This window comes from Bifidobacterium sp. UMB1197, assembly GCF_030217745.1.
GTDB classification, from domain to species: domain Bacteria; phylum Actinomycetota; class Actinomycetes; order Actinomycetales; family Bifidobacteriaceae; genus Bifidobacterium; species Bifidobacterium vaginale_B.
Map to the genome: position 1 here is coordinate 1 of NZ_JASOOL010000002.1, position 230,686 is coordinate 230,686.

The 230,686-nt window shown below is 40.6% G+C and carries 183 protein-coding genes, 3 tRNA genes, 3 pseudogenes and 1 riboswitch (1 of these 190 cut by a window edge); of the genes and pseudogenes, 101 read left to right on the top strand and 88 right to left on the bottom strand.

What is annotated here, in order from left to right; genetic code table 11:
* From QP420_RS01295 to QP420_RS01305, 3 genes and pseudogenes are all read left to right on the top strand, one after another.
* Positions 1 to 103, top strand: a pseudogene (locus QP420_RS01295) (amino acid ABC transporter permease); the annotation flags it as partial.
* Between the two features lie 89 nt (positions 104 to 192).
* Entirely contained in the window at positions 193 to 2,100 is a 1,908-nt protein-coding gene (gene glmS / locus QP420_RS01300) for a glutamine--fructose-6-phosphate transaminase (isomerizing) (RefSeq protein ID WP_415689630.1), read from the top strand.
* Between the two features lie 11 nt (positions 2,101 to 2,111).
* Positions 2,112 to 3,554: an ABC transporter substrate-binding protein gene (locus tag QP420_RS01305; protein ID WP_481616454.1), complete on the top strand. Its 1,443-nt coding sequence runs from the start codon at positions 2,112 to 2,114 to the stop codon at positions 3,552 to 3,554.
* A 41-nt stretch (positions 3,555 to 3,595) separates the two neighbouring features.
* On the opposite strand, the gene QP420_RS01310 is transcribed toward QP420_RS01305, so the two are convergent.
* Positions 3,596 to 4,366 carry a type III pantothenate kinase gene (locus QP420_RS01310; protein WP_060786791.1) on the bottom strand — a complete coding sequence of 257 codons (771 nt, stop codon included), beginning with the start codon at positions 4,364 to 4,366 and terminating at the stop codon, positions 3,596 to 3,598.
* 208 nt (positions 4,367 to 4,574) lie between these two features.
* Here QP420_RS01310 and QP420_RS01315 point away from each other — a divergent pair, with 208 nt between their 5' ends.
* Positions 4,575 to 6,338, top strand: coding sequence for a glycoside hydrolase family 13 protein (locus QP420_RS01315; protein ID WP_481616349.1), 1,764 nt, complete (start codon positions 4,575 to 4,577; stop codon positions 6,336 to 6,338).
* Positions 6,339 to 6,462: 124 nt separating this feature from the next.
* On the opposite strand, the gene pdxT is transcribed toward QP420_RS01315, so the two are convergent.
* Both pdxT and pdxS read right to left on the bottom strand, forming a co-directional pair.
* The gene (pdxT, locus tag QP420_RS01320; RefSeq protein ID WP_481616350.1) at positions 6,463 to 7,056 is read right to left on the bottom strand and encodes a pyridoxal 5'-phosphate synthase glutaminase subunit PdxT; all 594 of its coding nucleotides are present in this window, start codon (positions 7,054 to 7,056) and stop codon (positions 6,463 to 6,465) included.
* Between the two features lie 15 nt (positions 7,057 to 7,071).
* Entirely contained in the window at positions 7,072 to 8,007 is a 936-nt protein-coding gene (gene pdxS, locus QP420_RS01325; RefSeq protein WP_481616351.1) for a pyridoxal 5'-phosphate synthase lyase subunit PdxS, read from the bottom strand.
* A gap of 354 nt (positions 8,008 to 8,361) precedes the next feature.
* Between pdxS and QP420_RS01330 the strand changes: the two genes are divergently transcribed.
* The 11 genes from QP420_RS01330 (at position 8,362) to QP420_RS01380 (ending at position 24,288) form a co-directional block, all read left to right on the top strand.
* A complete protein-coding gene (locus tag QP420_RS01330) occupies positions 8,362 to 10,044 on the top strand; it encodes an ABC transporter substrate-binding protein (protein WP_481616352.1) in 1,683 nt (560 codons plus the stop codon).
* Between the two features lie 300 nt (positions 10,045 to 10,344).
* Complete coding sequence (locus QP420_RS01335) at positions 10,345 to 11,313, top strand: ABC transporter permease (RefSeq protein WP_464405111.1); 969 nt, start codon at positions 10,345 to 10,347, stop codon at positions 11,311 to 11,313.
* 23 nt (positions 11,314 to 11,336) lie between these two features.
* Positions 11,337 to 12,182 carry an ABC transporter permease gene (locus QP420_RS01340; protein WP_481616455.1) on the top strand — a complete coding sequence of 282 codons (846 nt, stop codon included), beginning with the start codon at positions 11,337 to 11,339 and terminating at the stop codon, positions 12,180 to 12,182.
* Positions 12,172 to 13,809, top strand: coding sequence for an ABC transporter ATP-binding protein (locus tag QP420_RS01345; protein WP_481616353.1), 1,638 nt, complete (start codon positions 12,172 to 12,174; stop codon positions 13,807 to 13,809). The genes QP420_RS01340 and QP420_RS01345 overlap by 11 nt, the downstream gene beginning before the upstream one ends.
* Before the next feature lie 200 nt (positions 13,810 to 14,009).
* Positions 14,010 to 14,510: an S-ribosylhomocysteine lyase gene (locus QP420_RS01350; protein ID WP_060786810.1), complete on the top strand. Its 501-nt coding sequence runs from the start codon at positions 14,010 to 14,012 to the stop codon at positions 14,508 to 14,510.
* 59 nt (positions 14,511 to 14,569) lie between these two features.
* A complete protein-coding gene (locus tag QP420_RS01355) occupies positions 14,570 to 15,115 on the top strand; it encodes an N-acetyltransferase (protein WP_415689644.1) in 546 nt (181 codons plus the stop codon).
* Between the two features lie 98 nt (positions 15,116 to 15,213).
* Positions 15,214 to 16,569 (top strand): alanine racemase, encoded by a 1,356-nt coding sequence (gene alr, locus QP420_RS01360; protein ID WP_481616354.1) that lies wholly within the window; start codon positions 15,214 to 15,216, stop codon positions 16,567 to 16,569.
* A gap of 30 nt (positions 16,570 to 16,599) precedes the next feature.
* Positions 16,600 to 17,883 (top strand): deoxyguanosinetriphosphate triphosphohydrolase, encoded by a 1,284-nt coding sequence (locus QP420_RS01365; protein ID WP_060786784.1) that lies wholly within the window; start codon positions 16,600 to 16,602, stop codon positions 17,881 to 17,883.
* Between the two features lie 58 nt (positions 17,884 to 17,941).
* Complete coding sequence (gene dnaG, locus QP420_RS01370; RefSeq protein WP_481616355.1) at positions 17,942 to 20,059, top strand: DNA primase; 2,118 nt, start codon at positions 17,942 to 17,944, stop codon at positions 20,057 to 20,059.
* Between the two features lie 90 nt (positions 20,060 to 20,149).
* Positions 20,150 to 23,305, top strand: coding sequence for an alpha-mannosidase (locus QP420_RS01375; RefSeq protein WP_481616356.1), 3,156 nt, complete (start codon positions 20,150 to 20,152; stop codon positions 23,303 to 23,305).
* A gap of 17 nt (positions 23,306 to 23,322) precedes the next feature.
* On the top strand, positions 23,323 to 24,288 hold the full coding sequence (locus tag QP420_RS01380) for a nucleoside hydrolase (protein WP_481616357.1): 966 nt from the start codon (positions 23,323 to 23,325) through the stop codon (positions 24,286 to 24,288).
* 32 nt (positions 24,289 to 24,320) lie between these two features.
* Here QP420_RS01380 and QP420_RS01385 read toward each other — a convergent pair whose 3' ends face one another.
* Positions 24,321 to 26,036 (bottom strand): acetolactate synthase large subunit, encoded by a 1,716-nt coding sequence (locus QP420_RS01385; RefSeq protein ID WP_481616358.1) that lies wholly within the window; start codon positions 26,034 to 26,036, stop codon positions 24,321 to 24,323.
* Positions 26,037 to 26,299: 263 nt separating this feature from the next.
* Here QP420_RS01385 and QP420_RS01390 point away from each other — a divergent pair, with 263 nt between their 5' ends.
* The 3 genes from QP420_RS01390 to QP420_RS01400 all read left to right on the top strand — a co-directional run bounded on the left by QP420_RS01390 (position 26,300) and on the right by QP420_RS01400 (position 30,187).
* Positions 26,300 to 27,493 (top strand): SLC13 family permease, encoded by a 1,194-nt coding sequence (locus tag QP420_RS01390; protein ID WP_481616359.1) that lies wholly within the window; start codon positions 26,300 to 26,302, stop codon positions 27,491 to 27,493.
* A 368-nt stretch (positions 27,494 to 27,861) separates the two neighbouring features.
* A complete protein-coding gene (locus QP420_RS01395) occupies positions 27,862 to 29,238 on the top strand; it encodes a PTS ascorbate transporter subunit IIC (protein ID WP_060786778.1) in 1,377 nt (458 codons plus the stop codon).
* 220 nt (positions 29,239 to 29,458) lie between these two features.
* A complete protein-coding gene (locus QP420_RS01400; RefSeq protein ID WP_481616360.1) occupies positions 29,459 to 30,187 on the top strand; it encodes a GntR family transcriptional regulator in 729 nt (242 codons plus the stop codon).
* A 128-nt stretch (positions 30,188 to 30,315) separates the two neighbouring features.
* Here the strand turns inward: QP420_RS01400 and rpsT are convergent, their stop codons facing one another.
* Positions 30,316 to 30,576: a 30S ribosomal protein S20 gene (rpsT, locus tag QP420_RS01405; RefSeq protein ID WP_004130697.1), complete on the bottom strand. Its 261-nt coding sequence runs from the start codon at positions 30,574 to 30,576 to the stop codon at positions 30,316 to 30,318.
* A gap of 151 nt (positions 30,577 to 30,727) precedes the next feature.
* Between rpsT and lepA the strand changes: the two genes are divergently transcribed.
* The 3 genes from lepA to QP420_RS01420 are packed head-to-tail and all read left to right on the top strand — an operon-like array spanning position 30,728 to position 34,443.
* Positions 30,728 to 32,608: a translation elongation factor 4 gene (lepA, locus tag QP420_RS01410; RefSeq protein ID WP_060786808.1), complete on the top strand. Its 1,881-nt coding sequence runs from the start codon at positions 30,728 to 30,730 to the stop codon at positions 32,606 to 32,608.
* The gene (hemW, locus tag QP420_RS01415) at positions 32,605 to 33,927 is read left to right on the top strand and encodes a radical SAM family heme chaperone HemW (protein ID WP_481616361.1); all 1,323 of its coding nucleotides are present in this window, start codon (positions 32,605 to 32,607) and stop codon (positions 33,925 to 33,927) included. Before lepA ends, hemW begins: the two co-directional genes overlap by 4 nt.
* A gap of 60 nt (positions 33,928 to 33,987) precedes the next feature.
* Positions 33,988 to 34,443 carry a tripartite tricarboxylate transporter TctB family protein gene (locus QP420_RS01420; protein ID WP_481616362.1) on the top strand — a complete coding sequence of 152 codons (456 nt, stop codon included), beginning with the start codon at positions 33,988 to 33,990 and terminating at the stop codon, positions 34,441 to 34,443.
* Between the two features lie 123 nt (positions 34,444 to 34,566).
* On the opposite strand, the gene QP420_RS01425 is transcribed toward QP420_RS01420, so the two are convergent.
* Both QP420_RS01425 and QP420_RS01430 read right to left on the bottom strand, forming a co-directional pair.
* Positions 34,567 to 34,848, bottom strand: coding sequence for a type II toxin-antitoxin system mRNA interferase toxin, RelE/StbE family (locus tag QP420_RS01425; protein WP_473412883.1), 282 nt, complete (start codon positions 34,846 to 34,848; stop codon positions 34,567 to 34,569).
* Entirely contained in the window at positions 34,845 to 35,159 is a 315-nt protein-coding gene (locus QP420_RS01430; protein ID WP_464405085.1) for a type II toxin-antitoxin system RelB/DinJ family antitoxin, read from the bottom strand. Before QP420_RS01430 ends, QP420_RS01425 begins: the two co-directional genes overlap by 4 nt.
* A 607-nt stretch (positions 35,160 to 35,766) precedes the next feature.
* Here QP420_RS01430 and QP420_RS01435 point away from each other — a divergent pair.
* Positions 35,767 to 39,168, top strand: a complete 3,402-nt coding sequence (locus QP420_RS01435) for an InlB B-repeat-containing protein (protein ID WP_481616363.1) — start codon at positions 35,767 to 35,769, stop codon at positions 39,166 to 39,168.
* Positions 39,169 to 39,267: 99 nt separating this feature from the next.
* Here QP420_RS01435 and QP420_RS01440 read toward each other — a convergent pair whose 3' ends face one another.
* Entirely contained in the window at positions 39,268 to 41,841 is a 2,574-nt protein-coding gene (locus QP420_RS01440) for an InlB B-repeat-containing protein (protein WP_481616364.1), read from the bottom strand.
* Between the two features lie 501 nt (positions 41,842 to 42,342).
* On the opposite strand from QP420_RS01440, the gene QP420_RS01445 reads away from it, so the two are divergent.
* From QP420_RS01445 to QP420_RS01490, 10 genes are all read left to right on the top strand, one after another.
* Positions 42,343 to 42,921: a hypothetical protein gene (locus tag QP420_RS01445; protein ID WP_481616365.1), complete on the top strand. Its 579-nt coding sequence runs from the start codon at positions 42,343 to 42,345 to the stop codon at positions 42,919 to 42,921.
* Positions 42,922 to 43,316: 395 nt separating this feature from the next.
* Positions 43,317 to 43,658 (top strand): helix-turn-helix domain-containing protein, encoded by a 342-nt coding sequence (locus tag QP420_RS01450; protein WP_481616456.1) that lies wholly within the window; start codon positions 43,317 to 43,319, stop codon positions 43,656 to 43,658.
* Between the two features lie 275 nt (positions 43,659 to 43,933).
* Positions 43,934 to 44,206 carry a type II toxin-antitoxin system RelB/DinJ family antitoxin gene (locus tag QP420_RS01455; RefSeq protein WP_060786771.1) on the top strand — a complete coding sequence of 91 codons (273 nt, stop codon included), beginning with the start codon at positions 43,934 to 43,936 and terminating at the stop codon, positions 44,204 to 44,206.
* Positions 44,207 to 44,508: 302 nt separating this feature from the next.
* A complete protein-coding gene (locus QP420_RS01460; RefSeq protein WP_481616366.1) occupies positions 44,509 to 46,938 on the top strand; it encodes a BspA family leucine-rich repeat surface protein in 2,430 nt (809 codons plus the stop codon).
* 569 nt (positions 46,939 to 47,507) lie between these two features.
* Positions 47,508 to 48,878: an ABC transporter permease gene (locus tag QP420_RS01465; protein WP_415688614.1), complete on the top strand. Its 1,371-nt coding sequence runs from the start codon at positions 47,508 to 47,510 to the stop codon at positions 48,876 to 48,878.
* 41 nt (positions 48,879 to 48,919) lie between these two features.
* Positions 48,920 to 50,281, top strand: a complete 1,362-nt coding sequence (locus tag QP420_RS01470) for an ABC transporter permease (protein ID WP_481616367.1) — start codon at positions 48,920 to 48,922, stop codon at positions 50,279 to 50,281.
* 70 nt (positions 50,282 to 50,351) lie between these two features.
* Positions 50,352 to 50,993 (top strand): ABC transporter ATP-binding protein, encoded by a 642-nt coding sequence (locus tag QP420_RS01475; RefSeq protein ID WP_060786768.1) that lies wholly within the window; start codon positions 50,352 to 50,354, stop codon positions 50,991 to 50,993.
* 155 nt (positions 50,994 to 51,148) lie between these two features.
* Positions 51,149 to 51,613: a 5-(carboxyamino)imidazole ribonucleotide mutase gene (gene purE / locus QP420_RS01480; RefSeq protein ID WP_415688625.1), complete on the top strand. Its 465-nt coding sequence runs from the start codon at positions 51,149 to 51,151 to the stop codon at positions 51,611 to 51,613.
* Positions 51,597 to 52,769 (top strand): 5-(carboxyamino)imidazole ribonucleotide synthase, encoded by a 1,173-nt coding sequence (purK, locus tag QP420_RS01485; protein WP_481616368.1) that lies wholly within the window; start codon positions 51,597 to 51,599, stop codon positions 52,767 to 52,769. The genes purE and purK overlap by 17 nt, the downstream gene beginning before the upstream one ends.
* A 27-nt stretch (positions 52,770 to 52,796) precedes the next feature.
* Positions 52,797 to 53,213, top strand: a complete 417-nt coding sequence (locus QP420_RS01490) for a Fur family transcriptional regulator (RefSeq protein ID WP_415688607.1) — start codon at positions 52,797 to 52,799, stop codon at positions 53,211 to 53,213.
* A gap of 111 nt (positions 53,214 to 53,324) precedes the next feature.
* Here the strand turns inward: QP420_RS01490 and QP420_RS01495 are convergent, their stop codons facing one another.
* The 12 genes from QP420_RS01495 to QP420_RS01550 all read right to left on the bottom strand — a co-directional run bounded on the left by QP420_RS01495 (position 53,325) and on the right by QP420_RS01550 (position 66,146).
* The gene (locus tag QP420_RS01495) at positions 53,325 to 53,606 is read right to left on the bottom strand and encodes an HU family DNA-binding protein (RefSeq protein WP_060786765.1); all 282 of its coding nucleotides are present in this window, start codon (positions 53,604 to 53,606) and stop codon (positions 53,325 to 53,327) included.
* 245 nt (positions 53,607 to 53,851) lie between these two features.
* Positions 53,852 to 56,293: a lysylphosphatidylglycerol synthase transmembrane domain-containing protein gene (locus tag QP420_RS01500; protein ID WP_481616369.1), complete on the bottom strand. Its 2,442-nt coding sequence runs from the start codon at positions 56,291 to 56,293 to the stop codon at positions 53,852 to 53,854.
* A 44-nt stretch (positions 56,294 to 56,337) separates the two neighbouring features.
* Positions 56,338 to 57,780 (bottom strand): adenylosuccinate lyase, encoded by a 1,443-nt coding sequence (purB, locus tag QP420_RS01505; RefSeq protein ID WP_481616370.1) that lies wholly within the window; start codon positions 57,778 to 57,780, stop codon positions 56,338 to 56,340.
* 79 nt (positions 57,781 to 57,859) lie between these two features.
* Entirely contained in the window at positions 57,860 to 59,467 is a 1,608-nt protein-coding gene (locus QP420_RS01510; RefSeq protein WP_481616371.1) for a PGAP1-like alpha/beta domain-containing protein, read from the bottom strand.
* On the bottom strand, positions 59,467 to 59,718 hold the full coding sequence (locus QP420_RS01515; protein ID WP_415695887.1) for a hypothetical protein: 252 nt from the start codon (positions 59,716 to 59,718) through the stop codon (positions 59,467 to 59,469). Before QP420_RS01515 ends, QP420_RS01510 begins: the two co-directional genes overlap by 1 nt.
* 129 nt (positions 59,719 to 59,847) lie before the next feature.
* Positions 59,848 to 60,471, bottom strand: a complete 624-nt coding sequence (locus QP420_RS01520) for a DUF6466 family protein (protein ID WP_060786760.1) — start codon at positions 60,469 to 60,471, stop codon at positions 59,848 to 59,850.
* Positions 60,468 to 61,505: a vWA domain-containing protein gene (locus QP420_RS01525; protein ID WP_464405055.1), complete on the bottom strand. Its 1,038-nt coding sequence runs from the start codon at positions 61,503 to 61,505 to the stop codon at positions 60,468 to 60,470. Before QP420_RS01525 ends, QP420_RS01520 begins: the two co-directional genes overlap by 4 nt.
* The gene (locus QP420_RS01530) at positions 61,502 to 62,692 is read right to left on the bottom strand and encodes a vWA domain-containing protein (RefSeq protein WP_060786758.1); all 1,191 of its coding nucleotides are present in this window, start codon (positions 62,690 to 62,692) and stop codon (positions 61,502 to 61,504) included. Before QP420_RS01530 ends, QP420_RS01525 begins: the two co-directional genes overlap by 4 nt.
* Positions 62,689 to 63,237 (bottom strand): hypothetical protein, encoded by a 549-nt coding sequence (locus QP420_RS01535; RefSeq protein WP_415688595.1) that lies wholly within the window; start codon positions 63,235 to 63,237, stop codon positions 62,689 to 62,691. Before QP420_RS01535 ends, QP420_RS01530 begins: the two co-directional genes overlap by 4 nt.
* A gap of 17 nt (positions 63,238 to 63,254) precedes the next feature.
* The gene (locus QP420_RS01540) at positions 63,255 to 64,268 is read right to left on the bottom strand and encodes a DUF58 domain-containing protein (RefSeq protein ID WP_481616372.1); all 1,014 of its coding nucleotides are present in this window, start codon (positions 64,266 to 64,268) and stop codon (positions 63,255 to 63,257) included.
* Positions 64,265 to 65,401 carry an AAA family ATPase gene (locus QP420_RS01545; protein ID WP_060786755.1) on the bottom strand — a complete coding sequence of 379 codons (1,137 nt, stop codon included), beginning with the start codon at positions 65,399 to 65,401 and terminating at the stop codon, positions 64,265 to 64,267. The genes QP420_RS01540 and QP420_RS01545 overlap by 4 nt, the downstream gene beginning before the upstream one ends.
* A 43-nt stretch (positions 65,402 to 65,444) precedes the next feature.
* On the bottom strand, positions 65,445 to 66,146 hold the full coding sequence (locus QP420_RS01550; RefSeq protein ID WP_060786754.1) for a uracil-DNA glycosylase: 702 nt from the start codon (positions 66,144 to 66,146) through the stop codon (positions 65,445 to 65,447).
* 157 nt (positions 66,147 to 66,303) lie between these two features.
* Here QP420_RS01550 and QP420_RS01555 point away from each other — a divergent pair, with 157 nt between their 5' ends.
* A complete protein-coding gene (locus QP420_RS01555; RefSeq protein WP_415688592.1) occupies positions 66,304 to 66,987 on the top strand; it encodes a LytR C-terminal domain-containing protein in 684 nt (227 codons plus the stop codon).
* A gap of 277 nt (positions 66,988 to 67,264) precedes the next feature.
* Entirely contained in the window at positions 67,265 to 68,890 is a 1,626-nt protein-coding gene (gene groL, locus QP420_RS01560) for a chaperonin GroEL (RefSeq protein ID WP_415688591.1), read from the top strand.
* Positions 68,891 to 68,997: 107 nt separating this feature from the next.
* Here the strand turns inward: groL and QP420_RS01565 are convergent, their stop codons facing one another.
* Entirely contained in the window at positions 68,998 to 69,291 is a 294-nt protein-coding gene (locus QP420_RS01565; protein WP_415688590.1) for a WXG100 family type VII secretion target, read from the bottom strand.
* A gap of 137 nt (positions 69,292 to 69,428) precedes the next feature.
* Here QP420_RS01565 and QP420_RS01570 point away from each other — a divergent pair, with 137 nt between their 5' ends.
* The 6 genes and pseudogenes from QP420_RS01570 (at position 69,429) to QP420_RS01595 (ending at position 77,183) form a co-directional block, all read left to right on the top strand.
* Positions 69,429 to 70,163, top strand: a complete 735-nt coding sequence (locus QP420_RS01570) for a TPM domain-containing protein (RefSeq protein ID WP_415688589.1) — start codon at positions 69,429 to 69,431, stop codon at positions 70,161 to 70,163.
* Between the two features lie 60 nt (positions 70,164 to 70,223).
* Complete coding sequence (locus QP420_RS01575) at positions 70,224 to 70,964, top strand: response regulator transcription factor (protein ID WP_060786749.1); 741 nt, start codon at positions 70,224 to 70,226, stop codon at positions 70,962 to 70,964.
* 2 nt (positions 70,965 to 70,966) lie between these two features.
* On the top strand, positions 70,967 to 72,937 hold the full coding sequence (locus QP420_RS01580; RefSeq protein WP_415688588.1) for a sensor histidine kinase: 1,971 nt from the start codon (positions 70,967 to 70,969) through the stop codon (positions 72,935 to 72,937).
* A gap of 171 nt (positions 72,938 to 73,108) precedes the next feature.
* Complete coding sequence (locus QP420_RS01585) at positions 73,109 to 73,498, top strand: cold-shock protein (protein WP_060786747.1); 390 nt, start codon at positions 73,109 to 73,111, stop codon at positions 73,496 to 73,498.
* A gap of 18 nt (positions 73,499 to 73,516) precedes the next feature.
* A pseudogene (locus tag QP420_RS01590) lies at positions 73,517 to 74,417 on the top strand (DUF3027 domain-containing protein); the annotation flags it as partial.
* Positions 74,418 to 74,591: 174 nt separating this feature from the next.
* Positions 74,592 to 77,183, top strand: coding sequence for an ATP-dependent Clp protease ATP-binding subunit (locus QP420_RS01595; RefSeq protein WP_060786746.1), 2,592 nt, complete (start codon positions 74,592 to 74,594; stop codon positions 77,181 to 77,183).
* A 77-nt stretch (positions 77,184 to 77,260) separates the two neighbouring features.
* Here the strand turns inward: QP420_RS01595 and QP420_RS01600 are convergent, their stop codons facing one another.
* Together QP420_RS01600 and QP420_RS01605 are read right to left on the bottom strand one after the other, a co-directional pair.
* Positions 77,261 to 79,948 carry a bifunctional lysylphosphatidylglycerol flippase/synthetase MprF gene (locus QP420_RS01600; protein ID WP_481616373.1) on the bottom strand — a complete coding sequence of 896 codons (2,688 nt, stop codon included), beginning with the start codon at positions 79,946 to 79,948 and terminating at the stop codon, positions 77,261 to 77,263.
* Between the two features lie 2 nt (positions 79,949 to 79,950).
* Positions 79,951 to 81,330: an alpha/beta hydrolase gene (locus QP420_RS01605; protein WP_481616374.1), complete on the bottom strand. Its 1,380-nt coding sequence runs from the start codon at positions 81,328 to 81,330 to the stop codon at positions 79,951 to 79,953.
* A 287-nt stretch (positions 81,331 to 81,617) separates the two neighbouring features.
* Here QP420_RS01605 and QP420_RS01610 point away from each other — a divergent pair, with 287 nt between their 5' ends.
* The gene (locus QP420_RS01610) at positions 81,618 to 83,705 is read left to right on the top strand and encodes an LTA synthase family protein (RefSeq protein WP_481616457.1); all 2,088 of its coding nucleotides are present in this window, start codon (positions 81,618 to 81,620) and stop codon (positions 83,703 to 83,705) included.
* Here QP420_RS01610 and purD read toward each other — a convergent pair.
* The 6 genes from purD to purT all read right to left on the bottom strand — a co-directional run bounded on the left by purD (position 83,702) and on the right by purT (position 93,904).
* Positions 83,702 to 84,979: a phosphoribosylamine--glycine ligase gene (gene purD / locus QP420_RS01615; protein WP_481616375.1), complete on the bottom strand. Its 1,278-nt coding sequence runs from the start codon at positions 84,977 to 84,979 to the stop codon at positions 83,702 to 83,704. The two genes, QP420_RS01610 and purD, sit on opposite strands and share 4 nt — an antisense overlap.
* Positions 84,980 to 85,011: 32 nt before the next feature.
* Positions 85,012 to 86,046, bottom strand: a complete 1,035-nt coding sequence (gene purM, locus QP420_RS01620; RefSeq protein WP_115757488.1) for a phosphoribosylformylglycinamidine cyclo-ligase — start codon at positions 86,044 to 86,046, stop codon at positions 85,012 to 85,014.
* Positions 86,047 to 86,119: 73 nt separating this feature from the next.
* Positions 86,120 to 87,613 carry an amidophosphoribosyltransferase gene (gene purF, locus QP420_RS01625; RefSeq protein WP_481616376.1) on the bottom strand — a complete coding sequence of 498 codons (1,494 nt, stop codon included), beginning with the start codon at positions 87,611 to 87,613 and terminating at the stop codon, positions 86,120 to 86,122.
* Positions 87,614 to 87,682: 69 nt separating this feature from the next.
* Entirely contained in the window at positions 87,683 to 91,456 is a 3,774-nt protein-coding gene (locus tag QP420_RS01630) for a phosphoribosylformylglycinamidine synthase (protein ID WP_481616377.1), read from the bottom strand.
* A gap of 120 nt (positions 91,457 to 91,576) precedes the next feature.
* Complete coding sequence (purC, locus tag QP420_RS01635; RefSeq protein ID WP_481616378.1) at positions 91,577 to 92,359, bottom strand: phosphoribosylaminoimidazolesuccinocarboxamide synthase; 783 nt, start codon at positions 92,357 to 92,359, stop codon at positions 91,577 to 91,579.
* Positions 92,360 to 92,527: 168 nt separating this feature from the next.
* Complete coding sequence (purT, locus tag QP420_RS01640) at positions 92,528 to 93,904, bottom strand: formate-dependent phosphoribosylglycinamide formyltransferase (RefSeq protein WP_481616379.1); 1,377 nt, start codon at positions 93,902 to 93,904, stop codon at positions 92,528 to 92,530.
* A gap of 133 nt (positions 93,905 to 94,037) precedes the next feature.
* Between purT and QP420_RS01645 the strand changes: the two genes are divergently transcribed.
* The 7 genes from QP420_RS01645 (at position 94,038) to QP420_RS01675 (ending at position 100,903) form a co-directional block, all read left to right on the top strand.
* Positions 94,038 to 94,113: transfer RNA gene (locus tag QP420_RS01645), tRNA-His, on the top strand.
* A 267-nt stretch (positions 94,114 to 94,380) separates the two neighbouring features.
* Complete coding sequence (locus QP420_RS01650) at positions 94,381 to 97,104, top strand: FtsK/SpoIIIE family DNA translocase (protein ID WP_481616380.1); 2,724 nt, start codon at positions 94,381 to 94,383, stop codon at positions 97,102 to 97,104.
* Positions 97,105 to 97,200: 96 nt separating this feature from the next.
* Positions 97,201 to 97,815 carry a CDP-diacylglycerol--glycerol-3-phosphate 3-phosphatidyltransferase gene (pgsA, locus tag QP420_RS01655; protein WP_415688623.1) on the top strand — a complete coding sequence of 205 codons (615 nt, stop codon included), beginning with the start codon at positions 97,201 to 97,203 and terminating at the stop codon, positions 97,813 to 97,815.
* Between the two features lie 5 nt (positions 97,816 to 97,820).
* Positions 97,821 to 98,573, top strand: coding sequence for a CinA family protein (locus QP420_RS01660; RefSeq protein ID WP_481616381.1), 753 nt, complete (start codon positions 97,821 to 97,823; stop codon positions 98,571 to 98,573).
* A complete protein-coding gene (locus QP420_RS01665; protein ID WP_020973608.1) occupies positions 98,560 to 98,793 on the top strand; it encodes a DUF3046 domain-containing protein in 234 nt (77 codons plus the stop codon). Before QP420_RS01660 ends, QP420_RS01665 begins: the two co-directional genes overlap by 14 nt.
* A 217-nt stretch (positions 98,794 to 99,010) precedes the next feature.
* Positions 99,011 to 100,171 carry a recombinase RecA gene (recA, locus tag QP420_RS01670; RefSeq protein WP_060786735.1) on the top strand — a complete coding sequence of 387 codons (1,161 nt, stop codon included), beginning with the start codon at positions 99,011 to 99,013 and terminating at the stop codon, positions 100,169 to 100,171.
* Between the two features lie 18 nt (positions 100,172 to 100,189).
* The gene (locus QP420_RS01675) at positions 100,190 to 100,903 is read left to right on the top strand and encodes a regulatory protein RecX (protein WP_060786734.1); all 714 of its coding nucleotides are present in this window, start codon (positions 100,190 to 100,192) and stop codon (positions 100,901 to 100,903) included.
* Between the two features lie 11 nt (positions 100,904 to 100,914).
* Here the strand turns inward: QP420_RS01675 and thrC are convergent, their stop codons facing one another.
* Positions 100,915 to 102,432 (bottom strand): threonine synthase, encoded by a 1,518-nt coding sequence (gene thrC, locus QP420_RS01680; protein ID WP_481616382.1) that lies wholly within the window; start codon positions 102,430 to 102,432, stop codon positions 100,915 to 100,917.
* Positions 102,433 to 102,504: 72 nt separating this feature from the next.
* Between thrC and QP420_RS01685 the strand changes: the two genes are divergently transcribed.
* From QP420_RS01685 to QP420_RS01755, 15 genes are all read left to right on the top strand, one after another.
* A complete protein-coding gene (locus tag QP420_RS01685) occupies positions 102,505 to 103,887 on the top strand; it encodes a glutamate-5-semialdehyde dehydrogenase (protein WP_060786732.1) in 1,383 nt (460 codons plus the stop codon).
* A gap of 16 nt (positions 103,888 to 103,903) precedes the next feature.
* Positions 103,904 to 104,479, top strand: coding sequence for a phosphoribosylglycinamide synthetase (locus tag QP420_RS01690; RefSeq protein ID WP_481616383.1), 576 nt, complete (start codon positions 103,904 to 103,906; stop codon positions 104,477 to 104,479).
* Entirely contained in the window at positions 104,472 to 105,254 is a 783-nt protein-coding gene (gene nadD / locus QP420_RS01695; protein WP_060786730.1) for a nicotinate-nucleotide adenylyltransferase, read from the top strand. The genes QP420_RS01690 and nadD overlap by 8 nt, the downstream gene beginning before the upstream one ends.
* Before the next feature lie 147 nt (positions 105,255 to 105,401).
* Positions 105,402 to 106,424 (top strand): ribose-phosphate diphosphokinase, encoded by a 1,023-nt coding sequence (locus QP420_RS01700; RefSeq protein ID WP_060786729.1) that lies wholly within the window; start codon positions 105,402 to 105,404, stop codon positions 106,422 to 106,424.
* A gap of 75 nt (positions 106,425 to 106,499) precedes the next feature.
* Positions 106,500 to 106,570, top strand: a tRNA-Gln gene (locus tag QP420_RS01705).
* Positions 106,571 to 106,704: 134 nt separating this feature from the next.
* Positions 106,705 to 107,355, top strand: coding sequence for a CDP-alcohol phosphatidyltransferase family protein (locus QP420_RS01710; protein ID WP_060786728.1), 651 nt, complete (start codon positions 106,705 to 106,707; stop codon positions 107,353 to 107,355).
* 76 nt (positions 107,356 to 107,431) lie between these two features.
* Positions 107,432 to 108,190, top strand: a complete 759-nt coding sequence (locus QP420_RS01715) for a YebC/PmpR family DNA-binding transcriptional regulator (RefSeq protein ID WP_060786727.1) — start codon at positions 107,432 to 107,434, stop codon at positions 108,188 to 108,190.
* A gap of 6 nt (positions 108,191 to 108,196) precedes the next feature.
* Positions 108,197 to 108,778, top strand: a complete 582-nt coding sequence (gene ruvC, locus QP420_RS01720) for a crossover junction endodeoxyribonuclease RuvC (protein WP_481616384.1) — start codon at positions 108,197 to 108,199, stop codon at positions 108,776 to 108,778.
* Between the two features lie 56 nt (positions 108,779 to 108,834).
* The gene (gene ruvA, locus QP420_RS01725; protein ID WP_481616385.1) at positions 108,835 to 109,473 is read left to right on the top strand and encodes a Holliday junction branch migration protein RuvA; all 639 of its coding nucleotides are present in this window, start codon (positions 108,835 to 108,837) and stop codon (positions 109,471 to 109,473) included.
* Positions 109,474 to 109,538: 65 nt separating this feature from the next.
* Positions 109,539 to 110,588: a Holliday junction branch migration DNA helicase RuvB gene (gene ruvB, locus QP420_RS01730; RefSeq protein WP_481616458.1), complete on the top strand. Its 1,050-nt coding sequence runs from the start codon at positions 109,539 to 109,541 to the stop codon at positions 110,586 to 110,588.
* Between the two features lie 64 nt (positions 110,589 to 110,652).
* Positions 110,653 to 111,078, top strand: a complete 426-nt coding sequence (yajC, locus tag QP420_RS01735) for a preprotein translocase subunit YajC (protein ID WP_060786724.1) — start codon at positions 110,653 to 110,655, stop codon at positions 111,076 to 111,078.
* 18 nt (positions 111,079 to 111,096) lie between these two features.
* Positions 111,097 to 111,678 carry an adenine phosphoribosyltransferase gene (locus QP420_RS01740; RefSeq protein WP_060786723.1) on the top strand — a complete coding sequence of 194 codons (582 nt, stop codon included), beginning with the start codon at positions 111,097 to 111,099 and terminating at the stop codon, positions 111,676 to 111,678.
* An 87-nt stretch (positions 111,679 to 111,765) separates the two neighbouring features.
* Positions 111,766 to 113,085, top strand: a complete 1,320-nt coding sequence (locus tag QP420_RS01745) for a cell division protein PerM (RefSeq protein WP_060786722.1) — start codon at positions 111,766 to 111,768, stop codon at positions 113,083 to 113,085.
* A gap of 71 nt (positions 113,086 to 113,156) precedes the next feature.
* Positions 113,157 to 114,794 (top strand): bifunctional phosphoribosylaminoimidazolecarboxamide formyltransferase/IMP cyclohydrolase, encoded by a 1,638-nt coding sequence (gene purH, locus QP420_RS01750; protein ID WP_481616459.1) that lies wholly within the window; start codon positions 113,157 to 113,159, stop codon positions 114,792 to 114,794.
* A gap of 136 nt (positions 114,795 to 114,930) precedes the next feature.
* The gene (locus QP420_RS01755; protein WP_481616460.1) at positions 114,931 to 115,308 is read left to right on the top strand and encodes a DUF3017 domain-containing protein; all 378 of its coding nucleotides are present in this window, start codon (positions 114,931 to 114,933) and stop codon (positions 115,306 to 115,308) included.
* Between the two features lie 31 nt (positions 115,309 to 115,339).
* Here the strand turns inward: QP420_RS01755 and QP420_RS01760 are convergent, their stop codons facing one another.
* Complete coding sequence (locus QP420_RS01760; RefSeq protein WP_060786720.1) at positions 115,340 to 116,299, bottom strand: MIP/aquaporin family protein; 960 nt, start codon at positions 116,297 to 116,299, stop codon at positions 115,340 to 115,342.
* 208 nt (positions 116,300 to 116,507) lie between these two features.
* Here QP420_RS01760 and QP420_RS01765 point away from each other — a divergent pair, with 208 nt between their 5' ends.
* The 4 genes from QP420_RS01765 (at position 116,508) to QP420_RS01780 (ending at position 123,488) form a co-directional block, all read left to right on the top strand.
* Complete coding sequence (locus tag QP420_RS01765) at positions 116,508 to 117,281, top strand: pseudouridine synthase (protein ID WP_060786719.1); 774 nt, start codon at positions 116,508 to 116,510, stop codon at positions 117,279 to 117,281.
* Entirely contained in the window at positions 117,278 to 119,470 is a 2,193-nt protein-coding gene (gene der / locus QP420_RS01770; protein ID WP_481616386.1) for a bifunctional cytidylate kinase/GTPase Der, read from the top strand. Before QP420_RS01765 ends, der begins: the two co-directional genes overlap by 4 nt.
* Positions 119,471 to 119,501: 31 nt before the next feature.
* Complete coding sequence (locus QP420_RS01775; protein ID WP_481616387.1) at positions 119,502 to 122,030, top strand: DEAD/DEAH box helicase; 2,529 nt, start codon at positions 119,502 to 119,504, stop codon at positions 122,028 to 122,030.
* 78 nt (positions 122,031 to 122,108) lie between these two features.
* Positions 122,109 to 123,488 carry a replication-associated recombination protein A gene (locus QP420_RS01780; RefSeq protein ID WP_481616388.1) on the top strand — a complete coding sequence of 460 codons (1,380 nt, stop codon included), beginning with the start codon at positions 122,109 to 122,111 and terminating at the stop codon, positions 123,486 to 123,488.
* 49 nt (positions 123,489 to 123,537) lie between these two features.
* Here QP420_RS01780 and QP420_RS01785 read toward each other — a convergent pair whose 3' ends face one another.
* The 3 genes from QP420_RS01785 to QP420_RS01795 all read right to left on the bottom strand — a co-directional run bounded on the left by QP420_RS01785 (position 123,538) and on the right by QP420_RS01795 (position 127,039).
* Entirely contained in the window at positions 123,538 to 123,843 is a 306-nt protein-coding gene (locus QP420_RS01785) for a YhbY family RNA-binding protein (RefSeq protein ID WP_060786713.1), read from the bottom strand.
* Between the two features lie 191 nt (positions 123,844 to 124,034).
* Positions 124,035 to 126,395 carry an energy-coupling factor transporter ATPase gene (locus QP420_RS01790; protein WP_481616389.1) on the bottom strand — a complete coding sequence of 787 codons (2,361 nt, stop codon included), beginning with the start codon at positions 126,393 to 126,395 and terminating at the stop codon, positions 124,035 to 124,037.
* Positions 126,396 to 126,430: 35 nt separating this feature from the next.
* Positions 126,431 to 127,039 carry an ECF transporter S component gene (locus QP420_RS01795; protein ID WP_481616390.1) on the bottom strand — a complete coding sequence of 203 codons (609 nt, stop codon included), beginning with the start codon at positions 127,037 to 127,039 and terminating at the stop codon, positions 126,431 to 126,433.
* Between the two features lie 5 nt (positions 127,040 to 127,044).
* Positions 127,045 to 127,196, bottom strand: a riboswitch (FMN riboswitch).
* Positions 127,197 to 127,294: 98 nt separating this feature from the next.
* Between QP420_RS01795 and QP420_RS01800 the strand changes: the two genes are divergently transcribed.
* Positions 127,295 to 128,308, top strand: a complete 1,014-nt coding sequence (locus QP420_RS01800) for a glycosyltransferase (RefSeq protein ID WP_481616391.1) — start codon at positions 127,295 to 127,297, stop codon at positions 128,306 to 128,308.
* A 125-nt stretch (positions 128,309 to 128,433) separates the two neighbouring features.
* Here the strand turns inward: QP420_RS01800 and adhP are convergent, their stop codons facing one another.
* Positions 128,434 to 129,444 carry an alcohol dehydrogenase AdhP gene (gene adhP / locus QP420_RS01805; protein WP_481616392.1) on the bottom strand — a complete coding sequence of 337 codons (1,011 nt, stop codon included), beginning with the start codon at positions 129,442 to 129,444 and terminating at the stop codon, positions 128,434 to 128,436.
* 160 nt (positions 129,445 to 129,604) lie between these two features.
* On the opposite strand from adhP, the gene QP420_RS01810 reads away from it, so the two are divergent.
* The 7 genes and pseudogenes from QP420_RS01810 to QP420_RS01840 all read left to right on the top strand — a co-directional run bounded on the left by QP420_RS01810 (position 129,605) and on the right by QP420_RS01840 (position 140,695).
* Positions 129,605 to 129,680: transfer RNA gene (locus tag QP420_RS01810), tRNA-Gly, on the top strand.
* A gap of 268 nt (positions 129,681 to 129,948) precedes the next feature.
* Positions 129,949 to 130,512 carry an alkyl hydroperoxide reductase subunit C gene (gene ahpC / locus QP420_RS01815; protein ID WP_481616393.1) on the top strand — a complete coding sequence of 188 codons (564 nt, stop codon included), beginning with the start codon at positions 129,949 to 129,951 and terminating at the stop codon, positions 130,510 to 130,512.
* Between the two features lie 92 nt (positions 130,513 to 130,604).
* Entirely contained in the window at positions 130,605 to 132,224 is a 1,620-nt protein-coding gene (ahpF, locus tag QP420_RS01820) for an alkyl hydroperoxide reductase subunit F (RefSeq protein ID WP_481616394.1), read from the top strand.
* Positions 132,225 to 132,273: 49 nt separating this feature from the next.
* Positions 132,274 to 133,177 (top strand): annotated as a pseudogene (locus QP420_RS01825) (LysR substrate-binding domain-containing protein).
* 235 nt (positions 133,178 to 133,412) lie between these two features.
* Positions 133,413 to 136,664: a tetratricopeptide repeat protein gene (locus QP420_RS01830; protein WP_481616461.1), complete on the top strand. Its 3,252-nt coding sequence runs from the start codon at positions 133,413 to 133,415 to the stop codon at positions 136,662 to 136,664.
* Positions 136,665 to 136,721: 57 nt separating this feature from the next.
* Positions 136,722 to 139,565 carry an NAD-dependent DNA ligase LigA gene (gene ligA / locus QP420_RS01835; RefSeq protein WP_481616395.1) on the top strand — a complete coding sequence of 948 codons (2,844 nt, stop codon included), beginning with the start codon at positions 136,722 to 136,724 and terminating at the stop codon, positions 139,563 to 139,565.
* A gap of 8 nt (positions 139,566 to 139,573) precedes the next feature.
* Positions 139,574 to 140,695 carry an Mrp/NBP35 family ATP-binding protein gene (locus QP420_RS01840; protein ID WP_481616396.1) on the top strand — a complete coding sequence of 374 codons (1,122 nt, stop codon included), beginning with the start codon at positions 139,574 to 139,576 and terminating at the stop codon, positions 140,693 to 140,695.
* Positions 140,696 to 140,781: 86 nt separating this feature from the next.
* On the opposite strand, the gene QP420_RS01845 is transcribed toward QP420_RS01840, so the two are convergent.
* Positions 140,782 to 142,149, bottom strand: coding sequence for a DUF349 domain-containing protein (locus QP420_RS01845; RefSeq protein WP_481616397.1), 1,368 nt, complete (start codon positions 142,147 to 142,149; stop codon positions 140,782 to 140,784).
* 96 nt (positions 142,150 to 142,245) lie between these two features.
* Between QP420_RS01845 and hisS the strand changes: the two genes are divergently transcribed.
* The 17 genes from hisS (at position 142,246) to QP420_RS01930 (ending at position 157,659) form a co-directional block, all read left to right on the top strand.
* Positions 142,246 to 143,646 carry a histidine--tRNA ligase gene (gene hisS, locus QP420_RS01850; RefSeq protein ID WP_481616462.1) on the top strand — a complete coding sequence of 467 codons (1,401 nt, stop codon included), beginning with the start codon at positions 142,246 to 142,248 and terminating at the stop codon, positions 143,644 to 143,646.
* Between the two features lie 124 nt (positions 143,647 to 143,770).
* Positions 143,771 to 145,567, top strand: a complete 1,797-nt coding sequence (aspS, locus tag QP420_RS01855; RefSeq protein ID WP_481616398.1) for an aspartate--tRNA ligase — start codon at positions 143,771 to 143,773, stop codon at positions 145,565 to 145,567.
* 202 nt (positions 145,568 to 145,769) lie between these two features.
* A complete protein-coding gene (locus QP420_RS01860; protein ID WP_060786702.1) occupies positions 145,770 to 146,540 on the top strand; it encodes an amino acid ABC transporter ATP-binding protein in 771 nt (256 codons plus the stop codon).
* Between the two features lie 55 nt (positions 146,541 to 146,595).
* On the top strand, positions 146,596 to 147,468 hold the full coding sequence (locus tag QP420_RS01865) for a glutamate ABC transporter substrate-binding protein (RefSeq protein ID WP_481616399.1): 873 nt from the start codon (positions 146,596 to 146,598) through the stop codon (positions 147,466 to 147,468).
* A 1-nt stretch (position 147,469) separates the two neighbouring features.
* Positions 147,470 to 148,147, top strand: coding sequence for an amino acid ABC transporter permease (locus QP420_RS01870; protein ID WP_060786700.1), 678 nt, complete (start codon positions 147,470 to 147,472; stop codon positions 148,145 to 148,147).
* A 5-nt stretch (positions 148,148 to 148,152) separates the two neighbouring features.
* Entirely contained in the window at positions 148,153 to 149,256 is a 1,104-nt protein-coding gene (locus tag QP420_RS01875) for an amino acid ABC transporter permease (protein WP_481616400.1), read from the top strand.
* A gap of 255 nt (positions 149,257 to 149,511) precedes the next feature.
* Positions 149,512 to 150,261: a UMP kinase gene (pyrH, locus tag QP420_RS01880; RefSeq protein ID WP_060786698.1), complete on the top strand. Its 750-nt coding sequence runs from the start codon at positions 149,512 to 149,514 to the stop codon at positions 150,259 to 150,261.
* A gap of 109 nt (positions 150,262 to 150,370) precedes the next feature.
* A complete protein-coding gene (gene frr, locus QP420_RS01885; protein ID WP_060786697.1) occupies positions 150,371 to 150,925 on the top strand; it encodes a ribosome recycling factor in 555 nt (184 codons plus the stop codon).
* Between the two features lie 4 nt (positions 150,926 to 150,929).
* The gene (locus tag QP420_RS01890; protein WP_415688541.1) at positions 150,930 to 151,871 is read left to right on the top strand and encodes a phosphatidate cytidylyltransferase; all 942 of its coding nucleotides are present in this window, start codon (positions 150,930 to 150,932) and stop codon (positions 151,869 to 151,871) included.
* Between the two features lie 93 nt (positions 151,872 to 151,964).
* Positions 151,965 to 152,924 (top strand): prolipoprotein diacylglyceryl transferase, encoded by a 960-nt coding sequence (lgt, locus tag QP420_RS01895; protein ID WP_060786695.1) that lies wholly within the window; start codon positions 151,965 to 151,967, stop codon positions 152,922 to 152,924.
* Positions 152,925 to 152,966: 42 nt separating this feature from the next.
* Positions 152,967 to 153,632, top strand: a complete 666-nt coding sequence (gene rpe / locus QP420_RS01900; protein ID WP_415688540.1) for a ribulose-phosphate 3-epimerase — start codon at positions 152,967 to 152,969, stop codon at positions 153,630 to 153,632.
* A gap of 106 nt (positions 153,633 to 153,738) precedes the next feature.
* Positions 153,739 to 154,341 (top strand): CDP-alcohol phosphatidyltransferase family protein, encoded by a 603-nt coding sequence (locus tag QP420_RS01905; protein ID WP_060786693.1) that lies wholly within the window; start codon positions 153,739 to 153,741, stop codon positions 154,339 to 154,341.
* Between the two features lie 42 nt (positions 154,342 to 154,383).
* Positions 154,384 to 155,415, top strand: a complete 1,032-nt coding sequence (locus QP420_RS01910; RefSeq protein ID WP_060786692.1) for a DUF881 domain-containing protein — start codon at positions 154,384 to 154,386, stop codon at positions 155,413 to 155,415.
* 19 nt (positions 155,416 to 155,434) lie between these two features.
* Positions 155,435 to 155,767, top strand: a complete 333-nt coding sequence (locus tag QP420_RS01915) for a small basic family protein (RefSeq protein ID WP_060786691.1) — start codon at positions 155,435 to 155,437, stop codon at positions 155,765 to 155,767.
* Position 155,768: 1 nt separating this feature from the next.
* On the top strand, positions 155,769 to 156,650 hold the full coding sequence (locus QP420_RS01920) for a DUF881 domain-containing protein (RefSeq protein ID WP_081090908.1): 882 nt from the start codon (positions 155,769 to 155,771) through the stop codon (positions 156,648 to 156,650).
* Positions 156,651 to 156,668: 18 nt separating this feature from the next.
* Positions 156,669 to 157,109 carry an FHA domain-containing protein gene (locus tag QP420_RS01925; protein ID WP_060786690.1) on the top strand — a complete coding sequence of 147 codons (441 nt, stop codon included), beginning with the start codon at positions 156,669 to 156,671 and terminating at the stop codon, positions 157,107 to 157,109.
* 28 nt (positions 157,110 to 157,137) lie between these two features.
* On the top strand, positions 157,138 to 157,659 hold the full coding sequence (locus QP420_RS01930) for a MerR family transcriptional regulator (RefSeq protein ID WP_415688536.1): 522 nt from the start codon (positions 157,138 to 157,140) through the stop codon (positions 157,657 to 157,659).
* Positions 157,660 to 157,813: 154 nt separating this feature from the next.
* Here QP420_RS01930 and QP420_RS01935 read toward each other — a convergent pair whose 3' ends face one another.
* From QP420_RS01935 to uvrA, 14 genes are all read right to left on the bottom strand, one after another.
* Positions 157,814 to 158,527 carry an HAD hydrolase-like protein gene (locus QP420_RS01935; RefSeq protein WP_481616401.1) on the bottom strand — a complete coding sequence of 238 codons (714 nt, stop codon included), beginning with the start codon at positions 158,525 to 158,527 and terminating at the stop codon, positions 157,814 to 157,816.
* A 63-nt stretch (positions 158,528 to 158,590) separates the two neighbouring features.
* Positions 158,591 to 158,938 (bottom strand): RNA polymerase-binding protein RbpA, encoded by a 348-nt coding sequence (locus tag QP420_RS01940; protein ID WP_060786687.1) that lies wholly within the window; start codon positions 158,936 to 158,938, stop codon positions 158,591 to 158,593.
* Positions 158,939 to 159,012: 74 nt separating this feature from the next.
* Positions 159,013 to 161,595 (bottom strand): DEAD/DEAH box helicase, encoded by a 2,583-nt coding sequence (locus QP420_RS01945; RefSeq protein WP_481616402.1) that lies wholly within the window; start codon positions 161,593 to 161,595, stop codon positions 159,013 to 159,015.
* A 3-nt stretch (positions 161,596 to 161,598) separates the two neighbouring features.
* Entirely contained in the window at positions 161,599 to 161,961 is a 363-nt protein-coding gene (locus QP420_RS01950) for a hypothetical protein (RefSeq protein ID WP_060786685.1), read from the bottom strand.
* Between the two features lies 1 nt (position 161,962).
* Entirely contained in the window at positions 161,963 to 163,891 is a 1,929-nt protein-coding gene (locus QP420_RS01955; protein ID WP_060786684.1) for a helix-turn-helix transcriptional regulator, read from the bottom strand.
* Between the two features lie 286 nt (positions 163,892 to 164,177).
* Complete coding sequence (locus tag QP420_RS01960) at positions 164,178 to 165,605, bottom strand: UTP--glucose-1-phosphate uridylyltransferase (protein ID WP_060786683.1); 1,428 nt, start codon at positions 165,603 to 165,605, stop codon at positions 164,178 to 164,180.
* 154 nt (positions 165,606 to 165,759) lie between these two features.
* Complete coding sequence (gene tsf / locus QP420_RS01965; RefSeq protein WP_060786682.1) at positions 165,760 to 166,611, bottom strand: translation elongation factor Ts; 852 nt, start codon at positions 166,609 to 166,611, stop codon at positions 165,760 to 165,762.
* Between the two features lie 30 nt (positions 166,612 to 166,641).
* Positions 166,642 to 167,442, bottom strand: coding sequence for a 30S ribosomal protein S2 (rpsB, locus tag QP420_RS01970; RefSeq protein ID WP_060786681.1), 801 nt, complete (start codon positions 167,440 to 167,442; stop codon positions 166,642 to 166,644).
* A 295-nt stretch (positions 167,443 to 167,737) separates the two neighbouring features.
* Positions 167,738 to 168,226, bottom strand: a complete 489-nt coding sequence (locus tag QP420_RS01975; protein WP_060786680.1) for a peptide deformylase — start codon at positions 168,224 to 168,226, stop codon at positions 167,738 to 167,740.
* Between the two features lie 124 nt (positions 168,227 to 168,350).
* The gene (locus tag QP420_RS01980) at positions 168,351 to 170,405 is read right to left on the bottom strand and encodes an AMP-dependent synthetase/ligase (protein ID WP_481616403.1); all 2,055 of its coding nucleotides are present in this window, start codon (positions 170,403 to 170,405) and stop codon (positions 168,351 to 168,353) included.
* Positions 170,406 to 170,623: 218 nt separating this feature from the next.
* On the bottom strand, positions 170,624 to 171,205 hold the full coding sequence (locus QP420_RS01985; RefSeq protein WP_060786678.1) for a hypothetical protein: 582 nt from the start codon (positions 171,203 to 171,205) through the stop codon (positions 170,624 to 170,626).
* Positions 171,206 to 171,504: 299 nt separating this feature from the next.
* Positions 171,505 to 172,635 (bottom strand): GuaB3 family IMP dehydrogenase-related protein, encoded by a 1,131-nt coding sequence (locus QP420_RS01990; RefSeq protein ID WP_415688529.1) that lies wholly within the window; start codon positions 172,633 to 172,635, stop codon positions 171,505 to 171,507.
* 51 nt (positions 172,636 to 172,686) lie between these two features.
* The gene (gene uvrC / locus QP420_RS01995) at positions 172,687 to 174,969 is read right to left on the bottom strand and encodes an excinuclease ABC subunit UvrC (protein ID WP_481616404.1); all 2,283 of its coding nucleotides are present in this window, start codon (positions 174,967 to 174,969) and stop codon (positions 172,687 to 172,689) included.
* An 84-nt stretch (positions 174,970 to 175,053) separates the two neighbouring features.
* Positions 175,054 to 177,972 (bottom strand): excinuclease ABC subunit UvrA, encoded by a 2,919-nt coding sequence (gene uvrA, locus QP420_RS02000; RefSeq protein ID WP_464404970.1) that lies wholly within the window; start codon positions 177,970 to 177,972, stop codon positions 175,054 to 175,056.
* 258 nt (positions 177,973 to 178,230) lie between these two features.
* Here uvrA and QP420_RS02005 point away from each other — a divergent pair, with 258 nt between their 5' ends.
* Entirely contained in the window at positions 178,231 to 179,832 is a 1,602-nt protein-coding gene (locus QP420_RS02005) for an ABC-F family ATP-binding cassette domain-containing protein (RefSeq protein WP_481616405.1), read from the top strand.
* A gap of 14 nt (positions 179,833 to 179,846) precedes the next feature.
* Positions 179,847 to 182,075: a beta-carotene 15,15'-monooxygenase gene (locus QP420_RS02010; RefSeq protein WP_481616406.1), complete on the top strand. Its 2,229-nt coding sequence runs from the start codon at positions 179,847 to 179,849 to the stop codon at positions 182,073 to 182,075.
* A gap of 55 nt (positions 182,076 to 182,130) precedes the next feature.
* Here QP420_RS02010 and QP420_RS02015 read toward each other — a convergent pair whose 3' ends face one another.
* From QP420_RS02015 to QP420_RS02025, 3 genes are all read right to left on the bottom strand, one after another.
* Positions 182,131 to 183,357, bottom strand: coding sequence for a pyridoxal phosphate-dependent aminotransferase (locus QP420_RS02015; RefSeq protein ID WP_481616407.1), 1,227 nt, complete (start codon positions 183,355 to 183,357; stop codon positions 182,131 to 182,133).
* Positions 183,358 to 183,492: 135 nt separating this feature from the next.
* Entirely contained in the window at positions 183,493 to 184,263 is a 771-nt protein-coding gene (gene ppgK / locus QP420_RS02020; RefSeq protein ID WP_415695929.1) for a polyphosphate--glucose phosphotransferase, read from the bottom strand.
* Positions 184,264 to 184,443: 180 nt separating this feature from the next.
* Positions 184,444 to 185,286, bottom strand: a complete 843-nt coding sequence (locus QP420_RS02025; RefSeq protein WP_481616408.1) for an inositol monophosphatase family protein — start codon at positions 185,284 to 185,286, stop codon at positions 184,444 to 184,446.
* 270 nt (positions 185,287 to 185,556) lie between these two features.
* Here QP420_RS02025 and serB point away from each other — a divergent pair, with 270 nt between their 5' ends.
* A complete protein-coding gene (gene serB, locus QP420_RS02030; protein ID WP_481616409.1) occupies positions 185,557 to 186,240 on the top strand; it encodes a phosphoserine phosphatase SerB in 684 nt (227 codons plus the stop codon).
* Between the two features lie 17 nt (positions 186,241 to 186,257).
* On the opposite strand, the gene fmt is transcribed toward serB, so the two are convergent.
* The 3 genes from fmt to hrcA form a co-directional block, all read right to left on the bottom strand.
* Complete coding sequence (gene fmt, locus QP420_RS02035; RefSeq protein ID WP_481616410.1) at positions 186,258 to 187,238, bottom strand: methionyl-tRNA formyltransferase; 981 nt, start codon at positions 187,236 to 187,238, stop codon at positions 186,258 to 186,260.
* A 60-nt stretch (positions 187,239 to 187,298) separates the two neighbouring features.
* Positions 187,299 to 188,456 carry a DnaJ C-terminal domain-containing protein gene (locus QP420_RS02040; protein ID WP_481616411.1) on the bottom strand — a complete coding sequence of 386 codons (1,158 nt, stop codon included), beginning with the start codon at positions 188,454 to 188,456 and terminating at the stop codon, positions 187,299 to 187,301.
* Between the two features lie 71 nt (positions 188,457 to 188,527).
* Complete coding sequence (gene hrcA / locus QP420_RS02045) at positions 188,528 to 189,544, bottom strand: heat-inducible transcriptional repressor HrcA (protein ID WP_481616463.1); 1,017 nt, start codon at positions 189,542 to 189,544, stop codon at positions 188,528 to 188,530.
* 324 nt (positions 189,545 to 189,868) lie between these two features.
* Here hrcA and tkt point away from each other — a divergent pair, with 324 nt between their 5' ends.
* From tkt to QP420_RS02060, 3 genes are all read left to right on the top strand, one after another.
* Positions 189,869 to 191,968: a transketolase gene (gene tkt / locus QP420_RS02050; protein WP_481616412.1), complete on the top strand. Its 2,100-nt coding sequence runs from the start codon at positions 189,869 to 189,871 to the stop codon at positions 191,966 to 191,968.
* A gap of 211 nt (positions 191,969 to 192,179) precedes the next feature.
* The gene (gene tal / locus QP420_RS02055; protein ID WP_481616413.1) at positions 192,180 to 193,283 is read left to right on the top strand and encodes a transaldolase; all 1,104 of its coding nucleotides are present in this window, start codon (positions 192,180 to 192,182) and stop codon (positions 193,281 to 193,283) included.
* Positions 193,284 to 193,574: 291 nt separating this feature from the next.
* Positions 193,575 to 193,796 carry a hypothetical protein gene (locus tag QP420_RS02060; protein ID WP_481616414.1) on the top strand — a complete coding sequence of 74 codons (222 nt, stop codon included), beginning with the start codon at positions 193,575 to 193,577 and terminating at the stop codon, positions 193,794 to 193,796.
* Between the two features lie 362 nt (positions 193,797 to 194,158).
* On the opposite strand, the gene QP420_RS02065 is transcribed toward QP420_RS02060, so the two are convergent.
* From QP420_RS02065 to QP420_RS02105, 9 genes are all read right to left on the bottom strand, one after another.
* Positions 194,159 to 194,809: a hypothetical protein gene (locus QP420_RS02065; RefSeq protein ID WP_481616464.1), complete on the bottom strand. Its 651-nt coding sequence runs from the start codon at positions 194,807 to 194,809 to the stop codon at positions 194,159 to 194,161.
* The gene (locus QP420_RS02070) at positions 194,778 to 195,650 is read right to left on the bottom strand and encodes an ABC transporter ATP-binding protein (protein WP_481616415.1); all 873 of its coding nucleotides are present in this window, start codon (positions 195,648 to 195,650) and stop codon (positions 194,778 to 194,780) included. The genes QP420_RS02065 and QP420_RS02070 overlap by 32 nt, the downstream gene beginning before the upstream one ends.
* 4 nt (positions 195,651 to 195,654) lie before the next feature.
* Positions 195,655 to 196,047 (bottom strand): hypothetical protein, encoded by a 393-nt coding sequence (locus QP420_RS02075; protein WP_481616416.1) that lies wholly within the window; start codon positions 196,045 to 196,047, stop codon positions 195,655 to 195,657.
* Between the two features lie 118 nt (positions 196,048 to 196,165).
* The gene (locus QP420_RS02080) at positions 196,166 to 196,345 is read right to left on the bottom strand and encodes a hypothetical protein (RefSeq protein WP_205411975.1); all 180 of its coding nucleotides are present in this window, start codon (positions 196,343 to 196,345) and stop codon (positions 196,166 to 196,168) included.
* Positions 196,346 to 197,057: 712 nt separating this feature from the next.
* The gene (locus QP420_RS02085; protein ID WP_415695936.1) at positions 197,058 to 197,912 is read right to left on the bottom strand and encodes an Abi family protein; all 855 of its coding nucleotides are present in this window, start codon (positions 197,910 to 197,912) and stop codon (positions 197,058 to 197,060) included.
* 215 nt (positions 197,913 to 198,127) lie between these two features.
* Positions 198,128 to 198,475 carry a hypothetical protein gene (locus QP420_RS02090; protein WP_415695937.1) on the bottom strand — a complete coding sequence of 116 codons (348 nt, stop codon included), beginning with the start codon at positions 198,473 to 198,475 and terminating at the stop codon, positions 198,128 to 198,130.
* Positions 198,463 to 198,834 (bottom strand): hypothetical protein, encoded by a 372-nt coding sequence (locus QP420_RS02095; protein ID WP_004130966.1) that lies wholly within the window; start codon positions 198,832 to 198,834, stop codon positions 198,463 to 198,465. Before QP420_RS02095 ends, QP420_RS02090 begins: the two co-directional genes overlap by 13 nt.
* Positions 198,834 to 199,559: a DUF4417 domain-containing protein gene (locus QP420_RS02100; protein ID WP_415688513.1), complete on the bottom strand. Its 726-nt coding sequence runs from the start codon at positions 199,557 to 199,559 to the stop codon at positions 198,834 to 198,836. Before QP420_RS02100 ends, QP420_RS02095 begins: the two co-directional genes overlap by 1 nt.
* Positions 199,560 to 200,199: 640 nt before the next feature.
* Complete coding sequence (locus tag QP420_RS02105) at positions 200,200 to 200,745, bottom strand: recombinase zinc ribbon domain-containing protein (protein ID WP_481616465.1); 546 nt, start codon at positions 200,743 to 200,745, stop codon at positions 200,200 to 200,202.
* Between the two features lie 342 nt (positions 200,746 to 201,087).
* On the opposite strand from QP420_RS02105, the gene QP420_RS02110 reads away from it, so the two are divergent.
* Positions 201,088 to 201,288 carry a helix-turn-helix transcriptional regulator gene (locus QP420_RS02110; protein WP_415688510.1) on the top strand — a complete coding sequence of 67 codons (201 nt, stop codon included), beginning with the start codon at positions 201,088 to 201,090 and terminating at the stop codon, positions 201,286 to 201,288.
* Between the two features lies 1 nt (position 201,289).
* Entirely contained in the window at positions 201,290 to 201,739 is a 450-nt protein-coding gene (locus QP420_RS02115; RefSeq protein WP_481616417.1) for a hypothetical protein, read from the top strand.
* Positions 201,740 to 202,331: 592 nt separating this feature from the next.
* Here QP420_RS02115 and QP420_RS02120 read toward each other — a convergent pair.
* The 17 genes from QP420_RS02120 to QP420_RS02200 form a co-directional block, all read right to left on the bottom strand.
* Entirely contained in the window at positions 202,332 to 203,168 is an 837-nt protein-coding gene (locus QP420_RS02120) for an HAD hydrolase family protein (protein WP_481616418.1), read from the bottom strand.
* 94 nt (positions 203,169 to 203,262) lie between these two features.
* On the bottom strand, positions 203,263 to 203,511 hold the full coding sequence (secG, locus tag QP420_RS02125) for a preprotein translocase subunit SecG (RefSeq protein WP_004115170.1): 249 nt from the start codon (positions 203,509 to 203,511) through the stop codon (positions 203,263 to 203,265).
* A gap of 73 nt (positions 203,512 to 203,584) precedes the next feature.
* Entirely contained in the window at positions 203,585 to 204,382 is a 798-nt protein-coding gene (gene tpiA / locus QP420_RS02130; protein ID WP_060786664.1) for a triose-phosphate isomerase, read from the bottom strand.
* Between the two features lie 117 nt (positions 204,383 to 204,499).
* The gene (locus QP420_RS02135) at positions 204,500 to 205,705 is read right to left on the bottom strand and encodes a phosphoglycerate kinase (RefSeq protein ID WP_481616419.1); all 1,206 of its coding nucleotides are present in this window, start codon (positions 205,703 to 205,705) and stop codon (positions 204,500 to 204,502) included.
* Positions 205,706 to 205,985: 280 nt separating this feature from the next.
* Positions 205,986 to 206,924, bottom strand: a complete 939-nt coding sequence (gene whiA / locus QP420_RS02140; protein ID WP_060786662.1) for a DNA-binding protein WhiA — start codon at positions 206,922 to 206,924, stop codon at positions 205,986 to 205,988.
* Between the two features lie 185 nt (positions 206,925 to 207,109).
* Complete coding sequence (gene rapZ / locus QP420_RS02145) at positions 207,110 to 207,958, bottom strand: RNase adapter RapZ (protein WP_464405146.1); 849 nt, start codon at positions 207,956 to 207,958, stop codon at positions 207,110 to 207,112.
* A gap of 113 nt (positions 207,959 to 208,071) precedes the next feature.
* Positions 208,072 to 209,244, bottom strand: coding sequence for a shikimate dehydrogenase (locus QP420_RS02150; protein WP_481616420.1), 1,173 nt, complete (start codon positions 209,242 to 209,244; stop codon positions 208,072 to 208,074).
* A gap of 43 nt (positions 209,245 to 209,287) precedes the next feature.
* Positions 209,288 to 211,744 carry a primosomal protein N' family DNA-binding protein gene (locus QP420_RS02155; RefSeq protein WP_481616421.1) on the bottom strand — a complete coding sequence of 819 codons (2,457 nt, stop codon included), beginning with the start codon at positions 211,742 to 211,744 and terminating at the stop codon, positions 209,288 to 209,290.
* A gap of 16 nt (positions 211,745 to 211,760) precedes the next feature.
* Positions 211,761 to 212,987, bottom strand: a complete 1,227-nt coding sequence (gene metK / locus QP420_RS02160; protein WP_060786659.1) for a methionine adenosyltransferase — start codon at positions 212,985 to 212,987, stop codon at positions 211,761 to 211,763.
* A gap of 106 nt (positions 212,988 to 213,093) precedes the next feature.
* Positions 213,094 to 213,378 carry a DNA-directed RNA polymerase subunit omega gene (gene rpoZ, locus QP420_RS02165; RefSeq protein WP_060786658.1) on the bottom strand — a complete coding sequence of 95 codons (285 nt, stop codon included), beginning with the start codon at positions 213,376 to 213,378 and terminating at the stop codon, positions 213,094 to 213,096.
* 107 nt (positions 213,379 to 213,485) lie between these two features.
* A complete protein-coding gene (gene gmk, locus QP420_RS02170) occupies positions 213,486 to 214,100 on the bottom strand; it encodes a guanylate kinase (protein WP_060786657.1) in 615 nt (204 codons plus the stop codon).
* Positions 214,101 to 214,212: 112 nt separating this feature from the next.
* Complete coding sequence (gene pyrF, locus QP420_RS02175) at positions 214,213 to 215,112, bottom strand: orotidine-5'-phosphate decarboxylase (RefSeq protein ID WP_060786656.1); 900 nt, start codon at positions 215,110 to 215,112, stop codon at positions 214,213 to 214,215.
* 3 nt (positions 215,113 to 215,115) lie between these two features.
* Positions 215,116 to 218,511, bottom strand: a complete 3,396-nt coding sequence (gene carB / locus QP420_RS02180; protein WP_481616422.1) for a carbamoyl-phosphate synthase large subunit — start codon at positions 218,509 to 218,511, stop codon at positions 215,116 to 215,118.
* A 29-nt stretch (positions 218,512 to 218,540) separates the two neighbouring features.
* Positions 218,541 to 219,755, bottom strand: coding sequence for a glutamine-hydrolyzing carbamoyl-phosphate synthase small subunit (gene carA, locus QP420_RS02185; protein WP_060786654.1), 1,215 nt, complete (start codon positions 219,753 to 219,755; stop codon positions 218,541 to 218,543).
* A gap of 161 nt (positions 219,756 to 219,916) precedes the next feature.
* Positions 219,917 to 220,411 (bottom strand): transcription antitermination factor NusB, encoded by a 495-nt coding sequence (gene nusB / locus QP420_RS02190; RefSeq protein WP_481616423.1) that lies wholly within the window; start codon positions 220,409 to 220,411, stop codon positions 219,917 to 219,919.
* A gap of 29 nt (positions 220,412 to 220,440) precedes the next feature.
* Entirely contained in the window at positions 220,441 to 221,004 is a 564-nt protein-coding gene (gene efp / locus QP420_RS02195) for an elongation factor P (RefSeq protein ID WP_481267223.1), read from the bottom strand.
* A gap of 120 nt (positions 221,005 to 221,124) precedes the next feature.
* A complete protein-coding gene (locus QP420_RS02200) occupies positions 221,125 to 222,105 on the bottom strand; it encodes a hypothetical protein (protein WP_481616424.1) in 981 nt (326 codons plus the stop codon).
* A gap of 196 nt (positions 222,106 to 222,301) precedes the next feature.
* Here QP420_RS02200 and QP420_RS02205 point away from each other — a divergent pair, with 196 nt between their 5' ends.
* Positions 222,302 to 224,872 (top strand): BspA family leucine-rich repeat surface protein, encoded by a 2,571-nt coding sequence (locus QP420_RS02205; RefSeq protein WP_481616425.1) that lies wholly within the window; start codon positions 222,302 to 222,304, stop codon positions 224,870 to 224,872.
* A gap of 82 nt (positions 224,873 to 224,954) precedes the next feature.
* On the opposite strand, the gene pyrE is transcribed toward QP420_RS02205, so the two are convergent.
* The 6 genes from pyrE to pyrB all read right to left on the bottom strand — a co-directional run.
* Positions 224,955 to 225,647 carry an orotate phosphoribosyltransferase gene (pyrE, locus tag QP420_RS02210; protein WP_415688788.1) on the bottom strand — a complete coding sequence of 231 codons (693 nt, stop codon included), beginning with the start codon at positions 225,645 to 225,647 and terminating at the stop codon, positions 224,955 to 224,957.
* A 78-nt stretch (positions 225,648 to 225,725) separates the two neighbouring features.
* Positions 225,726 to 226,709, bottom strand: a complete 984-nt coding sequence (locus QP420_RS02215) for a dihydroorotate dehydrogenase (RefSeq protein WP_060786649.1) — start codon at positions 226,707 to 226,709, stop codon at positions 225,726 to 225,728.
* 10 nt (positions 226,710 to 226,719) lie between these two features.
* The gene (locus QP420_RS02220) at positions 226,720 to 227,604 is read right to left on the bottom strand and encodes a dihydroorotate dehydrogenase electron transfer subunit (protein WP_415688786.1); all 885 of its coding nucleotides are present in this window, start codon (positions 227,602 to 227,604) and stop codon (positions 226,720 to 226,722) included.
* 120 nt (positions 227,605 to 227,724) lie between these two features.
* Complete coding sequence (pyrF, locus tag QP420_RS02225; protein WP_415695696.1) at positions 227,725 to 228,759, bottom strand: orotidine-5'-phosphate decarboxylase; 1,035 nt, start codon at positions 228,757 to 228,759, stop codon at positions 227,725 to 227,727.
* A 63-nt stretch (positions 228,760 to 228,822) separates the two neighbouring features.
* Positions 228,823 to 230,235 (bottom strand): dihydroorotase, encoded by a 1,413-nt coding sequence (locus QP420_RS02230; RefSeq protein WP_481616426.1) that lies wholly within the window; start codon positions 230,233 to 230,235, stop codon positions 228,823 to 228,825.
* Between the two features lie 75 nt (positions 230,236 to 230,310).
* Positions 230,311 to 230,686: the 3' end of an aspartate carbamoyltransferase gene (gene pyrB / locus QP420_RS02235; RefSeq protein ID WP_060786645.1), read on the bottom strand. The gene runs 851 nt beyond the window's last position; 376 of the gene's 1,227 nt are visible here — the last part of the coding sequence; its start codon lies beyond the right edge, outside the window; it ends in the stop codon at positions 230,311 to 230,313.

The window sequence follows — 230,686 nt, forward strand, 5'->3', positions numbered from 1 at the left end:
TTTGGTGATTACGTCTGTTTTGATGGTTTTGCAGGTTATGTTGGAAAAGCATTTTGGCAAAGGATTCGAAGCAAAAGCAGATAGCATTCATAGCAACAGATAGCATTAATTGCAAAACATGTAGATTAATTACAAAACATAATTGCAAAACGAGTAGAAACACACACGTTTTATAACGTAGAATAGAAAATTATGTGTGGAATTGTTGGATACGCAGGTTTTGGCACAGTTTGCTCAAAGCCTTTAGAAGTTTGCTTAAACGGATTAGAACGCTTAGAGTACAGAGGCTATGATTCTTCTGGTGTAGCTCTTGCTGCTCCAGGAATGGATTCTATATGCGTGCGCAAAAAAGCTGGTCGCTTAGCTGTTTTAAGAAAAGATATAGCCGAAAATCCAATGCCAGAGGCGAGCGTTGCAATAGGCCACACACGTTGGGCTACAAATGGTGCTCCATGCGATTTAAATGCGCATCCACACATTAGTGCAGACGGAAAAATCGCCCTTATTCACAACGGTATTATTGAAAACGCTATTAGTCTTAAAGAACAAATGCAAAAAGAAGGCATAGAGTTTTCATCTCAAACAGATACAGAAGTGGCAGCCAAAGCGCTTGGAAAAATCGCAAACCAAATAATTGAAGAAACTGGTAAACCAGATCTTTTTAAAGCAATAAGACAAGTTGCAAAAATTCTTAAAGGAGCTTTTACTCTACTTGCGGTTGACGTTAGACAGCCTAATATTGTTGCTGCCGTTCGCCACGATTCGCCACTTGTAGTAGGTGTTTCAAATAACGAGTATTTTCTAGGTTCCGATGTTGCGGCTTTTGTAGAATACACAGATAAGGTTCTTGAAGTTGGTCAAGATCAGGCCGTTTTAATCGGAGATATAGAGGGGAACGGAAAAGCACAGCTTCGTCTTACAGATTTTGACGGCAATGAGATTGAAAACCCTAGTTACTTTACTGTAGACTGGGATGCTTCGGCTGTAGAAAAAGGCGGATGGGATTCCTTTATGGATAAAGAAATCCACGAAGATCCGCATGCTGTAGCTGATACTTTGCGCGGGCGATTTGACGCAAAAGGGAACATTATTCTAGACGAAGTTAGGATTAGTCAAGATATTTTGCGTTCAATCGATAAGATAATAGTGGTGGCTTGTGGAACAGCAAGCTACGCTGGATTAGTTGCAAAATATGCGATTGAACATTGGGTGCGCGTGCCAGTGGAGGTGGAGCTGGCTCACGAGTTTAGGTACAGAGATCCAATTTTAACGCATAGAACGCTTGTTGTTGCAATCTCGCAGTCTGGCGAAACAATGGACACGCTAATGGCATTAAGGCATGCGCGAGAGCAGGGTAGCCGCGTGCTTGCTATTTGCAACACTCAAGGCTCTAGTATTCCGCGAGAATCGGATGCTGTACTTTACACGCATGCGGGACCGGAAATCGCAGTGGCTTCCACAAAAGCCTTTGTTGCGCAAATCGTAGCTGCATACATGCTTGGGCTTTATTTGGCTCAAGTCAAAGGAACAATGTACAGAGATGAGATTCAGCAAATTGTGTCTCAGCTTAAAGAAATGCCAGATAAAATCCAAAACGTTTTAGATACGCAAGCTGATTCGATTATGCAGGCTGCAAAGCAAACAATCGACGCAAAATCGTTCTTGTTCCTTGGAAGGCATGTTGGATACCCAGTGGCGCTAGAAGGTGCGTTAAAGCTAAAAGAGATTGCGTACACGTTTACAGAAGGCTTTGCTGCTGGAGAGTTAAAGCACGGGCCAATAGCCCTTGTAGACAAAGGCGAGCCTGTTGTTGTGATTGTGCCATCTTCTAGAGGAAGAGACGTTTTGCACGCTAAGGTAATCTCTGGAATCGAAGAAGTTAAGGCGCGTGGAGCGTTTACGATTGCTGTTGCAGAAGATGGAGATCCAGATGCAGAACGCTACGCGGATATTGTATTTTGGCGTCCTAAATGCCCAACTTTGCTAAGCCCGCTTGTAGATGTTGTAGCTTTGCAGATTTTTGCAATGAACATGGCAAAGCTTAAAGGCTACGACGTTGATAAGCCTAGAAATCTAGCAAAATCCGTAACTGTGGAATAGCAGTGAGAGTTATGTATAAAAGAAGCCCGCGCAAAAATCGCAAGCAGATTGTTGACTGTTTTGTTAGGCGCATAATAACTGCTGTTTTATGCGTTTTTGCTGTTGTTTTTTGTGCATCATGCGGATCTGTTGATTCTAGAACAAAAATCACAGTGTGGTCTTGGGAGCCAAGCATGAAGCGGATTGCAGCGGATTTTGAGAAGCAAAATCCCGATATTAAAGTTGCAATCAAAGACACAAGCGGGTATGGCAATCTTAACAGTGCTATTCAAGATGGCTATGGCATGCCAGATGTTGCGCAATTGGAGTACTATGCTTTGCCACAATACGCAGTTAGCGGGCAGCTTTTAGACATTACAGATAGGGTGCAGGGAACTCAAACTTTTTATACTCCAGGATCTTGGTCTTCTGTGCAATTAGGTGGGCGTATATACGGTTTGCCAATGGATTCGGGGTCTTTGGCGTGGTTTTATAATCAAGACGTGTTTAACCAGGCAGGCGTGGACGCTACGCAAATTCACACTTGGAAAGACTATATTCACGCTGCAAGAAAGCTAAAAAGCATAGGCGTTTACATTGCTGCCGATTCTGGTGATGCAAGCTTTTACAACGCTATGATTTGGCTTTCGGGCGGCCACCCGTTTATTACTTCGCACGACGGAAAAACCGTTACAGTTCGCTTAAGTAAAGACAAGGGAACAAAGGATTTTACTAAATTCTGGCAGTCTATGATTGACGAAGACTTAGTTGATACAAGACTTACAACCTGGACTCCAGCTTGGAAGAACGCTGTTGGGTCTGGCAATGTTGCTTCCGTTTTTGCTGGAGCTTGGATGACATCGCTTTTAATGCGCGATATTCCGGGGGGAGCAGGGTTGTGGCGTGTTGCAAGAGTTCCAACAATGGATGGCAAAAATCATAATGCGCAAATGGGTGGGTCTGCGCTAAGCGTTTTGCAGTCTAGTAGAAAGCCAGAAGCTGCAATGCGTTTTGTTGATTTTGTTTGCCACACTCAAGAAGGCATTAAAGAACGCGTTAGTGCGGGAGCGTTTCCAGCAGACGTTGTAACTCTTAGAGATAGCGCATTTTTAAATAAGACTACTGTTTTGGATTCTCGGGGGATTAAAGTGCCGTATTTTGGCGGTCAACGCTTTAATCGAGTCTTTGCTGATGCAGCGCAACATGTGTATACGGGGTACAAGTATTTGCCATTTGAAGTTTATTCGCGTAGCGATTTTCGTTCCACAGTTGGATTGGCTTACGATTGGAATCGAAAGTCAAAAGCGCGTTTAAACATTAAAGCCATGATTGACGCTGGAATTAAGCAAGATGATGGCAAGGATTTTGTTCTTCCAGACGATCCTGGTCCTAAGATTCGGCTTAAAGATGGAATTGCGCTTTGGAAAAAAGACTTAAAAGAATACGGGTATAATCAGGGCTTTGTTGTGCGCTAGTGTGTTAGTGTGCTTGTGCGCTAGCGCACTAGAAAAGTCGTCTAGCAGCCCGTTGTTCTTCTATAAATCTCGTACATTCCTTTAAAAATCAAGTTTGGATCGTAGTAATCGATTGCTTTAACATCTTTTTCAAAAAGACGACCCAATCCGCCTGTTGCAACAACCTTAAAAGGCTCGTCTATCTCTATTTTAAATTGCTCAATCGTGCGCTCAATGCCACCTAAGAAGCTGTAGTAGAGTCCAGCCTGCATAGCGGGACGAGTGGATTTTGCCAAAACGGATTTAGGGCGCGAAATCTCAACTTCTGGAAGCTGAGCCGCATTATCCCATAGTGCTGCCGCAGCCGAACTAATTCCCGTGCAAATAAGTCCGCATGTAATGGCTGCGTTTTCATCAACGTAGTTATAGGTTGTAGCAGTGCCAAAGTCAATTACCAATACCGGGCCGCCGTATTCTTTAAACGCTCCAACACAATCCGCTAAGCAGTCTGCGCCTAAGGATCGTGGCTCGTCAATCCTAATATTTACGCCAGTTTTTACGCCAGGGCCTACAATCATAGGGTCGATTTGCAAAAACTTAACAATGCTTGCGCGGAAGGAGTGCATAACTTTTGGAACAACCGAAGCAACAATAACATCTTCAACATCGTTTACGCTAAAACCGCTTAAATTAAGGAATTGCGTAATCATAATGCCGTATTCGTCGGAAGTGTGATTTGCTTTTGTAGTCATTCTATAAGTGCCCACAATCTTGCCGTTATCTAAGAATCCAAGCACAATATTCGTGTTGCCAATATCGACTGCTAAAAGCATAACCGCCTCCAGTGTGTTTGTGTGTTGCCAAACTTAAGTATGCGTATCTTTAGAGCAATACTACATTAATGCTAAGTCTGTTGCGGGCAATTACAAGCTTTCCTTGTTTGGAGTTGCGTTTTAGGAAATCACCATCAAAGTGTGTCGGTGTAGAAGAGTAGGTGATAAAGTCGAAAACAATGGCAGCGAGGCTAGAAAGGAAATGTAAATGATAAATCGTCAAGCAATATTGCATAGGCCACTTTCCCAGTATGCGTATTCTACGGCAGAATATTGCTTAACAATTCGCTTGCGTGCGGCAAAGAATAATCTTAGCTCATGCGTTTTGCATTACGGAAATCGCGTTGATTTAACTCCGTTAGACAAGTTCTGCACGCTTAAAATGGAAAAGATTGCAAGTGACGATTACTTTGACTACTATGAAGCGAATATAAGCGGCGATTTAGATAGAGTTTGTTATTACTTTGAGATGCAAGATGCGGATGAGCACTTGTATTTGTACGCCGATACTATTGCGACTGATTTTCCAGAAGATCGTACAGAAGTCTACCAGTTCCCATTTATTCGCCGCGAGGAGATTAGCGACGTTCCACATTGGCTTAAAGAGGCTGTTGTTTACAACATTTTCCCAGATAGTTTTGCAGATTCTAAGCGTGGAATAAGTTGCGCGGCAAAAGATTATTTTGATGAGAAAACTGGCCAAACTTTGCACACTCGTTTGGGTGGAACAATTAGAGGCATAATCGACAATCTTGATTATATTGAGGATTTGGGCTTTAATTGCCTGTATTTAAATCCTATTTTTACAGCTGCAGAATACCATCGTTACGATCTTCTTGATTACTACCATGTTTGCCCTAATTTAGGAACGGACGACGATTTTAGGGAGCTTGTTAGCGAGGTTCATAATCGCGGCATGCACATAATTATTGACGGCGTTTTTAATCATTCTAGTTGGTACTTCTTTGCTTTCGACGATGTTGTTAAAAATGGCGAAAATTCGCAATACAAGGACTGGTTCTACGGGCTAAAGTTCCCTGTTAAGCGCCCCGAAGATGGCGAGCGCCCAAGCTACACGTGTTTTGCGTATGAGCGTAAAATGCCAAAGCTCAATACTTCTAATCCAAAAGTTCGAAACTATTTTATGGACGTTTGCCGCTATTGGCTTGAAGATTTTGATGTTGACGGTTGGCGTTTGGATGTTGCGAATGAGGTTGATAAAGACTTTTGGCGCGCTTTCCGCACTGTTGCTAAAAAGACCAAAAAAGATAGCGTTTTGATTGCGGAGATTTGGGAGAATTCTGAGCGCTGGCTGCAGGGAGACATGTTTGACTCCACTATGAACTACGAGTTCCGCAAAGTTTGCCGCGATTTCTTTGCTTTTGGCAAGATTAACGCGCGCGAGTTTAATAGTCGATTTGTGGATATGCTTTTAAGGTACCCATTCCCGATTGTTCAGGGTCAGTTGAATTTGCTTGATAGCCACGACGTTAGTCGCTTTAGGAGCTTGTGCGCGCAAAATTCCGCGGATTCTGGCGATTCTTGCGAGCAAGATAAGCGATTCCGCTTGGCTGAACTTTGCCTTCTTACATCTGTTGGAACTCCAAGCGTGTTCTACGGTGATGAGCTTGGGGTAGTTGGTTTTGAAGAGTGTGATTATCGCGCGCCTATGCCTTGGGCAAATCCTGTAAAGGATAATCGTGACTTGTTCCGCGAACTTATAAAATTGCGTAGAAGCAACGATTGCTTTGTTCATGGCAATTTTAGGGTTCTTGACTATGACGAGCGCGGAAAGTTTGTGTTTGCGCGTACAACTGATTCTAAGCGTGTTGTAGTGGCTTTAAATGCGTTCAATGAGTCTAATGATTCGTTTAGTGCTTTGCCAGATTGTGAGCCGATTATTAGTTACAATTATGATGCTCAAAATCACTCTATTGGAGCCTTTGGATACGCGATTTTTGAAGTAAAATAGCGATTTGCTGGCGATTTAATAGTGTTTAATGGCGTTTTAATAATAAAAGTGGCACTTAATCAAGTGATTTAAGTGCCACTTTAATTTACAAGAATTTACAATCTTAAGATATCTACAAATCCAACTACAAATCCAAGAAAAGTTGGTGGATTCTTGTGTCTTCGTCAAGCTCTGGGTGGAAAGCTGTGCCAATCTGGTTTCCTTGGCGAGCAGCCACCACGTTGCCGTCTACAGTTGCAAGAGCCTCGGCATTTGGTCCAACTTGCGCAATATAAGGCGCGCGAATAAATGTCATTGGAACTTTGCTAAGACTGCCAAAATTAGATTCGTAGTGGAAGCTTCCAAGCTGGCGTCCGTAAGCGTTTCGCTTAACAGTAACGTCTAGAGTGCCAAATCCGCTAACTTCGTTTCCTTCCACGTTCTTTGCAAGCAAAATCAGCCCTGCGCAAGTGCCAAGAACAGGCATTCCGCTTGCAATTTTCTCGCGCAAAGGCTCAAGCATGTTTTGCTCTTTAAGAAGCTTTGATTGCACAGTGCTTTCGCCGCCAGGCAAAACAAGGCGGTCAAAAGATTGCTCCAAATCTCGCGCTTGACGAAGCTCAATAACGTGCGCGCCCAGCTTTTCCAGCATTAAGCGATGCTCAAGAAAAGCTCCTTGAACAGCTAGAACGGCTACAGTATGCGCGCAATTATTTGTATTGATAGGTGAGTTTGTCAAAATAATTCGCCTCAATCACTCACCGCGATTGGCCATTAAGAGCTTGATTTCTTGCTCGTTAATTCCAACCATTGCCTCGCCCAAATTCTCGGAAAGCTTAGCAATCATCTTAGCGTCTTTGTAATTAGTAACAGCCTTAACGATTGCAGCAGCACGCTTTGCTGGGTCGCCAGACTTAAAGATGCCAGAGCCAACAAAAACGCCTTCAGCGCCAAGCTGCATCATCAAAGCAGCGTCTGCAGGGGTAGCAACGCCGCCAGCGGCAAAGTTTACAACAGGAAGCTTGCCGTTCTGTGCAACGTACTTTACAAGATCAAAAGGCACGCGCAAGGTCTTAGCTTCTTCAAAAAGCTCATCTTCGCGCATGCTTGTAAGCCTGCGGATTGCGGAATTCATCATGCGCATGTGGCGCACTGCCTGAATTACGTCTCCAGTTCCTGGCTCGCCCTTTGTGCGAATCATGGAAGCGCCTTCGTTAATTCGGCGTAAAGCCTCGCCCAAATCCTTGGCGCCGCAAACAAATGGAACTGCAAAATCGCGCTTGTTAATGTGGTACACGTCGTCGGCTGGGCTAAGCACTTCGCTTTCGTCAATGTAATCAATCTCAATGGCTTCAAGCACTTGCGCTTCTACAAAATGACCAATGCGGCATTTTGCCATAACAGGAATAGACACAGCCTCTTGGATTCCGTGAATCATAGCTGGGTCGCTCATTCTAGAAACGCCGCCCGCTGCACGAATATCGGCAGGAATACGCTCCAACGCCATAACGGCGCAAGCTCCAGAATCTTCAGCAATTTTTGCTTGCTCTGGAGTAGTAACATCCATAATTACGCCACCTTTAAGCATTTGTGCAAGCTGGCGATTTAGAGCAGTGCGGTCTTGGCCGCCGTTATTTTGCGGATCCGAAGATTCGTTTACTGTTACTGTAGTGTTCAAGTTCTCTGCCATTATTCCTCGCTTTTTATTGGCGTTTGATTGGCGCATTTTGCGTGCATGTTGTGTAACACGTGTATGTTGTGCGTAACATTTTTATGCGCACGTTTGCAAGTTTACGTCTGATGGAATTTAACCACATTCATAGGATATGTTGATTAAAATGACGATAAATTTTTTGCAAAAACGCATAAATGTCAATCACTTATAAATAAGTTTTTTTTAGACTCGCCCTAGCTTTAATTGACTTGTGAGCAAGCTACGATTGTATACGCCGTTGACTTGTGCTGCAAAAGTGCAGCTTTTCTAAGCAACGAGCTTAAAAATTGAACAGGTATGTATCTAATTCAATCCAGAAAGGTTTGATGAATGGATAACAAAGAACCCAAGAATGGCGCATACTCTAAAGATGTGACCAAAGAATTCTCTGGGCAAGAAAATGCAGAAGAATTGCAGTTTGGCTCTAGCACAGATGCTTCTCTTAACGCTGCGTCTAAAAGTGTGCACAACACTAATAAGCGCGGTTTAGGAAAATTCTGGCTTGTTTCTGTAGCAGTCGTAGTAATCGCAGTAGTTAGCGCGATTATTGCAACGTTTACAGGTCCGCAAAAAAATTCTGCAAGTCAAACATCTTCTGCGCAAGTGTCAAATAAAACCGTGTCAATCGGCTTAAAGCTTGCTCCTACAAATCTTGATATTCGTAACCAGTCTGGCTCTGCTTTAGAGCAGCTGCTGATTGGAAACGTGTACGAAGGCCTTGTAGCTAGAAACGCTAAGAATCAGGTTGTTCCTTCCCTTGCAAAGAGTTGGGAAATAAGCAAAGACGGATTAAAGTACACTTTTAACATGCATAAAGGCCTTGTGTTCTCTAATGGCCACAAGCTTACCGCTAAAGATGCTGAGTGGTCTTTTAATGAGCTTATTGCAAAGAAGTATCGCGGTTCAAACATGGTTGGAAATGTTGAATCTGCTAAGGCAAAGGGCGATTATACGTTTGAAATCAAACTTAAAGAAGCAAATGCAAAGCTCTTGTGGGCGTTGAGCTCTAGGGCTGGCTTAGTCTTCGATAAGCTTGCAGATTATAATGCTAAAACTCAGGCCGTCGGCTCTGGCCCATATCTGGTAGAGAAGTTCGTGCCAAATGACCGCGTTGTGTTAAAGTCAAATCCCCGCTATAAGGGCGCTAATAAGGCAAAAACGTCAAAAGTTGTTGTTCGCTATTTTGTAGACGATGTTGCGGCTGTGGACGCGCTTTCTTCGGGCGCAGTTCAGGCTTTGGCACCTATTAGTGGTCAGCTTGCTAAGCCTTTTAAGGCGAATTCAAAGAAATATGTTGTTAAAGCGGGGAACACCACAGATAAGTTTGTGCTTGCTATGAACATGAATGGGGAGCGCACTAAAGATAAGCGTGTTCGCCAAGCGATTAGGTATGCCATTGATCATAAGCAAATCATTGCTTCGCGAGGAGGCACAGATGCTTTGCTTGGCGGCCCTATTCCTTCTTTGGACCCAGGCTATGAAGATTTAACTAATCTTTACCCGCATAACGTTAAGCGCGCTAAGTCGTTAATGAAGGAAGCTGGTTTTAGTGAGGAAAATCCTTTGCATCTTTCGCTTACTTATCCAAATATCTATGGAACACAACTTGGCGAACAGCTTAGGTCTCAGCTAAAGCAGATTGGCATTGATTTAAAGGTTAATGTTGTTGAGTTTACAACTTGGCTGCACGATGTTTATACCAATAAAAACTACGATTTGTCTATGGTAGATCACAATGAAAGTCACGATTTTGGCCAGTGGGCAGATTCTAAGTATTACTACGGTTACAACAATAAGCAGGTTCAAGATTTGTATGCTAAGGCTATGCTTTGTGCAAATCCTAAGGAGTCTAACAAACTTCTTGCTAAAGCTGCGCGAATAATTAGCCAGGATGCTCCAGCCGATTGGTTGCTTAACTACAAAGTTGTGACGGCGAAGGTAAAGAATCTTGATGGAATGCCTTTTGACATTAATCAGGTTCTTTTGCCGCTATACGACTTGCGACTTAAGTGATTTGGTCTAAATTTCCCGAGTTTGTTTCTTTTTCCCCACGTTTGTTTACGTATTTGGCGATTTTGGGAACAAAAGCAGGCGCGACGACCTGCCTTCGCGCTTAAAGCGTAGCGCGCGAAGGTAATTCGGAGCGCTGAGCCGCTCGAGGCAGAAGCACTGCTTCTGCGCGGCGAAGACGTGAGCGCGCTGTAACGCGCGAACGATTTGACGCTTTTTGTAGCTCAAAATGGTGTGTAGAGCTACAAAAAGCGGAGTTAGTGCGGAAATTCTCGGGAATATTAAATTAAGTAAGGGGTTTGTATGAAGCGCATGATTCTTAGACGCATTGCGCTGTTTTTTGCTGCTTTGTTGTTTATTTCTGCAATCGTATTTCTTGCTCTTAGGGTTTTACCTGGAGACGTTGCTCAAGTTATGGCAGGCTTAAATGCGCCAGCTGGAAAAGTTGAGCAGTTAAGGCACGATTTAGGCTTAAACAAGCCCCTTTTAATGCAATATTTAGAGTGGATTTTTGGCGTTTTTAAAGGCGACTTTGGTGTTTCAATGCTTACGGGTCGTTCTGTTGCGTCTACGATTGCTATGCGCGCTAGCATAACATTCCCTCTTATTTTTCTTGGACTTTTGATTGCGCTCGCAATAGGCATTCCGCTGGGATGTTTGCAAGTTTTGTATTCTGGCAAGTCTTTGCAAGGATTTTTGCGCTTTTGCGCAATTGCAGGCGGATCCATTCCTGCTCTTTGGGGCGGAATGCTTTTAATCATGATTTTTGGCAAAGGCATTGGATTGGTTGGCATTTTCCCTACTCAAGGTTTTCCAACAGATGGCTGGTGTGATTTTGCTAGCGCATTTTCGTCTTTGATTCTTCCAGCATTAACAGTGGGAATTATTGTTGGATCTGGTTTTATGCGATACACGGCGGCCTCGTTAGAGCAGATTTCTAATAGTGATATTGCTTTGCAATCTTTGGCTTGCGGAATGACTAAAAAGCAGATGATTTGGCGCGTTGGCTTGCGATTAGCCTTGCCGCAGCTTGTGTCTGTAATCGGCTTGACTTTTGCGCACATGATTATGGGCGTAATGGTTATTGAAAATCTGTTTTCTCTTCCTGGAATGGGCATGGGTCTTGTGCGCGATGTTGGTTTGCGTGATCTTATATCTGTTCAGGGCAATCTTTTTATGCTTTCTGCATTGTTCTTGCTTGTTGGTTTTGCGATTGACGTTTTGCATCGTTTGCTAGATTCAAGGCTTAGCCAAGATTCAAGTGGGGAGTGATTTAAGTGGGGGCAATTCAAGCAATGATTAAGTTTTTAAGCCGCATTTGGAGCGGAGTTATTGGAAAATTCGTGTGCATTGTTTTGGGCTTGTGGATTTTTGTAGCCGCACTTTCTTTTGTGTGGACGCCCTACTCTCTTCTAGAAACAAACGGCTACCAGGTATGGCAAAAGCCTTCTCTAAAGCATTGGCTTGGCACAGACGGCACTGGTGCCGATATGCTTAGTTGGCTTATGGCTGGTTCTAGAGTAGAGATTTTGCTTGTTATTTCAACGGTTGCGCTTGCTTGCGTTGTTGGGTTTGTGATTTTAAGCTTTACGATTTGCCGCGTTCAAAAAATTCGTTCCGTAAGCATTATGGCTGTGGATGCCTTAATCTCCATTCCAACGGTTTTGATTGCTCTTATGCTTGCTGTGCCTCTTGGGGCATCCGTTCTTGTAATCATGCTTGCATGTGGATTTGGCTACGGCTTAAATCTTGCGCGTATTTTGCATCCAAGTGCTGTTCTTGTTCTTAAATCCAACTACGTTGATTGTGCTGTTTCTAATGGCGCTAGCAGAAGCTACGTTCTTTTAAAGCATGTTTTTCCTAATATTTTGCCAATCGCTTCCGTTCAGCTTTCGCTTTCTGCAGGAACTGTTATTTTGGCGGAAAGCGGATTGACTTATCTTGGTGTTGGCGTTCCTTCGGGAGTGCCGAGCTGGGGTCGTGTGCTTTCTACTTCGGTTACTTTGATTCACGTTTATCCTCTTGCAGCTCTCTGGCCTGGTCTTATTGTTACATTAACAGTTTTGTCTCTTAATCTTTTTGGCGACGTTTTAAGAAGTGCTATGAACCCAGCAAATAGGGAGTCTAAGAATGAGTCTTGATATAAAAGGATTATCACTTAGCATTGGATCTTCGCGCATTTTAAGTAATGTTTCGCTTAACGTTAAAGATGGCGAGCGCGTTGGATTAGTTGGATCTTCTGGCTCTGGTAAATCAATGCTTTTAAGAGCTGCGATTGGCCTAGTGCCGTCTAATTGCAAGATTACTGGCTCTTGCCATGTTGGCAATGCTCAAACTGTTGGCGCTAACGATTCTGCGCTTGCGCGTATTCGCGGCAAGTATGTTGGCGTTGTTTTTCAGCAAGCGGATCGCGCTCTTAACCCCGTTATGAGTGTTAGCGAGCAAATCGCGTTACCTCTTAGGCTTCATTACAATTTAGACGAAGACGATATTCAAAATCGCGTTAAAGTCATGCTTGAAAAAGTTGGTTTAGGTGCCAATGTTTTAAATAAGCGTACTTTTGAGCTTTCGGGCGGGCAAATGCAGCGAGTTGGCATTGCTACAGCTCTTATAACATGCCCTAAGTTGATTCTTGCAGACGAGCCAACCACTGCTCTTGATTCTGTTACGCAAAAAGATGTTGTAAAAATGCTCACATCTTTAGTTGACAATATGGGCGCTTCAATGCTTTTTGTTACTCACGATTTTTCTGTGCTTTCTAGCGCTGCTACGCGTTGTTACGTTTTGGATTCTGGGCGATTAGTTGATAGTGCGCGTGTTGGCGATTTGCTAGAGAATCCTAAGATTGATTCAACTCGAAAGCTTGTTTTTGCAGCTCGCGCCTTAAGTCTTAGTAAAAACGATTTAAGCCTTGATAGTAAAAGCGATTTAAATAAGAATGATTTAAATAAGAATGATTCTTCTAAAGATGATTGCATTTTTAAAGCTAAAAACGTTCATGTTGTTTTAGGAAGCGCAAAGACTCGCGTCGAAGCATTAAAAGGCGTTGACTTTAATCTTAGAGTTGGCGAGTCTTTAGCATTAATTGGCGGATCTGGAAGTGGTAAAACAACTTTGATTAGGTCTTTGCTTGGATTGCAAGAAATACGCCAGGGGAGTATAGAATACTGCGGAAAATCGGTTGAAACCGTTGAAAATGCTAGAAAATCAAGCTTAAAAGACTCTGCTTATGTAAATATGCGAAAACAATGTTCGCTTGTGTTTCAGCATCCTTTTGCCGCTTTAGACCCTCGTTGGCAAGTTAAAAAAAGCGTTGCTGAGCCGCTTGAAATATGGCGTAAAAGCGAGCACATTAGCGAAGAAGCCGTTAATTCCAGGGTTTTTGATGCTTTGAATCTGGTTGGATTAGACCCTAGCATTTTTGCTTTAAGGTACCCTTGCCAGCTTTCTGGTGGTCAAGCTCAATGCGTTGCAATTGCGCGTGCGTTAATCAATAATCCTAGAGTTTTAATTGCAGACGAGCCAATGAGTGCAATCGATGTTGCAGAGCGCACTAGAATCCTAGATGCTTTTGCTAAGATTCGCGTAGAACGCCCTAGTATGGCTTGCATTTTTGTTAGCCACGATCTTGGTATGATTCAGCACTTAGCGTCTAGCGTTGTTGTTCTAAAAGATGGCGCTGTTGTTGAGTCGGGTCCTGTAAGCCAAATCTTGACTAATCCAAAACACAGTTACACTCGCGAGCTTATTGATGCTGCTACTTTGTAATCATTTGTGGCAAATAAAAAAACATTTTAAATTCGCTTTTATGTATTTTACGTATTTTATGTATTTTACGTATTTTGCGTATTTTATGTATTTTATGTGTGTTTGGTAACAATAGCGTTTAATATTATTTAGTAATCGTTATTTACGCATGGATTTTGCGCATATATTTTGCGCATGGAATACAAGTTAGGATGGATAAAATGAGCGAAAATCAAAACAACCAGCCAACACCTCGCCCAGAAAGCTTTGAGCTTGATCACACTAAGGTTAAGGCTCCTTATGTTCGCTATATTGATACGCAAAAAGGCCCTAATGGAGATGTTATTTCCAACTACGATATTCGCCTAACTCAGCCTAACCAAGAGGCTATTCCTACGGGAGCTTTGCATACGATTGAGCACACGATTGCTGTTCTTTTGCGCCAGCGCATTGAAGGCTACATTGATTGCTCTCCGTTTGGCTGCCGTACAGGATTCCACCTTTTAACTTGGGGTACGCATAGCACGGAAGATGTTGCGCGCGCACTAAAGGAATCGCTTGAGTTTATTGCGTTTAAGGCAACATGGGAAGATGTTCCAGCTACAACAATTGAGTCTTGCGGAAACTACCGCGACCACAGCTTGTTTGGAGCGCGTCAATGGTGCAAAGATATTTTAGATAAGGGCATTAGCTCCGATCCTTTTGAGCGCAAGATTGTGTGATTTGCTGCGTTGCTTGTGTAATACTGTAAAATCGCCATATTCTAAGCATAGGGGGGTGTATGTCTGAAATAAGATTGAGGAAAGCAACTCTTAGCGATCTAAAAGATATTGAAAATATTTATAAGAGAGCAAGAGTGTTTATGGCAAATAATGGCAATCCTCATCAATGGGGAGATCGTTTTCCTCTAACATCTAGTGTTATAGAAGATATTCGTTTGAACCGTTTTAATCTTCTTGTAGACACGGACCCAGACTTTGGAGAAGAGCGCATTTTGGCACAATTTGCACTGTGCGAAGGGACTGATGAAGTCTACGCAAAGATTGACGGAGCGTGGCTAGATGACGTTTTGCCATACGTTACAATCCATAGACTTGCATCTTCGGGAGTCAAGCCAAAAATGGCAAGAGAGTGTTTAAAATGGGCCAAGAGCAACTACTCTAATGTTAGAATCGACACTCATCCCGACAACTTGATTATGCAAAAAGTTATTTTGCGAGAAGGCTTTAGCAAGTGTGGTCTTGTTGTAATTCCAAATCGCGCGCATAGTGCAACTAGAATCGCGTATCAATGGTTGCGCTCGCATAATCATGTAATACGGTATTAGAAGTATTAGCAGTATTGAAATGTAAGTCAAAAATACTTGCATATATAGTAGATATAAAAGTAAACGTAAAACTAAAACTAAAAGTAAAGGCGCAAGATATGTGTAAAAATTCGAGTATACAAGCGATTTTGCAAGAAAACTATGCTCGCGCCTTAAGCACATACCCGGGGCAGGTAATCGTAGATTTAAAAGCGCTAAGAGATAATATGCGAACTCTTGTTGAGCGTGTTTCTAAAGATTTGAAGCCTGGGCAAAAATCGCCAGCAGTTATGGGAGTTGTTAAAGCAGACGCTTATGGTCACGGGCTTATTCCTAGCGCCCTTGCAGCTCTTGCAGGGGGAGCGACTTGGCTTGGTACAGCTCAGCCTTACGAGGCTTTGCGTCTTCGTAAATGTGGAATTGACTCAAGCAGATGCCGTATTCTTACGTGGCTTACCAGTGCTCCAACGTCTCTTTTTGCAGATTTAATAAACGCAGATATTGATATTTCTGTTGGCTCGCTGGATTCAATTGACGCTGTTGCGCTCGCCGCTAAATCGCTTGGCGCTACCGCTCGCGTGCACGTTAAGGTAGATACAGGATTTGGCAGAAACGGTTTTACGCCTGCTGGCTTTAGTGATGCTTTAAAAAAACTTAGTGAATATTCTAGTCAAGGATTAATTGAGGTTATTGGCCAGTGGAGTCATTTGGCTGTTGCTGATTGCCCAGATGTTCCAGAGTTTGTGGCGTCTACAGATAGGCAAATTGAGCAATTCCACGATTTTACTCAAAGAATGCGCGAGGCTGGTTTGGAGCCTAAAATCCGCCATTTAGCTAATACGGCTGCAACCCTTAACAGGCCAGAAATACGATTTGAGCTTGTTCGCCCAGGAATTGGATTGTACGGATATGAGCCAGACCCCGTTATGGGAGTGCCTCAAACTTACGATTTGCGTCCAGCTATGACTTTGCAAGCGCAGCTAGGAACAGTTAAATCTGTAGAAGCGGGGCATGGAATTTCGTACGGCCGCACATATTTAACGCCAGACAATACAAGCACAGCAATAGTTCCACTCGGGTATGCGGATGGCATTTTGCGCGCTTCTAGCGGATTCGATATGCAAGGATCAAGGCATGTTAATAAGCCTGGAGGTCCAGTTCGATTTGAAACTAAAAATGGCCCTTTGCTTTTGCATGTTTCGGGGCGCGTTTGCATGGATCAGTTTATTGTTGACTTAAATGGCAGTGCTAAAGATCTTGGAGTTAAAGAAGGAGACACAGTCAGGCTTTTTGGCCCAGGAAGAGGCTTAGAATATGCGGAGCCAACGGCAGACGATTGGGCAGCAGCCGCAGGAACAATAAGCTACGAGATTATGACGGGGATTGGCCCTAGAGTTCCTCGATTGTATAAAAATGCTTACGAAGTTCTGCCTAAAGAAGACATAAAAATGTTAGACCAAAAGAGCTTGATTTAGCGATTTAGCGATTAGTGGAGGAGGTTTTTAATGTGCGATGATGTTATTGATTCCGATAACGAAGTTGTTGGAGAATACGATTTGCACGATACAGAGCGTTGGGCAAGTGAGCCTCATCACACTCGCGCTCGCACGCCATTTGAGCGAGATAGAGCCAGAATAATCCACTCTTCGGCGCTTAGAAGACTTGGCGCAAAAAGTCAGGTACTTGTAGCAGGCTCCGACGATTTTGCTCGCACGCGATTAACGCACACATTAGAAGTTGCGCAAATTGGTAGACAAATCGCTTCAATGCTTGGAGCAGACCCAGACGTTGTAGATTGTGCATGTTTGTCTCACGACTTGGGTCACCCGCCTTTTGGGCATAATGGCGAGCGCGCGCTTGCAAAAATCGCCAGCAACATTGGCGGATTCGAAGGAAACGCACAAACTCTTAGGCTTTTAACACGTTTAGAGCCTAAAGTTTTTAGGGAAAATGGCGCTAGTGCAGGCGTGAATCTTACGCGTGCGGCATTAGACGCAGCCGTTAAATACCCTTGGGGTCTTGATGAAGCAAAAGCGCACGATAAAGGCGAGCGCGATTTAAAATTCTGCGTTTACCCAGACGACAGGGAAGTTTTTAATTGGCTAAAAACTGGCTCTCCGCGTGAATCGAAGCCTATTGAGTGCCAGATTATGGATCTTTCTGACGACATTGCATACAGTGTTCACGATATTGAAGATGCAATTGTTACGGGAGCTTTTAATCCAGAGCTTGTTTCGGATTCAAATGTTGCAGATCAGGTTATTCAAGAAGCTCATAATTGGTACGGAACTCAGTGGGATGCGGATAATCTTTTAGCTGCTTTTAAGCGTTTACGCGCTCGCAATATGTTCCCAGATTCGTTTGATGGTTCTAGAAGATCGCTTGCACACTTAAAGAACATTACTAGCGCTTTAATCGGCAGGTTTGCAAGCTCTGTTGAGCGCGCAACTCGAGAAAAATACGGCAACGGCGCCTTAATACGCTATCGTGCAAACATTGTTATTCCGCCAGAAACATCTTACGAGATAATCGTTCTAAAAAGTTTGGCTGTGCATTTTATAATCCAGCCTAGGGAGCGCGAGTTTTATAGGCGTGAGCAAAAAATCCTAACGGATTTGGTGGAGGTTTTTATGAGCAAATCTCCACGAGCGCACGATGCTATGGAATCTGTGTTTATAAGCGATTGGAATGCTTGCTCTAGCGAAGATGAGCGTTTAAGGGTTGCTATTGATCAGGTGGCAAGTCTTACAGATGGATCGGCTACAGCTCTTCATGCCGCTTTGTGCTAAATCTGCGTCTATTTGCGCGAGTGTTTTATAGCCGCTGGTTTGCGATAAGCTAGAGATTATGGCTGGAATGATTGTAAAGGAAGACGTTGAACGCGTACGCGCGGCTGCAGACTTGTACGATATTGTATCTGCAACTGTTACGCTTAAGCCTTCTGGAACGGGTACTTTTGTGGGGCTTTGCCCGTTTCACGATGAAAAAACGCCTAGCTTTAGCGTTCGTCCAGGTTTAGGTGTTTGGCATTGCTTTGGCTGCGGTGCTGGCGGAGACGTTTTTAAATATGTTGAGCAAAAAGAAAACATTGATTTTCGCGAGGCAGTAGAGCTGCTGGCAGACCGATACCACATTGAAGTTCATTATGACCAATCGCAAGAAGGCAAAGATAATTCTCACAAAGGTTCCAAGCGTGCTCGTCTTATAGAAGCAAACGAAGAAGCTCAGCTTTTCTTTGCGTCTCAAATCAACTCTAAAGAAGCAGCTCCAGCGCGTAGTTTGCTTGCAGGACGCAATTTTACTCAAGCTCAGTGTGAGCGTTTTGGTTGCGGATACGCGCCTAACGGCTGGGATAATCTTGTTCGCTACTTGTCTAATAAGGGTTTTACTCGTCAAGAATTGTTGGATGCTGGCCTAGCTCGCCAAGGTCAGCGCGGGATTTACGATTACTTCCGCGGCCGATTAACGTGGCCTATTCGAGATTCTACAGGCCGTACTTTGGGCTTTGGCGCTAGAAAGCTTTACGACGACGATTCCATTAGCGCAAAGTACATTAACACTCCAGATACCGTGTTGTACCGAAAAACGCAGGTTCTTTACGGAATTGACATTGCTAAATCGAATATTGTTAAAAAGCGTCAAGTTGTGATTGTGGAAGGCTACACAGACGTTATGGCTTGCCATTTAGCTGGTGTAGATACAGCTGTTGCAACTTGCGGAACTGCTTTTGGTGCGGAGCACGCAAAGATTATTCGTCGTCTTATTGCAGACGATTCTTTGGGAGCGATTCAGCTTGTGGGGCCTGTAAAAGTAGAAGGTCAGCAAGTTAGTTCGCGTATTGTTTTTACTTTTGATGGAGATGCTGCTGGTCAAAAAGCTGCTCTGCACGCTTTTGGCTTAGATTCAGCGTTTTTAACACAGACTTTTGTTGCTGTTGCAGATAACAACTTAGACCCTTGCGACTTGCGTATTCAGCGCGGCGACGAGGCTGTTCGCTCTTTAATTGCACGCGCCAACCCGCTTTACGATTTTGTAATCGACACTGTTATTCGTCGTTTTGACACGTCGTTTATAGCTGGAAAGATGGGCGCTGTTAAGGCTGTTGCTCCTCTTGTTGCACAAATTCGAGATAGGTCTTTACTTGATTTGTACACTAGAAAAGCCGTTAGAAATATTGGTGTTGATTTAGACGTTATGCGTAAGGAGGTGGAGTCTGCTAGAAGACGATTGCACGTTGTAGACGAAGACGCTTATTCCAGGTCTTACTCAAGCGACTTTGCGCAATCAGCAATGCTTAGAAATTCCATCGCTAGCGCCAACGCAAACACCAATATGAACGCTGCTGCAAACAGAAATGCCATGCTTAGAAGCGCGTACAAGAATCAAAGCTATTACAAGGTTGATGATTCTGTGTTTATGTGCGAGCAGCAGTTTATGGCTGTTCTTATGCAGTCGCCTCTAGCGTTTAGCGGCCAGCTTTTTGCTCAACTTACTTTGAATAATTTTATTACGCCAGTTTTTAGAACGCTTTTCCAAGCATTTGTTGCAGCTGGAGGCTTGCCTAGCACAAATATTAGCCAAGGTCTTTGGCTGCACACTATTACTAAGGCTGCAGGCCCATTGTTAGAAGGAGTTATTAACCAGCTTTCGGTAATGCCTCTTCCATTGTCTTCTAATAAAGGCTTGAGTGCGTCTTCTGCAGTTGGCTCTTCGACTGCTTACGATTCGAGTGGTGTTTCTACAAGCGAATCTCCATCCGACCTTTTGCGAGTTCCTAGTGAAGAGGAGCAAAAGTATGCAAACGAGTTGCTTATTAAGCTTTTAGATGTTGGTTTTATGCGTAAAATTGGCGCTCTTAAGCTTAAAATGAGCAAACTAGAAAATGGAAGTGAAAAGCTCAATCTTTTAGGGCAGATTACTAGATTAGAATCTGCACGCAAAAATCTTCAGTCGCAAATTCTATAAGATGTATCAATTACTTGTTTTGTCTTTATATACCGAGATACGCGATTTATATATAAATGTGTAGCTATGTAAGAAAGAAGTGTAGAAACAATGTTTTTATTACCTGATCAGCAGTTGAATCGCTGTACAAGAGTTATGCAACAACGCCTATATCCGTATATAAATACTGTTTTATCGCACTGTAAAATTCGAGCATATGAGATTTCTGGAGAACCTATTTCTTCTGGCGAATTCTTCTCTAAGCTAAAAAGAAACGATATTGTGTTTCGCTCATTTAATGTTCCAGGTGTTTGGGGAACAACTTGGGGCACAACGTGGTTTGAAGTTACAGGGTCGATTGATTTTTCAAAGGTAAAAGGGCGCAAAGTTGAGCTAAATGTTGATTTAGGTTGGATTAGCAATCTTTTTCCTGGTTTTCAGGCAGAAGGATTAGTGTATAACATTGATGGAAGAGTTGTAAAAGCTGTAAACCCTTGTAATCATTGGGTTCCGTTGGTTGATGAGCATAATAATCGTTCGATTAGTATTGATGAAAATGGTAATTTTACTTTATATTTAGAAGCTGCAGACAATCCATTTGTTGAAGGATCTACTCCATTTTCTCCTACTGATTTAGGAGAGCGTGCTACTGGAAAAACCGAATGTCAATATATGTTGAAGTATGTTGACGTTACTGTTTTTAATCGTAATATTTTTGATTATTACATGGATCTTGAGACTGTAAGTTCTTTGATGCGCGAATTAAGCGATGATAATCCGCGTTATTGGAAACTGGCTAAAGCTTTACAGCGCTCCTTAAATGCATATGATGAGCATGATTTTTCTACCGTTCAAAATGCTCGTAAAGAGTTGCATGATGTATTAAGCTGCCCTGCTGCAGCAAGCTCTATAAAGCATACGGCTGTTGGGCATGCTCATATTGATTCTGCTTGGCAATGGCCTGTGCGAGAGACTCATAGAAAGGTTGCGCGCACAATATCTAACGTTTTAGCTCTTATGGATGAGGACCCTGATTTTACTTATGCTATGAGTTCTGCTCAACAATACGAGTGGCTAGAAAACGAGCATCCCGATTTGTTTGAGCGTATGAAAAAGAGGATTAAGGAAGGACGTTTTATACCCGTTGGAGGTATGTGGGTTGAGTCTGATGTAATGATGCCATGCGGTGAATCTTTAATTCGCCAAATGACTTTTGGTAAGCGCTATTTTAAGGAGCATCTTGGCGCCGATCCGCATGGCATTTGGCTTCCAGACAGTTTTGGTTACACTGGCGCATTGCCTCAACTCGCTCGCCGCGCTGGTTTTGATTGGTTCTTAACTCAAAAGATTTCTTGGAACGATACCACTAAATTCCCACATCATTCCTTCCTTTGGGAAGGAATAGATGGTTCTAGGATTTTGGCTCATTTTCCTCCATCTAATACTTATGCTTCATCTGTGAGCATGCATGAGTTAGTTTATTCTCAACGCAACTTTTTGGATAAAGATTTATCTGATCACGCAATATTGCTATACGGTTTTGGCGATGGCGGTGGCGGGCCTACTCGCGAGATGACTGCTCGTATTAGGCGTGATTGCAATTTAGAGGGGGCTCCTAGAGTTGATTTTGGCACTCCTGATGAGTTGTTTGAAAAAATACGAAAAGATATTGTTGACGATTCAAATGGTGATACACCAGTGTTTAAGGGTGAGCTTTATCTAGAGTTGCACAGGAAAACTCTTACTACTCAGCAAGATATGAAGCGCTATTGCCGCATGGAGGAATCATTGTTGCGTGTGGCTGAATATCTTGCTGTTTTAGCCCGAGTTTATGCGCCAGAATACCGTTTTAATAGCAATGAGCTTACTAAAATTTGGAAGACTTTATTGTTGAACCAGTTCCACGATATTCTTCCAGGCTCTGCTATTGCATGGGTTCATAGGCAAGCTAGAGAAGAATATGTTAGAGATATTTCTTGTTTACGTAAAATTATTTCAGATCTTGCTAATGCGATTGTAAAAGCTAACAGCGCGACTGGCACCATTAGCGCGATTAATATGCGTGAAAATGTAAAGTTATTGACTTATACGGGTAAAAATGAGGTTGCTTGGAATTTATATCAATGCAATGAAAGCAGTAAAAATAGTAAAACAACTGTAAAACACAAAAATGATGGTGGAATAATTCTTAATAATAGTGTTTTAAGTGTGACTATTGAACGCGATGGCACAGTATCTTCTGTTAAAGATATTAAATTTAATCGCGAGCTAATTCCATCTGGTTATCGCATGGCTCAATACGAGATACTAAAAGATGAGCCGTATCAGTGGGATGCGTGGGATATTGAGCGAGATGCATTTATGAGGAATCGTAAGATTGATGATTCTTCAATTGTTTGTGTTAAAGAACTTTTATCGGGCGGTGTGTCTGTTGAAATCTTGGCATGTAAAAAAGATATAAAGATTAAAACAAATATAGTTTTAGAGCCGTGTGTTAAACGACTTGATTTTCATGCGCAAGTTGATTGGAAAGCTAAAGAGCAATTTTTGAAAGTAGATATGCCAACATCTATATGTTCAAATAATGCGCAATATGAGTGTCAATATGGTTTAGTTGAAAGGCCAATAGTAAAAAATACTCGTAGTGATGATGCAAAGTTTGAATCATGCACGCATAGGTTTGTTCGCATAGAAGATTCCTCGTATGCTGTAGCTGTTGTAAATTCGTCTACTTATGGCGCTGATGCTGAGCTGATTGGCGATTATTCTTCATCTTGTGGAACTATGCTTAGATTATCTTTGCTTTCTGCACCTCTTTACCCAGATCCAAATACGGATCAAGGTAAGCACGAATTTACTTGGTCATTTATTGCTGATGCAAATATGGATTCAGTTTTAAGTACAGCTGATCTTTTGAATTCGCCAATTATTGATAAGCTTCCAGATGTAGATCCGCTGTTTACGATTCATAGAAACTCAGGTTTAATTGCATTAGATTGGGTTAAGCTAGCTGACGATTGTTCTGGAGATATAATCTTGCGTATTTACGAGCCAGCTGGTGGCTGCGCAAGTGGGCAAATAAAACTCAATAAAATCTTGCGTGCGGCTTCGATTGAAGAGGTGGATCTTATGGAAATGCCCGTGTTGCACGGTATGCCTGCAGCTTTGCGCAAGAATAATGACGCGTTAAATATAGAATTACGTCCTTTTCAGCTATGCTCATTGCGTATTCACGTTGCATCTGAAACTACAGTTTCTATTAATTGATAGGATGTTGAGAGTTTATGGAAAATAAAGAAATTGATTCTAAAAAGAAAATAATAATAGATACAGATTGTGGTTCGGATGATGCTATGGCAATTGCCATGGCTTTGAATGATCCTAGATATGAGATATTAATGTTTTGCACTGTATCAGGAAACGTGTGCATGGAACAAGCGACTATTAATACGCTTACTACTATCGAGCATGCTGGTTCATATGAGCCACCTGTATATAAAGGAAGTAGAAGCATGCTGTTACGCGATTTGGCTTATGCTCATGAAACTCATGGTAGAGATGGAATGGGTGATATTGGTCTAGTGCCTCATCGCTTGAAAGAAAGTAATGGTAATGCTGTTTTGAAAATGATTGAAACTTTAAGAAACAGTGAAGATGGTGAAATAGACATTATTGCATTAGGGCCATTAACTAACATTGCTCTAGCTATTAAGGTTGATTATGAAGCGATGAAAAAAGTTGGTCGCATAGTCGTTATGGGATCTGCTGGTTTAGGCCGTGGAAATGTTTCTCCTGTAGCAGAATTCAATATTTGGCAAGATGCAGAAGCTGCAAAGATATTAGTTGATTCTGGTCTTAAAAATATTATGTTTGTTGGATGGGACGCATGCTTGGGAGAATGTATGCTGAATCCACAAGAAATTGCTAATATTCGCAAAAGTGGAGAACTCGGTAAGTTTGTTATTGATTGTAATAGGGAATTAATGGAAATGAATGTTAGCCGTTTTGGTGATGCTTATCTAGATATGGCTGATCCATCTGCCGTTGCCGCTGCGTTATATCCTGAATGTATAAGCGAGTGCACAAAATATTATTGCCAAGTTGATGCAACTCCTGGACCAAGTTATGGCTCAGTTCTTGTTGATGCTAATTTCTTCTCTGGTAAAACTCCGAATGTTGAAATATGTAGTAGGCTTAATCCCGAAAAATATAAAAATTACATTTATCGTACTTTGCATGTTGTAGATTAGCAAAAATTGTTTTTACCAATCTACAACATGCTTTAGTTGCCAAAGTCAATGTCTCCAAGCTTTTCAATAAGCTTCATGTTTTCGCTATAATCCACTGGGCAAGATATAACGTCAACACCGCTTTCTTGAGCCAAAGCCTCTTTAAGCATGTTGTATAAGTCTTCTGGCTTTTGTACAACGTGGCCTCTTGCGCCAAAGCTTTCCGCCAACTTTGGAACATCTGGATTAGTAAAATCAACGTATTCGTGTTCTCCAGCGTGCAAGTCCATCTTCCACTTAATCAAACCGTACGCGTTGTCTTCCCAAACCAAAACCACCATTCTAGAACCAACGCGAACAGCGGTTTCAATCTCTTGAACGTTCATCATAAAGCTGCCGTCGCCCATAACAGCAAGAACAGGCTTTGTGTTGATTTTTCCACTATTATCTTTAATAAACGATGCTCCAACAGCTCCAGGCAAAGTCCAAGCCATTGTAGAAAGACTGTTGTCTATAATGCACGTATTTGGATGCATTGTTGGGTAAAGCCTTGCCATCCACATTTTTAGTGCGCCAGTATCTACAAGAACCTTAGTTCCTTCTGCAACAGCACGACGAGTATCGTAAACAACGCGCTGAGGCTTCATAGGAATGCTATTATCGTTTTCAAACGAACGCAACTCGTCTGTAATCATTTGACGAATCTTTGGGTGAGTTACGTCAAAAGTAACGTTTCTATCTTTAAGCACGCTCGTAAGCGCTTTAAGCGTTTGGCCAATATCTGCCATAATGTTTAGCGCAGTAGGGTAGTGAGCGTCTGTGTCTTCAACAAATGTGTTTATGTGAATAATCGTCTTGTCAATATTTGGATTAATCTTCTTAGGGTCAAATTGCTGAATTGAGAATCCTACAGCAATAATCAAATCTGCTGTATCGAAAGCAAAGTTCTCATAATCTCTATGCATAAACCCAACTACGCCAAGAGCATTCGGGTGATTATCTGGGAACACACCTTTGCCTTCAAACGTTGTTGCAACTGGAACATTAAGCTGTTCTGCAAAATCTAGAAGCTGTTCTTGAGCGTGGCTTCTTGCAACGCCGTTTCCTGCAAGAATAATCGGCCTTTTTGCTTGGCTAATTATTTTAGCAGCTTCGTAAATTGTGTCTGGAGCTGGAAGAATGTGTAACGGCTTTGGAAGTGGAAGTGGCTTTGCGTCTTCTGGCACACTCATTTCGCTAATATCTTCTGGAATAACAAGGCAGGTTGCTCCTGGGCGCTTTCTTTGAGCGATTGAGAAAGCTTTGCGAACCATTTCTGGAGCTGTGCTTGGAGCAAGCATCATAGAAGACCATTGAGTAATTGGCTGGAATAATGCTACTAAATCAATGATTTGGTGAGATTCCTTGTAAAGTCTAGAAACGTTTCCTTGAGCGCATATTGCAACAAGCGGAGTTGTGCTTGCATTGGCTTGAGCTACAGGAAGCGTAAGATTTAGCGCTCCAGGCCCCAGTGTTGCCAAGCATACGCCTGGCTTTCCAGTAATATGCGCATAAGTTGCGGCCATAAAACCAGCGCCTTGCTCGTGGCGAGTGAGCACAAAGCGTATGTTTCCATTTCGCTCAATTGCCTCTAAAAGCGGAATGTTTTCTTCGCCTGGAATTCCAAAAACAACCTCAACACCTTCGTTTACAAGGCATTCTACGATTAAGTCTGCTGTGTTTCTTTTATGGCTTGCTGTTTTTTGAGCTTGCGATTCTTGATTTGTCATAATTGCGTTTCTCGCTTCGTGCTTAATATGATTGTTAGCCTTGCGACTTCTTTTCCATTTATAATATAGACATGCAAGACATGTGCATTTTGCGCGTGTCACAAAAATGGGCGGATTTTTACCTATTCGCTTTATGGCAAAACTAAAGCACTTTTGAGCTTATATGCCTTGTTATTTCAACGATTTTGTCGGAAATTTTTGCCCCTTTGGATTGGGTCTCTTATACAATTTTATAAGTTGTGTATTTTTGTTACGGAGGAACGATGAGGCGTTGGCTTCTGAATCTGGTCAAATGTGAGACCATCCTTATTGTGGCCGCCGTTTTAGCTGTTGTTTCTTGCTTTTTTGTTCCGCCCGATGCACAATATTTTAGCTACATTCACGTAAACACTATTTCTCAGCTTGTTTGCTTAATGATGGTTGTTTGCGGATTCCAGCGAATAGGCGTTTTTAGAAGTATTGGCGCAAATCTTCTTAGAAGAGTTAGAACTGAGCGCGGATTAGTTCTGGTTCTTATGTCTCTAACGTTTTTCTCGGCAATGCTTATTACTAACGATGTTGCACTTGTAACCTTTGTTCCTTTTGCGCTTTCTGTTTTAATGATGGCAAATGCCGAAAAGCATGCGATTCTTGTTGTTACCTTAATGACTATTGGTGCAAACGTAGGCAGTATGCTAACTCCTATTGGCAATGCGCACAATTTGTATCTTAAAGCGCTTACTGGAATGTCTACGTACGATTTTCTTTCTATTATGGCTCCGTACACGCTTACTGCTGCGATTCTTATGGTTGCGTTTGCGTTTGTGTTCTTTAGTTCTAGAAAAGTCGATCAGTTTGAAGGATTGCATGGAGACGACATTGAGCAGGGCGTTTTGGCTCCGCACGCTCAATCGCCTAAGCCAGACGAGATTCGCGTTATGGGCTATGGTGTTGGCTTTACTCAATGGCGAGTTGTTGTTTACAGTCTTTTGTTTATTTTGTGCTTGTGTGGAGTAGCTGGCTGGATTCCAGACTGGATTATGGTTTTGGCAGTTGTTATTGCCTTTATTGTTTGCGATTCGCATGTGTTCCGTGCTTTGGATTGGGCTTTGCCTCTTACGTTTATAATGTTCTTCATTTTTATTGGAAACATGCGCAGGGTTCCTGGATTTACCGAGATTGCGCAAATGTGGGTTGGTTCTCACCCTATGGAAGTTTCGGTTGTTTCTAGTCAAATGATTAGTAACGTTCCAACAACTATTTTGCTTTCTGGATTCTGCGACCAATGGAAGATGCTTATTATTGGCACTAATCTTGGCGGCATGGGAACGCTTATTGCGTCTATGGCGTCTTTGATTTCGTACAAGAGCATTACGCATAAGTATCCTAATAATAAGGGTCGCTACTTGCTTATGTACACAATTGTGAATCTTCTTTTCTTAGCTGTTTTGATTGGTTTGGCCTGGATTATTGAGTAGTTTCTGGCGTGTGTTCTGGCGTGTCTTTTAGCACAATTATTGTGATTATTTTCACATATTTTTATGTTATTGCTCAATGAAAAACCAGAAATTTTCACTTTATATGCGATTTTGTTATATTATTTTCTGTTAAATCGCGATTATACGTAATAATTTTCATTTTATTTGTGATTGGCCTGAAAATCAGCAAAAATTCAATATAACATTATAACAAATTTATGTCTTGGCTTATCTATTATTATGACTTTTGAATCAAATAAATTCGGGCATTCTGGTTTGACTTAGTTAATTACACTATCTCTCTTGTAATTTTCGTTTCATGCCAAAATGCGTCTAAAAATATTAACATACAAAATAAGGAGAGAACTGTGAACGGTATTTTGTCTATACTGCTCGATGTTTTCCGTCAACCAGCTGTAATAGTTGCAATGATTTCTTTGATTGGACTTGCAGTTCAAGGCAAAAGTTTTTCTAACATTGTGCAAGGTTCTATTCGTACAATGGTTGGATTTTTGGTTTTGGCTGCAGGCTCTGGCGTTGTAACTCAAGCGCTTGATCCGTTTGGAAGCATGTTCCAATATGCTTTCCACGTTCAAGGTGTAGTTCCAAATAATGAGGCGATTATTGGAACCGTTCTTTTAAAGTACGGCTCGGAATCTGCTCTCATCTTCTTCTTTGGAATGATTGTAAACATTATACTTTCCCTAACATCTCGTTTTAAATTCATTTATCTAACTGGTCATGTTGCTTTCTACATGGCTAGCATGATTGCAGTAATCTTCAATGTTGCAGGTTTTAACACTTTAGCCGTTATTATTTTCGGCTCTCTTGCACAGGGCTTATTTATTACGATTTCTCCAGCGTTGGTGCAGTCGTTTATGCGTAAAGCTTCTGGCGAAGATGACGTAGCACTTGGTCACCCAGCTAGCAGTGGTGTTCTTATTGGAACTTTAGTTGCAAAGCTTACTCGTTCTAAAAAGCATCCGTCTAAGTCTACCGAAGATATTAAGTTCCCGTCTGCCTTTGGATTCTTAAAAGACACTACGGTTTTGATTGCGCTTTCAATGGCCATTATTTACGTTGTGGTTGCTCTTTTTGCAGGCCCTGAGTTTATTGAGTCAAAGCTTTCTGGCGGCCAGAACTTTATTGTGTTCGTTATTCTTAAAGCAGCAATGTTCTCTGCAGGTGTTTTTGTTATCCTTGCAGGCGTTCAGGTTGTTTTAGATGAGATTGTTCCAGCATTTAAGGGAATATCTGAAAAATTGGTTAAAAATGCTAAACCAGCACTGGATGCTCCTATGACCTTTGGTTTTGCTCCAAACGCCGTTCTTATTGGATTCTTAGCAAGCTTTGCTGGCGGAATCGTTGGAATGGTTATTATGGCTTTAGCTGGCACAACGGTTGTTATTCCTGGAATTGTTGCGCACTTTATGGCTGGTGGTGTTACTGGCGTATTTAGCAATGGTCAGGCAGGTAGAAGAGGATGCATTATAGGCGGTTTTGTTAATGGCCTTGTTATTACATTCTTGCCTTTGCTTCTTTTGCCTGTTTTGGGGCATATTGGCTCTGCAAATTCAACCTATTCCGACGCCGACTTCGGTGCGGCAGGCGTAATACTTGGCTATTCAAACGTTGCGGGCGGAAGAATTTTGATTATTGTTGCAATTGCCATTTTCTACGTTCTTTTCTATGCGTCGTCAATAATGTTGACTCGTTTAGAAAACAAAAAGTTGAATCGCCAGTAGTAATCAATTTGCTTCTGGCGCGTCGAATTTATATTGACCTAATAGGCTGATAATATAGATTTGATATATAGTCAAAAAGCAGTTTTGTAAGAATTGTCTTAGAGTCATTGTCTTATAGTCATTGTCTTGGGATTATTGTTTTGGGGTTATTGTCTTTAAATCATGATTTTTAGGCAATTCTTACAACGCTTTTTTAATCATTCTGTTTGGAGAGTGAATTTTGACCGAAGGTGTACCTAAATATATAGCAGTGCGCGATAACCTTAGAAAGCGCATTGACTTAATGCAGCCGCAGGAGCAGCTCCCTACAGAATTGGAATTGTGCAAGCAATACAATGTTAGTCGAATAACGCTTAGGCATGCAGTAGATAGTTTGATTCTAGAAGGCTTGCTCGTTAGAATCCAAGGAAAAGGAACTTTTAGAGCAAAGAATATTGTTCATAGTGCTAATCGCGAAGTTATATCGGATCAGATTCAAGGGTTCTATCAAAATTATTCCGAAAACAATGCAAACGTGCGAATCAAGGTTATTCAAAACAGCATTGTTAAAGACGAGTCGGCTGCGCAAAAACTTGGACTAGACGAATCAGAAGATTTGATTTGCATAAAAAAATTAAAATACGTTGATAACGTTTTATCAAGTTATATTGTTGTTTATCTTTCGGCATCTAGGTTCCCTAAGGTTTTGGATATCGATTTTTCTAAGCAATCAATAGTGAATTTCTTGGAAAGCGATTATGCTGTAAAGCTTTACGAAAATGATTTATTAATTCGTGTTGAACAGTTATGCGACGATATGTCTGAATTTTTGCATGTCAAGCCAAGTACGCCAGCGCTTACTGTTGAGTCGATTGTTAAAGATTCTTTTGGCTCTATAATCGCCTTTGGCGTTGGCATATATACGCCTAATTATGGAGATATTCAGTTTAAGATGCACGTTAGCGAGTAAGGTGTTGTAAGACTTTGTGCTGTTTTGTGTGTGCTGTTTAATTGAGGATACAAAAATCCCCGTTGCCAAATGAAATCAAATGGTAGCGGGGATTTTTTAAACTCTAATCAATTCGCAATTATGCGATATTAAAGAGCGTTGATTGCTACAGCAAGACCAGACTTGCGGTTTGCAGCCTGATTCTTGTGAATCACGCCACGGCCTGCAGCCTTATCGAGCTTCTGAGAGGCCACTGCAAAAGCAGCCTGTGCAGCAGCCTTGTCACCAGCGGAAATGGCTTCGCGAGTAGCGCGGATAGCAGTCTTCAAAGCAGACTTTACTGCCACGTTACGCTTGTGTGCCTTTTCATTGGTGAGCACGCGCTTTTTCTGCGACTTAATGTTTGCCACTATTACTCCAAACGACGTTTGCTATACTAAGGACATACAGTGAGCAAGCATAGCATGGTTTATGGATAAGTCCTCTGGGTAGTCGAGTTGCTACCATTGATTAATTGCAGGTTTAATGCCTAGTCGATTTTATTTAAAGGAGATATTTGCTTTGATTACACCGCATAACCAGCCAGGATTTACGGATCAATCGCTGATACGCAACTTCTGCATTATTGCGCATATAGATCACGGCAAGTCTACTGTAGCGGATCGCATTTTGCAGCTTTCGGGAATTGTGCCAGAGCGCGAGATGCGAGACCGATTTTTGGACCGCATGGATATTGAGCAAGAGCGCGGAATTACTATTAAATCGCAGGCTGTTCGAGTTCCTTGGGTTTTTGACGGCAAAGAGTACTCGCTTGGAATGATTGATACTCCAGGTCACGTTGATTTTACTTACGAAGTTTCGCGCGCGCTGGCAGCTTGCGAGGGTGCGGTTTTGCTTGTGGATGCAACGCAGGGAATTGAAGCGCAGACGCTTTCCAACCTTTATATGGCAATCGAACACGATTTAACGATTATTCCTGTGTTAAACAAAATAGATTTGCCTAGTGCGGAGCCAGACAAGCATGCAGAAGAGATTGCTGGCTTAATTGGATGCAAGCCTAGCGATGTTTTGCGCGTTTCTGGCAAAACTGGCGAAGGTGTAAAAGATCTTCTCGACCAAATCGTGCTGGAAGTGCCAGCTCCTAGTGGAAATCCTAATGCCGCTGCTCGTGCGCTTATTTTTGACTCCGTCTACGACTCTTATCGCGGAATCGTCACCTATATTCGTATGGTTGATGGCGAGCTTAAATCGCGTGAAAAGCTTCACATGATGGGCATTGGCATGACGCATGATCCTATTGAAATCGGCGTTATTAGCCCAGATATGACTCCAACAAAGGCGCTTGGAGCTGGGGAAGTTGGCTACGTAATTACAGGCGCAAAAGACGTTAGCCAGTCTAAAGTTGGCGACACAATTACTAGTGCTGCGCATCCTGCATCTGAGCCGTTGGAGGGGTATAGAGACCCTAAGCCTATGGTTTATGCGGGCTTATTCCCAATCGATAACGCGCAATTCCCAGAGCTTCGAGATGCGCTGGATAAGCTAAAACTTAACGATGCTGCTCTTATTTACGAGCCAGAAACGTCCGTGGCGTTGGGCTTTGGCTTCCGCTGCGGATTCTTAGGTTTGTTGCACATGGAGATTGTTTCTGAGCGTTTAAGTCGCGAGTTTGGCTTGGATCTTATATCAACTGCTCCAAACGTAACTTATGATGTTACAAGCGAAGACGGCAGTGAGCATCATGTGACTAATCCTAGCGAGTTCCCAGAAGGCAAAATCAAGCGCATTATTGAGCCAATGGTTGCTGCCGACATTATTGCTCCAAAAGATTTTATTGGCGCGATTATGGATTTGTGCCAAGATCATCGCGGAGAAATGGGCACAATGGAATACATTAGTGCCGACCGCGTGGAAATGCACTACAGAATTCCTCTTGCGGAAATTGTTTTTGACTTCTTCGATCAGCTTAAAAGCCGCACAAAAGGCTACGCTTCGCTGGATTACCACGAAGATGGCGAGCAAGCTGCAGATCTTGTTAAGGTAGATATTCTTATTCAGGGAGATAAGGTCGACGCTTTTAGCGCGATTGTTCACCGAGATAAGGCATATTCTTACGGCGTTATGATGACAAAGAAGCTTCGCGGGCTTATTCCTCGCCAGCAGTTTGAGATTCCAATTCAGGCTGCGATTGGCTCGCGTATTATTGCGCGCGAAACGATTAGCGCCCTTAGAAAAGACGTACTCGCTAAGTGCTACGGCGGCGATATTACGCGTAAGCGCAAGCTTTTGGAAAAGCAGAAGGCTGGTAAGAAGCGCATGAAGATGCTTGGGCACGTTGAGGTTCCGCAAGAAGCGTTTGTTGCGGCTTTGGCTACAGACGATAGCGCAAACGACAGAGACACTAAAGATAAAATTCGCGCAGCTCAAAAATCCGAAGGATGAGTTTAGAGTTGGATGCTGAATTAAATAAATCAGCTATGCAAACTAAAAGTATGCCTTTTGAAGTGTACGTGCATGTGCCATTTTGCTTGCGACGCTGCGGTTACTGCGATTTTAACACCTATACAGCTAGAGATTTAGGCGAAGGCGCAAGTCGAAGTGGGTATGCAGATGTTGCGATTCTAGAGATGCGTCTTGTAAAAAAATGGCAGGAATTTCACGGGATTTTTGAGCCTAAAGCGCAATCTGTTTTCTTTGGTGGCGGCACTCCAACCGTTCTTAAAGCGCACGACTTAGTGCGAATTTTGCGTGAAATCAGCGAATTATGGGGCATTGTGCCTGGTGCGGAAGTCACTACGGAAGCAAACCCAGATACTGCAGACGAGTCTTATATTCAGGAGCTTGCAGAAGGCGGATTTACGCGAATATCTTTTGGAATGCAATCGGCTGTGCCGCATGTGCTAAAAACGCTTGACCGCACGCATACGCCAGAAAATGTAGAGCGCGGAGTTAAAGCGGCGAACGCTTGTGACTTGCGCTCGAGTGTTGATTTAATCTATGGCGCGCCAGGGGAGAGCTTGGATGATTGGCGAAAGTCGGTAGAAATGGCTTTGAGCCTGGGCGTTAACCACGTTTCTGCGTATGCGCTAACAGTAGAGCCGCGCACAAAAATGGGTCGCCAAATTGCTGCTGGCACAATTCAAGCGCCAGATGACGATGATGAAGCCGCAAAATACGAGTTGGCAGATAGTCTTTTTAGTTCTGCTGGCCTAGAGTGGTATGAGATTTCTAATTGGGCGCGCCCTGGTTTTGAGTCTCGTCACAATCTTGGATATTGGAAGAACATTGATTGGGCAGGAATTGGCCCTGGAGCGCACTCGCACTACAATGCGGCGAGCGGCATTAGCAAGCAAAGTATGGATGATTGTGCTGTTTTGGCGGATTCAAGCAAGTTTTACAATCTTAGATCTTGGGATATTTTGCATCCAAAACGCTGGGCGCATGCGATTAATGCAGGAAACGTGCCTTGGCAAAATTACGAGTGCATAAATAGCGAGGATGCGTTAATAGAAGAGGTAATGCTTGGGTTGCGCATTAGGGAAGGGCTTAGTGTTGATGAGTTGTGCGCAAAGATGCGCAAAAATAGCTGCGGATTTGACGATTCTTATTTGCAAAAAGTGCTAATCGAAGTGTGTAAAGAAGATTTGGCAGTGTTGCGCGAGAATCGTATTATTGCAACGCGCAAAGGTAGGCTGCTCAACGATTTATTAATCGAAAGAATTGTTGATGCGTGTCAAAATGGTCTGGATGCGCTAAAATGATGCGTATTGTGTGAAAATGATTCATATTGTGTGAAAATTCAATGCAGAAAGGAATCAATCATGGCAAACCGCAAGGAGCGTAGAGCAAAAGCCAGGCAGAATCGTAGGGGAATCCCGTCTCAATACGATCAAACGAACGGGCGCGGCCGTGGCGGAATGATTGATGAATATAATCTGCAAGAACATTCCAGAAGACTCCAAGAAAACGGTGTTGACGGATGGAAGCCATCTTCTAGCGTTACGCAAAGCCAAAACAAGATGGAGCGCAATATTAAGCGCGCGCAGGCTGGAGATGATACGTGGAATACTGTTCGTAAGGTTATTGGTGTGTGCTCTTGGGCTGTGCTTTTGCTTTCTGCATTCGCGTTCTTGGTTGTTATGTGGTTGCCAAGTCAGCCGTTGGTGCTTGTTGTAACGATTGCTGTGTTGTTTGCTTTGGGTGTGTTCGGTCTGTTCTTTAGCTTTAGTAACTCTAAGCAGAATCCGCGCCTAGACGAGCACGGCACAGCGCTTTAATTGGATTTTGGCCGATTTAGGTGTGTCTATAAATAAATAAAACTGTTTTTAATAATTAAGGCGAGTACTCGTAACAATCACGTGCTCGCCTTGTTTGTATTTCGCTTTGTTGCTTCTTAAAATTTACTCGTTGAATACGTCGGAGTGTGTTCCCGTGCGAGAAAGTACAAGCACTACGTCATCGTTATCTATGCGATATATAAGCAGCCAGTCGGGTTTTACATGACATTCGCGGAATCCTAAATAGTTGCCCGTGAGTGCGTGGTCGCAGTATCTTTCAGCAAGCTTTTCTTGTTGTGCAATCATTCGCACTACACTATCTAAGAGTCTTATATCGTATCCTCGTTTTTTGATTCTTTTAAGATCTCTTTTGAATGAATTTAATAATACAACTTTTAGGCTCATTTTAGTGCGTCCTCCAATGCTTCGGTAACATTGTCGTAGCGCTTGTACTCTTCTGGATGCGCTTTCATGTAGTCATATTCCTTAAACGCAGCGATTGTTTCTTTATTGTATTTTGGCTGCTTTAAGTCGAATGGGAGTCCTTCTACCATAAGCGATTTGTGTAAGAACATGTTGATTGCATCGCTAAGAGTTATGCCGAAGCTGGCGAATAGTTCTTCTGCTTGCGCTTTAACATCTTTTGTGACGCGCACGTTGATGCTTGCGGTTTTCGCTGTATTGTTTGATTTCGTTGCTGTTGCGCTGATTGCCATAATATTCTCCTTGATTTTATACTTATAATTTTTGCTTCTATAAGTCGTTAGTTTTTTGACTTGTTAATTTTGTTTATTTTTCTAGTTTTTCTAGTTTTTGATATTCAGCTATCAACTTTTATTACATTCTACAATGTATTACTTTGTTTTACAATATGCTATAAACGTTTTACATTGTGTTACTATTGCATTATGTTTACTGCTTGCTGCTCTTGTTACAAGATACGCTTTCTTGCAATGTGTGCGCTTATTTAAGCAGCCAGTCCGTAAGATTAATCGCCTTAATCCCGTCGTAAGATTTATAGTGTCAAAATTTGCAAAAATTCAAAGTTTTTGAATTCTACGTTAAAAACTTTTGTATTTTTATAAGTTTTTGAATTCTGCGTCAAAAACTTTTGTATTTTGGCAACTTTTTGAATTCCACGTCAAAAACTTTTCTTAAGTCTACTCTAAAAATGTTCTTAATGAGTGCATTTGCAATGTGTTTGTAACTATATAAATGTATTGGGGGGGGGGTATGGTATATAGCGTTTTGTGCAATGAATTGCAGAGGAATTGGGATTTTTAATTTGTTCTCATTTGCATCTTTGTATTGGGAGAAATTGTTATGAAAAACGCTGGAAAACTTAGTATTCTTTTACCTTTAAGTATTGGTTTTTGTGCAACAGTGTTGGCTGTAGCAGGCGGACTTTCAGCAAATGTTGCGTACGCTAATGAAGCTAATGAAGCGAGTGCAGCGAGTGCGGCGAATCTTAATGAAGTGCATGGGAATAAGAAAGAATCAAACAGCTCTCAAGAAGAAGCAGATAAATATCCTACTGTTACATTTATGAATGGCGATTCCACTATTGCCACTGTTCAAGTTAAAAAGGGTAAAACCACTGGTGAAGATACACCTTCAGATTTAAAGGATACTGGCTATACTTTCATTGGGTGGAGTACAACTAAAGGCGCGACTTCTCTGACCCAGGTAGATTTTAAGTCTGATACAGCTGTAAATGCGAATACAACTGTTTACGCAGTATTTGCAAAAGATGATAATGAGCCTGCAAAAAAGCATACTGTAACTTTCAAAATTGACGATGCATGCTTTGATACTGCAAGTGTTGAAAATGGTAAAACAATCGGCAATAGCATGCCATCTGCGCCTTCTAAAACTGGCTATACTTTCCTTGGGTGGAGTACAACTAAAGGCGCAACTGAGCAGTCTAAGGTAGATTTTACGGATACCACAGCTGTTTCTTCTGATACAAATGTTTATGCTGTATTCAAGCGCGATGTTGTTATGCTAACGGTTACTTTTAAGAGTGGTAGGGATAACAGTGTTATCCAAGTTGAAAGAGGGCAAAAAGTAACTTCAACTCCAAGCGTGGCTGCTCCAGTTGGCTATAATTTTGTTCGATGGAGTACAAGCCCAAATGGTACAGGTTCTGCATTTGATTCAAATAAGAGAATTACAGAAGACATAATAGTTTATGCTATTTTCAAGAAAAAGCCTGGTATTCCAGAACCAACTCCAACTCCAATTCCAGATAATCCTCCTATTTTGCCACCTAATCCTAATGATCCAGATCCAGATCTAGATCCAGATATAAATCCTGGTGGTGATTCAACGCAAAAATATTCTGTTACATTTAAGAATGGAGATACTGTAATATCTACTGTCAATGTAGAACGTGGTAAAACAGTAGAAATCACAGATATGCCAAAAAATCCTCAGCAAGATGGGTATACATTCTTAGGGTGGAGCACTAAGAATAACACGTCTGATAAAGATGACGTTGATTTTAAATCGAGTACACCAGTTTATGAGGATAAGACGGTGTATGCCGTATTTGAGAAAATTCCAGTTGTAATGTATGACGTTACCTTTAAGAATGATGATGCATGGCTGAGCACTCATTATGTTGAAAAGGGTAAAAAGTTAGACAGTAACAGATTCCCAGCTAACCCTACTAAAACTGGCTATGATTTTGTAGGCTGGAGTACCGACAAAAACGCTACTACCGCGAATTTTTCGGCTGATGCGAATGTTACCGCAGACAAAACCCTGTATGCCGTGTTTAAGGCCAAGTCATACGAATCAGGCCATGATGTTGTGTTTGAAAACGATGGTGCCTTGATTAAAACTGTTCAAGTGGCAAATAATGGCACGGTTACTGATGCTAACATGCCAGCACATCCCACTAAAAGTGGATATAAATTTGTAGGATGGGGTACCGAGCCAAACGCTGCTGACGCAAATTTTTCGGCCACCACAGCTATTACTGCAGACAAAACTGTTTATGCAGTATTTTCTAAAGATGAACATCATGTAAAAGTGGAAGTTCTTGTTGCAAAGATGACGTATACGTCAAGTTCAGATCTTGACTTTAGAAGTACTACGGTAAAGAAAGCACCTGTAGATGGGAAGAGGATAACCGATGTTAATGGGAAAGTGACTCTAGACACTCCAGCCCAAGATGGCGTCACAGAAGTTGGCAATAAAGAGATAACATACGAAGACATTACGCCTGGTATAACCTATGAAGCTGATAGTTCGCTTGCGTATAACACCACAAAAGAGACCGAGGGTACCAGGGGAACGCGTAAAATAGAAAAATTCTATGGCGTAGATAGTACTACTGGTGCTATTGGATCCTTAGGCGGTTCAAACAGTGAAATAACTATAAATGCTATTAATAAGGTTGTGAAGGTTGGTAATGTTGAGAAAATAACTACGCCTATTAAGTTTAAGACTGAATATAAGGCGGATGCGAATACTACTTACAATACTCAGGTGACTGAGACTGAGGGTAGGGATGGTGAGTCAACCACTACTAAGACTTATGTGGTTGATGCTTCTACTGGTGTGTTGAGTAATCCTACTTCTACAACTAAGGAAACAAAGGCAACCAATAAGGTTGTTAAGGTTGGTAATGTTAAGAAGACGATAAGCGATATTCCTTTTAAGACTACATATGTTGCAGACGATACGCTTGCATATCAAGAGAAGAAGGAGACTGCTGGTAAGAAGGGTTCTAAGACGGTTACAACCACGTATAAGGTGGATAAAGATAAGGGTCTTACAACAGATGCCGAAAGCACTAAGGAAGAAAAGGTTGATCCAACAGATCATGTAATACGTGTTGGCAATAAGGAAGTAAAGACCGAGGATATTGCTCCTGGTACGACTTATGAGGCCGATAGCAATCTTGATTACAAAAAGGAACAGACGACAGAAGGCACCAAAGGTACGAAAACCACGACTACTATTTATAAAGTTGATGCTGATAAAGGATTGACAGATACTGTTCAGTCAAGCGAAAGTAAAACAACAACAGCTGTTCAGAACAAAGTCATCAAAGTCGGCAACGTTGATACTAAAACAACTGAGATTAAGTGTAAAACGATTGAAAAAAATGATTCTTCCTTAAATAAGGGCGAGAGAAGAGTTCAAACACGAGGTAAGAATGGTAGTGATGTTGTTATTACAACGTATGTTGTTAATTCTGCAACTGGTTTAACTGGTACTGTCGAATCGGTACGAGGTAAACATATTGATGCTGTTGATGAGGTGGTTTTAGTAGGGACAAAGGAAGAGCTTCCAACACCGCCAGATCCAAATCCAGATCCAAATCCAGATCCAAATCCTGATCCAAATCCTGATCCAAATCCTGATCCAAATCCGAATCCAAGTCCAGATCCGACTGATCCAGATGACAACAATGGCGGCGGAAGTATTGATCCTGATTGGACTTATAATCCTGAATTGAATATTGGCAGCGGCAATGATGATAATAGTTCCACAAATAGCAATGGTTCTATGAACGCTTCTGCCAACGGTAGTGATTCCACAAGCAGCTTCGATGCATTGCAAGCTGAGGGCACGCGCTCTGCCGACGCACTGCCAAACACGGGTTCAAACGCGTCTGGCACAACATTTGCATCCTTCGGCGCTATGGTGCTTGGCTTGTTTGTGGCTTCGGGCGCTGCGGTAAATCGCAAGCGTGCTAAGCATTTGCGCTAGAACAGCGTTATTCTCTAAGTTATAAATAAATTAAGGCGGGCACTCGTAACAATTACGTGCTCGCCTCAATTTTTATGTGTTGTATTTTGCGCGCTATGCTTATAGACTATTTTTTGCTTTTTGTAATAAAGACAACAATAGGATTGTTAGCGCTGCTATTGCAATTGCAATCGTTATTGTAATAGCCAGTGAATTATCTGCACCCGTTCTTGGTAGCGTATTTTTTCTAGCAGATTTCAGTTTTTCAGTGCCACTTTGATCTGAATTCGATGATTCCAGCGATTTTGATTTATTGTTACGCCCATTTTGAGCATTAGCATTGTTCAATTGATTGCCAGTGCTTTTATGATTACTTCCATTTTCTGAGCCATTATCTAATTCGAGAATTGAACCGCTTTCAGAGTTGTTATCTGGATCCTGCGGATTTTCTGAATCCTCTGGATTTTTGGGATTATCTGGATCATGTGGATCTTGCGGATCCTGCGGATCCTGCGGATTGTAATCCTTAGTGTAAACTGCATGCACTGTAATATCGTATATCACATTTGTTGTGCCTAAGAATTTAGTGCCTGTTCCGTCTGCTTTTGTATTCCACTCCTTAAACGTGTAACCCGCTTTAGTAGGATTTGCTGGCATAGACTGACTCTCTAAAGAATCGCCTTCAATAGTCTTTCCAGCTTCTACTTCAACAGTCGCAATAATTTTTTCTCCGTCTTTGAATGTTACTTTTCTATGCGCAGAATCTCCTACAGGAATAAACTTCCACGTTCCAACTAAAGTAATGTTTTTATTTACATTTTTAATAGTCGTAACAGGCTCGCCTTTTCCATCAATCTTCCAACCAGCCATCTCGTCAAAAACCCACGTGCCAGTCTTCTTATTGCCATCGCCAACTACTTCTGGCTCAGGTTCAAACATCTCATCAGTTGTTTTGTGCAACGTAGAGGTATCGATAGTAATTGACTTTCCTTTATAAACATTAATCGGCTTTAACGCATAATCCTTACCAATATACTCAGGAAGCGTTTGGCCAGGGGTTCCACTTTCAAACTTAAAATCAATCTTGTACGGAACTTCTACAGGAAGTTCTACGGGTTCTTCGTTAAATTTAACATTAAAAGGCATAAGCTTGTCCGAGTCGTATGCTCCAAGTTTTCTATATACGTAATTGATTTTTCCGGATAGCTCACCCTGCGCTGATCCTTCGATTTGGTAGGTTTTTCCAGCTTGCGCATCGGTATTAAACCATACTGGAATAAACCTAATATTTATCTCATCAACTAAATTGTTAATCCTATGTTTAATCTCATCATACGAGTAGGCGTAGGGCCTCATCAGCTGATTGCCTTTGTACCAGTCTTTTAGGCACGCGGTTGCTGTAATAGTATTAGTATTACCATCTTCTTTTACATCTTTGAGCGCAAAATCGCCAAAATCACCTAAAAGCGATGTTGGGTCGGTTCTCACTCCACCATATTTCTTTGGGTAGTGTTCTGATGGGATATCAGGAAGTTTTCTACTAGGCGATAGCGATATTTCTTTAGGCAACTTAAACGTGAGTTTGATTGATACGTTTAAGTTCGATACGTACACTCTTGAAACGTCATTAATCTTTGTTTTTAGCCATTTTTCAACATTTTCTAAAGAGGATTTGAATGGTTTGCTGCTAATTTTAGAGTTTATTTCAAGACCATCTCTAGTTATAAGAGGAGAGCTGTAATCTTCGTACGTAACTTTTTGAGCAGTTCCCAATAAAACGAATTTGCCAGTCGATGTAATTTCTATGTTTTTATTGCCGTTTGTTAAATCATTGCTGTAAATAAGCTGATTATAATCTTGCTCATTCATATCAAGAGGATTGCTTATTGTAGATTTACCGTCAAGAAGTGAAATGTTCAGCTCGTGAGTAATATAAGTGAACCCGAATCCAGGCACCCAGCTTCCGCTGTCTTTATCTTTTTCGTACAAATCTAAAATACCTGTACCAGTAATGTTTCTATTTTGAACTTGTTTAAGTGAGCTTTTTGTAAACGAAAAATGAGCAGTTAGCTTTAAGGTTCCGGAATCACTAGAATTATATAAATTTTCCCACGTGTTTTCCGCTAAATTAGCAATAAGCTTGATTGTATTTTTATGACGAGTAGAAATTTTTGCGCTCGCTGATGCAACTAGTGAAGATTGATTTTCAATGTTGAAGTTTTCTTTCCATTCAATAGGTTCAGGCAAAGATAGCGAGTAGCTAAAATCAAGCTTAGCTTTTTTGTCTTTACAAGATTCCATTTGTTGCTTAGTTGCTTTAAGAACCTCATTGAATGGAATATTTAGCGTAAGAGTGCCTGAATAATTAGTAGCATCGTTGCTATTTGCGTTTACAGCTTTTCCCGACGCATTGGTTGCGCTGATTTGCAGCGATGCATATTTTCCAACTTCTAACAGTGGGCTATTTACGTTTAATCCACCGTAGAATGGCCCAGGAATGTCTTGAGTGTCTTGAGCGTTTTGAATATTGCTATTGGTGTTTGCAAGCGATACTTTGGAAAATGCAGTTAATGACGAGACGAACGACCCCCCCCCAAGGCAAAAATTAGGAAAGAGGTTAGAAATTTTCGTTTCAAAAAGAAAATAGTATGCCCGTGTTTCATTAACTGATTTCTCTCCATACAGATGACCCAACTTGTAATACGAATGAATAGTTTATCACCTCAGCGTTTATTTATGCAATAGTTTATAAGTTGTTTATTGTTGTATGCCTTGTGTTGATGCCTTGTGTTGTATGCCTTGCAGTGATTTATATTCTATTCAAATGTATTGGGGGGCAAAATGGATGAAACAATAGCTTGGGGAGATGAAAGTACAAAGTCTAGCAAAGGCTGATTACACGGATAAACTTATAGAACTTGTGCTGAAAGAGAATGATTGAGAAGTTTGTTGTGATTAATCGTAAGTTAATCGCAGCACATAAATCCCATAAATAAATTAAGGCGAGTACTTTGATAATGAAACGTGCTCGCCTTAGTTGTTTACTTTTGCAGCTTACCACCAGATTGCCTCCGCTCGAAATCTTCTATAGCATTATTGCTAGTTTTGGGATAATTATGTGAAAATTGAATATTTATAATAAAATACTTCATTAAGAGTAAGAAGACTGTTGATACATTTTTTGGCGGTGGCAAAATGGGTGAAACAATAGCTTGGGGAGATGAAAGTACAAAATCTAGCAAATCTGGGATACAGGCATACCACATATGCGCATGCATTTGCAATTTACCAGAGCTTGTTGTGCGGAATAAGCTGTTAAATGCAACAAAGAAACATGTTAATAAATTGCATTGGCGCGATATGACAATGCGTGAAAAAGAAAAATCTATACGAATTATAGAAGATCTAGATTTACAATATATTATCGTTTCTATGCCACGAAATTACCTAAATTTGAAACCTGAAAGAGCAAGAAGAAAATGCATGGAAACTTTACTGCAAACATTGGAATCTCAGTATAAAGTAAATTTACTAATTCTTGAGTCAAGAGAAAAACACCAAAATGCGAAAGATCTTGTATTGCAAAAATATTTGATAAAAAATAAAACAATACAGAAATTACAAATTGAATTTAAGAACGGAAAAGATGACGCAAGATTATGGATACCAGATCAAATTCTTGGATTTTATGGTGAACAATTAAATAAATGTGAAGATCCTATATCGGTAAATCTCATCCAAAAATTCAAAAATGTTCACGTAAAAAATATCTAGCATACTTAACAAAGCATGTGACAATATTGTCGCATACTGATACAATGAATTTATTGCCTATCTCTTCGGAGGATATGGAAGTTGGAGCCGGAATTGCCTGAGTATCTTGGGCGCCGGCTCCTGCGATATCTAGAGTCATGTGCCAAATTCGAAATACCGTTACTGACTCAGCTAATGAACTGAGCTGGTAACGCTGATTGGACTATAATCTGGCACTTGGGTAATGCAACGTGCTCGCCTTAATTGTTATTGGTTGCATTTTAGCCATATTCATACTGTTTTCAAGGCAAATGTCTTATGCGATTTTTATATGATTTGCAAGACATATACAAGTTTTTATGGTATATATAGCATAAAAGTCATTCTGAATATTTTAATCGAAAGATGGGTTTGTGATGGAAAAGCAAGAGTTGCAGGGAAATCAAGTAGGGCAAGGAAGACGAATGAATGATTTACATGAACTTACAAACGAGCTTATTAAAGATCCTGAATTCAAGAAAGAGTATGATGCTCTTCAGTTTGAAAGGGATTTAACTATGTCTCTTGTTATGGCTAGGAAAAAGGCTGGTTTGACTCAGGCGGAGCTTTCGGCGAAAACAGGAATTAGTCAGTCTGATATTAGCAGGTTGGAAAATGGTTCAAGAAATCCGACTATTGCTCTTTTGAACCGTATTGCAAATGCTTTGAATGCGACTTGTAGGATTGAGTTTGTGCAAAATAAGCAGGTTGCGAAGTAGTTGGTCTACCGCTGCCGCTAGTTGTTTGACTAAGCGTTTGTGCTAATCGCAACGCATAAATCTCATAAATAAATTAAGGCTGGTACTTTGGTAATACAATGTGCTCGCCTTATTGTTTTAGATTGCCTTATTGTTTCTTGCGCTTTGTTGTTTGCGTTTGCAATTCCTATTCAGTTGTATTACTTTAGTTGGTCTGAATTATATACATTGTAATGACAATATGTTGAACATAAACGAATATTTGCGTATAGTAAAAGAAGATGGAGGTATTGTATATGACTACTACGAATTTAAATATCAGAACAGATAAGGTAATTAAAGAACAAGCTGATAGGATTTTTTCAGAACTCGGATTCAATATGACGACAGCGATTAACATGTTTTTGCGAACAACTATTCGTGAGAACGGAATTCCTTTTTCTCTTAAATTAGAGGTTCCAAATGATACAACGATTGCTGCTATTGAAGAGGGTAGACGAATTGCGTCTGATCCTAGTGTAAAGGGTTATCGAAATATGGAAGATCTTAAGGCGGCTCTTGATTTATGAAATTAAGAATGAAGTTCTTGTTTTGATGTTATATAGGCTTGGCACGCATTCAGAATTGTTTAAGAAATAAAATATCGCATTGTTAAATTAACATTTTTAAATCTGCAGCTTTTTATTGATAAAAGGTTAGCTTGTGGCGGTTTTTGTTATATTTCATTGCTTTTTGCGCGGATAGTATGTTGTGTTTATGTGTTTGGGTGTAGAATACTAGTGTTTTATGCATAGAGTCTTGTGTTTGCATTTGCTTGTATGCATTTTTGTGTACTCATTTGTGAGCGTTTGATGCGTTGAGAAGGTTTATTATGAAGAAGAGTAATAAGCATATCCGTAGTGCTAGTAATCATAGTGTTCGCAATCGTAGTGTTTTTGTGCCGCTTAGTGCTGGTTTTTGCGCAACTGCGTTGGCTATAACTGGGGGAGTTGTGGCCAATGCTTCTGCTGTTTCTAGTGTTGCTGGCGATTCTTCTAGTGTTGCTTCTTCTTCTAGTGTTGCTTCTTCTTCTAGCATTGTTAAATCGTCTGCTGCTAACGTCGCTAAAGCTGCTAATTCTGTTACGGGGGGGGGTGTACAGAGTTCTGAGGCTGGTGCTGTTCCGACTGTTCCAGCTCATATTATTGATAAAAATGAAGCCAACAGCATGCATGGCTGTGAGGCTGTAATTGAAAATGTTGGTGACGCTACTTACCTTGTAATTAAGCCAAAAGATGGTGCTGAAGAGGGCATTATTAGCGCCGACCTTAAGCCAGAAGAATTTGAAGCTATTCGCGATAAGCTTAAAAGTAATAATATGTATGGTGCCACTTTAAAATTTGAGAGCAGAGTATATGGCTACGGCAGTATTGCTGGTTTGTTTAGTGAAATTAGAATTGACTCTCTTGGTAATATTGGCAGCTTTGATGTAAGTAATGTTACAGATATGTCTTACGTATTTGGCAGGTACCGTGATCTTAAGAGTTTAGATGGCTTAGGCAGATGGAACACAAGTAACGTTACTAATATGAATTCAATGTTTTATAAGAGTTTTTCTGATGACTTTATTAGCGAACAAAGCAGTTCATCTTTTTTAGACCCTATTGCTAATTGGGATGTAAGTAAAGTTACTAATATGGATTCAATGTTTTATTGGGGAACTAATTTAAAAAATATTGATGCTTTGAAAAATTGGAATACGTCAAACGTAAAAAATATGCGTTATATGTTTTCTAATTGCACAAATATCAAGAATTTGGATGGATTAAAGAACTGGAAAACTGGTAATGTGACTGACATGTCTTACATGTTTGAGGATTGCAAGCGTTTACTAAATATTAATGGTGTAGCAAGCTGGAACACAGGCAACGTTACTAACATGGAACGAATGTTTGCTAACTGTTTGCAAAGTGTAAATGTTTGCGATAATTCGAAAGGTAACTGCCTTCTTAATCATTCATTCGTAAGCAGTGTGTCAAATCTTGTTGCTGTTAAAAACTGGAATGTTAGCAATGTATCGAAAATGGGCGGAATGTTTGCAGGAAGTGCAACATTAACCGACATTAGTGCTCTTAAGAGTTGGAAATTTAATAAAGATTTACCTTATATTGATTTAGGGTATTTAGTTACAGGAAATCGTATTAGTGATGAGAATTACGTAGACTTTTTAAAAAGTCTTATAGGAGAAAAGTTAAAAGGTTTTCGGGGAGAGCTTGAATTAGACGGTTTTGGATTAGATAAATTAAACGAAAATCAAATTAATGAAATATTTGGAAATCCGTATGATTCAATAATTATTATCCATAAAAACTATGATGTAAAAATAGATGCTAGTTCTGCTCTTCTTAAATTGAAGACCAAGAAGAAAGTGACTTTGACTTTTAATGGTTCTACGAATCAAAGTATTGAGATTAATGATTTTCCTGCAGTTTATATTAGCTCCGCAGCTTGGTATGATGATGATCAACAAAGTAAGAATGATATCGAAGCTGTGAGCTCTGTTGTTAATAAGACTATTGAAAGTAAGATAAAGGAGTTGCAGGAAACTTATCCAGAGCTTACTGGAAAGTATTCTGCTTCGAGGGCAATATCGAATGCAAATGATGTTTTTCAGACTTATAAGCTTGACGTAGATAAGACGAAAATTAAGAATCCAGATCCAGATCCAACTCCAGATCCAAATCCGTCGCCGCTGCCAGAACCATCTCCAACGCCAGATCCGACACCAAATCCAACTCCGCAGCCTGGCGGCGATACTCCAGGTGGTGGATTGAATCCTGACGGAGGCGGTTCGGGTGATAAGCCTGGAAATAATCCAGACAATAACACGGATAATAATCCAAACAATAATCCAAACAACGGTTCTGGAAATACGCCAGGTGATAATCCGAATAATACGCCAGGTAATGGTTCGAACACTAATCGCAATGGTGGCTCTGCGGGTGGAAGTGGCTCTAATTCAAGCAATTCCGCTAAGTCGAATTCCTCTGATTCTGCTAAGGATTCCTCAAAGAATCATTCTGATTCCTCTGATTCTGCTAAAGATTATAAAGACTCCATTAAGGATTCAAAGGATTCTAAGGATTCTGCAAAGTCTTCTGCTAGTAATTCAGCAAAGCATGCATCAAGCTCTTCCAATGTTGGTTTGATTGCGTCTATTGTTGGCGCTCTTGCCGCTATTGCTGCGATTGTTGGTGGATTCTTCTTCTTTGTTCTGTTTGGTAAGAAGAGGAAGAAGCGCAAAGACGAGGATGAAAACTAAGGCGTAAACTAAGGCGAAATCAGCCTCGGCTAATCGCAGCGCATATAAATTAAGGCGGGCACTCGTAACAATCACGTGCTCGCCTTAGTTGTTTTCTGTGTCTTGTTGTTTTACACGCCTTTATCCACGCAAATCCTACAAAATAATCACGCAAATCCTCGTCAAATCATGCAAAATAAATTTTTTTGACTGTAAGGTCTCAAGTTGTAAAACTTACTAATAATCTAAAAAATTTTGTTTTATAATCACTGTGTAACATAAATTATTTAAATTGATTATGACAATTTAACATATATTTTTTATTGAAAATCAGTAATTTTCATAAAATTTTCTAAGATATTTAAAGAGAATAAACAGTTTTTTCACAGTATTTTATAAGGGTAAATAATATAGGCTACGTGATTGTACTTGCTGTTCGGCTTATACAATTTTGTTCGGCTTATACGATTTTGTATTATTCGCGTGGCTTATACGATTTTGTATTATTCGTGCGGCTTGTACTTAGTACTGATATTAATGATTGAATAACATACGATTTAACTACAAGTGTTCGATGAGGATGGTAGTCAATGACATTTATTTCTCGCGCAATACGCTACGTTTTGAGAAAAAGAGTAAAAACAGCAATCGTGTTTGTAATACTGGCATTGATTTCAACGCTTTTGCTGGCATCTTCTGCAGTTGCGATTGCTGCAGAAAAAGAGGGCAAAAAGGTAGAAGAACAAGCAGAATCTAGTTTTGTTTTAGCAAATAATCCGCAAGTAAATCCTGGAACTCCTAGGGGAGCGGGAACTGTTAAGCCAAGTGATGTTAAAAAAATCGCGTCGCTAAAAAACGTTGATTCGTATGTTTTGCGTCAAAATGTTACAGCCGATTTAGTTGACGCAAAAGCAGCTAGAATCAAAGGTGTTCAAGACTACGATGCTCGCAGAGAAAAGCAATTCGGCAACGCTGTAAACCTAGAGGGAACAAACTCTTCTAAAGGATTAAATGCGTTTAAAACAAAGTCAATTCACATGGTTAAAGGAAGGGCTTTGCGCGAATCAGATGAGCATGCATCCTTAATCCACGAAGACTTAGCAAAACTCAACGGCCTAAAATTAGGCGATTCGTTAACGCTTAAAGCCAATCCTTTCGATGCCGATAACCTTAACCATTCCACGGAGCAAGTAAAAACGCGCATAGTTGGAATTTACGGCGGAGCTAATAATCGCCCAGTTGCAACGCGTGCAGAATTAACTGCAAACACTGTGTATACAGATTTAAAAACAACCAGAGAGCTTTACAAATATAAGCCTGGAAAAGAGATATACCAGGACGCAAGTTTTAAGGTTAAAAAAGGAGCGGACGCAGATTCTGTGATTGAAGAAGCGTCTAAGCTGCCAATTGATTTGCAAAACTATCAGATTACTCGAGATGACCAGTTTGTACAGGGAATGATTGGCGCGGCAAAAGGCGTAAAATCCATGATGAACATAACGGTTATTGCAGTAAGCGCGTTTGCTGTGGTGGCTCTTGGATTGGTTCTTATTCTTTGGATTAATGAGCGTAGAAAAGAAATTGGAGTTTTAACTTCCATTGGCGTTGGAAAAGCTTCCCTTGTGTTGCAGCAGCTTTTTGAGCTTGTGCTACTTGCGATTCCAGCCATTGCAATAGGCTATGGTTTTGCCAGCGCAATATCTCCATGGTTTAGCGACTGCGCATTAGGCTCAGTAAAAAATTCCGCCGCGCAGCAGCTTAGCTCAATGGGTCAAGCTGGAGGAAACTTGGAATCAAGCATGGCTACTAGAACTTTAGATAAGATTGCTGTTCAAGTTAGCTCCGATTGCTTAATTCAATCTTCATTAATGGTTCTAATGATTATTATTGTTGCGGTTGCGTTGTCTTATCTTCCTATTTTGCGAAAGTCTCCTAGAGATTTGCTTGGCATGCAAAAGTAGTTGGCTGCAAAAGTAGTTGACGTGCAAAAGTAGGTGGTAAAATGACTCAAATTATAAAAAGATCTTGGCTCGCTATAGTTAGAAAACCAAGACGCAGTGCTATTTTAGCCTTGATTATTACGGTTGTTCTTAGCGCGCTTATTTGCCAAGCGAGTGTTATTGCTTGCGTAAAAAATCTAGAGAATCAAATAACTTCCAGTATTGGTTTAGGCTTTAGCGTTTACGCAAAAACGCAAGGGCAGACTTTGCCAGAGTCCGATTCTGCTGGCGATTCTGCTGATTCTACTGGTGACTCCGCTAAACAATCGCAGCAAGACATTCCTCAAGATTTGCAAAAAAACGAAGGAATTCCCGAAAATCTTATTGCAAAATTCAAAAAGATTAGTGGAATAAAAACCATTGCAGAAGAAAAGGATGTTTTAGCAAATCCTGTTAACGCTAAAATTGTAGCGCCAATAAATGGTCCGCGTTTAGACAATGATGAAATGTTTTCGCTTGTTTCCATAACGGGAACAACTAAATCACAGTTAGCGCAGGGATTCCAAGAAGGATTATATAAGCTGGATGAAGGCAGTCATATTGATTCTTCGGCAGCTGGTAGCTTTAAGCTCGCAAAATCTGCAATAATTCACAAGAGTTTTGCTAAACAAAATAATCTTAAACTCGGGTCTGTTTTAACCTTAAAACAAGGCAGCAAAAGCATTGATCTTAAGGTTGTTGGCATTTTTTCTGGCAAGATGCAAACAAAGGGTGCGCTTCCTTCCGACTCTTCCGAAAATCGCGTAATAACTGATTTAGAATCCGCTTTTTACTTGTTTGGAAGTAAAAATCGCAGTTCTATAAAGTGCGTTATGCAAAATCCAAATAGTCTAACTAAAGCTTTAGAAGAAGCCAATAAAATCGCTAAAAACTATGGCAATGGCATGCTTTCTGTAGAAAATAATGCGCAAAGATTTGCCTCTGTTCTTCAATCTGTAAAAACAGTTAAGCAATTAGTGTTTATGATTCTATTTTGCCTTGCGATTGTTGCAGTAATAATTCTTGGCTTAGTTCTTGTTTTTTGGGTTCGAGGAAGGATCCACGAAGTTGGCGTTCTTATGGCGTTAGGCGTTAGTAAGTGTGCAATAGCTTTACAGATGATTGTGGAAGTTTTTATAATATCTGCATTTTGCTCAGTGCTGTCTACTGCGATTAGTGCTGCAATATCGTCTAGTGTTGGATCAATGCTATTAGCAAATGTTGCAAATGGTGCAATTACGTACTCATCAAATCAGCCTTTGCTAACTGGCCAAACAGCGTTTGCTATTCTTATAGGATTTGCTATAGCGTTTGTATCTCTATGCATTGCTCTTGCGCCAATAATGTTTAAAAAGCCGCGTTCTGTATTGAATTCAATGAGCTAAAGTGATTTTCTTAGAAAATTAAAAATTTACAAGTATCAAATATTAAATTTAGAAAATATTGGAGTTTATTATGACAACTTTATTAAAACTAGACAACGTTGATTACTCTTATGGAGTAACTAATATTACGGTTCTTAAAAATGTTAATGCAGATTTTGAAGCTGGGAAAATCTACAGCATAACGGGGCCATCGGGTGCTGGAAAATCCACCATGTTATCTCTTCTAGCTGGTTTAGACTCTCCAACGAGTGGAACAGTATTGTTTAACGGTCAAGATATTTCTAAGAATGGCGGTTATGCTAATCATCGCAAGAACAATGTTTCTTTAGTTTTCCAGAGTTTTAATCTAATTGACTATTTGAATCCTGTAGAAAATTTGCAGCTTGTTAGCCCAAAGGCGGATTCTACGATTCTTAAAGAGCTGGGGCTTAGCGAAGACGAGTCCACTAGAAATATAACAAAGCTTTCGGGAGGCCAGCAGCAGCGAGTGGCTATTGCACGAGCGCTTGTATCTTCTGCTCCAGTTATTCTTGCCGACGAGCCAACGGGTAGCTTGGATCCAAACACTACCAAAGAAGTTATAGCAATCTTAAAAGATGCCGCTCATAAGCGCGGAAAATGCGTGATTGTTGTAACACATTCGAGTGATGTGGCGGCTAGCGCAGACGTAAAATATGTTCTTAAAAATAAGCAGCTAATAAAAAAGCAGTAAAACACTAATAAAACACTAATTATTAGCCATTTTTCCGTGCTTCTGCGTAAAGTAAAAGTTGCGTATAAACTTTGCGCAGAAGTTGCGTATTTGCGCATATACGGGAGGTTGTTGTGGCAGATATTTTAGATTCAAAACCTGTTGTGGCAGTTGTTATGGGCTCTTCTAGCGATTGGGAAACAATGCGCCACGCATGCGAAATCTTAGAAAGATTTAGAGTGCCGTATATAAAGCAAGTTATTTCTGCACATCGCACTCCAGAACTTATGGCAGATTTTGCGCATGGCGCTAGAAAAAACGGTTTTCGCGTGATTATTGCTGGCGCTGGTGGAGCTGCACACTTGCCAGGTATGATTGCTGCTCAAACAACGCTTCCAGTTGTTGGTGTTCCTGTAAAATCCCATGCTCTTTCGGGCTGGGATTCTTTGCTTTCTATAGTGCAGATGCCTGGCGGAATTCCAGTTGCAACAACCGCTGTTGGCAATTCTGGCGCTACTAATGCGGGCTTGCTTGCAGTAAGCATGCTTAGCACAACAGATAGTCGCCTAGAAGAAGAACTTGAAGAATACCGCAAAGAATTAAAAAAGAAGGTTGAGGAATCTAATGCCGAGCTTATGTGAAGCAACTAATGGCGCTGCAAAGTGCTTAATGCCAGGGGCCACTATTGGAATTATAGGTGGCGGTCAGCTTGGTCGCATGATGGCGATTGCCGCTAGAAGAATGGGCTTTAAAATCGGCGTTTTAGACCCAGCGCATAATTGCCCGGTGTTTCAGGTTGCGGATTTTCAAGTTGAAGCAGAATATGACGATTTAGAAGCCTTACAAAAGCTTGCTAAAAGTTGCGATGTGCTTACGTACGAATTTGAAAACGTAAACGCAGATGCTTTAGATAGTGTGCGCGATTTGGTTGCAGTTCCTCAAGGAACCGACTTATTGCGAGTTACTCAAGATCGTGTTTTTGAAAAGAGTTTTATTAACAATCACGGTATTGAAACTGCTAAATGGCGTGAAGTCAATAATCTAGACGATTTAGATAAAGCAATCGAAGAAATCGGGCTGCCTGCAATTCTTAAAACACGCAGAGGTGGTTACGACGGCCACGGTCAAGACGTTTTGCGCACTCAAGAAGACGTTGATAATATTCGTAAGCGCGTAGAAAATGGCCAAGAGATGCTGCCTTCTATTCTCGAAGGTTTTGTTGACTTTGCTTTTGAAGCATCAATCCTTGTTTCGGGAAATGGCAACGAATTTGTGACTTATCCTCTTGTAAAAAATGTGCATCACAACAGCATTTTGCACATGACTTTGGCTCCAGCAAATGTTGATACTAAGATTCAAGAAGCTGCGCATAGCTTAGCGCTTAAATTGGCTCAAGGCTTTAAACTTGCTGGAACGCTTGGAATAGAACTGTTTATTACTAAAGACAATCGCGTAGTGGTAAATGAGCTCGCGCCGCGCCCGCATAATTCGGGACACTATACGATTGAAGCTTGCGATATGGATCAATTTGAGGCGCATGTTCGCGGTATTGTTGGATGGCCTCTAAAAGAGCCTACGCTTCTTTCTGCTGCCGTAATGGTTAATGTTTTAGGCCAACATGTTGTGCCTACTCGTGCGCTTATTGCGGAGCATCCAGAATGGCATGTTCACGATTACGGCAAGGCGGAGATTCGTAAGAATCGCAAAATGGGTCATATTACTGTTCTTTGCAATAATCCTGTTGAGGAAGCCAATGTGTTAGACTCTACAGGTTGTTGGGATGACGAGCTTGATTAAAAGTTTTTTGCGGCGAAAGGTTGAATAATGGTTGGTGAGCCAATACGCAGGAACACTAAGCAAAAAGAAACAGTTCTTGAGCATTTAAGAGCTTCGCGTAATTTTGTTTCTGCACAAAATTTGCATCGCGCGCTTGTAGAAGATGGTGAAATCATTGGTTTGGCCACTGTTTATCGCCAGCTTAATATGCTTTCGCAAAGTGGAGATGTTGATACCGTGCGCTTTAACGGTCAGCAGCTTTTTAGGATTTGCGACGAGAATACGCATCATCATCATTTGGTGTGCGAAAAATGCGGAAAGACTGTAGATATAGAGCCGCCAGACGACGAAGGTTGGATTCATAAGATTGCTGAATCTCATGGATACACGGTTATAGACCACACTTTGGAAGTGTTTGGATTGTGCGAAGAGTGCAATAAAGAGAGCAATAAAGAGTTGCAATAGAGGCAAAAATTAAAGCACATAAATTCATAAATTAAAGACATAAAAAACGAGGAACAAATCCAACTTTGGGAGTGTTCCTCGTTTCTGTAAGTCTACGCTTAGCGGTTCAACCTACTCGGCAACAGCCTTCTTAAGCAAAGAACCAGCAGAGATTCTAACACCGTAAGATGCAGGAATCTTAATGGTTTCGCCAGTGCGTGGGTTGCGGCCAGTGCGCTCAGCGCGCTTTACGCGCTCAGCGGAGAACAGACCAGTGAGCTTCAAGCCTTCGCCAGACTGCAAAGCCTCAACGAACACATCCTGGAATGCGTTGACAGCGGCCTCGGCCTGTGCCTTGGTAAGGTTGGACTTCTGAGCGATCTTCGAAACGAGATCAGACTTGTTGTATGCCATACAAGCATCCTTTGTGTTAGGGGCCTTCTCTTCCAAAGACCACTTTCACTCATAGATATTAATACATTTTCCCTACAAATGCGCGGTTTTTCAGCGTTTTATTAAGATTTTTTTACGATTTTTTAGTTTTTTTGGTTAATAAAGTGCATAAAAATCGCAAAAATTCCGTATATAGGCTTATTTATGCGGTTTTTAACTAAATATATTCTTTTTTTGACTTATAAAATTTTAAAGAAATTTTTCTATTAAATTAATCCCTTATTACTAAGACTCTTCATTGCAAAAGCGCCAATCGGTATTCTTAGCCAATAGAACATAAGACGGTAAAGAAGAGTGGCAGACAACGCAATTGTTGGAGGAACGCCAACCGAAGTGAACGCAAAAGTGAGGGATGCTTCAACAGCACCTAATCCACCAGGAGTTGGAACAGCTGATCCAGCAGTGTTTGCCACTAAGAACAGCAGAACTGTTTCCCAAGGATTTGCGTAGTATCCAAAAGCTAGAAGAGCAACCCAATAGCCTAATCCTGTAGCAAAAACAAGAATTAAGCCGCCTAATGTGCCATTAAAAAGCTGTTTTGGCTTAGTTACAAGCTCTTTTATCTGCTTTCCGTAGTCAGAAAGAATAGGCAGATATCTTTTTTGTATAAATTTGCGTATTGGAGTAATGGCCATAAACGCACAGAGGATTATAGTAACAATTCCTATTACTGTGATTAGCATGTGTGTAGGAATCATTCCAGAAAGCAGGTTTTTACCAGTAAAAATTCCAACGCTAAATATTACAAGAGCGGTTACTAGCGATTGCAAAAGCCAGACTGCGCTTGTAATAGCTGTTGCTTGAGATGTTGAATTTCCGCTTTTCTTTATAAGCTGCATGTTTACAAACGCAGGGCCAACTCCAGCTGGCATAGACACGGCGGTAAATCCAGAAGCCGCTTGTGATGTAAACAAAACGCCAGCATTTGGCTTTGAATCATCCATAAAAGCGCCAAGCGTAATAGAAGATCCAACCCACGCTAGCATGCTACAAGCAAAGCATGCCATAACCATTATGCTATCTGCTCTTTTAAGCGCCGAGATAAATTCTTGCGGATGCCATTGCGTAACAATAGCCGAAATCGCAGCAACAATAAGGATTAAGCTAACAAAGAATCGAATATTAAAGCGTGCTAATCTAACGGTGTCGTAGTCGTAGTCATCTTCGCTGTTATTCATGCACACTGTTTTGCTCAACTCATTTTTAAGATCTTCAAAAAGCTTTTTATTGCACGAAGGAAGTGACTTTGTAGACGCTGGAATTGCGGCTTTTTGAATAAATGGCAAAATTTGCGCAACCTTATCTGCACCCCAAACGCTCATTGCTGATTGAACAGCAGTTTTTGCATCGATGCAAGCTGCAATAAGCGTTAAAAGCTGAACTTTATCTAAAGCAATATTTGTTGAATCGCTAGCAACATCGCCATTTTGCCAACCCGCAATTAGGGGAGTGCCGTCTTCTAAGCGTGCAAGAGATTCGGGGCTTATTCTTCTGTGCGTAATTCCTCTAGAGTTTGCAATGTCAAGATATTGCATAAGCCTTTGAGCGTCGGAAGCATTAAGCGTGTTTAGATTGCATGGCACAAGAACATTGCTAGTGTGAAACACCATTATTGATGATTTTTCTAGGTCTGTAACCCCGTACACGTTTGCCGTAGCAAGATGCAAATTCCTAAGCGCAAGCAGCATGGAAAGATGGTGGTGTATGGAGTGCCTTGCGGAACGGTCTCGTCTAACTGGAATATCAATCAGCTTAACCCACTGCCATAGCTGATTTAAATATCCAGGCAAATGCACTTGATTGTCTAATACCGATATAACGTATCTTGTTGCGTGAATATCAATTGCATCGTATAGCCTTGAATTTGCAATCAAATCGTCGTCTAGACTAGATTTTAAAACGCCTCTATGGTCGGTTGTTAGCGTTCGGCGATTAAGCTGAACAAGATGCGTAATGCCAATGTTTTCTAAGGCTTCAACAATGTCTTTGCCCCAGGCTCCCTTGCTTTGCGTTCCCTTAATAAACCTGATTAGCGTTCCAATAGAGCGCCCAATGCACCAAGATGTTAATGCGCCCGTTAGGGAATGCCAAGAAGTTACGATTAAGATTGGAGAGGCAATTAGCAGCGCTTGCCAAGATAACTTTACTATTTTGTTATCTCTTCTAGGGCCACTAACGGTTAGAAAAGCAACTAAAACCGCGTACATATCTGGCAATAATTCTGTGCCGTGACTATTAGAGATGGAATTAAACGATGCAAATATCGAAGGATTATCTAGCGTTGTAAGAATGTAGGAAATATACCATACAAGCGGATACGTTAAAAGCAGTGTTAGCGTTGATAATGTTGTATCAATCCATCGCCTGGCGTCAATCATAGATATTATTACGCCAGCAACAATCGCAATTGTAAGCGCTTGCTGAAAAAGAGAAGATGGTAGGCCTGTTACAATCCACTGAATAATCTTTCCAGCATTTTTTGCGTCGTGTTCTACTCCTGCTGTTGTTCCAGAAAAACACGTTGCAAATAACACCACAGCTGTAGCCACACCAGCAGATACGATTGAGTAAATCAAGTCTGCCCAATTACGAACTAGCTTAGGCTCAGTGTCGTTAATAACTAAATCGTCTTTTACTTGCGATTGCATAGTACACCGTTTATTTATTAATAAAATTATTAATTTCTAATAAGTTATTGAATAAAATCTACCAAACGTGATGCAATTCCAGTATAAGATTCTGGAGTAAGGTTTTTTAGCCTACTTGCGGTTTGTGCATCGAAGTTTCTAGAAGATATAAAATCTTCAACATCTTTTTTAGATATGCTGTGACCACGCATAAGCTCTTTAACCTGCTCGTATGGCCTTTCCATTCCTTCTACGCCAGCAATTTCTTGTGCGCGCATAGCAGTTTGGATTGGCTCGCCAAGAACCTCCCAATTGCTGTTAAGCTCTTCGCTCATCATTTGCGTGTTTGGATGAATCGACTTTAAGCCGCCAAGAAGATTATTTAGTGCAAGAAGTGCATAGCCGAATGCGGATCCAACGTTTCGCTGAGTAGTGGAATCGGTTAAATCGCGCTGCCAGCGGCTTTCGGTAAGCGTTGCGCAAAGGGTATCGAAAAGTGCGCAAGAAATCTCAAGATTTGCTTCCGCGTTTTCAAATCGAATAGGGTTCACCTTGTGTGGCATTGTGGAAGATCCAGTAGCACCTTTAACTGGAACTTGCACAAAAACGCCGCGAGAAATATACATCCACACATCTACTGCAAGATTGTGAAGAATGTGGTTAATGTGGCTTACAGTGCTGTAAAGTTCCGCCTGCCAATCGTGGCTTTCGATTTGCGTTGTAAGAGGATTGAAGCAAAGACCCATTCTGTTTTCTACAAACTCTTTAGAAACGCTAAGCCAATCAACATTAGGGAAAGCGGCGAGATGAGCGCCAAAAGTTCCAGTAGCACCATTTATTTTTCCAAGATATTCTTGGGCATCAAGGTGTTTTTGCTGGCGATTTAGCCTATAGGCAAACACAGCAAGCTCTTTACCTAAAGTTGTAGGAGTTGCAGGCTGACCGTGAGTTAGCGATAGCATTGGAGTATCTCTATACTCTTGCGCTTTTTGAGTTAAGTAATCAACAATTGCTTGCAAATTTGGCCTATACACGTTTTCAACAGCGTTTTTTACGCAACGAGCTATAGAAAGATTGTTTATATCTTCGCTTGTGCAAGCAAAATGAACCAATGTTTTAAGATTGCTAAGCTGGGTTTTATGCCCTAATACTTGCTCTGCTTTGTCTAACTCGTCGTCAATGTAATATTCAACAGCCTTAACGTCGTGATGCGTAACAGCTTCGTGAGCAGCATGGCGTTTTATACCTTCGGCTCCAAAGTTTTCTGGGATTGCGCGCAAATAATCGCATTCCTCATCTGTTAAAGGCTTTACGCCATCTACAATCGTTTTAAAACTGTTTCCCTTATAACCGTTTGCTAGAAGAATCATCCATTCAACTTCAACACGCATGCGCTCGCGGTTTAATGCTGGTTCGCTTAAATATTCTACGAGGCTAGCAGTTTGGTTGTGGTATCTTCCGTCTAGTGGAGTTAAAGCAATAGCAGGGCAAATATCAGTAAGCTTCATACTCTAAAGGTTACAGCATGGCATGAAACTACTAAGTTTTGAGCGTTGCTATTTTGAGTCTTGCCGTTTTAGCGTTGTACTAGTGTTGCATAACTCCTTGCCACAATGTTGTTTCTTCTAAAGTCCCTTTTAACACATTGCTAAAATGCGATTCTTGAGATCTTATTTGTTTAGAAGATAGCTGACTGGCGTCTTGGTAAGCTGCTTGATGATAATTTAAATCATGCGTGAGCGTTCCTTCTTCTGGCACATTTTTTACTAGTATTCCGTCTTTTTCAAAAAGATTTTTTGGCCTGCGATTCTCTCTGCGATTTGACTTGCGATTTTGCTTAGAATCATTTTGCTTGTTGTCTTCTTTTCTGTTGCTTCTATTATCACTTTTACTAGCCACTGCGTGAATCGTAACCCAATTGTTTCTGCTTGGATTACTCGCTCCGTCTAATGTTGGAACAAGTTCGTCTTCCATTTCTATGCTTGTTACCCAAGTTTTTTCTGGAATTGCATGGTTTGCTATAGGCGACCCTGCTGTTACAACGTGTTTTATGTTGTATTGTTTTGAATAGTCGCTTGCAATTTCTGCAGCAACTATTCCGCCTTGTGAATGCCCAACAAGTACAACATTATCGTTTGGTTTAATGCCGCTTTTCTTCATTGCTTCCACAACCATTCTTGTGCTGTCTGCGTTCATTCTTACGCTTTTAGAGCTGCTCATAACCTCCGCATTTTGAGGCCATCCAAACGGCGATTTAGGCTTTCCGTCTGTTCCGGGTATTGTAACAAGCCAAGATGTTCTGCCGTTCTTTTGCTTAAAACGTTGAATTGCGATTGTTGCAGCATCTGGATTTGTTTTTGGCGGATGCACAGAAAGATTTCCGTTTGCAAGATTATTAAGATTTGCAAGAGCTTGACCAATATTATTTCCCTTATATTGCAGTATTTTAGATTGTGCATTTTTAGGTAAAACTAGTTTTGTTACTTTAAGATTGTTTCCTTGTTTTGCATCATTGATTTTTGCACTAAACAAGCTTAATGCGCTTGCAAATGTGGCAACTGGAGCTTTTGAATGTTTTACATCGTCCCTTTCTTGAATGCTGGAAAAAAGACGAATAGGGATTCCTGTTACTGGATTTATTAGAAAATGTTTAGAAAAGCCTCGTATAAATCCCTGTTGTATTGGTGCTGTTGCATGGCTCCACTTAGAAAAATTCTTCATGCCACTTTTTTGAGTCATGTCTAAAATCGCACTAAATCCTGCGCTTGCAAAGAATGGTACTGCAGTAATAGGGAAGATTGTGGTTCCAATAGCCACAAGGTTATCGAAGGCTTCTCTATTTTTGTATTCCGCTGCAGAATATAGGTTATTTGCCCTGATTATTAAAGTAGACAATTCGCTAAGATTATTGGACATTGATTCGCATTGGCTTGACTTTATTCTGCATTCGCTAGAATCTGGCAAGTTTTGTAAAGCAGGTTGGCAAAAATCTTTGTTAAAACAGTTGTTTTGACTTTGTACAAGAGCGGCTTTTTGGCTTTCGATTTGCAATGCGGTTTGCATCCAACATGCGCTTAGTGAATGGAAATCGTTTGATAGTTCGCTAAGTATTGCAGCTTTTGCTTTATACGAGTTGGAATCAGCAACGCTAAGAGGTTCTCCGCCAGTTATAGTTGATTTTACTCTCCAAGGCATTATTTACCTCCGTAATTTAGCATTTCGTTAAAAGTGGGATTAGCGTTAATAAAATCAGCATCAGTAAAGCCAGCATTAACAGAGCTGATTTGGCATGCTTTTCTAGCGGTTTTAGCCATCTGTTCGTTAAACGCGTTTGCGGCTTTGCCATGCCAGTCTTTAAGAGTGTTGGAGTGTGCTTCGCTAAGCACGCTGTTAGAGCATTGTTCTGTTCTTTCTAACAGCCATTGGTAATCGTTAAATATGTGCATACAAATATTACACACAACGTTTTTTAAATAGTCACGAAAATTCTTGCAATGTGGTTAAAGGCTATAATCCTTGAAGTATAAGGGTTTTTGTGCTTGAGGCGGTTTTTTTAAAAAAGCACTTTAGCATATTTACCAAGGTTTATTGCTTGAGTCTTCTTTTTTAGAAGACTTAGTTTTTCCATTCTTGTTTGAATCTTTAGATGTAGAATCATCTTCGGTTTGCGACGATTGATTCTGCGAATTTTGGCTAGAATCGCTTTGATTATTCTGCCTTAGTAAATCTTGAACTTTGCTTTTTTGCGAATTACTTAAGCTGGATTTATTGGATTTTTCTTGCGATTTATTAATCCTATTTTCGCTATTATTCTGGTTTGTTTTTGCGTTTGCGTCCGTATCTTTTTTATCTTGGTCAAGTTGCTTTTGCAAACTATTTGTAAGTTTTTTAGATATTAATGCGTTATGATTAATGCTCTTTTTTAAGTGCGGCATTAAAATTGTATAAGGTGATTTTGCTTCGTTAAACTGGTCGTCAACCTGTTTTTGAGATACAGCCAACATTTCTTTATCTGCATCAACTTTTTTCGATGCTTTTATGTTGTTTATAAGACTTTTTGTAGCAGCATTATATGTTGATTCTGCTTTAAGATTAGTGGCAATAAAATAAATTGACGCCATGCATAAAGCTATAACAATAGTAGATATTGCAATAATAGAAAATCTTAGGAACGACTTAGGTGTGATTTTACTAATCATATAAGCTTCCTCGATTTTGTAATCCAGCACGCCAATTCCCAAAGAATTAATATACTTGCAAGAATAGCAAACGGCCAAACGATTGGATAAGGCCTAAGTCTTGGTTTAACAGTGTTGTTTTGCCGCCATTGTTTAGAAAGAATCTGTTTTGCTTCTACGCCAATGGAATGATCTTTACTGGAATCAACATATTTTCCGCTAAGCTCGTCTGCAATATTCTTAAGATTCTTTGAATCCATTTTAGATATTCCAGGTTTTTTTGTAGAAGGGTCAATAATCCATTTTCCAGACTGTTTTATAGAAGAATCAGTTGAATTAATATCGTCTAAATCGTCCAACTTAGTGCTTTCGTTTGGGATTTTTCCGCCATTTTTAGACCCAACACCAATAACATAAGCATGATTTACGTAGCCGCGTAAAGAGGAGAATGTTCTGCGCTTTCTGCTGGTTGTTTCTTCGCCATCGCTAATTAAATACAAAACAGTAACATCTTGTGGATGAGCGTCGTGAATTGCTTTAGTGGCAAGAAGAGTTTTATCTAGCGGCGCGTCTAAGCTCGTTCCGTTTGAAACTCCAACAGGCTCTGTGTTAATAGTATTAACCCAATTTTCAATGGCATTTACGTCTGGAGTTAAAGGAACGTCAACGCTAGAAGACGCTCCAAATCTTATAGCGCTAAAGCTTGCGTTTGTGTAATTGCTTGCAACTTGTTTTATTATTTGCTTTGCGCTGTTAAATCTTGTGTTCTTGTGATTAGATAAATCCGTAGAATCGTTTACGTTCATAGATCCAGTAACGTCTAAAACAAAAACAACGTTAGTGGCATTAAGGGATCGTTGAAAAGTGTTTTTCATAACGCATGGGCATAATGCGCAAATCGCAAGCAAAACGCAGATTAATACTCTGCGAACTCGCATATAAACAGTTTCATCCGTATTGGAATTATTGCGTTTTAGTGGAAAAATCTCAAACAAAGCTAAAACGGTAAGAATTGCAATTAAAACTAACGAAATCCAACTAAAATATACTCTCATCGCTTTATCCTTCTTGCAAAAATAAGCCAAAGAGATGCAAAAATAACCGCCAATATTGTTGGAATACTAGGGTCATCACTTAAAGCTGACTGCGTTGATTTTTTAGGAATACTCGTATGCTGTTGCTCAATTTTACGCACCAAAGTCATTACGGAATCAGCATTATGCTGCGTTAAGAAAATACCACCATTTTGCTCTATAAGATTTCGCATTTGCACAGTAGTTGATTCGTTTTCGCTTTGAGCAGACCCAGAGTATAAGCCGTCAACTTGAATATTGGCCTGGCTGGTTAAATTCAATGCTTGTTTAAGTGAATAGGCTGGTTTTCCAGAAACAACGTTATCGGTTGCTAAAACAATAGAAGCACTACGATTAAGGCGATTGTGAGGCTTTTTAGAATTGTTGGAAGACCCGTATACAACGCCAGGAATCATTGCGGCACAGCTAACAAGACCATCTCCAATTAAAGACGTTGCCTCTTTTCTGTTTTGAGTGCCATCAAGCCATGCAGAAATTTGCTGATATTGCTTTTGCTGCATGTTGTCGATTTTATCTTGCGATTGAACTCCGTCTAAGAGTTTAGAAGCGTATTGCAATTGTTTTTTAACAAGAGAATAGTCGTCGGTTAGCGGAAAAACAGTTCTGGATGTTGAGTTAAAAATGCTCAAGCCTATGCGCTCGCCTTGAAAATGTTCAACAAATTTTAAGTAAGCGTTAATAACTTCTAAATCGTAGGGAAGAGTGGAGCCAGAAACATCTAAGCAAAGTACAATGTCTCTAGAACTTGATTGCTCGTCTGCGTCTAAAACTCTAGAAGGCCTTGCGCTAAGAGTTAGTGTGCATAAAAGCGCAAGGGAAAGCATTAACGCGCATATTCTTCGCAAAATAATCCATAATCGCCATTTTCTTGCGCATATACTTCCTTGCAAATCTTCATCTAAAGTAAAAGACGTTAAAAAGCTTGTTTTTAAAGCTTTTAAAGATTCGAGTTTGTGAGTTTTGTAATTGTATTTTTTAATCTCACTTATTACAAAGACTAGTATTGAAACAACTAATGCTATTAAAACGCCAAAAACAAGGACTAATGGCCATTTTAAGCGCATAGAGAAAAGCGTTGAAGCAAATATTTTGCACATTGCTAAATTAGGTATTGCCAAAGTGCATGTGCTTAAAGTGGAGAATGTCATCTTTTATTCTCCTTTGGCTTATTTTCCTTTGTTTTCCAGCTTTCAAGAAGAGCAAGAACCCATCTTGCGCCTTGATCAACATCTGCATCTTTTGCCTGATTATTATACTTTGCGTCCGCAAATTCAGGAGGGTATAAAGCTGCAATAGTTTGACGCAATAAGTCTGCTCCCTGCGTGTTTTTCCAAGTGTTTCTAAGCGAACTAATGTCTCCAAGAGTGTGTGATTTAATGTTGTCTCCGCTAATTATAGAAACGTATTGTCGAGCAATTTTAGCTAATTTAGCAAAAGCTTGATCTTTTTTAATCTTGTTTTGATTATATTCGCTAACAACCTGCTCAATTTTTTTACGCCATTCTTGCCTATTTGCGTTTAAAGTATGAGCGGCATTTTTTACATCTTCTTTAGTGTTTGCTTTAGTGTTGATTTTGTAGATAGCAATGTAGAGCATTATGATTGCCAAAAACGCAACTATTATGCTTAAGCCAATAAGGGCAAGTAGCATTGTTTCGTCGTTTAAAACTTTTTGAACATTATTAATACTCACTGCAAACCAACCTAAGCCTATTTTAAGAGTAAATCTTGATTCTTCTTAACACTAAAAACGCTGTTTTGCAAAGTTGCGTTACAAATAAATTTAGCCAAAGAATGGAATATTTGCTTGCTGGAAGACCCACGTATAAGGCAAGCTTTAGTAGAGTTTAAGCATTCGTGTAGCGAGTTGTTTATAAATGCCCTATGTGTCTTTACTTCTTTACAGCAGGAATCGTCTACTAAAAACGCTGGTATTTTGCGCATTGTTGTTCCATCAAGTATTGGAATATCTTTAGACTTGCTAAATGGGTTTACTGGGCTTAGGGTTACAACGATTAAAGAATGTAATCTAGCGATTTTTTGCAAATCATTAAAATGTTTTTGCAAAATAGCGTATTCGTCTGTAATTATTACAATCAAGCCGTGTTTTTGGGTAATTGAATTAGCGAAGTCAATAATGGCATCTGTGTTTCTAGTGTTTTTGCGTGCATTGCACAATGAAATATCTAAGCTACGCTCAAAATCAGGCAGATTCCTACAAGATGGAATCCGTAAAACATTATCTCCATCAAATAAAGCGCAATTGAGTGAATCGTTGCGTTTTATGCTTAAAGACGCAAAAAAACATGCTGCGTTAGAAGCAATCTCATATAAATATTCATTACTTTTAGACGCGCAAGAAGCATTCATATTTACACTAGAATCCACAAGAATCCAAGTTTTAGAAGAAGATTCGCGCTGCCTGGAAGAAACCATTGGTTCGCCAATTCTTGCGCTGGCTTTCCAGTTGATCATTCTGGCTTCGTCTCCAGGCTGCCAAGCATGAACGTCTACTAAGTCGCCATTACCAAATTTTTGGTTAGAAGGGTGTTCTCCTTCAAAAATGCTTAAAGATTTTTTTGCAAGTGGAAGATTTAGACGATTGTCTAATGCTTCGATTTTTCGCCTAACTTTTTTAGACGAATCGGAGCATAGCAAATTCCTTTTAGCATTAACTGTAAAAGTTGGTTGTGAATAGGTTTTAAACAGTTTTGCAAAAATCATGGTGCAGGAACCGTCTTCACTATTGCATCAATAACTTGGTCGCTAGTAATGGAATCTGCTAAAGCTTCAAAAGTCAAAAGAATCCTGTGTCTAAGAACTTCGTGAGCAAATTTTTTAACATCTTCTGGAATAACGTAATCCCTTCCAGAAAGAAGAGCTTGAGCCTGACCAATGCGTATTAAAGCAATAGAAGCTCTAGGGCTTGCACCCATTCGTACAAGTGAAGAAATAGTTTTAAGAGGGTGACTTCCTTGGCCTCTAGAGGTTGCAACAATATCTACTGCATACTTCATAACAGCTTCCGAAACATGCACTCGTTTAGCGGCTGCGCGCAAAAAAGTAACGTCTTGCAAACTTATTTTTTGGCTATTAAGTGTTTGCGGATTAAAAACGTCGCTTCCTCTGTTTGTTAAAAGCTCCAACATGCTCACCTCTTCGCTAAACGAAGGGTAAGTCATAACAGCTTTAAGCATAAAACGATCCATTTGAGCTTCTGGAAGATTAAAAGTTCCTTCTTCTTCAATTGGATTTTGCGTAGCAATAACCATAAAAGGCTGAGGAAGATTAATGCGTTCTCCGCCAATTGTTGTAGCGCCTTCCGCCATTGCCTCCAGCATTGCTGACTGAGTTTTTGCATTTGATCGATTAATCTCGTCTAGCAGAATCACGTTTGCGTGAATAGGACCAATCTGTGTTGTAAATCTTTGAGAAGAAAAGTCAAAAACTTGAGTTCCAACTAAGTCTGCTGGCATTAAATCTGGCGTACACTGAATTCGTTTAAAGCTTCCAGACATTGCCGTTGCAAGAGTCTGTGCAGCAGTTGTTTTAGCAAGACCTGGAACGGATTCAATAAGAATGTGGCCTCCAGCAATAAGCGTTAAAATAAGCGATTCTTTAAGTGAATCTTGGCCTACAAGTGTTTGAGCAAATCTTGAGCGAAGAACCGCTGCAATCTGCTGCGCCTTTTTAATGCTCTCGTTAGAAACGCCTGCAGATATTGGCTGATTTGTTTCGTCTACTGTATTAGAAATAGAGCTATTAGAAACAGGTACGCGAGGCTGGGGTGGAAGAGAGAAAACACCAGTATTTGCGCTATTGTTTTGACTATTTGGTTGCGGAGGGAATAATGCCATGCGTTTTATTTTAACCGATATACGCTACCTTAGTTTCTTTTTGCTATAAGCTCCAGTCAATTGCAGATGCTCCCATTGATATTAATGCTTGATTTGTTCTAGAAAATGGCCTGGATCCAAAGAATCCTCTAGATGCAGAAAGCGGACTTGGGTGTGGGGATTGAATAATCACTGCGTTTGTAAGAAGAGGAGCTAGGCTTTGAGCGTTTCTGCCCCAAAGAATTGCCACTAATGGAAGCGGTTTGCCGTTATTATCTGTGCGATTATTTAGCGCTGTTATTGCAGCATCTGTTATTTGTTCCCAACCTTTTCCTTGATGGCTATTCGCTTTGCCTGCTTCTACGCTAAGGCATCTGTTTAACAGCATTACGCCTTGCTTAGTCCAAGGTGTTAAATCTCCATTTTTAGGCATTGGAACGTTTAAATCATTAACTAATTCTTTATAGATGTTGGTTAGACTTTTAGGCAACGGTTTAACGCTAGGGTCTACGCAAAAACTAAGACCAACTGGGTGCCCTGGTGTTGGGTATGGGTCTTGACCAACAATAAGAACCTTTATTTGATTAAAAGGGATTGTAAAAGCTCTAAGAATATTATGACTTTCTGGCAAAAATCGTCTTCCGCATGCTAATTCTTGCCGTAAAAAATCTCCCATTTTGTGAATTTGTGGTTCAACTGGTTCAAGGGCATTTGCCCAATCTGGGTCTATGAGTTCGTGCAAAGATTTTCGCTGCTTAATATCCATATTTATCAACTCTAAAACAAGGGTGATAAATACAAAATCAAATATAAGATAAATACAAAATCAAATGTAAAAATAAATAAAATTCTTTATGCTTTGTGCGCGGTATTCGCTAATATGGACTCATACTGTTAGCTGATTTTTTAGAAGGGATACAATTATGGCGCATAAAAGCCAGAACGTGTCGTTTACGCCAGATGCTTTTGATAATCCACCAGAAGGCCCTGTTGGAGTACATCGCGGAAATCGCGCTTGGTATGCCGTATTGTTCCCGTATGTAGTAGTCGTAACTATTGCTGTTGTTTTAGGCATTTTTGCATGGGCTATTATGTCTGGAGAAATCAACAATATTCGTTTGCCATGGAGCACAAATCAGTCAACAACTGCTAAGTCTTCTAAACTTAAGAGCGGCAAAATTGACGAGCGCAAGAGCAAGTCGGATGATGCTGACGACGATTCAGACGAAGATAGGGATCCAGTAAAAACCGATAAGTCTAATAAAGAAGATAAAAATGCTAATAGCTCTAAGGATTCTAAAGACAATAATGCAAGCAACTCAAACGCTTCTGGGCAATCTGTTAACAAGACTGTTCCAGTAAGAGTTATTAATGCAACAAAGATTCAGGGTCATGCTGCTCAAGAAGCTGCAAAGCTTAAGCAAGCGGGCTACGAAAATGTACAGGCTGCAAATCCTGCTGGAACTGTTCCTGCTGATTCTGTTGTTTGGTATAAGGGGAGCGAGAATCGAGCTGCTGCTGAAGATATTGCTAAAACACTCGGAATCAGCAATGTTGAATCTGCGGATCAAATAGCAACCACTATTGTTGTGGTTTTGTGCAAGTAGATTTGCTGTACAAAATAAATAAACGTAATAGATTTGACTAATAAATAAACGCTTAAATAGCCAATTGGAAAGTCTTAATAAGTGGCTTTTTGATTGGCTATTTTTGATTTTTGACTATAGATTTTTTCTATAGATTTTTGAATACAGTTGGCACTCGGGTACTTAGAGTGCTAATCTTCATTTAGCACTCAGTTTAAACGGTTTAGTCAACAGCTGACGGTTGATTAGCTTTAAAAGATTTGAGTGGGTGTCCATAGTTAAGTTATGTGGAGGAATAATGGCAAAGATTATTGCCTATGAAGAGGATGCCCGTCAGGGTATGCTTGCTGGTCTTGATAAGCTTGCAAATACAGTAAAGGTCACACTTGGACCAAAAGGTCGTAATGTAGTTTTAGATAAGTCTTACGGTGCTCCAACAATCACCAACGATGGCGTTTCAATCGCTAAGGAGATTGATCTCGAAGATCCATACGAGCGCATTGGTGCAGAGTTGGTAAAGGAAGTTGCTAAGAAGACCGACGACGTTGCTGGTGACGGTACTACAACTGCTACCGTTTTGGCTCAGTCTTTGGTTCACGAAGGCTTAAAGAACGTTGTTGCTGGAAGCAATCCAATTGCTCTTCGCAGGGGCATTGAAAAGGCTTCCGAGGCAATTGTTAAGGAATTGCTTGCATCTGCTAAAGATGTTGAAACCAAGGATCAAATTGCTGCTACTGCTACTATTTCTGCAGCCGATCCAGAAGTTGGCGAAAAGATTGCAGAAGCTCTAGATAAGGTTGGCCAAGACGGTGTTGTTACTGTTGAAGACAACAACAAGTTTGGTCTTGATTTGGACTTTACCGAAGGTATGCGTTTTGATAAGGGCTATATTTCCCCTTACTTTGTAACCAATGCAGAAGATCAGACTGCTGTTTTGGAAGACCCATACATTTTGCTCACTTCTGGTAAGGTTTCTAGCCAGCAAGACATTGTTCATGTTGCTGAACTTGTTATGAAGTCTGGAAAGCCATTGCTTATTATTGCAGAAGATGTTGATGGCGAAGCTTTGCCAACGCTTGTTCTTAACAAGATTCGTGGCACTTTCAACACTGTAGCTGTTAAAGCTCCAGGCTTTGGCGATCGCCGTAAGGCAATGTTGCAAGATATGGCAATTTTGACTGGTGCTCAGGTTGTTTCCGATGATCTTGGCTTAAAGCTCGATTCTATCGATGCTTCTGTGTTTGGTCATGCAGCAAAGGTAATCGTTTCTAAGGATGAAACAACTATTGTTTCTGGCGCTGGCTCTAAGGAAGATGTTGAGGCTCGTGTTGCTCAGATTCGTGCAGAAATTGAAAACACCGATTCTGATTACGATCGCGAAAAGCTTCAGGAGCGTCTTGCTAAGCTCGCTGGTGGCGTAGCTGTTATTAAGGTTGGCGCTGCTACCGAGGTAGAAGCCAAGGAACGCAAGCATCGCATTGAAGATGCAGTGCGTAACGCTAAGGCTGCAATCGAAGAGGGCTTGCTTCCAGGCGGCGGCGTTGCTCTTGTTCAGGCTGCTGCAAAGGTAGAAAAGTCTGCCGCAATTGCCGATCTTAAGGGCGAAGAAGCAACAGGCGCTGCAATCGTGTTCCGCGCTGTAGAAGCTCCAATCAAGCAGATTGCTCAAAACAGCGGTGTTTCTGGAGACGTTGTTCTTAACAAGGTTCGCGAGCTTCCAGAAGGCCAGGGCTTTAACGCTGCAACCAACGCTTACGAAGATTTGATGGCTGCTGGCGTTACTGATCCAGTTAAGGTAACTCGTTCTGCTCTACAGAATGCTGCTTCTATTGCTGGTTTGTTCTTAACAACCGAAGCTGTTGTTGCCAACAAGCCAGAAAAGCCAGCTGCAGCTCCAGCTGGCGGCGCAGAGATGGGCTACTAAATTAAATTAACTCTTTGATTGAGTCTGTTTAGTTATCAGGCATGAGCGGTAAAGTTTTGGCTTTGCCGCTCATGTTTTTGTTTTTGTAACTTGTTTTTGTAACTTGTTTAGTTCATTGCAAATAGCGATGTTGCTTGCGCTTCTGTATCCATGTAGATGTTAGAAGCATTTTGCATTGCAAGCTGAATTGCCTCTAGTGATTGTTCCATTTGCTGGTGCGCTGCTCGCCATTGTGTGGCGGTTGTTGCAAACTGAGTGGCAGCAGGACCAGTCCACACGCTTTGCAGCTGCTGAAGATTTGCGTACATTCCGTTAGTTGCATCTCGAATTGCATTAATCGAAGATCCAACTGCTGCAGCAGATTGCTGAATCTGTTCTGAATCAACTCTAAATTGTGCCATTTTTACTCCTTAATGCTTGTAAATTGTGTTTTGTTATGCTTTATCTCCGTGTTATTTAATGCTTGTGTAGAAATGACGTATTAAACCCAATTTTTGCTATTGTTTCTTGTAATCTAAAAACACGGTATTATGAATATATGCCGTCAAGCGATTTTGTCAAAGATTTTTTTACTAATGTGGTTAAAGGCTTATGCGCCTTTATAATACTTGTGTTTTTGGGTCAAATTGCTTTATTTGCCAGCCCTGTTTTTGCTCAAGAAAAGTCAAAAAATAGCGATTCGGCAAATAAAAATCCTAATAATTATGGCATTGTTACTACGGATTCAATCACAGATACAGAAAATCTTCTAGGGGACTCTGTTGCAAAAGTTTCCGACATGATTGCTAGCACAAAAAAGCAAACAGGTGTTTCTGTGCGACTTCTTTATTTAGCTAATTTTAGTGGCAGCAAAGATCCATCAAAGTGGGCTAGCGATTTATTAACAAGCACAAATCCTGCTGCAAATACTGTTCTTTTAGCAGTTGCCACTCACGATGGAAGACTTGTTGTGGCAGTTTCGCCTAATTCCGATGAATGGCTTAAAAGAAAAACAACCGTCGACTTGTTGTCGGATGCAGCCTATAGGCCATTAGTTAGTGCGCAAGGAGCCGACTGGTCTAAATCTGCGATTTCGCTTATGAAGCAGATTATTCGCGCAAAAAGAACGTCGATTACACCTTCAACAAGCATTATTGCAACTGTTGTGATGATTGTTGTAATTCTTGCATTATTTGCCATTGTTGCGCTTATTTTGTATAGAAGAAATTACGTGTTAAAGCAAGTTGCACTAGGATTTAGAAAAGCCAAGAGAAGGCATGCTGCGCACAAATAAATCTATTTTTTTCAGGAAACACTCAGGAAACATTCAGCTTTATAAGTGATGCTAAACAGTATGGGTAAGAATGTAGAAGCATCAATTGTTGTGGTCGACGACGAACCTTCAATTCGCGAACTTTTAGTTGCATCGTTGCATTTTGCAGGATTTGACGTAGAAACCGCTGCTTCTGGGTCGGAAGCAATTGAAGTTATAGAACGTGTTCATCCAGATCTTATTGTTATGGACGTTATGCTGCCAGATATAGACGGTTTTACCGTTACAAGGCGAATTCGTCAAAACGGTGTAGCTGTTCCGGTGTTGTTCCTTACTGCAAGAGACGATACGCAAGATAAGATTATGGGCTTAACGGTTGGCGGAGACGACTACGTTACTAAGCCATTTAGCCTAGAAGAAGTAGTTGCTAGAATTCGAGCAATTCTACGCAGAACCCAGGAGGCAGAAGAAGACACTCCTGTTGTTAAAGTTGCAGATTTAGAGATTAATGAGGATTCTCACGATGTTTCTAGAGCTGGAGTTCCAATCGAACTAAGCCCTACAGAATACAAGCTTTTGCATTATTTAATGGATAACGAAGGCAGAGTTTTGTCTAAAAGCCAGATTCTTAATCACGTTTGGCAGTACGATTGGGGTGGAGACGCTGCAATTGTTGAATCCTACATTTCTTATCTTAGAAAGAAAATCGACGGCATTGAGATTAAGAACGACGATGGTTCGTTAAAGAAAGTTGTTCCGCTTATTGAGACCAAGCGTGGAATCGGTTACATGATTCGTGTTCCAAAGGCAGGGCAAGCCTGATTATGAATAGTGGCAAATCTACGGAAGTCGCTATTTATAATCCTGCTGTTGCTAGCGAGAACTCGGATTATGACGGCAAAGAAGCGAATTCTAATAAAGATCATAAAGCAAGAAAATGGATGCGCAAACATCTTGATGCAATACCGCTAAGCACTCGATTACTGGCATGTACTCTTGTTGTTTTAACTATTGCTGCATTTTGCATATCTTTATCGATTAGGCAGTTAGTTGGAAGCTACTTGCTGGATAAAACTGATGCTCAGTTGGCAGACCAGGCTCAGCTTATTTACGACAATATAGATTTGCTTAGAAGCAAAGATTCAAAAGAGCCTACGGTTGGCCCTAACGATTATTTTTTGCAAATTCGAGACACTAACAACAAGATTATTACAACTCCGTTAGTTCCACCTCTTAAGGGGAATGTTGTTTCTATGCCAACGCTTCCAGAAGATGGTGAAATTAACAACGTTGTTGTAAAAAGAAAGCCTTTTACATCTCCTGCAGTAGTTAAGGGTGATCTTAAAAGCATTGATGAGGCAACTGCAAAGGTTGCTCAGTCGCCGTGGCGTGTGCTGGTTCTTACATGGGGTCAGCGAAGCGGTTACAACTCAGAAATGCGTGTTAGGGGTTACGTTTATATAGCGCTTTCGTTAAGCGACCAAATGGACACTTTGGATACGCTTACGCGATACTGCTTAATGGTTAGTATAACTGTGATTCTCCTTGGAGCGGTTTTGGCTGCTTTGATTATTCAGTCAACGCTTGTTCCACTAAAACGAATAGAAAAAACTGCGTCTAAAATTGCTTCTGGAGATTTAAGCAGGCGAGTTCCTTCGGCTCCAGAAAATACGGAAGTTGGTTCTTTGGCAGCTTCGCTAAACTCAATGCTTTCTAGGATTGAGCAAGGCTTTAATGATCAAGAAGCAATGACAGAAAAAATGAAGCGTTTTGTTTCGGACGCTAGCCATGAGCTTAGAACGCCTTTGGCAGCAATCCACGGTTATGCCGAGTTGTATTACATGTGGAGAGGTGTTCCAGGGCAGCAAGAGAAGGCGGATGATTCTATTGCTCACATTAAAGCTTCCAGCGAAAGAATGACGGAGCTTGTTGAAGATTTGCTTTCGCTAGCGCGATTTGACGAGGGGCGAGGAATCAATGTTTCTCAAACTGTTAATGTAACGCCAATTCTTAAAGATGCTGCAAATGATTTGCGAGCGCTTGATCAAGTTAGAGTTGTTCAACAAGGAACTTTGCATTTAGCAGACGACTTAAAGCTAATGGATTGTTCTAAGCCTACAAATTGTAGTCTTGATCGAAAATTTATTTTTACTCCAGGGCAGCTGCCTAATGTTATGTTAAAGGGCGATGGGGCAAGATTACGCCAAGTTCTTACTAATATTGTTGGAAACATTCATCGTTATACTCCAACTGATTCTCCAGTAGAAATAGGAATGGGGATTTTTAAAGCTTCGATTAGTCCCGAAGCTTTGCAAAAAATGAGCTCTGTTTCTAAGTCTCTTAAGGATTTTTTGGAAGCTGCAGAAGTTAGCCAATCAACGGGCGCTGGCAATTCGTATGTTGTTATTAGAGTTGTTGACCACGGTCCTGGTGTTCCAGAAGAATCCTTGCCTCATATTTTCGAGCGTTTCTATATTGCTGATCCTTCTAGAGCCAGAGAAAAAGGCGGTACGGGTCTGGGTATGTCTATTGCGCAATCTGTTGTTAAGGCACATCATGGTTTTATTTGTGCAACAACGTCTTGTGCATATAGAACTAGTTCTAATCAAGATAATGAAGATGATTCTATTGATAACACAATGAGTGGCGTTGAATTGAAAAATGATGGCTCGGAGGATTCTAAGCCTCATGGCTTAACGCTTACGGTTGTGCTTCCAAACGTTATTCTTGATGAGGATACAAGCAATACTAATAATGCTAGCAATGCAATCGATGTAGAGAAAACAGAAAAATAGACTAATCTATTCTAGATGTTCTGCATATTGTTTTTAAGATTGTTCTGGATTATTTAGATTGTTCTAGATTCATGCGCTACAATGGAAGCAGTGTGAATCTTTAGAGATTATGTGGATTGTAGTAAAATAGATAGTTCGCATAAAGTTTAGTGAATTTGAGTGAGGTGTGTTATGCCCAACGGGCGCGTTCGTTGGTATGATTCCAAAAAGGGATATGGCTTTATAGTAGATGAAGACGGCAAAGATGTGTTTTTGCCTTCTTCTGCATTGCCAGAATCAGTAAAAGAATTGCGTAAAGGTGCACGCGTTGAATTTTCTGTTGTAGAAGGTCGTAAAGGCCCGCAGGCAATGGGACTTACCCTTGTGGCTTCTGCTCCTTCTTTGGTAAAAGCTACAAGGCCAAAGGCAGAAGACATGGCTGCAATTGTAGAAGATCTTATTAAGCTTTTGGATTCTGCTGGCAACGGCTTGCGCAGACGCCATTATCCGTCTAGTGCAGAAAGTAAGAAGCTTGCTCATTTGCTGCGTGCTGTGGCAGATAATTTTGACGTACAAGATTAACAGTTAACAGGATTTTTTATGGAAGATGAAGTAATAAATCCACAGGATCTTGCTTATAAAGTTGCTGTGGAAACTTCTGAGCGCGAAAACGCTGTAGGCGATTTTGTAGGGAAAGTGGATATTGGTAGCAATGTTACCGATTTTCGTTTTGCCTGCACTATGCTTGGGTATGAAGGCTGGCAATGGTCGGTAACGCTGTATCACGACGAAGATGCTGGGCGTTGGACGGTTAACGAATCCAGTCTTGCTCCAACAGAAGATTCGTTACTTCCTCCTCCTTGGATTCCTTGGAAAGACAGGCTTAAGCCTACAGATCTTTCGGTTATGGATTCCATTGGAACTGCCGAAGATGACTCCAGGCTAGAAGAAGGCGTTAATGAGCAAAATAATGAAGACGCTCAAGAATCGCCAGCAGACACAGAGCAAAAAGATGTAGAGCATACAGACGCAGAGCATACAGAGAATACGGAAAATGGCGAATCAACAGAAGATTTTGAAGAGGCTGTTGAAACTTTCCGATTAACCAGAAAAAGGGTTATGACCGCTCAGGCTATAGCTCAAACTGCAAAAAGATGGTATGCAGGCCAGCATGGACCAAAGTCGCTTTCTACTAAGATTGCAGACGGAAAAGCATGTTCATCTTGTGGTTTTATGATTCCACTTGCAGGAAGCTTGGGAAACATGTTTGGCGTTTGCGCAAATATGTGGAGTCCAGATGATGGGCGAGTGGTGGCGCTTGATCACGGATGTGGAGAACATTCCGAAATAGAGCCCCCAGAGCCTTCTCAGCTTTGGATTCAATCGGAGCCAGCTTACGACGATTATCACATTGAAGTTGTGCCTCAATCACCTAGAGAAGAGCGTGCAGACGTTGAGCTTATAGAAGAGGCAATCGAAGATAGTAAAGAAAATCGCCAGGAGCGACTTAAGCATACACACGTTGAAAACGAGTTGGATAGCGAAAAAAGTAACGACGATGATTCGCAATCCAATGAATCAAATGATTAGTGCTGGAAGATTCTAGACTGTGGCATTGTGCTAGAGTCATGGCAACTCGTTACCATGGAACGAAGGATAAAAACGGAAGGCAATTATGTTTGAACGGTTCACTGACCGCGCTCGGCGTGTTATTGTGTTAGCTCAAGAAGAAGCGCGCGCTCTTCAGCATAACTACATTGGCACGGAGCATATTCTTTTAGGCCTTATTAGAGAAGGCGAAGGAATAGCCGCAAAAGCCTTGAGTGCAAAAGGTGTAGATTTAGACGGTACGCGCAAACAAGTAAAAGAGATGATTGGCATTGGAACGGTTTCTCCTAGCGGCCACATACCTTTTACTCCGCATGCTAAGCAAGTGCTTGAGCTTAGTTTGCGTGAAGCTTTACAGCTTGGCCATAGTTATATTGGCACGGAGCATATTCTTCTAGGCCTTATTAGAGAAGGCGAAGGCGTTGGAACGCAAGTGCTTATTAAAATGGAGGTTGATTTAGGCGACCTTCGTAGCACAGCAATGGATTTGATTCGTGGCAATTCTGGCATACCTGCAGATGGTCAAGGTGCCGATCTTGCCAACGCTGGAGGAGTACAAGATAAGCGCAATCAGTCTGGTTCTGCTTTGCTAGACCAGTTTGGAAGAAATCTTACAACCGAAGCGCAGCAGGGCAAGCTTGATCCTGTTATTGGGCGTTCTAAAGAGATTGAACGCGTTATGGTTGTTCTTTCTAGAAGAACAAAGAATAATCCTGTTCTTATTGGCGAGCCAGGTGTTGGAAAAACAGCTGTTGTAGAAGGTCTTTCGCAAAAGATTGTTGCTGGGGATGTGCCAGAAACACTAAAAGGCAAGCAAGTTTATTCTCTTGACCTTGGCTCAATGATTGCTGGGTCTCGTTACCGCGGTGATTTTGAAGAGCGCTTAAAGAAGGTGCTTAAAGAGATTAAGACTCGCGGAGATATTGTTCTATTTATTGACGAGATTCACACTATTGTTGGAGCAGGCTCTGCAGATGGTGCCTTAGGTGCTTCCGATATGCTTAAGCCTATGCTTGCGCGTGGTGAGCTACAAACAATTGGTGCTACAACTACAGACGAATATAGAAAGTATATTGAAAAGGATGCGGCTTTGGAACGCAGATTCCAGCCTATTCAGGTTCAAGAACCTTCTATTGCAGAAACAATTGAGATTCTAAAGGGCTTGCGTGCGCGTTACGAGAATCATCATCATGTGACTATTACAGATGGTGCTTTACAAGCTGCAGCCGAAATGTCTGCTCGATATATTCAAGATAGAAATTTGCCAGATAAGGCAATTGACTTGATTGACGAAGCTGGCGCTCGCTTGCGTATTAAGCGCTTAACAGAGCCTCCTGAGCTTAAAGAACTTGATTCTAAGATTTCTAAGCTTTCCGATAAAAAAGACGAAGCTATTAAGAATCAAGACTTTGAAAAAGCAGCTGATTTGCGCGATGAGCAAGAAAAGCTAGAGGAAGATCGCAAGACTAAAGAGCAAGCTTGGCGAGAAGGCGAATCCAATGTGAATATGGTTGTAGACGAAGATGTTATTGCATCTGTTGTTTCGAATACAACTGGTATTCCTGTTGTTAAGCTAACTCAGGCAGAATCTAAAAAGCTGCTTGGTATGGAAGCAGAGCTGCATAAGCGCATTATTGGCCAAGATGAGGCTGTTTGTGCGCTTTCTCGCTCTATTCGTCGTGCGCGAGTTGGCTTAAAAGATCCAAAGCGTCCTTCTGGATCGTTTATTTTTGCTGGACCTACTGGCGTTGGTAAAACGGAACTTGCTAAGACTTTGGCTCAGTTCTTGTTTGATGACGACGATGCTCTTATTCGTGTAGATATGTCGGAGTTTGCAGAAAAGTATGCAGCTTCCCGTCTTTTTGGTGCGCCTCCAGGCTATGTTGGCTATGAGGAAGGTGGCGAGCTTACAGAGAAGGTTCGTAGAAAGCCATTCTCTGTGGTCTTGTTTGACGAGATTGAAAAAGCTCATCCAGATATTTTCAACACATTGTTGCAAGTTTTGGACGATGGCCACTTAACAGATGGTCAGGGGCGAAAAGTTGATTTTAAGAACACGATTATTATCTTGACTACAAATCTTGGTACTCGAGATATTGCTAAGGCGGCAAATACTGGCTTTAGTCTTGGAAACAATGCGGATGCGTCTTATCAGCGCATGAAGGATCAGGTTAATTCCGAGCTTAAGCGTCAATTCCGCCCAGAGTTCTTAAATCGCTTAGACGATACTATTGTGTTCCGTCAGCTTACGGAGCCAGAAGTTCGCCAGATTGTTGACTTAGACGTTAAGCGTTTAAATGATCGACTCTTTGAGCGCCATATGGCTTTGGAACTTACAGACAAGGCTAAGAATCTTCTTGCGCAGAAGGGCTTTGATCCACTTCTTGGAGCAAGGCCGCTACGCAGAGTTATTCAGCGAGACATTGAAGATGCAATTAGCGAGAAGATTTTGCTTGGCGATTTAACAGACGGCGAATGCGTTGAGGTTGATGCTGAAGGCGAAGGATTGCTTGGAGAATTTATTTTCCGTGGCAGAAAGTTTGATTCAGCAGATAGCAGCTCTAAGCCAGTTGAATCTTTGGATGCAACTGATTCTTTAGATTCAACTGAATCGCAAGAATCCGCAGAATCGCAAGAATCCGCTGAATCTGAATCTTAGTTGTACGATTTAAAATCTTAATTAAGATTTCTTAATAAATTTAGTCTCCGTTAACATGCAAGCTATAATGCCGCAAGTTAACGGAGATTTTTTTGATTCGTGTCTTTTTTAAGCGTTTTTATCATTTCTAGAATTTGCTTTGGATTTGTTTCTGGCAAATAAGAGCTTGTAACAGCTAGAGATATTTGCGCAAGCTTTGCAGAATCACAATAGCATATATACACAGGCCTATTAGTTGGTTGGAATTTTTTCTTAAAGAAGTACAACGATTTAAAACCGTACGCTGGCTCCAAAATATCCGACATCATCTCTAGAGTATGAACAATTATTTCGTTTTGGTTATTAATAACGCTATCTTTATTTTGCAAAGAGGCCGAATTACTAGAATCTTCCGAATCGCAAATATCGGTTATTCCTGCAAGAGGAGCTGCAGAAAGGCTCATAAACTCTACAGCAGATTCTGGATTCTCAAGGCCTTCGTCTCTTAAGCGTTCTGCCATTCGCGCAATAAGAAGTTCCATAATTCCATTAGGACTATCTGTTCTATGACGCATAAAATCAAGAGTCCAGCCGATTACGCGATTGTTGCTATAAGTAGGCATCCAGCTGGTTACGCCAAGAACTTTGCCATTATCGTCAATCGCGTACAAAATCTTTACTCTAGAATCGTGCAATTCTTCTAATCCGCCAAGAGTAAATTTCATCTCGGGAAGAGATTTAAGTTCTGCCCACTCTTCCGAAATCTCAATAATCTGTTGCTTAACATTCCACGGAGCTTCGTTGTAGGTGCTAAGAACATCTGTTATGCCATCGCGCTTAGCTTTATTTATAGCAGTACGAATATCCTGCCATTTTTTACCTCTAGTTTGCCATTCTTTAGGGTAAACTAGCATATCGCTTCCAACTTTAATAGACATAAAACCAAGAGATTCTAGGTTTTTTCTATCTTCATCGTGCACAGCGTAGAATGCTGGAGACCAAGAATTTTGCTCACAAAGCTTAATAAATGATTTTAAATCTTGATTATATTCAGATTTGTCTCCAAAAGGACCAGTCAAAGTTAAAGCAATTCCGTACTTAAGCCTGTATGCTATTGCCGAGCGTTCTGTGTTGGAGAACCAATAGTGATTATCTGGCCAAGTAGTCATAAAGCTCATTGTGTCTCCGCCAAAATGAACTAACTGACTTGCTTTTTTGCGGTCTTCTTCGTTAATTGTAACTTTGTTTTTAAACCACATAAGGCAAACAACAAAAAGAACAATCCAAAGAAGAACTCCCACGCACTGAGCAGTAGCAGATGCAAGAGGCGTTAGAGGAGTAAGCATTGCGTTTGATCTTAAGCCAAATCCCATAGGCATCCAACGCCCTGGAAGATCTTGCAGTAAATGATGCAAGTCTGCATGAGGTTTAAACTCGTTAGGTGCAATTAATCCAAAGCAAATGTAGCCTATTCCAGTAGATAATATGGCCAAAACTATTGCTGTTAAGCCAATTCTTCGCTCAAACTTGTCGCTATGATTTTGGAAGTGCTTTATGTTTATAAACAATAGTATTGCAATTAATAGCGGAGGCAGAGCGGTAAGCATAAAGGCTATAGATGTGGCATTATTCTTGTGAGAAATCATAGCTTGCTTAGCTGCAATCAACGGCAAAATTGCAAAGTACATGGTTGCATACACAGCCGTAAGCCCGTTAATTGTTATAGCAGCATAAGCTGCAAGTCGCCTTCCGCGTAAAAGACCCCAAGATATAATCATTAGAGTAACAATAGGCAAAAGAATGCGAATCCAAAGACCGCCAATTGTTGCGTGTTGCAAGCCAGAATGAAGCAAACAGCTGCTGGAGCTATAGTTCGATATACATCTTGCAAGCCAAGGTTTTGTACCCATTTGTGGAGACATAAACAAGCCTAGTGTTGTTAGTATTCCAGCGTGAGATCTTGAAGACAATGCAAGAACAGGGCCTAACGCCATAATAAGCTGCGTTATTGAAAAAAGACGCCTAATTTCGTAGTCTGTTCCATGCCACCAGCTTGCGCTTTTAGTGGTATTAGTTTCGTTGTTTTTGTTCATTACATTGCCAATAATATGGCCGCAAATCGCCGCAAAAATCGTGCAATAATCTCCAGGATTTCCACTATAAAGAAGCATTGCCGAGGTTATTGAATATCCCAAAACAAGCATTCGTCTGCGCCATAATATTGATTCGCATGTTGCTGCAGACATAAACGCGCCAACAAAAAGCGTAAAAGGCGAAAGTCTAATTGGTATTCTCGTAATCCAATGCATGTTGCGAATAATTGCCGAAAGATTGCCAATTAGTGTGAGTCCTAGCAAAGTTCCAATAAGCGTGCTAGATACAGAAACAAAAAGCAAGCGTATTTTTCCAATTCTTGTTTCTGCTAATCCGATTAAAACCAAAGAAAGAATAGCGTTAACAGCTAGAGACGGAAAACTGTTTACAAAGAAAAGCGAATGGAACAGTTTAAGCAAAAGTTGAGGAATGTTTCTATGCCCAAAAAGGAATGTGGAGCCAATTTTTGGCTTATGGTACGAGAAAAACTGTGCAAGTGTAGCGTTTGTGCCGTAAGTGTAAATGTGCATTACGGTACGGAAAATCCAATGTAAAAGGTTTATAAGCAAAAATACAAGCGTGATTTTTACTGCAAGAACTCTCTGAGACAGCCAGATTCTAACATCATTACTTAGTATAGATAAATGATGTTTTGCTGTTGACTTGTGATTTTTTGATAAAAAGTTTGGCATGTTTATCGCCTCACCTTCTGATTAACAACCACTTGAATATTACTATAAGAGCTTAAATCTGGATCATGCTTTGCTATTCCAGCGTCTTTGCAAAGATGATCAATTGCAACCTTTAATCCGTTTTGAACCGTATGCCAATCGTGGCCAGAGCCTTTAGAAATCATTGTTATAACGCTTATTCCAGCCTTATGCGCTGCCATTGCAATAGTAGACTGATTTACTTGAGACTTAGGATCCCAAGCTCCAGCTACTGAATAATAGTTTTGATTTAATGGAGCATTTTTTCTCATTATGTTTGACGGAATATGCTTTTCGTATTCCTTGCGATTGCCGTTAAAATAACGGTTTATTGTTTCTTTTCGATTCTTGTACGTTGGTTCTAGCTCTCCGCCAGCAGAATACATGTTTCCAAACAACTTTGGATATGCTGGAACTATTTGAGTTGCGCAAGTTCCGCCTTGAGAAAATCCTCCCATAAGCCAAAGTGCTGGATCTTTGCTAGCTGGAAGATTTTTACGAACCCAGTTAACAACATCTTTAGTTAAATAAGTTTGAGCGTTTCCATAAATCTTTGTGTCTGCGCAAAGTGAATTATGTGTTGAAGTGCCATTTTGGTCTGGGGAAACAACAATCGGAGCTAAACCATTGTGTTTTTTAGCGTAAGCGTCTAAAGTATTCACTATTTCGCTTGCAGCAAATAGTCTATTAGGGCTTCCTGGCTGTCCGGAAAGAAGAATCATTACAGGAAGTTTTGGCGCTAATCGCGTTAGAGCTGCTGGAGGAAGATACACGTTTGCGATTCTTGCTCGGAAGTTTGATTGCGTTGCCGGAATTCTAACTGAACGGCTAATACCCTTAGCTGGCATTTTAGGAAGTTTGTTTTGTTCTGCTAGCAAATTCCAATCTTTAATTTCCATAACGGCATTATGCTTATTGTGCTCTTCTAGCTTTGGGTAGTTTCCTAATCCAAAAACAGACCCGATTGTTGTGTATTCTCCGTAAATCATGTTTACGCGAATCATTGTTGCCAGAACAAACAAGATGATTGAAAAAATAGCAAAGGCTCTTCTAAATCCTTTAGATATTATTGCTGCGCTTAGTGCAAAACCTACGGCTGCAAATCCTGCTGCAATAGAGGAGATAACAAGCCATCCCAGACTTACGCCAAACACAAGAAAAACGTCGGATATAAGCCAAGTTATGAATCCAAAAATAATGGCGAATAAAAATGCCGAGCCTAGTTGAGTTAAGAGTTTTGAAAAATACTTTGACCCTTTAGGTTTTGTAATTAAAAGAACAGCTAGGCATAACCCAGATATTGCGAATACGCTTACAGGTAAAATGCCGTGCATTAAGTTAATTGTGGCAACAAATTGCTTCATTCTTACTGTTCCTTAAAACCTCGCTAGATTGGAGCCAACAAACACAACCATTGCAAATATAGTATATAATCCTTAAAATTTTCTATATTTTGTCATCTATTATAATGATATAGACTGTAGAACTTATTACAATACACCAAAAGTATGAATATTTATAATACTGCGATTGCTGGTATGACGATAGTGATACTTAAGATGTATGTGTAAAGCAGATGCGTACGTAATATGTATACGTAATATGTATTAAGACTTAAACATGTATTAAACATTAGGCATTAAACATGGGCATGAATCAGAAGGGTGAAAAATTGCCATTAAGCAATTCTCTTACAATTTTTAGGCGATTTGAGCATTTTAAGCTTACGATTGCTCGCTGGGCGTACTCTGTTATGTTTGTTGTTTTATGCGCAATAACAGTTATGATTGTGCAGCTTTCTGTTCAGCGTTCTGGGCGAGTGGAAATGACTTCCTCGCTTTCGGCTAGCGCATGGAACATAATTTCAAAAATGTGGCTTAAGCTTAATTTTGTTTTTGTGCTTAATCTTCTTATTGTTGCGTTGATTTATGGGATTTTGTTAATAATCATAAATCGTTTTTGGATTGCGTCTGCAATTTTGGTTAGTACGTCAATAATTGTTTCTGTTATTGAATATATGAAGGTAAACGTTCGATACGAAACGATTCTTCCAGCCGACTTAAACTTTTTAAAAAGCAACACTGGAAACATTGCATCTTTTCTTCCAGACAATGCTAACGCCGTTATTTTTAGCTCTATTGTTGCCGTTATAATAACTTGGATTGTTGCTGTTTTAATGCATGTTTTGGATGCAAATCATGGGAAAATTGTTATTATTGCAGATTTAAGAACTGCGATTTTGGTTCGTATTGCAACTGTAATCGCATTATTAGCGACTTTTGGATGGTATATTTGCACAGTTGGAACTGTTGATTCTAGCGCAAACAATTTTGCTAAGTTTATGGGAGACACGCCATCAATGTGGGACTCCGTTTACGACGCTCAAAGAAACGGTACTTTAGTGGCATTTTTAAGGCAAGTAAACCCAAAGGTTATGGATAAGCCTGCGGATTACAATGAGCGAACTATGAGCGCTTTGCTAGAAAAATACAATAATGAAGCAAAGAAAATAAACGCTTCTAGAAAGTCGAAAATCTCCGATAATACTGTTGTTTATGTGCTTTCGGAATCATTCTCTAATCCAATAAGAGTTCCTGGATTGCAACTAAATAAGAATCCAATGCCATTTATAAGCTCTTTGAAAGAGAAAACAGATAGCGGTTTAATGCTTTCTTCTGGCTACGGCGGAGGAACTGCAAATCTTGAATATATGTCTCTTACGGGATTGAGCATGGTGAACTTTAACTCATCTCTTACAAGCCCGTATCAGCAGCTTGTTCCAAATTCTTCTTGGACTCCTACGATTAATCAATATTGGGGTAGTGAAGCGAATTCCATAGCATTCCACCCATATGAGCCTAGCATGTACTTGCGCTCAACAAACTATAAGAAGTTTGGTTTTAGTAAGTTCTACTCGCTAGAATCTCCTAATGTTATTGCGCACAAAAATATGCTTGATAAATCGCCTTATGTTTGCGACGAGTCTGCGTATAAAAGTGCGTTTGAAAAAATCGCCTCAAGCAAGAATAACCAGTTTGTGCAAATAGTCACAATGCAAAATCATATGCCATTTAGGAATTGGTATAAGAACAATGATTTTAAGGCTAGTTCAAAGCCTGGCTCGCCAAAGCTTGGAAGCTCGGAAATATCTTCGATTGAAACATACGCTAAGGGAGTGAGTTACACAGATAAAGCAACTCAAGAGTTCTTAAATGACTTGGATTCTATAGATAAGCCAGTGACTGTTGTATTCTATGGAGATCATCTTCCTGGAATATATAGTACTGCCAGCGATGATGAGAATAATTCTCTTGATTTGCATCTAACTGATTACTTTATTTGGTCAAATAAAAAAGCAAGAGAAAATAAGCAAAAAGAAGATAATTCTAGAGATAATAATGCTAAGAAGAATAAAGTCAAAGATTCTTATTCTTCTCCAAACTTCTTTATATCGCAAGTGGCGTCTCACACAAATTCTAAAGTTTCGCCATATCTTGCATTCCTTACAAGATTGCACGAAAAGATTAGTGCAATGGAGCCTCCTGTAGTAAATAAGATTCAGGGGTGGGATAGAATTCCGCAAGGCCAGCCAATTTACTTGAATCCAAGCGGAAAGCCAATGATTGCTAGTAGTATGAACAAAGAAACTAAACAATTATTGCATGATTACCGTTTGATTCAATACGATATTACAGCTGGAAAGCATTATCTTAAAAACACAAACTTTCTTGGTTTTTAATTTTTCAATGCTTTAAGTGCTTTAGTTGCAATGTCGTGCCTATAAAACATGTTAGAAAGATTAAGATTGTCTAATATGCTATAGGCTTTTGATTGAGCATCTTTAACATCTTTGCCATTCACTTGCAAAAGTGCCACTCTTCCAGAAGACGTTACAAGATTATTGTTTTCGTCTAATTTAACACCAGAATAGTAAACATTTTGATCTGCGCTATTAAGAGTGATTTGTGGCAGAGGTGTTCCTGTAACAAGCTTTCCAGGGTATCCTTTGCTTGCTAACACAACGCCAAGAGTTACGCCATTTTTAATCCAAGTAAATGCTGGTTCTTTGCCATGCAAAATGTTAAAAATAGCTTCGCCAAAGTCGCTAGTAAGTCTTGGAAGAACAACCTCTGTTTCTGGGTCTCCAAAGCGAGCGTTAAATTCTATGACTTTTGCGCCTTGCTCTGTGTTAATCAATCCAGCGTACAAAACTCCTGTAAAAGGCGTGCCTTCGCTTGCAAGAGCTTGCAAAGTTGGGCGTACGATTTTATCAATCGCTTGTTTTACAACTTCATCGCTAATTTGTGGAACTGGGCTATAGGCTCCCATTCCGCCTGTGTTTGGGCCAGTATCGCCATCATGAGCGCGCTTGTGATCTTGAGAAATTGGCATAACCCAAAAATCTGTTCCGTTAGCAAAACTCATTAATGAGAATTCTTCGCCTTCTAAAAACTCTTCTATAACTACTTTTGCTCCAGCTTTGCCAAAACGATGGTCTACAAAAATATCGTCTAAAGCTGCGAGCGCCTCATCAACGCTAGTGGCAACTGTTACGCCTTTTCCAGCAGCCAAGCCGTCTGCTTTAATAACAATAGGAGCGCCTTGATTTTTAACGTACTCGATCGCTGGTTCTAGCTCGCTAAATGTTTGGTAGGCGGCTGTTGGAATATTATGCCTTTGCATAAGTTGCTTTGCAAAATCCTTAGATCCTTCAATTTGAGCAGCCGCTTTGTTTGGGCCAAATGCTGGGATTCCATTAGCTTCAAAATCGTCAACAATGCCATTCATAAGAGGCACTTCGGGGCCAATAAAAGCAAAGTCGTAGTTGTTGCTCTTAACAAATTCGATTAAAGCGTTGTGATCCGATTCGCTAATGTTTTCAATTTTGATTCCGCTTTTAATCATGCCTGGGTTTCCAGGAGCAACTGTGACTTCGCTAACGCTTTTACTTGCTAAAAATGCAACTGCGATTGCGTGTTCTCGTGCGCCTGAGCCTACAACTAAAACTTTCATCTTTAATCCTTTATGCTTTAAGATTTTGTGAATTATAACAACTCAACTGCAACGTTTTCGCGTTTAATCATTTTGCCAATAACATACGCTTGTTCATTATTGTTTTTAAGGATTTGCATAGCTTCATCGGCTTTATTTGCATCAATTGCTAATACCATTCCGATTCCCATGTTAAAAACGTTGAACATTTCTGAGTGGTCTACTTTACCCGACTTTTCAATAAGGTTGAAAATTGCAGGAACTTGCCACTTTTTTGTGTCTATTTGTGCTGCAAGATTATTTGCAAACATTCTTGGAATGTTTTCTATAAATCCGCCGCCTGTAATATGAGCTACGCCTTTAATAAGATGATTAGCAAAAAGCGGTTTTAATGCTTTAACGTAGATTTTTGTAGGCTCTAAAAGAACTTCGCCAATAGACTTGCCACACAATTCTTCTGGCTTACTATTTACGTTGTAATTAGCTACATCAAAAAGTGCTTTTCTAACAAGTGAGAATCCGTTTGAGTGCACTCCCGAAGATGCAAGTCCTATAAGAGTGTCTCCAGCTTGTATTTTGCTTCCATCAACAATGTTTTCTCTTTCTGCAACTCCTACAGCAAACCCCGCAAGATCGTACTCGCTTTGATCGTACATTCCTGGCATTTCTGCAGTCTCTCCGCCAATTAATGCTGCTTCTGATTGCACGCATCCGTCTGCAACGCCAGAAACAACTTGCTCAAGTATTTCTGGATTGTTTTTTCCGCAAGCAATGTAATCAAGGAAGAACAGAGGCTGTGCGCCTTGAGCTGCAATATCGTTTACGCACATAGCAACGCAATCAATGCCAATCGTATTATGCTTTTGCATCATTTGCGCAATCATAAGCTTTGTGCCAACTCCGTCTGTTCCAGAAATTAGCACTGGGTCTTTGTATCCAAGGCTTGCTAAATCAAATAGGCCGCCAAAACCGCCAATTCCGCCCATAACGCCTGGTCTTTTTGTGCGATTTACGTGGGATTTTATTCTTCGCACAACCTCGTAGCCAGCTTCTACGCTAACGCCAGCTTGTTCATATGCGTTTGGCATTTAAGAATCCTTTCGTGTTTGTTTTAAGTGTTTTAAGTGTTTAGTCGAAGTTTAGTCGTAGTTTAATCGTAGTTTAATCGCAGTTTTTAGTCGCAAAATTGTATTTACTATTCTTTTTAATATTCTCTAAAACTTCCTTGTCTTCTTTAGAAAGCGAAGCTAAGAATTCATCTCGGTAGTCATCTAAAGCAGTAGGGTAGTCGCCATTAAAATACGCTACGCATAATCCTCCGTACGGAGCAGGCTTATTTAACCCAATAGACTCAACAAGACCGTCTAAAGATAAGAATGCTAAAGAGTCAGCGCCAATATATTCGCGAATTTGCTCAACGGAATGTTTAGCTGCAATAAGCTCTTTAGTAGTTTGAATATCGATTCCGTAGAAGCACGGGTATTTAAGAGGAGGCGAAGAGATTCGCATATGAACCTCTTTAGCGCCCGCTTCTCTAAGAAGACGAACAATCCTCTTAGACGTTGTTCCGCGAACGATTGAATCGTCAATAACAATTACGCGCTTTCCCTTAACAACACCTCTAACAGCCGAAAGCTTCATGCGAACGCCTTGCTCTCTAAGCTCTTGCGTTGGCTGAATAAAAGTGCGCGCAACGTATTGATTTTTAATCAAACCCATCTCGTTAGGGATTCCGCTTGTTTCGGCATATCCTGCAGCTGCAGAAAGCGAAGAATTAGGCACTCCAATCACCATATCTGCGTCTACAGGAGACTCTTTAGATAAGCGTGCTCCCATGCGCTTTCGAGCAGAATGAACATTAATGCCGTAAATATTAGAATCTGGGCGAGCAAAATAGATAAACTCCATTGAGCAAACAGCGTGCTGAATATTCTTTGCATAACGCTCAATCTTGTAACCTTCGTTATTAATAACAATTATTTCGCCTGGCTCAATATCTCGAATAAACTCTGCGCTAACAATATCTAAAGCGCAAGTTTCGGATGCAAGAACATAAGCTCCGTTACTCATTCTTCCCAAAGAAAGCGGCCTAAAACCGTTTGGATCCGTTGCTCCAATAAGTGAGTTCTCCGTAAGAAGCAGGTATGCAAATCCGCCGTGAACCGTGCGCAAAGCTTCTTTAAGCTTATCCATAAACGAAGTTTTTGTGGACCTTCTAATAAGATGCATAAGAACTTCGGTGTCGGAATTAGAGTGGAAAATAGCTCCGCAATCTTCTAGCTTATTTCTAAGAGTTGTGCAATTAGTAAGATTGCCGTTATGGCCTAAAGCAACGTCTCCATCGTGGAAAGAAAACAGAAAAGGTTGGATGTTTTCAACGCTTCCAGACCCCGCAGTCGCGTAGCGAACGTGGCCAATGGCACTGTTTCCGGTTAGCTGCTTCATAATGTCTTCGTTTGCAAAAACTTGCGTTAAAAGACCTAAGTTTCTGTATCCCTTAAGATGACCATTATTGTTGGCTACTATTCCAGCACCTTCTTGGCCGCGGTGTTGCAATGCGTGTAAGCCAAAGTAGGTAAGTCTTGCAGCATCGGAATGACCCCACACTCCAAAAACACCGCATTCTTCGTGAACACCTTCAAGCTCAGCAGACATTTGCGCCCCCTATTGTTTTAAAATTGCTGCAAATAGTTTGATTAGAATATTTAAACACAAAATCCCCAATCACGACGTAAAGTATTCAACGCCAGCGCTAAAAATGTTTTGCTCTTTAAAGTCTGGAATATTTACGTACAAGCCGCTTCCAGTGCGCTCGCAATGACCCATTTTTCCAAACACTCTTCCATCTGGGCTTGTGATTCCTTCTACAGCCATAAGTGACCCGTTTGGATTTACCTTAAGATTCATGCTTGGAACGCCATTGCTGTCAACGTATTGTGTGGCAACCTGACCGTTTTGTATAAGCGCATCCATAACTTCTGGCAACGCTACAAATCGACCCTCGCCATGAGATATTGCAACATTATGAATATCTCCAACTTTGCAATTTGAAAGCCAAGGAGAAAGATTAGAAGCAACGCGAGTTCGAACAATCTTGCTTTGATGCCTTCCAATAGTGTTAAACGTTAAAGTTGGGCATTCTGCATCCATTGGAACAATATCTCCAAATGGAACAAGACCAAGCTTAATAAGTGCTTGGAAGCCGTTGCAAATACCAAGCATTAAGCCATCTCGATTGTTTAGCAAATCGCGAACAGAGTCGCTAACAGCAGGATTTCTAAAGAATGCCGCTATAAACTTTGCAGAACCGTCTGGCTCATCTCCTCCAGAAAAACCGCCTGGAATCATAACAATCTGGCTTTTATTAATCTCTTTAACAAGCTCTTGTGCAGACTCTACAACATCATTAGCGCTTAAATTGTTGATTATAAGCGTTTTGCATTCTGCTCCAGCCTTTTCAAACGCTGCTTGAGTGTCGTATTCGCAATTATTGCCAGGGAAGACTGGAATAATAACGCGCGGCTTGCTTAACGGCGTTCTTCTGTGAGATTTCATATGATTTCGAATAGGCTTGCGATTAGTGGAATTTATTGCGCGAACCGCATTGCCCTTAGCTCTGTAAGGGAAGATGCCCTCTAGAGGACTTTCCCAATCTTCTTGCAAATCGTCTAAACTAATAGCTTCATTGCAAGCATAAAACTTAAACTCACTGCAAGTTTGGCCAATAAATTCAACATTTACAAGATCTTTGCTAAATTCGCTCGCAAAATCGTTAACGTTAAAATCTTCGTTTACTTCTACAAAGAAAGTTCCGTAGCTAGGCTTAAATAAGTCGTCGGTTTTAACAGACTCATTAAGCTTTAAGCCAATATGATTACCTAAAGTCATCTTAAACAAGCTTTCCGCACTAGCTCCAAAACCTGGAGTACTAACTGCGAGCGCATGCTTATTTGAAGTAAGATTTTCCACAATCCTAATCGCTTCTAAGAAGCTTTGAGCGTTAGGAGTAAGGCCGTCTTGCTTGTAGATTGGCGAAATCTTAAGGATTTTGCTATTTGTTTTCTTAAACTCTGGAGATATTGCCAAGCGAGCGTCTCCTGTAGAAACAGCAAAAGATATAAGGGTTGGTGGAACATCAAGATTTTCAAAGCTTCCGCTCATAGAGTCTTTACCGCCAATCGCAGCAACTCCAAAATCAATTTGAGCGCATAAAGCACCAAGAACGGCTGCAGTAGGTTTGCCCCAACGTTCTGGAACGTTTTGCGGCTTGCCAAAATATTCCTGAAGACTTAAATAAGCGTTTTCGATTGTAAAACCGCTTGCTACAAGCTTTGCCAAAGATTCTACAACAGCTAAGTAAGCGCCCGTAAATTGATTCTTTTCCATAATGTACGGGTTAAAGCCCCAAGCCATTGCAGAAGCGGTGTTTGTTTCGCCGAATACTGGGAATTTTGCGCTCATTGCTTGTGCTGGAGTGAGTTGTCGGCGGCCTCCAAATGGCATAAGAACCGTTGCGGCTCCAATAGTGGAGTCAAACATTTCACTAAGACCTTTATTTGAGCAAACATTAATATTTGAAACAAGATCTTTTATGCGCTCGCTAAAAGTCTTATTAGCATATTCGTCACTTGCGTCTTGCCACTTTGTAGTGTAGTTTTTGCCGCCTTCAACGTGAATATCTTGAGTTTTAGAAGCGCCATTAGAAGCTAAGAATTCTCGGCTTAAATCAACAATTGTTTTCCCTCGCCAAGTCATCTTCATTCGAGCTTCTTTTGTAACTGTTGCAACAACTTGCGCTTCCAGATTCTCTTGACGAGCGTAGCTCAAAAATTCGTCTACGTCGCTTGCGGCAACATCAACAGCCATGCGCTCTTGAGACTCGGAAATAGCAAGTTCGGTGCCATCAAGCCCTTCGTATTTTTTAGAGACTTTGTCTAAGTCAATAATCAATCCATCTGCGATTTCGCCCGTGGCAACACTAACTCCGCCCGCGCCAAAATCGTTGCAACGCTTAATAAGACGGCATGCATCTTTGCGTCTAAAAAGTCGTTGTAGTTTACGCTCAATAGGTGCGTTTCCTTTTTGTACTTCTGCTCCGCATTCTTCAATGCTTTCAGTATCTTGAGCTTTAGAAGCACCAGTTGCACCGCCTATTCCGTCTCTTCCAGTTCTGCCACCAAGAAGAATAATCACATCTCCTGCCTCAGGCGTTTCCCTGCGAACATGGTCTGCTGGTGTAGCAGCTACAACAGCTCCAACTTCCATGCGCTTTGCAACATATCCTGGATGGTAAAGCTCGTGAACTTCGCCTGTTGCAAGTCCAATCTGATTTCCGTAAGACGAATATCCTGCAGCTGCCGAAGTTACGATTTTTCTTTGAGATAGTTTTCCTTCTAAAGTTTCGCTAATAGGCGTTCTAGGGTCGGCTGCTCCTGTTACTCGCATTGCCTGATACACATAGGATCTGCCAGAAAGTGGGTCACGAATGCAACCGCCAATGCATGTTGCGGCTCCACCAAAAGGTTCTATTTCTGTAGGATGATTATGCGTTTCGTTTTTAAACAAAAACAGCCAGTCTTCATCGTGCCCGTTAACGTCAACCTTTACTTTTACTGTGCACGCGTTGATTTCTTCGGATTCGTCTAAGTTTTTAAGCTTTCCTGTATGCTTTAAATATTTTGCGCCAATAGTTGCCATGTCCATAAGACAAATCGGCTTATTTGTACGCTTAAGCTCTTCTCGTAATTTAAGATAGCGATTAAAAGCATCTTTTACTTGCTCATCATCTATTTGTACGTCTTTAAAATGTGTTCCAAACGTAGTGTGACGGCAATGATCAGACCAGTACGTGTCTATTACTTTTATTTCGGTAATAGTTGGATTACGATTTTCGTTTTTAAAATAATCCTGGCAGAATTTGGCATCAGCTAAGTCCATTGCAAGCGCGCGGTCTTCTATGAATTTTTGTAATCCAATGGAATCTAAGTCGTTAAATCCGTCTAATACCTCTACATTTGCTGGAACAATCGCTTCGGTTGCAAGCGTGCTAACTTCATCTAAAGATGCCTCGCGAGCTTCTACTGGATTAATAACGTAGTGTTTTATTGCATCAAGGTCTTCTTTAGTTAAATCGCCTTTAAATGCAAGAATTTGAGCTGTTTTAACCTTAGGGCATTCTCCCTGACTAATCATTTGTATGCATTCGCTTGCCGATTGTGCACGTTGGTCAAATTGCCCTGGAAGGAACTCTATAGCAAAAACGTGTTCATTTGTGCTAATAGGCAAGTAGTCGTATGTATTATCTACTGGCGGTTCGCTAAGAACAGTTTTAATTGCAGTATTAAAAAGTTCTTTAGATATTCCCTCTACGTCGTACCTGTTGATTATGCGCGTGGATCTTAGGGAATTAATACCAAGAATCTCTTTAAGCTCGTGATTAAGATGTTGGGCTTTTATATCGAAACCAGATCGTTTTTCAACATAAACGCGAAATACCACGGTGAACCTGCCTTGCAATTGTAGTTTTTGCTATTTTGTAGTTTGGCTATTTTTGTTTTTGTTTTATTCGTTTAAGAACGCGCGTGGCTCGCACCTTAAAAGATGCGAGCCACATTAAAATCATTGTTCAGTGCAATCGTTTGGATTGACTTCGTCGAAGTTCACTCCTTCGCTTTGCGCAAGAGATTTAAGCCTTGAGAATATTTCTTCGTAGGCTGGGATTATGTCTCCTAAATCGCGTCTGAACAAGTCTTTGTCTAAGTGATTTACTTCGGATCCATTTGCATTTCGCTTGTCCCAAAGTCTGCACGTATCTGGCGTTATCTCGTCTGCAAGAAGAATGTTTCCTTGTGCGTCAACGCCTTCTTCAATCTTAAAATCAACGAGTTGAACATCAATTTTGTTGAAGATGTCTAAAAGTGCATTATTTACAGCATGAGCCTGCTTTGTAATTTCTGCCATTTCGCTTTCGCTAGCAAGACCTAAAGCCACAACGCCATCTGGGTTAATAAATGGATCACCAAGATCGTCTGACTTTACGCAAAATTCCAAAAGAGGCTTTTTTAGGGCAGTTCCTTCTTTAACTGCATATCGTTTTGCAAAAGATCCCGCAGCTGTGTTTCTCATGATTATTTCTAGCGGAAACATCTTCATGCGCTTAACGAGCTGCTCGGTATTAGAGATTCTTCCAAGAAAATGGCTTTTTACACCACGGGCATTAAGAAGATTGAATATTAAAGAGGTGATTTGATTATTTAAGCTGCCTTTTCCAGCAATTTGAGCTTTTTTAAGACCATTGCCAGCTGTGGCTTGATTCATGTATTGAACCCACAATACGTTATCGTTATTGGTGGCATACAATTTCTTTGCTTTGCCTTCATACAACTTGTCAAGTTTTTCCATTGACGTGCCTCTCTGTTGCATTTATGCGGACGGCGTAAATCATCATATTTGATGATTTATTCAACCTGCCAGCACGATTAGACTAACAATTGTTACCTACAATTTAGTTAGATTATTTTTTGATTTTTTACGTAAATGTAATGGTAAAAACCTTGATTTTTCAACGGTTTATGCGGGAAGCTCAACTGTGTGCAGCAAATCTGCAATGCGTGTCGCAAAAGATTTTGCTTTCTGCTGGCTGCTTGACACTGTCAAAATAACACCCATCCTTCTTGAGCCGTGAACTTCTGGCTTTCCAAAAATTCGTATGCTGCTGCGTTGGCAATCTCCTTCATCTAATGCTTGCGCAAGATTTGTAAATCCTACAGCTCCGTTTCCTTGCACAACAAGAGCGTAGCTTAAAGCAACTTCGTTATCTTTTAGGCAAAGAGCTGTGTGTTTTTGCGTAATTGGAACGCCTAACACTGCTAAAACGTGTAGGGCAAACTCGCTGTAATATTGCGAAATCATTGTTACCATGCCAGTGTCGTGAGGTCTTGGAGATAATTCGTTAAAAAGTAAATCTCCATTTTTAAGAACAAAAAGTTCAACTCCGTAAACGCCCCAGCCAGTTTCGCCGTTATTCTTTGCAATTTTGCTTAAGCCCTCTACTGCTTGTTTAGCAATGTTTTGAGCATTAAGACGAACGCTTTCTGGTATGTTTGCTGGCTGCCACGATTGCCTATAATCGCCATTTTTTTGGCATTGAGCAATAGGTTCACATGTTGTTATTCCAGCGCTAGAGCATACAGTTAAAACAGTTAGCTCATAGTCTAAAGGTGCTAATGCTTCCACGATTACACGAGATATATCGTTTTGTGCATCTGCACTTTTATGCTTAGATCTTCTTCCGTTTTGAGCTTCGTACCAAGCTTCTTGAAGATTTTTAGAATCTTTTACAATAGATTGACCATGCCCAGAAGAACTCATTATTGGTTTTACAACACAAGGGTATCCCACCTGCTTGGCGCCTTCTTCTAATTCTTTGTAGCTAGAAGCAAAGCGATATGGTGTAGTAGGCAAGCCAATGTCTTCGTGTGCTATTTTTCGTAAAGCTTCGCGGTCCATTGCAATCGCAGTAATATCGGAGCTTGGAACAACTTGAATCTTTTTGTTTTTTACAACATTCTTTAATACTTCGGTTGATATTGCTTCAATTTCTGGAATTATTATGTTTGGATTTATATCATCTATTAAATCTTGCAGTTTTTTGGAATCGCTCATGTCTAAAACGCGATTTTCTTGTGCAACTTGCATTGCTGGAGCATTTGCATAACTGTCTGCAGCGCACACTTTAACGCCAAGTCTTATAAGTTCTATAGCAATTTCTTTTCCAAGTTCTCCAGAACCTAAAAGAAGGACTGTAGTTGTGTGTGATTTTGAATTTAAAATGCCAAAAGTTCGATTGTTTGCAATGCTCTTGCTTAAATCGTTATTTGCATTTTTGTTATTGTTTGGCTCTTTATTAGACGCAATGCTTGCATCCGATTTTTGCAAAAAACTCATATTTATATTGTGTCATTAAGTAATGTCGTATTTTCTTGCGACGCGCCGAAAACGTGTGGGCTAGCGTAAATGAAAAAAATCGTGTATAGTATTCCTCTGTTGTGCGATTCCCGAAGGGTTTCGCGCCGTAATGGTGGCTATAGCTCAGTCGGTAGAGCATCTGATTGTGGTTCAGAAGGTCGCGCGTTCAAGCCGCGTTAGCCACCCCACTTATTCGGCTGGTTTCCAGCCGTTTTTTTTTTTATGACTTTTAGGCTATAGCCCAACCCCTATAACCCATAATCCGTCCTATTTATGCACGAGTTGTTTTATGCAATGGAGTAGAATAGTTAAGGCTAATGATTTGCTAATAGGTGATTGGATATTGTTTAAGTAATTCGGTTGGTGTGGTACTTAGTTAGCTAAAAGCTGGCGATTGTGTGCTGTAATTAGCGGTTAGTGGACTTAGACTTAGCATTTTAAAAAGGAGCGGTTGTATGCCAGACAAGGGTGGTAAGCAGTCTAAAACATTGTCAAAAGTCTCTTCTGGTGAGCCATTTTGGGAGTCTGCTCTTCTTTTTGTCCCGCGTGTTATTGGCAAAGCAGTTCGCTCACTTTTTGGAGTTGGGCAATATGATGAAGCCTATCGCAGGGACGGCTTGTGTTTTGTAATGCTTATTCTTGCTGTTCTTTTTTGTGCATCCGAATGGTTTAGAGTTAGCGGATTCTTAGGAATTGCCTTGCACTCATTGTCTTCTGCTGTTTTTGGAGTTATGAGTGTTGTTTTGCCAGTGTGGCTTAGTGCGGTTGCAATTAGACTTATACGAAATAGTGGTGCTAAATCTGGTAATCCGCGCGTTATAGGCGGCTTTGTTCTTTTACTATGGTCTATTTGCTCCATTTTAGACATTTTGTTTGCAAGCAAAAATCAGGAATTTAATATAGATGATTTGCAAAAAGCTGGAGGATTATTAGGATTTTCCTTGGGTTCGCCATTAGCATGGGGATTATCTAAAACTTTTGCTCTTGCAATCTTTGTTATTATCGCTATTTTTGCTCTTCTAATGATTCTTAAGCTGCATGTTGCAGACATTACTCAATTTGTATCTTCTGTTATTTTTAAAAAGTCCAGAGACGTTAAAGATAATCCAGATGATGAATCTTATGATTCTAAAGATTTAAGCTCTGCTAACAGTGAAAATCTTGAGTTTGCAGAAGGAGTTCCAACTCATGATGCTTCCGAAGGTGAAAAGTCGCGCAGAACTCTGCATAATTCAGTAATTTCAAAGATTTTCAACACTCTGTTTGGCTCTAAAAAGAAAGACAACAACAGCGAGCTTTTAGATGCGTATGCTGGTGACGACGCTTTTATTTCTGCTTCTTCTAAGCCAAATCAAGAAGATGGCTCTGCTGGAGAATATGACTCTAAGATTGGCGAGCAAGAAGATGAGAATCGTAGCCAACATCCTCGTGTTGTTGCCTCTAATGGTTCTTTGCAATCGTCTGGCAAAATGTATATTGATGAGTACCCAAAGGCGCCTATTAGTGGCAATTCACAATATAGTGGAGCAGACCCTTGGAGTAAGATTCCTGCCGAGCAATTGGATCAATATAGATTATCGCAAGAAAATGATGAAAATAGCGCTGATGTAAATAGTGTTAGTGCAAATAGCGCAAATAATGGTGATGAATATTTAAGCGATGGTTCAAAAGACTACAAAGAAGAACCGTACAGATTGCCAGATTTAAACATGCTTGTTCATGGAAAGCCTCACGCAACTAGAACTCCTGCAAACGATCGAGTAATTCGCGCGTTAACATCTACGTTTGAACAGTTTGAAGTGGATGCAAAGGTTATTGGCTTTTTGCGAGGCCCTTCCGTTACGCAATACGAGGTTGAATTAGGCCCTGGCGTAAAAGTTGAGAAGGTTACAAATCTGCAGAAGAATATTGCATACGCTGTGGCAAGCACGGATGTGCGTATTTTGTCTCCAATTCCAGGAAAGTCTGCGATTGGTATTGAGATTCCAAACGTAGATCGAGAGATTGTAAACCTTGGAGATGTTTTAAGGTCGGATAAAGCTCGACAAGATTCAAATCCTATGCTCACTGGTGTTGGTAAAGATGTTGAGGGTCATTTTGTAACAGCAGCGCTCGATAAAATGCCGCATCTTCTTGTTGCGGGAGCTACTGGCTCTGGTAAGTCAAGCTTTATAAACTCTATGCTAACTTCGATTATTATGCGTGCAACTCCAGAGCAGGTTCGCATGATTTTGGTAGATCCAAAGCGAGTGGAGCTTTCTGCATATGCCGGAATTCCGCATTTGCTAACTCCGATTATTACAGATCCTAAAAAAGCAGCTCAGGCTCTTGAATGGGTTGTTAAAGAGATGGATGCGCGTTACGACGATTTGCAATTCTTTGGTTTCCGCCATGTTAAAGACTTCAACAAGGCTGTTCGAGAAGGTAAGGTTCATGCGCCTAAAGGCTCCGAGAGAAAAGTTGCGCCATACCCGTATTTGCTTGTTGTTGTAGACGAGATGGCTGATTTGATGATGGTTGCAAAAAATGACGTTGAAAGTTCTATTCAGCGAATAACTCAGCTTGCTCGTGCAGCTGGTGTGCATTTGGTGCTTGCAACTCAGCGCCCGTCCGTTGATGTTGTAACTGGCTTGATTAAGGCAAATATTCCGTCTCGATTAGCTTTTGCTACGTCTTCTGCTACAGATTCTCGCGTTATTTTAGATACTGTTGGTGCGGAAACTTTGATTGGTCAAGGAGATGCGCTGTTTCTTCCAATGGGTGCTGCTAAGCCGCAACGAGTTCAAGGATCTTGGGTTAGTGAATCGGAGATTCGTAAAGCTGTGGAATACGTTAGAACTCAGCGAAAGCCTCGTTATAGGGAAGATATTGAGCAAATGGCTGCAAAGGCAGATGAACAGGCTCAGATTCAAGCTAAAACAACGGATATTGGTGACGATATGGACGAGCTTCTTCAAGCTGCTGAGCTTGTTGTTGGTGCGCAGTTTGGATCTACTTCTATGCTTCAGCGAAAGCTTCGTGTTGGATTCTCAAAGGCGGGCAGACTTATGGATTTGCTTGAGTCTAGAGGAGTTGTTGGCCCTTCCGAAGGGTCTAAAGCTCGTGAAGTTCTTGTTCAGCCGCAAGATTTACCTAAAGTTTTAGCTTTTATTAAAGGTGAGTCTGATTCTTTGAATTAAGGATTGTTTATAAATCGTTTATAAATTTTATAAATGTTTAATTAAGTTTTGCGTTTGCTATACCATGTTTGTGTAGCGGTTATGGAGGTATTAACAATGTTGCAAAAAGGTAAGTCTAAGTTGCTTGAAGGTTGGAATTGCGCTCCAAACATTGTGACTTATGTGCGAATAGCTCTTTCTGTTGTATTCATCGTTTTGTACCTTATTTCAGGTCCTTGGGGCTATGCGTCCACTTCGGTTCGATGGAGCGCATTTGTGCTGTTTATAGTCGCAGCTTCAACAGATAAGCTTGATGGGTGGATGGCTAGAAAATACAATCAAGTTACAGAACTTGGAAAGCTCTTGGACCCTATTGCCGATAAGCTTTTAATACTTTCCGCTCTTATTATTGCTTCTGCTTTTGGCGAACTTTATTGGTGGATTACTCTTTTGTTTGTTCTTAGAGAAATCGGCATTACTGTTTTGCGTTTTTATGTTATTGATAAAGGCGGAAAAGTTATTGCAGCATCTTGGGCAGGAAAATATAAGACGCTTTCTCAATCTGTTGGCATAGCAATGCTTCTTGCGCCTATTGTTCCAATATTCTGCGTTTATAACGTACCGATGTGGGTTGTGTGCTATTACGCTGTTTGCTACGGTTTTATTGGCATTGCTCTTGGTTTTGCACTTTATTCTGGATTCCTTTATGTTCGCGGTGCGTTTAAGCGTTGATAAAAATGTGTAACGACTTAGCAAGCGCTTTAGCAAACGATTTAGTGAATGATTCTACAGACGTTTTAGTAAGTAAGATTCTTGATTTTTGCGCAAACAAGTCTTTTCATATTTGTTGTGCAGAATCTTTAACTGGAGGTCTTCTTGCAGATTCGTTTGTAAAGATTCCTGGAGCTTCAAAGGTTTTTCTCGGTTCTGCTGTTACGTATGATATTCGCGAAAAATCTAAGATTCTTGGAGTGGACCCCGATTTGCTTAAAACTTTCGGTGCTGTAGAGCCTAGCGTTGCTAAACAAATGGCGTTTGGTTGTGCAAGATTATATAGCGGCTCCAAGTGGCAATACGAGTGTTTAGAGCCTAAAAAAGACGTTGATAATGCAGATTTTCCTGTTATTGGATTTTCTACTACGGGAGTTGCAGGGCCTGGCTCAGATGGCACAAAGCCAGCTGGTTTAGCTTACGTTGGTATTTTTATTCCCAATTCTGCTTCAGATTGCTGTTCTTTGCTTGATTTTGATTCTGTTTCGTTAAAAATCAGCGAGATTAAAGACTATGTTTTTGATTGCGGATGCGGCAAAATAAGCAATATTTCTTTAAGCAAATGCAATATTGACTCGTTGGATTGCGGATTTACTATTTGTGCGCAGTTAAATATTGTTGGGCAGAGACAAGATGTTCGCGTTGGAGTTGTTGATGTGCTAATCAAGATTTTTTATGCGCTTATTTTTGAAGATTGGATTTTTTATGCGCGAACGTGAATTTTGGGAGCTTCTTGAAGAGGTTTTTGGCAGAGAATTCGGCAGGAGTATTGCTAAAGATCAGGAGCTGCAAAAACTTGATGGCATGAGCGCGCGCGAGGCGATTGATGCTGGCGTGGAGCCTAGGATTGTTTGGAATGTTTTATGCGATCACATGAATATTCCAGATAGCAAGCGTTGGGGTAAAGACCATAATGCTCCGCCACTTCCAGCAAAATAAATGATTATTTTATTTTGTTGAAATTTCAAGCCAACACGCTTATCGAACAAATGTTCGTTTATGGTGTATAATATTTAATTGTTGGGCTTCTTGCAGCGTGTAAGTGCCTATTGGTTAGTGGAAAAAAGCCTTTAACCACATTGCTCTAAAACGCTTGCACGGGCATCATGTATTGAGTATGGTCGTCAATACATCGGCATGCGAAAGGAGTAATAATATGGCACAACAAGCAAAAAAGGGTGCTGTGGATCGTCTTATTGATGCCGACAAGGCGGATCCTCGTAGAAAAGCAGCATTAGAGATGGCTCTTGCAAATGTTGAAAAGCAGTACGGCAAGGGTTCTGCAATGAGATTAGGAGATAGGCCACTACAAGATGTAGAGGTTATTCCTACTGGTTCTCTTGCTCTAGATATGGCTTTGGGAATTGGTGGTGTTCCTCGCGGGCGTATTGTAGAGGTTTATGGACCTGAATCTTCTGGTAAAACAACACTAGCTTTGCACATTGTTGCTAACGCTCAAAAGAATGGCGGAGTTGCAGCATTTATTGATGCAGAACATGCTTTAGATCCAGTTTATGCGCGTAAATTAGGTGTTGATACAGATTCTCTTATTGTTTCTCAGCCAGATAATGGTGAGCAAGCTTTAGAGATTGCAGATATGCTTATTCGTTCTGGCGCACTAGATGTTATAGTGGTTGATTCTGTTGCGGCTTTGGTTCCAAAGGCAGAAATTGACGGAGACATGGGAGATAGCCATGTTGGTTTGCAAGCGCGCTTAATGAGCCAGGCTTTAAGAAAGATGACTGGCGCTTTGTCTCAAGCTGGAACAACAGCAATCTTTATTAATCAGCTCCGAGAGAAAATCGGCGTATTCTTTGGTAGTCCAGAAACAACTACAGGCGGTAAAGCTCTTAAATTCTATTCGTCTGTTCGTATGGATATTAGGCGTGTTTCTACTATTAAAAACGGAGAAGAAGCCGTTGGTAACCGAACTAAAGTAAAGATTGTTAAGAACAAAATGGCTCCACCATTTAAAACCGCTGAATTTGACGTTCTTTACGGAGAAGGAATATCTACTGAAGGCTCTGTAATCGATATGGCTGTTCAGTGCGATGTTATTAAAAAGTCTGGTTCTTGGTTTACTTATGAGGGTGAACAGCTTGGTCAAGGTAGGGAAAACGTTCGTCAATTCCTTAAAGACAATCCAGCTATTACGGAAGAAATTAGCGATAAGGTAAAAGTTGCTTTTGGGCTAATGAAACCAGAAGATCAGTTTGTTGAAGTAGAAGACGAAGACGATAGTGCAAAAGCAAAGTCAGATTCTGTAGCAGAAGATAAGCTAAACGCTTCAACTAAGGATTCCAAGAACGAAGACTAATAGTAAGAAGACTAATAGATGATTAGTGTTGAGAGTTTTCTTCGCAATCATAAGCCAGCAGATGCTTCTGTTTTTAACGAAAATGATGTTAAAAACAAGAATGTGTGTGCAGAAGATGATTGTAGTTTAGAAGTTGTTAATTCGCATTATTTAGAGAATAGTGCTGAAATAGGTGATTGCGAAGAAGACTCATGCCATTCGTCTTATAGATTGCAAAAGTACAGTTCTTTTAACAATAATAAAGCTGTTAAAAAAGTTGATTCTAAAAAAGCATGTGATTTTGATAGCTGTAGAGAGTCTGCTTTAAGAATGTTGGATTATGCGCCAAGATCTTCAAATGATTTAAAAGATAGGCTTATAAATAAGGGATATAACGAGAACACTATTGATTCTGTAGTAAGCAGATTAGAAGATTTGCATCTAATTAACGATGAACAGTACGCTCAGTCTGTTATACGCTCATGTGCATCTAGAACATTAGGAGAACGTGCAACTCGCATGGAGCTGCAAAAAAAGGGAGTTCCATCTATAATAATAACCTCATCTTTGCAAGAGGCTAGAGAAAATGGTGTTTTTGAACAAGCTGCATGGGATTTAGGCAAAAAAACAGCAGAGCGAACAAAAAGTCTAGAATCAGATGTTAGAAGACGAAGATTCTTTTCTGCAGGAGCTAGAAAAGGTCATGATTTAAGCATGCTAAACGAAGTGTATTATGCTTTGTTTAAGTCTTAAATCATAAAGATTCAGCAAATCTGATTAGCACATTTAAGAACGTAATCTGGCATATCTTCAACATTAATAACGTCGTTGAATCTAGCTGTTTTATTCTTAAGATCGCTAAGCATTTTAGGAGCCTTAGTAGAAGTTGTATTCTCTAATAGTTCCATGCAATCAAAGTCATCTAAACCTTCAACATTTAAGCCCAATGCTTGGCAAACAACTCTAGGGAATTTATACGGGCTTGCAGTGCTTAAAAGAACACGAGGGACACTAGAATCGTGAGGAATATGGCTCATAACAAAGTAACCACAAGCAGTATGTGGATCAATAACATAATTGTGATTATTCCAGCATTCTTTTATGGAATCGCGAATTTGGTTCTCGTTTGCCCAGCCGCATCCAAAGAGTTCTCGAATTTTAGAAAGCACGTCTTCTGGTATTTCAAAAGCACCCCATTGTTGCAAATCATTCATAAGCATTTGCATAAGTCGTGTATCTTTATTGCACATGTAATAAAGCATGCGTTCCAAGTTGGAAGAAACAAGAATATCCATAGAAGGAGCAACAGTTTGATGGAACGGGCGAATTTTGTTGTAGGTTCCGCTAACCAAAAAGTCAAACAAAACATTGTTGCTGTTACTTGCCGCAATCAGGTGCTTTACAGGAAGACCAAGCATTTTTGCGTAATATCCTGCAAGAATATTGCCAAAATTACCAGTTGGAACGCAAAATTCTACTTCGCTGCCAAGTTCTATAGAGCCACGCTCAACAAGCTTTGAATAAGCGTAGAAGTAATAAACAACTTGCGGAATCAGCCTTCCAATATTGATTGAATTTGCAGAAGAAAGCAAAGCGTGATTATTGTTATTAATCGATTCATTAATCGAAGTGTTGGTAAAGATTTTTTTAACTCCGCTTTGCGCATCGTCAAAATTACCTTTAACTGCGCAAACTCTAACATTGTTTCCACTTTGAGTTGTCATTTGCAACTCTTGTACTTTACTAACCTTTCCTTCTGGGTAGAAAGTAACCATAGAAGTGCCTTCAACGTCTGCAAATCCCGATAAAGCAGCTTTACCAGTGTCTCCAGAAGTAGCAGTAAGAATCATAACGTTTTGATTAGAATCCGACGCATCTTTTGCATGACTAATAAATTGTGGCAAAATCTGCAAAGCAACATCTTTAAATGCGCAAGTAGGGCCGTGGAAAAGCTCTAGAACAAAATCGTTGTTAGTGCCGAGAGGCTTTAACGGAGTAATTTCGCAATCTTCCCACTGATTTCCATAAGCATTTTCAACGCATTCATTAAGCTCGCTAGATGTAAAATCTGGAAGGAGGATTTTAAGAACGTCTTTAGCAATCTGCTTATAAGTTTTTCCAGGAAGATTAGAAATATCGTAGCGCGCATCTGAAAGGCAATCGGTAACAAACAAGCCACCGTCTTCGGCTATGCCTCTACGAATAGCTTGCTTCGACGTATAGGTTTTAGAATTCGACCTAGTGCTATGAAACATAACTGCATTCGTAGTGTTTTCTGCCATAATTCCTCCATTTGTGCCAATTGTTATACATGTTACCCGAAGAGGTGGAGCCTAAGCACTGCTATTGCTAATATGTTCAATATGACTAATAGTGATATAAAGTTTGATAAAACGCGTGATAATGCACAAGGCAATGTGTCTAAAGAATGTGGGGCTTCTTTAGATTCTGCTGCTGATTCTGCTGCCGATTCTATTGTTTTTTCTAGAGCAGATGATGCGCGAAACGCTCAGCGGGAATTTGCTAAAGCTAATGCGACTTTTAAGAATAATCTTTTAAACGCTATAGCAAATGCAATTGAAAGTAACGCTGAATTTATTGAAAAAGCAAATCTTAAAGATATAGAAAAAGCTAAAAGTAACGGCATGGATGCTGGGAAATTAGACAGACTTGTGTTTAATAAAGAAAGAATAATTCAGTCTGCTAAAAGTGTTAAAAAAATAGCGCAATTGCAAGATCCTGTGGGCCAAGTTGTTCGAGGATACACGCTGGAAAATGGTATTAGACTTTCGCAAGTTAGAGTTCCAATTGGCGTAATGGGAATGATTTATGAGGCCAGGCCAAATGTAACTGTGGATGTTGCGTCTTTATGCATAAAATCTTCAAATGCTGTAATTTTAAGAGGTGGAAGTGCGGCCGAGAATACAAATCGTGCAACAATTACAGTAATTAGGCAAGTCTTAAAAGATTCTGGCGTAAGCGAAAATCTTATAGAATCTGTGGACGATTTAGGTAGAAGCGGCGCAACGTCAATGATGCACGCACATGGTCATATTGATGTTTTGGTTCCTAGAGGCAGCGCAAATCTAATCGCGGCTGTTGTTAAAGAATCAACAGTTCCAGTTATTGAAACTGGCGCTGGAAATGTTCATATTTACGTAGATAAAACGGCAAACTTTGATGAAGCAATTCCGATTATTATAAACGCAAAAACGCAACGAGTTGGAGTTTGTAACGCTGCAGAAAAATTGCTTGTAGACAAAAGCATTGCTAAAGAATTTTTGCCAAAAGTTGCAAGCGAATTGGCGAAGCATAATGTTTTGATTCATGCAGATGAGATTTCCTACAACATTCTAAGCGATGCAAACATAAATGGCATTAAATTAGAGCGAGCAAATAATGAGGATTGGTCTACAGAATATCTATCTTTGCAAATCGGAGTAAAAGTTGTAAATGGTGTTAAAGATGCTGTTAATCATATTTCAAAATATTCAACGGGTCATACGGAAACGATTATTGCGCAAGATTATTTAACGATTAATGAGTTTGTTTCGTCAATAGACAGTGCTGTTGTTATGGTAAACGCTTCAACAAGGTTTACGGACGGCGGCGAGTTTGGTTTTGGAGCCGAGCTTGGAATTTCCACTCAAAAGTTGCATGCAAGAGGACCAATGGGCTTAATAGAAATGACAACTACAAAGTGGATTGGCTATGGAGATGGACAAATAAGGGCTTAAGAGTAAGGTTAAGAATATGCCTGATACATCACAATTATCTAAAACACATAAAGAACGCGTAAATGGATTTGTAAGCATATCTAATTCTAATGTGCTTGATGCTTTAGATATTGCAGCTGAAAGATTGTCTATTGTTCGTTATGTGTTTTTGGTTCAAATAGAAGATGGGATTGCTTCTGCTAGCCAAAGGTCTTCTCTTGAATATGCTGATGCAGTTTTAATGGGTTGGCCAGATAGGGATAATCGAGATGTTATTACGCCAGGCAGCAATGAGGCCGTAGAATCGATTAATTGTAATCTACAAAAAATGGAAAGCAACATATTGGAGTTTAGTAAACTTGAGCGTGCTGGTCTTGTTGATAATATGAGCGAAGTTCTTGTTGGAATAACCGAGTGTGTTGCCAATATTAGGGGTGTTTTCCAGCCTGATTTTCCTCTTCCAACTTTTGAAGAAATTAAGCGAGTGGTTCAGGATGAGTGGAATGAAGAAATGGGCAATATTAACCCCGACAAGGCAAATGTTGCTTCTAGCGTGATTAGTGAAGCTAAAGCAGACGATGAGGAAGATGCGAAAGCTCAAGTAAATGAGTAGTAATAATTCTACAGAACGCAGGATGTCGGATTTATTCCAAGGATCTATTAATCAGAGTCAAACTAGTGCACCTGTTTCGGTAAATGCTTCTAAGCGCAAGCAATCTGCAAGAGGTAATGTTCATCAGCGACCGCGCATAGGAATTATGGGTGGTACTTTTGATCCAATTCATAATGGACACTTGGTGGCAGCTTCCGAAGTTGCGTGGGTGTACGATTTGGATGAAGTTATATTCGTTCCAACTGGAAAGCCTATTTTTAAGCTAGATAAAAAAGTTACAAATGCGGAAGACCGATATTTAATGACCGTAATTGCAACGGCTTCGAACCCAAAATTTACTGTTTCTAGAGTAGATATTGATAGGCCAGGCGTTACCTACACCATTGATACGCTTAAAGATATACGCGCTCAGCATCCGCAAGCAGACCTGTTCTTTATTACTGGTGCAGACGCCATTGCGGAGATTATGCAATGGAAAGACGCTAAGGAATTGTGGAATTTAGCAAGATTTGTTGCAGTTACTAGGCCAGGGTATGCAAATCCTGAGAAGTTTGCTCAAATTGAGGCTCGTTCTGCATCTTACGATTCTTGCGACGATATGATTAATTGCCACAATCATCGTTTTCCAGTTGACATATTAGAGATTCCAGCATTGGCAATATCTTCAACAGATGTTCGCAAGCGTGCAGAACATGGTGAGCCAGTTTGGTATTTGGTTCCAGATGGCGTTGTGCAATATATTGTTAAGCACGGATTGTATATGCGCGATTTGTAATGATTTGTAATGTTTTTTGTAACGATTTGCAATTCTTTGCAACGATTTGTTATGTACGAAACAGCTTGAGACTTATAGTCTGCGCAAATAGATAGTATTAAAAACAGTCCGTTTTTGTGGGCGGTTAGCGAACTAGCGTTTGGAGATATGGTGAGCATCATCCTTGAAGGAAAGCCAGATAAAAACCTTGTTCTCGTAACTGGTCGCGCGCATCCTAAGCTTGCTAAAGATGTTGCGAATCAGCTTGGTATAGAAGTATTGGAAACAACGGCATACGATTTTGCTAACGGCGAAATGTATGTTCGATACACTCAGTCTGTGCGAGGAACAGACGTGTTTGTGCTTCAAAGTCACAGCGATCCAGTCAATAAGTCCATTATGGAACAGTTGATTATGATTGATGCTTTAAAGCGCGCATCTGCCCGTTCTATTACCGCTGTGTGCCCGTTGCTTGGATATTCAAGACAAGACAAAAAGCATCGCGGTCGTGAGCCTATCTCTTGCCGTTTGATGTTTGATTTGCTTAAGACCGCAGGCGCCGATCGTATTATGAGCGTTGACTTGCACGCGGCACAATCTCAAGGATTCTTTGATGGCCCAGTCGATCATTTGATTGCTATGCCAGTGCTAGTAGATTATGTGAGAGACCGCTTTAGCAAAGATTTAGGCAATGTAACAGTTGTTTCGCCAGACGCAGGTCGAATTCGTGTTGCAGAACAGTGGGCGCAGCGCTTAGGCGGAGGTCCTCTTGCATTTGTGCACAAAACCAGGGATATTACGCGTCCAAATCAAGCTGTAGCAAATCGTGTTGTTGGAGATGTTGCTGGTCGCGATTGCGTTATGGTTGACGATTTAATCGATACTGCTGGAACAATTGCTGGAGCTTGTAGCGTTCTTAAAGACGCTGGAGCCAAGTCTGTAACTGTTGTTGCAACGCACGGCGTTCTTTCGGGGCCTGCCGTTGAGCGCTTAAAGAATTGCGGCGCTCGCGAAGTGGTGTTAACAGATACTGTTCCTATTCCACAAGAAAAGCGTTGGGATGGTTTAACAGTTCTTTCTATTGCTCCGCTTTTGGCTAGTGCAATTAAGGCTGTGTTTGAAGATGGATCTGTTGCAAAGCTGTTTGACACCTATCCAGAGCATCATGGACAAGGGTTCTTATTTGCATAAATCCTATTTCGCCACGCCAAACTTGACGATGTCGATTGTTATGGCATAATAGTGACTTGGCGGTTTTTCCGCCGTTCCCTCATGGTGTAATGGCAGCACACGGGTCTTTGGAACCCTTTGTCTTGGTTCGAATCCAGGTGAGGGAGCTAGAATTAGCGCCGCTTAGTTTTAAGCGGCGTTTTTGTTAACATAGCTGTTGTAGCTTAAAACGGGTTTTAAAACGAGTTTGTAGTACTTGTTTTGTGCGTGTTTTGTGCTTGTTTTCAAAGAAAGGCTTAATATGTTGGAATCTTTAAGAAGCGGATTCAAACGTGTTATTTCGCCGGTTGCAAAGCTTCTTGTTAAATTTGGTTGTACTGCTAACGGTGTTACTGTTTTTGGTGCCTTGGCACTTGTTGCAACGGCTATTTTTGTTTCAATAACTGGCCAACTTTTGTTTGGTACGATTTTACTTACGATTTTTGTTCTTGCAGACGCTTTGGATGGTTCTGTTGCTGCTTTAACAAATAAGAACGGTGGAACTAAATTTGGTGCATTTTTAGATTCTACGCTCGATAGGATTGCGGATTGGTCGCTTTTTGCGTGTGTTTGCATTTGTTTATATCGCTCAAATAATCTAAGCATTTGTTTATATTTGCCATTTTGCGTAAATAATTTTTTGCGTTCTTGCGGATTAGTCTGCTCTCTAGTTGCTATGATGTTTGCTTTTGTAACGTCATATGCAAGAGCAAGAGGCGAGTCTGTTGGAGTGGATGCTAAAAAAGGCTTGATTACTCGCGCCGATAGAGTGGCCATAATTTTAGTTGCAATGGGATTAAGTGGATTAACTGGTTGGCTACTGTGGCTTTGCTTGGCAATGATTATTCTTTGCGTTGGTGGAGCCATAACCGTTGTTCAGCGTATTTTTGAAGTTAAAAATGCGCTTGACTAAATCAAATTTGGTGATTTGTCGCTAAAGCGCATTAAAATCATCACGTTTACGTAACCGTACACTTTTTAGGAGTATCATGTCAGGTCATTCCAAGTGGGCGACCACAAAGCACAAGAAGGCCGCTATCGACGCAAAGCGCGGCAAGCTTTTCGCCAAGCTTATTAAGAATATTGAAATTGCAGCTCGTCTTGGTGGTGGAGACCCAGATGGTAACCCAACTTTGTACGATGCAATTGTTAAAGCTAAGAAAGCTTCTATGCCAGCAGATAACATTAAGCGCGCTGTTAAGCGTGGTTCTGGCGAAGAAGCAGGCGGCGCAAACTACGAAGAGATTGTTTACGAAGGCTATGCTCCTGCAGGCGTTGGCTTGATTATTGAGTGCCTTACAGATAATCGTAATCGCGCTGCAGCAGATGTTCGCTCTACTCTTACAAAGGGCAATGGATCTTTGGCTACAAGCGGTTCTGTGAGCTTTAACTTTGAGCGCAAGGGCTTGATTGAAGTTCCTAGCGAAGGTGTTGACTACAGCAAGCTTTTTGATATTGCTGCAGAAGCAGGTGCAGAAGACGTTGCTGATGATGGAGATGTGTATTCTGTATACACGGATTCTAGCGATTTGGTAACGGTTCGTAAGGCTTTGCAAGAGGCTGGTTTTGACTACGATTCTGCTGAAATCGTTATGCATCCAAATAATGAGGTTGAGTTGAGCTTTGAAGATGCTCAAAAGGTGTCTCGCTTGATTGACAATCTCGATGATTTGGACGATGTTCAGAACATTTATAGCAACTGGACCGCTTCGGATGAAGTTATGGCTCAGCTTGAGGAAGCAGAATAGTTTCCAATGATGATTTTGGGCGTTGACCCCGGGCTTACTCGCTGCGGGGTCGGCGTGATTGAAGCCGGCGTTTCTCGTCGGCTTTCTTTTATTCACGTCGACGTTTTAAGAAGCAATCCAAAGACTTCTCAGGATTTACGACTTCTTGAGATTTACAACGGACTGGTTGGAAAAATAGAGCGGTTTTCGCCAGATGTTGTTTCGATTGAGAGGGTATTTGCTCAAGAAAATCTAAACACTGTTTTGGGTACTGCTCAAGTTGCTGGAGTTGCAATGCTTGCTGCAGCTCAAAGGGGTATTCCTGTTGCTTTGCACACTCCTACAGAGGTTAAGTTGGCTGTTGCTGGAAATGGCGGTGCTGGAAAGCAGCAAGTGGAGCGCATGGTTGCTCGTCTTTTAAATCTTAATGTTTTGCCAACTCCTGCAGATGCTGCCGATGCTTTAGCTCAGGCTATTTGCCATGCGCTTAGGCCTGCTGGAGCACTTCAGGGAGGGGAGAGAGAACAACATTTAACGGCTGCTCAAAGAAAGTGGGCTGAATCTTTGCGTGCGGCGCGCGGATCAAGTTCTGTCGGGCGAGGTATGTAGGATATTTATAGAACATCTGTTCTATAAATTGCAGATTTTATCCGAAAGGTGAGCGCATGATTGGTATGCTTAGTGGCGTTGTGGAGTCTATTGATTCTCGCTGTGCGCTTATCTGTGTTTGTGGCGTTGGCTACGAGGTTTATATGCCTTCTTCAGATTTGTCGTCTTTGCGCGAAGGTCAAGAAGTTAAGGTTTATACGTCTTTGCAAGTTAGTCAAGATGCTATTACTCTTTATGGTTTTACAAGCATTGCAGCCAAACGTATTTTTCTTCAAATTCAGCAAAAAGTTAGTGGAGTAGGGCCTAAAGTGGCTCTTTCTTTGCTGTCAACGTTGAGCGTAGATCGTTTAATGCAGTCTATTGCAGATTCAGATGTTTCTGCGCTTTCTTCCGCTCCTGGGCTAGGCAAAAAGGGCGCACAAAAAATAATTCTTGAACTTAAAGGATCTATTGACATGTCTTTGCTAAGCAAAGATAGTGTAGATAAAAATGCAAACAAGAATATTAGTGATTTTGGCGATTCTTCTATGCGCAAAGTTGTTGTTGGATTAATGTCTTTAGGATGGAAGCAGTTTGACGCTCAAAAAGCGGTGGAAAATGTTTGTGCTCAGGAAGATATTTCTTTGCCAATTAGTGATGCAGATATGCCAAAAGTTTTGCGTATGGCTTTATCTTCGCTCGATAGAGGCAGGTGATAATGGTGACTTTAAAAGAAAACAGTGCTAACAGCGTAAACAATATGAACAGCGTAAACAACAATATGCAAGATATGCAAGCGTTAAATACGGGCGTGCTAGAAAATTCTTTAAGAATGGTTTCCTCGTCTCCTATAGAAAACGAGCAGATTAGCGACGAAGAGCTAAGGCCTCATGCTCTAGAAGGTTTTATTGGTCAGCCTTTATTAAAAGCTCAGCTGCAACTTTTTTTGGATGCGGCAAGATTACGTAATGTTCCGCCAGATCATATACTTCTTGCGGGTCCTCCAGGTCTTGGAAAAACAACGTTAGCAATGATTGTTGCTAACGAACTTGGTGTGTCTATTCGTGTAACTTCTGGTCCTGCAATTCAACATGCTGGCGATTTAGCGTCGATTTTAAGTTCGCTAGATACGGGCGAGGTACTATTTATTGACGAAATTCACAGACTTCCTCGCGCTGCTGAAGAATTGCTTTACATTGCAATGGAAGATTTTAGAGTAGACGTTATGGTTGGAAAAGGCCCTGGAGCTTCTTCTATACCGCTTACATTGCCGCATTTTACTGTTGTTGGAGCTACTACAAGAGAAGGCATGCTTCCTTCTCCGCTTCGTGCTCGTTTTGGTTTTACAGCGCATCTTGATTTTTACCCTAAAGATGAGCTAGAAAAACTTATTGAGCGTTCTTCTACAGTTTTAGGCGTAAAACTTGTAGATCAGGCTGCTAAAGAACTCGCAATGCGTTCTAGAGGAACTCCTAGGATTGCAAACCGTCTTTTAAGGCGCGTTAGAGATTGGGCTGTTGTTAACAATCTTAAAGAAGTAGATTGTGAATCGGTTGTAAAAGCTTTAGCTTTATACCAGATTGATAAGCAGGGCTTAGATAGACTAGATATTGCTGTGCTAAAAGCTATTGTTAGCCAATTTAATGGAGGCCCTGTTGGCCTTAACAATTTGGCTGCAATGGTTGGAGAAGAGTCAGAAACAGTTGAAACTGTTTGTGAGCCATATTTAGTTCGCGAGGGCTTTCTTATTCGTACTCCAAAGGGTCGCGTTGCAACCAAAAAAGCTTGGGAGCATTTGGGTCTGGAGTCGCCAAAAATGTCAGATAGATAGCCTAAAATTCTTGATTTGGGCGGTGTTTTACCGTCTTAGGGTTGGATAACTTAAGGAGTTTATTGTGCCCCAATTCTTTAGCCAGTATGGCATGCTTATTGTTCTTGTAGTAGCCATGGTTGGTATCATGTGGTTCCAATCTCGTAGCATGAAGAAGCGTCAAACCGAATTGCGCTCTTTCCATGATTCACTAAAGCCTGGTGTTGAGGTTATAACCATTGGTGGAATTATTGGTAAGGTTGTTAGCGTTGATGCCGATCACGAAGAGATTGTTATAGATTCTGAAAACAGTTTGTTGCGCGTATCTTTCCGTGCTGTTAATAGAGTTTATGTTCGCGTAGATTTTAATAGCTACGATAAAGAAGATAATTCTCAAGATGCTAACAGCGCTGAAGATTCAAACTCTGAAAATGTTGATGAATCGCAAGAATCCAACGATTCTAATCAGGTTCCAGAATCTAATGAATCTGGTGAAAATAAAGAAAACTAAAATAAGAACATTTGGATTATGACAACAACTGATATTACTGTAAAGCCTTTAAAGAATGTTAGCAATCAGGATGCTGATTATTTAGCGTCTCTTGTTCGCACAATACCAGGATTCCCAAATCCAAAGATTGTTTTTCGCGATTTTCTACCTGTATTTGCAGATGCTCGTGCAATGCAAATTCTTATTGAATCACTTGTTGATTCTTTACCTGTTTCTAAAGACTCATTTGATTTGGTTGCAGGTCTTGAAGCTCGTGGATTCTTATTTGGCCCAGCATTAGCTGCGCGCTTAAATAAAGGTTTTATTGCAGTAAGAAAAGCTGGAAAATTACCTCCAGAGGTTATTAGTGAATCATATTCTCTTGAATATGGCGAAGCTAAAATCGAGATAGAAAAAGGTTTGATTAAGCCTGGTCAGCGTGTTCTTATTGTGGATGATTTAATTGCAACAGGAGGAACAGCAAAAGCAGCCGCAAAGCTTGTTGAAAGAGCTGAAGGTGTTGTTGCTGGATTCTGCTTTGTAATGGAGTTAACTGGCATTAATGGAATGAGCGATTTGCAATCCTATAAATGCTCTAGTCTAATGAGAATGCCAGCCTAAAAATAATACAGATTGTTGTTTAAGCCTAAAGCGTTAAATATATAAATAATCCAAAATAAACCTTAAACAGTAGGAGGGGAAGTAATTGTGAAAAAGCTAAAGTCTTCTCTTATTAGTGTTTTAAAGGGTTTAGCTATTCCAGCAATAACAATTTTTGTTTTTGCTCTTGTTGTTGGATTGTTTATGTCTTTAACGCTTTTGGTTATATCTATTGAAGAAGGAACTGGCAATCTTTCGGATTCTTCAATGTCTTTAACTTGGGCTTTGCTTCTTTTTTCTCAAGGAGTAGGGCTTGGATTTAATGATTTTATTCTTACGATTATTCCTCTTGGACTAACGATTCTTTTAGTTTCTACTCTTGCAATTGCAATGAAAAAACTAAAAAGCGGGCAGGTTGAAAATTTAATTGGCCTATTTGTTTGGGTGTTTATAAACGCTGTAATATCTCAAAATACAAATATTGAGCTATTGGATTCTTTGCCAATAATATTGCTAAAAAGCATTTGTGTGTATGTTTTGGCAATGATTATTGTAGTTGCACCACACTCTTCCGCGTTTGCTCAAATAAAACAAGAATTAGCAAAACATTTTTCCGAACGAACAATTAAATCTGTAAAAACTTGTGCTTATTGTTCTATAAGTGTTTTGGCTATTTATGCGATTGTTGCGGTTTTAACAATTATCTTTTGGTGTGTAATTGGTTCAAGCAACGTTGAGATTGCTTTTTCTAAACTTGGAATGCAAATCGGATCTAGGATTTTAACCTCTATTGCTTGTTTAGTTTGGCTTCCAAATATTGCATTATGGGCGTTATCTTGGATTGCTGGATCAGGATTTAACATTGGAAGTGTTGCAAGCTTTAGTGTTTTTTCTACTAACAAAAAATCATTGCCTCCTGTTCCACTATTTTCAATATTTCCAGATGCTATAAAAGATTCACTGTATAGAACAGCCACAGTTAGCATATTGTTTGTTCTATGCACTATTTTGGCTTTGTTTGTAATCTTGTATTCAAAGTTGTGCAATCTTAGAATTTGCTTTGATGAAAATAAAGTTGATTGGAAAAAAACGGCTTTCGCATTTGCGCAGTCTGCAATAGTATTGGTTGCGTCTTGTATGGTTGTAATACTTTCCATGAGCATATTGCTTATATTTGCAAACGGAAGCTTAGGTAGATTTAGATTAGCGAATGTTGGAGTTAATGTAAGCAGAAGTGTTCGTTCCTTGGGTCATTTAACAATATACGGTTTTGGCTGCGCTTGGCTTATTGTTCTTTTAGTTTGCGCAATAATAGTTGGAATTCAAGTTTTAAGAAGCAAAATTTTATCCAAAAATCAACCTTTGCTTGAGAACAAAACTGAAACTAGAAATTCTAGAATAGTTAGTTCAAAAGCTAATAAAAAATAAATCCTCATCCAACACAAGGAGGGAACCCCGTGCAACAGATACATGCGCAAGAATCAAGTGCAGATGTGCTGATAACCACAGGTAAAAGGTCTATAAAGCGAGTACTGGTTTCGGTATTTTGCAAAGAAGGGTTAGAAACGCTTGCAGAAGCTTTTAAAAAGTGTGGAACTCAGGTTGTTTCAACAGGTTCAACTGCTTTAAAGCTTCAAGAATTGGGTGTTAGCGTTACTCAGGTTGCGGATGTAACAGGATTCCCAGAAAGCTTAGATGGTAGAGTTAAGACTCTAGACCCTCATATTCACGCTGGCATTTTAGCAGATATGAGCAATCCAGACCATGTAAAGCAGCTTAAAGACTTAGAAATCCAGCCATTTGACGCTGTTGTTGTGAATCTGTATCCATTTGTAAACACGGTTATGAGTGGTGCGGAAAATGACGCCATTATTGAAAAAATTGATATTGGTGGTCCATCAATGATTCGAGCAGCTGCTAAAAATCATAAATCTGTGGCAGTTATTACAGATCCTGCAGATTATAAACTTTTAGCTAATCGAATTGCTTCTGGAGAAGGCTTTAGCTTGCAAGAGCGTGAATATTTGGCTGGTAAAGCATTTGCTCATACAGCAGCTTACGATGCTGCAATATGCCAATGGACAAATAACGCTTGGCCAATGCCGCAAAGCATGCTAGAGAATACAGAAAACAGCGAGGATTCTCTTGATAAATCAAGCGAAGAGTTGCTTCCTGCAGATTACACGCGCACTTGGCATTTAGAGCATAATCTTCGCTATGGCGAAAATCCGCACCAGCAGGCGGGGCTTTACCTTGACCCGTTGCATAAAGGTGGTTTAGCGCAAGCTGAACTTCTTGGCGGAAAACCAATGAGCTATAACAATTATGTTGATGCGGATGCGGCATGGCGTGCTGTTTGGGATTTTGCTCCGCAAATTGCAGTTGCAGTTTGCAAGCATAACAATCCTTGCGGCTTAGCGATTGGAAAAACGGCTGCAGAGGCTCATAGAAAGGCTCATGCATGCGATCCTGTAAGCGCATATGGCGGAGTGATTGCCTGTAATTCAACAGTTACGCTAGAAATGGCGCAAAGTGTGCGTCCAATCTTTACAGAAGTAATTGTGGCTCCAGATTATGATCCAGAAGCATTAGAATTATTGCGCACAAAAAAGAAGAATTTGCGAATCCTAAAGGTTGCAAATCCTCCTCTTCTAGGTTTGCAAGTGCATCCTATTGACGGCGGAGCTTTGGTTCAGAGCGCAGACAAGATTGATGATTTAGGGGATAATCCTAAAAATTGGACTCTTGTTTCTGGAGATCCAGTAGACGAAACCACCTTAAAAGACTTAGAGTTTGCGTGGCTTTCGCTTAGATGCGTAAAGTCAAATGCCATTTTGCTTGCGCATGATTTAGCAACTGTTGGAATTGGAATGGGTCAAGTTAATAGAGTTGATTCATGTAATCTTGCAGTTGAAAGAGCCAATACTTTGGCAGATGGATTAGAACGTGCTAAAGGATCTGTTGCAGCATCCGACGCATTCTTCCCATTTGCAGATGGTCCTCAAATTCTGATTAATGCAGGCGTTCGCGCAATCGTTCAGCCTGGAGGTTCAATTAGAGACGAGGAAGTGTTTGAAGCAGCGCGTAAAGCTGGCGTTACAATGTACACTACTGGAACGAGGCACTTCTTCCACTAAAAATCAATCGCTATTTGCAGATTGTGTTTTTGCAAATAGATGATTAGTCAGTTAGATTAACTCGATTAATTGATTAACGTAAAGCCTTGGATTGTGTTTAATATACTTTCCAAGGCTTTTTATGTATTATACAAGTATGACAATTAACCAGCAGAGCAACGAACAAGAATCAAAAATCGCGTTTAAAGAAAGCACAAACAATAGCGCCAACAATCTGGAAAATAATCCGGCAAATAATCATATTTATGTTTCGGAAGCAAAAGAGGGAAAGCCGTATGTTCAATGGTTTGTGGCAGCAATTGTATGCGTGTGCGCAATATTAGCTTTTATTGGAAAAATAATGGCTGCAACAGTTATTATTTCTGCAACAGCCATTATTCTTGGAGCAATACGTTTAATTTTTACTCAACGAAGCCCTTGGAAAGTCAGATCAGTTGGTTTTGACTCTTTTATAAGCATCGCACTAGGAGTTGGACTCTTAGTAACGTATTTTTCCATTTTTGTTTTTATGTAATCTTTTTGTTTATATAACTATTTATCTATAACTATTTATCTTCGTTATAGAACGGGTTAATTTCCTTGTCTTCCTTGCTCTCGCTATTTTCCGATTCTGCGTTAAGTGCTGAATTGTTTTGCAAAGAATCGTTTAAGGAAGAATCGCCAGCATTGTTGGAGTTGTTAATGCTGCTAGCTTCGTGTATAGAAGGAGTGCTTACAAGCTTAGAAATAAGCATTACAAATCCAACTAGAGCTGCTGCAAAAATAGGAGCAATCCAAAATACCCAAAGCTGGCTTAACGGAGCAACAGCCAACTTCTTTGACTGAGCAAAAATAGCAATTCCAGTGGAGCGGGCTGGATTAAGACCTGTTCCAGTGATTTGGTAGGTAATAAAAGTGCCAACGGAATAGGCAATGCCCATGTGTGCTGCGTACGTGCATTTTGCACTACCATCTTCGCGAGTGTAAGTCATTGCGGTTGCAACAATAATAAGAACGGCAATGACTTCAACAATCAGGGCTGCAATAACGCCAAAAGAAGCATTAACACTCTTTAGCTGGTTTGCGGAGATAGAAGCGCTTTCAAAACCGTTTACAACTGGAGCAAACCATGTTTTTGCTGGAACCATCTTAGTTTGTGGAAGAATAAAAACGGTTAAAGCTGCAGCAACAATAGCGCCTATAACCTGAGCCACAATGTACAAAATTCCCGAAATATAAGACGTTCTTCCAGTGAGCATAGATGCAATAGTTACCGCAGGATTAACGTGTCCGCCCGAAACTTTAGCAGATATGCTAATTGCTGCAGCATAAGCTAAGCCAGTTCCTGCAGCAATCAAAAGAACGTTTACGCCATACATTGCTGTTACAACAGACGAAAACATGTAAACAGTAAACAAAGCAAAAACGCTTGAAACAAATTCTGCAAAAATTCTAAAAATAAGAGGTGCACTAGCAGCTGATTTTTGTTTAGAAGCTGAGCACTCCGCTTGCAAAGTGTTAGTCATAACAATTCCTTACGTTAATTTTGTATATTGTTGTATTGTTTTTGTTATTTACAACACAACCAAACGTTTGCTATAGTATCACGGCTATGCCATACGCTAACATAGAAAAACGTGGTAATTTGCTGTGATTATTAAAAAATATTAAAAAATATGCAAAAATAGCCACAAAATTAGTAAATAACATTAATTAGGTCACGTTGGGAGAACGATGCCAAACGCATATTCCCGCGCCAATCAGGCGCATTCAGATGACAAAAACGCCGTTCGACTGCAAAAGTTACTAGCAGAAGCTGGATTTGGTTCGAGACGCAAATGCGAAGAAATAATCCTTGATGGGCGTGTTGAAGTAGATGATGAGCTTGTAACAACACTCGGAACTCGAGTAGATCCAAGCAAGCAAAAGATTCGTGTAGACGGCTCTAGAGTAAAGTTCAATCACAAGCTTGTAACGCTGGCTCTTAACAAGCCAAAACGAGTTTTGAGTGCAATGGATGATCCTAAAGGTCGCTTTACTTTAAGAGATATTGTTGGAGATAAGTACGAGCGAATCTTCCACATGGGTCGTTTAGACTACGATTCGGAAGGTCTTATTTTAATGACCAACGATGGTGAGTTAAGCCAGCACGTAATGCACCCAAAGTATGAAGTTGAAAAAACATATATTGCAACCGTTGAAGGCAAGATTAACGGCATGATTTGCCGCAGACTAGTTTCCCAAGGCGTAAATTTAGACGACGGGTGGATTAAGCTAGATCGCTGCGCAATAATCGACCAAAATCACGATACAACAATGGTAAAAGTTGTTCTACACTCTGGCAAAAATCGCATTGTGCGTAGGATTTTTGGAGCCGTTGGATTCCCAGTAAAACGTCTTGTTAGAACGCAAATTGGCCCGATTAAATTAGGAGACTTAAAAGCTGGGTCATATCGCGTTCTTTCGCAAGTAGAAGTGCGCTCGCTTTCTAAGGAGGTTGGTCTGTGATTTGCGTAGCAATTGATGGTCCTGCAGGAGTTGGAAAATCCTCTACTTCTCGCGCGTTAGCACAATACTACGGCTTTGCGTATTTAGATACGGGTGCAATGTATAGAGCTGCTGCGTTATTTTGCTTAAAGCAAGGTATTGATTTAAGCACACAGCTTGAATTGAATGAAGATGGCCAGCCTGCAAATAGTGCGGATTCTAAGCGTTTTGATCAAATTATTGAAGCCGTTGGAGCATTATTTACCGAAGATCATGCTGAATTTAGTGTGGATCCAAAAAATCCTGTAGTTAAATTCGACGGAAAAGATGTTAGCGAAGAATTACGTTCTAGCGATGTTTCTTCGTGCGTTTCTACCGTATCTTCTATTCCTGCAGTGCGCCGCATGCTGATTGCTGCTCAGCGCGCGTATATATCGGCAGAATCTAGTGAAGAATCATTCTCGGCTGGCTTAGGAATAGTGGCAGAAGGCCGCGATATTACTACTGTTGTGGCTCCTAATGCGCAAGTTCGCGTGCTTCTTACTGCAAGAGAAGATGTGCGTCAGGCGCGTAGAAATAAGCAAGATAGTAATCAAGAAAATTTGCAAAATAATCAATCGTCTGAAGAAGACAATATTCGCGCTCGCGATGCTAAAGATGCTAAAGTAACGCATTTTCTTCAAGCAGCAGACGGTGTTACGACGCTCGATAATTCTGATTTGACTTTTGAGCAGACTCTCGACGCGCTTGTGGAGATGGTTGACGCTGCTATTGAGCAAGACGAATACGACCGTTACGCAGCGAATCTTGAAGGCTACGATCTTGATGATGAAGACCGTGCGCTTCTTAGCGGAGATCTAGCAGGCGAAGATGAATCGAAAGATACTAAAGCGGTTGGAGTAATTGCCGTTATAGGCCGACCAAACGTTGGAAAATCAACGCTTGTAAACCGTATTTTAGGGCACAGAGTTGCAGTTGTTGAAGATACTCCAGGTGTTACAAGGGATCGCGTAAGCTACGATGCTGAGTGGGCCGGAACCAACTTCAAGCTGGTAGATACGGGCGGCTGGGAAGCAGATGTTGAAGGCATTGATTCTTCGATTGCTCAGCAAGCGCAAGTAGCAGTGCGTTTAAGTGACGCTGTAATCTTCCTAGTAGACGGTCAAGTTGGCTTAACAGCTACCGACGAGCGCATTGTTTCCATGCTTCGTGCTGCTGGTAAGCCTATTACTTTGGCTGTTAACAAGGTTGATGACGCTAGAAGCGAGTATTTAACGGCAGAGTTTTGGAAGCTTGGAATGGGCGAGCCTTACGGAATTTCTGCAATGCACGGAAGAGGCGTTGGAGATTTGCTTGACGCGGCTCTTGCATCTTTAAAGAAAGCGAATAAGACTTCTGGATTCTTAACTCCGCAAGGTCTTCGTAGGGTTGCTTTAGTTGGCAGACCAAATGTTGGAAAGTCTTCGCTCCTAAACCATTTGGCTCACGAGGAGCGTTCTGTTGTAAACGACTTAGCTGGAACAACTCGTGACCCTGTTGACGAAGTTGTGCGAGTTGACGGAGAAGACTGGCTGTTTATTGACACAGCTGGTATTAAGCGCAGGCCTCATAAGCTTACGGGTGCTGAATACTATTCTTCGCTACGCACGCAGGCTGCGATTGAACGCTCGGAACTTGCTTTGATTCTTTTTGATTCTTCTCAGCCGATTGCAGAGCAGGATCTAAAAGTTATGAGCCAGGCTGTGGATGCAGGTCGCGCAATCGTACTTGTGTTTAACAAGTGGGATTTGATGGACGAATTCTCCAGGCAGCGTATGGAACGCTTGTGGAAAACGGAGTTTGAACGCGTCACTTGGGCTGAGCGTGTGAACCTTTCTGCAAAAACGGGATGGCATACTAACCGTCTTGCGCGCGCTATGCGAACAGCCTTAGAAAACTGGGATAAGCGCATTCCTACAGGCAAGCTTAACGCCTTCTTAGGCCGTATTCAGTCTGCTCATCCACATCCTTTGCGAGGTGGAAAGCAAGCGCGAATCTTGTTTGCAACGCAAGCTTCTACTCGCCCTCCGCGTTTTGTAATCTTTACAACAGGCTTCTTAGAGCACGGTTACCGTCGCTTTATTGAGCGTTCTCTTCGAGAAGAGTTTGGATTTGAGGGAACTCCTATTCAAATCTCCGTAAAAGTACGAGATAAAAAGAAGCGCAAGTAAAATCGCAAGTAAAGTTGAGTAGGAGCGTAGTATGGCTGGATTAGGCGAGTTAGCTCTTGATTTGCATCATGCTAGCGAAGACGAGATTTTTCAAGCATTTGTTGATTGGGTTAAGACTAATAAGCATGTAGATTTGTGGCCGCATCAAGAAGAGTCCGTTATGGATTTGCTTGCAGGAGACCACGTAGTCTTAAACACTCCAACAGGTTCTGGAAAATCACTAGTCGCCCTCGGCATGCATTTTGCGGCACTCGCCACAGGCAGACGCTCCTACTACACTGCGCCAATCAAAGCACTTGTATCCGAAAAATTCTTCGATTTAGTTGCGATTTTTGGGCGAGACAACGTAGGCATGATTACTGGCGACTCGCATATTAACGCGGATGCTCCAATAATCTGCTGCACGGCGGAAATCTTAGCAAATCAAGCTCTGCGCGAAGGTGCAAACGCAAAAGTTGATTGCGTTGCAATGGACGAATTCCACTACTATGGAGACCCAGAGCGAGGATGGGCTTGGCAAGTTCCGCTACTTACTCTTGCAAACACGCAATTTTTGCTTATGAGCGCAACTCTTGGAGACGTAACGGATATTGCGGAACGCTTAGAAAAATCAACAAAAAGAAGTGTTGATATTATTGCAGACGCGCCAAGGCCAATCCCACTCGAATACGAGTACACAGATAAGCCACTTGCTACAACCGTAGAACTCTTATTTAACAAGGGTTTAACGCCGATTTACGTAGTTCATTTTTCGCAAGATGCAGCTCTAGAAACAGCTCAAGCGCTCGCAAGTACTGGAGTTTCTAGCAAAGAGCAGCGAGACAAAATTGCTCAAGCAATTAAAGGTACTAAATTTACTACAGGCTTCGGCAAAATTTTGCAAAGACTACTGCGCACAGGAGTTGGCGTGCATCATGCTGGCATGCTTCCGCGCTACCGTAGGCTTGTCGAACAGCTCGCACAGCAGGGATTGCTGCCAGTTATTTGCGGAACAGACACTCTCGGCGTTGGTATTAACGTGCCAATTCACTCGGTTGTGCTTACAGCTCTTACAAAATTTGACGGAAATCGTAGTAGAAAGCTTCGCGCTCGCGAGTTTCATCAGATTGCAGGTCGCGCAGGCAGAATGGGGTTTGATACCGAAGGCTTAGTGGTTAGTGAGGCTCCAGAGTTCGAGATTGAGAATGCTCGCGCTGTTGCAAAAGCTGGAAATGACCCTAAAAAGCTTAAAAAAGTTAAGCGTAAGAAAGCTCCAGAAGGATTTGTTGTCTGGGGCGAGCCAACGTTTACTAAGCTTATTGAAAGCGCTCCAGAAACTTTGAATCCTCACATGGTTGTAACACACTCAATGATTTTGAACGAAGTTACGCAAGGCGGGGATGCTAGAGCACGCGTTGAAAAACTTATTGAAGATAGCGCACAAAAGCCGCAAGATAAAGAAAAATTGCTTGAGCGTTGCGACGATATTTTCCAAACTTTGCTTGATACTCAAGTCATTGAATGCAGAGAGCTTTCAGACGGTTCTTGTGATTATGATCTTGATGTTGCTATGCCTGAAGGTTTTGCGCTAGATCAGCCGCTTTCTCCATTCTTGCTCGCAGCTTTGGAACTTCTAGACCCAGAATCTGAAAGCTACGCTCTTGACGTAATTTCTATGGTTGAAGCAACTTTGGATGACCCTAAGCCTGTTCTGCGCGCTCAAGAACGCAAGGCTCGCGATGCTGCAATGGCTGGCATGAAGGATGATGGTATTGATTACGAAGAGCGCATGGAACGCTTAGCTGAAGTTAGCTATCCTAAGCCTTTGGAAGATTTGCTAACTCCTGCTTTTGCGCAATATCGCAAAGATGTTCCGTGGGCAAACGACTACTGGCTAAAGCCTAAATCTGTGCTTCGAGACATGGTTGAAACTGCTTCCGATTTTACTGGCTACATTTCGCGCTATGGCATTGCTAGAAGTGAGGGAACGCTTCTTCGTTACCTTTCGGATGCCTACCGTTCGCTTGCTCGCACTGTGCCAGAAGATATGCTTAACGAAGAATTGCGTGATATTATTTCTTGGCTTCGCCTTGTTGTGCGCTCTATTGATTCTAGTCTTGTTGACGAGTGGGAGAGTGCTGGAGGGTCGGACGCTGAAGCTAGCGCTGTAACTATGGCTGCGCCTGGAACTTCTGAGTCTGTAGTTGAGGATCGTCGTGGACTTATTGTGTTGATTCGAAACGCAATGTTTAGACGCGTGCAACTTATGGATTTGGAAGATGCAGATACTTTAGGAGAGCTTGATAAAGCTTGGGGTTACGGCGTTCACGAGTGGAATGATGTGCTCGACGACTATTACGATGAGCATGAATATGTTGGTATTGATGCTAAAGCTCGTGGTGGCGACTTGTTTATTTTGGACGATTCGCTAGAGAAGAGTGAGCATTCGTGGAAGGTTCGGCAAATTATTGACGATTCGGACGGAGACCGTAATTGGGCTATTACTGGAATTGTTGATTTGGACTCCACACAAGATACGGGCGAAGTTGTTTTCTTTGACTACAGCGTGTCGCACGTTTAGTCTTGTTTTACTTAAGATTTAGAGCAAGATACAAAATATAGTCGAACGTTTGTTCTATAGATTGCGTATAATTAGATTATGGTTCAGGATTTATTTACAGCAAGTAGCAATCCAGGGGATTTAATTCGTCCTCTGGCTGTTCGCATGCGTCCAAGTGCAATTGAAGATGTACTGGGTCAAACTCATGCGCTAAAAGATGGTTCGCCTTTGCGAAGGCTTGCAAATCCGCAATCTAAAGGTTCTCTTACATCTCCAAGCTCTGTTGTGTTATTTGGCCCTCCAGGTGTTGGCAAAACCACTCTTGCGTATATTGTGGCTCATCAGTCTGGTCGTGTATTTGAAGAGCTTTCTGCTGTAACCTCTGGTGTTAAAGACATTCGCGCAGTTCTAGATCGCGCGCATGAGCGTTTAGTTAGTAAAGGCCAAGAAACAGTATTGTTTATTGATGAAGTTCATCGTTTTTCTAAATCGCAGCAAGATGCTTTGCTTCCAAGCGTAGAAAATCGCGATATAACTTTTATTGGTGCTACAACCGAAAATCCAAGTTTTTCAATTATCAAACCGCTGCTTAGCAGATCAGTAGTTGTTAAACTTGAGTCGCTTAGTGTAGAAGACTTGCACACGCTTGTAGAACGAGCTGTTGCAAGCAAAAATGGACTTAATAATCAGCTTAAAATTGATGATGAAGCTATTGATTCTATTATTCGCTTAAGCGGGGGAGACGCGCGCAAAACTCTTACGATTCTAGAAGCGGCAGCAGGAGCGGTAACTGGAGATATTGCGCTGCAGCACGGCAAGAAAAAGCCTGTAATTACTGCCGATATTGTTTCTAACGTAATGGATACTAATACAGTTCGCTACGACAAAGATGGCGACGATCATTACGATGTGATTTCTGCTTTTATTAAGTCAATGCGTGGAAGTGATGTTGATGCTTCTTTGCATTATTTAGCACGTATGCTTCGAGCTGGGGAAGACCCGCGTTTTATTGCAAGACGCATTATGATTGCTGCTGCCGAAGAAGTTGGAATGGCTGCTCCTCAAATTTTGCAAGTAACTGTTGCTGCAGCTCAAGCAGTTGCTCTAATTGGCATGCCAGAAGCACGCATTATTCTTTCGGAAGCTGTTATTGCTGTAGCAACTGCTCCTAAATCAAACGCAAGTTACAATGCTATTAATCAGGCTCTTAAAGATGTTGATTCTGGCAATATTGGTCAAGTGCCGCTTTATTTGCGCAATGCTCCAACTGCTTTGATGAAAAGCTGGGGAAATCATGATGGCTATAAGTATGCTCACGATTATCCAGGTGCGGTTGCTCCTCAACAATATATGCCAGACGAGTTAGTTGGCAGAGAATATTACCACCCAAATAATCGCGGCTACGAGCACGAGATTTCGCAACGTTTATCTCAAATTCGCAATATTCTTAACGAGTCTCAAGATAAAACAATTAAATAGCTTATGCTTATAAGGAGTTTTACTCACTAGGGTTTTAATTGCTAGAGTTCTACTCACGAACAAGCATAATGTGGTCAATATCTTCGCGATTGGAAACACGGAACAACACAAAGCGGTTTCCAATTACTTGCACAACTTCTGCACCAAGATGCTCCGCAAGCTCAGTCGCAGCTTCTTTTGCGCTTAAGCCAGAGCCGTCTTGCACAGCACACTTCATAAGCTCGTGAGATTGCATTGTTTCATCCGCCTGCTTAACAGCAGCGTCGCTAATGTCGTTCTTTCCAACGTAAAGCAATGGGCTTAAAGTGTTAGCGAGCGCACGCAATTGCTTAATCTGCTTTTTAGTTAATGCCATTATTATTCCTTCCAAATCGCAGTTTAAATTTGCCGAGTGCAAAGTATTAAAACTTAAACAGTAAATACTAAACAAAACACTTACACAAATGCGACTATCTATTTGTAACGCTTAAATTTTAATGCTTATCGGATTATACAGTAACCGTAAGAATCGCGATTAATATGGCGCGTTTAATATAAATATTCCGTCTATATAAATATTCCAGCAAAAATTATTCCGCACACAATGGCCAGAGTAATTATTACAAAAACAATGTCTTTTAGCTGTATTTTTTGCGCATGCAAGTGCGTTCGCTTTGCGCCAGGTACGTAGCATCTGGAATCTAACGCAAGTCCAAGAATGTCTGCGTGGCGAATAACGCTTGCAAATCCTGGAACTATAAGAGACGTAATTGCGTGTAGTCGTTTGTTTATTGATCCTTCTTTTATGCTTCCGCCTCGTGCAGTTTGTGCTAGCGCAATTGACTTTGCCTCTTTTGTAAGAGTTGGCAAAAATCGCAGAGCAAGGCTCATAATAAGAGCAATTTCTTGGATTGGCAATCCTACGATTTTAAGCGGTGAAATAATAGATGCGCATGCTTCAGTTAGTCGCGTTTGACTTATTGCTAATACGATTATTAATCCGATTATTATAACTAGTGAGAATCTTGCGGAGAATAATATTGCAAACTTTATTCCATCGCTTGTAATTGGTATTGTAAAAATTTTAAAAATTTCAGTCCCAGAGCGAACTACCATCATATTAAGCAATCCAGAAAATACAAATATTGCAATAAACATGTGGATTGATTGTAAGAGTTTTATAATGTTCATTTTTGAACAAATCGCTAATGCAAGAGTTGATAGCGCAAGCATTGCCAGCTGAATAAAGTTTGTAATACTAAATGCACTAAACATAAGTATTAAGCAAGAAAACAGTGTGATCCTTGGGTCTAAGTTAGAAAGTAAAGATTGGCTTTGTTTATTGTGATTGCTTTGTATATTGTGATTATTTTTTGAGCTTTGATTATTTTGATTAATCTTTTTACACGTTTTATTTTGTGCTTGTTCTTTATTTTCGTTCGACTTTAGTGTAACTATGCGCGCTCCAAGTGTTTTTGCTTCGTTTAAATCATGCGTAATAACAATAATAGTTACGCCATTATTGTGTAAATCACCTAAAATTTTTCGTATGGTTTTTGCGGATTCAAGATCTAACCCTGCAGTAGGCTCGTCTAAAACCAAAATTTTTGGATTGCATGCCAAAATTCCCGCAATTGCCACTAAGCGTTGCTGGCCGCCAGAAAGTTCGAACGGTGATTTTTGTGCTAAGTGTTCAATATTCAACGATTTTAACGTGCTTAATACTCGGGAATGCAATTCGCACCCATCTAGCCCAAAGTTTTTTGGCCCATATGCCACGTCTTCAAACACAGTTTGCTCAAAAAGTTGCTGCTCTGGCAATTGCATAACGTAACCAATGTTTTTGCGAATTTCTCGCATTTGTTTTTTGCTTGTATTTTTACAAATTTTTACGCCATTTACGCAAACGGATCCAGAATCGTATTTAAGAAGACCGCATATAGCTTTTGCTAGCGTTGATTTTCCACACCCGTTTTTGCCCATAATTGCAACGGTTTCTGCAGTTTGTACTGTTAGTGAATAATCGTAGAATACAGGAGTTTGATTTTTGCTATAGCTAAGTCTTAAATTCGATACCTCAACTGCTATATTTGAATTTTCTACATTTTTCGCTATGTTTTTTAATTCAATAGCAGCTTGCGATTTTTGCGCGTAAAACTCTTCTAATTCCAATAAATTTACATCACGCAATTTTCCGTTTTCTAGTAAAAGTATTCGATCCGCGTTTTTGCATTCGCTAATCTTATGCGTTACTTGTACGATTGTTGTTCCGCGTTTTTGCAAATCGTCAAAAAGATTGTCAACGTCTGCTTTTGCATAAGAATCTAGCATGCTAGTAGGTTCGTCTAGTACAAGAAGCTTTGATTTTGTAGCAATCGACGATGCAATAGCTACGCGTTGCTGCTGACCTCCGCTCATATTGCTTGGGTCGCTAAAACGCCTATTTTCCATTCCTACAGCGAGTAGAGCCTTGTCTATGCGCTGAATCATCGTTTTTTGCAAAACACCTAAGTTTTCCAGTCCAAAAGCAACATCGTCTTCCACAACTGTTGCAACAATTTGGTCTTCTGGGCTTTGAAACAATACTCCAATAGATTCTCGTGCTTTTTGGTACGCTTTTGAATCAACATTGTTTGCTTCAAAAACTTTTATTCCGCATAGCGTAACAGTTCCAGAATCTGGGGAAGAAAGGCCAGCGATTATTTTAGCTAGTGTTGATTTTCCGCACCCGTTTTTGCCAATAATGGCAATTCTTTGACCATATGCAATTTCAAGATCTATTTTGTCTAGAATCCAAGTTTTTCCGCCATCATAGCTAAAGCGAACTTTTTGCAAAGAAACAGCATTATCTTTTTTAACACAATAATCCGTATTGCTTTTTTCGTCTTTGCAAATTGTTTTATCTTGAATAACTTTATTGCTTTGCATAATTCGCTTGTTTCTTTAATTAAAGATGCAAATAATTATTTGCTGTAATTAAGCAGGTTTGAAACAGGCTTATAAACAAGCATTGTTACTGCACAGTGTAGAGCAAGCTTAATCAAGTTAAATGGTAGCAGAGCTGGAACAATAAGAGCAGCAACTTGTTCAACACTCATATGAGCGTAAAGCGGCGTAATAATAAGGTTTCCAACTATTGCAAGAGCAATCGCAACTATAGAGCCAACTACAAGAGAGATAATAGCGCCTTCTTTAGTTCTAATTTTTTTGTAGACGATTGCAGCGCTAACAGAAGCGCCCAGTGAAACTAATATTGCCATTATTGCTCCAAACGGGTTAGTGAAGAAGTGTGGAGCAAATCCTAGCACGCTTACGATTGCGGCAGCATAAGGCCCGTAGGCAAATCCTGCAATTAAACACACAATTCCCGAAGGATCGTATTTAAGGTAACTTAAGTCTGGAATAAGTGGAAATTCTATAAAGCTTACAGCCATTGAGAGTGCAACAAACAGCGCGTATTTAGCGATTTTTTCGCTTGACCAATAGCTTGTGCCAGAGTTTGTTTTGTGATTGTTTGCGTAATTACTCGTGCGATTGCTTGTTTTATTATTACTATTACGTGAAATGCTCATTAGAGCCTCCGTTTCTTTCATCCGGACTTTAACCGTTGGCTTCGGACTTTAACCGAATCAGCAGCGCAATGCCGCTCGCGGGCTTCGAGAAAATTCAGTAATACAAGAATTGCCTCGTTACCGCCAGTAAGGATTTTCACCTTCCCTGAAACTACTCTTTATTTTTATCTTATGCTAAGAACATTTAAGAAATATTGCGTAAAATTTAAACTTGCTAATTCGCTTGATGGCAATGCTAAGTGTAAAATTAAAGTTATGAGTGAAGTTACGAATAATAACCAAAATATCGATAAGCTTGCGATTGTTGTTGTTACATACAAGCGTCAAGAGCTTCTTGCAAATCTATTTAAATCTTTTGAATGCTTAAATAAATGCCCATGGCGAATTGTTATTGTAGACAACGAAAGCAGCGAAAAAACGCGCAAAATGGTTGATGATTTAAGTGATATTCTTGCCCGCAGATGGGGTGCTTCTAGCATGGACGATTCTGGCGCTTCAAACCGCGTTGTTTATGCGCCTCAAAGCAGCAATCTTGGGGGAGCTGGTGGTTTTAGCGCAGGAGTTAAAAAAGCCTACGAGCTTGGAGCGCAATGGTTCTGGGTTATGGACGACGATGTTGAAACAGTTCCAGAATCTATTGAGCGTCTTTACAAGTGGACTAAGAGCCACGATGTTATTCAAGGAAGCCGTTTAGATTACGACGGCGGCGATTTTTACTGGCAGTATAACTTTATTGTTTCGCTTGGAATCCCTAATCCAATAGCTCCAGCCGCATTTGGCCCATCCGGCTACCGCGTTATGAACACAATGTGCTTTGAAGGCGGATTGTTCAAGCGCAATATTGTAGAGAAAATCGGACTTCCAGATTCGCGCTACTTTATTTATTGGGATGACACTACTTATGGCTATCTTGCTAGCAAAGTTACAAATCCGATTGTTGTAAATGACATTATTCTTCGCAGAACTCGTAATATTCCTAATTGGGATATTGCTGGTGTTCGTCAGCTAAATTCCACTTCCGACATGAACCGCTATTATATTATGAAAAATCGCGGATTTATGGCTCGATACTTTATGACTAACGGCGATTATAGGCCATTTATGTTTGCTCTTGGAACCGCGTTAACGGCTGCAAAAGAGCTTATTAGGCTTGTTGCTGTAGATCGTGAACATATTCTAACTGGCATTAAAAAGCTTTTTACAGGTTGGATTGCAAGCAGAAAAATTTTGCACGATTCTAACTGGAAGCCTATGCCGCCGTTAAAATAGTGTGTAAAACATTAAGTCTTAAAACATCTTAAACATCTTAAAACGTTTTAAAACATAAACCAAAAGCCACCTAGCGTTTGCTAAGTGGCTTTTAGATTTTATAACTTATCTCTTTTTAGTTTAACTCAGTGAGAAAGGTCAATTACCATTCGACCACGAATCTTACCGCTAAGCATTTCGTCGAAGATGTCGTTAATGTCTTCCATCTTGCGCATGTGGCATTTTGGAACAACCTTGCCTTCGGCACCAAACTGGAATGCTTCTTCCAAATCTTTACGAGTTCCAACAAGAGATCCAACCAAGCGGATTCCGTCGAGAACAAGGCGAGGAATGCTAAGTTCCATGTCTTCTGGTGGAAGACCAACAGCTGCTACAGTGCCGCCTGCTCGCACAGAGTCAACTGCGCAGTTAAAAGCAGCCTTGCTTACAGCGGTTACAACAGCGCCATGAGCGCCGCCCACCTTCTTCATAGCGAATTCAGGAACATTTTCCTTAAGTGGGTTTACGCACAAATCTGCGCCATATTCCTTAGCAAATTCAAGCTGAGCGTCGTTAACATCTACTGCGATTACGTGCGCACCAAATACATTCTTTGCATATTGCAACGCAAGATTTCCAAGGCCGCCAAGGCCAAAGAGAATAAGCCATTCGCCTGGGTGTACACCAGATTCCTTAATAGCCTTGTAGGTTGTAACGCCAGCGCAGGTGATGGAGCTTGCAGGAGCTGGATCCAAGCCTTCTGGAACCTTTACAGCATAATCTGCTGCAACAATGCACTCCTGAGACATGCCGCCATCGGCAGTGTAGCCTGCGTTCAAAACGCTACGGCACAATGTTTCCCTACCAGTAGTGCAATACTCGCAGTGTCCGCATCCCTTAAAGAACCATGCCACAGATGCGCGGTCGCCTGGCTTTAACGTTGTTACTCCAGGGCCAACTTCCTTAACAATACCAATGCCTTCGTGGCCAAGCACAACGCCTGTTTTATCGCCAAAATCTTGGTTTTTAACGTGAAGATCGGTATGGCATACGCCGCAGCATTCCATGTCGAGTAAGGCTTCACCAAATTCCAATGGGCGAAGTTCCTTTTCTACGACTTGAGCCCTCTTATCCTTTGTTGCAACAATAGCCTTCATAGATACCTCCTTGTTCTATTGCTTTTATTCCAACAACCTGGAATAAATCCATTCTTATTTTACATAATTTTTTTGGTTTTAGTTACAAATATGTAATTTTTTTTACGACATTCCACAATTTGCATATTTAAAAAAGTGGACTTATACTGGATGATTGTTTGCGGATATAGCTTAGTTGGTAAAGCGCAACCTTGCCAAGGTTGAGACCGCGGGTTCGAGTCCCGCTGTCCGCTCCATCATTCATTAATCGTAAATCTTGTATTACTTGTTGCTTATGCGTTGTTTTCGTTGAAATATCGAGCATAAAATATAAAAATGATATTGATACAACACCCTTTTAGCTATAGATATTGTCTATAGATATATGATTTTTGATATAAATAATCTATTATAAGAATGTAGTTAAATCCAGACTCTTAGCAAGCTATTTAACACGTTTAACTAAAAGTATTGCAAACAACGCAATCAAAAGATTTTAACAAGCGATTAAAGATTGGAGTTATTATGAGCCTTATTGGTACACATATTCTTCCGTTTAAAGTAAATGGATATAAGAATGGTGAATTTGTAGAAGTAAGCGATAATGATGTTCTTGGAAAGTGGGCTATATTCTTCTTCTACCCAGCAGATTTTTCGTTTGTTTGCCCTACAGAACTTGAAGATCTTGCAAATCACTACGAAGAGCTTAAAGAGCTAGGCGTAGAAGTTTACTCTGTTTCTACAGACACTCACTTTGTTCACAAAGCCTGGCATGACGATTCTAAAGCCATTGCAAAAGTCAAGTACACAATGCTTGGAGACCCAAATGGCGCACTTTCTAAAAACTTTAATGCTTTAAATGAAGAATCTGGCTTAGCTCACCGTGCCACATTCCTTGTAGACCCTCAGGGAAACATTCAGTTCTACGAGATGACTGCAGATGGAATTGGTAGAAACGCAGACGAGATGCTTCGCAAGGTTAAGGCTGCTCAGTTTATTGCAGCTCACCCAGGCGAAGTATGCCCAGCAAAATGGGAGCAGGGAGAAGAAACACTTGCTACATCAATTGATTTGGTTGGAAAAATCTGATTTTATGCGTGATTTATGTGTGATTTAATCGCATAATTTCTAACACTATTTAATTTTAATGTTGCTTTGATTTGCTATAGAAAGTGAAAATAATGACTTTATTGGATTCAAACTTAACTACTCAACTTGCTGGATTACTGCAAAAAATGGTTAATCCAATTAATCTTGTTGCGTACGTTGAAAATGACGAAAATTCTAAAAAAGTTATTGAGCTTTTACAAGAAGTAGCAAATCAAAGCAATAAAATCACCGTTATAGAAGGTAATAAAAGTAGTGCAAATCGAAGACCAAGCTTTGAAGTTTTAAATCCGCAAAATAATGTTTCCGTAAGTTTTGCAGGATTGCCTCTAGGACACGAATTTAGCTCTTTAGTTCTTGCACTTTTGCAAGTAAGTGGTTATGCTCCAAAAATTAGTAACGAACAGCGCAAAGCCATTCTGCAGCTTGGAAATCATAATGTTACTACATACATGTCGGTTACTTGCATCAACTGCCCAGAAGTTGTTCAATCTCTTAACACTATTTCCATTATTAATCCAAAGGTAAAGCATATTTCGGTAGAAGGAAGTGCTTTTAAAAATGAGGTAGACAGTCTTGGAGTTATGAGCGTTCCTGCTGTTTTTGAAAATGGAAAAATGATTTCTTCTGGCAGATCTTCTATAGACGAATTAGTTTCTGTTCTTTTAAGTCAAGAAAAAAATGGCGATTCTGCGGATTCTGCGGATTCTTTAATGGCACAGAAAATGAACTCTAAAAATCCATACGATGTTCTTATTGTAGGTGGAGGCCCTGCTGCCAGCGCAGCTGCAATATACACCGCTAGAAAAGGCCTTAAAACGGCAATGATTATGGATCATAGAGGCGGGCAAGTTGTTGAAACAGAAAGCATAGAAAACCACATTTCTCAAGCGCACACAACTGGAGCGCAACTTGCTAATGATTTAACAAATCATATTGCACAGTACAATATTGATGTTTTTACACCAGACTGGGCTACATCTTTAGATATTGCTAAAGAAGCTTATGGTTTGCACACAATACACACCAAATCTGGTGGAAGCCTAAAAGCTAAAGCTGTTATTATTGCAACTGGCGCTACTTGGAGAACACTTGGCATCCCTGGGGAAGATGATTACCGAAACAGGGGAGTGTCATTCTGCCCTCATTGCGATGGTCCTTTGTTTAAAAACAAAAACGTTGTAGTTGTTGGCGGCGGAAACTCTGGAGTCGAAGCTGCAATTGATTTAGCAGGTATTGCAAATCACGTTACCGTTATTGAATTTATGGATTTTCTTAAAGCAGATCAAGTATTGCTAAACACTTTGAATTCTCTTTCCAACACTACTGTATTAACTAGCGCTGCAATGAGTAGAATAGATGGAGATGGCAAAAAGGTTACAGCCGTGCAATATAAGGAGCGCAATAAAGAAATAGCAGAAAATAGCAAAAACAACGAAAAAGTTTTGCAAACAGACGGAGTGTTTGTTCAGATTGGACTAATGCCAAACACAAAGTGGGTTGCAGATAAATTAAGTCTTAACAATCGAGCGGAAATAATAACAGATAGAAGAGGATGCACGAATATTCCTGGCATTTTTGCTGCTGGCGATTGCTCGGATGAGCCTTATAAGCAGATTGTTACAGCATATGGATCTGGAGCAAACGCAGCACTTAGCGCTTTTGACTATTTGATTAGAAGTCCACAAAATTAAAACGACTTTAAGAATAAAACAAAATGTATGAAACATATAAGGGGAATACGTGAATATTAAATCGCTTGAATACTTAATAGCCTTTGCAAAAGAAGAAAGTTTTACAAAGGCTGCTGAACGTATGCATGTTTCTCAACCAACTTTATCTACGCAAATTAAAAAGTTAGAAGATTTATTAGGTGTATGTCTTATTGAGCGTACGCCTGGAAAACAAATTTTAACTCCAGCTGGAAGAGAAGTAGTGTATTACGCAAATCGCATTCACGCAGATATTTCCAATATTTATCAAGCAGCAAGACGCTTAGAAGATCCATGGTCGTCTACTGTAGTTTTGGGTGTTTTCCCAACACTATGCCCCTTATCTTATGCCAAGAATAATGCCAGTTTTGCGTAAACTTAAGCCTAATTTTACTGTTCGTTTTGTTGAAGAAAAGTCTGCAACTCTTATAGAAATGCTGCATAGTGGTCAGATTGATGCTGCAATATTAAGCGAGAGATTAACCGAGTCAACACTAAGAGTTAAGCACATTTTTGATGAAGATTTTGTTTTAGCGGCGTCTACAAACTCTGAATTTGGCCACCAGAGTACTCCAATAGATATTTCTCAATTGTCTAGTCAAAAAGTGTTGCTTTTGGAAGATGGCCATTGCATGAGACGAAGCATGGTTGATGTTTGTCAAAAAGTTGGCGCAAAGCAGTCGGAATTTTGCGCAACATCTTTGGAAACATTAAGATACATGGTTGTTGGAAGTAAAGATGTAACTCTGCTTCCGCGCCTTGCAATCCTTCCACCTATTGTTCAGCCAACTGGCTTAACGATTCGCGAGTTTAATTCTCCAAAACCATATCGCTCATTGTACTTAAATTGGCGTGCCGCTTCTCCAGTAGACCAGATTATGGAAGGAGTAGGCAAGATTATTTCTGGAGCATGTGCAAACTTGCATAAAAATTAAAAACAATGATCGTTAAATGTAGGTTTTAAGAGCAAATAAACACGGGTATCTTAGATTGTTATACAATAAAACACGCGTGCTTAAGCTGTGTTTTTAGATTCAATATCCGCTATACTTAAAATGTTTGAGTAAGAATCAATGTGTGTATAAACATTGTAGGTATAAAGTCGTTTAAACGTGACTGAACTGTTGGTTTGCGCAAAAATCAACATTAAAAGACGAAAGAATGAGGAATATGCAAGACAAAGTGCAATCTAGCGATAGTGCAGATTCTGCGAATAATAACACAGATAATAGCGCAGAAAGTAGCGCAGAAAATTACGCAGATAGTGCAAATACTCGCGTGCAGATTGTGCTACATACTATTGATGCTTTGTGGCAAGAAGGAAAGTCAATCAAAGTTAAAGCATTTTCAAAAAAGCATATTTTTAACAATTTTCCTCTTATTCCTTGTTCAACAAAATTAGGTTGGATTAAGATTTCTGGCAAAAAACAAGGCATTGCTATTGGAATGTTTAGCAGGGATTGCAAGCGTTTTCGCCAACTTGCTGTTGCAGATTTAGAAGGTAGAGTTTATGGGGGAAACACTATAACTATTGAAGATGCAATAGAAAGCATACCAGAATTGTCTTTTATTGAGCAAAATTCAATGACTCTTATTGACTCTAATAGATTCTACGGTTTTAACAATAAAAAAACGATTCACGCAAGTCACAGTCCAAGCCATGTTGCAAAAAATAGCTTAAAAAATAAAGCAAGTGGCAATCTAGTTGTTATTAAGGGAGATGTTGTTGTTCAACTTTCTCAAGATGACGGAATTCAATGGGTATCTTCTTGGATTCGTAAAGCAAACAGTAAAGAAGAAACATATACCCTAGAAGAAACGCGTGTAGAACTGCCAAATAATCTGCGTTGCAATCTTACTTATTTTGATGCAATTGCTATATCTTTCTTTGCATCATTCTTTGTTCCAGATATTTTGCTAGCCTTTAGCGGATTTGGTTCTGGAAACATTTTTAGACGTCTTACAAAAGAAGCGCCACTTGGAGCTATTAGGCGAAGTATTTGCGATTCTAAGGCTGCCAAAAACGCTGGCTTACGAGTTTCTGCAATGGAAGAATATTTTGAATATCTAATGGCAGACGCTGGAGCATTAGAAAACGCTGGTGCTTTAGAAGCTGTGCACGGAGCCGAACGGCTTCATTTGCAAAAATCTAAGTGCTCAGACTCAAACTTTCTTCTTTGGGAAGACTCTCTAGAAGCAAAGTCTGCTTTAAGAGCTTTACGCATAGAAGGAGCAATAAACAGGTTTCAGTCCATTAGCAACTGCTTAGAAGAAAACTGCGCTAATGGCGGTAATCTAATAGAAAATAGCGTAACGTGCAATCAAGTTTGCGCAATGGATTTTGCGTTTATAAACAATCCGGCATTTTGCGCAAGTGGCGAAATCGACATGAATTCTTTTGGCAATCCTTTGCAAGATGATAATGTTCGTCCACTTATGCATTTGCTTAATCGTGCTAGAAAATCTAATGACTTATTTGTTTACAAGGCAAGTGGATCTTCTGATTGCGAATGGTCTTACAGACAAAGACTTTCCGAACTAATTCGAAGCCTTTACTTGCCTTTTAGGTTTGATGCAGATTTTAGATCGAATCTAGAAGATGGAAACGTTGCGCTTGCGTTTATGGCCACTGGTAGCTCAATGATGCCTTCTAGAGCCTATGATTCTATTAAAAAAGACTTTGTTTCAGTAAGCGAAAAAAATAAATCTAAGATGACAACTAACTACAATCTTCGTCTTGGATTAATAATGGCAACTCTTGCTTTTGGCGCTAGCGAAGAAGTGCAGAATGTTTCTATACGCTTAGATTCAATTGGCTTAGAAGAAATGATTGCAGCACAAGATGTTGCAATGAACCGTATGTTAAGCCAAACAATTAACGCTTTAAATCACATGAATAAGAATGCAGCAAGGTCAAAAGGTGACCCAAAAGATGGGGATATTCATGGAGACGTTAATAGTAATTTTTCTAATTTAGGATCTAACGCAGATATTAGCGCGGATAATAATTCTGTTAATAGCGCGGATAATAATGCCGATAATACTCCAGACAATGCTCCAGACAATAAAAACGAAGATCCGCTGGAAGCGTTTAGTAAATCCCCTTCGATTATACCTTTGCTGACTGTTACTTTTACTAGAAAGTCGTTCTTAAAACACATACGTGCAAACGGCTTAAACAATCCTATTGAAGCATATAAAAAATTCAATGCAACATTTAAAATTGACGAAAATGGCGCGTTAAATCAGATTAATCCAAACTTTGATTTACGAGACAGCTGCTTTGCTCCGCATGGCGCTCAAGAGGAGCCAGAGTTTTCCGATGTAATTTTCGACGCAAAATCGCAAGAAATATTGGCAACTCAAGATGCAAAAGGTCTTTCAATTCAGCGTGAAGATGTTCTACAGCAAGCTGTTGCAGATTTTAATCACATAGCGTCTAAAGAAATATTAACGAATGCAGAAAAAGCTCGAATGGCAATGGATGTTATTGAAAGCATTAATGATCCAGAGCTAAACGATCAGTCCAACCTTGTAATAAGCGCTTTAATAGACGAAAAAGAAATACCAGAAATATCGTTTAAGGCGTCAAAAGATATTTACAACATGCGTATGCATGCACACGAACAATTTGTGAGCGAAGATTTAAATAGCGCAATCGAAGAATACGAGAACAACATAAAGCATTTTGATGAGATTTTTGCTTCTGGAGATGTTGTTCCAAGATACTTTAACTCTTATGCGGAGCGTGTTGTTTATAATCGTTTATTTGCAACACAAAATGAGCAAATGCGTCTTATACCAGATGGACTTTTTTATGCTCATATGGAAATAGCTGATTTGCTTGAACAGCTAGGAAGACATAAAGAAGCGTTAAAGCATTTGAACACAATGGTTTCTTATGCTCCTACGTATGTTATCTCTCATTTAAAGCTGGCTTCTCAATTATCTAATCAAGAAGATTGGCCTTCGGTAGAGGCTGTATGCTTAAACGCTTTACAAGTGTGTTTTGATAGGGAAGACGCTGCATTTATCTACTACAAGCTGGCTTACGCAGAGTGGATGCAAGACAATTTTCCTCTTGCTGTTGCGGCGTACAAAATTGCGGATAGTCTGTTTAGCGAAAAAAATGAATCGCTTGAATTTGAACTTTCAGAGCTTCTAAGTCGTATGCAATCCCAGTGCATTGCTGTACCAAAAGACATGCAACAGGTAGAAGAAGTGCTAAGAATCAACAATGTGGCAAAATGGCCAGATATTAAGGCTTATGGAATTATTGATGATGCTGCAAAAATTACGGTTAATGAGGGAATGTTTGTTATTGCTCGAACGCTTTCTGTAGCGAGAGCAAGAATGTTGTTTAGAAATGGTTCTGCCGAAAGTGTTGTTCAAATGCAATTTTTGCGATCTCTTAACGCTTGATTAGATTCTTGCTAAATAGACTATAAAATGGATTAAAACGCTTTGAAGGGAACACTAATGACTGCATCTAGTAGCGATTTGACACAAGGCTCAAATGGCGCTCAACTGTCTCTTTTTGACGATTTTGACAATTTGAACAATTCAAGCAATTCAAGTTCAAGTTCAAGTGAAGATCAATTAAATAACACTAGCAACACCGTCAACACTAGTAAAACTAGCGTTTTAGCTGGCTTCAATTCAAACACAGATTTTAACAATTGGATTACTAAACTAGAGCCTTCCGATGCAGATGCAATACAATTATCTAAACTAGATCCTTCGCTTTTAACAACCGAACAAGCTGCAAGATTATGGGCTAAATTGGCAGCGTGGGCGCAATCAGATCAAATTGCATACTATGTTGACGATTCTCCAACAAGCTCCGATGCGGCTTATGACGCAAGAATGCGGGTTCTAAGCGCTCTTGAAGCAGCGTTTCCAGTTTTAGATACTCCGCAATCGCCAACACATAGAGTTGGCGGCACTTTCTCCAACGATTTTGCGCCAGTTCGTCATCCTTCAAGAATGATGAGCTTGGATGATGTTTTTTCAATTGATGAATTAAAATCTTGGTACGACGGCATTATTCGCGATTTACAATGGCCAGAAAATAAGCCGTTACCAATGACTTGCGAAGTAAAAATCGACGGTCTTGCACTAAACCTTATTTACCGAAATGGCACTCTTGAACAAGGCTTAACTAGGGGAGACGGCGTTACTGGAGAAGATATATCGCTAAACGTAAGAACGATTGACGAAATTCCAACTCAGCTTACGTGCGAGAATTTGGATGACATTCCAGAATTTGTTGAAATCCGCGGCGAAGTATTTATGAAGTGGGCGGATTTTAGAAAACTAAACATTGAGCAAGAAGATTTAGGTAAAGCACCTTTTGCAAACCCAAGAAACGCAGCTGCTGGTTCTTTAAGGCAAAAAGATCCTAGAATTACAGCTACAAGGCGTTTGAGTTTTATAGCGCATGGGTTGGGAGAACTAAGGTGGAAGGATTTAGCCAAAAGCAATGACGAATCTAACCTGCATGATCAAACGTCCTTCAACCAGTCCGACGCATATAATCTATACAAAAAATGGGGAATACCTGTTTCTCCATACACGCGTAAAGTCGAGTCTTTTAATCAAATACAAGAGATGATTGACTATTATGGCGAGCATAGAAACGATATTATTCACGCATTAGATGGAATTGTAGTAAAAGTAGACGATCGCGCTTTGCAAAGAAAACTAGGAGCAACTTCTAGAGCTCCTCGCTGGGCGATTGCCTACAAATATCCTCCAGAAGAAGTTAACACTCTTCTAAAAGATATTGTTGTTCAAGTTGGAAGAACGGGTAGAGTTACTCCTGTGGCCGTATTGGAACCCGTAACAGTTGCTGGTTCCACAATATCTCGTACAACGCTACACAATCCTTACGAAGTTGAACATAAAGGCGTTCTAATAGGAGACACTGTAGTTGTTAGAAAAGCTGGAGATGTTATTCCAGAATTGGTAGGCCCAGTTATTAAAGCTAGAAGCGGTAAAGAGCAGCAATTGCGCAAGTTTGTTATGCCAGAATATTGCCCGTCGTGCGGAACGAAGCTAGCTCCGGCAAAAGAAGGCGATAAAGACATTCGATGCCCTAATGTAGAAAATTGCCCAGCTCAGCTAACTGAGCGCATAATTAACTTGGCTTCAAGGCATGCTTTCGACATTGAAAATCTTGGAGAAGCATCTGCTCTTGCTCTTACAAACCCAGAAGATTCTAGGCCAGTAACATCTAAAGTGTATAGACCATATACCGATAAGATTGTTGTTGAGAAAGGATGTTCAATTCCAGAGATTGTTTCAGAGCCCAATTACAATCTTCCTCAACCTCAAACGCCTGTTCTTACAAGCGAAGCGGATATTTTTAGCATTAGTGCTAAAGATTTGCAAAACGTTAAAGTTTGGAAGGAAATTCCTCTTGTTGAAGAATGGAAAGAAAAAGGCAAAGACGGTAAATTAAAGAAAAAAACTAAAAAGATTGGCGGGAGCGGACTTTGGAAACAAGTTTCCGCGTTTTGGACTAGACCTTTAGAAGCTACTAAGCGAAAGTCAAATGATGAATCTAACAGCAAAGAGCTTAATGAGTCTTTAAATCCCGACTACCCAATGTTTGAGGTTCCAATAGATGCTTGTGTAACAAAGTTAGTCGAAAAGAAAATTCATAAGAATGACGTTTTTGCAACAATAAGCGTTCCCGAATATACGCGTCCAAGTGAAACAACTAGAAGCATGCTAGAAGAGATATCTCAAAAAGGTAAATCGGCAGAGCTTTGGCGCGTTTTAGTTGCTCTTTCTATTCGTAGGCTCGGCCCTCCAACTGCGCGCGCAATAGCATCAAGCTTTGGTTCTATTGAGAATATTTCAAACGCGACTATTGAAGATTTAACTATGATTGACGGAGTTGGACCAGAGATTGCTCAAGCTGTTTACGATTGGTTTAAAAAATCAAAAGATCCTCAAGATTGGCGTAGTGAGGTTTTAAGAAAATGGAAAGAAGCTGGAGTTGTTGGCAATTCTAATTCTTCTACAATCAATCTTGAGCAAACGCTTGTAGGGAAAACCGTTGTTGTTACGGGATCTTTAGAAGACTTTACAAGAGATTCCGCTAAAGAAGCAATAATATCTAGAGGAGGGAAAGCAGCTTCTTCTGTTAGCAAGAATACGTATTGCGTTGTTGTTGGATTAAACGCTGGATCTAAAGCAACTAAAGCCAAGGATTTGGGGTTGCCTATGCTAGATGAAAATCAATTTAAGATTTTGCTAAATACTGGTAGCGTTGATGCAGCTTTAAACAGTAAAACTCAGCTTGATTTAAAGTGAATCATAAAATGTGTAACGTTACTGAACTCGAAACACGTATTTACGATTTATTGGGGAGTGTGATTGACCCAGAATTGGGCAAATCTGTTACCGAACTAAACATGGTAACTGGAGTGCACGCAGTTAAGCAAGAAATCAAATCAAATAGTAACCCAATTTACAATGTTTCTATTGATATTGAACTTACTGTTCCAGACTGCCCATTAGCCCAGGTTATTACGCAAAGAGTTCAGAATGCTGTAGAAAAATATCCAAACGCAAAGCTTATTACAACCGTAAACGTAAAAGCAATGAGTAAAGATAAGCTCGCAAAGCTTGTTTCGGATTTAAAAGAAGAGCGTAAAGAAAATCCATTTAACAAAAATGGCGTTAAAACAAGGATTTTTGCTATTGCATCGGGAAAGGGCGGAGTTGGAAAATCTTCTATAACCGCTAATTTAGCTGCGACTTTTGCTTCTCTAGGCTACAAAACAGCCGTAATCGATGCAGACGTTTATGGGTTTTCAATACCTAAAATGTTTGGCGTTACAACTCAGCCTACTAATTTAAACGGCATGCTTATGCCTGTTGAAGCATGGGGAGTAAAACTAATTTCCATTGGCATGTTTGCTGGAACAGATCGTGCGATTTTGTGGAGAGGGCCTCGTTTGCAGCGTTCTTTGGAACAATTTCTTTGCGACGTTTGGTGGGCAGACCCCGATGTTCTTCTTTTAGATTTGGCTCCAGGAACAGGAGATATGGCCTTAGCTGTTGCGCAATCATTGCCCAATGTGGAGCTTGTTGTTGTTACAACCCCTCAGCCTAGTGCTTCAGATGTTGCAGTTAGGGCTGGGCTTATGGCGTTACAAATTCCAGTTAATGTGCGTGGTGTTGTAGAAAACATGAGTTGGTTTGAAAACAACGGAACACGCTTAGAAATCTTTGGTTCAGGCGGCGGTAAACGCGTGAGTAATCAGCTTTGCAAAGCATTAAACGCAAATATTCCTCTTCTAGCTCAAATTCCATTAGATACAAGCATTAGGGAGATAGGTGAAAGTGGAAGGCCAGCTGTTTTAGATGAAGATGGTAAATTATCTAAAACTCAACTTGCTAGCACTTTTGTTAAGCTCGCTAAAGATTTGATTAAATAAGCGTAGAATCCATAAAAATGAGGCCACTTGACTTTTTATCAAGCGGCCTCAAATCAGTTAATTTACTAAATCAGTTAAATTGCTGATTATTTAATAGCATTAAGCCACTGTTCCTTAGTGGCCTTTTCTGCCTGGAGCTTAGCCTTGCGCTTTGCATCTTTTTCGCTTGCAATCTTAGAGTCAAGCTCTTCGAGCTGAGCCTTTAATTGTGTAGCAAAACTAGACTTACGTGCATCTGCTTCTGGGTCTGCATCCTTCCAAGCAGCATCTTCAACAGCCTTAATCTTTTTATCTACATCGTTTAGGCGAGCTTCAATTCTGCGCATATCTTCGCGCGGAACAAAGCCGATTTTGTCCCATTCTTCTTGAATTGCAGAAAGTGCAGCCCTAGCGCTCTTAGCAGCTTCTTCATCTTTAACAGGAAGAAGAGCTTCTGCCTTAGCGAGCAAAGCTTCCTTCTTGCTAAGATTCTCTTTTTCTCCAGCGTTCATCTTTTCTCTATCTTCTTGACGAGCATGATAGAACGCATCTGCAGCCTCGCGGAACTTAGCCCACAACTCGTCGTCGTGCTGACGTCCAGCGTTTCCAGCCTTCTTCCAACGATCCATCAAAGCGTTAAACTTCATTGAAGTTTCGCGCCATTGAGTAGATTCCTTTAGGCTTTCCGCTTCTTTTATAATTTCTTCCTTAATTTCTTTAGCGCTATTTCGCTCATTATCTCGTGCCTTTACCCAAGCGGAGCGAGCCTGCGAGAATGCGGAGCGAGCCTTAGAAAAACGCTGCCAAAGAGCATCGGCATCTGCCTTATTTAAATGAATTGTTGTGCGCTGATGCTGCTGCCACTTATCGAACAAGGAGCGGAGCTTATCGGAAAGCGAGCGCCAATTTGTAGAATCGCCCATTTGTGCAACAAGTGCTTCTGCCTGCTCAACAATAGCTGTACGATCCTTAAGAGCCTTCTCAAGCTCATCTTTACGAGCCTTAGCAAGTTCTTCTTTCTTAGCAGCAGCCTTAGTCTTCAGCTCGGCGTGTCGTGCATTCAAAGCAGCAAGATCGCCAACAACTGATGGCTCCTTAAGTTCTGCATCTATTGTAGCCAAAGTCTCATCAATTTCCTTTGGTCTAACGTTAGAAGAGTCAAGTCTTTTTTCAAAAAGATCAAGCTTAATTTTTAAGTCAAGATAACGATGAACGTAGAAAGTCAAAGCGTCTTCTTGAGTGCCAGTGGAGTATTGTCCTACTTCTCGCTCGCCTTCTTCTGTGCGAACATACACATTTCCATTTTCATCAACACGCCCAAAGGTTTTAGCGGTTTTAACATCTTCTTCGCTATACGAAATAGCAGGCACGGCAGCAACAACGCGAGCTTTGTTTGCAAAACTTGCAGGCGACGGCGCATGCGGCTTTGGGGTAGTTTGTTTAGTAGTTTCTACAGGTTTAGTCTGTTCGGTCACGGGACGACTCCTTAGAGCATATGCACGGTAATAGTGTTACGAATAAGTATGACGGTATGCCATGATTTTTCCGTAACATAACCTATTATAGTGGACATGGTACAAGGCTCATCAATATCTGGTTTTCCAGAGTGGCTTCCAAGTGAGCGCGCTGTTGAGCAGCGTGTTATGGACACATTAAGGGAAGTATTTGAATTAAACGGTTTTATAGGCATTGAAACTCGTGCTGTTGAGCAGGGATCAAGCCTGTTGAAAAAAGGCGAAACTAGCAAAGAAATATATCTTTTGTCTAGGCTGCAAGAAGTTGGTCACGAAAGCGACACTCCAGTTGAAAATCGCATTGGGCTGCACTTTGATTTAACAGTTCCTCTTAGCAGATATGTTGTTGAACATACTGGCGACTTAGCATTTCCATTCAAGCGTTGGCAGATGCAAAAAGTTTGGCGTGGCGAGCGCCCACAAGAAGGCAGATTCCGTGAGTTTGTTCAAGCAGATATTGACGTTGTAGGAAATGGTGACTTGCCATCCCACTACGAGGTAGAGCTTCCGCTTGTTATGGTAGAAGCTCTTGAGCGTTTGCGTGAATTTGGTCTTCCTAAAGCCACCGTTCATGCGAATAATCGCAAGCTTTCCGAAGGTTTTTACAGTGGCATTGGCCTAAGCGATATTGAAGGTGTTCTTCGAGAAATCGATAAATTAGACAAAATTGGCGCTCAAGAGGTTGCAAAGCTTCTTGTAAAGGAATGCAAAGCTACAGATTCTCAAGCTGCAGCATGCCTAGAGTTGGCGGAACTTAGCGCAAATACTGGCGAAGAGTTAAAGGCTCGATTCAACGATTTGTGCGAAAAGCACAATATTTCTATGGAAAGCAGCAATGACTCTTACTCTCTAGCAATCGAAGGCGTAGAAACGCTTGCGATGATTGTGGACGATGCTGCAAAAATTCGACCAGGCTCTGTTGTTGCAGATTTAAAGATTGCGCGTGGCTTGGATTACTACACTGGCTCCGTTTACGAAACGTTCTTAGACGGTGCTGAATCCCTTGGATCAATCTGCTCTGGCGGTCGCTACGACAATCTTGTTTCTCAGGGAAACAAAAAATATCCAGGAGTAGGTCTTTCTATAGGACTTTCGCGCTTACTTTCTTATATGCTTCACACGGCTGGCGCTACGGTTTCGCGCGTTTCGCCTGCGGCCGTGCTTGTTGCAGTTTGGAATGAGCAAGATAGACCAGCATGCAACCAAATTGCTCAAAATCTTCGCTCCAGAGGAATCGCAGCAGATGTTTCTCCAACTGCCGCAAAGCTTGGAAAGCAAATCAAGTATGCAGACAAGTTGGGTATTCCTTATGTTTGGTTCCCAGCAGATAGTACAGATTCCAGCTCTTCGCATGATGAAGTAAAGAACATAATTACGGGCAATCAAGAGATTGCAGACTCCACGTCTTGGCAACCAGATACTGTTTATGCCCGTCAGACTGTTTCTTGCGCTCAATAATTGCAATTTAAATTTTTCAATTTACTTTTTGCAATTTAAATATTTGAACGCGCGATTCATGCGGTAAACTATTAAAGTCAAAACAAAAATTAATACAATTATTCAAAACAGAGGAAGTGGACTTATGAGCCAGACGGCGTATCGCACACACCATGCCGTTGAAGTGACTGAGACCTTAGTTGGACAAAACGTAACCATTGCTGGTTGGGTTGATCGTCGTCGTGATCACGGCGGCGTTGCCTTCGTAGACGTTCGCGACAACACAGGCTTAGTGCAGGTTGTTATTTACGACGAAGAAGTTGCGCGACCATTGCGTAGCGAATTTGTTGTGCAAGTTAGTGGAGAGGTTCGCCTTCGCCCAGATGGCAACGAAAATGACCATCTTGCAACTGGAAAAATCGAAATTGTTGCAAATAATGTAACGATTCTCGCTAAGTCCGATGCTCTTCCATTCCAGGTTTCTACAGCTTTGGAAAATGAGTCCGAAAATAAGCTACCTAGCGAAGACGTTCGTTTAAAGTATCGTTACCTTGATTTGCGCCGTCCATCTATGCAGCGCAATCTAAAGCTTCGTTCTAACATGGCTAAGGCAGCTCGTCACGCTTTGGAAGATATGGACTTTACAGAGGTAGAAACACCAACATTTATTAAGTCCACTCCAGAAGGCGCTCGCGATTTTGTTGTTCCAGCACGCTTGGTTCCAGGCTCTTGGTACGCACTTCCACAGTCTCCTCAGCTCTTAAAGCAGTTGCTTATGGTTTCTGGTGTTGAGCGCTACTATCAGCTTGCTCGCTGCTACCGCGATGAAGACTTCCGCGCAGATCGTCAGCCTGAGTTCACTCAGCTAGATATGGAAATGAGCTTTGCAAGCCAAGAAGATGTTATGGCTATGGCAGAGCGCGTTATTGCTGCTATTTGGAAGGAAGCAGGCCACGAAATCACTCTTCCTTTGCCTCGAATCACTTGGCAAGAAGCTATGGATAAGTACGGTTCCGATAAGCCAGATTTGCGTTTTGGCAACCCACTTATTGAGTTGACTGACTTCTTTAAGAACACTCCATTCCGCGTGTTCCAAGCTCCTTATGTTGGTGCTGTGCTCTTTAAGGGCGGCGCAGATACACCTCGTCGTCAGTTTGACGCTTGGCAGGATTGGGCTAAGCAGCGCGGAGCTAAGGGATTGGCTTATGTAGTCTTTGGTGAAGATGGTGAGCTTAAAGGCCCTGTTGCTAAGAATCTTAGCGAAGAAGAACGCGCGGGACTTAAGGAAGCTGTTGGAGCGCAAGATGGCGACGCTGTGTTCTTTGCAGCAGGAGGACGTGAATCTTCCCAGCTTTTGCTCGGTGCTGTTCGCGTAGAACTTGCAAGCCGCGCAGGATTGCTTCACCCAGACGAGTTTGCTTTTACTTGGGTTGTTGACTTCCCATTGTTTAAGCGCACAGATGATCCAGACGATGATGATGTTGCAGTTGGCCATTCTAAGTGGACTTCTATGCATCATCCATTTACAATGCCTTCCGCTGATTGGATTGACAAGTTCGATAAAGACCCAGAGCATGCAATGAGCGATTCTTACGACATTGTTTGCAACGGTAACGAGATGGGCGGTGGCTCCGTTCGTATTCATCGCGACGATATTCAAGACCGCGTGCTTGACGTTCTTGGAATCGACAAAGCGGAAGCAGAAGAAAAGTTTGGATTCTTGCTTGAGGCCTTTAAGTACGGCGCTCCACCTCACGCTGGTATTGCTTTGGGCTGGGATCGTACTGCTGCAATTTTGGCAGGCGCAAGCTCGATTCGCGACGTAATCGCATTCCCTAAGGCTGGCGGCGGTCGCGATCCTCTAACGGGTGCTCCAGCGCCAATCTCCGCTGAGCAGCGCGCTGAAACTGGCGTTGACTACGATCCAGAAGAAGACGAGTAGTTTAAAGCGTTAAAAAAGAATTAATATTCATACATGCCGTTAAGCAATTTGGTTAATTAAACCAAAATCAAGGCTTAACGGCATTTTTTTAAGTAAAATTAACATTTTTGTATCATTTTTAATGTTTTTCGTAACTTTAGAGGTGTTTAAAAGTAACTATTACGATAAACGCATGTAACACAAGAACATTAAAATCCTTTTTATGGATACTAAAGTGAACAATACAAAAAAATCAGCACAGCCTTTAGTGGAACTTAGCCATGTTGAAAAACATTATGGCAAGCTTCACGTTTTGAAAGATATTAACTTAACGGTTAATAAAGGCGAAGTGCTTGTTATTATTGGGCCTTCTGGCTCTGGTAAATCAACAATGTGCAGGACTATTAATCGTCTTGAAACAATAGATTCTGGAGATATTCGCATTGACGGCAAGCCGCTTCCTCAAGAGGGAAAAGAACTTGCAGCATTGCGTGCAGAAGTTGGAATGGTGTTCCAGTCCTTTAATCTTTTTGCAAACAAAACGATTCTAGAAAACGTTACGCTTGCTCCTATTAAGGTTCGCCATATGGAACAGCAAGAAGCAGAAAGCTTAGCAATGGATCTTCTGGCTAGAGTAGGCGTTGATAATCAGGCAAATAAAATGCCATCTCAACTTTCTGGCGGCCAGCAACAGCGCGTGGCAATTGCTCGCGCGCTTGCAATGCATCCAAAGGTTATGCTTTTTGATGAGCCTACATCTGCACTAGACCCAGAAATGGTTAACGAAGTTCTAGACGTTATGGTGGAGCTTGCTAAAGAGGGAATGACCATGATTTGCGTAACGCACGAAATGGGATTTGCTCGTAAAGCAGCAGATAAAATCGTGTTTATGGCAGATGGCCGAATTCTTGAGCAAAATACGCCAGAAGAGTTCTTTGAAAATCCAAAGACAGACAGGGCAAAAGACTTCCTTTCAAAGATTTTGACTCATTAATTTGACTCATTTTTAAATCATTAATATCGATTTTTTAAATCTTTAAGAGGTTGCTATGAAATATTTACACAATATTGCGCTTAAGTGTAAGCGTTGCAAGCTGGGATTAAGGCATACATATCGCGCAATTTTATCTATGATTTGCGCATTGTGTTGCGTTCTCCCTCTTAGCGCTTGCAGTCAAAATAGTCGCAACGATGTAATACGCATTGGTATTAAGTTTGATCAGCCTGGTCTTGGCTTTAAAAAGTCTGGAACCTACGTTGGTTTTGATGTAGATGTTGCAAAGTACGTTGCCAAAAAGCTTGGTTACTCCGAAGATAGAATTGTTTGGAAGGAATCGCCTTCAAAACAGCGAGAGGCAATGCTTCAAAATGGCGACGTAGATATGATTGTTGCAACGTATTCCATAACAGACGCAAGAAAGAACACTGTTTCTTTTGCAGGACCATACTTTATTGCTGGCCAAGATTTATTGGTTCGCAAAGACGAGCATAAAGTAAGCGGCCCAGACGATTTAGATGGAAAGCGCTTGTGCTCAGTAACTGGTTCAACGTCTGCAATAGTTATTAAAGAGAAGTACTCTTCAAAGGTACAACTTATGCAGCAGCCAGGCTACGCAGAGTGCGCAACTGCATTATTCTCGGGAATTGTAGACGCTGTTACTACAGACGACATTATTCTTGCTGGTCTTGCTACGGCTTCGCGCGGAAGGCTAAAGCTTGTTAGCAAACCATTTACCGAAGAGCACTATGGTATTGGCATTAAAAAAGGCAATACTAAGCTTGCTAAGCGAATTAATGCTGCTCTTAAAGACATGATTAAAAACGGTTCATGGAAAAGGGCTTTAGACGATAATATGCGCGGAACTGGCTTTAAGCCAAACGCAAAGTATAATCCGCCAGTACCAAATGAAGGGGAGGAGTAAAATGCAAGACTTTGTGCAATTATTTACCTCATACAATATTCCAGGAGCGTTCTTGGTAAATATTGAAATCACCTTGTGGAGCATTCTATTCTCCACAGTTCTTGGTGTGATTTTAGTTATGATGAGGATTTGCCCAATACACTCGCTTCGATTTGTTGCAACGGCATACGTTGAGTTCTTTAAGAATATGCCTCTAACTATAATCATGGTGTTTATGGTTCTAGGCGTGTACGCTCAGCTAAAACTTGGTTTTTCGCCGATTTTTAGCGTAAACTTCTTCTGGCTTGCAATCGCTGGCTTGAGTTTTTACACTGCTGCATTTGTTTGCGAATCATTAAGATCTGGTTTAAATACAGTACCTTTGGGTCAAGCGGAAGCTTGTAGGGCACTTGGTCTTAACTTCTTCCAATCGGCTTTTAATGTTATTTTGCCGCAAACTTTCTGCGGATCTGTGGCTCCTCTTGGAAACACTTTTATTGCTTTGCTTAAAAATTCCACTGTTGCCGCAGCTGCATCTGTTGCTACCGAAACATCTACTCTTATGAGCGAGATGATTGAAAGGCACGCAGATTTAATTGTTCCAATCTTTTTGATTTTTGCTTGCGGATACATTGTGCTGATTATTCCAATCGGCATTCTCACTACTTATTTGTCTAATAAGCTTGCGGTTAGAAGGTGATAAAAATGGCAAAAGAACAAGAAAAATCTCTGTTATTTGACGCTCCTGGGCCAAAGGCTTTAAAGAAGATTCGTATTGCAAATATTGTTGCATGCGTTGTGTTTGCGCTTTTTGTTGTGGCTTTGCTTTTAAGACTTAGCAATCCACCAGAAGGCGAGAATCAGCTTTCGTGGGCTTTGTGGAATCCTGCAGTTGAATCGGAAGCCTGGAGTGATTTTTATCTTCCAGGATTATGGATGACTCTTAAAGCATCACTTCTTGCTGTTGTTGGCTCAATACTTTTTGGACTTTTGTTTGGTCTTTTAAGGTTGTTGCCTAACCTTATTCTTCGCAGCATATCTGCAATAGTTGTTGAGTTTTGTAGAGCTGTTCCAGTGCTTTTGCTTATGATTTTCCTTTGGCGAGGATTTGCATTTGCTGGAATAAGCGGAGCTTCTTATTGGGCTGTTGTTTTATCTTTGATTTTGTACAACGGTTCTGTTGTTGCAGAGTTGGTTCGTTCTGGCGTTGGAAATCTTCCTAATGGCCAGCGCGAAGCATCTTTAGCTCTTGGACTTTCGCAATATCAGTCCTTAACTCAAATCGAAATGCCGCAGGCAATAATCGCAATGCTTCCAGCAGCTGTAACTCAGCTTGTAGTTGTGTTAAAAGATACGGCATTAGGTTCCATAATTATGTACACTGATTTGCTTCAAGAGTCTAGACGACTTGGATCAATGTACTTTAACATTTTGCAAACTTTGACTGTTGCGGCAGTTGTATACTTTTTGATTTGCTGGGCGCTTTCTTGGTTTGCCGAGTGGCTTCCATCAAAGATTAGTAGCAGAACTGCAGCTCCGACTGAGCCAGAACCTGTTGCGCCAATTGCAATTATGGATCCTTCTAACGTGAATCAGATTGCTGTTGCAAAAGAAGTTAAGGAGCTGCCACATGGCGGGACTCCTAGAAAGTACCACGTGCATCACCGCGGTACAAACGCTTCTATTCACCATTGGCGTCGTACTCGTTACTTGCAAGGATACGATGAGCATCATCTAGAAACTGGTGACGAGAATTTAGATGATAGTCAAAATACTAACCAAGATAAAACAATAAAAAAGCATGATTAATCTTAATTTTTAGATTAATTCATGAATCCATAGCGCAATAGGTTGATTCCTCCTATTGCGCTATTTTTTATTCTTTTAAACAAAATATGACTTAGCATACACAAACATGTGAAAATCGTATACAAATCGTTGCAAATCGTTGCAAGACAAAAATCGCACAAAATCTTAGCAAAATCGTGTTTTGCTGTGTCGTTATTGAAAGATATTATAACAAAGATATGCTTGCGTTCGCCGTTATGACTGGAGGAAAGTTTTATGACTATCGCACAAGCGGAGGAAAGCAAGTCTCGTAGAGTTTTATTAAAGCTCTCGGGAGAAGCATTTGGCGGTGGCGCCGTTGGTATAGATACTCATGTTATTCGTAGAATTGCTGGAGAAATTGTAAAAGCTGTACAAAATGGGGTACAGGTTGCAATTGTTGTTGGTGGTGGAAACTTCTTCCGCGGAGCAGAACTTCAGCAGGCAGGCATTGACCGTAGCCGCGGCGATTATATGGGAATGCTCGGAACTGTTATGAATTGCTTGGCTCTTCAAGATTTTCTTGAGCAAGCAGGTCAGGCAACTCGCGTTCAAACTGCTATTACCATGGGTCAGGTGGCTGAGCCTTATATTCCGCTTAAGGCGATTCGCCATTTAGAAAAAGGCCGAGTTGTTATTTTTGGCGCTGGTGCTGGAATGCCTTATTTCTCAACCGATACCGTTTCTATTCAGCGTTCTCTAGAGATTCATTGTAACGAAGTTTTAATGGGAAAGAATGGCGTTGATGGCGTTTATAGCGCAGATCCTCGTAAAGACCCTAATGCTAAAAAATTCTTAACTCTTAATTACAATCGCGCGATTGTTGATGGTCTTGCAGTTATGGACGCTTCTGCGCTTTCTATGGCTCGAGATAACAACCAAAAGATTCGCGTGTTTGGTCTCGAAGGAGAAGGAAACGTTACTCGCGCATTAGTGGGAGATCAAATAGGAACTTTGGTTTCCAACGAAGAGCCTACATTTGCTTAATTAATCAAACATAATAAATAAAAAATGCAAATTAGGTAATAATTTAACAAACACAAAATTTATAAATAGAATTTTAATTGGCAAAACTAATACCAATAAAGGAGAACATATGCCAGCTATTATTGATCAGGCTCTTGAACAAATGAACAAGTCTGTTGAAGCTACAAAAGAAAACTTTATGGGCATTAGGACTGGTCGAGCTAATCCTGCTCTTCTTAATGGCATTATGGTTGACTACTATGGCGCTCCTACTCCTATTAAGGCAGTTGCGTCTATTGGTGTTCCAGAGCCTAGAACTCTTTCTGTTACTCCTTTTGACGCATCGCAAGCAAACGCAGTAGAAAAGGCTATTCGCGATTCTGATTTAGGTGTTAGCCCAAATAGAGATGGCAATGTTATTCGCATTACAATGCCAGAGCTTACAGAAGATCGTCGCAAAGAATACGTAAAACTTGCTAAGACTAAGGCCGAAGAAGGCAAGGTTGCTGTTAGAAACATTCGCCGTAAAGCTAAGGAGACCATTGACAAGTCTGTAAAAGATGGCGAAATTGGCGAAGACGAAGGCGATCGCTTGCAAAAAGAGCTAGATAAGGTAACTAAGCAGGTTACCGATTCCTTAGATACCTTGCTGGAAGGCAAGCAGAAGGAAATTATGGAGGTCTGATTCTTTGGATTCTAATGCTGCAAGCGACACCCACGAAGCTTTAACAGATATAAACAAAAGAACTGGCAGAAACATGCCACAGGCTATTGCAACAGCAGTTATTCTGATTGCAATAATTGTGGCATGCCTTCTTGTAAGCATAGATGCTTTTGTGGTTCTTCTAACCGTTTTTATGCTTCTTGCATTGTGGGAATTGCATGTTGATTTTGCAACGGCAGGTTTTAGAATTCCTTTTGCAGTGCTGTCTATTTGCTCAGTTATTACAATTTTTTCAACTTTTTATGCAAAATGGCATGCAGTTGCAATGGCAAGCGGAATAACCGCCTCTTTGTTGCTAACTGTTATTTTTGCAACTTTAAATAGCACTGTTTCAAAAAGAACTTTGCGCGCAGTTGAAAAAAAGCTGCAACACCCAACTTCTCAAAACACAAAGGCGAATAATTTTACCAATACAGCTGTTTCGTTGTTTGTGGTTTTGTACATTCCTTTGCTCGCATCTTGCATTATTTTATCTATAGCAGATTCTAAACAAGCTATAGCACACGCAATGTTGCTTATATTCTTGCCAGCATTAAGCGATACTGGCGGGCTGTTTTCTGGAGCTTGGCTAGGCAAACATAAGCTTTCTCCACGCATATCTCCAAAAAAGTCAGTTGAAGGCCTTGTAGGGTCTATGCTTTTTGCTTTGATTGGCGCTTATGCGATTGTTGCTGGCTTCTACGGTCAATCCTGGATTAAATTCTGGTGGATGCCTGCTGTTATGGGTGTTTTGTCTGGAATAGTCGGAACGTTTGGTGATTTATGCGCTTCAATGCTTAAGCGAGATATTGGAATCAAAGACATGGGTCATTTGCTTAAAGGTCATGGCGGTGTTTTAGATAGAGTAGATTCAATATTGCTGTGTGCGCCTGTTTTAATGGCACTAATTAAAGCGGTTGGATTCTAATCTTTATCTGTACTTTTTGGTCTTAATTATTTATTAGAACATGCTTAGCAAAATAGCAGTCACGTTTTGGTTAAATAAAGGAAAGTAAAGAATATGACGATTTGCTCTATTCCTAGTCCAAGTATTTCTCAAATTACATTTGGACCGATTACATTAAGATTTTATGCACTTTCAATTCTTGCTGGAGCGTTAGTCGCAATTTGGATTACTAACAAGCGCTGGAAGCGAGAAGGCGGAGATTTTAACCAAATTCTAGACCTTGCTCTTGTAAGTCTTCCTTTTGGAATAATTGGCGCGCGTCTTTATCATGTTATTACTACTCCCGAAAAGTTTTTTGGCGCAAATGGCGATTTTCTAGAAATATTTAGGATTTGGAATGGTGGACTTGGAATTTGGGGAGGAGTAATACTTGGTTCCTTGGCTGCTAGTGCACTGTGCGCGTACAGAAAATATCCAATAAGCCTACTCGCCGATGCTGTAGCTCCTGCTCTGCTTATTGCACAAGGTATAGGGCGCTTGGGCAATTGGTTTAATCAAGAACTTTATGGCGCTCCTACAACGCTTCCGTGGGGATTAAAACTTAATTATTCTGCATCCAATGCAATTGGTCATAGCGAAAGATGCTACGATGGCCTTACGTGTCCAGAAGGTACGCTCTTCCATCCAACGTTTTTGTACGAAATGCTTTGGAATTTTGCAGGTGCAGCTTTACTCATATGCTTTAGCAAAGTTCTTAAAAGCAAGCTTAAGTCTGGATCGCAGTTCGTTCTTTACGTAATGTGGTACACGGCTGGAAGAATGTGGATTGAAGCTTTGCGCATTGATTTTTCACACACTTTCCTTGGAGTGAGAATTAACGTTTGGGTATCGATTGCTATTTTTATTGCTTCGATTATTGTTTTTGTTATTTTGCAAAACAGTAAAAAATCGCGAACAAATCTTGTAAATCGTTTAATTGACATTACTGCAGACGAGCGCGAGCGCGAATTACAATCCAAAGCAAAAGTAAATGCAAGAAATGAAGCCAAAGAGGATTCTAAGCAGAATCGTTAATTTTTTGCTTTCTAGTCGCTTGCTTTTCCTAGAATGGAACACATGAATATACAAATAGCACCTAGCATTCTTTCTGCGGATTTTTGCAATCTTGAAAGAGATCTTGTAGCAATTTCCAACGCTGATCTTGTTCATGTTGATGTTATGGATCATCATTTTGTACCTAATCTAACTTTGGGGGAGCCGATTGTAAAGCGCATTTGCGAAGTTACAAATCTTCCAGTTGATGTTCATTTGATGATTGAAGATCCAGATCGTTGGGCGCCAGAGTACGCAAAGCTTGGAGCAAGTTCTGTTAGCTTCCACATGGGCGCAACACATGCTCCTGTGCGCTTAGCTCGTCAGCTTAGAGACATGGGCTGCAAAGCTTGCTTTGCTGTTCGCCCAGCTGAACCAGTTGAACCTATTTTCGATATTTTAGATGAGTTTGACATGGTTCTTGTTATGACTGTAGAGCCTGGTTTTGGCGGTCAAAAGTTCTTAAGCAATCAAATGAATAAGGTTCGCCGCTTACGCGATGAGATTACTCGTCGTGGCTTAAACACCCATATTCAGGTTGATGGTGGAGTTAGCCCATCTACTGCTGCCACAGTTGCACAAGCTGGAGCAGATGTTCTTGTTGCTGGCTCTGCAGTTTACGGAGCAAGTAGCCCAGCTCAAGCAATTGATTCTATTCGTAATATTGCTCAAGAAGCTTGGCGCGCATAGAAAAGTTGTTTTTATTGGGGCATATAAATGCCCCAATGTTTTATTATTGGCAACATTCCAACGCATAAAGCTTTAGATTTTAGTAAGATTTTTAAGGGAATTTGGTATGGTTAAATTCGTTTCTAGCAAAGAATACAGCCCTGAAGCACTTAATCGTGTTCTTACCGTGCCAAATGTTATTAGCTTTTTAAGAATATGCTCAATACCGTATCTTGCTATTTTAATTGCACAAAACAAAATGTGGCTTGCGCTAATTGTTCTTGCAATATCTGCGTTTTCGGATTGTGCCGACGGTTATATTGCTAGAACTTTTAATCAAGTTAGCAAATTAGGGCAAATTTTGGATCCTATTGCAGATAGGCTTCTTATTGTTTGCAGCACATTAGCCCTCGCATTTGCAAAGATTATTCCGTGGTGGGCTTTGGGCTTAGTTGTTTTGCGCGACGTAATAATGGCCATTTTAATTGTGATTCTTGCGCAATATGATTATGGTCCTTTGCCTGTAAACTTTATGGGCAAAACTGGAACAGCACTGTTAATGGTAACTATTGTACTGTTTATGATTGTTTACGCTATTGCAACAGAGCCAATGTTCATATTGTATGCTGCGGCAATTGCATGCGCAATTTGGGGAATAACGCTTTATTGGTTTGCTGGAATATTATATTGCATACAAGCGTATAAGCTACTAATAAAAAAGAGCAAATAAGCTTATAATTATTGAGAAGCGGTTAAATAAAACGGATTTATAATGGTGCAAAAGACTTCTAATCTAAAACAAAATGGGGATTCTGCCTCCAATGGCACTATTCCAAAGTCTTTTCCTGCGCCAACGGTTGTTCTGTTTTCAAAACGCAGAGCTGTATTTTCAAAATCTGTGTTTTCGCTTGGCACTCATCATGTAACTAATTCGTCAGACACTTTTTCATCGCATAGAGATAGGCGTAGGCGGCTTGAGGATTATTCTCTTAGACTAATCGATGATTTAAGCAATAGGCCAGTTGATCCGCTTTTTATGGATTCTAGGCTAAACAAACAAAATGTTAGCAAGCTTAGCATTTGGATTACAAGAATAATTGTTTTTATTATTTGTATTGCTGTTGGCACTGTTGGAAGCCAATTTGTGCGTAAACTACATGCAGATTCTCGTAAAGCTATACGCGTATCGCTTGCAAATGAGCTTACTGCTCATGCAAACAGGTTTGACAGTCTTGTTAAAGAAGTAGCAAAGCTTCGAGCTAACGTAGATCGAGAGTCTAAAAGAATTAACACTCCGTACGAAAATCAGGTAGATAAATCCGATAACATGACTAACGGCACTCACGCTGTATATGGGCCTGGTGTTGTTTTAACTATTGCAAATCCTATTTCCGCTAGCAATGATGTTTCAAATGGCTCTATTCCTAGAGAAATGTCTAAAGGAGCTAGAATTAAGGTTGTTAGCGACCGAGATATTCAGATTTTTGTTTCAATTCTGTGGGATGCTGGAGCAGAAGCAATATCGGTTAACGGTTACAGAATTGGCTCGCAAACATCAATTCGTACTGCAGGATCAACAATTCTTGTTGGCGTTAATCAAACTCAAAGTCCGTATACAATTGAGGCAATAGGGGACAGTTCAAGTCTTATAGAAAAGCTAAATTCTCAAAGACGTTCCTCGTGGTTTACGTCTCTTAGCAATGCTGGTATTAATCCGCAAATTTCGTCTGCTAACAACTTAAAATTGTCTGCAGCAGGTACGGGAGAAGTCAATTTTGCAAAAGAATTATCGAGTAGAAGATAGGAAAGATAGGAAATAGGTTATGACAGCTATTCTCGGTTTGATTCTAGGAGCGCTTATTGGCATTGTGGTGCATCCTGATATTCCAGTGATTATTCAACCATATTTGCCAATCATGGTGCTTGCTGCACTAGATGCACTTCTTGGCGCTGCTCGAGCTTATTTTGAGCGCAGCTTCTCCGATAAAGTGTTTGTTATTTCGTTCTTCTCGAATGTTATTGCTGCAACGCTCTTAGTTTTGCTTGGTAACCAGCTTGGAGTTGGTGCTCAGCTGCAGACTGCTGTTATTGTTGTTCTGGGAATACGAATCTTCTCTAACGTTTCTGCAATTCGTCGTTTTATATTCAGGGGATAATATGAAACATCCATTTGCAAATACTTCAAAAAACAATATGGACGATGATTTATTAAACAATAAAAACATTGATAAGAATGTAGATAATATTGTTAAAAAATTGCATCGCCAGCATGCTAGGGATCGAGAAAGCGACCGCACTCAAACAGGTTCTTTCCCAATTGTTAAAAGAAAAAATAAGCCTTCTTTGCAAGGTCATGTTACTCGAACGCGCATTCTAACAGGCTTGCTTGTTATGCTTCTTTGTGCACTACTTAGTTTTGCTTATATGATTCAAGTAAATCGAAGCACTCTAGTTTATCAAACTATGAGCGAAGATGAGCTTACTCGTTTAATTACGGAAACTAATTCTCAAATCCAAAATCTTGAGCAGCGAAAGTTTGAATTAACAAGTCAGCTTAATTCGTTAAAAGCATCCGTTAATAAACAAGAAGAGGCTGCTAGAATTGCTAAGCAAAATTCACAAACAAATGGCTTGATTTCTGGGCGTTTGCCAGCTGTTGGAAAAGGTGTGATTATTCATATTACCGCTGGAGAAAAGGAACGCGTAGATGCTGCAACAATGTTCCAGCTTATAGAGGAGCTTCGCAACGCTGGAGTGGAGGTTATGTCTATTAACGACATTCGTATTGTTACCTCCACTTATATTTCCGACACTAAGCATGGATTACTTTGCGATGGGATTGATATTAATCCGCCTTATATTGTTAAGGCAATTGGTGACGCTCAGAATTTGCAAAACGCCGTAAATATTGCTGGGGGAGTTGGATCTAGATTAAAGGTTAAATTCGGCGCTTCCGTATATGTTTCAACGCCTGAAGAGGTTGAGATTCGTTCAACACGCGAACCAAAACAATATCAATATGCAAAACCAGTCGAATAAGAAGGTAGAATAGCAATTATGACTGAACCGATTCCTACAGCTGGAGAAACAACCATTATTGGCATGCCAGCAATAACTATTCCTGTAAACTCTAGTGCAGATCGCCCACTAAAAAAGGACGATTTAGATACAATATCTAAGCTGCTTCCTGGTACTGCATTGCTTATTTCTACGCGTGGAGCAGTTTCGGGGTCTCGATATTTGTTAGATGAGGATGTTGTGTCGGTTGGGCGTGATTCTAGAGCAGACATTATGCTTGACGATTCTACAGTTTCTAGAGCGCATGCGGTATTTAGAAGGAATGGGAACGTTTTTAGCATTGCAGATGCTGGTAGCCTAAACGGAACTTATGTTAATCGCAATCGAGTTGATGAAGCAATTCTTAATAATGGCGATGAGATTATGATTGGCAAATACCGCTTAATGTTCTTTACACAAGGCGCTGTTAGTAAACGATAAGCGAACAATAAACAATCAATAAACAATAATGGTGTTAAAAAACTCTTCTAAAAAGAATGCGCTGGTTGATTCGCCTCAAAATAATCGGCCAGTGCAAGGGGAGTTGTTTGCTTTTTCTAGCGATGGAGAGGAGTCTGTAGGATACCGCGGAAGCGTTGCAATGAAGATTGCTGGTATAACCTACAGGCAGCTTGATTATTGGGCTAGAAAGAACATTATTGAGCCTTCGATTAATCCTTCTCATGGATCTGGCTCTAGGCGTTTATATTCCTTTAAAGACATTTCCATTATGGCGGTAGCTAAGCGTCTTTTGGACGCTGGCGTGAATCTTACAAACGTTACAACCGCTATAGTCTTTTTAAATTGTTATAGCATTAGTCATCTGGAAAATATGACTATAATTTGTAACGGTCAATCTGTTATGGAATGCAACAATAATCAAGAAGACATGTTTAACATGCTTGAAGGCGGCTCAGCGGTTTTTGCAATTGCGGTTGGATGTATTGTTAAGCAGGTACGAGCTGATTTAACTAAAGAATCTTCAATCTAAAGAATCTTCGATTAGAATCTTTTCAATTAGCACATTTAAATAGGTAAAGTAATCGAAGTAGTGCGTGTAGCCAAGGATTTTTGATTTGTGTGTTGTATACCTAATCTGACATAACGTACATTATCGGGTAAATATTATCTATATTATCTATTGATTATCTATTGCAAGTATCTTCAAAATACTCGTCTACGGCACTGCTTAAATCACAAACATTATCGATTATTCTATAAGCGCCATGCTTTTTAAGCTCACCAGGCTCTGCATAACCCCAAGCGCAACCAAGACAATCAATATAGCATGCTAAAGCGCCGTCAACATCTGTCCAACGATCGCCAACCATTAAAGCCTTATCTAGCGAATAGTCAAAACCAATATTTTTTAAAACGTAGCGAATAACTTGGTCTTTTTTAATCCTAGACATGTCGGTACTTGCACCATAAATTCCATCAATCAAATCTGTTAAACCAAAATAATCACAAATAGGCTTAACCTGATATTCTGGCTTGCAAGACGCCGTAGCAAGATAATATCCAGATTCACGTAGTTTCTTTAATTGTTCTGGGATTCCTTCATAAACCTTGTTTAAAAGACTTCCCGTAATTTTACTACCGTTGGGATTTTGCGGATCTACAAAAGTTGCAACTTCGGAATAATACTTTCTATATAGCTTTACACCTTCGGATTGCAAATCTTTTGGCATGCCATTTCTTTGAAAAGATTCAAGAATAGACGGGCCTACAAAACGCATCATCTCTTCTTCGTCTGGAATTTGCATACCCAAGTCACTCATGGCCTTTTTAGCACATGCAATAATTCCAGCATGAGATTGAGTTAAAGTGCCATCTAAATCAAGCAAAACAACATTCATGGAGTTTTCCCTAAAAATGATTTAAGAATTAATTAAATCACGCAAAACTAACTAAAGATTAGATTACTCGTAATCAGGAATCCAGCCTTCGTGATGCATCTTTAGGCGCTTATCCAGCAAGGCCTTAAGCTCATCTTCGCTTCTACGCTCTAAAAGCATATCCCAATGGGTGCGAGTAGGCTTATTAAAATCGTCGTCTGGCCTATCTGCATCGCCCTCTTTATGCGCTAATGCACCGCAACGGCATTCCCATTCTTCTGGAATTTCCGCGCCTTGAGCAAACGGGAGAATAGTCCTATGCCCTTTAGGGCAAACATAGGTAACATCGTTACGAGCCGCAAAATCAACATTATCGTCGGATTCTAGCGACTTAGCACCAATGCTCATACCTCGTAAACTGCGTTCTGCCATATTATATTCTCCTTTTAGTTTCCATTATAAAGCTAGCGAATTGCACGGACTATAAAGACTAAACGTGCAAAAGACTAAACATCGCAATAGGCTACTACCCCACGATTAATTATCTGAACTGCCTCATACGCATTATGAGCTAAAGAATCATCTACATTAGGCAAAATCTTTAGATAATCACCAAGAACAGCAAGCTGATTAAGCAAGTCTATAAGTCTTTTAGCAAAACGAACAAAATCGCCGCCAGTAATATCTGTATTTTGCAAAATATCCAGCAAATCCGCTCCTTGCGCCCAATCGTAGATAAGATCTACAGCACCAAAATCAAGCGGACGCAATGCGTCAAGATGATTGTTTATACACATATAACTTATGCGCATAAACAATTCCTTCATTTTAGAAACGGTGTTAAATACAGCGCCGTTCAATCCACCAGGATATCTTCTTGGCTCAGACCCCACAGGTCCTCTAGATTCATAGACCAAAGACGATACGCAACTCAAAAGTTCAATAGGCGTTAAATCATTAAAAATGCCTTCGCAAATGGCTTGCGCAAAAACAACATCGAGTTCGTTATAAAGTCGTCTAAGAAGCTGGCCTTTATTGGTTAAAATAAACGTATTATCGGCTTCTTTTAAGTAATCCAAGCTGCAAAGAACGTTGCAAATACGGTCAAAACATCTTGCAACAGAGCCAGTTCTAGAGCTATAGCGTTCTTTAACTTGATTTAGCTCCTTTGTTTCCCTTGCCCAATAATAGCCCCAGTGCAAGTGACTTTGAATATCTGGACAATTTGCGCAAGGATGATTTCTTTCTTGGCTGCGCAAGCTAGCAATAGTGTTATCCAGCTCTTTAAAGGCATTAGAACGCTCTAAATCGCTAGCAAACAGCATGTGCTTAAGTTTTCTACGCTGGTCGTGCTGAGCGTCTTTAAGGCGCATTCTAAGCATCATAAATTCAGCAAAATCGCCACTAGAACATTTAAAAGCCTGCTCATAGCCACTAATCGCCTCTTGCAGCTCTTTAATGCGGCTTAAAAGGCGCGTTGTAGAAGCATTTGCTTCCCACTGAGCAAAAGAACTACTAAGCGTTACGCGAGCCGTTTTAGCATCGCTGTTATTAAGAAGATTAACAGCCATGTTAAAGGTTGGAACAAAGCTAGAGTGAAGAGGATAAACTCGTTTACTAGAAAGAGAAGCCGCTTTGGCTGGGTCAAAATCAGGATTATCTATTAAAACCGCATGGCCAATATCGTCAATTCCACGCCTTCCAGCTCTGCCAGTAAGCTGAGTAAACTCGCCAGGAGTAAGAGGAACATGACCTGTGCCATCATACTTAACTAGCTTTTCTACAACAACACTTCGAGCTGGCATATTTAAGCCCAAAGCAAGAGTTTCTGTAGCAAAAATAATCTTAATAAGTCCGCGCTCAAAAAGAGTTTCAACAATATGCCTAAAAATTGCAATCATACCAGCGTGGTGAGCTGCAAATCCTTGTTCTAGAGCATATCTAAAGCGTTCAAATCTAAGCGCTTTTAAGTCACTTTTAGAAAGCTTATTTTGCGAGATCATTGAATCGACTATTCTACGAATCTCGTACATTTCTTCGTCACTTGTAAGAGCTAATCCAGCGTTTAAACATTGCTGAACAGCCTGATCGCAGCCCGAACGGGAGAAAATAAAGTAAATCCCAGGAAGCATATTAAGATAATCAAGCTCGTCAATAACAGCCCACCTTTTAGGAGTGTGGCGAACAGCTAGAGAAGACTTGGAGTTTTTTGGCAAATCGCTAGAATGCTCGCGCGATTTTCTTCTAGAGAATCTACTTTTAGAAAATCGTTTGTCTTTACTTAAATACGAAGATTTTTTGCGTAAAGCAGTGTTTTCCCACTGGCTTAATTTTCTAGTTAAAGCAAGATTCACGCGATTTGTTACATTGCCATTTTTGTCTGTATCGTAAAGATTAATAAGCTCTGGCTCTGTTCTAGCATCTTTTTGAATAATAACATGGCGTTCAAGAGGAACAGGTCTATGCTCATCAACAATCAAATGCGTATTTCCGCGAACAGAAGAAATCCATGCACTAAAATCTTCAACATTAGAAACCGTAGCCGAAAGGCCAATAATTTTAACGTTTTGTGGAAGATGAATAATAACTTCTTCCCAAACTGCGCCTCGGAATTTATCTGCTAAATAGTGCACTTCGTCTAAAACAACAAATCCAAGTGAATTAAGCGTTATTGAACGCTCATAAAGCATATTGCGTAAGACTTCTGTTGTCATAACAACAATATCTGCTTCGCTGTTAACAGATGTATCTCCAGTTAAAAGACCAACTCTATTAGATCCATAAACTTCACAAAAATCGTGATATTTTTGGTTGCTAAGAGCCTTGATTGGAGTTGTATAAAACGTTTTAACACCACGATTAACGCCCAAAAAAACAGCAAAATCTGCTACAACCGTTTTACCAGCGCCTGTAGGAGCTGCAACAAGAACATTATCCCCATTTTCTAGAGCATCAATAGCTTCAACCTGAAAATCATCTAAGTCAAAACTTAAAGAACTTTCAAATTTAGCTGCCATCGACTTAGAATGTTGCAAAGTCTTGCGAAACGCACTAAATCGTTGCGCGGGAGATAAAGGGAGTGTGGTCATAAACTATTCTTTAGATTCCGTAAAATTAGGATTGTCAATATCTTCTTTGCGCAGTGACATATCGTTCCAATGCTGCCAAACAGTTCTGTGCAAGTCCCCCACTTGTTGGCGGCGCTTTAAAACTTGAACACGAGCATCTTCCACACTTTGCGCAGCATCACTAATTGGGCGCGTAAAAAATGGATCGGTATTCTTTTTTACTGAATTTTCACTGCTTTGCAGCTTGTCAAAACACTTAATAACGCTGCTGGAAAGATTGGAAACATTGGTAAAAATACGCAATGCACCCTTAATTATGACAAATAAGCCAAGGGCAATCATGCTAAGCGAAAAAAGAGTTATAGGAATCCAAATCCACGATGGCATTTTAAGCCTCCGCGTTCTGGGAATCGCTATGATTTACACTTAACTCCCTTTGAGCTCTAGCAATAATCATAGTGCGCAAAGTTTCTGGAGAAACAGCCTTAATATGACGAGCATGAGCAATGCAAAATGCCACAAACCAAGAGTCGGAAGAAACCGTTAAGTGAACCTTAACACCAGCTCCACAAGGCTCAACAGTGGCTCCAGAAAGACTCTTTAAGAAGTTCAAATCTGGCTCATCTGTAATAAAGCATGTTTGCGTGCCATTGTCGAAGCTCCACTTTCTAAGTTCGCTTACAGGAACATCTGGAATTTCAACAGGGCAAATAGGAGCAATAACCTCTGCATGCTCAATTCTGGCAACGCGCAAAACCTGCCAAATTCTAGGCAAACCATTTGCTTTGTTAATCGAAGTGTCTTTTGCAACAAGGCTGCGCTTATCTTCTGGAGTTTGATTTTCAACATCCGTCCAAACAGCAACGTAGTACACGCCTTCATCAACAAAAATCTTAGAAGGAGCAACAACTTTTCTACGAGTCCTACCAGCGCCATCCGTATATTCCATATCGATTAAGGAACCAGAGTTGATTGCACTGCGAACAATAGAGCAATTTCTAGGCTCCACCTCGTAGCCTGTAAGACTTAGCCAAGGAGTATCTCCAGGGCTAACATGCCTACGCAAACGCATATACAAGGCCTTCGCTTGGTCTCTTTGCTCAAGAGGCAAAAGCGGAGAATGTGCAAGATAATTAACAGAAGCAGTGAGCATGCTCATATACTGTTGAGATACGCCAGCTAAACGCTCAAGACCCAAGGAATTTGTGGCGGAAACAATGCCTTCTGCTTCCAAAAGAGACCAATCGATGTCAAAGAACTGACTGCCAGCCATTTCGCCATCGTCGGAAACCGTAGTAAGCGTATTGATATCTTTATGTAAAATCGCAACAAATCTGCGAAGCTCGTCGTCGTTCTTAGGCTTGCCAATAAACCTCATAGCAAGCTCATTTAGAGGGAATTCTTCGCCAAGATGAGCAGAAAGGAAAAGCATTAGCCTAAGCCTACGATCAACTTCGCTTCCAGTTTGGAAAGAAGTCTTTTTTTGACGAGACTTGTCTGAATCATTTTCTGCACTATCTTGATTATCTTCTTCGCCAGTTGCTACAGACTTATCGCTTTGATCAACATAATTCTCATCGCAAGCAACAAATTCTGTTGCAGCATTAAGCCTACGGTGGAAAGCATCAACAGCTTCTTGAGGGCTAACAACACAAGAGCCAGGATGTTCAAGAACAAACATTGCTAAATCGTCTGAATCGGTGTATGCAACGTTTAAATGTTCTCCGTCAACGTCAACTGTTGCGGCAAACCTTCTAGAATCAATAACCTTGACTAAAGCATCTGGAATGGTTTGTGTTCCAAGACCAGGAGCAATTGAATCTAATCCAAGGCCTGGAATAGGAGTTTGTGGAACTCGAGGAGCAGTACGAGACGCAGAAGAATGTTGCTGATTTACTTTATGAGATTCAGAAGAAGAAATCGACATAGAGCGAGCCAAATAATTAGCTGCGGCAAGCACTGGAAGCTCTTCTTGCTCAAAACGAATACGCACGCGAGGTTCATCCCCAAGCTGCAATCTGTAAGATGCAAAATCTTGGCCTTCAGACTTAGAAGAATATTCAGGCTGGCGAGATTCAATTGCAATACCCATAGCTGCAAGCTTTGCGCGGTCTCTTTGGAACTGCTTTGCAAAAGCAGCCTTTGCAGCCTGATCAGCAAGCTCTCCATAAGAATCGGCATATGCCTTAACTCTTTGTGCAATCTGACGCGAAGTCAGCCATTGTGGGAATGCGGAAGACAACACGGCGAGCACATCAAGCTCGTGTTTGCCCCACTTATCAGAAAAACGACGTCTTCCGTTGCTTCCTTCTGCCATTGGTCCTCACGTATCGTTTCGTTTGTAGTTTCCTTTTGTGCGAAGAAAATTTGCAAGAAAATTGCTGAATCTTCAACACACACACCTTAACTATTTTAATGGTGTTTTGCTATACGTGTGGACATTTTTAAAAAAAGTCATTAATTTTCTTAAAATGACATTCGACAACACTATAAAAACGTTGAAATAATGCCATTTTCCACACGACACGCCGAGTTAATTTATTTTATGCGCATTTTTCTTATGTTTTCGCAGAATATCGTGATTTTCTAAGATTTTCTAAGAATCACACCCATTCATCGGGTTCAATCCCCTGAGGCCCCACAAATTCTCCATTTGGAACATAGCTAGGTTCGCCTGTATCTTCTAAAACTGCATCCGCAAACATAGAAACTTGGTTTCCAAAAGTCCAGTCTCCTCGTATTGTAACAGATTTTGCAGCAGCCAATGCAGGAACAGAATACGGGAATCTTTCATTAAAATCATTGATATTTTTGTAATAACGCGGGTCTAAATCAATATCTGGGAATATGTAATTTCCATCTTCCATCTCGTACGAGTCTGTAAGATGGAAGCGATCCGAACGCATTATAAATAAATCGTTAGTTGTTTTTACTGGCAAAAATCGCATTCTGTCAACTTCAACGCAAATTGCGTCATCAAAAAGTGAGACGGCAGAACCCATAGCAGTTTCAAGCTGAACAACTTTTTGGCTTGATTCATCAGTTGGATCAACAGTCTTATGATTACAAATAACTGGAAGAGGAAGAACGCCATTATATTTTTTAAGAATTTTCTGCAAAGCGTCAACTCGAATCCAAATATTGTTGGTGTTAAAATATGGGTGTTTATTAATGCTCTGTGCACTTCGCCTATCTTCTGGGGCAACCTGTGTCATTTCTCGAAGCATCATTCTGCCAGTTTCAAGGCTTCTAACAATATGACCACCTTTGCGGTCTGCCTGAGTACGCTTAGCAACCTCAATCATTATTGAAGCGCCAGTATTTTCAAAGTGCTGAGCAAGAGTTCTAGATGGTCTTGCGCCTAAATTGTCGGAATTAGAAATAAACAAATACTTAATGCCATTTTTCTTTAGAACATCCAATAATCCAGATTCCCAAATAGTAGAGAAAATGTCACCATGGCCTGGAGGGCACCATTCTAAATCACTATCTTTTGCATAAGAAACAGGCTCCCCCGTTTCTTCTAAAAGCTTTGGCTCCTGATGCTGAATAATCTCAACAGGAATATTTTCTTGAGAAAACTTTTTTGTGCGCTTTAAAACTTGCAAAGTATCTTTAGATGTGCGGAAAGAGTTCATAAAAATCAGCGGAAGATCCACACCTAAGCGCTGACGGGCTGTAAGAACTTGGCCAATTATAATATCAATAAATCTCATCTGACGAGCTTTATGCCTTCTAACTGGCAAAAGCGACTTTGCACAAGACAAGCCCATTGATGTTCCAAGACCGCCATTTAGCTTAATAAATGCTGTTTTTGAAAACGCATTAACAGCTTTATCATGGTCAATCGTTTCATAAATCTCATGGAAATTAGGCACAGTTTTAATTGGCTCTACTGTGTTTTCGTGAATAAATCCCCCAGATTTATCTTCATTCCAAACCTTGTAAAGACGCTCGAATTGACTAATTGCAACCTCGCTCATACCTTGTTCGCGCATCTTTGCGGCGGACAATTCAAAAGTGTCGTCCATTTAACGCAGCCTTTCTGTATGCATTACGGTTATTAGTTTATCCGCTTAAACAATATGTTGCAAACAAAAATGGACTCACGCGTTAAACACGCAAGTCCATTTTTACGTTTCAAATAATTTTCAGCAATAGAAAATTAACGAAACTCAGCGAAAATTACTCAGCAGAGCCTTTGCCTACCTCAACACGAGCGAAAGCCAAAGCAGTACCGCCGATTTCCTTGAACAAATCGCCAATAGTCTTGGAAGGATCCTTAACATAAGACTGCTCAAGAAGAACGGTTTCCTTAAAGAAGGCGTTCAAACGGCCTTCAACAATCTTTGGAACAATCTTTTCTGGCTTTCCTTCTGCCAAGGACTTTTCGGTAGCAACACGACGCTCGGAGTCCAACACATCTGCTGGAACATCTTCGCGACGGAGCCACTGAGCACCCATAGCAGAAATCTGCAAAGCAGCTTCGTGAGCAACCTTGGCACCAGCTTCGTCGGTAGCAATCATAGAAACAATGCTTGGAGGCAATTCAACAGACTTCTTGTGAGCATAAACCTCAACGTGAGGACCGCTAACCTTGGCAATCTGACCAACCTTAACGTGCTCGCCAAACAAAGCTGCTGCTTCTTCAACCTCTTCCTTAACAGTAGCATCTCCAGCCTTAGCTGCAAGAAGCTCTTCTGCGTTAGAAGCATTGGCCTCAATAGCATTGTTCAACACAGTTTCGGAGAATTCAACAAACTTTGGAGTCTTAGCAACAAAGTCGGTTTCGGAATTCAACTCAACTGCGTAACCAGTTTCACCTTCTGCAGTTTTAACAACCTTCGAAGCAACGGTTCCTTCTTGAGCCTTGCGACCCTCGCGCTTGCCAGCGGCCTGAATGCCCTTGGCGCGGATAATTTCCTTAGCGCGGGCTACATCGCCTTCGGCCTCGGTAAGAGCCTTCTTAACGTCCATCATGCCTGCGCCAGTTTCTTCGCGCACCTGCTTAATCAACGCTGCAGTAATTGCTGCCATTTTGTTCTCCTCATTAACAGACAAACAGGCTTATTCAGCCTTGGCTTCGTCTTCGGACTGTTCAGATTCCTTAGTAAGTAGTTCCTTTTCCCATGCGGCCATTGGCTGAGCGTCAGCGTCTTCAGACTTAGCGCCCTTGCCAGCATGGTCGAGCAAGCCTTCGGCTACAGCATCTGCCATCAAGCTTGTAAGAAGCTCTACGCCGCGGATTGCATCATCGTTTGCTGGAATTGGATACTCAACAGATTCTGGATCGGTGTTGGTGTCAACGATTGCCACAACTGGAATGCCGAGCTTGTGTGCTTCTTCAACAGCCAAAGCTTCCTTGTTAACGTCTACAACAAACATTGCAGAAGGAGTGCGGTTCATGTTACGAATACCGCCGAGCTGCTTGGAAAGCTTATCCTTTTCGCGCTCAAGAAGCAAAAGCTCCTTCTTGGTTAAACCAGAGCCGCGAACATCGGTAAAGTCCATTTCCTCAAGTTCCTTCAAGCGCTTAACGCGAGTAGAAACAGTCTGGAAGTTGGTGAGCATACCGCCGAGCCAGCGCTCGCTTACGTAAGGCATGTTTACGCGAGTAGCCTGATTCTGCACAGCTTCTTGAGCCTGCTTCTTAGTACCCACGAACAAAACAGTACCATTGTGAGCAACAGTCTGCTTGATGAAGTCATAAGCCTTGTCGATCATGTCGAGCGACTTGAACAAATTGATGATATGAATACCATTGCGCTGAGTAAGAATGAACTGCTTCATCTTTGGGTTCCAGCGGCGAGTTTGGTGGCCGAAGTGCAAACCAGCCTTCAGCATTTCGCTCATGGTAATCTGTGCCATATCTATATACCTTTCTTGTCGGTTCTTGCCTGGCCATGTCAGTTCGCATGCAACTTGGCTAGCATATGACTAAATCCAAGCCGACCGACACGAACGGACGCGTACATGGCGCGTATATGCGCATTCTATAGACAATAAAAAAGCGAGCAATCATATAACGCGACAATATTCATGCTCAAAGCGAACACGCAAAATCAAATTGTAACAGAAGCTTTATACTAATTTTGCAAATAATTGCTACAAAAATTGCTACAAAAAATCGCAATCATTTATTGAATTATCTGCTTAGAATTATCTACTTAGAAGAACTATTGCGAAGTTGACGCAAAGCTTGTTTTCTAACATCTTTTTCTAGACGATCAAGATATACATGACCATCAAGATGATCGCATTCATGTTGAATCATGCGGGCCATTAAACCTTTGCCCTCTAAAACAACAGTTTTGCCGTCTAAATCTATGCCTCTTGCTCTAGCGTAATCCGCTCTGCGGGTCTTGTACCACAATCCTGGAACCGATAAGCAGCCCTCATCACCGTATTGATCTCCACTAAGCTCTTCAATAACAGGGTTTAGAATATAGCCTATTGTTCCATCAATGTTATAAGAAAATGCCCGAAGACTAACGCCAATTTGGTTTGCACTAAGTCCTGCACGCCCTGGGTCATTTACTGTTTCCAACAAATCTTCTACGAGACTTTTAACAGATGGGGTAATTTCACGAATCTCATCGCAAGGCGTTCTAAGAACAGGGTCTGGAACAACGCGGATTTGTCTAATAGTCACAGCACTCCTTAAACAATAAAGGCTAATTAAAATCGCAAATAGTAATTATACAAGCCGTAGCGTAATACCAACTTGCGCAATCTATTTGCAATATAACTAGCCTTTATGTTTATTTGTAAAACCGTTATTCGTTAGCGGTATTGTTGCCTTCTTCAACCGTAGAATAAGATTCCTTAGACTCAGCTTGCGAAGGCAAATCTTCGCCAAAACGCTTTAGATGCGTTGCAGCTTGATCAATTGCCTGCTTAACTTTAGGTGTAACAACCTCTTGAGCCTGCTTAACAGTTTCTTGAGCTTGCTTAACAGTTTCCGTTGTTTTATCTAGAATCTTAACTGTTGCAGGAAGCGGCTTGCTATTAGGTTTTGGAGCATAAAGATGAGTTTCAATAATATCGCTATATCTCTTCAAAACCTTTGGACGCACAACCTTCATGCTTGGTGTTAACGTACCAGCATCTTGAGAGAATTCTTCGTCTAAAATAACAAACTTACGAATAGATTCTGCTCTAGATACAGTGCTGTTTGCCTGATCAATAAATTGCTGAACAACAGATCTTATTGCGTCATTTTCTGCAATAGACTTCATTGGAAGATTCTCGTCCATGCCTTGACTCTTAAGCCATGAATGAACCATGTCTGGCTCAAGTTCAATAAGAGCAGAAACAAATGGCTTTCCGTCTCCAACAACAACAGCGTGCGAAACAAGAGGACACTTTGAAATAATGGTTTCAAGAGGAGCTGGGCTTATGTTTTTTCCACCAGCAGTAATAATAATATCTTTCTTTCTACCGGTAATTGTTAAGAAGCCTTCATCGTCAATCTCGCCTAAATCGCCAGAATGAAGCCAGCCATCTTGATCAATAACTTCTGCAGTAAGCTCTGGTTTTCCGTAATATCCAACAAAAACGTTAGGACCTTTAACAAGAACTTCTCCATCTTGTGCAATGCGAATAGTGATTCCAGGACCAGGCTTTCCAACAGATCCAACCTGATTTGCATGCTCAAAATTAACAACACATGGAGCTGCGGTTTCTGTCATTCCATAGCCTTGAATAAAGGTTATTCCATCAAAGCCATTAAAGAAATGAGCAAGCTCTGCGTTGATTGGAGCCCCGCCGCATGCAAGCCATGCTAAATTAGGACCTAAAGCAGACCTAATAGAAGATCCAACAGTCTTCATATAAAAATCGTGCTGCAATTTTGCATAAACAGAATGCGACTTACCTTTAACTTCGTCTTTAGACCATTGAACAAAATGCTGAACAGCTTTAGCGAAGATTCTACCGCGAATTCCAGCACCAGCCTTTTGAGAGGCTGCGTTATAAACTTTTTCAAAGACTCTAGGAACACCAAGCAAATACGTAGGCTTAAAGCTACGCAAATCTGCCAATAAGTGCTTAGCGTTTGGAACATAGCCAATAACGCCATTTGATCCAATTGCAACATATTGAATATATCTTGCAAAGCAATGAGCTAAAGGAAGGAACAATAAAATCCTACTAGGCTTGTAGAGCATATCGTTTAAAACATCGTATGCTGCATAAACAATATGAGTAAAGTTTCTGTTAGAAAGCATTGCCCCCTTTGGCCTGCCAGTAGACCCAGATGTGTAAACAATTGTTGCTAAATCATCTGCTTTTATTTTATTAATAGCGTTGTTTAGCTCATCGTCGCTTATTGACTTTCCAAAGTCAATAACTGCTCCAATACCATTTGCTTTAAAGTTGAAAATTGTTTTTAAAGAAATACGCTTATTATCTTGGCGAACTCTTTCCAAGCATTGTGCATGCTCGTCATCTCCAGCAAAAGCAATTACTGGCTTTACTTCCGAGATAATATCTGCAGCCTGCAAAGCAGAATCAGTTTCGTAAATAGGAATAGTTACTGCTCCAATGCAAGCGCAAGCAAAGTCTACTACACCCCACTCGTAGCAAGTTGGAGAATAAATAACGACTTTATCTCCTTGCTTAACGCCAAGAGCAATTAAGCCTCTTGCAGTAGAACGAACTTTAGATAGCATTTCTGATGCAGTAACGTCGTGCCATTGGCGAGTGTTATCATCTTGCACTTGTGCAATTACGCCTTGGGGATCTCGCATTGCTCTATTTGCAAGCAATGAATAAATTGTGTCACCGTCGTTAGTTGGGTGAATGTCTTCTACAGAAAATTCTCGCAGCATGCTTTTAATTGTACGGTATATGCAAGCCAACTCAAAACAAGAGTGATACAAAAATCTTTATAAAAAATTGGCGTTTTTTACAAAAGACCCTGGATGCAAACAAGGCAATGCAAGTTATTCTCCAGGGCTTAATACCAATAATTTAACACCCTAATATTTGAATCTAGTGGCGTTTAAAGCATGACTTATAAAACAAACTTTTATAGTTTAGAGCAGACTTACCCAATATCGGCTAATGTGCAAATCCACCTTCCCATTTTAAATTGAAGCTTTAAAGATGCCCAATATTCATTAGGACCAATGTAAAGTAGCACAACTGCTTCTAAGCATGATGGAGATACCAATATTCCATTTATCATCTTGGGTATTGTTGGGCTGGATCTTAAATCAGAAATTTTAGATTTATTATGCTTATCTTTGTAGCATTCATTAATTAAATACCACATATTTTCAAGTTTATATAAGCAATCTTTTGTTAGAGCATTTTTCATTTCTGGCGATATTGGCCTACCATGAGAAACATCGCCAATTATGCATGCTACTTTGCATATTTGCATTGCAAGATACAAATACATCTTTTCGCCGTGCTTACTATTAAAGCACGAAGAGACATGGTAACTTGCCATAGATCGAGACGAGCCTACGGGTATTAATCCTTCAAATACTGGCAAAGTTTTTCTTTCGCCATGCTGGAATTGTGTAGGGATGTTTTCATTTGGAAAGTTGCTGTTAACAACCTCCCAAAATGTTTCATTATCATCATCGTTTGCCAATAACATGGTATTAGAAAAATTTCTCATGTTTTCCTTCTTCTCTAGTTAATTGTTTAAGTCATTTATTGTTTAATTCCTTATTTTGTTTTATTTATTTATTTTTTTGTTTTAGACCTTGTTTTTCGAGGTTTAAATAAAGCATACAGCTAATTTCAAAAAATAAAAGAGCTGATTTAATATGTGGATAAAATATAGATGATTTCTAAATTTTTATTGAAAAATAAAGGATTATTTAGATTAAAGTTATACACATTGCAAAAATGAATTGCGCGCTCAAATTTTTAACTCGAGCGCGCAATCTAATCTAACTTAACAGTATTTAATAATTATCTTATATCTTGATGGAATGGATTAAAAACAACACTGCAGCGCTGGAAGCTTTTAACATCAACATAGCCTGTAGATGCCATTGTGCGCCTTAAAGCACCGATAAAGTTAGTTTTTCCATCTGCCATATGGCTTGGTCCAAATAAAATATTCTCCAAAGGAGCAACAGTTCCAACATCTGTACGTATGCCTCTTGGAAGAGAAGGATGACGAGCCTCCGCCCCCCAATGCATTCCGCGTCCTGGCGCTTCTGTAGCTCGAGCCAAAGGAGTGCCAAGCATTACAGCATCTGCTCCCATGGCGAGCGCTTTAATAAAGTTACCAGAAGTTCCCATTCCGCCGTCTGCAATAATTTGAACGTATCGGCCACCAGATTCATCCATATAATCTCTGCGAGCTTCTGCAACGTCTGCAATAGCAGTTGCCATTGGAGCTTGAACTCCTAGAGTGTTCATTGTTGCAGAAACAGCTCCGCCGCCAAATCCAACAAGGATTCCAGCAGCACCAGTTCGCATTAAATGCAATGCGGAAGTGTAATCTGCGCAACCGCCAACAATAACTGGAACGTCTAAATCGTAAATAAACTTCTTTAAATCAAGCGGCTCATGATCTTTAGAAACGTGTTCTGCGCTAACAGCAGTTCCTCGAATCACAAATAAATCAACGCCTGCCTCTAGAACCGTTGAGTAAAACTCTTGAGTGCGCTGCGGAGAAAGAGCACCAGCTACTGTAACTCCAGCGTCTCGAATTGTACGCAAACGCTTAACAATAAGTTCTGGTTTAATTGGCTCCGAATAAATCTCTTGTATGCGCTTGGTAGCTTTTTCGCTTGGAAGCTGAGCAATCTCTTTAAGAAGAGGCTCTGGGTCTTCGTATCTAGTCCACACGCCTTCCAAATCCAACACGCCTAAAGCGCCCATTTGACCCATTGCAATAGCCGTATCTGGACTTGTAACAGAATCCATTGGAGCGGCAATAATTGGTACGTCAAAACTATAAGCATCGACTTGCCATGATGTAGAAACAGCTTGCGGGTCGCGAGAACGACGAGAAGGAAGTATAGCGATATCGTCTAGTGAGTATGCAACTCGGGCTTTTTTGCCCAAACCTATTTCAATTTCTTGAGACATACTTATAAGGCTAGTTGCTTATCATGACTAATCAACATGCCATAAAATTGTTTAGCTTGATTGCGAGTGCAAAAACTTATAGATGGTCTTAGCTTTTAACAAGCCAATTCCTGGAACTTTTTGCAAATCCTCTACACTAGCCTCATTTATATTCTTAACGCTGCCAAACTTTGATATTAAGCGTTTTTTATAAGATTCACCAACTCCAGGAATTGAGTCAATAGACGAGTGCAGCATTGCTTTTGCGCGTTTTTGCCTATGGTATGTAATAGCAAAACGATGAGATTCATCCCTAGCTCTTTGCAGCAAATATAAGCCTTCGGAGCTTCTTTTTAGAATAATCGGATATTGATTATCTGGAAGCCAAACTTCTTCCAATTTTTTAGACAATCCGCATACTGTTATGCCTTTAACATTGCTATCAATCATTGCTTTTTTAGCTGCTTTTGCCTGCTCAATGCCGCCATCAACAATAACAAGATTTGGCTTATAAGCAAATTTTTTAACACCAGCTTTTTTATTGTTTTCATCAGAATTATTTTCACCAGAATTAATAGAGTCATCCTTATGCTTAAAACGTCTAGAAATTGTTTCATACAAGGCACTTAAATCGTCGAGCTCGCCAAGTCCATCTTTACCTTTTATAGAGAATCTTCTATATTCACTAGGATTTGCAACACCATCTTCAAAAACAACCATTGATGCCACTTGATATTTTCCGTCGGCAGAATTTGAGATATCGTAACACTCAATTCGCAAAGGAGACTCGCTCATTGAAAGTGCTGCAGCAACCTGATTCATAGCATTAGTTCTAGATTCTAAAGTAGAAATCCTACTTATTTTCATCTGCTTTAAAGATTGCGCTGCATTCAAGTTGGCCTTATCCATAAGTGAACGCTTATCACCACGTTCTGCAACTCTAATAGTTACTTTTGAGCCTCTTAAATCGCTAAGCCAGTTTTCAAGATTTTCTTTCTGAACTCTTTCTAGTTCAATAGGAACAATAATCTCCCTAGGTATTGGGCAAATGGGGTCAAGCAAATCTCCCCTTCCAGTTGTTTCTTGACGCTTTTTGCGCTCTTTTGTTTCTCTAGCTCGGTATGAGGAGTCTATATTTGAGCCGCTAGAATAACTCGAATAATCTATTTGCAAAGCGTTTCTTGATTGCTGTATTTGCAAACTATTAGATTTTTCAACATCTTCGGATTTGCTAAAGCTTATTTTTGACTCCGCAGGATTGTATTCGCAATAAACCTTAACAAGTAGATTTGCGATTATATCCGCATCACTAATGTCTTCGCTTCTTTCGACTTGCCAGTTTTTTTCTCCGCGAAGTAAACCTTCTCTAACAAAAAATGCATGAACACATGCTTCTAGGGAATCCGCACTAAAACCAAAAACATCTGCTTCTACTTGATCGTTAAAAACAACGGAATTTTGTTGAATAACAGTTCTAAAAATGTTGATTTTATCGCGTATTTTTGCAGCACCTTCAAAATCTAGATTATTGCTTAAATCCTTCATTTGCTTTGTTAAATCGTTAATATAAGAATCCCCGATGGCGCCAGTTAAAATACCAACTAATTGCTCAACGTTATCTCTGTGTGTTTTACTATCTATTTTTTGCACGCAAGGTGCTGAGCATTTTCCTATAGAGGCAAGTAAGCAAGGCCTTCCTGTTTTATGTGCTTTATTGAAAACAGATTGTCTGCACGTTCTAACTGGAAAAGTTTTAAGCAAGGAATCTAAACTATGTTTTAGCTGCCACACCTTTGCATATGGACCAAAATAGCGCGTTGACTTTGAATTTCGATTTCTAGTAATCCACACCCTTGGAAAATCGTCATTTACTGACACGGCAATGTATGGGTATGTTTTATCGTCTTTAAAAACAACATTAAAGCGTGGATTAAACTCTTTAATCCACGTATATTCAAGTGTTAAAGCCTCAAGCTCTGTGTTTACAACAGTCCATTCTAAACTTCTAGCAGTTAACACCATTGACTGAGTTCTAGGATGTAACTGGTTTAAAGGCTGAAAATAGTTTACTAGCCTATCTCTTAAGCTCTTAGCTTTTCCAACGTATATTACTTTTCCGCGTTCGTCTCTCCACTTGTATACTCCAGGCTGATTTGGAATATCGGAAGTTTTTGGTCTAAATAAATCACGACTATCTCCTAAAAGCGGAGCTCCAAAATTATTTTTGCTAGATTTACTTAATCTAGTTTTTTTCCATTCACCCCTACTGGTTTCTTCGACTTCTTTGACTTCTTCATTATCTCTATTTTCTTTAGATTTTCCAATATTTGAGTCTTTAGAATTTAAAATATTCATTATCTCACCTCCTTTCATAGATATTTTCATAAATCTTTTGATAATTTTTCATAAAATTCTTGCTTGATACTGCTCGTTTTATTACTATTTAAGCATTGGCTTTAGGAATCTTCCAGTCCAGCTTTCTGGCTGATTTGCAACGTCTTCTGGAACTCCGGTTGCTACGATTTCGCCGCCTTTGCTTCCTCCTTCTGGACCTAAATCTATTATCCAATCCGCGCACTTTATAACATCAAGATTATGCTCGATAACTATTACGCTGTTGCCTTTATCTACCAAAGATTGAAGAACACTTAAAAGCTTACGAACATCTTCAAAATGCAAGCCTGTAGTAGGTTCATCTAGAATATAAACGGTTTTTCCAGTAGAACGTTTTTGTAGTTCCGTAGCAAGCTTTACTCTTTGCGACTCTCCGCCAGATAATGTTGGTGCACTTTGGCCAAGCCTAATATAACCCAATCCAACTTTAACCAAGGTGTCCAAATATCTAGAAATAGACGGATATGCTTTAAAGAATACTGCTGCTTCGGAAATTGGCATATCTAATACGTCTGAAACAGTTTTGCCATTATAAGTTACTTCTAGCGTGTCTCGATTATACCTTTTTCCGTGGCATTCTTCGCACTGAACGTAAACATCTGGCAAAAAATTCATCTCGATTTTAAGCGTTCCATCTCCGCTACATGCTTCACATCTGCCTCCTTTTACGTTAAAGGAAAATCGTCCAGGACCATATCCCCTAACTTTTGCCTCTGGAGTTTGCGCAAAAAGAGTACGAATTTTATCCCAAACTCCAGTGTAGGTTGCAGGATTTGACCTTGGTGTTCTTCCAATAGGATTTTGATCAACATGAACAACCTTATCGCAATTTTCCAAACCGTCTACGCGCTTATGTAAACCTGGAACAATGCGAGCGCCGTTTAGCTTATCGGCTAATACGGGGTAAAGTATTGAGTTGATGAGGCTTGATTTTCCAGAGCCAGATACTCCTGTTATGCATGTAAAAACTCCTAGCGGTATTTCTACATTTATGTTTTTTAGATTATGTTCTTTTGCTCCAACAATAGTTAGAACATGTTTTTTGTTGATTTTACGACGCTTTTTAGGAACATCTATTGTACGTCTTTTTGCAATATAGTCTCCAGTAATCGAACGCCTTGCCTCTGTTATATTTTTTGCGGGGCCGCAATACACAACTTCTCCGCCGTTTTCTCCAGCCTCGGGGCCAATGTCTACAAGCCAATCGGATTTGCGTATTGTTTCTTCATCGTGTTCAACAACAATAAGAGTATTTCCAAGGTCTCTAAGATTATGCAATGTTGCTATAAGCTTTTCGTTGTCTCTTTGATGCAAGCCAATAGATGGTTCGTCAAGAACATACATAACTCCAACTAACCCTGATCCAATTTGCGTTGCAAGTCTAATTCTTTGCGCTTCGCCGCCAGAAAGTGTTTTTGCTGCTCTAGAAAGAGTTAAGTAGCTTAATCCAACATCATTTAAAAATTCTAGTCTTGACTTGATTTCTTTTACGATTTCTTTTGCAATTATTTTGCTTGAACCTTCTAGCTTTAAAGCATTAATCCATTCAAGACTTTTTTCAATCGGCATATCGCATACATCTGCGATTGAGCATTGTGAAACTGTAACAGCTAATACTTCTGGGCGCAATCGTTTACCCTTGCAAGTTTGGCAAGGCACTTCGCGCATATACGACTCGTAGTATTGGCGCATTTGATCTGAGTCTGTTTCGTTATGCTTTCGCATAAGTGTGCGTACGACGCCTTCGAATCCAGTTGAATATTCGCGCTGCCTACCCCAACGGTTTTTATAAGAAACTTTTACTTCAAAATCGTGCCCGTAGAGTATTGAATCTTGAACATCTTTTGGAAGATTTTCCCAAGGCGTATCCATACTAAATCCAAGTTCTACGCTTAAGCCTTTTAGAACATGCCTGTAATATTCTCCAGCCGCTTTATTTAATGCCCAAGGTTCGATAGCACCTTCGTTAAGTGATTTTTCTGTATTTGGAACAACAAGAGCTGGGTCAATTTCTAGATTGTACCCAATTCCAGAACAACTTGGGCATGCGCCATAAGGTGCATTAAACGAAAATGTTCTAGGCTCTATTTCTGTTAGATTAAGCTGATGGTTATTAGGACAAGCCCTGTGCGCTGAAAAACTTTGACGCCTATCTTTTGCATCTTTATCTCTATCTACAAAATCAGCTATAACAATGCCTTTAGAAAGTTTTAATGCAGTTTCTATAGAATCTGTAATACGAGTACGTATACCATCTTTTATAACTAATCTATCTACAATAACTTCTATAGTATGTTTCTTTTGTTTTTCTAAAACAATATCTTCGGAAAGTTCGCGCATTTGGCCATCTATAAGCGCTCTAGAATAGCCATCTGACCTAAGAAGAGTAATAGTGTCTTTAAACTCGCCTTTTCTTCCGCTAATAATGGGAGCTAGAATTTGTAGTCTTGTTCGTTCTGGCAAAGAAAGCAGAGAATCTGTAATCTGCTGCGGTGTTTGTGCACTAACAAGCATTCCGCATTGTGGGCAATGAGGGACTCCAACTCGAGCAAAAAGAAGTCTTAAGTAATCATAAACCTCTGTAATTGTGCCAACAGTAGAACGAGGATTTCTATTAGTGGTTTTTTGGTCAATCGAAACTGCTGGGCTTAATCCTTCAATAAAATCTACGTCTGGCTTATCCATTCTTCCAAGGAATTGGCGTGCATAAGAACTTAAAGATTCAACGTAGCGTCTTTGACCTTCTGCAAAAAGAGTGTCGAATGCAAGAGAGGATTTACCCGAACCAGATAGCCCGGTAAAAACAATCATGCGATTTCTAGGAAGCTGTATATTAACGTTCTTTAGATTATGCTCTCTTGCTCCTTGAACAGTTATTTTTAAGTCGGAAGGAATGTTAGATAAGTCGTATATTAAATTGCCATTATTATTTGTAGCCCGCAAAGAATCCAATTGCTTTTGCATTCTGCCTCCCTATTATGCTCAATAATGACTTTATCCTTAATAACAACTTTATGAATCAAAATTTTAACAAACTTATCTTGATTACTTACTTGTCTTATAATAGTATTTATTATAGAACACATGTTCGAAATATGTAACTTGCTGCGTGTTGCTAGTCCTATGCAAGCCTAACGGTATAATCGGGAGTTTGGTTAACATATTTTAATTAATACTTTAATTACGATTTTAAAAGAAAAGAACTTAAGGGGTGGGTAAAAAATGGCCATTGACGCACAAGGACTTACTATACAAATTGGTGCGCGCACGCTATTAAACCCAACAGATTTTCATGTTACAAAAGGCGACAAAATTGGCTTAGTTGGAAGGAATGGCGCTGGAAAAACCACGCTTACGCGCGTAATCACTGGAGAAACACTGCCAGCTGGTGGAAGTGTAAAAGTCAGCGGCTTTTTAGGATACCTTCCACAAGACACTCATGCAGCAGACCCAGAGCAAACTGCATTAGATAGAATTATGAGCGCTCGCGATATCTCGTCAATCGTATCTAGAATACGAAAAGCAGAAAAAGAGATGACAGATCCTAATTCAGACATTATGACAAAAGCCATGAATCGCTACGACAAAGCCATTGAAGACTTTGAAAAAGCTGGTGGATACGCTGTTCAGTCTGAAGCAATATCAATGGCAAACAGCCTGGGACTTCCCCAAGAAGTTATGAGGCAGGCATTAGGAACACTTTCTGGCGGCCAACGCAGGCGAATCGAGCTTGCAAGAATACTTTTTTCAAATGCAGATACTCTTATTTTGGATGAGCCTACAAACCACTTAGACGCTGATTCTATAATCTGGTTGCGCAATTACTTAAAACGCTTTGAAGGCGGATTCCTTGTTATATCACACTCAACAGAGCTACTAGACGAAGTTGTTAATAAAGTGTGGCACTTAGATGCTCAGCTTGCTCAAATAGACATGTATTCAATGGGCTGGAAAGCATACTTACATCAGCGCGTTGTAGACGAAGAACGTAGGCGAAGAGAGCGCGAAGTTGCCGAGAAAAAGGCCGAACGCCTTATGAAGCAAGGAATTCGACTTCACGCAAAAGCAACTAAGGCGGTAGCAGCTCAAAACATGATGCGTAGAGCCGAACGCCTCTTGAGCGAAACGAGCGAAGCTCAAAGCCGCGAAAAGGTTGCAGACATTCGCTTCCCAGAACCTGCTCCTTGCGGCAGAACACCTATTATGGCTAAAGATATTTCAAAAGCATATGGGTCAAACATTGTATTTGCTGGAATAAATTTAGCAATAGATAAAGGTTCGAGAGTTGTTATTCTTGGGTACAACGGCGCTGGAAAAACCACAACTTTGCGTATTCTTGCTGGCGAAGAAAGCGCAGACACTGGAGTTGTTGAATACGGTCATGGTTGCAAAATAGGCTATTTTGCTCAGGAACACGATACCCTAGATTTAGACGCAACTGTGTTGGAAAATCTTCAACACGTTGCGCCAGAATTAAACGACACTCAAGCAAGATCAATGCTTGGAAGCTTTCTGTTTTCTGGAGACGACGCAATGAAGCCTGCTAAAGTTCTTTCTGGCGGCGAAAAAACTCGTCTAGCATTGGCAACTCTTGTTACATCTAAAGCAAATGTTCTTTTACTCGACGAGCCTACTAACAACTTGGATCCAGCATCTCGCGAAGAAATTCTTAAGGCCATTTCTAAGTACGAAGGTGCAATAGTGCTGGTTACTCACGACGAAGGAGCAGTTCTTGCTTTAAACCCAGAACGAGTTCTTCTTATGCCAGACGGTGACGAAGACTTGTGGAGCGACGACTACCTTGACTTGGTTGCGGAAGAATAGGATTTTAGTTTGCTATGAGAAAAACAGCTAATTTTGCCAATAGCGCGTTGCAACGCATTTTTTGCGTTCTTCGCGCACCTTTAGCAATTTTGCTGTTAATCACATTGTTTGAATGCACTATTGGTAACATGCCTTTTTGGAATAGTGTTACAGGTAGTACAGATAGCATGTTCGCTCATAACATTACGGGCCCTGGCATTAAAAGACTTCCTTCTGGAGGCCTATTAATCACGGATCCTTCAGAGTCTTACTTAGAAGTTAACTCCGACGGGTCTTCCCCATACATTCAACTCCAGCCTTCACTAATTAAGCCAAAAAAAATTAGCAAACACCCTATTAAATCAGATGTGCATGTTCGCATTGATGTTAATAAAATCGCTGGAAAGCCTTCAAATACAAACCCAAGAGCCATTAGTTTTGCTATGCTTCCTGTTCCAGATCAAGCAATTGGTGTTAAAAGCACGCTTAGATTATGGATACAGCACCCCAAGGGAGATGTTGTAGATGTTGAAGACGCAAAAGCAAATGTTAGAGCGCCTTTTAGCTGGAATTGGGGGCGAGTTCTTCTTCTTATAATCGTTTCGATTTTGATTGCATTATGGAATCCTTGGTCTAAGCTGTGGAAAATCAGGCTTAATTCAAAGAGTACAAGTCAAAGGCTTTTACTCGTTTTATCTTGGACTCCATTTATTGCAATTGCTGTTTTTGCAATTATCTGGAACGTTTTTAACGCTATTCCAATGCATTTTGATGTTGCAGGAAACTACACGTACGATTTTGATCAATATGCGCGTACTGCAGACGCTCTTCTTAAGGGCAAAACATATCTTGACTTGCCAGTGCCTAAGCAACTGCAAAATCTACCTAATCCGTATGACCCAATTGCAAGAAACAAGCTTCTTTCTAATTATGTACGCAATATTTATTGGGATCACGCGTACTACAACGGTCATTGGTACTCATATTTTGGCGTAATTCCAGCTGTTTTATTCTTTATTCCATATAGGCTTATATCGAATTTATGGGTTGACGGCGGAGCAATGCTTCCAACAACAATTGCCACTCTTATATGTTTAGTTGGATTTTTGATTTCTGGCTCTCTTTTAGTGATTAGACTTATTGAGCGAATAAACAAACGCGCATCTGTTGCGTTTGCATCGATTTGCTTAGCGTTGTTCTTTATTACATCTAACACCGTTTACCTGTGGTTTAGAACATCATTCTATAGTGTTCCAATGGCGGCTTCTCTGTTCTTTACGTCTTTAGGATTATGGTTTTATCTCGGCGCTGTTAAAGATGGCATTGCGCAAGATGAAAATTCAGAGCAAGAATCCAATAAATCTTGCAATTCCATTCATAAAATATCTGCCAAGCATATTGCTTTAGGGTCCTTGTTTATATCGCTAAATCTTGGATGCAGACCAACATTTATAATCGCATTTTTATTTGCAATACCACTTTTTTATGACTACATTTACTTTTATTTTAAGTATTTAATCATTAGCAAAAAAATTCCATTAGAAGACTTAAAGCACATAATAAAACTGGTTTTAAGTGTGATTATTCCGTTTGTAATCGTTGCAATACCAATTGGATTGTATAACGCTCTAAGATTTGGGTCTCCTTTTAACTTTGGTAATGAATATCAAATTACGATTACAGACATGACCACTATGCGTCTTCCTTTGCAAAACATTATTCCTTCGATTTTAAGCTATTTAGCTCTTCCACTACGTTTTACACACGTTTTCCCTTGGATTTCGATTACGCCTATTGCTTTTGACAAATGGCAATACGCAGAGCCAATGATTGGAGGAATGTTTACTCTTTCTCCATTGGCATTTGTTGGTGTAGTTTGTTCTTTATTAATGATTAAAAAAATGAACAAATTTGCCGCAAGATTCACAATATTTGCTTTTATTCTTGGAATGATTGTTGTTGTTTTTAACAGCTTAAAAGCAGGGATTGGATGGCGTTATATTGCTGACTTTGGTTGGGCATTTTCGCTAAGTGCAATAGTTGGACTTAATGTTTTGATAGAAAAATGCTCTATAATATCAAATTGTGATTCTTGGAAAACCAAAACAATATGTTACTTACTGCGATTTATAATCTTTGCTCTACTACTGTTCTCTATTGCAATAGCATTCTTAGGATGGTTCGTTCCTGGAAGAGAAGACTCAGTTTTGCGATTCAACCCGGGGCTGTGGCATTACGTTAGATGCTGGTTTACGCTAATCTAATTTAGCTTTAAGACTCTTGATACTGTTAACTGTTAATTGTTAGATTGTTAGATTGTTAAATCTCACCCAACATCTTATGAACAGTGTTAAGCAATAAAGTAACACCATTTTTAAACTGATCTTCTTTAGGAAGCAAAGACAGCGCTAAATAGCCATTATTTGGCATATCAAAGTAGTAACCAGGCTGCGAAACAAGCTTATAGTCTTTAATTAAGCGCAAAGCTAACAAGTCATCATCTAGGCAAGACGGAACGCGCAATAAAATATTCCACCCGCCTTCTGCGCGCAATGCGCTAACGCAACAATTTGGATAGTTTTCCAACATTTTTCTAAGCGTTTTAAGATTAGACCTAACTCTATTTTGAACAATCGCAGTTTGCTCTTTAGCGCATTGCAATAATTCTGGAATTCTTTCCGAAACAGTTGCACCAATCGGAAGAAAATCATCTGCAATAACGTCAAGTCGTTTCATTGCTTCTTGCACATCTTCGATTGGTCCAGAAACCTCAATCCAACCAACTTTTGCATGTGGAGCTGCAAGCATTTTGGAGAATCCATCTAAAGCAAAAATAAGCGTGGAGCAATCACCAGCAAGCCTTGAATTTCCATTAAAAGGCTCTAAAGAGTAGTCGTAGAAAACCTCATCCGCAATAATCGCAACGTTGTTTTTATTGCATAAACTCAACAATTGCACTCTTTCTTCTGGCTTAATGTAAGAGCCTGTGGGATTATTTGGATTTATTAAAACAAGAGCACGAATGCGATTATCTGCATTCTCTAAAAGTTCTTTAACCTTTGCAACATCTATAGTCCAAGAACCGTCGTAAACAAGCGGATAAGGTATTGATTTTACGCCCTGAAGCCTTGCAATAGATTCAATAAGAGGATACCCAGGAGTAGGCGCTAAAACAGAATCACCACAATCGCACATTAGCATCATAAGCCATGCATATGCTTGAGAAGTGGACGATAATACGTATAGATTATTTGGATTAAGAGCATTAGCCGAATTGCATTTTTGGCTTGCTATATTCTGGCTTTCAATATTTTGACTTACTCGATTATCTCTAGTATTTATAAAGTTTGCAAGAATGCGTCTAACTTCGATTGGCCCTCTAGGATCCGCAGTATATTTGGAGCTTAAACATTTTGGAGCAAGCCCATGAACCGTTGGATTTGAATCGTTAAGTTTTGTTAGTTTAATGCCTTTAGATGCGGCGGCACGCTGAGCCAGAATAATCGGATTTGGCTCACTTACATCAACTCTAGAAGAAAATCGCACTTGACTACACTAGCGCATTGCATAAACCAACTAAAGCAATAAACAAATAGTCATACCAATATGCACAAAATTCGCAACAAGTATAGAAAAGCGCTGGATACAAATAAAGCATCCAGCGCAAATCAGAATAAAATCTTAGTTATTCTTTTGCTGCATTGCATAATATGCTGCACCAATAATGCCAGCTTCGTTATGCAAAGATGCAACAACAATAGGAGTCTTAATGTCGATATGCGGCAAGAACTTCTCGCTAACGCGGCTAACGCCACCGCCAACAACAAACAAGTCTGGGTTAAAGTACTTTTCCATTAAGCCATAATACTTAGTTAAGCGCTTAGCCCACTTTTTATAGCCCATATCCAACTTTTCACGCACAGAAGAAGCAGCATACTTTTCTGCGTCTCCCTTGCCTTTTTCTAGCTGAATATGACCAAGTTCTGTGTTTGGAATAAGAACGCCATTGTAAATTAACGCGGTGCCAATTCCAGTACCAAGAGTGGTAGCAATAACTAAACCATCTTTATCTTTTGCGGCTCCAAAATGCTGTTCCGCAAGACCAGCAGCATCAGCATCGTTAACAACGGTAACAGGGCGACCGCAAGCTTCGCTGAATACTTCTGTAACATCCACACCAATCCAAGACTGATCAAGATTTGCCATAAACTCAAGCTTCTTGCCAGGTTTAATAGGAGCTGGGAAAGCAATGCCAACAGGAACATCTGCAGGCACTTCAAAATGCTCGAGCTGCTGACGAACAATATCTGCAACAGCTCGAGGTGTGGAAACTGCTGGAGTGAGAATCTTGTAACGAGGTTCTGCAAATTCGCCTTTTTCCAAATTTACTGGTGCAGCTTTAATGCCAGAACCACCAATATCTACGCCAAATGCTTGTGCAGTGTCAATCATCGTTAACACTCCCCTCTGAATGTCGGACAATGGGATATCACGTTCATTCTACAATATTGTTAAAGCGACACGCTTATATATTAACTATTTAATGATAACGATTGCATAAATGTTTTTCTCAAAATTAAAGCTTTAATATTAAAAATCATGCAAACAATTGCTAAAATTTTTAACTCTAATCTATCGCAAATAGTTTTGAAGTTCTTTATTTATTAAACCGTTTGAGGCAATAACGTCGTTTTCGCGTCTCCAGTGGATTGAGTCACCATTCCATTGTCGAACATGACCTTGAGCCTCTTTAACAACAACAGCACCAGCAGAAACGCCTGGAATATCCCAGCTATGAAGATGCGGCTCAAAATAGGCGTCATAAGTGCCATCCGCAACCTTGCATAAGTCAAGAGAAGCTGGTCCAATGCGCTTAATATCTGCTGGACATTCTTCTTCAAGCGAAGAAACAACATCCAAAGCTCTTTTAGACTCGCCTGGAATATAAGACATTCCGTAGCAAACAACCGAACCGTGCAAAGTTGATGTTGTAGAAGGTGTGATTTTCTCACGCTTTTCTCCATTAAGAGTTTTGCGAATTCGAATAGCACCCTGACCCTTAGCAGCCAAATAGGTAAGACCAAGAGCAGGAGCATGAACAACTCCAAGAATTGGCCTTGCAGAGCCTTGATCGTTAAACTCAAAAAGCGAAACAGTTAGAGTCCACTCTGCCATATCTCGATTAAAGTTAAGAGCGCCGTCAATACTGCCAACACACCAAAAACGATCTCCCACATTACATTCATCTGGACGATTACGCCAGAATCCTTGGAAGGGGTTTATGTAAGTAAGACGATTTTCAATGAATCGCACAAGTTTATCTCCAAAACCTGAATCAGCCTGATTAGGATCCCCCAAAACCATCATGCTTGCCATATCTCTAGGATTTAATTGGTCTTGATACGCGTGCTTGCCAACATCTTCCAAAATTCTAGCGACTTCAAGAGCAACATCGCGTAAATTCATACCTGCCATACTTTTCTCACCTCTTTGCTTTTTCCACAGTATTTACGTTCTTTAATATATTCATAAAATCTGCAACTATTTTACTCAACTAATCAAATTAAACCAAACTTCTACACGAAATATTCCAATAAAATCAATAAACTTTCACATTTAATATTTAATATAAGTTTTATAGAAAAGATTCACATGCAAAAACGCATAGCAAAACAAATTTCTAAATTCTTAAACCAGCCTTAAAATTAATTAATAAACCTAACATCTCTCTTAGAAGACTATAACATGACTAAAGTACCAGACTTAAAAAAACAAAACGTAATTAACGCTCCTTTGCTAAAAAAACCAGGGATTCTTGTTTTAGATGTAGACGCAACTCTTATAGAAGAAGAGGTTATAGATTTATTAGGAGATATTGCTGGCGTCGGCTCTGATTTAGCATACATAACGTCTAGAGCAATGCAAGGAAAAATGGACTTTAACACTTCCCTAAAGCTAAGAGTTTCTATGCTTAAAGGTCTTGACTATTCTTGCGTTAAACAAGTTGCGCAAAATATTCACACAACAAATGGAGCTAAAAAACTTATAGATACACTACATTCTTTTGGGTGGAAAGTAGGAGCTGTTAGTGGCGGATTTAAGCAAGTTTTAGACGATTTTTTGCCAAAATTAAACATAGACTTTTGGGTTGCAAACAATCTGGAAATCGTGGATTCTAAACTAAGCGGAAAAGTTATTGATCCAATAGTAAATCGTCAATATAAAGCAAAAGCATTGATTAGTTGGGCGCACAAAAACAATATTGACATTAGCCAAAGCGTTGCAATCGGAGACGGCGCTAACGACATTGACATGATTAAAACGGCAAGGCTAGGTGTTGCATTTTGCGCAAAACAGTTATTAAAGAGTCAAGCTAAAGCTAGTATAGATACGCGAGACCTAAGCCTAGTTTTAGATTTACTAAACTAGCATTTAGTCACTAACATTTAGTTTAAGTAGGATTCGCTATTTAAATGCGCTCCTCTTGCCCAGTCCGCCGCCTTCATAGCTTTTTTACCTTGCGCTTTAACTTCTAAAAGCTCAATAGCTCCGCTTAAACATCCAACCCAAACATTGTGCTTTTTTGCAAGAATCTGCCCAGGTTTAAGCTCATTTAGACTATGCAATTCAATATCTTCATCTTTTGCTAATGCGCAAGAAAGAACGTGCAAACTGCTTGTTTTTAAATCGCCAGAATCAACATGAAGATTGCACCAAGCTCCAGGATTTGGCGTGCAAGCACGAATCTGCCTATCGATTGCAAATGCTGGAATATCAAAACGAATATGAGCATCTTCAACGGTGATTTTTTGCGCGATTTGGCAAGGTGTAGGATCTTGCTCAACAGGAACGATTTGGCCAGATTCCATTCCAATAAGAGCAGAACAAAGAAGATTTGCACCATCATTGCTTAATCTAGTTAGCAAATCGCCAGCGGTTTCGCGCTCGCCAATCTCGGTAGTCATTTGTGCAAGAATAGGACCTTCATCCATTCCGCGCGTAATCTTAAAAACCGTAGCACCAGTAATGTCATCTCCAGCCCATATTGCGCGCTGAACAGGAGCAGCCCCTCGCCACTGCGGGAGAATCGAAAAATGCAAATTGTACCATCCAAGATCAAGAGCATCTAAAACAGATTGGCGAAGAATCTTTCCATAAGCAACAACGGCCGCAACCCTTGCGCCAGTAGCTTTTAAAGCACTAATGCATTCTTGCTCGTTACTAGGATTAACCTCTAAAACAGGAATACCAAGCTCAATCGCAGCTTTTTTAACAGCACTAGGAACAAGCTTTCTGCCTCTACCAGTTGGAGCGTCCGGACGAGTTAAAACAGCTCGAACATCAAAATGCTCTTTGTCTTGAGCCAAAGCGCGCAACGGAGCAACAGCAACATCTGGAGTTCCAGCAAATAAAATAGGCAATACCATAAGCTAACCCCTTAAAATCCTAAAATCCTAAAATCCTAAAATCTAGCAACCTTTAAAATCCTAGCAAAAAGCATCTTTTAGTTTGCTAAAGAATCCTTTTTTATTACTAGCTGACTCTGCAATAGCATGTTGCTTTACTTCACTAACTTTTCCATCGTGCAAGTTTGCAAACTTTTCAATCAAACTACGCTCTTCTTCGCTAAGCTTTGTTGGAATATCAACAAGAACGTGAACAATAAGATTACCGCGATCTTTGCTTCCAAAAACAGTAACACCCAAATCGTAAAGAGGAATCGTGTCTTCGTTTTGAGTTCCAGCAGGAATTTCAACGCTCTTTTTTCCGTCAAAAGTATCAATATCCACATTGTGGCCAAGCACAGCCCAGCTCATAGGAACATTAATCCAGCAGTGTAAATCGTTCAGATCCCTGGTAAATTGCTCATCTTTTCGAACTCGAACGTCAACATATAAATCGCCAGCAGGGCCGCCACATTCGCCTATTGCTCCTTGAGACGCAAGTCGCAAGCGAGAATTGTCTTTAATTCCAGCAGGAATATTAATACCAACTTCTCTAGAAGTACGAACGCGACCGTGACCGTGGCAATTTGGACAAACATTTTTAATGATTGTTCCGTGCCCTTCGCACGCGCGGCAAGGCTCCGAAGACATCATTTGACCAAACATTGTGTGCGTAACTCGCTGCACAAAGCCAGCGCCCTTACACTCTGGGCAAGGTGTAGGATCTGTTTTATCTGCCGAACCTTTTCCTGCACAATCTTGGCAAAGACCAAAAGTAACAACATGAACCTTAGCATTTCCGCCAAAAACAACAGTTTTAAGATCAACCTTAACTTCTGTTAGCGAATCTTCACCACGATTAACGCGCGGAATAGGAGATCCAGCATTAGCACCAAAAGACCCAGAGAAGAACTGGTTTAGAATATCTCCCATATCCATATTCATATTGGCGTACGCGCCAGCGCCAGCACCCGCGCCCGATGCCGATAGATTGTTTGGATCCACGCCCATATCTACCATTTTGCGTTTTTCTGGATTAGATAAAACGTCGTAGGCAGCATTAACTTCCTTAAACTTGTCTTCAAACTCAGGTCCTGCAATATCTGGATGATATTTTCTACTTAACTTTCTATAGGCCTTGCGAATCTCGTCGTCGCTAGCGTTAGAATCAACACCTAAAATCTTGTAATAGTCAGTCACTTAACTCCCCTTTTATGTTCTAAAATCATTTTTGCATAAGGCACAGCCAGCCAATTTTTATGAATTTGTTTTTATGAATTTTCAGATATAAACGCATTAAGATACTTTGCTACAGCTTTAACAGCCGTCATTGTTGCCGCGTAATCCATGTGAGTAGGGCCGATTGACCCAATAAACGCAGAATCGGAATCCGAATTGTAGCCATAAGTGCTTGTTACAACAGAAGCATTTAAAAGACCAGGCGTGTGAGTCTCCGAGCCTATTGCAACACTAACGCCGCTTGCGCAATCGTTTGCTTCCTCACTTAGCGAAGTCATAAGTCGCATAATAACAGCTTGCTCTTCTAGAGCATCGAAAAGAGACGCAAAATCGCCAATATTTTGTCTATGCGCAAGTTGAGAAGCTCCAGCCATGTACAAATCGTGAGAATGCTCGCCATTATGCATATCTTCTAACGCGTTAGCAAGTTGACTAATAATTTGCAAAGCAGAAGCCAAATCCTGGCGATTTGCTAGAGAATAAACACGTTTTGCAGCATCAAGAAGAGATAATCCAATGCAAGCATCGTTAACCATATTAGTTAGATGCAATAAATCATCTGAATTTATGTTTGACGCTTGAATTATATGTTGCGCAACGCCTCCAGCGTCTGTAATTACAACAACTAGAAGAGTTGAAGACGATACTTGAACAATCTCAATTCTTTTTACTTTTGACTTCGACAACGCAGGAGATGCCACTAGCGCAACCTGACCAGTTATGCTTGCAAGAAGTCGCGCTGAGCGTTGTAGAGTGTCTTGTAAACTAACAGATCCACTTAAAAACGTGCGAATCCCTCGTCTTTGCGCATTAGAAAGTGGAATTAGTGCGGCTAGGCCATCAACAAAATACCTGTATCCTTTTTCTGTAGGAATCCTGCCGGCAGAAGTATGCGGCTGAATCAAGTAACCTTCTTCTTCTAGAAGAGACATATCGTTGCGAATCGTTGCAGAGCTGACGCCCAATTTGTGATTTTTAGCCAAAGACGCAGAACCAACAGGCTCATGTGAACGAATATAATCTTCAACAACCGCACGCAGTATCATCATGCGCCGTGATTGCATTGATTCTCCTTTATTAAAACCTTTAAACCCGATTAAACAACACTAATCGTTTATTAATTCACTGCTAACCATTATATATGTCAAAATAATATGTGATTAAGTATTATTAAGTATTTTTTAATCAGTCACTTTTAATAAGTCACTTTTACAGAACAACAGCTAACTATAAATATAAACTTTTGTTAACTTTTGACACACTTTGTTAAAAGTTCGTCTGATATAAAAGATAGGATTAAAGGGCAATGTGAGGGTAATGGCCAGCGCAAGCTGTGCGCAAAAACCCGAATTATTGGAAGGAAAGTAGATCACATGACCGATTTCAACTGGTCTGCATTAGACGAGCGCGCCGTAAAGATGGCGAAGGTTCTCTCGGCTGATGCTGTTGAGCGAGCAGGACACGGACATCCTGGCTCCCCTGTTTCATTGGCACCAATTGCGTACACCTTGTACCAGCACTTTATTAAGCACGATCCTGCCGACCCAAAGTGGGCTGGCCGCGATCGCTTTATTCTTTCTGGCGGTCACGCTTCGCTTACGCAATACTTGCAATTGTTCTTCTCTGGTTACGGCTTGACTCTTGACGATCTCAAGTATTTCCGTGGCGGTGCAGACACGCGTACTCCAGGCCACCCAGAATATGGCTTAACTCCAGGCATCGAAATGACTACTGGCCCACTTGGTCAGGGTCTTGCTTCTGCTGTTGGCTTTGCTTATGGTCAGCGCTTTGAGCGCGGTCTTCTTGACCCAGAAGCTCCAGCTGGCACTTCCCCATTTGACCACAAGGTTTGGGTTATTTGCGGTGAAGGCGACGTTGAGGAAGGCGTTTCTTCCGAAGCTGCTTCTTTGGCTGGAAACCAGAAGCTTGGCAATTTGACTGTTATTTTCGATGCAAACCACATTCAGATTGAAGGCGATACAAAGCTTACCTTCTCTGAAGATATTCTTGCTCGCTACCGTGCATACGGTTGGTACACCGATGAAGTTAGCTTCATTCAGCCAGACGGCTCATACAAGGAAGACGTTCAGGCTTTGGCTGCTGCTATTGAAAAGGCTCAGGAAGTTACCGATAAGCCTCACTTCATTAAGGTTAATACTTTGATTGCTTGGCCAACCCCAGGTAAAACCGACAACGAAGCTTCCCACGGCTCTAAGCTTGGCGAAGAAGCTGTTAAGGGCTTGAAGGAACTTTGCGGTTTCGATCCAGAAGTTTCGTTCCCAATCGACGAAGAAGCTTTGGCTCACGCTCGCAAGGTTGCCGAGCGCGGTTTGGCTGCTCACAAGGCTTGGGATGAAGCTCTTGCAAAGTGGGCTGCTGCAAACCCAGATAAGGCTGCTCTCTACGATCGTCTTAAGGCTGGCAAGCTTCCAGAAGGCTTCGACAAGGCCATTGACGACTTGGTTGCTGGCTTCGAAGTTGGATCTAAGGTTGCTACCCGTAAGGCTTCTGGCGCAGTTCTTAACGCAATTGCTGCTGTTATGCCAGAACTTTGGGGCGGTTCTGCTGATTTGGGCGGCTCCAACAACACCAACATTAAGGGCGCTGACTCCTTCGGCCCATCCGAGGATGCAACCCGCACTTGGCCAAACGTTTCCGAGTACGGTCGCCAGCTTCACTTTGGTGTGCGTGAGTTTGCAATGGGTGCAATTACCAATGGCATTTTGCTTGGTTCTAACACTCGCCCATTCAACGGCACCTTCTTCCAGTTCTCTGACTACGAGCGCCCAGCAGTTCGCTTGGCTGCTTTGATGGAGATTCCAAACCTCTACGTTTGGACTCACGATTCCGTAGCCTTGGGCGAAGATGGTCCAACTCACCAGCCAATCGAACACTTGGCTGCTTTCCGCGCTATTCCTCAGCTTGAGGTTGTGCGCCCTGCAGATGAGTACGAGACTGCTGAAGCTTACCGTTACTTCTTCGAGAAGAAGAACAACTACCCAACCGCTATGATTTTGACTCGCCAGGGCGTTCCAACTCTTGCAGAAACTGCTAAGAAGGCTCGCGAAGGCGTAAAGCATGGCGCTTACGTTTTGGTTGATTGCGAAGGCACTCCAGACGTAATCATTATGGCTACTGGCTCCGAAGTTCAGTGGGCTGTTGCTGCTGCCAAGACTTTGGCTGGCGAAGGCATTAAGGCTCGTGTTCTTTCTGTGCCATCTCTCGAATGGTTCGAAGAGCAAGACGAAGAGTACAAGGAAGCAATCCTTCCAAAGTCTGTTAAGGCTCGCGTTTCCATCGAAGCTGGCTTGGCATTGCCTTGGTACAAGTATCTTGGCGATTGCGGCAAGGCTGTTTCTATCGAACAGTACGGCTTGCAGGGCGATGGCGGTCAGAACATGATCGACTTGGGCATTACTGCTGAGCACGTAGTAGAAGCTGCTAAGGCTTCTATCGAAGAAGCACGCGCTTAAGTAATAATAAAAAAAAACTTGGTTCAAATATCTTTTTGCAATCACAAAAAGATATGAATCATAAAACTCGAAGTGTTTAACACTTCACTGGAAACAGCAAAGGCGTGTTGATGCTAAGCTACAGTTGGTTTAGCATCAACCGCTGTTTCCTGTAAAACGCCAACACTACCAACGTGTTCCAATTGGTGGAGCACAGTGTTAAGGAGATAACATGACTGAAGCAACGCAGCGCACTAGCGATTCCGGCGTTTCTATTTGGTTGGACGATTTGTCCCGTACCCGCATTGAGTCTGGCTCTTTGCAGGATCTTATTGCTAACAAGAATGTTGTTGGTGTTACTACCAACCCATCTATCTTCCAGAAGGCTTTGAGCCAGGTTGGCCCATACGACGCACAGCTTAAGGAACTCGGCAAGGTTGACGTTGAGACCGCTATTCGCGAGTTGACCACCACCGACGTTCGTAACGCAACCGATATCTTCCGTGAGATTGCAGAAAAGACCGATTTCGTTGACGGCCGCGTTTCCATCGAAGTTGATCCACGCTTGGCTCACGATACTGCTAACACCGAGAAGCAGGCGGAAGAGCTTTGGGCAAAGGTTGATCGTCCAAACGTTATGATCAAGATTCCTGCAACTTTGGAAGGTCTTCCAGCTATCACCGCTACCCTCGCTAAGGGTATCTCCGTGAACGTAACCTTGATCTTCTCCCTCGAGCGCTACGAGCAGGTTATCGACGCCTTCATCGAAGGTATTGCTCAGGCTGCTGCTAACGGCCACGACTTGAAGCACATTGGTTCCGTAGCTTCCTTCTTCGTCTCCCGCGTCGATTCCGCTGTTGACAAGCTCCTCGAAGCTAACGGTTCTGCTGAAGCTAAGGCTCTTGAAGGCAAGGCTGCTGTTGCTAACGCTCGCTTGGCTTACGAACTCTTCGAGAAGAAGTTCGCTGCCGACCCACGTTGGGCTGAGCTTGAGGCCAAGGGTGCTAAGAAGCAGCGTCCACTTTGGGCTTCTACTGGCACCAAGAACGCAGCTTACTCCGATTGCAAGTACGTTGACGAGTTGGTTGCTGAGCATGTTGTTAACACCATGCCAGAGAAGACTTTGAACGCTCTTGCTGATCACGGCAACGGTGCTGCTTCCATTAAGGGCACTTACGAAGAGAGCCATGTTGTTATGAACAAGCTTGCTGAGCTTGGCATCAACATCAAGGACGTTACCGACAAGCTTGAGGCTGACGGTGTTGCCGCCTTCATCAAGTCTTGGGATTCCGTGATTGCAGACGTACAGTCTGGCATCGATCGCGTAAACGCCTGATTTGCTTAATCACTAAATAACTAGCAAACCGCACATGAACGTGGATTAATTTCCACACATGTGCGGTTTTTGTTGTTTTGCGTTTTTATCAATCGCAATAAAAAGCTACCCAGTGTTATTTTCTAAGCTAATTAATTGAGAAAGGCAGACAGTGTAGTTCTGTCTCTTTTCACTTAGAATTTTTTAATTGGCAGAAATATATACCTGATGGATAGGTATGTGTTCCTGCCTATTTTTATGCAATTTTTCAAAACAATAAAAAGAACATTATTAGATTAATAAGGAGGATTTATGAAAAATACGAAAAAATGCCCAAAGTGTGGGGGAAGTGAAATTATATTTGTGCCTGGATCTGCTGTGGCTTATGGGACTGGAAATAATGTTATGACTGGCCATACAATTATGTCGGCAGTACCTGTTGATAGGTATATTTGCACTGCCTGTGGTTTTAGCGAGGAGTGGATTGACCTTGATAATATGGATAAATTAAAAAAGAAATATGATGAGATTTAAATGAGATTTACTTTTATATGAGGGTGGGATAGATGATTAATAAACCAAATGTGCCAATTTGCTTTGTAAATCTTTATTTCAGCTGCCTTTCTCACAATTTTCGTGTCTGTGGCATCCCAATAGTAAATTTTAGCATGCGTTTCATCTTGATATTCTTTTAGAACTTTATTGAATTCCTGACATGCTCCACAGCCTGAACTACCAAAATAGAGCACTTCTCCAGTTTTAAGATTTGAGATATTATTCTCCTGTAATATTGAAAATGAGGGTCTTAAGCCACTCAAATGAATATATGCAATAAAACCAACGAATAACATTATGACAATAGCTGGAAGTATACGAGATACTACACTTTTAATAACTCAGTACTCCTTTTTCGTAAATTGTAATAACGACAATAGGAAAAACATAACAATATACATTAGAGCAATAATACAAGTTGCAGACGTAAGAGCGGTGAACGAGTCTGGTGATAAATAATAAAATATCTGAAAAGAATACACGGATGTTTGAGACAATATTATGTTTATTAAATTCGGCAATATCCATAATAATATAAAGGAAAGAATCATTGTAACACCAACTTTTTCAAAATATATCAACAGATTCATATTTATAGCAATATACAAAAGGAAAATTATCGGATATACGAGCAGTTGATGCATAACTATCCCTAGAGACGAGTATTTTAGTGACAAAAATACCAAATTTACGACTAGATAAATGCTTACGTATTCACCATATATAAAACACAATAATTTAATCCTATTAGGAATATACTCTAAATAATGATGAATAATTTTCTTCTCTTGCCATTCACCAATTGATAATATCTGATATAGGCTTAAAAATAGTATAGTTATCGTTGAAAAGAATTTATATTGTGATAAAAATGCACCTCTTTTAGCTTGAAATACTATAAACACGCAACATGCCAAATACAAAACAAAAGACAATAAGAAAAGCTTCTGATGACTAAACTTAATAATTTCTGATTTTATATAGTACTTCATCATCATCTTCCTCCAACATAAAATCTTTAATATCATGCGTAATATCACTGTATTCCACGATTTGTACCCCATGCTCAATCAGCAATTTAAGAACCTTGGCAATATCCTCTCTAGGCAATTTAATTCTAAAAGTTGATTCTTTGTTATCTTTGCTACGACAAAAAACCTCATATCTGTTAGAAAGCAATTCACTAATATCCACACCATTTACAACAATCACATTATAAATTCTTAGATTATCATTAAAATTAACAATTTTTTGAATTTTCCCTTTTTTTAAATACCATACAATATCAGCAATTTCACCTAACTCATCTAATATATGACTTGAAATTACAAGGCTTTTACCTTGTGAGCGCAATGACAAGATAGTGTCTTTTAACTGCTTTATAGTAAGAACATCTAATCCATTGAAAGGTTCATCAAGAAGAATAATTTCACTATTTGAGAGCAATATCCTAGCAATATTTAATTTTTGCTTCATACCTAGCGACAATTGTTTAAACTTTTTATTTTTTGCTTCGTCGAGACTCACCTGATGCAATAATTTATCACAATTAAAGTCTTTTCTCCCCATCAAAGCAGCAAACACTCTAAGATTATCCTGTACAGAAAATTCGTCATAAAAAGATGGATTCTCAATAGCAAATGAAAGTGAACCGTCCAATTCAATATTGCCTTGATAATCAACTATCAAATGTGCAATGCACTTCATTAAAGTGGTTTTTCCTGAACCATTATTGCCTACTAACGCAATAATTTGCCCAGCACTGCTTTCCAAAGAAATGTCATCTAAAACGACTTTTCCCCCATATGATTTTTTCAAATGAGATATCTTCATAAGATTACCTCTTAACAAATGAAACTAAAAATTCCTGATCTCCTTTTACAGAAATCTTACTATCTTCATCAATAAAAATTTTAGGACTCTCTTCGTAGATAACAGCATTTTTAACATTTCCTGGCTGTTTCTGAGCACGCACAAAAAGAGCATCATCAAGCTTGTACAGCTTTCCAGCAAAGCGTATCTCTCCTTTGCCTCTCTTTGCATAAATAGCATACACTCCTGGCTTTAACGATAAGTTATCGTTATTTTTATAATCTCCTGAAACTAGTGTTGGCAAATCATCACGAATCATACCCAAACGAAGATTATTTGTCTTATACCCTACATACAGTAGACTGATAAGGCCTAGGATTATTATGGCAGCTGCAAATATCCATTTTTTGCTTTTCATTTCTTAATCACTTCCAAATCTATTATTTCATCAGCAATTTTATCGAACATTGCATCATGAGTAACAATAAAAATCATCGCAGTCTTTTTTAACTCCAAGACTTTGTCTATAAAAATCTTCATTGTTTCAAAACCTCTTCAATATTAAACAAAGATAAACCTTGCTCAATATCTAAACTAGAAACAACCGATTTAAAACTTCTTTCATTAAATCTATGATAATTTTCTAGCAATGATTTGATAACTGCAATACCGCAATCTGAAGTCAAATTTTGCATATTATGAGGATAAGCCACCATCTATTGAGCTCCTCAAAGTTTCAAGGCGTGGAGGCTATCATAGCCTCCACGCTACAGATTTAATCACAAATGTTAAAAAGCATCATACAATCAAATCAATTTTCTCAAATACTAAATTACGCAAATAGATTACAATTAGAACACTATAATGAGACTAACCTAATATACTGTTGTAATGAAATCTGGTAATATAATCATATGCAGAACTAGAGAATCATCCCCAGCAGATGAAACCCCAGACAACGCACATCCATCCAGCTCTAATCGAACGAGATTCTTCTAGCGTTAGCTCCTTCATAATAATCATCTCTTCTCTTTCAGGTAAAAACCTCCTATAGAGCTAAATCCGCAACATCATAAACGAATGTTGCATTCTCAACTCTCACCATAATTGTAAAGCATTTATGATGTCTTGTTAATACACTGTAACGAAAATGTTATAGCACATATATACCAGATATTTCCACCAACTTTCATCATGGAATTCATGTAATTATCGCGAATTATGTATGATTTTGAAGATAAAATTCACATGAAAATATGCAGACTATCCTCTATTACGATTGCTCATTTTTCTCAATTATCGGGTTATAGACCAAAAATAAGGTACGACCACACCTTATATGTGAAATCTTACCTTATTTTTGTTTTATGACTTCAATTTCCCACTTCACAAGGTGGGTGCACTTTTTAACGATATGAAAAGCTATCGTTAAAAAGTTTGCCAATTATTAACAAATCCCAAATGCTTCAAATCCACTAACGGATATTTATCAATTATCTTTGATAACTTACTAGAAAATTCCTTGTAATGTTCATTTTCAGCTAATACTTTAAGATTAAGAATACTAGCAAAAATAGTATTATTCGATACGCCTTTCTTTAAATACTCTTTATATAATTTTGGTGTCTTAGTTAATTTTGAACCATATAATCTACCATAGTGAGCACAAATATTTCTAACATAAGCTAAATTTTCAATCCATGACTCTAAATAAACGTAATCAACGCCAAACGTCGTTGCAATTGCTTTTTTATCATCATTCTTCATATTCTTATACATTTTAGAAAGAGTACCAAAACTCGCTACTTCAATAGCAGCATATAAAGGAATTTCCCCTCCCTCATAATTATCCTTAAAATTACGTATAAAAGGCGATTTCCTATTCCTATTAATTTCTCTTTCTAATTCATCTAAAGTATTCTTCTGATAATTATTTTTCGCATAATTATTAAGATTCTTATAACCAAAATTCCCATATTCTAAAGAATAATAATTTGTGATTACAGCTCTTAAATAAACTTCTATATGCTCTATCAACGAAAATAAAATATGACGAAACTCCATATCAAATAGATATAACTCGACTATATTCTCAAAAGTAGTACCTTCTACGTATCTACCATTTTCTTTTAGAGTTATACTATATGCTTTAATGAGGCGATAGTAAGAAACCCTATTAAGTACATCTTTAGCATAACTTATATCTTTTATCTCTAATCCCAAAGACACTAAATTTTCTATTTGCTTATCAATACTTATAGGAGGTTGATAGGATTTCTTCATATTTCTCTCCTCAAAAATCAAAAGACCCGACTTGGTCCGCATTGTTAAGAGGCGCGTCGGGTACTGTTATTTACATATGCTACACCAATGAGAGTATTTTATTAAATCTTTCAAACTAGCACAAATTTTTTCTTCTAACAAGATTATTTAGTCTTACACTCACCTTTATGAACACAAACAAACGTCAGACCGAAAACGCAAACTATCACAGCACACTAAATATCTTGCCCTTTATGAGTTGATGACATGTATTTTACGCAACGCGCTTTCCAATCATCCTCACCAACGCAAGCAAATGCATCCGTTACAGCCTGCAAACCTAAACTTTTAACATACTTACAAGCAACACTAAAACTATTATCAATGCTAATCTCTTCATTTACCAGCAAACTATACTTTGCATACACGGAAGGAACAGCAGAGCCAATATCATCAAATAGAAAAGGATTCATATCGCTTAAAAATGAAGCCAATTCTTCACTTTTATTTTCTTTCCAATAATGATTTAACGCGTAATAAATCATAGAAAACAATTCAAACTTATTCACAACTATTCCTCCCACGGATCATTATTTAATCCCGTCCTATCATGCCATTGTCTTGGAATACTATTTTTCCCACCCTCATTTATCACTTGGTTCTGATGTCGAACCCAATCCTGAGTACCATCTACGTTAATCCTAGTATGCCAATCGTTACCATACATGTCTTTACCAACATGAAAATGCTCATCGTTTGCCAATTCAGTTAGCATCTTCCTATTTTCTGGCGTATCTGGTAGGTGTCCTTCTCTTTCTTCAAAGATATGTTTTATCTGGGAATCATTCTCAGGCAACTTTATCCTTCCCTTAAATTCATCTGGAATATTATCAGGATTATCGCCATACGTTCCCTTATATAAATCGCTCTGTCCTGCCCCCATTAGTTTTTTCTCACTATGCTAGTCCAATCTTCATATTCAACAAATTGAGTTTTCAAATATTTCTCTTTAATTTCATCTGGCATTTTACTATACACAAGAACTACTTCAGGCTCCAATTCTTCCATCATAGAGTTCATACCAGCTTCAAAATAGTATCTGTTAACTCTGTTCTTCAATTGACCATAACTACCAACAGAAACAATTGAGTGCTTCTCAACACCTAAGAATGCGATCTTTTCAGGCAAAAATTTTGTAGTATATGTCCTATCATCACCCCATCTAACACATGGTATTACATAAATACCATGCTTTTGAAAGCAATATCCAATTGCTCTGTTTCTATAAATATTAGTAATCTGAAGCGATAAAGGCATGTCTCGATATATAGAACAATCAGGAGAAATAAATCCCTCATACTGCTTTAAAATTTCAACATATTCATTTGGATGAGCAAGCAAATCACTGAATTCCGTATCATTCTCATATTCACAGACAGCAAACGTTTTTCTGTCAGCCTTGTCAATCTTGCTGAATGGCACAAGTTTATCCGGGATAATAAGATTCTTGGGTTTTTTAATTATTGGAATTTCAAAAATACCATCAAACTCAGCGTCTTTAACAAGTTCTGGATTGCAACCATCAGACAGCAGACCTGCGTTACGCACACCACTATCAACCACTGATTTTTTCTTTGTTTTTCTCTTCTTTTTTGCCATAGTATCCATTCCTCACTTCTCTTATATCCATACTTTTCTTTCTCACAATTAACATAACTAATACTAAAAAGACTCAGCCCTTCTCACCTTTAAGCTAACATCTTTCGTTTTTTCTACAAACTTCCTACTATCAGCCACATGAACAACTCCCTTGTTAAATATCGGATTATAGGCCAAAATCAAAAGACCAGAATTGATCCGCATTGTTAAGATGCACGTCGGGTACTGTTGTCTGCACATGCTACACCAAAGTGAGTATTTTAGCAAACTAACACAAATTTTTCTTTCTAACAAGATTATTTAGTCTTACAATCACATTCACAAACACAAACAAATGTCAGAACGAAAACGCTACAACTAGAATGCACGCATAGTATGTATCAGAAAAACGCTATTCCAATTCAGTACAATTTGTAAAGGAGCGCCACTGATTCTGTATGGATTGAGATAACTCCGAGTATAGCTACACTTTTTTGAGTGCACACTATTGATAGTGGGTGCACTTTTTAACGATAGGAAAAGCTATCGTTAAAAAGTTTAAGATTGGCTTGATAGCTTGGTTTTTGAGTATAAAAACAAAAAAACAGCCTAGAGATTATTCCCCTAGGCTGGATTTTCAACATTTCAAATGTTCACATTCTTTTGGCTTTTACGATGCCCTTTCAATATCCACACTAATCTCTGATTTAAAAGTTACGCTGAACTTGTCCTCGTAAACTTTTATTTTCTTGATGTACTTTCTTACCAGCTTCTCGTCATATTCACTAATATCGTGACGCTCACTTTTCAGAAAATCTTCCATTTCTCTGATTCGTCTTTTAGCATCTTCTTGACCTGCTTTTTCTATAAGAAGCTGCTGTTTCTTAACTTTAAGCTCATCAATCTCATCAGCTATTTTCGTGTAGTCTTTTTTAGCTTTAAGCAAGGTTAGTAGTATCGCTTGTTTGTCTGCAATTTTTCTATCAACCGTTTCAAGCTCGCTTAAGTTGTTGCCCGCGATAATTTCTCTAATATTGTTATTCAACGTATCCAATACTTCATCCGGTATACTAAACACCTTGTTTATGGCTTTCACTGTGGCAGACTGCAGTTCTTCTTCTTTTACTGTCGGAGCATCACAAGCACTAGGACCATTTTCCCATCTGGTACAACAACGCCAGACAACAGAATGCACTCCTCGATTGTTCCAAGCAATTCTTCTGTAAACATCCCCGCATTTAGAACAAACACATAAGCTGGATAAAGCGTACTTACTGGAATAAACTCTCCTTTTTTGTTCTCCTCACCACTAAACATGTTGGCTCGTCTTAACATTTCTTCTTGAACTTTAAAGAAAATATCTCTTGGAATAATCAAAGCGTGGCTATCTTTTACATAATACTGTGGTTCTGTTCCATCATTTTTTATACGAACATGGTTGATAAAATCTATCGTCTTTTTAGTTTAAGAAATTATAAAAAAGCAAAGTACGCTTGACAAAAAAAGCAAAGCGAGCTATACATTATATGTAAAGTGAGCTTGCTGTTGGAGGAGGAAAATGAAAAATGCAATTTCTCAATTAAGAAAACAGTATAAAATAACTCAAGAAGAATTGGCAAATGAAGTTGGAGTAACAAGACAGACCATAACTTCCATTGAAACTGGGAAATATATAGCGTCACTGCCGTTGGCTTTTAAAATTGCTAAGTTTTTTGATATGAATATTGAAGAAATATTTAGTATAGAAGAGGATGATTAATATGAACAAATTAGAAAAATATAAAAAAGAAATAGGATTTAGAATTAGTATTTTAGTCTTATTATGTATGGTTGCCTTACTCGCAGTTATTATTGGAAATTTTTACTTAAAATATAAATTTCCATTAAAAGAAGATGTGACATATTATGTAGCAGTATTTTTTATTGGAGTTGAACTTGTATCTGTATTCTACATGTCAATGCTTGGTAGAGCATATAGAAATAAAGATATATTGGAGAAGATGCATACTAAAGAAACAGATGAAAGAATGATATTAATAAAGATGAAGTCAGGATCAAATATAATGCCTATATTTTCAATGGTTATTGTAATAGTTTCTTTAATTGTAGCATATGTAAGTTATGAAGCCTTTTTAGCGTTAATAATAGTTGCATTTGTACAAATAATATTTTCTAAATTATTAAAAGTATATTGGTCAAAAAAGATTTAAAAATATCATAGTAAAGGTATTAGACGATAGACAGTTAAAACTCTATCGTCTTTTTTATACTCAAAATTAGGATGTAAAAATGGTAAGGATAAGAATCCCCACTTAAAACAATTTAATATATAAGACTTTTAGCGATTGAAATATAAATTCAGTCGCTTTGTTAATTGAAATTTATAGATTAAGGAGAAGAAATTAATGGATAGAGAAATGATAATTTAACTGCCTATTCTTCGAATGTAGCCTGTCTGTTCATGATCATAGGTAAAAGACAATCACGGAGAGCTATCAAAGCTCTATTTTCGCGTTGATTAGACGATATAGTCGTATAATCAGGCATAGCAATGCTATTAAAGCCCTAAGTTCAATCTCATTTGGAATATAAATGGGGCAATTTTTGAGTAGTGGTTTTTGTAAATGCTTTAACCCTCTTCCCAAGAAGAACTTTAACTTAAATTCTTGTTTGATAGAATAAAGCAAAGTGAATAAGTAATCTGATAATCTATTAGTACCAGTAATGTCACCAAGCTTTCCGTTTGACTCTCTACGAAAGAATTCGTCACACAACTTCGCCAGTAACGAAAAAGGTGGGTTATCACAATCTAGTAAAAAGGTTTGAATTAAGCCAGCTGGCAACGCCGTCGTCGTTGTTGGAAGCGCAAACCTCGTCTGCAATCGCAAGCAACCGAGGATTACTATTCGCTACCGCTACACCGTATCCCCCTGCGCGGAACATATCGATATCGATAACATCGTCTCCAAAAACAACTGTGCGACTAGGCTTCACACCCAAACGATTGCAAATAACGTTCAGCGCGTGCCCCTTGTTTGCAAGAGGATTCGTAAGCATCCACAACACGTCTTCGCTAATATGCAAGGAAAAATCGCTTGGAAGAATACGCTTAAGATGCTCCTTCTCGCTATCTCTAGGCACAATAATAATTTTGTCTGCAATGCCGTGCGGAACGTTAGAAAAGTCAGTAATAACAAAATCTTGCTCACTCCAAAGCATACGAACATCAAAATTAGTGTAACGAACATCGTTCATAACAACGCCAATGCGAAGCGTAGGAATCTCGTCAAGCAAACGCAAACACACACTACACGCAAGCTTAGAATCAAAGCCAAAACGTGTAAGAGTGTCTATGCTTCTTTGCGAAGTAAGATCGCTAATAGTACTATGCGCACAATCAAAATCAATAAGAGCGCCATTAAGATACGCGCAAACTTGAGCTTGCAAATCGTGGATAAAATCAAAAGCACTACCAACAGGGCGAGCAGTAATAATCGCAAGTGGGATCCCACATTCACTCAAACTCTTAGCAGCGCTAACAGTTTCTTTGCTTAAATATCTGCCTTCAAAAGTTTGCGAATCGTGAAGCATAGTGCCATCAAGATCGGCAATAATGAGCGATGGAGAAAAACGAAGCATACGTACCCCAATTTTTATAATGCGCGCAATAAACGCAATGCGCTTTAATAAAACAAAAGCGCGCAATCTTTCGACTACGCGCTTAAAAGAATACTTAGATAAGTGAGAACTTAGTCATAAGATTCAAGGCAACAATAACAGCCACCCAAATCAAAGCTATGATAACAGTCCAACGATTCAAGTTCTTTTCTGCAACACCAGAGCTACCAGCGTTCTTCGTTAAACCGCCGCCGAACATGTCGGAAAGGCCGCCGCCCTTGCCCTTGTGCATCAAAATCAACAATGTTAACAAAATGCTGGTGAGCACAAGCAACACTTGCAAAACAATTTTCACAGCGGACACAAGTAACCTCCTGTTTTTAGTACTCTGTAAAGCATAATAAAAGCCATTGACCTATGCGTTAAATCAGGCTAAATTATTCGCGATTTTTATAAGACGCAAGTTTAACAATAGAAGCAAGCTCATCAACGTCTAAAGACGCGCCTCCAATAAGGAATCCATCTACATCTGGCTCGCTAATTAAGCTTGACGCATTAGAAGACGTTACAGAGCCTCCGTAAAGAATACGCACGGAATTTGCAACATTATTGTCAAAAGTACTGCGCAAATCGTCCCTAATAGCAAAAGCTGCCTCTTGAGCAGATTGCGCTGTAGCAACCATGCCAGTTCCAATAGCCCAAACTGGTTCGTACGCAATAATCAAACGCTCTGCCTGCTTAGAATCTAAGTCACGAGTAACATCGTGAACTTGACCAACCGCAAAATCAAGCTCTATACCCTGTTTGCGCTCCTCGAAGCTCTCTCCAACGCATAAAATCGGCTGCATTCCAGCTGCAAGAACAGCACGCACTTGGTCAACAATATTCGCATCATCTTCTGGGTGATACTTTCGACGCTCGGAATGACCAACAATCACCATTGAGCAGCCAAGGCTTGCTAGCATATCTGCCGAAACGTCTCCAGTAAACGCGCCTTGAGTTGTAACAGAAACCGCTTGAGCTCCGTAAAGAATAGGAATATTGCTGGATTCAACTAAAACTTGTACGCTTCTTAAGGATGTAAACGATGGCATAAGCGCAATATCGCATTTTTTGCAATCGAAGTGAGAATCGCAAAGCTGCCACCAGAATTTTTGAATAAAATGAGTGGCTTCGAGGTGATTGAAATTCATCTTCCAATTGCCTGCAACTAGCGGTTTTCTATTCACGCCCATAATCACCCTTAAGAATTAAAAATTAAGAATAAAGATAAAAACTAGAATTATGCCGACTTCGATTTACAAAATAAATTTATAAAATCGAAAGCCGGCACAATATTACTTTAAAGATATTTACTCAAGCACACTCAAGCCTGGAAGAGTCTTACCTTCCAAGAACTCGAGAGAAGCACCACCACCAGTGGAGATGTGAGAGAAGCCATCTTCCGCAAATCCAAGATTACGAACTGCAGAAGCGGAATCACCACCGCCAACAATAGTGAAAGTGCCGTTCTTAGTGGCGTCAACCAAGCCCTGAGCCACAGCACGAGTGCCAGCAGCAAACTCTGGAACCTCAAATACGCCCATAGGGCCATTCCACACAACAGTCTTGGAATCAACAATCTTATCGTGGAACAGCTTCTGAGAATCAGGGCCAATATCTAAGCCCATCTTGTCTGCTGGAATAGCATCCGCTGGAACAACTTCTGGAGCAACAGGAGTATCTCCCGCTGGGAAGCCAGCGTTAACAACAATATCGGTTGGAAGAACAAGCTCAACGCCATTCTTCTTAGCGGTTTCAATGTAGCCCTTAACCTTCTCGAGCTGATCTTCCTCAAGCAAAGAAGTACCGACTTCGTGACCCAAAGCCTTAAGGAATGTGAATACCATTCCACCGCCAATAACAAGACGATCTGCCTTAGAAAGCAAGTTTTCAATAACGCCGAGCTTATCGGAAACCTTAGAGCCACCAAGAACAACAGTCAAAGGACGCTCTGGATTTTCGGTTGCGCGAGAAAGTGCCTTAACTTCCTTCTCAACAAGCAAGCCAGCAGCAGCTGGAAGATCTGCAGCAACATCGTAGTTAGAGCCCTGAGCACGGTGAACAACACCGAAGCCGTCGGAAACAAAAACCTCTCCAAGAGCTGCAATCTTCTTAGCATATTCAGCACGTTCAGCAGCATCCTTGCTGGTCTCTTCAGCGTTAAAGCGAACGTTTTCAAGCAAAACAACGTCGCCATTATTCATGGCAGCAACCTTAGCTTGAGCATCTTCGCCATATGTATCTGCAGCCAAAGCAACATTTACACCAAGAAGTTCACCTAAACGAGCCGCCACTGGAGCCAAAGAAAGCTCTGGAACAACTTGACCCTTTGGACGACCAAGATGTGCCATTAAAATAACCTTGGCACCCTGCTCGCGCAAAGCTTTAATCGTTGGCAACGCAGCCTTAATACGACCGTCGTCTGTGATAGTCGTGCCCTTAAGAGGAACATTAAAATCGGCACGAACTAGTACGCGCTTGCCGCTCAAATCTCCCAAATCTTTAAGTGTCTTCATTGGTATCCTTTCCAAACCATGATTCAACCAATCATGATGGCGAATTTAACAAGAAAAAAGACGAAAGCAAAGCTAAAACGTCTATAAATTCCATCAACGATTATACCGCATATGCGCAACAAGCACGCACAAAATTAACAGAAAGATGCTCAAAAAAATCGACAACAAAATCAACAACAACATCAACAAAAAATCGCACGATACAAAAATGCCGCATACTTTGTGTATACGGCATTTACAATTAAAGCTAAACGCTACTAAAGTTAATTCTAAAGTTAATTCACATTCTAGATTTTTCTACTTTAGCGCAGAGCTGCAAAAGTCTACGAATACGGCCAGCAACAGCATCCTTTGTGATTGGAGGATCTGCCAAGTGACCAAGCTCTTCTAAGCTTGCGTCGCTGTGCTTAAGTCGCAACTTGCCAGCCATCAAAAGATTTTCTGGAATATCTTCTCCAAGAACGTCGAAAGCGTGACGAACCTTTTCGCAAGCTTCTGCAGCAGCCTTAGCGCTTCTACGCATATTTGCATCGTCGAAGTTTGCTAAACGATTTGCCTTACCGCGCGCTTCACCGTCTGAACGCTTGCCTGTCCACTCTCTAGAAGACCTAGGAGCACCAATCAAATTAAGCATACGCTCAATAGCGTCTGAATCACGCAAAGTAACGCGCTCAGAGCTTTTAACCTTGCGAGCCTTTGCACCAACACCCAAACGAGCGGCCATAGTCTGTAAAGCGGTTGCAGCTTCGTGCGTTGGGCAAACAATCTCTAGATAACTTGCCTTTCCAGGATCCGATATAGCACCATGAGCTATAAACGCTCCCCTCCATGCAGCTTTGATTTGGGCAATGCTTCCTCCAACAATCTCTGGAGCTAAGCCTGCAACAATATGCATACGACGATCTAGCAAACCAGATTGCAGCGCCAAAGCTGCAGCTCCTCGATCAACAAGAACCTCATAACGAGTAACAACACCAGTAGGAGTTTGGCGAGAAATTTGAGAAATCTTTGCTTCTCTTTGAAAATAAGTCCCAAGTGTATCTACAAGCCACTGTGCTGCGTTTTGAGAGTCAAACTGCGCTCTAATTACAGCTTGATTATTAACTGGCCTTAAACCGCCAGCAAAACGCATCATCGCAGCCGCTTGAGCCATAACAACCGCTGGTTGGTCACTATTATTTGCGACGAGTTCGTTCTTTACGTCGTCAAGAAGAGCCAAGGGAAACCTCCTATTTTGTTCTTCTTAAAGTATGCGTTGGGATTCTTGCACGATGCCATTGCATGATGCTAAAAACATCTACATGCTCGGCTTTCTGTGATACCCAATGACTTGGACATTTTACCTTTTAACGCTTCTCTTATATTACATAAGCCTATAAGAGAAATTATATTAAGTCATGGATTTTATGTTCTAGGTCTCATCTCTCTAGCAGAAACAGTAACCTGCAATCCTCTTAATCTCAATCGTCTTGCAAGCTCTATGCTAATAGCAACAGATCTATGTTGACCACCCGTGCATCCAACTGCAATTGTTACATAATGCTTATCTTCTTTTGCAAAACCATCGATTGCTGTAAGAAGAGCTTTTTCGTAGGAATCCAGGAATTCTATTGCAGCTGGATTTTTAAGAACATAATCGCTAACTGCTTTATCTTTGCCGGTTAAATCTCTAAGTTCTGGCACCCAAAATGGATTTGGCAAAAATCGCATATCTGCCACAAAGTCGGCATCCATAGGCATTCCGTACTTAAATCCAAAGCTAAAAATGTGAACAGATACAGTAGAAGAGCCTTTTCCAAGCAAGCCTTCGTAAAGTTTTGTTGAAAGCTGATGAATGCTAAGAGTAGAAGTATCTATAATAATATCTGCACAATCCTTTAGATGACTTAAAAGCTCGCGCTCTTCTAAAATGCCATCAATAAGTCTTCCGCCACGTTGCAAAGGATGAGGCCTTCGTACAGACTCATATCGCTTAATAAGCACAGAATCAGATGCATCTAAAAATAGTATTCTAGTTTTTACGCCTAAATCATCTATATGACCTAAAACAGCAAAGAGGTCGTCAAAATACCCTCTAGAACGAACATCAATCACTGCTGCAAGCTTATGCACTTTAGAGCCAGAAGATGTCATCATATCTACAAGCGGAATCAGCAGCTTTGGAGGAAGATTATCAATAACGTACCAACCCATATCTTCCAAAGCATTTGCAGCATGAGACCTGCCAGCACCGCTCATACCTGTAATAAGCATTACTTCAAAATCACTTGAAACTTGTGTATCTTGATTAATTGATGAAGCATTTTTTGAGTGCAAATTAAAAACGGAATTATGAGATTCCATCTTTTCTAGATCATTCTCAGAGCTCATAATGCCTCCTGCAATGCTTTTTTCATGCAACTACATATGTAATCGTAATCTGTAGCCTTGTCAGATTGCTGTTTGCTTAAGCATAAATCTTCACTCGAATCATCACTTGAATCATCACTTGAATAATCACTTGAATAATCACTTGAATAATCACTTGAATGTCTATACTCAAAAGTCATGAGTTTTACTTGATCTAATGCCTGATACAAAAGCATTTCTTCCCCGCCAATGCCAATGCCGTATTTTCTCCAGACTTTAAGCATCTGGCTTGGTCGAGGACTGTAAACAACGTCTAGCAAAGCTCCTAAATGGTTTATTGACTTTTCTTTGCAATATTCACACAAAGCGAGCGCCAATCCGTCTGCTACATGAGCTGGAACAGTGCTTATAACAATATCTGCGTTTGCAATTGCTTCAATTGCATCCAATGAAGGAATAGATTCTAGAATGTGAGATTTATCACATTTTTCTATATCTTGTGAATTGTCAATACTCAAAAGATTAATCGCAGGGAATTCTATACCGCAAACAGGCTTGTAGTCGCTTTTATTTTTAAGCTCTAAATTCTCTGGCTCTATTCTTCTGCTATTTGGAAAATCCGAGTTATATCTATCTACTAAATCGTTAAACCTGCTAACGCCTTTAACGGTTTTACCATCGCTGTGTAATCTTGCAATAACACTAACTTTGCTCAATTTTGAGCCTTGCGCAATTTCTATTAAAGCTGCCATTGCAGAAGACGCAGTGTTTCCGCTGCCAATAATAACCGCACTTTTAGCATTTGATATTTTAGATTTTAAAGAGCGTATTAACGCCACTACAATTCCATTTACGTCTGTGTTGCAAAGCTCAATCGTCTCAGGGTTTTCTAAGCATGGCTTTTTACTAAACACAGCAGTATTTGCAACGCCAAGTGTTTTTGTCCAATAATCGCAAGCTACTCCTAGACTCATAATCGTTTTTTTAAGAGGCATTGTAAGGCTTAAGCCTTTCCAAGAATCGTCAAGATTCGCAATAAAATCTTTTAAGTCTTCTTCGCTAACTTTTTCTTTACTATAATGCCAATTATTTAAGCCCAACGCCTTGTAGGCAGCGTTGTGCAAAACTGGAGACAAAGAGTGCGATATGGGATTGCCCAAAACCGCGCAATTGTAGCATTTTTCAACCATTTTAACCTCTTTATTTATAAGTCTTTTATAAGTTTATGCGATTTTACAAATCCTTAGGATCTACGCTAAATTTTAGTTCACCGCTTTTTCTCATTGCAAAATGCTTTGCACATTCTTTTTTTAAACGATTAACTAATTCACCTCTGTATTCTAGTGGCACTCTTACAACTGCTTTAACTCTATCGTTTAGTTCTTCAAAACGTTGTGAATTCTGCTCGTGCAATGTTGATGGAGGCTTGATTGGAACAATGCCAAGCAAAGGTGGAAGATATTCGGATTCGCTGGAATCGCTAGAAACCACAGCTTCACTAGATTTAGTTTCGACTTTTAACATTGGAAGACTTTCGCCCAATAAATCGCCATTTTTGCTTTCGACTTTTGCAATATCTTCACCCGCATAATCACCCATTGCTCCAATAGCGTTAAGAGTATCTACAACAGCCTTCCTAAAACCCCATATTCTTGCAACGCAAACGCAAGGAGGCAAAAGTGCATCCGATCTTTCTTTAAGCTCTTGTTTTGAAAGAATAGAAGAATCCCATTCGTCTAGCGATTTAGCAAGAACATCGTAAGTTTCTCCCAAAATAAGCACGCTTCCACCTCTGCTTTTTGGAGCGCACATAGCAGCCGCTTTCATCCATGCGTTTAAAGTGTCTATTCGAGCATCTAATCCCGTGCTGTAAAGGCTTGCCCAAGCATCTAAAATTACAACCAGACCATACTCTCCGCAAGAATCTTTAGAATTGCTTAAAACACGCGGTTGCGAGCCAAGAGCGCTAATAACAATCATTGGCTTTTGCTCAATCCACTCAACAACACCACTTTTTTGCTTTGCGGAAGAAACAATAATCGGAACATTGTTAAAATGCTTAAACACTTCTTTAGCTGTAAAATTAACGCCTATTCGAACAGCTTCAATTGCTCCAGAAGCACTCGAGCAATTTGGGCATTTCCAGCCTATTGCAACGCTTCCACACCAAGCGCATTTAGGAGCTGAACCATCTAAAGGTAAGTCAAGCGGGCCGGTGCAACGACTACAGCGTGCAATGCAATGGCACTTTTTACACGCAGCTTTTTGAATAGCGCTGTCTTGGCATGTGGCAAGCAAAACAGGCATTTTAGCATCTAATGCTCGTCTTATGGCAGCTAAAGCTGTGTATGGAATTCTAGAGCCAACACTTGGGTCGTTTATTTTAGTTAAATTATCTGAATTCAAAAGACGAACCCACGGACTTGCATTTTGAATAACAGACTTAAAAGGCGTAACTTCTACCAAAGACCCGCTAACAGTAGGCGCTAATTTTTTGTTTTCAACTTCGCTTTGACTAATAACGCTTCTTGCAAAAGACATTGAAACAAATACGCCACCATGATTTTTTGCGCGCAAACGCATAACGCCTCTAGCTTGCGCATAAGGCATCATGCCGTCTGCATACTGATATGCGCTATCTTCTACAATCACAAAAAGCGCTTGCCGCTCAACTGGCGCATACATTGCAGATCTTGTTCCTAAAACGCACGGAACAATGCCTTTTTCTATAGCTCTCCACGCTCTATACCTATCTGCTGGAGAATCATAAGCACAAAGCCTAGCAACATCACCACTTAAAGCGCCATTAGAATTTTGTGACTTTTTATAAGGTTTAAGACCATAAGCCATAAGCGAGCGCATAACATCGCTTACTTCTCGAATAGTAGGCAAAACAACAGCAACTTGACGACCTGCGCTTATAGCGGTTGCAATAATCCACGCTAAATCTTGAGCCCAGCGAAACGCGCCTGGTAAAGCATCTACAAGAAAAGCTTTGCAATTATTCGTTGTATTTAGCGTAAAATCATCTTTAGAATGTAAATAATAAGGTTTTTGAACGTTTTCTAGCGCTTGCTTTAATAAATCCGCGTTTTTGTAAGACGCAAGCATACGGTCATCGGTTGTTTTTGTAAGATTTTCCGATCCGCTATATTGCGTAGCTTTGTAGTCATCTGTAGATTTTAGGCTTTTACAAAAATCGTTAGTCCATTTTTGCCTTTTAGACATGTGAATATCGTCTAAAAAATTCTCTTTATCTACGCCAGCAATTCTTTTTGGCAATGCCAGACGAATAATATTTGCCCTAGTTCCGCCATAAGCTTCTGCAATTGATGAAATATCTTGCATAAAAGATTTAGACGCAACTTTTTCGCCCGATATAATCTTTTCAATAAACTTTAGAGAAGATTTTGGTGTTTCGCTTGAATCGCTTCTACTCCAAATGATTCCATTAACGCGTCTTGCCCCAAACTTTACGCGAACCATAACACCAGGCTTTGCATCTTCGTCTTGCGATTGGCTAACAATGTAGTCGAATGTTTTACCTAGATGCAATGCTTGAACATCTAACACAACATGCGCAATAGCACAATTATCCGCTGGAGTTGGCGTTATGCCAGCTTTCTTTTTTCTACGCGGCTTTTGCGCTAATCCATCTAAAGATGGCTGAAGTGTTGGCTGATCAAGCATTAACACACCTTTTCAATCAGTTTTTTAACGATTTTACCTCATTTTTAATCTGTTCAACGCGATTCAACTCTTCCCAAGGAAACTCAACATCGGTTCTACCAAAATGACCATATGCAGAAGTTTTTGAGTAGATTGGGCGAAGCAAATCAAGCTCGTCTATAATTGCAGCTGGGCGCAAATCAAAGACTTTGCGAACGATTTTAGAAATATCCGAACGTGTGATTCCATTGGCTTCGGTTCCAAATGTTTCTACGTTTATGCTAACAGGATCCGCCATTCCAATCGCGTATGCGACCTGCACTTCTACTTTATGAGCCAAACCTGCAGCGACAAGATTTTTAGCAACCCAGCGCGCAGCGTATGCTGCAGATCTATCTACCTTGCTTGGGTCTTTTCCAGAAAACGCTCCACCGCCATGATGAGCAGCTCCGCCATAAGTGTCTACAATAATCTTTCTGCCAGTTAAACCAGAATCTGCAGCAGGCCCACCTAAAACAAACGACCCGGTAGGATTTACAAGCATTCTATAATCGCTATAATCAACGCGATTTTCTAAGACCTTACTAAGAACAGGCTCTACAACATTTTTAACAAGCTGTTCTCTAAGCCAATCAACGCTTACGCTTGGATTGTGCTGAGTGGAAATCAAAACAGTATCTAATCGAGTAGGCTCTAGATTTTCGTTATATTCGATTGTTACCTGCGTTTTACCATCTGGCCTAAGATTTGGCACAATCCCAGATTTTCTAACATACGCCAATCGCTGAGCAAGCTGATGAGCAAGATAGATTGGAAGAGGCATATAAGTGTCTGTCTCGTCGCTAGCGTAGCCAAACATAACGCCTTGGTCGCCTGCTCCTTGGCTCTTATAGCGTTCTTCTTTAGACGCTAAGCTTTCGGATTCTAAATCTAATCTAGAAACACCCTGATTTATCTCTGCGCTTTGCTCAGTTAGCGAAACCATTACACCGCAAGAATCAGCATCTAGGCCAACCGAAGAACTGTTGTAACCAACTTCGCGCACAACTTTTCTTACGATTCCAGGAATATCTGTGTAGACTTCTCCCCTAACCTCACCAAAAACAACAAATTGACCTACGCAGGCACATACTTCCACCGCAACATGTGCATGAGAATCTTGACGAAGCATATCGTCTAAAATTGCATCTGCAATCTGATCGCAAAGCTTATCTGGATGACCTTCCGTAACTGATTCTGCAGAAATAAGTTTAGACTCTTCCATAATTCCCCTTTAATAAATCAAGTGCATTAAAACAATCGCAGCCGCATACCCAACACGCAATCGTAAGCGCACGGATAATACGGCTGCAATCAAACAGAAAGAAAACTTAGTTTCCTTCGTTCACATCATCTTCACCAAGATTTTCTACCAACAAACCTTTGTTAATCTCACGGAATGCAATAGAAAGAGGCTTTTCTTGGTTTCTGTACTCAACAAGAGGACCAACGTTTTGCAACAATCCCTCGTTAAGCTGTGTGAAATAAGAATTAATCTGCCGTGCTCGTTTTGCGGCAAACAAGGCAAGCGCATACTTGGAATCCGCATGCTGCATTAAATCATCAATAGGCGGATTTGCAAGTCCAGTAGGTGTTGGCTTAGTGCCCAATGCCATAATGTTCTCCATATTCTATGGTGCCACAATAGTTTCCAAAAAGCCTATTATAAGCCATTGCGCGGATATTTAAAACGCAAATCTAAATTAACCGAAATTAATCTAAATTAATCTAAATCGTATTCTTTAGCGATTATCTTCCAAAGTTCATCCGCTGCTCTTTGAGCATCATCATTAACAATAACAAAATCAAACTCACTTGCAGCAGCCATTTCTACTTTTGCGGTTTGCAATCGCTTAGCTTGCTGCTGTGGTGTTTCTGTTCCCCTGCCAATAAGACGGCGCTTAAGCTCCTCGAAGCTAGGAGGCGCAATAAATACATATACCACTTCTAGTCCGAGTCTAGAAGATTCCTGCTTTACTCGTCTAGCTCCCTGAAGATCAATCTCTAGAAGAGTTGGAACATTCTGCGCAAGGTGATCTAAAACAGGCTTAAGAAGAGTGCCATAATGAGCCATTCCATGAACAAGAGCCGTCTCTAAGAATTCACCGTTCTTTTGCCTTCTAGCAAACTCTTCTTCGTCAATAAACCAATAATGAATGCCATTAAACTCGTCATAGCGAGGCTTACGAGTAGTTGCAGAAACAGAAAGCCAGATATTAGGGTGTTTTTCGCGCAAAAACCCCTCGACTGTTCCTTTTCCAGCAGCAGTAGGGCCGGTAAGAACAATTAATCGCCTTTTTTTGGCGGTTACACCCTGATTCTCGTCTGTACTAATCATATCTGACTCACTTAAATCGTTCTTACAATTTTTATTAAAGCTCTAACAATACTTTAACATCGAAAAAACTTTATAAAAGCATTATAAGATACCCATAAACAGTTTTAACACTTTAAGAATCCATCAAAGCTTGACGAATATCCCACGCAATTCGTTCGGTTGCAGCAGATAATGCTCCAATATCTGGCCCATGCGAAGCAATGGACCTAGAAACTGTTACCAAAACGTTTCCGTGAGTGCCTGCAAAAACGGTTTTTAAGTCGTTAGCCTCCGCACCTTGCCAGCCGTAGCCTGGCGAAAGAATAGGGCCAGTAAAACTTGTTAAGTCTATTCCACCGCCATTCATCCAATCGCCAATAGTTGCTCCAACAATCAATCCAACAGAACCCATGCCTTTTGTATTGTTGTTAAAAGTTTGCGCAGTTTGAGCAATACCGTGAGCAACAGTTGTGCCTCGATAGGAACCCGTTTGGCGAATTGCTGTTTGCAAGCTTGCGCCTTCTCGATTAGACGTTAAAGAAGCAATAAATACGCCCTTGCCATTATTAAGAGCTTCATTAATAAGCCCGCCCATAGACCTAGCGCCGTAATACGGAAGAAGTGTAATTGCATCTGTAAGAAGAGGTGCTCCAGGCTTAAAATAAGCGTCTGCTAGAGCAGAAATTGTTGTAGACAACCCGCCGTGACCGCAATCAACAATAGTGATTACGTCCATTTGCCTTGCAGCATAAAGCACTCGCTCGAGCGCCGCAAATCCCTTAGACCCGTAGCGCTCGAACATGCTTGATTGGAATTTTACGGCAGCAGCCCTGCCGTTCATGGCTTGAAGCATACGCATGGAGAACAATTCTGCGCCTTGAGCGTCCATATTGTATCCCCAATTAAGCAGCATTTTGCGGTGTGGATCTATGCCAACGCATAATGGCCCATACTTTGCCATAGCGTTTTTTAGACGCAATCCAAAATCAGATCTTTGCGCCTGCAGTTCCTGCTCTCGTATGCTTTCGGTCATGTATTAAGCCCGACTTTCTTCGTTTTCTGCCTTTTCGATTGCAAACAGTTGCTTGGCATGCTCCTGAATGCTCATCACCTGGTAATCGTTGTTCTTAACGGCTTCTATAGCCATAAGAACTGGTGCAAACTCCGTAATCGTAGTGAACTGCGGAAGGTCTGCTGCAACAGCAGCTGCACGAATAGCATAACCATCCGTACGCGACCCTCTGGAATTCGGCGTGTTTAACACCATGTCAATCTTACCATTTTCAATCAGCTCAACCACGTTTTTGCCGATTCTTTCATGAGTAGTCTCAGCATTTCGTACATCCTTCGCCGTGTCGCCTTGGCTTGAAAGCTTGTCAACAATCACGGAATCAATGCCGTAGCGGCGAAGCACAGATGCTGTACCTTCTGTAGCCCAAATTGTAAATCCAAGCTCCACAAGACGCACTGCAAGAAGAGGCAATTGCCTTTTATCCGCATCGCTTACCGACACAAACACGTTGCCGCTTGTAGGCAAACCGCCCTTGTATGCAGCAAGCTGACTCTTGGCAAAAGCATGCGGGAAGTCACGGTCAAAGCCCATAACTTCTCCAGTAGAGCGCATTTCTGGGCCAAGCAAAATGTCAACTGTGCGACCAACAGGCGTGCGGAAACGCTTAAATGGAAGTACAGAAGCCTTAATCGCAACTTGCTGGCCTGGGTGAATATCTCCACCATCTCCCTTTGGAAGAAGCAGCCCGCGCTTTCGCTGCTGTGCAATTGTCTCTCCAGCCATAATTCGAGCAGCAGCTTTAGCAAGAGCAACACCTGTAGCTTTAGAAGCAAACGGAACAGTTCTAGACGCTCTAGGATTTGCCTCAATTACATACAAAGTGTTTGCCATAAAAGCGTATTGCACGTTAATAAGACCGCGAACCGAGCAGCCTTGAGCAATCGAAAGCGTGCCCTCCCTAAGACGGCGAATTTGATCGTCGGAAAGCGTGCTTGGAGGAAGCGTGCAAGCAGCATCGCCAGAGTGCACACCAGCCTCTTCAACATGCTCCATAATGCCGCCAATATAAAGCTCATTGCCGTCGTAAAGAGCATCAACGTCAATCTCAATAGCGTCTTGCAGGAACTTATCAATTAAAAGAGGCGAAGGCAAGCGGCCAGACACAACGGTATCTGCTCGAGCTTCTTGCAAAGCGCGATCCACGTATTTTGCAAGCTGAGCATCGTCATACACGATTTCCATTCCTCGCCCACCAAGCACGTAGCTTGGTCGCACAAGAACAGGGTAACCGATTGCGTGAGCAGCATCTTTAGCTTCTTCAAGGCTTAAAGCCGTGCCGTATCGCGGAGCGTTCATGCCTTCTTGGCGAAGAACCTCGCCAAAAAGCTCACGATTTTCCGCCAAATCAATGGCCTCAGGCGTAGTACCCAAAATTGGAACTCCTGCAGCCTTAAGACGAGCCGCAAGCGAAAGTGGAGTTTGACCACCAAGCTGCACAATCACACCTTTAACTGGGCCAAGCTTCTTTTCTGCTTGATAAATCTCAAGCACGTCTTCGAAAGTAAGAGGCTCAAAGTAAAGACGATCCGACATATCGTAGTCTGTAGAAACCGTTTCAGGATTGCAATTAACCATAATGGTGTCGTAATCCTTACCCAGCTCTTGCACAGCATGAACGCACGTGTAGTCAAACTCAATACCCTGGCCAATTCTGTTTGGACCAGATCCAAGAATAATCACAGCTTCGCGATTGCGCGGCTTAAGTTCACTTTCTTGAGCGTAGCAAGAATAGTAGTAAGGCGTTACGGCATCGAACTCTGCAGCGCAAGTGTCAACCGTTTTGTAAACAGGATGCAATCCATACGCCCAACGAAGCTCGCGAATCATGTTCTCGCCTTCGTCGCCAAGGTTACGCAAATGCGCAATCTGAACATCCGAAAGGCCTGCAAGCTTAGCGCTCTTCAAGACTTTTGGTGTCAAATTTTCTGCTTCACGAACCTCTAATGCCGTTTTGTTAATTAACGAAAGCTGCTCAACAAACCACGGGTCAATCTTTGTTGCCGCAAAAATCTGCTCTGGAGTTGCTCCACCCCAAAGAGCTCGCTGAATTTGCAAGTAGCGATGCTCTGTTGGCGTATGCATTTCTTCAAGAAGTCTATTAACTTCTTCTTTGCTCGGGCGCTCGCCATCCCAGTTAAAGCACGCGTGGCGCTTGTCGATTGAGCGCATTGCTTTTCCAAGAGACTCCTGGAAGTTTCCAGCCAAAGCCATAGCTTCGCCAACTGACTTCATAGACGTTGTAAGCGTAGTATCTGCTCCAGGGAATTTTTCAAATGCAAAACGTGGAATCTTAGTTACAACGTAGTCGATTGTTGGCTCAAAACTTGCAGGAGTTGAACGCGTAATATCGTTTTGAATTTCGTCCAAAGTGTAGCCGAGCGCAAGTTTTGTAGCGATTTTTGCAATCGGGAATCCAGTTGCTTTAGATGCCAGAGCCGAAGAGCGCGAAACTCTAGGATTCATTTCGATTACGATTATGCGACCAGTCTTAGGGTTGATTGCAAACTGAATATTGCATCCGCCTGTATCAACGCCTACGCCTCGAATAATCGCAATACCAATATCGCGCATCTTTTGATACTCGCGATCTGTTAGCGTAAAGCATGGAGCAACCGTAATCGAGTCGCCCGTGTGAACGCCTACAGGGTCAACATTTTCGATTGGGCAAACAACAACAACGTTGTCTTTGGAGTCTCGCATAAGCTCCAGCTCAAATTCCTTCCAGCCTTCAATGCCTTCTTCAATAAGCACTTCGTCTGTTGGAGAATAATGGATTCCAGCTCCCGCAATGCGGTGCAATTCTTCTTGATTATGCGCAATTCCAGAGCCGAGGCCGCCCATTGTAAAGCTTGGGCGTACTACTACTGGGTATCCAAGCGATTCAACGATTTTATCTACTTCTTCGATTGAGTGAGCAATAAAAGATTTTGCGCTTTCTGCTCCAGCTTTTTCTACGACTTTCTTAAAAAGCTCGCGATCTTCGCCACGGTCAATTGCTTCAAGAGATGCGCCAATAAGCTCCACATTGTACTTTTTTAGTATTCCCGCTTTGCCTAAATCCATTGCAGCATTTAATGCCGTCTGGCCGCCCAATGTTGGAAGAAGCGCATCTGGCTTCTCTTTAGCAATAATGCGCTCTAAGATTGCTGTGTCTATTGGCTCAATGTATGTTGCATCCGCAAGTTCTGGATCCGTCATAATCGTAGCTGGATTAGAGTTTACAAGGATTACGCGGATTCCCTCTTCGTGAAGCACTCGGCAAGCCTGCGTTCCCGAATAATCGAATTCTGCAGCCTGACCAATTACAATTGGGCCAGAACCAATCACCATTACAGACTTAATATCAGCACGTTTTGGCATTATAAATTCCTTTTATCCCTTTATACCTACTATTTTTCGCTCTTATTCTTGTGATTTTGCATAAGTTCTACAAAGCGGTCAAACAAGTACGATGCATCGTGAGGTCCTGCGGCTGCTTCTGGGTGATATTGCACAGAGAAAGCTGGAATATCAAGGCATTGCAAACCTTCTACAACATTGTCATTAAGATCTACGTGAGACACTATTACGCGACCAAAATGGCCATTTTCGTAGGGCGATTCAACAGTCTCGCCGATAGGAGCATCTACAGCAAAACCATGATTGTGAGCCGTAACTTCCACTTTTCCAGTGGTCACGTCTTTTACAGGCTGATTTACGCCACGGTGGCCAAACTTAAGCTTGTACGTTCCAAATCCAAGCGCTCGGCCAAGCAACTGGTTTCCAAAGCATATTCCAAAGAACGGGTAGCCCGCGTCTAGCACATTACGCAATAATTCCACTTCGCGATTTGCCTGAGCAGGGTCTCCAGGGCCATTCGAGAAGAACACGCCATCTGCGTTAAGCGCTTGAAGTGACTCAAAGCTTATTGAGGAGCTTACAACGTGTACTCGGCAGCCACGCTGAGCCAAGCGATGAGGAGTCATTGCTTTTATACCAAAGTCCACTGCTACAACGGTGTAAAGCGGCTCTTTGCCTTCATAATCTCCACAAGGCTCAATTGTATACGTCTCTTTTGTGCTAACTTCGTCGGTTAGTCGCAAGCCTTGCATTTGAGGAGTCTGTTTAATCTCATTTACAAAAGATGCAACCGTACGAATTGCGCCGGTGGTTTTATCTATAAGTGCATCATTAGAAAAAATGCCAGCACGCATAACGCCAACTGAGCGTAAATGTCGTACCAGCATTCTTGTATCAATACCACTGATTCCTACAATACCTTGTTTTTCTAAATCATCTTCTAATGAACCAGTGGCTCTCCAATTGCTAACATTAGGGCTTGGAGCTTTTACCACGTACCCCGCAACCCATATTTTTGAAGATTCTGGGTCTTCGTTGTTTATTCCCGTGTTTCCTATGTGTGGGAACGTTTGAACCACTATTTGTTGATCATAGCTTGGATCGGTAAGTGTTTCTTGGTAACCAGTCATTCCAGTAGAAAACACGATTTCAGCGCGTGTAGAACCTTTTGCGCCAAATGGTTTACCAACGTAAACCTGCCCGTCTTCCAATACTAATACTGCATCATCAGTGCCGAATCCGGCGAAGGTGTCGTTATAGCCCACCTTAACCCCCTTATGGCTTTAGGTTATTCGTGGCAAGTCTACTCAGATTGTCGGACGGCGACGCGCCGATAGATTGCAAAACAAAAATCCGCCTACTTTTTAAGCAAGCGGATTAACGTATTTTACGACTACTTTGTAGAACTAGAAGCCAAATCTAAGTTTTAGTTAGAACTAGAAGAATCACTTTCTTGCGATTCACTAGAATCACTAGAATCGTCAGATTCCCCAGATTCACCATTAAACTTAGCCAAGCAAGCGTCTTTGTCTAAAACAATTGCGCTCAAAAGACCATGAATAAAAGTGATTGCTTCATCGTCACTATATGTTTTAGAAAGAGCAAGCGCCTCATCAATCGCAACTTTATCTGGCACTTCATCGTTTAGAAGAATCTCCCAAACAGCAATGCGCAAAATATTGCGATCAATAACCGCCATTCTTCCAACTTTCCAACCAGTTGAATAGCGATTTAAGGTTTTATCAATTCTGTTTCTACGCTCACCTACTCCGCGAATAATGTCAACTGCATAATCTGGAAGAGGAGTTTGCGCGCCTGGCTCTTTCAAACGTTCGTCGAGTAAAGAAAGAATATTCTGACTTTTCTCGTCTGCCTCATAAAGGGTGTTCAATGCCCTCTTTCGAGCAGTGGAGCGTGCCATAGTAACGTCCTTCTTTTTATAAGTTTCTATTAGTTTTCGCGACCAAGGTAAGAGCCGTCACGAGTATCGACCTTAACTTTTTCGCCTTCGCCAACAAAGAGTGGAACCTGAATTTCAGCACCAGTTTCAACTGTTGCAGGCTTAGTACCAGCATTAGAGCGGTTGCCCTGCAAGCCTGGCTCAGTGTGAGTAATGGTCAAAATTACGGAAGCTGGAAGTTCTACGCTCAAAGGAGTGCCATCATGGAAGCTAACAATGCAGTCAGTTCCTTCAAGAAGATACTTGCTCTGTTCGCCAACCAAAACCTTAGGAATATACACCTGATCGTAGGTGGTCATATCCATAAACACGAAGTTATCGCCGTCTTCGTAGGAATACTGCAAAGTGCGGTTATCAACGGTCTCGAACTCCATCTTCATGCCGGCGTTAAAAGTCTTGTCGACAATCTTGCCCGAGAGCACGTTTTTAATGGTGGTACGAACGAAAGCAGGACCCTTGCCTGGCTTTACGTGCTGGAACTTAACAACGGTCCAAAGCTGACCTTCAAGGTTCAAAACCGATCCATTCTTAATATCATTGGTAGTCTGTGCCACGAGTTATCCGTTTCTTTCGCTAATTAAAGCTGCAATGCAGCTAAGAAATAAACCTTGCCTATTATGCCACAAAGCGTCAACTAATTAAAATATAGATGCTTATTTAATGCAATTAGTCAATTACTGTTGATTGTTTTGTTGCGAAGACTCTGGATTTTCTCCCCTGCCCATAGGCTCATATCCACCATCTTCATCTTGATTATGAGGCGCATCTAATGGGTATCCATTGCCATCTCTACTTGTATCTATATTCTCGTTCTTATTTGCATCTCTATTTAAAAGACTATCAGCTATTTTCTTAATTTTTTCTTCGCACTGGCCTATAACAGCTTTTATTTTTTGATAAGACTGCTTTAACTCTTTATAATTATTGCTGCTTTTAGCAAGAGCATTACCAGCATCATTAATAGCATTTTCTAGACTTTGAGAAGCAACAGCTAAAATAGGCGACTTTTTAGCTTTCTCTACAAGCTCTCTAGCTTTTTTAACAAGATTTAACAATTGATCACTAAAAACAGTTCTACTAGTTTTTATCAAATGTTCGGCAGATTGCTTAACAGATTTAGAATCTTTACGCAAGGAATCCAATTTGTCTGAAAGCTTATTTTCAACAGTTGGAGAATCGTAAGAATCCGCACCAACTGGGCATTGTGGAATATCTTCATTTAAGTCGTCATTTGCGTAATTTAGCGAAGACTCAAAATCGTCTACCGCATCTTTGGCAATGTCAAAATCGTCGTCAAAGTCGGAAGATTTTATGTTGGAAGCGTTTTTAACAATTTGGCTAGATATAACTTTTTTAAGACTTTCTTTGGCGGAGATTACTTTTTTGCGCAATTGCACACAATTTTTAGATGGCTCACTTATGCTCAGCTTAGGTTTAGCGTTGTTTGCAAATAAAAAGAACCATAATCCAACAATAACCCCAATTGATATAAGAGATGCGCAGATAATAGCAACAATAGCTTTTTTATCACTTAGCAACGAGCTATTTAAATCATTGTCAGACGATCCAAAAATATTTTCTTGCTCGTATTGCGTAGGATTGCTAAAAGAATCCAAATCGCTAGTCGTTTGATATCTATCATCATTGTCTTCCATATTATGAAGATTATTACAAACTTTTGATATTTTTTAGTTACATATAAAAGCATAATTACAAAACATCAATTTATAATTATATTTACAAAAAAAGAACATAAATTAACATAACTTCTTTTCTTTGTTCATATGCGTTGATATGCTGAACACGTTCGAACAAGAACGAACATACACATGATTAACCCAGAGGAAAACCATGAAGAAACATATATTCGCATCTTGCGCATGTGCAGCAATGATTTGCTCATTAATACCAGCTCAGCAAGCTATTGCTAGCGAAGAATTAAACACGGGGTCAACGCAGCAAAAGGAATCTGTTGCGACTAATCCAGAAAATAAAGAAAACAAAGAAAACACACTAAATACTTGGCATGAAGCAAAATATCAGGGATTCTTTGACCCAACTCCTACTGGGCTAAAGTGGAAGTTTGACGAATCCACTAATACTCTTGAAATATCAAAAATTAACGGAACAGATTTTGCATCTGGCTCAATTGAAAAGATTATTTCGTCTAATAATAACAATCCAGATGGCGTAAATCTTGATACATCTAAAGTCAAAGTCATAAATATTGTTCAATCAGGCGATCAAACTGAAAATGCTGGAAAAATCCAACTAGGAAACGGTGCTAGCAAGCTGTTTTCAAACTTTGCAAATCTAGAAACAATAAACAATTTGGATTTATTTGACACTTCTAATGTAGAAGATATGTCTGGAATGTTTTCTTCAACACCTAAGTTAAAAAACATTAATGGCACTAAAGACTGGGATACAAGCCGCGTAACAGATATGAGCAGCCTGTTTGAAGATAGCGGAATAAGCAGCATAAATCCAATATCTAACTGGGATGTTAGCCACGTTGAAAACATGCAGCTAATGTTTAGAAACACAAAAAATTTGCGCACAGTTCACGGATTAGACGAAAAGTGGAACACTAGCAACGCTACAGACATGACTAGCATGTTTGAAGGCGGCGCAATTGAATCTGCAGACGGCATTAGAAACTTTAAAACTCGCAATGTTCATCATATGAGCAACATGTTCTACCAAGCAAAGAATCTTTCAAACGTTAAGGGAATTACTTGGGACAACACCTACTGCGATGAAGCAACTGGAATGTTTGCAGAAAGCGGATTAACAACTACCGAAGGCCTAGAAGTGTTTACAAACGACCATCTTGCTTCAATGGGAAGAATGTTTATGAACGCCAACAAGCTAGAAGACATTAAAGCGCTTGAAAATTGGGATATTAGCAACACTAACGACATTGGCAGAATGTTTACTGGAACAACCTCACTTAAAGAAGCTAATCTTGGAAAATGGAAAACTTCTTATGTTGGAAACATTATTGGCCTTTTTGAAAACAGTGGCGTTAAAAAGATAACTGGCTTAGAAAATTGGGATACAAAAAATGTTTGGAATATGGGAAAAGCATTTTCAAATACTACTAATCTAACGCAAATACCAGGAATCGAAAATTGGAACACTTCTGGTGCAACAGATATGAACGATATGTTTGCAAACTCTTCGGTAACTTCGCTAGATATTTCTAATTGGGATTTAACGCAGGCTCTTAATGGTCAAACTGGTTCATCAAATAACGGCGTTAGGAACATGTTTGGCGGCAGCAAAATCGATGATATTACTATTCCATCTGGAGTGGATCTTAAGCAAACAAATCTTTCGGCACTTACTGATATTTGGAAAGAAGCAAGCGCACAAGATGGCAATCTTCGTATTAAAAAAGATGGATTCTCATCAATAGAAGATATCGCAAAACCAAGCGAGAATAAGGCCCCTAGAAGATTCTTGCGCGGATACTTTATGGCTGCAATAAAGCACGGCGATGCTAGTATTAGTTGCTTGGTTAATACAAATGGAAAGAATAATTTTGTTGATGCAATTGTTAATTGCCAAGATAAAGACAGCAAAATAGTTGATTTCCGAAATCTAGATAAAGAAAATGCAAACAAAAAATTAGCTACACTACTTGGCTTACAAGATGAAATAGTTACAGCTTGGAACAATGGTGAATCTGCTTTTAACTCAAATTTAAAAGATCTTGATTTAACTAAAGATTTTAATTTGACTGTTAAAACAACTGTTAAAACTCAAAGTACTCAAACGGAAAATTCAAACGTTGTTGAGCCTAGTGCAGATGAATCTTTAGATTCTGATTTGGATTCTAATTCGGATTCTAAATCTAATTCGGATTCTAATTCTGATTATAGTTTGCTAAAGTTATATAGGCTATTAGCTGCGTTCAATCAAAATGACTACAGTTATAGCAGTTATTATCAAGCTAGTGCTGCTGCAAAAACATATACTACACAACCATCTAAGGTTGCAGAAGCTAAAACTGTGGAAACTAAGACTGTAGAATCAGCTCAATCGCAACAAGAAAATCAGGATACTTCTTACAAAGCAGAAATCGCCAATAAAACTGCAGAAAATAAGAAGCAGACCGAGCCAAGCAGCAACTCAAGCAGCAATAAGGCTGATTCCAAAGATTTGCAAAGCAATGATTCTAAAGAAAATGATTCTAAGGAAGACAATTCTAAGGAAGACAATTCTAAGGAAGACAATTCTAAAGATGAAGATTCAAGCAAAAGCGTAAACAAAAAGAAGAGCGCACTAAAAAATAACAGCTCTAGTGCAAAACCAGCTTCTTCAAATAAGAATACGAATGTACTAATGATTGGTGCATTAGCTGTATTTGTTGTTGCAATTGCTGGAATTGCAACCTTTGTTTTAAAGAAAAACTAAAACATTTGCAATAATTTTCCGCAAAATGTTGTATTACACATCGTATTTTGCAACATTTTGCGGAAAACTTTAATATTTTTTATTAAGCGCCATATTGAAGAAGATATTTAGCAGCGCGATCTGCCAACTGCTGATTCATTACAGCCTCGCCGTTTGAATTTTTAATGCTCTTAGCAGCATCAAAAATCTCACGAACGTTTGCAATCGGAAGCACTGGGAATCCAAACTCTTGCTCTACAGCTTTTACTGCAGAAAGCTCACTGTCTTTAGTGCGCTCCATTCTATCCACTGCCAAAATCAAGCCAACAACTTCCACATCTGCTTCTGCTTTAAGCTTTGGCAAGACTTCTCGAACTGCGGTTCCAGCAGTCATAACGTCGTCAACTAGCAGCACTTTCATACCGTCTTTTAGCGGCTTTCCAACCATCATTCCGCCATCGCCATGGTCTTTTCTTTCTTTTCTGTCAAAAGTAAAACCAACTGGCATATTGTAATTATTAGTTAAAGCAATAGACGTAGAAACAGCCAAAGGAATGCCTTTATATGCAGGGCCAAACACTGTGTCGATATTGCTAGAAAGAACACCATCTTTGATTGCAGCAACAATTCTTTGAGCGTAATAATCGCCAAGAGAAGCGATTTTACTGCCGTCATCAAAAGCTCCAGCGTTAATAAAGTAAGGCGATTGGCGACCAGATTTAAGCGTAAAATCACCAAATTTAAGTGCGCCTGAATCAAGCAAAAACTTTGTAAAACGTTCATGTAATTGTGCCATAATATTCTCCTTATTAAATTTAGTAAAACCTTATTAGCAAATCCTATTTACTTATTTTTACTTATTAGCGCCAAGTTATTAGCGCCAAGTTTTGCCTTCTTTAAGCAAAGACGCAAGCTTTGGCCTAGAATCAAGCAAATCATCCAGCTCGCGCGCAATGCGAATTGGAGCAGTAGGATCCACAAGAGCCGCAGCCCCTACTTCTACAGCATTAGCGCCAGCATACAAGTATTCCAAAGCTTTCTCTCCAGAATCAATGCCTCCAATACCAATGATTGGAATATCTGGCATAGCTTGACGAACTCGCCAAACAAATCCAAGCCCAATTGGGAAGATTGCAGGGCCAGAAACACCGCCCGTTCGGTTTGCAATAATCGGCTCGCCCGTTTTAATATCAATACGCAAACCAACCAGCGTATTAATCATACTTAAAGCATCCGCTCCAGCGTCAACAGCAGCCTTGCAAATCGATACAATATCTGTAACATTTGGCGTCATTTTTACAATCATTGGCTTGTTTGTCATTGCGCGAAGTCGCTTAATTAAGCGATGAAGAGCCACAGGGTCTGTTCCCACACTCATGCCACCATGAGTTACATTCGGGCAGCTAACGTTAATCTCCAGCATGTCTGCACTAGAATCCGCAAGCTTTTCAACAACTTGAGCATAATCATCGTCACTGTGGCCAGCAACGTTAGTAATCACAAGCGCTCCAAGCTTTTTTAACTTCGGCAACTCGTCTACCAAATAGTGGTCAACTCCAGGATTTTGCAAGCCAACAGCATTTACCATTCCAGAAGGCGATTCCGCAGTACGCGGAGCAGGATTTCCTTGCCACGGAACTGGAGAAACTCCCTTAGTGCAAATTGCTCCAAGCTGGCTTACATCGTAAAAGTGCGCGCAAGCTGCAAGCTGGAACGTTCCAGAAGCTGTTCCAACCATGTTTTTCCACTCAACGCCTGCAACTTTAGTTGAATGCTTCCAAACGTGGCTTGTGTCAAATCCAAGATTTTGCGCATTATTTTTCGCGTTTTCTAAAGCGTTATTTGTTTCGTTGCTCATATTCTTTCCTTTATTCCCATCCCAATCTCTGTGAGTCAAATACTGGGCCTTCGTTGCAAACCTTAAGTCTTCCTTCTAATGTGTCTACAACACAAGCAACACAAGTGCCATATCCGCAACCCATTCTGGCTTCTAAGCTTAGCTGACATTTAACATTACGCTCATGTGCCCAATGAGCTACAGCTTTCATCATTGGCATTGGCCCGCAAGAAAGAATAACAGTAGGCAAATCGCCATTAAAATCAAAATGATTTTCTTGCTCTAGCTCATTAAGCAAAGTAATAACCGTACCTTGCGTATTGCTAATGCTATAAACGTTATCAACGTATTCCTTCATAAATGAGTCAGCAAAATGATTATCTCTGTATCCAAGAACTGCCGTAACCTTGCAATTCTTATTCTTTGAAATAGCCTGCGCCGCACAAATCAAAGGAGGAACACCTAATCCTCCGCTTACAAGAACATAGTGAGCCGGCTTAGAAATATCAAAGCCCAATCCTAATGGTCCTAAAGCGTCTACAGTATCTCCTGCTTTAAGCTGCGCAAACTCGGCAGTCCCCTTACCAATCACAGCAAAAATAAGAGTAAATGTATCTCCATCAACGCTTGCAACGCCAAATGGCCGAGGAAGCATAGTTGTAGAATCTGGGGAATACAAGTTAACAAATTGCGCAGGAGTTGCCGTTTTAGCAATAGCATCATCGCGTAAAACTAAGCGGTACACACCTTCGTCAAGCTTTTGATTATCAAGCACTTCTATTGGGCGCCTTCCTAAAAGACGGCTATATTTGGGCTTGCTGGACTCCGCATTCGAATAGTCAAAAGAGCTTTCACTCAGCGTAGTTGTAACACTTCTGGAAGATTTTTGAGTTTGAATAAACATGCCATCTCTCATGTATTTGCCCTATCTTGTTTAGTGTGTAACTTTATTTGTTTAGCTTTATTTATGTATTTTCGCTTGTAATTTGTAACTTGTTATTATTTATAGATTATATTCACATTTATTTAGCTATATTCACCTATAAACCGCCTGACGTAAATCATCTCGCATATTAATAGCCGCGCGAGCAGAAGAATCTGCAACAATATCTAGAATGTCATCTAAAGAAATCGAAGATTCATGCTTTTTATACGATTCGCAATTCTTCCAAGAGCCAATAATCCCGCGAGAAGAGTTTACTATAGCACCACTTCCATCTTTATCAAACATTCCAGCAACATCTTGAGCTGTTCCGCCTTGCGCTCCGTAGCCTGGGACCAAAAAGAAAGTATGTGGCATAATTTCGCGCAAATGCTGGCCTTCTTGCGGATGCGTTGCTCCGACCACTGCTCCAACTCTAGAATATCCGTGATTTCCAACGTTTGAAGCACCCCAGTTTTCAATCAACTCAGCAACATGCTCGTAAAGTGGCCTATTGTCTTCCACAACAAGCTCTTGCAACTCTTTGCTAGAAGGATTAGATGTGCGCAAAAGCACAAAAATGCTTTTATTGCGCGCAATTGCTTCGTTTATAAAAGGCTCAACGCCATCCGAACCCATATATGGATTTACGGTAAGCGAATCCTCATGCCAAAAATCCTTGGCGCTAGCGGTTTTTAGAAGATTAACCAAAGACTCGTCAAAATTATAAGAATCATCTTTAAAATACGAATCAAGATTAGCAAAACCTCGCAAATGTGCTGCGTATTGGCCTGCAGTAGAGCCAATATCTCCACGCTTTGCATCTCCAATAACGATTAAACCTTTGGATTTAGCGTAATCGCAAGTCATTGTGTATGTGTCGATTCCAGCAGGGCCAAGCGCCTCGTACATTGCAATTTGTGGCTTAACAGCTGGAACAATATCGCAAATCGCATCAATAATTGCACGATTAAACTCAAAATAGGCGGCAGCAAGCAAAGTTGGCAAAGCCTCTTCACTTTCCACCTCTTGCAAAACTTCATCCGCTAAGCCGCTTAAAATTTGTGCAGGCAAAATACCAGGCTTTGGGTCTAAGCCAACAACCGTAGGATTTTGCTTGGCTGCAATCGCTTCTACTAACTCGTCCATTTTGCTCCCATTTTCTATATTTTTACAACTACAACTTACGAATATGCTTGATTAAATGCGCAACTACATTCTAGAAAACGCAATTTGCGATCCAATAATAGTTGCCACTGGCCTGCCCTTTAATTGCCAGCCGTCAAATGGCGTATTTCTAGCTTTCGAATGGAACAAGTTCGAATCTACACTCCACTTTTCACTCATGTTAATCAGCACTAAGTCAACGTTTTCTGGGTGCTCCGTGTTGCTTAATCGCAACGTGCGCCTAATTGCACATTTGGAAGAAACATTTAGCAAAGCCGAAATATCTGTAGAACGCCTACTCATTAATTGTCTAGGATTAACAGACATGAGTTCAATTAAATGCTTATCGTCTGTATAACCTGCATCCACAAGAACTTTTCTACAAACCGCATAAGCACATTCTAGGCCAATAATGCCATTAGGTGCGCTCGCAAAATCGCCAGCCTTATCTGCAGTTGTGTGCGGAGCATGATCCGTTGCAATCATGTCTATAGTTCCATCTGCGATTGCAGCAAGAGTCGCCTGCCTATCTGCTTTAGATCTAAGCGGAGGATTCATTTTTGCATTAGCGCCATACTTTAAAACATCTTCATCACAAAGAGCAACATAGTGCGGAGCTGTTTCGCAAGTAATGGGCAAACCTTCCTTCTTTGCTTTGCGAATTGCCTCAAACGCAGCCGCAGTACTCACATGCTGGAAGTGAACATGAACGCCGCTAACTCTTGCAGCATCAATATCTCGCTTAACAATCGCAAGTTCCGTAGAAGCAGGAATTCCGCCAACGCCTAAAATTTTAGCCACTGGCCCTTCGTTTACAGAACCAGAATCATGATGCTCGCAATGTTCAACAAAAGGCAAGCCCGTTTGCTTTGCGATTTTTAGAACGTCTTGCAAAATCGGCTCTGGAACCGCAGCACCATCGTCGCTAATAGCAGTTACAGGATGCTTCTTCATTGGAGACGTTTTTTGACTATCTTCGACTCCAGGAACATACTTTTTCCACAGATTAACGTTGCTAGGCTCAAGTCCACTTCTGCCAACAGATGCGCAAACGCTTAAATCGTAGCGAACTGGCAGTTTTACGCCGTAGATACAACCGTATCTTTGCAAGTAATCAATCACATTTTCTACATCAAAAGGAGCATCATTCCAAGGCTCGCCGTCAACTGCAGGAATCGTATTTGGCATAATCAAAACCTGCGTGTAGCCACCTGCAGCAGCCGCATTGCCGCCAGTTGTCATCGTCTCCTTATCTGTTTGCCCAGGATCCCTAAAATGCACGTGTGGATCGGCAAAACCAGGAGCAACAATCCAATCGCTTGCATCAATTTCGCCATCAATCCGCGCATTTGGCTCTATTAAAGCATCTTGACGCACACCATCTACGATTAAATCGATGCGCTCGCTAGTATCCCAAACTGCAATATTTTGCAAAGTTAAGGTTCGAGAGTTATTCATGTTACTCCTAGTTCGCTCAAGGTTTTAAGTTATTTTAAATTATTTTAGATTATTTTATGCCAAATTCTAATCAGCTTATGCCGCTTCGTCACAATACAAGCAGCGATACACATTTGAGCCAGAATCATCCTTATAGAACTTTTTGACTAATGTTAATTCGCTATTTGTTATGCAACGAATATTAGGGCATTTAAGATCTTTAGGCGCATTCTTATCTTCTTTATGAACACGAGGATTAGCCAGCGAAATTCCACTGGCATCGTAAGCTTGCGATTCGTCTTTAGGAACGTTCACAAAATCTGTTGGCTCATAGCCCAAAAGCTCATCTCCAAGAACCGAGCTTTCTAACGCCATTCGCATAAGCATACCATTTTTAACCTGCTCAAAGTATGCCGCACGAGGATCCGCGTCAACGTCAACCGCAATCTCATTAATTCTAGGAAGTGGGTGA

Bases quoted from the DNA above. Each gene is read 5' to 3' on its own strand.
- glmS (WP_415689630.1), top strand. From the start codon at position 193: ATGTGTGGAATTGTTGGATACGCAGGTTTTGGCACAGTTTGCTCAAAG.
- QP420_RS01305 (WP_481616454.1), top strand. From the start codon at position 2,112: ATGTATAAAAGAAGCCCGCGCAAAAATCGCAAGCAGATTGTTGACTGT.
- QP420_RS01310 (WP_060786791.1), bottom strand. From the start codon at position 4,366: ATGCTTTTAGCAGTCGATATTGGCAACACGAATATTGTGCTTGGATTC.
- QP420_RS01315 (WP_481616349.1), top strand. From the start codon at position 4,575: ATGATAAATCGTCAAGCAATATTGCATAGGCCACTTTCCCAGTATGCG.
- pdxS (WP_481616351.1), bottom strand. From the start codon at position 8,007: ATGGCAGAGAACTTGAACACTACAGTAACAGTAAACGAATCTTCGGAT.
- QP420_RS01330 (WP_481616352.1), top strand. From the start codon at position 8,362: ATGGATAACAAAGAACCCAAGAATGGCGCATACTCTAAAGATGTGACC.
- QP420_RS01335 (WP_464405111.1), top strand. From the start codon at position 10,345: ATGAAGCGCATGATTCTTAGACGCATTGCGCTGTTTTTTGCTGCTTTG.
- QP420_RS01340 (WP_481616455.1), top strand. From the start codon at position 11,337: ATGATTAAGTTTTTAAGCCGCATTTGGAGCGGAGTTATTGGAAAATTC.
- QP420_RS01345 (WP_481616353.1), top strand. From the start codon at position 12,172: ATGAGTCTTGATATAAAAGGATTATCACTTAGCATTGGATCTTCGCGC.
- QP420_RS01350 (WP_060786810.1), top strand. From the start codon at position 14,010: ATGAGCGAAAATCAAAACAACCAGCCAACACCTCGCCCAGAAAGCTTT.
- QP420_RS01355 (WP_415689644.1), top strand. From the start codon at position 14,570: ATGTCTGAAATAAGATTGAGGAAAGCAACTCTTAGCGATCTAAAAGAT.
- alr (WP_481616354.1), top strand. From the start codon at position 15,214: ATGTGTAAAAATTCGAGTATACAAGCGATTTTGCAAGAAAACTATGCT.
- QP420_RS01365 (WP_060786784.1), top strand. From the start codon at position 16,600: ATGTGCGATGATGTTATTGATTCCGATAACGAAGTTGTTGGAGAATAC.
- dnaG (WP_481616355.1), top strand. From the start codon at position 17,942: ATGGCTGGAATGATTGTAAAGGAAGACGTTGAACGCGTACGCGCGGCT.
- QP420_RS01375 (WP_481616356.1), top strand. From the start codon at position 20,150: ATGTTTTTATTACCTGATCAGCAGTTGAATCGCTGTACAAGAGTTATG.
- QP420_RS01380 (WP_481616357.1), top strand. From the start codon at position 23,323: ATGGAAAATAAAGAAATTGATTCTAAAAAGAAAATAATAATAGATACA.
- QP420_RS01385 (WP_481616358.1), bottom strand. From the start codon at position 26,036: ATGACAAATCAAGAATCGCAAGCTCAAAAAACAGCAAGCCATAAAAGA.
- QP420_RS01390 (WP_481616359.1), top strand. From the start codon at position 26,300: ATGAGGCGTTGGCTTCTGAATCTGGTCAAATGTGAGACCATCCTTATT.
- hemW (WP_481616361.1), top strand. From the start codon at position 32,605: ATGAGTTTAGAGTTGGATGCTGAATTAAATAAATCAGCTATGCAAACT.
- QP420_RS01420 (WP_481616362.1), top strand. From the start codon at position 33,988: ATGGCAAACCGCAAGGAGCGTAGAGCAAAAGCCAGGCAGAATCGTAGG.
- QP420_RS01425 (WP_473412883.1), bottom strand. From the start codon at position 34,848: ATGAGCCTAAAAGTTGTATTATTAAATTCATTCAAAAGAGATCTTAAA.
- QP420_RS01430 (WP_464405085.1), bottom strand. From the start codon at position 35,159: ATGGCAATCAGCGCAACAGCAACGAAATCAAACAATACAGCGAAAACC.
- QP420_RS01435 (WP_481616363.1), top strand. From the start codon at position 35,767: ATGAAAAACGCTGGAAAACTTAGTATTCTTTTACCTTTAAGTATTGGT.
- QP420_RS01445 (WP_481616365.1), top strand. From the start codon at position 42,343: ATGGGTGAAACAATAGCTTGGGGAGATGAAAGTACAAAATCTAGCAAA.
- QP420_RS01450 (WP_481616456.1), top strand. From the start codon at position 43,317: ATGGAAAAGCAAGAGTTGCAGGGAAATCAAGTAGGGCAAGGAAGACGA.
- QP420_RS01455 (WP_060786771.1), top strand. From the start codon at position 43,934: ATGACTACTACGAATTTAAATATCAGAACAGATAAGGTAATTAAAGAA.
- QP420_RS01460 (WP_481616366.1), top strand. From the start codon at position 44,509: ATGAAGAAGAGTAATAAGCATATCCGTAGTGCTAGTAATCATAGTGTT.
- QP420_RS01465 (WP_415688614.1), top strand. From the start codon at position 47,508: ATGACATTTATTTCTCGCGCAATACGCTACGTTTTGAGAAAAAGAGTA.
- QP420_RS01470 (WP_481616367.1), top strand. From the start codon at position 48,920: ATGACTCAAATTATAAAAAGATCTTGGCTCGCTATAGTTAGAAAACCA.
- QP420_RS01475 (WP_060786768.1), top strand. From the start codon at position 50,352: ATGACAACTTTATTAAAACTAGACAACGTTGATTACTCTTATGGAGTA.
- purE (WP_415688625.1), top strand. From the start codon at position 51,149: ATGGGCTCTTCTAGCGATTGGGAAACAATGCGCCACGCATGCGAAATC.
- purK (WP_481616368.1), top strand. From the start codon at position 51,597: ATGCCGAGCTTATGTGAAGCAACTAATGGCGCTGCAAAGTGCTTAATG.
- QP420_RS01490 (WP_415688607.1), top strand. From the start codon at position 52,797: ATGGTTGGTGAGCCAATACGCAGGAACACTAAGCAAAAAGAAACAGTT.
- QP420_RS01495 (WP_060786765.1), bottom strand. From the start codon at position 53,606: ATGGCATACAACAAGTCTGATCTCGTTTCGAAGATCGCTCAGAAGTCC.
- QP420_RS01500 (WP_481616369.1), bottom strand. From the start codon at position 56,293: ATGCAATCGCAAGTAAAAGACGATTTAGTTATTAACGACACTGAGCCT.
- purB (WP_481616370.1), bottom strand. From the start codon at position 57,780: ATGAAGCTTACTGATATTTGCCCTGCTATTGCTTTAACTCCACTAGAC.
- QP420_RS01510 (WP_481616371.1), bottom strand. From the start codon at position 59,467: ATGCCTTGGAGAGTAAAATCAACTATAACTGGCGGAGAACCTCTTAGC.
- QP420_RS01515 (WP_415695887.1), bottom strand. From the start codon at position 59,718: ATGCACATATTTAACGATTACCAATGGCTGTTAGAAAGAACAGAACAA.
- QP420_RS01520 (WP_060786760.1), bottom strand. From the start codon at position 60,471: ATGATTAGTAAAATCACACCTAAGTCGTTCCTAAGATTTTCTATTATT.
- QP420_RS01525 (WP_464405055.1), bottom strand. From the start codon at position 61,505: ATGAGAGTATATTTTAGTTGGATTTCGTTAGTTTTAATTGCAATTCTT.
- QP420_RS01530 (WP_060786758.1), bottom strand. From the start codon at position 62,692: ATGACATTCTCCACTTTAAGCACATGCACTTTGGCAATACCTAATTTA.
- QP420_RS01540 (WP_481616372.1), bottom strand. From the start codon at position 64,268: ATGATTTTTGCAAAACTGTTTAAAACCTATTCACAACCAACTTTTACA.
- QP420_RS01545 (WP_060786755.1), bottom strand. From the start codon at position 65,401: ATGGCATTATTCCCTCCGCAACCAAATAGTCAAAACAATAGCGCAAAT.
- QP420_RS01550 (WP_060786754.1), bottom strand. From the start codon at position 66,146: ATGGATATTAAGCAGCGAAAATCTTTGCACGAACTCATAGACCCAGAT.
- QP420_RS01555 (WP_415688592.1), top strand. From the start codon at position 66,304: ATGGCGCATAAAAGCCAGAACGTGTCGTTTACGCCAGATGCTTTTGAT.
- groL (WP_415688591.1), top strand. From the start codon at position 67,265: ATGGCAAAGATTATTGCCTATGAAGAGGATGCCCGTCAGGGTATGCTT.
- QP420_RS01565 (WP_415688590.1), bottom strand. From the start codon at position 69,291: ATGGCACAATTTAGAGTTGATTCAGAACAGATTCAGCAATCTGCTGCA.
- QP420_RS01570 (WP_415688589.1), top strand. From the start codon at position 69,429: ATGCCGTCAAGCGATTTTGTCAAAGATTTTTTTACTAATGTGGTTAAA.
- QP420_RS01575 (WP_060786749.1), top strand. From the start codon at position 70,224: ATGGGTAAGAATGTAGAAGCATCAATTGTTGTGGTCGACGACGAACCT.
- QP420_RS01580 (WP_415688588.1), top strand. From the start codon at position 70,967: ATGAATAGTGGCAAATCTACGGAAGTCGCTATTTATAATCCTGCTGTT.
- QP420_RS01585 (WP_060786747.1), top strand. From the start codon at position 73,109: ATGCCCAACGGGCGCGTTCGTTGGTATGATTCCAAAAAGGGATATGGC.
- QP420_RS01595 (WP_060786746.1), top strand. From the start codon at position 74,592: ATGTTTGAACGGTTCACTGACCGCGCTCGGCGTGTTATTGTGTTAGCT.
- QP420_RS01600 (WP_481616373.1), bottom strand. From the start codon at position 79,948: ATGCCAAACTTTTTATCAAAAAATCACAAGTCAACAGCAAAACATCAT.
- QP420_RS01605 (WP_481616374.1), bottom strand. From the start codon at position 81,330: ATGAAGCAATTTGTTGCCACAATTAACTTAATGCACGGCATTTTACCT.
- QP420_RS01610 (WP_481616457.1), top strand. From the start codon at position 81,618: ATGAATCAGAAGGGTGAAAAATTGCCATTAAGCAATTCTCTTACAATT.
- purD (WP_481616375.1), bottom strand. From the start codon at position 84,979: ATGAAAGTTTTAGTTGTAGGCTCAGGCGCACGAGAACACGCAATCGCA.
- purM (WP_115757488.1), bottom strand. From the start codon at position 86,046: ATGCCAAACGCATATGAACAAGCTGGCGTTAGCGTAGAAGCTGGCTAC.
- purF (WP_481616376.1), bottom strand. From the start codon at position 87,613: ATGTCTGCTGAGCTTGAAGGTGTTCACGAAGAATGCGGTGTTTTTGGA.
- purC (WP_481616378.1), bottom strand. From the start codon at position 92,359: ATGGAAAAACTTGACAAGTTGTATGAAGGCAAAGCAAAGAAATTGTAT.
- purT (WP_481616379.1), bottom strand. From the start codon at position 93,904: ATGAGTTTTTTGCAAAAATCGGATGCAAGCATTGCGTCTAATAAAGAG.
- QP420_RS01650 (WP_481616380.1), top strand. From the start codon at position 94,381: ATGCCAGACAAGGGTGGTAAGCAGTCTAAAACATTGTCAAAAGTCTCT.
- pgsA (WP_415688623.1), top strand. From the start codon at position 97,201: ATGTTGCAAAAAGGTAAGTCTAAGTTGCTTGAAGGTTGGAATTGCGCT.
- QP420_RS01660 (WP_481616381.1), top strand. From the start codon at position 97,821: ATGTGTAACGACTTAGCAAGCGCTTTAGCAAACGATTTAGTGAATGAT.
- QP420_RS01665 (WP_020973608.1), top strand. From the start codon at position 98,560: ATGCGCGAACGTGAATTTTGGGAGCTTCTTGAAGAGGTTTTTGGCAGA.
- recA (WP_060786735.1), top strand. From the start codon at position 99,011: ATGGCACAACAAGCAAAAAAGGGTGCTGTGGATCGTCTTATTGATGCC.
- QP420_RS01675 (WP_060786734.1), top strand. From the start codon at position 100,190: ATGATTAGTGTTGAGAGTTTTCTTCGCAATCATAAGCCAGCAGATGCT.
- thrC (WP_481616382.1), bottom strand. From the start codon at position 102,432: ATGGCAGAAAACACTACGAATGCAGTTATGTTTCATAGCACTAGGTCG.
- QP420_RS01685 (WP_060786732.1), top strand. From the start codon at position 102,505: ATGTTCAATATGACTAATAGTGATATAAAGTTTGATAAAACGCGTGAT.
- QP420_RS01690 (WP_481616383.1), top strand. From the start codon at position 103,904: ATGCCTGATACATCACAATTATCTAAAACACATAAAGAACGCGTAAAT.
- nadD (WP_060786730.1), top strand. From the start codon at position 104,472: ATGAGTAGTAATAATTCTACAGAACGCAGGATGTCGGATTTATTCCAA.
- QP420_RS01700 (WP_060786729.1), top strand. From the start codon at position 105,402: ATGGTGAGCATCATCCTTGAAGGAAAGCCAGATAAAAACCTTGTTCTC.
- QP420_RS01710 (WP_060786728.1), top strand. From the start codon at position 106,705: ATGTTGGAATCTTTAAGAAGCGGATTCAAACGTGTTATTTCGCCGGTT.
- QP420_RS01715 (WP_060786727.1), top strand. From the start codon at position 107,432: ATGTCAGGTCATTCCAAGTGGGCGACCACAAAGCACAAGAAGGCCGCT.
- ruvC (WP_481616384.1), top strand. From the start codon at position 108,197: ATGATGATTTTGGGCGTTGACCCCGGGCTTACTCGCTGCGGGGTCGGC.
- ruvA (WP_481616385.1), top strand. From the start codon at position 108,835: ATGATTGGTATGCTTAGTGGCGTTGTGGAGTCTATTGATTCTCGCTGT.
- ruvB (WP_481616458.1), top strand. From the start codon at position 109,539: ATGCAAGATATGCAAGCGTTAAATACGGGCGTGCTAGAAAATTCTTTA.
- QP420_RS01740 (WP_060786723.1), top strand. From the start codon at position 111,097: ATGACAACAACTGATATTACTGTAAAGCCTTTAAAGAATGTTAGCAAT.
- QP420_RS01755 (WP_481616460.1), top strand. From the start codon at position 114,931: ATGACAATTAACCAGCAGAGCAACGAACAAGAATCAAAAATCGCGTTT.
- QP420_RS01760 (WP_060786720.1), bottom strand. From the start codon at position 116,299: ATGACTAACACTTTGCAAGCGGAGTGCTCAGCTTCTAAACAAAAATCA.
- QP420_RS01765 (WP_060786719.1), top strand. From the start codon at position 116,508: ATGCCAAACGCATATTCCCGCGCCAATCAGGCGCATTCAGATGACAAA.
- QP420_RS01775 (WP_481616387.1), top strand. From the start codon at position 119,502: ATGGCTGGATTAGGCGAGTTAGCTCTTGATTTGCATCATGCTAGCGAA.
- QP420_RS01780 (WP_481616388.1), top strand. From the start codon at position 122,109: ATGGTTCAGGATTTATTTACAGCAAGTAGCAATCCAGGGGATTTAATT.
- QP420_RS01785 (WP_060786713.1), bottom strand. From the start codon at position 123,843: ATGGCATTAACTAAAAAGCAGATTAAGCAATTGCGTGCGCTCGCTAAC.
- QP420_RS01790 (WP_481616389.1), bottom strand. From the start codon at position 126,395: ATGCAAAGCAATAAAGTTATTCAAGATAAAACAATTTGCAAAGACGAA.
- QP420_RS01795 (WP_481616390.1), bottom strand. From the start codon at position 127,039: ATGAGCATTTCACGTAATAGTAATAATAAAACAAGCAATCGCACGAGT.
- QP420_RS01800 (WP_481616391.1), top strand. From the start codon at position 127,295: ATGAGTGAAGTTACGAATAATAACCAAAATATCGATAAGCTTGCGATT.
- adhP (WP_481616392.1), bottom strand. From the start codon at position 129,444: ATGAAGGCTATTGTTGCAACAAAGGATAAGAGGGCTCAAGTCGTAGAA.
- ahpC (WP_481616393.1), top strand. From the start codon at position 129,949: ATGAGCCTTATTGGTACACATATTCTTCCGTTTAAAGTAAATGGATAT.
- ahpF (WP_481616394.1), top strand. From the start codon at position 130,605: ATGACTTTATTGGATTCAAACTTAACTACTCAACTTGCTGGATTACTG.
- QP420_RS01830 (WP_481616461.1), top strand. From the start codon at position 133,413: ATGCAAGACAAAGTGCAATCTAGCGATAGTGCAGATTCTGCGAATAAT.
- ligA (WP_481616395.1), top strand. From the start codon at position 136,722: ATGACTGCATCTAGTAGCGATTTGACACAAGGCTCAAATGGCGCTCAA.
- QP420_RS01840 (WP_481616396.1), top strand. From the start codon at position 139,574: ATGTGTAACGTTACTGAACTCGAAACACGTATTTACGATTTATTGGGG.
- hisS (WP_481616462.1), top strand. From the start codon at position 142,246: ATGGTACAAGGCTCATCAATATCTGGTTTTCCAGAGTGGCTTCCAAGT.
- aspS (WP_481616398.1), top strand. From the start codon at position 143,771: ATGAGCCAGACGGCGTATCGCACACACCATGCCGTTGAAGTGACTGAG.
- QP420_RS01860 (WP_060786702.1), top strand. From the start codon at position 145,770: ATGGATACTAAAGTGAACAATACAAAAAAATCAGCACAGCCTTTAGTG.
- QP420_RS01865 (WP_481616399.1), top strand. From the start codon at position 146,596: ATGAAATATTTACACAATATTGCGCTTAAGTGTAAGCGTTGCAAGCTG.
- QP420_RS01870 (WP_060786700.1), top strand. From the start codon at position 147,470: ATGCAAGACTTTGTGCAATTATTTACCTCATACAATATTCCAGGAGCG.
- QP420_RS01875 (WP_481616400.1), top strand. From the start codon at position 148,153: ATGGCAAAAGAACAAGAAAAATCTCTGTTATTTGACGCTCCTGGGCCA.
- pyrH (WP_060786698.1), top strand. From the start codon at position 149,512: ATGACTATCGCACAAGCGGAGGAAAGCAAGTCTCGTAGAGTTTTATTA.
- frr (WP_060786697.1), top strand. From the start codon at position 150,371: ATGCCAGCTATTATTGATCAGGCTCTTGAACAAATGAACAAGTCTGTT.
- lgt (WP_060786695.1), top strand. From the start codon at position 151,965: ATGACGATTTGCTCTATTCCTAGTCCAAGTATTTCTCAAATTACATTT.
- rpe (WP_415688540.1), top strand. From the start codon at position 152,967: ATGAATATACAAATAGCACCTAGCATTCTTTCTGCGGATTTTTGCAAT.
- QP420_RS01905 (WP_060786693.1), top strand. From the start codon at position 153,739: ATGGTTAAATTCGTTTCTAGCAAAGAATACAGCCCTGAAGCACTTAAT.
- QP420_RS01910 (WP_060786692.1), top strand. From the start codon at position 154,384: ATGGTGCAAAAGACTTCTAATCTAAAACAAAATGGGGATTCTGCCTCC.
- QP420_RS01915 (WP_060786691.1), top strand. From the start codon at position 155,435: ATGACAGCTATTCTCGGTTTGATTCTAGGAGCGCTTATTGGCATTGTG.
- QP420_RS01920 (WP_081090908.1), top strand. From the start codon at position 155,769: ATGAAACATCCATTTGCAAATACTTCAAAAAACAATATGGACGATGAT.
- QP420_RS01925 (WP_060786690.1), top strand. From the start codon at position 156,669: ATGACTGAACCGATTCCTACAGCTGGAGAAACAACCATTATTGGCATG.
- QP420_RS01930 (WP_415688536.1), top strand. From the start codon at position 157,138: ATGGTGTTAAAAAACTCTTCTAAAAAGAATGCGCTGGTTGATTCGCCT.
- QP420_RS01935 (WP_481616401.1), bottom strand. From the start codon at position 158,527: ATGAATGTTGTTTTGCTTGATTTAGATGGCACTTTAACTCAATCTCAT.
- QP420_RS01940 (WP_060786687.1), bottom strand. From the start codon at position 158,938: ATGGCAGAACGCAGTTTACGAGGTATGAGCATTGGTGCTAAGTCGCTA.
- QP420_RS01945 (WP_481616402.1), bottom strand. From the start codon at position 161,595: ATGACCACACTCCCTTTATCTCCCGCGCAACGATTTAGTGCGTTTCGC.
- QP420_RS01950 (WP_060786685.1), bottom strand. From the start codon at position 161,961: ATGCCATCGTGGATTTGGATTCCTATAACTCTTTTTTCGCTTAGCATG.
- QP420_RS01955 (WP_060786684.1), bottom strand. From the start codon at position 163,891: ATGGCAGAAGGAAGCAACGGAAGACGTCGTTTTTCTGATAAGTGGGGC.
- QP420_RS01960 (WP_060786683.1), bottom strand. From the start codon at position 165,605: ATGGACGACACTTTTGAATTGTCCGCCGCAAAGATGCGCGAACAAGGT.
- tsf (WP_060786682.1), bottom strand. From the start codon at position 166,611: ATGGCAGCAATTACTGCAGCGTTGATTAAGCAGGTGCGCGAAGAAACT.
- rpsB (WP_060786681.1), bottom strand. From the start codon at position 167,442: ATGGCACAGATTACCATGAGCGAAATGCTGAAGGCTGGTTTGCACTTC.
- QP420_RS01980 (WP_481616403.1), bottom strand. From the start codon at position 170,405: ATGCTGCGAGAATTTTCTGTAGAAGACATTCACCCAACTAACGACGGT.
- QP420_RS01985 (WP_060786678.1), bottom strand. From the start codon at position 171,205: ATGAGAAATTTTTCTAATACCATGTTATTGGCAAACGATGATGATAAT.
- QP420_RS01990 (WP_415688529.1), bottom strand. From the start codon at position 172,635: ATGTCTCAAGAAATTGAAATAGGTTTGGGCAAAAAAGCCCGAGTTGCA.
- uvrC (WP_481616404.1), bottom strand. From the start codon at position 174,969: ATGAATATTTTAAATTCTAAAGACTCAAATATTGGAAAATCTAAAGAA.
- uvrA (WP_464404970.1), bottom strand. From the start codon at position 177,972: ATGCAAAAGCAATTGGATTCTTTGCGGGCTACAAATAATAATGGCAAT.
- QP420_RS02005 (WP_481616405.1), top strand. From the start codon at position 178,231: ATGGCCATTGACGCACAAGGACTTACTATACAAATTGGTGCGCGCACG.
- QP420_RS02010 (WP_481616406.1), top strand. From the start codon at position 179,847: ATGAGAAAAACAGCTAATTTTGCCAATAGCGCGTTGCAACGCATTTTT.
- ppgK (WP_415695929.1), bottom strand. From the start codon at position 184,263: ATGATTGACACTGCACAAGCATTTGGCGTAGATATTGGTGGTTCTGGC.
- QP420_RS02025 (WP_481616408.1), bottom strand. From the start codon at position 185,286: ATGGCAGGTATGAATTTACGCGATGTTGCTCTTGAAGTCGCTAGAATT.
- serB (WP_481616409.1), top strand. From the start codon at position 185,557: ATGACTAAAGTACCAGACTTAAAAAAACAAAACGTAATTAACGCTCCT.
- fmt (WP_481616410.1), bottom strand. From the start codon at position 187,238: ATGGTATTGCCTATTTTATTTGCTGGAACTCCAGATGTTGCTGTTGCT.
- hrcA (WP_481616463.1), bottom strand. From the start codon at position 189,544: ATGATGATACTGCGTGCGGTTGTTGAAGATTATATTCGTTCACATGAG.
- tkt (WP_481616412.1), top strand. From the start codon at position 189,869: ATGACCGATTTCAACTGGTCTGCATTAGACGAGCGCGCCGTAAAGATG.
- tal (WP_481616413.1), top strand. From the start codon at position 192,180: ATGACTGAAGCAACGCAGCGCACTAGCGATTCCGGCGTTTCTATTTGG.
- QP420_RS02060 (WP_481616414.1), top strand. From the start codon at position 193,575: ATGAAAAATACGAAAAAATGCCCAAAGTGTGGGGGAAGTGAAATTATA.
- QP420_RS02065 (WP_481616464.1), bottom strand. From the start codon at position 194,809: ATGAAGTACTATATAAAATCAGAAATTATTAAGTTTAGTCATCAGAAG.
- QP420_RS02070 (WP_481616415.1), bottom strand. From the start codon at position 195,650: ATGAAGATATCTCATTTGAAAAAATCATATGGGGGAAAAGTCGTTTTA.
- QP420_RS02075 (WP_481616416.1), bottom strand. From the start codon at position 196,047: ATGAAAAGCAAAAAATGGATATTTGCAGCTGCCATAATAATCCTAGGC.
- QP420_RS02080 (WP_205411975.1), bottom strand. From the start codon at position 196,345: ATGGTGGCTTATCCTCATAATATGCAAAATTTGACTTCAGATTGCGGT.
- QP420_RS02085 (WP_415695936.1), bottom strand. From the start codon at position 197,912: ATGAAGAAATCCTATCAACCTCCTATAAGTATTGATAAGCAAATAGAA.
- QP420_RS02095 (WP_004130966.1), bottom strand. From the start codon at position 198,834: ATGGGGGCAGGACAGAGCGATTTATATAAGGGAACGTATGGCGATAAT.
- QP420_RS02100 (WP_415688513.1), bottom strand. From the start codon at position 199,559: ATGGATACTATGGCAAAAAAGAAGAGAAAAACAAAGAAAAAATCAGTG.
- QP420_RS02110 (WP_415688510.1), top strand. From the start codon at position 201,088: ATGAAAAATGCAATTTCTCAATTAAGAAAACAGTATAAAATAACTCAA.
- QP420_RS02115 (WP_481616417.1), top strand. From the start codon at position 201,290: ATGAACAAATTAGAAAAATATAAAAAAGAAATAGGATTTAGAATTAGT.
- QP420_RS02120 (WP_481616418.1), bottom strand. From the start codon at position 203,168: ATGCTTCGTTTTTCTCCATCGCTCATTATTGCCGATCTTGATGGCACT.
- tpiA (WP_060786664.1), bottom strand. From the start codon at position 204,382: ATGGGCGTGAATAGAAAACCGCTAGTTGCAGGCAATTGGAAGATGAAT.
- QP420_RS02135 (WP_481616419.1), bottom strand. From the start codon at position 205,705: ATGAAGACACTTAAAGATTTGGGAGATTTGAGCGGCAAGCGCGTACTA.
- rapZ (WP_464405146.1), bottom strand. From the start codon at position 207,958: ATGCTTATTACAGGTATGAGCGGTGCTGGCAGGTCTCATGCTGCAAAT.
- QP420_RS02150 (WP_481616420.1), bottom strand. From the start codon at position 209,244: ATGGTTGAAAAATGCTACAATTGCGCGGTTTTGGGCAATCCCATATCG.
- QP420_RS02155 (WP_481616421.1), bottom strand. From the start codon at position 211,744: ATGCTTGATCAGCCAACACTTCAGCCATCTTTAGATGGATTAGCGCAA.
- metK (WP_060786659.1), bottom strand. From the start codon at position 212,987: ATGGAAGAGTCTAAACTTATTTCTGCAGAATCAGTTACGGAAGGTCAT.
- rpoZ (WP_060786658.1), bottom strand. From the start codon at position 213,378: ATGGCATTGGGCACTAAGCCAACACCTACTGGACTTGCAAATCCGCCT.
- gmk (WP_060786657.1), bottom strand. From the start codon at position 214,100: ATGATTAGTACAGACGAGAATCAGGGTGTAACCGCCAAAAAAAGGCGA.
- pyrF (WP_060786656.1), bottom strand. From the start codon at position 215,112: ATGACCGAAAGCATACGAGAGCAGGAACTGCAGGCGCAAAGATCTGAT.
- carB (WP_481616422.1), bottom strand. From the start codon at position 218,511: ATGCCAAAACGTGCTGATATTAAGTCTGTAATGGTGATTGGTTCTGGC.
- nusB (WP_481616423.1), bottom strand. From the start codon at position 220,411: ATGGCACGCTCCACTGCTCGAAAGAGGGCATTGAACACCCTTTATGAG.
- QP420_RS02200 (WP_481616424.1), bottom strand. From the start codon at position 222,105: ATGGAAGACAATGATGATAGATATCAAACGACTAGCGATTTGGATTCT.
- QP420_RS02205 (WP_481616425.1), top strand. From the start codon at position 222,302: ATGAAGAAACATATATTCGCATCTTGCGCATGTGCAGCAATGATTTGC.
- pyrE (WP_415688788.1), bottom strand. From the start codon at position 225,647: ATGGCACAATTACATGAACGTTTTACAAAGTTTTTGCTTGATTCAGGC.
- QP420_RS02215 (WP_060786649.1), bottom strand. From the start codon at position 226,709: ATGAGCAACGAAACAAATAACGCTTTAGAAAACGCGAAAAATAATGCG.
- QP420_RS02220 (WP_415688786.1), bottom strand. From the start codon at position 227,604: ATGAGAGATGGCATGTTTATTCAAACTCAAAAATCTTCCAGAAGTGTT.
- pyrF (WP_415695696.1), bottom strand. From the start codon at position 228,759: ATGGACGAGTTAGTAGAAGCGATTGCAGCCAAGCAAAATCCTACGGTT.
- QP420_RS02230 (WP_481616426.1), bottom strand. From the start codon at position 230,235: ATGAATAACTCTCGAACCTTAACTTTGCAAAATATTGCAGTTTGGGAT.